Genomic DNA, 230686 nt, shown 5'->3' on the forward strand with positions numbered 1-230686 from the left:
TTCCGGCCATGCCGCCAGAGCTTCCGTCAATTTCCGCCTCCCCAGCAGTATTTCCCGAGAAATATACAGCTACTTCTATTAATCGCCAATGGTCGTCATTCTTCCGTTCAATTCTACTTTTCCGGCGGCAAAAGCACTCACTACCTCAGGATACAGCGCGTATTCCACCTGATGGATGCGTGCAGCCAGCGATTCGGCGGTGTCTCCAGACTGGATCTCCACGCTGCGCTGGGCAATCACCGGCCCGGTATCCATGCCTCCATCTACAAAATGCACGGTCACGCCCGTCAGCTTCACGCCATATTCCAGCGCCTGCCCGATGGCGTCCTTCCCGGCAAAAGCAGGCAGCAGCGAAGGATGAATATTGATGATCCGTCCGGCATACGGTGCAAGCAGAACGGAGGAGATCAGCCGCATGTAGCCGGCCAGCACCACCAGTCCGATGTTCCGGCGCTGCAATTCAGCCACAATCGCGGCCTCGTATTGCTCCCGGCCCGCGAAGTCCTTCGGCCGCAGCAGCAGAGCAGGAATTCCTGCCTCCTCTGCCCGCTGTGCTACAGGCGCTTCCGGTTTATCCGAGACTAGCAGCTCTATGCTGCCTCCGCCCAGCCTGCCCTCCCGCTGTGCCTGGACCAGTGCAGCGAAATTGCTGCCTGTTCCGGAGGCAAAGACAGCGATTCGGCCCCACTCCATCAGACTTCAGCTCCCGTGAAGGTAACGATGCGCTCTCCTTCAGTAACTGTGCCGATCCGGTAAGCCTCTTCCCCGCTGGCCTTAAGCAGCGCAAGCGCACGCTCTCCGTCCGCTTCCGCCACGACCAGCACCAGCCCCACGCCCATATTGAACGTTGTGAACATGTCGCGGTTGCTTACCTGTCCCTTGCTCTGCATCAGGCTGAAGACCGGCTGAATCGGCCAGGAGCCGTAGTTGATCTCAACATTCACATGCTCCGGTAATACGCGCGGAATGTTCTCGATGAACCCGCCGCCGGTAATATGGGCCATGCCCTTAACTGGAAGCTGTTCGAGCAGAGCGAGCAGCGACTTCACGTAGATTCGGGTTGGGGCCAGCAATACGTCCACAAGCGGAGCCCCGAGTTCAGGCACGACATCGTTCAAGCCGTAGCCGCCCTCTTCCAGCAAAAGCTTGCGTACCAGCGAGAAGCCGTTGCTGTGAATTCCGCTCGAAGCCAGACCAATAACGGTGTCTCCTGGAGCAATGTCTGCTCCGGTTACCAGCTTCGCCTTATCGGCCACGCCGACGGTGAATCCGGCGATATCATATTCGCCAGCCGAATACATGCCCGGCATCTCGGCGGTCTCGCCGCCGATCAGCGCACAGCCTGCCTGATGGCAGCCTTCCGCGATCCCGGCTACGATCGCCTCAATCTTCTCCGGCACGACCTTGTCGCAGGCCAGATAATCGAGGAAGAACAGGGGCTCAGCGCCCTGTACCACGATGTCATTTACGCACATGGCGACCGCATCGATGCCAATCGTGTCGTGGCGGTCAGCCGCGAACGCGATCTTCAGCTTCGTGCCCACACCATCTGTTCCCGATACGAGAACCGGCTCTTCGTACTTGTCCTTATTCAGGCCGAACAGGGCTCCGAAGCCGCCCAGCTCCGTCATCACTTCCGGACGGTATGTGCGCTTTACATGCTTCTTCATGCGTTCTACGGCTTCATTGCCAGCCGCAATATCCACTCCGGCGTTTTTATAAGCTTCCGACACTTTTGAGCACCTCATTTAAATTAGTTTAGAGCGCGTGTTCGGGGCGGCAGGGATTGAAAAGACAGGTGGTTATAGTCGTCATTCCGAGGAACATTTGGACTTCCGGCCGCTGTTATATTTGGATTTCCTTGATTTGAACCGCCGGCCGCGGTAGAAATCCAAATAGCATAGCATATGCTTCCGAAGCGAGCTTTCCTACGGAAAGCTTTCAGGCGAACGCTATCGCTCCTACAGTTCCAAATTTCCTCTCCATGACTCCAACCACCGGGTTTAAATCCCTGCCGCAAGCCGAAGCTTCGCGCCTTGCACAGCGGCAAGGGGTCGGCGCTGTGCGAAGCCCAGCGCCTACTTAGGCAACCGCTCCCCCGACTTTGCGATAGCAAACAGGACGGGGGCGGGAGCTTGGCCTGCACGGGGCGAAGCCGTGCGTTCCCTAGGGCGACAGAATCTCCGGATTTGCGCAGCAAACAGGGCAGATTCTGGAGCAAGAGGGCCCGGCGGACCGCAGGCCGCCGGGGGTGCAGCGCCGCATAAGCGTGTCCCGGCCGTGCGCAGCACACAGGGACAAAGCGGGCACCCGCACCCACGCCCTCTTAGCAAGTTTAGAGCAAACTCCTCACACCAAACTTTCGGGTGGCCGGAGGGCAGCGCCCTCCGGGGTCCCCCTTCGCAAGGGGGATTTAGGGGGATGTCCCACCTAACAACTGCATCCGTCCTTCTCTTCCCCGCCGAAATCCACCTGCGTCGGGTAATCATTGTCGAAGCAGGACAGGCATAGGCCGCCTTTGTAGTCGTCACTATTATAGCCGCCGATGGACTGGATCAGTCCTTCGGGCGAGAGGAACGCCAGGGAATCGGCGTTGATCTCCTCGCACATCTCGGCGATGGTCTTGTATGAAGCAATCAGCTCGCGGCGGTCCGGGGTATCGATGCCATAGAAGCACGGATTCTTGAACGGCGGCGAGGTAATCCGCACGTGGACCTCTAAGGCTCCGGCTTCGCGCAGCAGGTTGACGATCCGGCGCGAGGTGGTGCCGCGCACGATGGAATCATCGATCATCACTACGCGCTGGCCCTCGACGACGCGGCGCACGGCGCTCAGCTTCATTTTGACGCCCTGCTCACGCAGCTCCTGGCTGGGCTGGATGAACGTGCGGCCGGTATACTTGTTCTTGATCAGCCCCAGCTCGTACGGGATGCCCGTCTGCTCGGCATAGCCGATGGCGGCGGAGATACTGGAATCCGGCACGCCGGTGACAATATCCGCATCCACGAAGGCTTCGAGCGCCATACGGCTGCCCATCCGCTTGCGGGCGGAGTGCAGGTTGGAGCCGTTCAGGTCGCTGTCCGGGCGGGCGAAGTAGATGTACTCCATCGCGCACAGCGCTTTGCGCTTAGGCTCGGCGAAGCGTTCTTCACGGAAGCCGTTCTGATCCAGCACCAACAGTTCACCCGGTTCAATATCACGCACCAGCTGGGCACCGATGACTTCAAGCGCACACGACTCGGAAGCGAAGACATAGGCTTCGCCCAGACGGCCCATCACGAGCGGACGGAGTCCGTGTGTATCGGAGGCCACGATCAGCTTGTCATTGGTCATCAGCAGGAAGGCGAAGCCGCCGACCAGCTGCGACAAGGCATCCTTCGTCGCTTCGACAAAATCCTTCTGCGAACGAGCAATCAGATGCGCCAGCACCTCGGTATCGCTGGTCGTCTGGAAGATCGAGCCGCCCTGCTCCAGCTGCTTGCGGATCAGCGGTTCGTTAACGATATTGCCGTTCGTGGCAATCGCCAGATCGCCGTCACGGTATTTGAAGACCAGCGGCTGCGCATTGGTCAGCCGGCTGTCCCCGCTGGTGGAGTACCGCACATGGCCGATGGACATGTCTCCCACCAGCGATGCGATCTTGTCTTTGTCGAAGACTTCCTTCACCAGGCCCATGCCGCGGTGATAGTTGAAGTCGCGTCCATCCGCCACGCAGATGCCTGCGCTCTCTTCTCCCCGGTGCTGCAGGGCATGCAGGCCATAATAGGACATTGAAGCGGCTTCCGGGTGTCCGAAGACCCCGAAGACGCCGCATTCCTCTTTTAACGTGTCAAAAATATCTCCCGAGCCCGTTCCTTCATTGTAAAAGTCGCCGGTCCACAGGATAGGGGCTTCCTGCTTGTTCCCGGTCTTTATTTCATAAGACATGGAATAGCATCCTCCCAAATGGTCTTCAGTTCGGTGACAGCTTCATCCAGTGCAGACGAGCCGTCCAGTGTAACGCGCAGACGCTCTCCGCCCACGGTTCCAATGATCTCTACAGGCACGCCGTATGCGGCAACTGCCGCCTTAAGCTCTTCTGCATGCTCAGGCGCCGAAGTCAGGATAATACGGGACTGGCTCTCGCTGAACAGCGCCACATCCAGGCGCAATCCGCCAGCAGACAGTTCAATATTCGCGCCGATGCTGCCGCTGATGCAGCTCTCTGCCAGGGCTCCGGCCAGACCGCCTTCAGACAGGTCATGCGCCGAGCGCACCCCACCGCTGCGGATTGCAGCGAGTACGGCATCCAACAGCTTGCGCTCTGTCGCCAGGTCCAGCTCTGGCGGACGCCCTTCGGTCAAGCCGTGAACGGCATACTGGAATTCACTGCCTCCCAGCTCTGCCTTCGTCACGCCGAGCAGCAATACAGCATCGCCTTCCTGCTTGAAGGCCTGGGTTGTAATATGATCCGTATCTTCAATGAGCCCTACCATGCCCACAACCGGTGTCGGGTAGATAGCTCCTGAAGCATTCTCATTGTACAGACTGACATTCCCGCCAATAACCGGCGTATCCAGCACCCGGCAAGCTTCCGCCATACCGTCTACCGCCCGTTCCATCTGCCAGAAGATCTCTGGCTTCTCCGGGCTGCCGAAGTTCAGGTTGTCCGTAATCGCCAGTGGCTGGGCACCGGAGCAGACAATATTGCGCGCCGCTTCGCTGACAGCAATGCGTCCGCCCACTTCAGGGTCCAGATAGACATAACGGCCGTTACAGTCCGTCGTCATGGCCAGACCTTTGCGGGTACCATGAATGGTTACGACTGCCGCATCGGAACCCGGACGAACCGCCGTGCTGGTGCGTACCATGTAATCGTATTGGTTGTACACCCATGCTTTGCTTGCTACGGTAGGCGATCCCAGTACGGTACGCAGCGCGCCGCCCAGATCAGTCACTTCCTCATAACGCAGCGTATCAATCGCTGCATTCTCCTCGTAGTAAGCAGGAACTGCAGACGGTTTGTTATAGATCGGACATTCATCCACCAGCGCCTTCACCGGCATATCGCCGACCACTTCGCCGTGATGGAAAAGCTTCAGACGGCCGTCATCGGTCACTTTACCCACCTTGCGGCAGATCACGCCCCAGCGGTCAAAAATCTCCTGCGCCTGCGCCTCATCCTTAGGCTCCACCACGAACAGCATCCGCTCCTGTGATTCCGAGAGCATCATCTCATAGGGAGTCATTCCGTCTTCACGCTGCGGCACCTGATCCAGATACAGCTCCAGACCGTTGCCTGCCTTGCTCGCCATTTCCGCGCTGGAGCAGGTCAGTCCGGCTGCGCCCATATCCTGAATGCCGAGGACAATGCCGCTGTCGATCAGCTCCAGGCAGGATTCCATTACCAGCTTCTCCATGAACGGATCGCCAACCTGAACTGCTGTCTTCTTGGCTTCCGATTCTTCACTCAGCTCTACCGATGCGAAGGTCGCACCATGAATGCCGTCACGGCCAGTAGGCGGACCTACGTAGAACACGGGGTTACCGACCCCTTTAGCGACACCACGCTGGATTTTGTCATGATCGATTAGTCCGACACACATCGCATTGACCAGCGGATTACCGTCATAGCTGTTGTCGAACATAATTTCCCCGCCGACAGTAGGGATACCGATACAGTTGCCGTAGCCTGCAATCCCGGACACGACATGCTCGAACAGATATTTTACCCGGTCACTTTCCAGCTTCCCAAAGCGCAGGGAGTTCAGCAAGGCCACCGGTCTTGCACCCATGGAGAAAATATCGCGGATAATCCCGCCCACCCCGGTCGCCGCGCCCTGATAAGGCTCTACTGCAGACGGATGGTTGTGGCTTTCGATTTTGAAGACAACTGCCTGGTTATCACCGATGTCCACGATGCCCGCGCCTTCGCCCGGTCCCATCAGCACCTTAGGCCCGCTTGTCGGGAAGCGGCTCAGCAGCGGCTTGGAGTTCTTATATGCACAGTGCTCAGACCACATGACGCTGAACACACCGATTTCTGTATAGTTGGGCTTACGTCCCATGAAGGAGGTAATGAGCTCATATTCGCTGTCTGATACACCGAACTGACTGTAGATTTTCTGCTCCGCGATCTGCTCTGCGGTCGGCTCCTTAGCGGATACTTGCTGCGTCATAACGATCCCTCCATGTCTTGAGAATGGATGTGAACATCCGTTTGCCGTCTTCCGATCCGAGCAGGCTATTCGCTGCACGCTCCGGGTGAGGCATCATGCCGACTACATTGCCCGCCCTATTACTGACTCCGGCAATATCGGCCACCGAACCGTTCGGGTTGTCACTGTAGGTGAATACGATCTGATTATTCGCTTGAAGCTCTGCGAGCGTCTCTTCATCACAATAGTAATTGCCTTCGCCATGCGCGATAGGAATGACGATCTCTTCATCCTTCGCATAGTCAATAGTAAACGGGGTTGTGTTATTAACGACCTTAAGCACCGTGTCATGACAACGGAACTTCATCGACATGTTGCGGCGCAGCGCGCCCGGCAGAAGACCTGCTTCGGTCAGAATCTGGAATCCGTTGCAGATGCCAAGCACGAATTTACCCTGCTCTGCCGCCTTAGCCACTTCAGCCATTACCGGAGCGAACCGGGAGATTGCGCCGCAGCGCAGGTAGTCACCATAAGAGAAGCCGCCCGGCACGAGAATGCAGTCATACGCCGACAGATCTGTCGCTGTATGCCATACATAATCTACTGGTTCGCCGAGGCTGTCTTCTACTGCTTTGTAGCAGTCAATGTCACAATTGGAGCCTGGAAAGACAAGTACCGCAAATTTCATGACGTTTAGTCCTCCAATTCGTAGCGGTAATCCTCGATCACCGTGTTGGCCAGCAGCTTCTCGCACATTTCCTTCAGGCGTCCTTCCGCTTCTGCGCGGTTATCGGTATCGAGGGTCAGCTCCATATACTTGCCAATCCGCAGACTTTCAACTTCCTGGAATCCAACGGAATGCAGGGCACCCTGCACGGCAACTCCCTGAGGGTCGAGCACGCTTTTCTTGATGGTGACGTAGACTGTCGCTTTTAACATACGCTTATAGTTCCTCCTAGAGTTTAATGAACTGAATTAGGCTTACATTAGAGAATGCAACTAAAATAAATCTATAAGGACTTCCCGGTCAGGCGGTGATAGATATCCAGGTACCGGCGCGACGTCTCTTCGACGACCTCAGGCGGCAACGGGTCCGGCGTGCTGTTTTTGTCCCAGGAGGAGGCTGACAGGTACGTGCGAACCGGCTCCTTATCCATGCTGTCGATCTCGATGTCCAGTGCGTACTTGTCCTTGGCCCAGAAGCGGGAAGCATCCGGCGTGAAAATCTCATCGATCAGAATCACCTTACCGTCCAGCAGACCGAACTCGAATTTGCAATCGGCGAGGATGATGCCGCGTTCTTCACAATAGGCTCTGGCAAAAGCGAACAGCTTCAGGCTCTTTTCCTTCAGCTCCAGTGCAAGCTCTGCGCCGATCTGCTCCTGCATCTGCCCGAACGGAATGTCTTCGTCGTGACCGACATCATTCTTAGCCGCAGGTGTGAAAATCGGCTCCGCCAGCACCGCATTCTTCCGCAGTCCCTTGGGAAGCTCGATGCCGTTGACTTGACCGGTCTCCTGGTACTGCCGCCAGCCGCCCCCGGTAATGCAGCCGCGCACGACACATTCGATATCAATCCGCTCGGCTTTGCGGACAACCATGATCCGGTTCTTCAGCGCTTCACGGTCCTTCACAATATCTCCGAGCTTGTCCACCTCGATATGCACTACATGGTTCTCGATCAGCTCCCGGGTCTGGCCGAACCAGAAGGCGCTGAGCCTGTTCAGTACATTCCCCTTGTCCGGCACCGCCGGGTCCAGCACATAATCGAAGGCGGAGATCCGGTCTGTCACCACGATCAGTACCTCATCCCCCAAATCATACAGCTCACGAACCTTGCCTTTGTAGAGCAGCGGCGCATTTACTAGTTCCACGGCAGTGGATACGGCCGATGATGTCATGACCTTTCCTCCCTTGAACAAATGATCTTGCTTATATTTGGGCTAAAAGCTTTGGGAGGCTTGTTTCCTGCGCTTCGCATCAAGGAATTGACTACACCTTCGGGTTAATAGGGTCACTGCGGAAATTTTGGACTTCCGATCGCTGTTATGGTCATATTTCTCTGATTTAACCACAGGCTGTGGTAGAAATCTGACCATAGCATATGCTTCCGTAGCGAGCTTTCCTTCGGAAAGCTTTCAGGCGAACGCTTCGCTTCTTCCAGTTCCAAAATTCCTCTCCGTTCCTCCTTTGACCCTAATAGCTAATCTTACTCCCCTGTTGCTTCGCTTCCAGGGAACAAACATCCCCGTCGCTCCGCCCAACTCTTCTCCAGCTCATCAGTTCACCACTGACTTACCTTTTTTTAAAAAAATCAGATTAGTTCCAGCTTGCGGAAGATGGTGTCTACATGCTTGAGATGCCAGGTAGGATTGAACGCATCCTCGATCTCCTCCGCACTAAGCACGGCAGTGATTTCCGGGGTGGCTTCCACGATGTCACGGAACTGGGTCTGCTCCTCCCAAGCCTGCATCGCGCGCGGCTGCACGGTGTCGTACGCCTGCTCGCGGCTGAAGCCCTTGTCGATCAGCTTGGTCAGGATGCGGCCGGAGAACGGAACGCCGAAGGTACGGTTCATGTTGCGCTTCATATTCTCAGGGAATACAGTCAGGTTCTTCACGATGTTGCCGAAGCGGTTCAGCATATAGTTCAGCAGCATGGTCGCATCCGGCAGGATGATCCGTTCTACGGAAGAATGCGAAATATCACGTTCATGCCACAGCGGCACGTTCTCGTAAGCTGTCATCATATGGCCGCGGATCACACGCGACAGGCCGGAGATGTTCTCGCAGCCGATCGGGTTGCGCTTGTGCGGCATCGCGGACGAACCCTTTTGACCCTTGGCAAAAGCCTCCTCGACCTCGCGGATCTCACTCTTCTGCAAAGCGCGGATCTCGGTAGCGAACTTGTCCAGGGAAGTGGCAACCAGTGCCAGCGCCGCCATGTATTCCGCGTGACGGTCACGCTGCAGGGTTTGCGTGGAGATTGGTGCCGGGCTGGTGCCCAGCTTGCGGCAGACGAATTCTTCCACGAACGGGTCGATGTTGGCATAGGTGCCGACGGCCCCGGAGATTTTGCCGAATTGTACGCCATTGGCGGCATGACGGAAACGCTCCAGGTTCCGCTTCATTTCCTCATACCACAGCGCCATCTTCAGGCCGAATGTTGTTGGCTCGGCATGTACGCCATGGGTACGGCCCATCATCGGGGTATCCTTGTAGGCGATGGCTTTGTCTTTTAGAATCTCAATGAACCGGATAATATCCTGCTCCAGAATCTCGTTGGCCTGACGCAGCAGGTAACCCAGCGCCGTATCGACCACATCTGTCGAGGTTAGTCCGTAATGCACCCATTTGCGCTCTGCGCCAAGACTCTCGGATACGGCACGGGTAAAAGCAATCACATCATGGCGCGTTTCCAGTTCAATCTCATCAATCCGCGCGATATCGAATTTGGCATCCTTACGCAGCTTCGCGGCATCCTCATGCGGGATCACTCCCAGTTCGGCCCACGCCTCACAGGCGCAAATCTCAACCTCCAGCCACGCGTTGAATTTATTCTCTTCGGTCCAAATGGCCCGCATCTCAGGTCTGCTGTAACGTTCAATCATAGCTTGTCAGTTCCTCCAAAGGTTAGTTTGCTCTACCCAGGACAATCCGTCGCCGGTATCCTTGCAAAGCAGGTTGATATGGCCCATTTTACGGCCGGTTTTGCTCTCGGTCTTACCATATATATGAAGCTTGGGTGATACTCCAAGCCTGCTCACTTCTTCATTCGCACGGCAGGCTGCCTGAACGGCTCCGTCCAGATGCTCGCCGAGTACATTCACCATGACTACAGGAGTAAGCAGCGAGGTATCGCCCAGCGGCAGATTGCAGATCGCCCGCACATGCTGCTCGAACTGCGAGGTCACACAGGCATCCATCGTGTAATGGCCGGAATTATGCGGACGCGGCGCCAGCTCGTTGACGAACAGCTCTCCGTCCTCCGTCACGAACATCTCAACCGCCAGCAGCCCGACCGCCTCCATGCCGGAGACAATCCGTTCCGCCAGCTCGCAGGCCCGCCGCTGAATCTCCTCCGGCACCCGCGCAGGGACAATGGAGAGATGCAGGATATTGTCCACATGAATGTTCTCGGCAGGCGGGAAGCTCTTAACCTCCCCCGAGGCACTCCGGGCGGCGATGACCGAAATCTCACATTTGAAGGTGATGAATTTCTCCAGCACCAGCTCCGGTACATCTGCTTGCGCGCCCGGCGCGACCTGCCGGAATGCTGCCGCCAGCTCTTCCGGTCTGCGGATGACGGCTTGTCCCTTGCCGTCATACCCCCCTGTGGCGGTCTTCAGCACACAGGGCAGGCCCAGGGCAGCAGCCGCCGCTTCCAGCTCCGCCAGGCTGCCGACCTTGCGGTACGGGGCAACGGGCACGCCTGCCGCCTCGATGGCCGCCTTCTCGCGCAGCCGGTGCTGCGTCGTATACAGCAGCGCGCTGCCCTGCGGCACGTACGATTCCTCCGTCAGCAGCGCGGCTACGCCCGCGTCCACGTTCTCGAACTCGTACGTGATGACGTCAGAGCGCCGCGCCAGCTCGCGCGCGGCGTCCCGGTCGTTATACGCCGCAGTGATCTGCGGCGTAATCTGCCCGCACGGCGCATCCTTTGCCGGGTCCAGCGCCACGAAGCGGTAGCCCATGGCGCTGCCGGACAGCGCCATCATGCGCCCGAGCTGCCCGCCGCCGAGCACGCCGACCGTTGCGCCGGGCAGCAGCGTCCGTGGCAGTTGTGCCGCGGTCTCTTCCCGCTCCGTCTCAGCTCCGGCAGCTATTACTCTGCCTTCAGCCTTTATCGCGAGCTCCGCCCAGGCACCTTCCGCTCTGCCTTCAGCCTTCATCCCTCGCTCAGCCTTAGCCTGCTCCGCGCCACCCTCTACCCGTCCGGCCTTCAGCTCCTCCAGGCTCATAGACTCTCGCTGCTTTCCAGCACCTCTTGCTGAGTCGCCTCGCGCCGCAGCTGCACCCGCTGCGCTACCTCCGGCTCGAAGGCGCCGATGATCTGCGCCGCCAGCAGCCCCGCATTGATAGCTCCGGCGCGGCCGATTGCTACGGTCGCTACCGGGATGCCCGCAGGCATCTGCACAATCGACAGCAGCGAATCCATGCCGTTCAAGGCCTTCGACTGCACAGGTACACCAATGACCGGCAGCGTAGTTTTAGCAGCCACCATACCCGGCAGATGCGCCGCGCCGCCCGCTCCGGCGATAATGACCCGCAGGCCGCGCTCCGCCGCCTCCTCGGCATAACGGAACATCAGATCCGGTGTGCGGTGTGCAGAGACAACCTTTTTCTCATAAGCTATATCCAGCTCCTCCAGCACTTCACAGGTATGCTGCATCGTTTCATAGTCCGATTTGCTGCCCATAATGACACCTACTTGCACAGACATCGTTCACCCAGCCTTCCATTTCCGTTATAGAGATTTCTCTGATTTCAGTGTGTCCCGTTTCCTGCCAATTCCCGCATGAACCGTGAAAAATAGCCCGGACTCCAGACGCATTCTGCTGCGGGTGGACCCGGACTACTAAGGAATCAGGTGATAACGCCCGGCAGCCGCACACTCCCCGTCCTTACAGGCAGGAGAATGCAGGAACACCGCCCCGGGCTGCGGGGAGGCTATCTGCTGTCGTTCCAGTTATCCTATTTCCTCGTAGTCCGGCAATTTACGGTTACCGGGTAGAAACTTCCGGGCCCTATCCCCGGTTTTATACGAGCTCTTCATAGATTCAGTTTAACAACGCCCTACACATCATGTCAACTTAAACACGAACATTGTCATATCATGTCTGCAAATTGTTCGCTTTTGGGCATAAATGAAAATCTTATTCCCGCTAATCGGCCTAAAAAAAGGGGAACGCCGCAGCGTTCCTCTACTAAAGTTCCTATTATTTAACAACCAGCACCGGAATGCGCGCACTTTGCACCACATTATGGCTGACGCTGCCCAGAACGAATTCCCGGATACCGCCCAGCCCCCGGCTGCCGATTACTATCACATCTGCATCCTGTTCCTTGGCATAATTCAGAATAATTTCCGCAGGCGATCCCTGCAGCAATTCTACCGTAGCATTCAGACCTTCGGCTTCCAGGCGGCTTTTCACTTCATCCGTAGTCTGGACCGCGAGGTCATAATAATCCTTGTTCACCGATGCCGGCAGAGGCGCGAGAGCTTCCCCGATGAAGAACCGAGGGAATTCAAATGCGTGTACGACGTACAGGGAGGACCCTGGAGTTACCTTGGCCAGCTCAATCGCCCGTTCCAGAGCCTGATTCGAAGCCTTTGAACCGTCATAGGCAAGCAGAATTTTAGAGAATAACATTTACGCCACCTCTTTCTATTATTTACAACATTACCAAGCCCTCAAGCGGCTTACCTCAAAAAATACCCATACAGCACCATATTCAGCAGCAGCAGCAGCGGAATTCCGAGTCTGAAGGAAGTATGCCTTGTCTTGTGGCGCTTGCGGTACATGGCAATCAGCACACCCAGCGCACCGCCCATGAACGCCAGCAGAAACAATGTTTTCTCCGGCACCCGATCCCGTCTTTTCCGGGCCTTGTTCTTGTCTTCCGACATTACTACATACCCGATAATGTTGATCAGCGCGAACCACAGCAATACAACCTTGACCATCCTTCCGGCCCCTCCTCCTAGCATCCTACCCTGCTCTCTATTATATTACCCTTTCCGGCAAAAAACCAATAACCTCACATCACCGGCCCTGCAACTGCCGCTCTTTCTTGCTCCGCCCGCCTGCGGCTCCGGCCTCCCTGATCCAGAACCAGGACAGCACTGCCGCAAGCACCGCTGCCATGGCGCCCAGCCAGAAGCCTCCCCGCAGACCGTACGCCGCACTCATCCATCCCGCTACAAAAGGACCGCCGGACATGCCAATCGCATACACCGCCTGATAGAACCCCATAGCTGTCGCCCGCTTGAACGGAGCTACCCCGGAAACGGATTTCCCCAGCAGCAGCGGGAAGATCAGTCCCTGCATAAAGCCATTCCCAATCTGTGTTACACATAACGCCGCAAGCGTTGGCATCGATGGAATGAGCAGCGTGAACACCGCACTTCCGGCAAAACCAAGCATCAGCGTGCCCCGGTCCCCGAGCCACCGGCCGAACAGCCGCGCACCATAGAGGGTCGCTATCGCATGAGGCAGCATAAAAGCCAGCGTCAGCCAGCCGAGACTCCCCTTGCTCGCGCCAATATAGAGCGCCTGATTCGGCGTGTAGCCGAACATCGTAATGAACAGCACACAATGGGCCAGCACCGATAACAGCGATACTTTTACCAGCAGCGGCTCCTTCACGACACCGGCCAGATCCTTGAGCTTAATCGCGTTGCGCTTCTCCAACTGTTGCTCCGGAAGACGGACGACCAGCAGCATCGCGGCCACCGCCACAATCCCTCCGATGATGAACGGGGTATTCCAGCCGAAGTGGTCTACGATATACCCGCTGATCATCATACTGGTCAACTGGGCAATCACCGTGGTGAACTGGAGCATACCCATAGCCCTGCCCGCCTCTTCTTTCGGAAAATACCCCGCGAACATCACCGAGTAAACGACCCACGCTGATGCCGCTATCCCCGAGACCGCCCGCGCCGCCAGCGCCCAGCCCGGATGTGCCCCTGCCAGGAACAGCAGACAACTCGCCCCGCTTGCGATCAGCCCCAGATAAATGAACGGCCGCCGCCGGTTAAGCACATCTGAACCCATCCCTATCGGCAGCCGGAACAGAATCTGCATCAGGCCGTATATCCCCAGCACCGCTCCTACCATGACATAAGAAGCTCCCAGATGCTCCACATAAGGCGAGAGCACCGGAACATAGATATATGAAGAGAACCAGAACATAAAGACTATCACCAGAAAATACAACCGGCTGCTCCCCTTCGTACCCTGAGCCTCTGCCGCTTTCACCACACCTTCTATCCCTTCAGCCGCTGCCACTTCTCCACCTGCCCTACTCTATTTAGCGGAACCCTAACGCCTGATCCCGTATCAATCATCTACAGTAAAACATATCTGCCGTCCCTAGACAGCCTTACTTTGGCTTCCTGCGGCTACTTGCCCTTCTGTTTCGCTTCCATCGCAGCCTTCAGCAGATCGCCAAGATTGTTGCCGGCACTTTCCGTCTTGCTGTACTGCTGAACCAGCTTCTGCTGCTCGCGTTTGTTAATATGCTTGTGGTCCTTATCCATCGTCTCTGTAATGCCGCAGCCGAGGCACTGCACATACTTCCCGGCCTTGCCTTCCTTCATCTCCATCTTCTTATGGCACTGCGGGCAGCGGCGGTTTGACAACTGCTTCTCGCCCGCCCGGGTGTAGCCGCAGTCCTCCTTCGGACAGACCAGCAGCTTGCCGCGTTTGGTCTTCTTTTCTAACATCCTTGTTCCACACTCCGGACAATGGCTGTTAGAGACATTATGCGGCTTGTATTCCGCTCCGCTGTTCTTCACCCCGGACACCAGCTCCTGGGCCATACTCCGGATCCCCTGCAAAAAAGGCTCCGGGCGCCCTTGCCCGCGCGCAATTCTCTCCAGCTCCGCTTCCCAGCGTGCCGTCAGCTCCGGTGTGCGCAGCTGCCCAGAGACCAGCTCAATCAATTGCTTGCCCTTGCCGGTAGGATGCAGCAGATTGCCCTGCCGTTCAATTGTATCGGAGCTGACCAGCTTCTCGATGATATCCGCGCGGGTGGCCGGTGTCCCCAGCCCATGCTTCTCCATCTGCGTCAGCAGCGTGGCTTCATTATAGCGCTTCGGCGGTTGGGTCCGTCCCGGCTTGATGATGCAGCGCGCAAGCTTCACGCTATCGCCTTCCCGCAGCTCCGGCAGCTTTACATTGCCCGCTGCGGGTTCATCCCCCGCATTTTCCTCTTCGTCATCCGAGCTCATATCTCCGCCGTATACCTCACGCCAGCCTGCATCCTTGATGGTAGTTCCCTTGACATAGAAGCTTTCACCATCTACGGTTACCGTCACAGCTACGTTATCATAACGGGCCGGAGGATAGAACAGGCTAATGAACCGCCTTACGATCAGATCGTAGAGCTTCCGTTCTTCCGCACTCAGCAAATTGAGCAGCACTGTCTGCTCTGTCGGAATAATCGCGTGGTGATCGCTGACCTTGCTGTCATCGACAATCCGCTTCGTGACCGGCAGCGGCTTCCGTAGCAGCGGTCTAGCGAGGGCTGCATACGGCCCGACACCCACGCTGTCGAGTCTTTCTTTTAACGTACCCGTCATATCAGCGGTCAGATAACGGCTGTCTGTACGCGGATAAGTGACCAGCTTATGCTGTTCATACAGCTTCTGAAGCACACTTGAGGTCTGTTTGGCCGAGAAGCCGAATTTGCGGTTAGCATCCCGCTGCAGCTCTGTCAGATCATAAGCCAGCGGATGCGGCTCGCTTTTCTCACTCTTTTGCACCTTGGTGATCCGTCCGCTGCGGCCTGTAAGCTTATCCTTCAGAATGCCGGTTTTCTCTCGCTCCCAAATCCGGCCGTCCCCGCCCTGCGCACGCCAACCCGCCTGAAAATTCCCGAAATCCGCAGTCAGCAGGTCATATTCCTGGGAACGGAAGCCGGTAATCTCATTCTCCCGGTCCATAATCATTCCCAGGGTAGGTGTTTGAACACGCCCCGCAGAGAGCGGAGCGCCAAACTTGCAGGTTAAGGCCCGCGTCACATTCAGCCCGATCATCCAATCCGCCTCAGCACGGCAGCGTGCAGATTCATACAGGCGGTCGAAATCCCGTCCAGGCCGCAGAGAAGCGAAGCCCTCCTTAATGGCCTTATCCGTCTGGGAAGAGATCCACAGCCGCCGGAACGTTTTTTTCCAGCCTGCCATATTCATTATCCAGCGGGCCAGCAATTCACCCTCACGCGCCGCATCCGTTGCTACGATCAGCTCCTCAATATCCTGCCGCTTCATTAGCTGCTGCACAGCCTTATATTGCTGGCTGGTCTCGCGCAGCACCTTCAGCTTAGCCTTCTCTGGAAGAATCGGCAGATCCTCCAGCGCCCACGTTGCATATTTATTGTTATAGTCCTCAGGCTCAGCCAGGCCAACCAGATGCCCCAGCGCCCAGGTCACCACATATTTCGGACCTTCCATATAACTCTTCTGTTTATTTCCACAGCCCAGCACCCGCGCAATCTCACGGGCCACCGACGGCTTCTCTGCCAATACTAATACCTTCATCGTCCAAACCCCTCCCTGTCATCAACAACCTATTATACCATGACATACAAGTCCGCAATTATCATCAGGCCGAATTCCCTTACCTTCCGATAAACTAGAATCATCCCCCAGCCGAAAGGAGTCACAGCCAATGCCCGCCTCAGAATCGTATAATATTATACCAGTAGGAGTAGTAACGGGAACACCGCAGAACCTGCGACTTGAGATTAGACCCGAATACAGACCTGCCTTGAAGGGGTTAGATGCTTTCAGCCACTGCCAGATCCTGTGGTGGATTCATGAGTTTGCAGAAGATTGCTTCCGGCAAACTATGCAAATCGAGCCTCCCTATAATGCGCCGGTAAGCGGTGTTTTTGCGACCCGGTCTCCGGTCCGCCCTAATCCGATTGGACTTACGGTTGCCCATATTCTATCCGTTGACCTGGATCAGGGAATTGTTGAAGTCAGCGGACTGGATGCCTATCCGGGAACGCCCGTACTTGATATCAAAGCTTATTTCCCCTCCACCGACCGTGTCCGTCAGGTTAGAGTGCCCGCGTGGGCTGCCTCATGGGGAGAGTGGACTGTAGAGTAACCATAAAGGAGAGGACTTCATGAAAAACAGACAGCTTATTCTGCAGGCCACCCAATATATTGAATCGAATCTGAAGCAGCCGCTGTCTGTTCTGGACCTCTCCAGAGAGGCTGGGTATTCCTTGTTCCACTTCATCCGCCTGTTTCAAGGGGTTACCGGACTCACACCGGGCGACTATATTGCAAGAAGGAGGATTTCCGAGGCGGCCAGGGATATTCTAGACAGACCCGAGCGGACCTTTCAAGAGATCTCATTGGACTATGCTTATAATGATTACGAGACCTTCACCCGGGCCTTCAAAAGACTGCTGCACACTACTCCCACCCATATCCGCCACAAGTCTAACCCGGACATCCCTCTGCTGCTTCATCCCTTACAGCCGGCTGATTTACCACATTGGTCAGACCAGAAGGGCGCCTCTCCTGACCTGATTGAGCTTGGTGCAATCAGACTTCAGGGGCCATTCATTACCGTTATGCAAGATCAGTCGGTCATCGGATCCGCATGGGAGCAGCTGTTCAGCAGCCTTTCTGCTATCCCGGACCGCAAGCTTCCAGAACAATATTACCAGGTAGGCTACTGGCCGGATAACTATGAGAATCAGGGAATCTCCTTTCACATTGCCTGCGAATTGAATACCCTAGCATCTGTATGTGCCGGCACTACCGTTCAGTCGAGCTGCGAACAAACAGGCACCAATTTAACAACTCATACTTTGCCGCCAGCACGTTATCTTAGATTTAAGCATACAGGGCCGTCCGCCGAAGTTTCTGCCACTTACAAATATATCTATGGCGTTTTTCTGCCGAGAACCGATTACCGTCTGAACCTCTCTTATGAATTTGAATCCTACGGCCAGGGCTATCTGGGCCCCTACCATCCGAACTCCGTAAGTGAAATCTACATCCCGTTAACGTTGCTCTAATCAGCAAAATAACCCCACAAAGTGGGGCTTTAGCTTCGATGATGACTCAGGTATTTTTCAAAAAAGCCCGCATCTGCACAGCAGACGCGGACAAGGGCTCAGCCTATCTTACCCATTCCCGTTTTCACGGTTCTCGGGTTCATGGAATCACTATAGTGCTCTCAAGGTCCTTATGATAAGTTCTCACCGGTTTCCCATTGTCATCCAACAAGAGCTTCAGCTCATTATCCAAAGTGAATGTATACGGTCTGACCGTAATCGTCTTGGGTGGTTGCGGGAAGATATTGTACAGACTATCCACAATAGGATGCTGAACGGCCTTCCTCAAGGCATATCCTTGGGCGGAAGTAGCCACATTACCGGCATCATCCACAAGCTCATAGAATACCTCCGTTGGACCATATTCCCCTGTCTGCTCAGGTGATGCAGGCACTTCCCCTTCACTGGTGATGATCATCCTCATGGCAGCAGGCGTGATGTCCAGACTCTTTACTTTATAATAGAAGGAGTCTTTGCTCGCCCCCTGGCCCGGGGTAAGGTTGATGATTCCTTCCGCAAGTTTCTTCACCGTTACCTGGAACTCAAACGGCTCGGCGATCTGGGCAACCGGTACGCGGATATTTACCTTGAATTCGTCTCCGAGAGCTGATGTATTCCACAATTCTCTCATTTCCAATAAAAGGGTGTTTGGTTGTCCCTGTACGTCTCCTGTAGAAGAAGAACCGAAGCCGAGACTCTCCCCAGATTCCAGGGTAACTTCCGGCAACCCTAGCAGCCCTTTGGTCGATTGGTCAAACTCATCGGTTTTAAAGTTCGTAATCTCCGCCAGCACCCGCTCATCCGTTACTCCAGCTCTTTCAAATCCAATGGCCAGCTGAATTCCGTCATAGAATACTTCCGTAACACTTAACGTCACTCCATCTTTGGTAACACTCATATTAGGCGATGTGGTCAGACCCTGTTCAGCGGCCAATTTCAGACCCGGGTTGTCCGTGTGCTTGAATATACTGCTGAACACGGGCAATTGACTCAATGTATCGGCCCATACCGGGGAGATGAATCCTGCAGTTATCGTACCTAACCCTATCACTACAGCTATGCTTGCGGCTGCCAGCGTCTTTTTAAGCAATTTATTTCCTCCTCTGGTCTCCAAATATTCGATCCGGTTCATAATCTGCTCATTATAGCTATCTACAGGAAGCTCTACTCTTCCGACGCTGCTGCGAAAACGTTCCAGCATTTGCTTCTCAGTTTGATTCTGCCACTTCTCCATGAGCACACCCTCCCTTTTCATCCGCTTTTTGCTGAATCAGTTTTTTACGGAGCCGTTCATATTTTTTGCGCAGCGCCGCCGAACTGCTTCCGGTAATCATTGAGATCTCTTCGAAGCTGTATTGTTCAATGACACGAAGGATTAATAGCCCCCGCTCTTCCGAAGTGAGATTTTCAAAAATCCGGTCTACCGGCGACTCCTCCGGCAACGCTTGTGGATGCGTCATCAGTTGCAGCTTATAAAGGGACAGCAACCGGCTGCGGCGCTTACGCCTGCGAAGCTGGTCCAGGCAATGATGATAAGCCACCTTATATAGCCAGGCAGAAAAAGAAACCCGCCGTTCATAACGCCCAAGCTGCTGATACACCTTAACGAATATATCCTGCACAGCATCCTCCGCTTCTTCACGGCTCCTTAGGAGATAGTAACAATACGTGTAAATCTTTCTTTCATATTCCGTAATTATTGTTGTAAAAGCTTGCCTGTCACCTGCATGTACCTGATGAATGGCTTCTTCAATCTTATTTGGATTCATTGGGCCCCCGGGGTTGCCTTGCTCCAAAGAAATCACCTCCATTTTCCTTTTACACCTGTATAACGAATGACAATTGTGTATTTGTGACATATAAGGAAATAGCAAATATGACAAAAGACAGTTCCCCTGAAATTCGAGTAACTGTCTAGATTTAACGCTATGTAAGCCTCTCTCTCAGACATCAATCTATCTTCTAAGCTTCAGGCAAGCTTCAAAAAAGATCCGCCCCCCGCCTTGCCCGCGCACATATACCCCTTCTTCAGTCAGAGAAGAACGCATAACACTGATCTCCTCACCATACTTGGCTTCCTGGACATAGGTGATATGAAGCCCCGTAAGCTCTAACTCCTCCCACTCCTCCAGCGCCAGAGCATCACAGCATAAATCTGCATAGCGCGCATTGTTAAGATGTTTATTGTTATCCAGCCCGCTATATCTTACCTGATAACGGTAAACCTCTTGCAAGGGAAGCTCTGATGGAATAATCACTTTATCCGGCAGACTGCCTACGGAATCTTCTACATACGGCTCGACAACAATAGGTAAGGCTGACGGACGCAAAATTCTCCGCTTCCCGATATCCACAAGCGCCCAGATCGAGCGCGCCGAAGCAAACTCTACACCTTGGGCATCATAGATCCGGTAATCCCGCTGCCAGAGCGGTCCTTTGTTTCCTTTACTCCAGGTGTGTACATCAAGAAGCTCGCCCGGGGATGGGAGACGCTGCAGATTCAGATCAAGCGTGATGACCATCCAGCCCATTCCCGCCTTGAGCATACTCTCCATACTTAGCCCCAGACTGCTTACAGCCGAATCCGCAGCACGCTGCATGATATCCAGCAGGAAGGAGAGCTTGCCCCTTGACCGGTAATCCGTATCACTTGCTTGAACCCTGAACTGCTCTGTCCACAAAAAACTGCTGTGCTTGTCCATAACTTTTGGCTCCTTCCCTGTCTATCCCCAATTCACCGTGCCTATCCACATTATTTTACCGGATATCCACATCATTTGGGGAGAAGTATCAAAAAAACTAAATCTATCCACATGTGTATAACTATACGCGACTTGTAAGAAGACCTGGAACCTACTCACAACCTACTCACAAGCTGTCCACAAGGCTTCCCCGAAAATACAAAAAGACCACTGTCGAAGAATCAACAGTGGTTTTGTGTGCTTGGCAACGTCCTACTCTCCCAGGACCCTTCGGTCCAAGTACCATCGGCGCTGGAGGGCTTAACGGTCGTGTTCGGGATGGGTACGTGTGGAACCCCTCCGCTATCGCCACCAAACATGATTTTTCGAAGCCTACGCTTCTCGAAATCGCTACAGAAAATATCAAACCATCGGTTTAACATCCTGCCAGGCTTGATCGCCTGAAAACTGAATCCGAAACGAATCTGCGTGTTATAAATTTGGATAAGCCCTCGACCGATTAGTATTGGTCAGCTCCATGCATTGCTGCACTTCCACCTCCAACCTATCTACCTCGTCGTCTTCAAGGGGTCTTACATACTGGGAAATCTCATCTTGAGGGGGGCTTCACGCTTAGATGCTTTCAGCGCTTATCCCGTCCGTACGTAGCTACTCAGCCATGCTCCTGGCGGAACAACTGATGCACCAGCGGTACGTCCATCCCGGTCCTCTCGTACTAAGGACAGCTCCTCTCAAATTTCCTGCGCCCACGACAGATAGGGACCGAACTGTCTCACGACGTTCTGAACCCAGCTCGCGTACCGCTTTAATGGGCGAACAGCCCAACCCTTGGGACCTACTTCAGCCCCAGGATGCGATGAGCCGACATCGAGGTGCCAAACCTCCCCGTCGATGTGGACTCTTGGGGGAGATAAGCCTGTTATCCCCAGGGTAGCTTTTATCCGTTGAGCGATGGCCCTTCCATGCGGTACCACCGGATCACTAAGTCCGACTTTCGTCCCTGCTCGACTTGTAGGTCTCGCAGTCAAGCTCCCTTATGCCTTTGCACTCTGCGAATGATTTCCAACCATTCTGAGGGAACCTTTGAACGCCTCCGTTACTCTTTAGGAGGCGACCGCCCCAGTCAAACTGCCCGCCTGACACGGTCCCCGTACCCGATGAGGGCACTAGGTTAGAACCTAGATACGATCAGGGTGGTATCCCAACGGCGCCTCCGCAGAAGCTTGCGCTCCTGCCTCTACGGCTCCCACCTATCCTGTACAGATCGTACCCAAATTCAATATCAAGCTGCAGTAAAGCTCCATGGGGTCTTTCCGTCTTGTCGCGGGTAACCTGCATCTTCACAGGTATTAAAATTTCACCGGATCTCTCGTTGAGACAGCGCCCAAGTCGTTACGCCATTCGTGCGGGTCAGAATTTACCTGACAAGGAATTTCGCTACCTTAGGACCGTTATAGTTACGGCCGCCGTTTACTGGGGCTTCGGTTCACAGCTTCGGATTGCTCCTAACCGCTCCCCTTAACCTTCCAGCACCGGGCAGGCGTCAGCCCGTATACTTCGCCTTGCGGCTTCGCACAGACCTGTGTTTTTGCTAAACAGTCGCTTGGGCCTTTTCACTGCGGCCCCCTCGGGCTATTCACCCTACCGAGGCACCCCTTCTCCCGAAGTTACGGGGTCATTTTGCCGAGTTCCTTAACGAGAGTTCTTCCGCGCGCCTTAGAATTCTCTTCTCGCCTACCTGTGTCGGTTTGCGGTACGGGCACCTTCTCCTGACTAGAGGCTTTTCTTGGCAGTGTGAGATCATGACCTTCGCTACTATAATTTTCGCTCCCCATCACAGCCCAGCCTTACGATGTGCGGATTTGCCTACACACCAGCCTCACTGCTTAGACGGACATCCATCAGTCCGCGTCACTACCCTCCTGCGTCACCCCATCGCTCATAGCGGATTACGGTGGTACAGTAATTTCAAACTGTTGTCCTTCGACTACGCCTTTCGGCCTCGCCTTAGGTCCCGACTTACCCTGAGCGGACGAGCCTTCCTCAGGAAACCTTGGGCTTTCGGCGGATCAGATTCTCACTGATCTTTTCGTTACTCATACCGGCATTCTCACTTGTATGCTGTCCAGCGCTCCTTACGGTACACCTTCAACCCACATACAACGCTCCCCTACCCCAGATGCAACGCATCTAGCCATAGCTTCGGTGGTGTGTTTAGCCCCGTTACATTTTCGGCGCAGAGTCACTCGACCAGTGAGCTATTACGCACTCTTTCAATGGTGGCTGCTTCTAAGCCAACATCCTGGTTGTCTGTGCAACTCCACATCCTTTCCCACTTAACACACACTTGGGGACCTTAGCTGATGGTCTGGGCTGTTTCCCTTTTGACAATGGATCTTAGCACTCACTGTCTGACTCCCGGCAAGAAGTTAATGGCATTCGGAGTTTGACTGAGCTTGGTAACCCTTGCGGGCCCCGCACCCAATCAGTGCTCTACCTCCACCACTCCATTCACCGAGGCTAGCCCTAAAGCTATTTCGGGGAGAACCAGCTATCTCCGAGTTCGATTGGAATTTCTCCGCTACCCCCACCTCATCCCCGCATTTTTCAACATGCGTGGGTTCGGGCCTCCAGTGCGTGTTACCGCACCTTCACCCTGGACAGGGGTAGATCACACGGTTTCGGGTCTACGTCCACATACTTAGTCGCCCTATTCAGACTCGCTTTCGCTGCGGCTCCGGCTTCTCACCTTAACCTTGCATGTTAAACGTAACTCGCCGGTTCATTCTACAAAAGGCACGCCATCACCCATAGAAAGGGCTCTGACTTTTTGTAAGCACACGGTTTCAGGTTCTATTTCACTCCCCTTCCGGGGTGCTTTTCACCTTTCCCTCACGGTACTGTTTCACTATCGGTCGCCAGGTAGTATTTAGCCTTAGCAGATGGTCCTGCTGGATTCATACGGGGTTTCACGTGCCCCGCACTACTCGGGATCCGTCTCGGAGAGAACACAGTTTAGGCTACAGGGCTTTTACCTCTATCGCGGGCCTTTCCAGACCTCTTCGCCTACCATATTCCTTTGTAACTCCATGTGAGACGTCCCACAACCCCAAGAGGCAAGCCCCTTGGTTTAGGCTGTTCCGCGTTCGCTCGCCGCTACTGACGGAATCACTATTGTTTTCTCTTCCTCAGGGTACTTAGATGTTTCAGTTCCCCTGGTCTGCCTCTGCGTATCCTATGTATTCAGATACGAGTAACTGCGAATTACCACAGCTGGGTTTCCCCATTCGGACACCCCCGGATCAAAGCTTGCTTACAGCTCCCCGAGGCAGTTTCGTTGTTCGCCACGTCCTTCGTCGGCTCCTGGCGCCTAGGCATCCTCCGTGTGCTCTTAATAGCTTAACCAACGTTCCGGTGTTTTGCTTGTTTGCACAATCAAAAACCTTCACTTAGCATCACTAAAATATTGAAACTTGTTTACACAAGTTCAGCTTAAAGGAATGTTCTAAAACGCAAATTCGTTTCGGTATCCAGTTTTCAAGGATCAAGTTGCTGTAAGTTCGGGTCGATCACAACAGTGACGATCGAAGTTACAGCCGGTTGAGAGTTTGAGCTCTCAAAACTGACCAACGAGTGAGTAGCTAGCCGACCGGCTAGATTTAAGATTTGAATGTCTTCATTGCAGAAGACAATTCTCCATAGAAAGGAGGTGATCCAGCCGCACCTTCCGATACGGCTACCTTGTTACGACTTCACCCCAATCATCTACCCCACCTTCGGCGGCTGGCTCCCTTGCGGGTTACCCCACCGACTTCGGGTGTTGTAAACTCTCGTGGTGTGACGGGCGGTGTGTACAAGACCCGGGAACGTATTCACCGCGGCATGCTGATCCGCGATTACTAGCAATTCCGACTTCATGCAGGCGAGTTGCAGCCTGCAATCCGAACTGAGACCGGCTTTGCTGGGATTGGCTCCACCTCGCGGCTTCGCTTCCCGTTGTACCGGCCATTGTAGTACGTGTGTAGCCCAGGTCATAAGGGGCATGATGATTTGACGTCATCCCCACCTTCCTCCGGTTTGTCACCGGCAGTCACTCTAGAGTGCCCAGCTCAACCTGCTGGCAACTAAAGTCAAGGGTTGCGCTCGTTGCGGGACTTAACCCAACATCTCACGACACGAGCTGACGACAACCATGCACCACCTGTCTCAACTTTCCCCGAAGGGCACCTGATGCATCTCTGCTTCGTTAGTTGGATGTCAAGACCTGGTAAGGTTCTTCGCGTTGCTTCGAATTAAACCACATACTCCACTGCTTGTGCGGGTCCCCGTCAATTCCTTTGAGTTTCAGTCTTGCGACCGTACTCCCCAGGCGGAGTGCTTACTGTGTTAACTTCGGCACCAAGGGTATCGAAACCCCTAACACCTAGCACTCATCGTTTACGGCGTGGACTACCAGGGTATCTAATCCTGTTTGCTCCCCACGCTTTCGCGCCTCAGCGTCAGTTACAGCCCAGAAAGTCGCCTTCGCCACTGGTGTTCCTCCACATATCTACGCATTTCACCGCTACACGTGGAATTCCACTTTCCTCTTCTGTACTCAAGTCACCCAGTTTCCAGTGCGACCTCAGGTTGAGCCCAAGGTTTAAACACCAGACTTAAATAACCGCCTGCGCGCGCTTTACGCCCAATAATTCCGGACAACGCTTGCCCCCTACGTATTACCGCGGCTGCTGGCACGTAGTTAGCCGGGGCTTTCTTCTCAGGTACCGTCACTCCGGCAGCAGTTACTCTACCGGACGTTCTTCCCTGGCAACAGAGCTTTACGATCCGAAAACCTTCATCACTCACGCGGCATTGCTCCGTCAGGCTTGCGCCCATTGCGGAAGATTCCCTACTGCTGCCTCCCGTAGGAGTCTGGGCCGTGTCTCAGTCCCAGTGTGGCCGTTCACCCTCTCAGGTCGGCTACGCATCGTCGCCTTGGTGGGCCGTTACCCCACCAACTAGCTAATGCGCCGCAGGCCCATCCCCAAGCAGCAGATTGCTCCGCCTTTCATTCTCTCCTCAGGAGAAAAAAGAAATTATCCGGTATTAGCTACCGTTTCCGGTAGTTATCCCAGGCTTGAGGGCAGGTTGCCTACGTGTTACTCACCCGTCCGCCGCTAAATCTGAAAGGAAGCAAGCTTCCTCTCAGACTCCGCTCGACTTGCATGTATTAGGCATGCCGCCAGCGTTCGTCCTGAGCCAGGATCAAACTCTCCAATTAGGACGCTTACGAAGTAAGCGTCACCTGCAATCTCTTCGGTCCAGCTCAGCTGAGCGGACGAAGAGATTGCAGTATAGAAAGAGCGATTGCTCATTTTGAAACATCTGACGAGAATTGTTACATTCTCTAATTTGGATCTCACCGAAGTGATTTCCAGGTACTCACTCGTTGTTCAGTTTTCAAAGATCAAGCTCGTCGTCAGCGCCGCTCACCGCGTCACCAGCAACTCTTATAATATATCACGTTCATCCGAGCAATGCAAGCTTTATTTTTGAAATCACTTATTTAAGTAATCTCTCATTTCCTTTGCCGCTCCAACAACGCTTATTTATAATAACCTATCCTTCTATTAAAAAGCAACCTTTATATAAATAAAAATAACCCACTTAATGATTAAGCGGGTTATTCTCAGGAAATGCTATAGTTCACAGCTATTCTTAGTAGAATTTCGCTGCAGTATATTTACTTGCTGCTTTGACCAGTTCTGTCGATGCTGTGTTTTTACCCAGACCTGCATCGACTGTAGTATCAATCGTTACCCATTTGCCGTTCAGGAACACTTCGTTCCAGGCATGGTATGAAGTTACATAGCTTGTATTCCCCATAACCAATTTGGTTGGAATACCTTCACTGCGGAGCATAGTAGCGAACAAGGATGCGTAATCGTAGCAGATCCCTTTGTTGGTAGCAAGCGTGTTATCGTTGTTCGGAATATAATCTGTGCTTACGCTGTTAGCCAGAGAGTAATCATATTTCACGTTAGTTACGATGTAATTGTAGATAGCCTTAACTTTGTCTGCATCTGTGGTCAGACCCTTTGTAAGCTGGGCTGCCTTTTGAACGGATTTATCGGAAGAACTCCACTTTACATTTTGTACGGAGCTCAAATATACGGCATTCACATTGCTCATGGAGAGAGATACAGTCTCGGAAGATAGTACTTTATATTTGTTGCCTGTAGTATTCTCAAGAACGGAGACCTTATAAGAGCCATTACCTTGTTGCAGCGGGAATGTCTCGTTCGGTTTGGAGGTGTATAAGTTGTAAGTATAGCTGTTATTGTCCTTGGTAATCATGAGCTTCATCTTCTTGCCCTTAGGAACATCGTACGAAACCCCGATCACCCCTTGATCAAGTTGTCCAACATTTAACCAGCTTGAATCTGCATTAGCGGCTTGAGCAGTGCCTGTCTGCACGGAAGTGACGATCACAAAAAGTGTAATCAACATTAAATAAAACTTCTTCATGGATAAAACCCCTTTCGGTAGCTGGCTGCCATTCTTACGGGAAGGCCCTTTAGCTTTGCGTCCCTACCTTTCGATAGGTTTGCCGTTATCGTATAAGCTTTATCTGTCCAATCTACTACCACATAATGACAGATTCTGAATTAAAACAAACAAAAAAAGCCTCTTCATTCGGTAACTGGCTGCCATCCATGACGGGAAGGCCCTTTAGCTTTGCGTCCCTACCTTTCGATAGGTTTGCCGTTATCGTGTATTAGCTTTTGATAGTTCTATCTTACCATATCCTTCTCTATTATCAAGCCCCAAACTGCTAGATTCCACCATAAACATACTAAAATTTTATGTTTTTTCGACCTTTACTGTCATCTTGTCTTGCAAGAATCAGGTTAGCTTCGCATGAATAATGAGTCTGTGGGTCGGATCAACAAGCGGATCGCAGGTAATGAGGGTCAGAATCTTATCGTCGTCCTTACCCTTCAGTACCGAAATATCGGTAGGCTCTACAATGGACACATCATATACTACATACTTGTATTCCTGGCCCCTTGTAATAATAGTAATGGTATCCCCTTTACCGACCTCATCCAGTCTGTTGAACAGCCGCCCTGCTGTTCTCGACCGGTGTGCCGCAATCGCCGCGTTGCCTACCGCACCTATCGGAGCTGTCTCCTTCATATGTGCAGCAGCATGCTTCATATTGGCCTTCGTGGCGCCCTCCAGTACAGGCAGCTTCAGATCGATTTTGTCGATTTCAATAATAGCAGTGATCTTACCTCCAACTTCAATCTCGGGCGCTGCAGTCGGCACTGGCTCTTCCGCACCAGACTCTTCCGCCAGCAGTTGGGTGACTTCCGCATAAGGCTTGCTCAGATCCTGGCTGGCAGGAGCTGTAGCCGAAGGAACGATTTCACTATAGGCCTGTTCGGCCTCTTCCAGCAGCTTCTGCTGCTGACGGTCCTCGTACCATTCGCTTCCTTTGGGGTAGAGCATAATCAGGACCCCGGCAAGTATAATCAAATAGGATAACTTCCGCATGACAATCGCCTCCGCAATATAGAATAAGTGCTCCCACCGCAGAATACGGCGAAGATATACTGTCTCTTTAGAATACCCATTTCCGGCTTCCAAAGAAATTAATGATCACTGTAATGAAGGTAACCAGCACCTTGGCCATCAGCACCTGTATCCCCAGCCGATCAGTCAGCAGATGAATCAGCAACACCGAAATGCCCAGCACCAGCAGATTCAGCACAATAAATCTCACCAGCTGCATCCGGTCAAAGCCGCCATTCCCGCCTCTGTCCCGGCCCTTGAAGGTCACCTTCTTATTCCAGAAAAAGCTGTTGGCCGTCCCGGCGCTGTAGGAAATAATCTGTGCAGGGGTGTTAAGCATCCCCAGGGAATGCAGCAGGGTAAATACCGCAAAATCAATGAACGTGTTAAGCAGGCCCACCGCATTAAATTTCAGAAACTGGATCATGCCTGCGCGCCAAGCCTTATCTTGCATAATCGCTTTCCTTCCGGGTGTCTTCAGCCTCTGCCTCCGGGTAGCCTCTGGTCTCGCGCACGATATAGAGCGGTCTATCCTTCGATTCGTCATAGATCCGTCCGATGTATTCCCCAATGACGCCCAGCAGCATCAGCACAATGCCGTTAAACAACAGGTTCACACCGACAATGGACGCCCAGCCCGGCACGGTCCAGGAGGTGAAGACCTTCTGGAATAAGACCAGGAACAGGTAGATGAAGCTGGAGAAGGACAGGAAGAAGCCGATATAGGAGGCGATTTTGAGCGGCTTATGCGAGAAGGAGGTAATTCCGTCGAGCGCAAAGCGGATCATTTTTTTGAGCGGATATTTCGTTTCCCCGGCAAAGCGCTCCTCCCGCACATATTCCACCATGGTCTGCCGGAAGCCGACCCAGCTCACCAGCCCCCGCACATAACGGTTCTTCTCCTTCAGGCCGCGCAGCACATCGCAGACCTTGCGGTCGATCAGCCGGAAGTCCCCGGTATCCGTGGGAATCTCCACACTGGTCATGCTGCTGAGCAGACGGTAAAAGATTTTGGCCGTCACCTTCTTGAAGAAGGTCTCTCCGTGGCGCTTCAGCCGCTTGGCATAGACTACCTCGTAGCCTTCCTTCCACTTGGCGATCATCTGCAGGATGACCTCAGGCGGGTCCTGAAGATCTGCGTCTATCACCACAACAGCCTGGCCTTCAGCATAATCCATACCCGCCGTTATCGCCACCTGGTGGCCGAAATTACGGGAAAAGTCAATCAGCTTAACATGCTCATCCGTATTGCTGATTCCGCGCATAATCTCAGCTGTACGGTCCCGGCTGCCGTCATTGACGAATACCAGCTCGTAGGTATCTCCGCAATCGTCCATTACTTTTTTGAGCCGCTCGTAGGTTACCTGAATGACTTCCTCCTCATTGTACATGGGGACAATTACACTATATCTGGCCTTCACAAGGGTTCCTCCTAAATTTGTTGTAAGCCACAGCTTCCTTGAAGCACCTCATCAACATCAGCTTTGAACACTATGCGGCTCTTACAGCTCTCCTCCTAGAATACCCAGGAAGGGAACCAGCGAAGTACTTGAATGATATAACTGCTGTTCACCTGCATGCCGGATAAGACCGGATAGAACATTACAAACAGGATGGCGGCGGCGGCAACATAGGCGTACCGCAGAGTTCTGGCACCCTGGAACTTGCTGTCAAGCAGCTTCAGGATGTACACAATGGATAGAATCATAAACGGCACCATCGCAAAGTAATGGTACAGGAACGTCTCACGCGGCACCAGCATCCAGGGAACATATTGTGAGAAGAAGGCGATCCAGATCATGTACAGATTCTTATCCCGGCGCTTCACGGTGAACCATACGGCGGCCAGCATCGCGAAGATTCCTGTCCACCAGATCAGCGGATTGCCCATCGTTACTATGCTGCTCGCCTTGCCTGCAGGCAAGCCTTCGCCGCCGCTGAAGAACCACACCGGACGCTTCATGAACGGCCACTCCCACCAGGAGGAGGCGAACGGATGTGTAGCTACAAGCTGACTGTGATAGTTGTACATATTCTTCTGGGCATCAATCAGCCCCTTAACGGTGAAGCCCTCTGCCGACGCAGATAGTGAAGGAATGAAGGACAGGCTGTATATGATTCCCGGAATGATGACGAAGAATCCGATGCAACTGGCCAGCGTGATGATCGTGTTCTTCCAGAAGGACTGATCTGCAGTCCGGCAGGCGGCTTTGAGCTCCTGACCGCTCAGCTTGCCTTCAGCCAGCAGGCGACCGGCAGCCTTGTATTCTCTGTAGCGTTCAATGAGTACCAGCGCAAGCATAATAGCAAGTCCTGCGCCTCCATAGATCACGATCCACTTCGAAGCAACCCCGATGCCGAAGAACAGGCCGGACCAGAACAGCGGAGCCAGTGTGGTCCGCAGCGGCACCCGGTAGAAATTCATCGTGAAATACCGCTGCATGAAATAGAACATCAGCATAATGAAGAATACACCGTACACATCGATGGTCGATATCCGCGTCTGGGTGAAATGCATGAAGTCCAGAGCGAATAGTCCCGCTGCCAGTGCAGCATAGGTAGTCTTACGGAACAAACGCATGGCCATGATATAGATCAGCGGCAGCATCAAAATCCCGAACAAGGTGCCGATGATCCGCCACCCGAACGGATTGACGCCGAACAGTTCCATCCCTACCCCGATCAGCAGCTTGCCAAGCGGCGGATGCGTGTTCTCATAAGGAACAATATTGTGATAATGCTCATAAGCCGTACGGGCATGATAGATCTCATCAAAATACGTACTGTTCATGAAATTAGAGTTCCCCGGTATGACGGACTGCTCGTCGAACAGATTGGCCGGTGTTCCTCTTTTAGCTGCTGCTCCCGAATCGGGTGTCACGCTTGCTATCGTCAGAGGAACCTCCGGTGCCCCCTGCTCATAGAAGGCCATCTCATTGAGGGTGAAGCCTGGAGACGTAACCGAGAGCTTGACATATCTTGCGGATACGTTAAGCGGCTGGCTTTTCCAGATGAAGACATTGCCCACATCCTCGCTTACCTCAAGCGGGCTGCTCCAATTATCAGGGGTCTGGCTGAATTCCAGCTGAAACTTCCCTGTCCCGACACCGCCGAACACATTGACCCGCTCCAGTTGATGGGCCTGCCCCAGATCCACATAGAAGCTATCGCCGCTGGCTGCTGGCTCCCACAGAGTCTCAGGTGCCTTGTTATCTCCCAGATGATAGAGGGCAAGCGCCCCGTATAGTACGGTGATACCGAGCATCCAGATCCAGTCTCTGCGCTTCAGCTTCAGCGGAGAACGGCGCTCAGCAGGGGTAAGCGGCTTGATGCCTTCTGCAAGCAGCAGATCTGCTGCGTACGCCTCCTTGGGGGTAACCGGCTCAGGCAAAAGCTTCGCAGTTCGGCGGATATATACATCGTATCCAATATAGAGCAGATATATCGCAAGAATGATAGTGGTAATAGCTGTAACCAGAACAATGCCGTCAGCCGGCGGATTTCCGCCGGTATTCAAATACGCAAGTGTATAACCAACATTGATGTACTGGGTCAGGGAGAACCCGAGGAACAGGGTCAGGAACCGCCGGTCCCGGCTCTCCATGAAGGCGAATAAGGACAGAATCAGTACCGGATACAAGTAACGCTCATGCATTTTGGTACCGAATACGAAGACAATCGTGATCAGCACCATAGCGATGAAGTAGGACTTGGAGAGATCCTTGCGTTCCTTGGTATTGAAGGAATAATAAGCAGCAAGTGCTACTGCCACCAGGATGAAAATAAAGCCCCATATACGATACGGTATGCCGAGCCAGGTCACATCCAGTGCCGACCACATCGGGTCAGTCAAGGCATACAGATTGAATGCATTCACTGTGGAATACGGATAAGAGGACAGTGTGCTTTTGTAGAGGTTAATCAAGCCTGCAAAACCGCCGTTGTTCCAGAAGAACGGCGCTGCGAGGACAAGAAAGATCCCCAGTCCGTACAGGGCACCCAGCGCAAGCTGCTTCCAGGCCCGGTGATGGTAGAAGGCAAGCAGCAGCACAGGTGTGAAAATCAGCGCCTGCGGCTTGATTAATGTAGCGACGGCAAAGAAGATCGCTGCACGTACGAAGCGCTTATCAACAACCCCCATTATACTGAGCAGCAAAAAGATGAGGAAAAAAGAATCCGCCTGCCCCCAGGCTGCCGAATCCATCAGCACAGCCGGATTGAACAGGAACAGCATCATCAGCCCCATAGCCAGTCCAGAGCCGAGTCTAGTTCGCGCGCTCTTATAGATAATCCAGCCAAGCACCAGATCAGAGAGCATCGCAGGCAGCTTAAAGAGAACCGTCTCAGCACCTGACCCGCCCGCAAAGTTAAATAATCCGCGCAGCAGGCTAAGCAGGTATAGCACATATAAGTACCCCGGCGGGTAATCAGCGAAATAACCTTCCTCATAGAATTTGCCCGGTCCAAGGTCGGTCAGGCGCTGGCCCCAGGCCATGAAGGTGTTCATATCATTCTTATAGCCCTGTGCCGTAAGGCCGATCCAGATCCGCAGGATGAATGCCGCCCCGAACAAAACGTACAGCCAGCGGGTGTAGATTACATCCTCCTGTCTCAGCAGGCGCTCACTGCGGAAGGCTCTTGTGTATAGAAAAGCAAAAAACAGACAGAATACTCCCGAAAGCAGCAGCAGCTTGGCCGGCGATACTTTATGCGGTACTTCCTCCGGCTTGCTTCCGCCGTCCGCATCTGCCGGCGGAGCCTGGGCTCCGCTGTCCAGTGAGATTATATTCGCTCCCTCCGGTACCGTATCCAGCTTCTCTACGGACAGATCATCGAAATAGGCCTTACCCCGAATCAGATTGGCATAGCCGCCCAGCGCAGCGCCGATTCCGATCTCGGTCTGCTCCTTGCCGGTCTGGCCGATGAACTCCAGACGCTGCCATTCACCGCCGGTATCGCTGGTAGCGGGATAACCGCCCCCAATGCCTACAGGGAAAATATTGGCCCCGATTCCCCCGCCTGCTATGCTGGCTATTTTGACGTACCCAGAGATTCTGTAATAGCTATCCGGCAAGACGGTAACGGTCTGCACCCACTTCAGGTGATTGGGCTCCAGATTCTCAATAACCGCCGCTTTGCTACCGGAATGAACCTCTTCGGACTGAACGGATATGGAGCCTGCCGCATCTCCGGCAATCCACATGTCCTTGCTCCAGCCTGCCGGTGCCCCCTCTTCCCCTTCTTCAAAGCCCGGGTTCTGTAGTACATTCCCTTCAGCATAAATACTTGTTACAGGAAGAATAAATAAGAAGAGCATTAATATAACGGTTGCCGCTGCACGTACATTCTTGGTCATCGTTCTACCCTCACCTCGTCAATGTTAATCCAGCCATTACCGCCGGTTATGTATACTTCTGCCTGTATCCCCTGCTCCAGAGTGACCGCAGGAAGTGTGATCTGTTGATAGGCTTCCGCCGCAGGCAGCTCTGTCTCGGCAAGCACCTTACCGGCTGCCCGAATGCCGATCTTCCCGCCGCTGCCGCCGCTACTGGACATAACGGTCAGTCTGTACTCACCGGCTGTGGCGGTAAAAGTCTGTGATACTATGGTCTCCGCTCCGGGATCAAGATACGCCAGCTTACTCCCGGCGAAGGGGTTGTTGTCGGCCACCCCCGTTCCCGCAGAGAAGGACCAGCCCGCTGCCCCTTCTTCAAATCCGCCATTCACAAATTCGCCTGCAGCAGTCTTGGGCGTGTCTTGAGACCCGCCATTCTGTTCACTGGTGAGCAGTACGCTGTAATTGGCAAAACGCTTCACTCTGGATCCGGCACTTGCCGCAGGCGGCGCAGCAGTATTCGCATAGATATATGCAGCATTCGCAGGCACCCTGTTCAAATCCTCAAACCTGTATCTTCCCAAGGAAGATACCCGCTGAAAGGCTTCTCCCGGATTGGCATACTGAACCGATTTCAGGAAATCATGCGGATTGATCTGCTCATAGAACAGTACATAAATATAAGGCATATTCACCTGATTCGTAAGATAGATCTCACCGGTGCTGTGTTCCGAAGCATACTGCACGGCCTCCCCGAAGGAAGCATAGAAGGCTGGACCAATACGCTCAGGAAAATCGCGGAAATACGTATTGGAGAATAAAATAAACATCACGGCGAATCCGACCGCGGCCAGGATGGCTACGCCTTTGACTCTCCCTGCCAGCCAGACGAATCCGGTGCTTACCAACATAATGAACGGATAAAAAATAATATTAATCCGGTTAATATTCACAGTTGTAATCAGCGCCATCAGCACCGCCACAAGGAACCATAGCAGCACGGCTCCCCTGCCGGCACTCTCCCTCTCCCGCCGGCTTGTCCACCAGGAATGCAGGAGAACGATCAGGCCGAGCAATGCAAAAGGCAATGCCAGCGGGTACGCATACCCGTAAGGAGAGATGGAGTTCCAGGCCAAGCCGTCGCTCCCGCTCCACATCAGCTTGCTGAAGGCGCTAAGGTTATCTGCAGCGGCCTGCCACAGCCTGCCGCCGAATACGGATGAAATCTCCTCCACGCGCGGCGTCGTAAGCTTCGGAATCGTGAACAGCGGAGTAGCTATATCCTGCATGGCGTAACGGTTAATGATAATAAATAGTAATATAGGCAGCGCCAGTGCCGCAAACCATACAAAATTCCAGGCCAAGGCACGGGGCCGCAGGACCTTGCTATATAATAGAAGAATTGCCGTACCGAGTGCAAATAGCGGAACGAAAAAATACGCTGTTCCATAAGCATACAGCGAGAGGGCCAGCATGCCGGTAAAGGCATACAGCCACCTTAGATTCGTAAAGGCGCGCAGCAGAAAGTATACGGCTATCAAAATCATCGTAGGAAACAGATTCGATTCCAGCGCCCACCTGGACATCATAATATGCCAAGGATTAATGGCGATAAAGAACATGGCAGCGGTCCCGGCCCCAGGCGAGACCGACAGTCTTTTCATAATGAGATAGAAAAACAGCATGCCCAGTAGTCCCATGATCAGGCTTAGCGCCCTTACAGACAACAGCGTTAGTCCGAACAACAGAATAAACGGCATGGACAAGTAAGCATAGAGCGCATTCTGCCCGCTGCCCCAGGCGATTAAATGAATCGGCAGATGAACACCATTCCGGTCCATCCCATAGTGCAAAATGGCATAGGCATCGTAGCCGATAGAGGCTTCGTCCTGATTCAGTCCCGGTGGGATAGAAGTTATGTATAGAATACGGACTATTGCCCCAAGCAGGAACAGCAGCACCGGCCAGGGCTGGCTACGGAAGGACTTGAACACTCGATTGAATACACCGGACACCATTTATCACCTCTTCAACAATATAATCTAAATATTGGTTAATGAAAAGGGTAAAGCCCTGCTTCTCCCGGGCGGCCCTCCCCTACAAGAATAAAAAGAAAACGGCCTCTTCATATAATGAAGAGGCCGCAGAATGGAAGTCAGAATCCGTGGAGCTTATTAGCCTTGGCTGCCGATCAGAACATAACGCAGAATGATCAGAATCGCCAGCACCCACATCATCCAGTGGATATCATATTTCTTCTTGCCGGCGATATTCGCTACACAAGCCAGAATAACATAAGTAACAATCCCGAATGAGATCCCGTTAGCAATGTTATACGTAAACGGCATGATCACGAAGGTCAGGAAGGCCGGAATTGCCAGTACCATGTCCTGGAAGTCAATGTCACGGATCGATTGAGCCATGAGTACACCGACAATAATCAGCGCTGCCGCTGTGGCCGGACCAGGGATCAGAGCGACTACCGGGGCCAGGAACAAAGCAAGCAGGAAGCAGATCCCTGTAGTTACTGCAGTCAGCCCCGTACGTCCGCCTTCAGCTACACCGGCTGCACTCTCGACATAAGCGGTAGTAGTGGAAGTCCCCAGCATCGCACCGCCCGCGACAGCTACCGCATCTACGAACATGGCATTACCGACACGCTTTTTGCCCTCTTCAGGATTCTTCATGATTCCGGCACGTTCAGCAGTACCTACGAGTGTACCGAAGGTATCAAACAGTTCTACGAAGGTAAAGGTGGCAATAGCCGATACGATACCGGTGTGCATAATACCTTCCCAGTCGAATTCCCAGAAGTTCAGCTGTGTGAAGTCAGGAACCCATGGCGTCTGCGGATTGCTCAGTGAACTGAAATCTACAGCACCCATGAGGATTGCAGCCACGGTAGTTCCGAGAATTCCGAACAGGATAGCGCCGCGAACGCGCAGTACCATTAAGATGGAGATCAGCAGCAGGCCGATAATGACGAGCTGAACATTGGTGTTCTCCAGGCTGCCCATATGAATTACAGTTTCAAAAGATAGAACATCTGTAAATTTGTTAGCGGCGATATCACTTCCGGCTTCAACGCCGATAGTCATCAGTCCGCTGTTCTTCAGGCCGATAATGGTGATGAACATCCCGATTCCGACGGTGATCGCATGCTTCAGGCTGTCAGGAATGGCAGTGAGCAGAATTTGCCGGACCCGGGTAATGGTCAGAAGGATGAAGATAATCCCGGAGATAAATACGGCGGTCAGCCCCATCTGCCAGGTGAACTGATGCTCCGTGGTGGCGGAGGATAAGACGACGGAAGCGAAATATGCGTTAAGGCCCATACCAGGTGCCAGAGCGACCGGGAAGTTAATGAATACCCCCATGGCAATGGTGAAAATACCGGCTGCCAGCGCCGTCGCAAGGAATACGGAATACCAGCCCATATCAATGCGGCCGAAGGCAGTCAGAGTGCTTGGATTAACCGACAGAATATAAGCCATTGCCATAAACGTGGTTATACCGGCCATGATCTCTGTACGTACTGTGGTGCCGTTCTCTTTCAATTTGAAAAAGCGGTTCAAATCGTTCTCCCCCTAAGGTTGTATGTTGTGCCAATACAGCAACACAAAAGCCGGCATCTGGGAAGACACCGGCCCGAAAAAGAGATGGCTGCCGGGAATTCCGGACAATCGCCGGAAATCCCAGAACAAGTTGCTCTTCTTAATCGTAGCCAGGTCATTACGGTGACCTCGTAGAGACTTCCGGGCCGATCCCCGGAATTATACGAATATATTTGCTGTAGCGCTTTATCATTTTAGGGGGAGATGACAGCTCTTGTCAATGGTAAATACGAACATTTGCCGTCAGGTTTACACAAATGTTCGTAAATTGAACATTTCTATGACAAATACTGCTTGGTTCAGGGAGAATCCGCCAAACATTGCAGCATAAATGCGGATAGTTCCGCACTAAATTAATTATAATCAAACTCTACATGGATTTGCATACCAAATCTATGTTAATCTGAATGTGCTTAGCGATAAGCATTAAATTTCTAAACAAGTTCTTTATCCGAAAGGGGATGTTTCGATTGGCTACTACTTATATGGTGGTTCCGTTTAAAACTGCATAGCAGGCATACATCTTAAAAATCGGGCCAACGCCTGGATTATTTGGTATGCCATCCCAAGTAACCTTTCGTGAATATTGCTGTTTACGGGATACGATAAAGGTCGTATCTTTTTTGCATCTTGATGCCGTAGAACAGCAGCTTCTTATTGAGGCTGCTGTTCCGCGGCATTTTTGCGTCCATTAAACAACAGATAAGGAGCTAAACCCAAAAACATGATTAATCTTACAACCTATGGCTACACCGAAATAGAGGAAATCCCCGCCGGGCTATTACCCGGCAGAATTACGGAGCTGCGGCGGGAGCGCTTCACCGTGATCACAGAGCGGGGCGAGCTGACCGCTGTACTCAAAGGCACGTTCTATCACAGTGCGGAATCGCGCGGGGACTTCCCGTGCGTCGGCGACTTCGTCCTGCTGCGTCCGAACGAAAGCGGGGAATCGCTCATTACAGCGCTTCTCCCCCGCCGCTCCAAGTTCTCGCGTGCGAATTATTCCGGCCATGCCGCAGAATATACCAGAACCGTTCTGGAACAGCTCGTAGCCGCCAATTTCGACTATGTATTTATTTTGTCTTCCCTGAACAAGGATTTCAATGTCACCCGCATGATGCGTTATTTGACCCAGGCCAGGCAGAGCGGCGGCCAGCCGGTCATCATTCTGACGAAGGCGGATCTCACCCCTGATTATCATCAGCAGCTTGCAGAGGTCATGCGAAGCATCCCGGATGTTCCGGTATACGCGGTCAGCAGCCATGCCGGGCTGGGATTAGATGAGCTGGCCCCCTATCTGCTGCCGGGCAAGACCGTTGTGTTCCTCGGCATGTCCGGAATCGGCAAATCATCGCTGCTTAACGCCCTGATGGAACGGGATGTTATGAAGGTCAGTGCCATCCGGGAGGAAGACAGTCGGGGACGGCATACCACCACGCACCGCCAGCTGTTCATGCTCCCTTCTGGCGCCATGGTGATTGATACGCCCGGGATGCGTGAACTGGGGCTGTTCGACGCCGAGGAAGGCATCAGGGCAGGCTTCACCGATGTGGAGGACTTATTCGCCGGATGCCGGTTCAACGATTGCCGCCATGAAGCCGAGCCGGGCTGTGCGGTACTCGCCGCCCTGGCGGAGGGCTCTCTGACGCATGAACGCTGGGAACGTTACAACTCACAGCAGCAGGAGAACCGGTTCGTCCAGGACAGAACACACTATCTCAGGGACAAGGATGCCCGCAATCAGTCAGCTGCAATGCAGCGCAAGCAAATGAAGAAAAACGGAGGACGATACAAATGAAGATAAACCAAGATGCTTTATATATTGCTCTATCTCAACTTTTTAATACAACGATTACATCTGCTGACTACCAGACGTTACAGCTACATGGCGGAACCTTAGGGGATGTGCAGCTGGTTACCGGAACGGCCGAAACGGCTGACGGAGAGCAATTGCCCTACCGTATTGTGCTGAAAATCCAAAAGAAATGGGAGCGTTACGATGATCCGGATTCCTGGCGGCGGGAATATGACCTCTACGCTTCCCCACTGGGGGCAACCTTCACAGAATCCTTCCGCTGGCCGGTGTGTTATCACGCTGAAATGAATGAAGCCGGGGATGAAATGAGATTGTGGCTGGAATATATGGATGGCATCTCCGGCCTGGAGCTGACCGGTGACATGTATGAACAGGCGGCACTGGAGCTGGGACGGTATCAAGGCAAATTGTACGCGGAGCAGCCTGAAGTGCTGCAAAGTCTGACCAATCTGAGCCATGCAGATCTCATGAAGAATACGTATCTGCACTACCGGTCTTGGCCGGTTGTCTACGACTATATCCGTTCGGAGGAATGCGGATTCCCGCAGCATATCCGGCAAATGCTCATCGACATCGACGAGCAATCGGATGATATTTTTGCCCGGATTGAACGCCTGCCTCTGGTGTTATGCCACCGGGACTTCTGGGTAACCAACATCATCTATACTGGCGGGACTATCGCGCTGATCGACTGGGATACCTCGGGCTGGGGCTACCTCGGCGAGGACATCGCCAGCCTGATTGCGGATGAGGTGGATCTTGATCACATGATTGAATACTATCAGCGGTGTGTCCCTGCTTATTACCGGGGCTTCGCAGAGTATGCGGGAGCGATTGCCCCGCTTGCCGGCCACTGTGTCTACGAATTTATCCTACTCGTATTCGGATACCGGCTGGTGGAGGGATATCTCCATACCGAGAGTGATGAGAAGAAGACGGAATGTCTTGATACGCTGGAGAAGATTTATGAACTGAAGAGCTTGTAGCTGTCCGCCTAAGCGGGAAGAACTCCAAACCTTAATATAGGGTTTTGGAGTTCTTTTTTGTCATATATATTTGACACATAAACCTATGGAGAGTATGATGAACAAACAGCAAGCTAGTCATATATATATGACTTTTTCAAGGAGGAATCAGTATGAACAGGGTTGCAGAATACAGAAAACGCTCCGGTTTGTCGCAGCTTGCCCTGTCGAAGGAGGTTGGAGTTGCCCGGCAGACAGTCAATCTGATTGAGAATGACAAGTATAATCCTTCATTGGATCTGTGCGTTAAGCTGGCCAAGGCCCTGAACTCGGATTTGAATACACTTTTCTGGGAGGTAAACAGTAATGCTGAGTAATATGGAAAAGAGAATGCTACAGCCATTTGTTGGCTATATGGAGGAAAGAGATGAGTATCAGCGGGGAGAGATTCATCGAATTCTTGCCGGTGCATGCATGCATGCCTTGTATCTAACATCTGTTCTTATGCTTATCAGCTTAATTATGGATACCATACATCACACATTCACATTCGGAACTATGGCTCTATTCATTGTGCAGCAGTTCATAGCCTACTACATCCTTATCCGGCTCCGAAAAACCGGAGTTGACGAAACGGAATATGACATAGATGCAGATTATGAAAAAACAATCACAGCATTGAAGAAAAGGTTTTTCTTGGCTGGTGTCCAGTGGGGCTTCACTATGTTCGTCCTGATGGAGTTCCTATTCCCGGCGTTAGCTGGTGAGAAGATCGAAATTCACCTGTTCAACATCCTGCTCTGGTGCATCGCGGGCGCTGCTTTTGGGATCATTACATATTTTCTTCAAAAAAGAAACATTAAAAAAATCGTTTAGAAGCATACATGGAAACAGCTTTGCCGTCCTTTTAAAGAAAAAAACTCTCTCCTATCAGCAAAATCGCAGATAGAAGAGAGTTTTTATTTTATCCTTTATCTATTCCCACTCGATCGTCGCTGGCGGCTTCGAGGTAATGTCGTACACGATACGGTTGACGTTGTCCACTTCGTTGACGATGCGCACGGAGATTTTCTCCAGCACATCCCAAGGGATACGTGCCCAGTCAGCGGTCATGCCGTCGATGGAGGTTACCGCACGAATGCCTACGGTGTAAGAATAGGTGCGCTCGTCACCCATTACGCCCACACTCTTCATGTTAGGGAGTGCAGTGAAATACTGCCAGATCTCGCGGTCGAGACCCGCCTTGGCAATCTCTTCACGCAGGATATAGTCGGAATCGCGGACGATCTGCAGCTTCTCCTCGGTCACTTCACCCAGCACACGAATCGCCAGACCCGGACCCGGGAAGGGCTGACGCCACACGATCGCATGCGGCATGCCCAGCTCTTCGCCCAGCTTACGGACCTCATCCTTGAAGAGGGTGTTCAGCGGCTCGATCAGACTGAATTTCATATCTTCCGGCAGCCCGCCCACATTGTGGTGCGACTTGATCGTCTGCGCCGTTGCTGTACCGCTCTCTACGATGTCGGTATACAGTGTACCTTGAGCCAGGAACGCGAAGTCACCCAGCTTGGCCGATTCTTCGTCGAAGCAGTAGATGAACTCGTTGCCGATGATTTTACGTTTCTGTTCGGGATCGGAGACACCGGCCAGCTTCCCAAGGAAGCGGTCACGGGCGTCTATTTTGACAACATGGATATCGAACTTACCGACAAAAGTCTCCATGACGCTCTCCGCTTCACCTTTGCGCAGAAGGCCGTGGTCAATGAACATACAAGTCAGCTGATCGCCGATCGCCCGGTGAATCAGCATCGCCACAACAGAGGAATCCACACCGCCGCTGAGTGCGCAGAGCACCTTCTTGTCGCCGACTTTATCACGGATGTCCTTAACAGCATCCTCGATGAACGACTCCATCGTCCATTTGCCCTCGCAGCCGCAGACCTCGTACAGGAAGTTCGAGATCATCTCATTCCCCTTCACGGAGTGACGTACCTCAGGATGGAACTGAACGGCGAAGAATTTGCGTGCATCATTGCTCATGGCTGCAATCGGCGCACTCTCTGTACCGGCATCCAGCTTGAAGCCCTCCGGAAGCTCCACTACATGGTCGCCGTGGCTCATCCATACCGTCTGCTTGCTCTCAAGGCCCGCTGCCAGCACGGAGCTGGGTGCGAATTCCACATCTGCTTTGCCGTACTCGCGCTTGGCGGAGCGTTCCACCTTGCCTCCCTGCTGCTGTGCCATCAATTGCATCCCATAGCAGATTCCAAAGATCGGCAGCCCGAGCTCGTAAATCGCCGGGTCTACATGTGGTGCATTCTCCGCATAGACACTGCTTGGCCCGCCTGAGAAAACAATCCCTTTGGGTGATAAGGCCTTAATCTTCTCCATTGGTGTATTGTACGGCAGAAGCTCGCTGTATACCCCCAGGTCACGAATTCTGCGCGCGATAAGCTGGTTATACTGTCCCCCGAAATCCAGAACAACGATCATTTCATTTGGCTTGTTCATTACTTGCCTCCCTTGATTATTGGATTCATTATACTCATGGTTAATTCTCAGCGTCAAGGAAATGGGGTCCCTCTATTTCAAGGTTTTGGGCTGGCTGTGGTAGGGGTGGAGCGAATACCTGCATGGGGCAAAGGTAGCGGAAACAGGCTCGCGGCCATGACAGTTAGGAATACCTGCAGATGAGCAAATGTCTGCTCATTCGCCGCTGCCGGGAGCCGACACCAAGTTATAGGGATAAAGAGAAGAATTGTAGCCGGTTTTTCGATTACATTTGTAGCGGCAAGCTTAGCCGTCACAAAGACGTCCGCTGCAAATGCAGGGACGCCGATTCTTGATCAGGTCAGATGGAAGGTAATCATCAGGCACCGTGCCATGAATGCCGCTGCGTCCATGGTATCGGCAGCGTTGGGGGGCGACATGGGCGTGGAAGGCGTCGAGGGAGCGGCGTCTCCAGCGGAGCCCGACGCCGTCAAGGGCACGCCGCCTCCGGCGCCGCCATACACCAGGGTCTCCCACTGGCGTACAAACCCCCGGACGGCGGCGCGCAGCCGCCCGTCCTCGATAGCCAGGGAGTCTGCGTACTCCCTGGCAGTAACCCCGGGCAGCGGCGGCCCATAGCGCGCCGCGAGCCCGTGCCAGGCCGCAGCGGCGGCGCGCAGCTGCCGCTCACGGCCAAGCCTGCCGGCGCGGCGCACCGCCGGCAGCAGGGCCAGGCTGCGCCGCCAGCGGATGGCGGCAGCCAGCACCAGCGCCGCCAGCGCGAGCGGCGCAGTGTCCGGGCCGCCCGCCTGCGGCAGGGCGGCGGTGAGCGCGTCCGCGTGCAGCGCAGCGGAGCGGCGGGTGTCCGGCGGCGCGGAGGCCGCCGCCGGGTCCGTAGCAGCCGCGCCGAGGGCAGCGGCAGCAGCGGCGGAGGGTGTGGGGTCGAAGGAGACCCAGCCCGCGCCGGGGAAATAGACCTCGACCCAGGCGTGGGCATCGCCGCCGGTCACGCTGTAGCGCTGCGGCACAGAGCCGGGCACGGCGGTTCCCGGACCGTAGCCCTGGACGTACCGCGCCGGAATGCCGCTGCTGCGCAGCAGGACCGTCATCGCAGTGGCAAAATGCACACAATACCCCTGACGGGTCCCGAACAGGAAATCATCGGTGAAATCGGCACCGGACGGCGGCACGCGGGTCTTCAGCGAATAGGTATAGCCTTCCTTAAGATAGCCGGCTACAGCCACTGCAGCATCGTAACGGCTCGCAGCTGCTGTGGTAAGATCCCCGGCCAGTGCACGCACTCTGGGCGGCAGAGCAGCGGGGAGCTGCAAATACTGGCTGCGGACCCCGTCGGGATCACTCCCCTTCAGCTTCCGCAGCGTTGCCGGATCACTTGGCGGCAGAACAGACTTGACGGTATACTCCGTAACCCCTGCGGAGCCGTAGACTTCCGGCAGGCGGAAGCTGAGTTTGTCCGGGCTGGCCAGCACGTAACCCAGCTGGCTTCCGTCCGCAAGCCGGATGTTATGCACGTCTGTTATAGCGCCTGCGCTGAACAGAGGCACACCTCCAGTGGAAGGCGCAGCGAGCTGAATTCGCTGGATAAACGTCAGCCCCCCGGCGGATGATGCATCCGCCAGAGCGGGCACCGCCCCGGACAAGCGGGGCAGATTCAGCGCTGAATACGCGGCGCCGCTCCTGATCCAGCGGCGGCCGTCATAATACGCCATGTTCTCCCCCCGTGAGTAGTAGGGACGGGAAGCAGTGACCGTGAAGGCCGCCTCCCGGCTGGGAGTCAGGGGCAGGCCAAGCTCTCTGTCCTCCATGCTGTAGCCGGTGCTGCCAGTGCCTGGTACGTCTGCCTCCCCGGGTCTTTGCGCCGCTGCCCAGTGCTCCAGCTTGTCCAGCACCGGCTGCAGTGTAACCGGAGCAGCCGGGCGCGCGCCAAGCCCTTGCCCGGCTATCCAGGCGGCCAGCGTTACCAGTACAGCCGCCGATAACGCTCTGGCTCCCCAGCGGGCGTAAGGAAGAACCTGCCTTCCTGTCCGTTCTTGCAGGTGGAGCAGGCCGCTTAAGGCACGCAGCCACAGGATCAGCCCCGCCGTAACCAGTACATCCCCGGAAGTATTAACGGCATAGCCCATATCCAGTACCAGCAGATACACCAGCGTTACACCGGTGAACAGAGCAATACTTCCTCTATACAGCGCGAGCTGCTGGACGGAGGACACCAGCAGTCCCCAGCCCAGCACCAGAATCAGCAGCCTGCTGTCCTCGCTTAATGCGGAGATCCGGCCGGAGAGCAGCAGTAGGGCATCCTGTCCGCTTTTCTCCATGGCATAGACCTTCAGCCAACCGCCCCCACCTCCCGCAGCAGCACAGAGGCCATACCAGGTCATGAAGATTAGAAGAAGCTGCCCGCTTGCCTGGACAGGCCGGGGCAGCAGCAGACAGCCCCATGCGAGAAGTGCTGCTGCCGAGAGCATCAGGAGCCGCAGGAGCTGTGCATGATCCGCTGCTGCAGTCAATCTGTAGAGCGGCAGCAGCCACAGCCCAAAGACGCCCATAATCGCCAAAGAGAACAGGCCGCGATAGTACAGGGGGCTGTTCTCTCTTTTACCCGCGTTGCTGTTCTCTGCAAGGTCTGATTCCTGCATCCCTGCCGCTGTAAACATGATGCTTCCGTAGCGGCGCTGCCTGCTGTGGGTTGAGCCTTTCGGACTGGCTCCATACGTGCTGGCACTAGCAGGAGGTGGAGTTATCCGGGAATCCATCAGGCTCCGCCCCCTTGTACCCTTGTGCAGGAGCAGCATGGCTCAGACAGTGAATTCTCGCGCCAAGCCGCATTAGACTTCCCGCAATCGTATCCGAGGCAGGCGGTCTGCTGTCCCCGTACACCGCGGGATCATGCCCCGATGTTGCCCAGTCCTCCCGTGCCAGCCTGCTGCTGCGGGATAGCTCTGGCGTTGTACCCGCTGCTCCGGCGGGACTCCGCACAGGATTACCGGGAGTCCGGCCCCTAGAAGGCTGGTCCCAGACATAATACAGCTCCACTCTGATTCCCTGAACCAGGAAGCGGGCCAGTGTTCTCGCCGACTCCTCCTCCAGCCGGCCGGTAATGACGGATACCGTCATCCCGGGAATCCAGCTCTGCGACGCGTCCTCCAGCAATCTGCTGAGACTCTGTGAGCCGGAGGGGGCAATCTCTGTAAGCAGATCCCGGACCCTCCCGGGAATCTGGCCCACACCCTCATGTCTGGCCATCCCTTCCGGCCAGCCGCCGCTGAAGAGCTGGATGTAGCTGCCGGAGCGCTCGGCAGAGAGCAGCAGGCCCATAGTAGCCGATACCGCCTGTTCAAAGGCCGGGATCACCGACCTCCGCTGGCTACGTGGAGCATGCGCGCCGCCGGGAATCTCATAATCCGCCGGACTGCTCGCAAGCACCATGCAGGTCATCTGCCCCGCTTCACGTTCCGGCACTCTGCTCTGCAAATTGCCTTTACGGGCACTGCTCTTCCAGTGAATCCGGCTGAACGGATCACCCGGCGCATAATCACGGATATCCGCTGCTTGCGGGCTGCTGTGGGTTCCCCGCCCGGATGCACGTTCTCCGGGCAACAAGCCGGTATCCGGCACTGCTGCGCCCATATATAGAGCTCTTGGCAGCACCTTGAAGCCCGTCTTGCCGCCCGGCTGGCAGCCTCCTGTGAACAGCCCCGGCAAATCTCCCCAGGTTACACTGCACCCATGAAGCTGATGCACCCCTCTGGGGACAGACAGCAGCTCATACGAATATTTGAAGGAGCGCCGGAAGCCGGGAAACAGCAGCTCCTGATGGCTGCCACCGCTCCAGTAATCGGTCACAATCATCCAGGGCAGCGGGATTCTGGCGGCAAAAGAAATCTGAACCTCCACAACAGCATCATCCCCCGCAGACAGACGTACAGGAGTAATCGTGCGCTGGACACTAACTCTCCGGGGACCGCAGAGCTGCATCAGCAGGCCGCCGGACATAACCACTCCGCCAGCTGTCAGCAGCAGCAGGAGCGATTCTCCGCCGTGCCACATATATAGCCCTCCGGTAACCGCCATCAGGAGCAGCATTCGCCCCCACTCCCCGGCTGTGCGGCGGACGCGCTTCCGGGTGAACCCTGCAATCTCTGCATTCCCGTACCTGTTTTGCTGTGAATATACCTGTGATTTCGGATCTGTCAATGATGATGAGGACAAGGAGGACACCCTTCCATGGTCATAGACTAGCCCCCTGACAGCCCGTGGTTTCACTGGCTATACCGCTTGCTGAGGCCTGTTGCTATCTATTCTTTCCACGAAAAAGGATGCCCAGACATTCAGCCGCCGCTTTTCCCCGCTAGCTCTCCCTGTTCTCTGCTCTCCTTGCCATTCCCTCCATCCAGCCCTCCTCCCAACCGGATATCAGCCTTAAGCTGCGGTAACCCTGCGCTCCTCTGCATTAACAAAGGCTTCAGCACCCGGATGACCTGCCGCCTCCAGCAGCATACGCAGGGGTACCCAGAGGGAGGAGCCTTGGAGCTGCACCTGTGCCGCCTTGTACTCTGCTGTACCGTCCGGCCAGTGAATGCCCACCTCCTGCTTCTGTGAGTCTAACGTCATGCTGCGGCCGTTCCAGCTTACAGCTGCGCTCCGGGTAACCGCATTCCAGCCAACCCGTCCGCCCAGCCGTTCCACGGTGGCGCGTAGCGGAACGTAGTACTGCCCGTCCTGGAGACGGTATTCTCCGGGCTTCAGCTTGGCCTCCATCCCGCCAATCTCAAGTGCAAGCGCCTTGCCTGGTGCAAACAACTCCGCATTTGGGACAATATTAGCCGATATCCAATCCTGTGAAGGTTTGCTCCGATGAAGGGAGGCTGCCTTGGAGGACACCCTGAACTGTACGGGATCACTCTGCGCATCCAGAACACCGAACTCATAACCGGCTGCTCTGTAGCGTTCAATGATAGCAGGCAGCGCCTTGGCGCTCTGTTCATGGCCCGATCCGTCATGCAGCAGCAATACCACACCGGAAGAGGTCAAGTCAGCCACAGAAGCCTGTACAATCTCCGCAGCGGGCACTCCCCGGCGGCGGGAATCCCCGCTGTCCACAGTCCAGTCCATCACCCCGTAGCCCGCCTGCTTCAGCAGATTGAAGTATGTACTGTCGAAATGGCCGAACGTGCCGCCCGGCGCACGGACAAGCTGCGGACGGACGCCTGTGATCTCACATACCGTTTCCTCCGTCTGTTTGATTTGTCGCCAGAATTCCGTGAAGCCGCTATATAAATCATGATAGTTATGATTGTAGGTATGGTTGCCGATAGCATGCCCCTGCTCCCAGATAGCCTTGATCAGCTCGGGACGGCCTGCGGCCTGATCCCCCAGCACGAAAAAGGTCGCCTTAACCCCCTGCTCCTGCAATATGCTGAGTACCTTGGGAGTAACTGCGCTTGGCCCGTCGTCAAAAGTCAGATAGACCACCTTCTCCTTGTGGTGTCCGGCTGCTGGAGCAGCTTTTCCCGCAGCAGCGGATACTTGGTGTATAGCGGGAGCAGGACGCTCTGCACCTGCTTTAGGGGCTGAACCGCCCGAAATATGCGGCTGCCGTAATTCTCCGGTTGTCATTCTGGCCGCTGCCGGACGCAAATCTTGCACCGGGACAGCCGGAGCATTATTCTTAGAGAGTAGAGGTAACGTTCTGCCTGTCTCTGCCTGTAGGTAGTACTTACTCCGTGAACCGGAAGAATCCCCCTGCCCTCCATAAGCTGACACACCCAGACTTAGCACAACAGCAATAACAAGCAACCCGCAGATCATGATGCGGCGGATAGAATTTTCCCGGTTGTCCTTCATCTTCTCTACCTCCAGCATTCTATTGGCGCTCCCGCACCATTTGGTAGATTGTATGAAGACAAGCTTCAGAATAGAATAGGCGCGCAGCCTTTGGAGAGTGAAGAATCTATGGATATGCTGAAATGGATACAAGAATTGTTTGCGAGCTATGGTTATAGCGTATTGTTCTTCGGGCTTTTGCTCGAATTTATCGCCCTGCCTTTTCCCGGGGAGACCACGATGGCCTTCGCAGGATTTCTCTCTTACACCGGGAGGCTGGATTTCTTCACCCTGGTGATCGTAGCCTTCTTAGGGACTACAATCGGGATGACCATTACTTATTTCATTGGACTGAGGGCCGGTCTGCCCTTTATCCAGCGGTACGGCAAATGGTTCATGTTCTCTCCCGCCAAGCTGGAAAAGACACAGCGCTGGTTCGAGAAATACGGCAGCGTGCTGATCTCCATCGGCTATTTCATCCCCGGCGTCCGCCACTTCACCGGTTATTTTGCCGGGATTATCGCCCTGCCCTTCCGTAAATTCGCTATGTATGCCTACGGGGGCGCAATATTCTGGGTAGTGTTATTCCTGGGAATCGGCAAAATCTTCGGCCCGCAGTGGATGGGCATCTTCCACCTGATCGAATCCTACGCCCTCTGGATCGCGGTAGGTGTGCTGGCCATCGCCGCGCTGATTGTCATCTACCGTTACCGGGCCGCCATTTCTCTCCGGCTGCGCCGGCGCAAGCCGGTGGCTACGATTGAACCCAAGGTCCAAGTGAAGGTCAAAGAAACTTCCAAGACCCGCTAATCCCTACCTCACCTAACGCCTGAAAGAAGGTTTTCCTGTTGAAAATAGACCGTCTGCTCTCCATCGTCATTCTGCTGCTGAACCGGCCGCTGATTCAGGCCAAGGAGCTGGCCGATATGTTCGAGGTCTCCGTGCGTACGATTTACCGCGATATAGACAGCATTAACAGCGCAGGCATCCCTGTGGTTACCTATCAGGGCGCAGGGGGCGGCATCGGCCTCATGCAGGGCTACCGGCTGGACCGCAACGTGTTATCGGAACGCGAGCTGGCCGATATTTTCAATGCGCTGCAAAGCGCCTCTTCCATCGGAGGAGGCGGCCATCAGCTATTGATGGAGAAAATCAGCAGTATCGTCCCTCCCTCCCAGATCGCCGCCTTCCGCAGTAAAACCACCCGGATGATTGTCGATTTCTCCCCTTGGGAGCTGACAGGTCCGCTGGAGGAGCGGCTGAACCTCCTTAAAGAAGCCTTGGAGGAAGAGGTCACGGTCACTTTTGAATACATAACGGCCGAAGGCAGGGTAAGTGTGCGTACAATCGAGCCATATACGCTGGTCCTTAAGGGACAGTTCTGGTACTTATACGGGTTCTGCCAGGACCGTCAGGATTTCCGCCTCTTCAAGCTGCTGCGGATGAAAGCGCTGGTGAAGGAGAACAGCCACTATATCCGCCAGGATATCCCTCTTACTGAGCTGCCGTGGAGCAGTGCCTGGAAGGAACCGCAGAATCTCACGCCGGTCACGCTGCGTTTCACGCCAGAAGGCAAGCATCTAGCCGAGGAATACTTCGACTGTGAGACGCTCCAGCGGGAGGATACCGGCGGATATACCCTCACAGTCAAATACCCTGAGAATGATTGGCTGTACGGCTTCCTGCTAAGCTTCGGGACCGTCCTGGAGGTGCTGGGACCGGAGCATGTCCGCCGCAGATTAGGCGAGGTGGCCCGCGGCGTCGCGGCGGCATATTCAGCAGATCTGGCGGAGACGCAATAACCCCCCGCCCGCATTCAAGCACGTACAATCTTTTTCCATCCGCATACGAACCTGAATCTATGTTGTCAGGTTTGCCAGTTTATACTCCTAAGAGAGAAGCTGGTTATTGACTGGTGGCTGGGGAGGAAGCAGGACAGTGGGGTAGTTCTGCTTCCTCTCCAGACGCAAAAAGACGATCCGGCAACCGTTAACGGTTATACCGGATCGTCTTTTTTAAAATATAAGAATTTATATGTTTCACACGATAACTTGTCCTTCTATTTCTCGCTGAAACGGTACCGTCCTTTAAAAGGACGGCAAAGCCGTTTCCACTTGTACTGTATACAGGATTATGCTCTCTGTGATTTCGTCAGGTTCGGCTGCGGCTGTCCGCCTTCCGCTTCTTCCGTCTTCAGGAAGTCGGGCTGCGGAGAGGTCTTGCGGATGAACAGCGCCAGCACTAGGGCAACAACAGTCACCCAGGTTGCTACAGCGAACGCATGGGTAATCCCGTTAATCGTTGCGTCCTGTGTAAGCTTAAGCATCGCAGCTTTATCGGTCTTCGACACCGCACCGCTTACCAGTGCATCTGTAATGTTGCTCTTCGTACGGTTGGTCATCAGGCTGACGAACAGGGCCATCCCCAGTGCGCCGCCCACGGTACGCAGGGTGTTGGACATGGCTGTACCATGGGAAGCCAGACGCTGCGGCAGCTGGTTCAGACCGGCAGTGACGATAGGCATCATCAGCATTGACATCCCGAACATCCGGGCTGTATACGTTAGGATCAGGTGGGTATAGGTGGTAGTGGTGCTGATCTGGCTGAATTCCCAGGTCGTCACAGTGGTGATAGCAAGGCCGATAACCGCCAGCCATCTGGCGCCGATTTTATCAAATATAATTCCGGTGATCGGTGACATAACACCCATCAGAACCGCACCCGGGAGCAGCATCAGTCCGGATTCCATCGGTGTAAAGCCGCGGATGGTCTGCAGATAGATCGGCAGCAGGATCATCCCTGCATACATAGCCATAGTGACGATAATGTTGATCACGGTAGTTAGTGAGAACATGTTGTATCGGAAAATGCGGAATTCAAGCAGCGGCTTATCCGCGGTCAGCTCACGCCACACGAACAGTCCCAGGGACACGATACCCAGGATCAGACAAAGAATAACGGTCGTACTTCCCCAGCCGTCTGTTCCGGCGTCACTGAAGCCGTAGAGCAGCCCGCCGAAGCCCAGGGTCGATAAGATCACACCTGGTTTATCCAGCTTCGGAGAAGTCAGCTTACCGACATTCTGCATAGTCTTCATGCCGAGCAGCATCGAGAAGATGGCCAGCGGAAGCACAATGTAGAACAACACGCGCCAGGAATAGTTCTGCACGACCCAACCGGACAAGGTAGGTCCGACAGCCGGAGCAAAAATCATCGCAACCGCCATCAGTCCCATCGCCTTGCCCCGTTCTTCAATCGGGAAGATACGCAGGAACACAATGTTCATCAGCGGCATCAGGATTCCGGCACCTACGGCCTGAATGACTCTGCCGACCATAATCATCTCAAAGCCTGTTCCTATTGCACAGACTAGAGTACCTATTGAAAATAACATCATTGCTGTCGTAAAGAGCTGGCGGGTCGTAAATTTCTCCACCAGATAGGCGCTGATCGGCACAAGCACACCGTTAACCAGCATGAATCCTGTCGTCAGCCATTGGGCCGTATTGGCGAGGATATTCAGATCCTCCATCATTTTGGGCAGCGCCACATTCATCAGTGTCTGATTCAATAACGCCACGAAGGCGCCGATCAGGAGCGCTGCGATAATCGGGCCTCTGCGGACCGTCTTGGACGGTGCATTACCGGCTGTAATTGTACTCATAGCTTCTTGTTGTCTCTCCCTTGTTCTAGAATTCGGATAATTTCACCATGCAGCCGCAGCAGCTCCTGTACATCCTCCGCAGGAATGTCAGCCAAGGGCTGCAAATGTCTTCGGAGTGACTGTCTGCTGAGCAGACGGATCTCCTTGCCTTTCTCAGTCATCGCCAGCTTAAATATTCGTCTGTCGCTCTGCGAGCGTTCCCTGGTAATCAGTCCGGCCTTCACCATCCGGTCCACTACACCGCTGGCTGCGCTGTTGCCCAGATGCAGAAGATCGGCCAGCTCCGTGATCCCGATATCGGGATGCAAGGATAATTTACGCAATACCATCAGTTGGGTAGATGTGATGTTAAGCTCCTCTGCATCCTTCCACAGAAGCTGCTGGAAATTATGGGTAATGCAGCGGAAAGAGGACAGAATATCGTCCAGTTGCTTTTCCTTTTCTTCCAAGCCTTATCCCTCCACAAGCATAATGCACAATAATACTTCGCATGCGAACTATTTTACTATTTACCTATTTATCCGTCAATGATTTTCTTGCAGAAATTTTCTGAAAATTACGGAAAGCGAGGATTAAACATGAATTCTGAACAACGCAATCACTGGAACGGGCAGCATAAAATTTTGACGGGAATCATCACCAAGCCAGGGGCGCATACCGAAGCAGTCGCTATCGCTCTGGAGCTGCACACTGCTCTCTACGCTTCTGAAGAAAGCAACGGGCAACAGGCAACCTATGAGGATTCCTTATGGGACCAGCTGCTGGAGTCCACCGTACGCAGCTACCCGGTGCAGACACCCGGCAGCCGTAATTCTATAGTCTGGCATCTCTGGCACAGTGCACGGATTGAGGATATCACCATGAACATCCTGGGGGCTGACCGTGAGCAGGTGCTTCATACAGAGCGCTTTGCAGATAGGCTTCAGACCCCTTTCCTTCATTCCGGCAACGGGATGAGTGAACGAGATGTCGCTGCACTCAGCAGAGAGGTCAATCTTGGGGCGCTGGCCGAGTACCGTCGCGCCGTCGCCTGCAGAACGCGTTCCATCCTATCCTCTCTGGAACCGGGACAGCTCGGGATGAAGGCAACTCCGGCGCAGTTCGAGAGAGTCCGGGAAGAGAAGGCCGTTCTGGACAGCGAGCAGTGGCTAATGGATTACTGGAGCGGCAAGACCTTTGCCGGTCAGGTGCTGATGCCGGCCACCCGGCATAACTTCGTCCATCTGAACAAAGCGATGCAGGTGAAACAGAAGCTGCAGAAGTGAAACGGGGGTATCCGGAGGATTTGACCCATGTGCTCCGCGCCTGCTCCATGTGGTCGGTTTTTCGACTACATTCTCTCCACTTGCCTCCTGCGGGCCCCATGTGTTCGGTTCTCCGCACACATGGGGGTTGAGCCCTGGAAGGCAAACAAGCGGACCGGCGCATTGACCGGTCCGCTTGTTATATTCATCATTCTACCCCTGACAGCCTACACTGCCGGCCATGACTGGCACCAGCTGTGCCAGATCGTCCGGCGACGGCTGGGTACCGGCGGCGAGGCCGCTGGCAATCGACATCATCAGCTTGATCCGGTTGGCTTGGTTGACCACGCTGACTCCGGCATCATAATCAATGGCGACGATGTTCGCACCAGGATACAGATCCTTGAGCCCCTTAATCATCCCGCGCCCGGTAATGTGATTCGGCAGGCAGGCAAACGGCTGAATACAGGCAATATTGTTCACACCGTTATCCAATAGATCCATCATCTCCGCCGTCAGGAACCAGCCTTCACCCATCTGGTTGCCGACCGACACGAGGCGGCTTGCCTTCTCGGCCAGACCGTAGATATTCTCCCGGCCTTTGGATAGTCCCGCCTGCTCCAGTGCTACCTTGACCGGCTTGCGGTAGATTTCGAGATAGGAGATCAGCATGGGATTGATATAGCCCAGCCGCTTGCTTTTGCCGAATTGCTCGGCCTTGTAGATCGGATTGTAGACACAATAGAAAATGAAGTCCAGGAAATCAGGCATCACGGCCTCCCCGCCCTCGGCCTCGATCATGTCGATGATATGGTTATTCGCATCCGGATGGAATTTGATTAGAATTTCCCCGACAATGCCCACCTTGGGCTTATCCGCCGGGATGACCGGCAGCCGCGAGAACCCGGCAACAATCTCACGGGTCAGCCGCTTATATTCGCGGAACGAGAAGTTTGACAGGCTGCCCTTACAGCGGCCCATTCCTTTGCGGAATAAGGCCTCTGCGCTTCCCGGCACCGCTTCATACGGTCTGAAGCGGTGCAGCAGACGCATCATCAGATCCCCGTAGCAGGCTGCGGCAATCAGGCGGTTCGCCAGCTTCAGGCTGATGCGGAAGCCCGGCTGGTTCTCCATCCCGGAGGCATTCAGGGAGATTACCGGGATCTGCCCCAGATCGGCATCCTTCAGCGCCTTGCGCAGCAGGGAGATGTAGTTGGTCGCCCGGCAGCCGCCGCCGGTCTGCGACATGATGACAGCGGTCCGGTCCGGGTCATAATCGCCGCTCTTCAGTGCCGACAGCATCTGCCCGATCGTTACAATCGCCGGATAACAGGCGTCATTGTTGACGTACCGGAGGCCTTCCTCCGTCTCCTGCGGACCGGTCGATTCCAGAATTTTCAGCCGGTAGCCCGCATCCTGGAAGACACGTTCGAACAGCTCGAAATGAATCGGTGACATCTGCGGGGCAAGGATGGTATAGGTATCCTTCATTTCTTTGGTGAACGGCACATTGACTTGCGGCTTGTAGAGCAGCTGCGGCTTAACCTGGCCTCTCTCGCGCTCACGCATCGCGGCCTGGAGCGAACGCAGGCGAATCCGCGCGGCTCCAAGATTGCTGATTTCATCGATTTTGATAAGCGTATAGACCTTGTTGTGACGCTCCATAATCTCCTGAACCGCATCGCAGGTAATCGCATCAATTCCGCAGCCAAAGGAGGTGAGCTGGACCAGCTCCAGATCACTTCTTCCCGCAGCCAGCCGGGCTGCACGATACATCCGCGCATGGTAGGTCCACTGGTTCACTACGCCAACATCCCCTTCGCTGCGGTCCAGATGGCAGATCGAATCCTCGGTCAGTACCGCAAGTCCCATCCCGGTAATCATATCGGCAATCCCGTGATTGATCTCAGGGTCGGCATGATACGGATGTCCGCAGAGCAGAATTCCCTTCGTGCCTGTCTCTGAGAGGAAGACCAGCGTCTCCTCGCCCTTGGTACGCACATCGTTCTTCGCCTGCTCCGCCTCCACCAGTCCCGCCTGGACAGCAGCCACAATCTCCTCCTTGGGCACCTCGGCGAAGGTTCGTGCCAGCACCCGGGTCAGCGCCGGAATATCGTCGAAAGTCAGGAAAGGGCTGACCAGCGGAACCCCCTGCTCCTTCAGGCCGTCCATATTATTGCGGATTACCTCGGGGTAGGAGGCAACCACCGGGCAGTTGAAGTGATTCTGCGCGGCATCATCCTCCTTCTTCTCATACACCACCGCCGGGTAAAAGATGAAGTCCACGCCCTGGCCGATCAGCTGCTGTACATGCCCGTGAGCCATTTTGGCCGGATAGCAGATGGATTCCGAAGGAATCGTATCCATTCCGCTCTCATACAGCTTCTTACTCGACTTGGGAGACAACACGGTACGGTAGCGCAGCGAGGTGAAAAAGGTATGCCAGAACGGGTAATTCTCGAACATATTCATTGTGCGCGGAAGTCCAACCGTCCCCCGGAGCGCTGCCACTTCAGGCAGGCCCTCGTAGGCGAAGAACCGCTCATATTTATATTGCATCAGATTCGGCAGCGTGTTCTTCTCTTTCTTGCCGCCTGCGCCGCGTTCACAGCGGTTCCCCGTCACATGGAAGCTTTTATCCGGGAACCGGCTGATAGTCAGCGCACAGTTGTTGGCACAGCGGCTGCAGCGGCCTGGAGCAACAGAATACTGGAAGCTCTCCAGCTCCTCCGGTCCGAGAATCGTGCTGATTCCTTCCGGGGCAGCCTGTTCTCTGGCAATCAGCGCACAGCCGTAAGCGCCCATCACACCGGCGATATCAGGTCTGACTACCGTTCTTCCCGTCAGCAGCTCAAAAGCCCGCAGGACAGCCTCATTATAGAAGGTGCCGCCCTGAACAATGATATTCCGGCCCAGATCCTCGGGATTACGGATCTTAATCACCTTTTGCAGCGCATTCTTCACCACGGAATAGGCAAGCCCCGCCGAGAGATCGGCAAGTGTCGCCCCCTCCTTCTGGACCTGCTTCACCTTGGAATTCATGAACACGGTACAGCGCGAGCCGAGATTCACCGGCCCCTTCGATTCGAGCGCCGCAGCGGCGAATTCCTCTATCCCAAGCTCCAGTGCGGAAGCGAAGCTCTCCAGGAAGGAGCCGCAGCCCGCCGAGCAGGCTTCATTAAGCATCAGGCTGTCGATGGCTCCCCCGCGGATCTTGATGCACTTCATGTCCTGGCCGCCGATATCGAGGATGAAGTCGACCTCCGGCATGAACCGGGAGGCGGCCTTGTAATGGGCCACCGTCTCTACTTCTCCGCCATCCATCCGCAGCGCCGCCTTGACCAGACCCTCTCCATAACCGGTTGCGTAAGCTCCTGCAATATAGCAGCCGGAGGGCAGAATCCGGTAGAGATCCTTCAGTGCGTCCGTAACCGACTGCAGCGGATTGCCTCCATTGCTCCCGTAGAAGGTATGCAGAATCTCATCTGCCGCTCCGGTAACTACCAGCTTGGTCGTGGTAGAGCCGGCATCAATGCCGAGATAGACCGGTCCCTGGTAAGCTGCCAGCACGGAGCGCGGTGCTGTAGCCTGACTGTGACGGAGTCTAAACTGCGCCAGATCATCCGGTGTTCCGAACAGCGGCGCCAGCTCTGCATCCTCCGCGCGGTCCTGCGAGAAGTCTACAGCCATGATCCGGGCAATCCAGCCGCTCAGCGGCAGGAATACGGGATCTGACCCGGCAAGCGCCGAACCGATGGCGACGAAGTATTGCGAGTGCTCCGGGAACAGCACCTCCTCCTCCTTCAGTCCAAGCGTCTCCTTGAACCGGTCCCGCAGAGCGGACAGGAAGGTCAACGGTCCCCCGAGAAAAGCAACACGCCCACGGATCGGACGTCCGCAGGCCAAGCCGCTGATTGTCTGGTTCACGATGCTCTGGAAGATCGAGGCCGCCACATCCTCGCGCCGCGCCCCTTCATTCAGCAGCGGCTGCACATCGCTCTTGGCAAATACCCCGCAGCGCGAAGCGATGGGATAGATCCTTTCATGCTTCACCGCAAGCTCATTCAGCCCGGCAGGGTCCGTCTGCAGCAGAGAGGCCATCTGATCGATGAATGCCCCTGTACCGCCTGCACAGGCTGTGTTCATCCGCTGCTCAATGCCGCCGCTGAGATAGATGATTTTGGCATCCTCTCCGCCCAGCTCAATCGCGGTATCACATTCTGGAATCCGTCCGCTGATCGCCCTCGTGCAGGCAATGACCTCCTGGACAAACGGAATCTCCCCTAGCTTGGACAGGGATAACCCGGAGGAGCCGCTTACGGTGAGCGCTGCTTCACTGCCTGTGAATCTTTGCTGCACCTCTGACAGTAGGGTAACCGCCGCTTTTTTTATATCACTGAAATGACGCACATAATCCTGATATATAATGATATCCCGTTCCATAACCACCAATTTGGCTGTAGTTGATCCGACGTCAAGCCCAATACGCAGTCTCTTCATGCCATCCCCCATACCTTGCTCCAAATTTGAAGTAATATGAGGCAACTATATCACGAGTAAGCCTGACTATAGCTGTTAGAAAAGTAACAGACAAATACAATTAATTACCAGCATACTTAATTATTTCACGATTTGTTCTAATGCGGCTTCCACATGGCCCTTCACTCTGACTTTTCGCCACTCCGCTCTCAGAATTCCTTCCTCATCAATCAGAAAAGTAGAGCGCACAATCCCCATGAATTCCTTGCCGTAGAGCTTCTTAAGCTGCCATACCCCGAACAATTCGCTCACCCTATGCTCCTCATCGGATAATAACGGAAAGGGCAGGCTATTCTTCGCAATAAATTTGCTGTGTGAGGCCAGCGGATCGGCACTGATTCCAAGAACAACCGCCCCATTCGCGGCAATCGTATCGTGGGCATCGCGGAAATCGCAGGCCTCCTGGGTACAGGCCGGGGTACTGTCCTTAGGATAGAAGTAGAGCAGCACCTTCCTGCCGCGGTAATCATTTAAGCTGATGTTGCCCCCTGTTGAGGCTGGGAGTGTGAAGTCCGGAACCTTGTCACCTACTGTGATATTCATTTATTATTCACTCCTCTTAATGTGGTTGTTGATTTCTGAAATTGCGTGTCTTCCCAAAAGAAATTATAATGTAGAGAATGTGAACTGGAAAGGACGAACGAAATGCCACCAAGAAAGAACCGGCACGCCAAAGCCGGCAAGTCAAAGAAGAAAACGCTGCTCTGGACTCTGGCAATCATACTCCTTTTAATCATCGGAGGTCTGGTTTACTATTTCACTGCAATTTACAATCAGCTCGATAACCTCCACAAGACAGGTGAAGATTCTCCGTTCGCCAATGTTCCCACAGCCTCGGCGGAGGCGGTTAAGCCCCCTGTATGGGAAGGCACAGAGCCGGTCAATATCCTGCTCATGGGCGTGGATGCGCGCGGGGTGAAGAAGGGCGAGGTGCCGCGTTCCGACACTATGCTGGTCGCCTCACTTGATCCGGTGAAGAAGAAATTCTATGTCTTTTCCATTCTTCGTGACACTTATGTTGACATCCCTGACCACGGTTCACAGCGGATCAATGCCGCCATTACCTATGGACCCAACACGGCGATGCAGACGGTCAGCGACCTGCTCGGTATCCCGATTCAATATTATGTCTATACCGATTTCCAGGGCTTCATGAAGCTGGTGGATGCTGTAGGCGGTGTGGATTATGAGGTCGAGAAGGATATGCGTTATACCACCAAGGCGGACGGGCCTGAGTTCGATATCGATCTCAAGAAGGGCTTCCAGCACCTGGATGGCAAAATGGCTCTGCAGTATGTGCGCTTCCGTCATGACGCGACCTCCGATTTCACCCGGACTGAGCGCCAGCGCGGCTTCCTTAAGGCTGTAGCAGATAAGGTGATCAGCACCACCTCCATAATCAAGCTGCCGACCATTCTAGGTGAGGTTACACCTTATATTGACACGAATCTTGATATTAGCGACATGTGGAAGCTCGGCGCTGTAGGCTATGACAGCTCTATGGGCGGCAGCGCGCAGATTCCGCCGATGAATCTGATCCGGGAGAAGACCCTCAAGGACGGCTCCCAGGTGATCGGGTTCAGCAGCGAGCGGGCGCTGAAGCAGTTCGTAGAGGATACGCTCACTGCACCCGAACCATCGCCAACTCCTGGAGCAGAGGCCTCACCGGGCAGCAGCCCTTCCGCATCACCGGGAACAAAGTAACATCCAATATAACCATGCTTGGCACACGGGGCGGGCGGACAGCGGGAATCAGACGCGGTTCGCCCTTTCCCATGAGCGCAAGCCAAGAAGAAAGGAACATTAGCTATGAACCGCAGCACATCAGAACAGTTATACGAGGAAGCTCTCCAGCATATTGTCGGAGGCGTGAACAGCCCCTCCCGCTCCTTCAAGGCCGTGGGCGGAGGCACCCCTGTCTTCATGAAACGCGCGGGAGGCTCACGCTTTTGGGATGAGGACGGCAATGAATATATTGATTATCTGGCCGCCTATGGCCCGATCATTACCGGACATGCCCACCCGCATATCACCGCCGCTATTACTGAGGCCGCGCAGAACGGACTGCTCTACGGAACGCCAACCCGGCTTGAGATCAAGCTGGCTAAGATGCTGAAGGAAGCTATTCCTTCGATGGATAAGGTACGCTTCGTCAACTCCGGTACAGAAGCCGTCATGACGACCATCCGCGTCGCCCGCGCCTACACCAAGCGCAGCAAAATCATCAAATTCGCCGGCTGCTATCATGGCCACTCTGATCTTGTGCTTGTAGCCGCAGGTTCAGGTCCATCGACGCTGGGCATCCCTGACAGCGCAGGCGTTCCGGCCAGTATCGCCCAAGAGGTCATCACCGTTCCCTTCAATGATCTGGATGCCCTGCGTGGAGCATTAGAGAAATGGGGCCAGGATGTGGCTGCCGTGATGGTCGAGCCGATTGTCGGCAACTTCGGTATGGTTATGCCGGAGCCAGGCTTCCTGGAAGGCTTATGCAAACTGACGCACGAGAACGGCTCCCTGGTTATCTATGATGAAGTCATTACCGCCTTCCGTTTCCACTATGGCTCCACACAGACCTATGCCGGTCTGGCGAATCATGAGGAGATTATTCCCGATCTGACGGCCCTTGGCAAAATCATCGGCGGCGGGCTGCCGATCGGCGCTTACGGCGGCCGCAAGCATGTCATGGAGCAGGTCGCTCCGCTCGGTCCTGCTTATCAGGCCGGCACGATGGCCGGTAACCCCGCCTCGATCTCGGCAGGGATCGCCTGCCTGGAGGTGCTTAGCGCGGAAGGCGTCTATGACGAGATGGAGCGGCTGGCAATCCGCCTGACCGAAGGACTTCAGGCATCCGCGGGCCGTCACGGCATTCCGCTGACCATCAACCGGATTCGCGGCGCCTTCTCCACACATTTTTGCAGCCATCCCATTACGAATTATGAGGAAGCGCAGGATACTGATGGTGAAATGTTCGCCAGCTTCTTCCGGCATATGCTGAGCCGGGGCATCAACCTGGCCCCGTCCAAATATGAGGCGTGGTTCCTGACCACAGCCCACACGGATGCCGACATCGACCTCACCCTAGAAGCAGCAGAGGCTTCGTTCGCGGCTATGGCTACGGAGAAGTAATCGCCCAACTATAAGAATAGGCTGTCCCAAGAGTCAGATAATGACTTCGTGGGGCAGCCTTTGTTTTGTTTACGTAAGATTAAGATCCATGTGAGTACCGTCCATACATGAACAACGCTGCCACCGCGAGCGGGGTCACCAGCCGTACGTCCATCAAATTCATATCCGCCGTTATCTGCTCTTCTGCTCATACAGGCTGCGGATCTCCACATCCTGCGGAAGCTTGAACGGGTTCTGCGGATTGATCCGGTCATAGAACATCATTCCGTCCAGGTGATCCATCTCATGCTGGATGATGATCGCCTGATAGCCCTTGAATTTCTGGGTAATCACCTCGCCGTTCAGATCAAAGCCCCTGACCTTCACAGACTCATAACGCGGTACGAATCCGTGCACCGGCCGGTCCACAGACAGGCAGCCCTCGCTCTCCGGCAGATAGACCATTGCCATCGAATGGCTGATAATCTTGGGATTCACCCAGGTATATTCCACATTCTTTCCATTGTCATCCTTCAAAAACATGACAAACATCCGCTTCGATAGACCGATCTGGTTAGCGGATAAGCCTACCCCTGAACGCAGCTTATATTTGGCAGACATCTCGGCATCCTGACTGTTTTTCAGAAACTGCATCATGCTCTGCAGCGCACCGCGATCTTCCGCCTGCAATGGCAACTGTACAGGCTGCGTTACCGCACGCAGGACAGGGTCACCTTCCCGTATGATATCATCCATCGTGATGATGTAATCAGCATTATACTTTGTACTAGACAACTGGGTTCATCCACCTTTTCCACTACGGGACTGATTTGATGATGCTATGGTTAGATTATGCGCGATTAAGGATTAATGAAAGCTGTCCGCAGCTTGCTGCTGTAATTCACATCGAAGCCCAGTCCGGTAGCGAGTGCGGCGAGCGGTAGATAGGTTTTATCCTCTTTGCCAATTTTATGCAAAAAAGCTGGAGTATCAATCGCTACATCCGCACCGTTCACCTTAATGGTCTTCGATCCGATCGTAATAACCACCGTTCTTCCTCCGTAAATTACAGTCGCACTAGAGGTTTTGTTATCCCATTTGCCATCCGCACCCACTGCATTCAGAATATCCTTCAGCGCCAGAAAGTTCTGCCCGTTCTTCAGAATGGGCTTATTGGGCGTATTCAGTTCCTTCCCCTTCACCACGATGGACATCGGCGCTGTCTCCGAAGCCATCGCCGTTACTGCCGGCGTACGGTATTCCCCCCATTGCAATTCAGCGAATACAGTGGCAATCCGTTCATATCCAAGCTGCGTAGGATGGAAGTCTGCCGCCCCGGCTCCGATGATATGAGTTAGCGATCCCTCTACCCCGGCGAACTTTGCGGCTACATGAGCTACCTTAAGCGGAGCGCCTGCCTGGTTCAGGGTAGCCGCGATATTCTCAGCCGCGATGGTGAACTGTGCAGCCGCATTCATCAGCTTGTCATACGAAGCCCCCAGGGCGATTTTCGGAGCAGGCTGATACTGGTCGGCCAGCAGAATGGTTGCCTGCGGATTCACTTCCCGGATATTCTTCAGCAGCGCTGTTACATTACTGCTGTATTCCGTCAGACGCTCCGCAAGCTGGGAAGCGAAATCAGCATCGGTCAGCGTCTTGTAATTCAAGAACAAGCTGCTGACATCATTACCGCCGATGGTAACGGTAATGAGATCCGCGGCAGCGAGCTCCGTTCTTATCTGCGGGGCCAGCGCAGCAAATTGCAAGGTACGCGGATCAGACAGCCCCGGCTGAATGGCCTCCGGCGTAATGGCCGCACTGTCCTTAATAGCTCCGGTATATTGAAGCAGTCCCGCTGTCTTAAGGCCCAAGATGCCATAATTCTTAAGCTCACTTCTACCGTGATACCAGCCCTGCTCCAGTAATCGCTCAGCGTATCCGTACGGCTTCACGCCGGGATCAGTCATCCCCGGCTCATACCCGGCAGTAATGGAATCTCCAAGTGCTACGATACGAAAGACATCCTGCTCCGTTCCTTGCGCCACGGCTGCTGCAGCGGCATCCGCCGGACCTGCATGCACATTAATTAATACGGTGAACAGCAGCAGTCCGCTAGCAGAAGCTGATATTAACCTTCTCCATGTCTTCAGCATCGTATTCCTCCTAAATTAGTATAATTCTATTCTAACATCCCGTACGGCTGCACAAAAGAGCGGTCTTCCGATGATTCGGAAAACCGCTCCTGTGGATAACAGCAGCCTATTGCTCTACGCTGCCCGATTCTGGAGATTTCTTCGGTCCGCCAGTGCTTGGCGGACCGCTTGCCTGGTCTGAGCGCTTCACATATTTATCATACCGGTCATCCAGCTCATAGGCAATTTTGCGGTAACGAAGCGTCTCTTCGACTATAGGGTCAAGTGTAGTCTGTATGCGGATCTCATACTTGGGCGAAATCTGACGAATCTCCTTGGCCTGCCGGTCCGCCTGTTCCATCTCGCCTTCCTCCAGAAGCTCGCTTAGCCTCCGCTCCAGATCTTCATTCTCATTCATAACAGTATAAGCCCTCCTACTGCTTCTTGAAGCCTGTGGCATCTGCAGCCTGCAGGGACGTAACCAGATAATCATGAATTCGTCCATTGCTTGCGACTACATGGCGTGTGCCGATATCGTAGGGATCGCCCAGCGTATTCGTCACCTTACCGCCGGATTCCAGCACCAGCAGCACCCCGGCCGCACAATCCCAAGGGCTCAGTCCAACCTCCCAATACCCGTCCACTCGTCCGGCAGCAACATAAGCCAGATGCAGTGCCGCCGATCCTCCCGCACGAATGCCGCGGACCTGCGGCATAATCTGCTGCAGCCCGGCCATATTCGCCGGCTGGGCCACCACGCGGTCCGGCGGGAAGCCCATAGCGATCAGGCTGTTACCCGGCAGTGTCTCCGCTGATACCTTCGTAGGAATCCCGTGCATGTATGCGCCCTTCCCCTTCTCGGCCACGAACATCTCGTCCCGGATCGGATCATAGATCACGCCTACAGTAAGCTCTCCCTTAACCACCAGAGCAATCGATACGCAATAGAACGGGAAGCCATGCACGAAATTGGTCGTGCCGTCTATCGGATCGACGATCCACAGATACTCATGCTCCCGCGCTTCATCCAGGGCCGCCGTCAGTGCCTCCGCACCGGGCTCAACACCCTCCTCGCCAAGGATGGCATGGTCCGGATAATGGGTCAGGATCAGCCGGCGGATCATCTGCTCCACACCCTTATCGACCTCCGTGACCAGATCCTGGGCCGATGTCTTACTGCCCAACTCCTTCACCTGGCCTTGTCTGCTCTTGATCCATTCCCCCGCTTTGGCCGCAGCATTGATGGCTGCTGCCGTATGTCCCTTGCTTGTAACTACATAGGGCTCCCGTTCATTTCGGTTATCAGGACTTACAGGACTCATCTCTTCACTCCGCTTTCTTTGAGCATGATTGTTCTCCCGGGGAACGCTGTTTCCGCAGGATACCATTTCTCTGCCTTAGAACATGATTGCTCAACTTTCTTTCAACGTACCTCATTTCGGCCGGTTTATCAAGTCATGGCCGGTGCCGCTTACGGGCCTGGCCGGCAAGTTTTTTGCCAGTTATGGTTCAGATATAAGAATGTATAGGTTTCACGCTATACATTATCCTTCTATTTCTCGCTGAAACGGTACCGTCCTTCAAAAGGACGGCAAAGCCGTTTCCACTTGTATATTCACGCTGGCTCCGTTTAGTACCATAATTCCATTCCCGCCCTCTGCCAGTCCCTTCATCTCCTCCATCAGACCAAACAAGGCGCCATCCTTGTGCTTCGCCTCAATCATCACATCAACAGCCGGAGTATCCGCAGCAATCCGCTTCAGAAAAGCAACCAGCGGTGCCGGCTCCACCCCATCGGCATGGCTGCGCGGATCAGACGGGCTGCGCGGGCTGGACACATGGATCTTCGGAGGCAGATGAACGCCAGGCGGCACATCCTTCAGCGCCAGAGGGCTTGTCCATGTCTTCAGGATCTCCGGCCACAGCTCCCAGGGAAGCTCGCCTTCATTGTTGACCCACTGGTGATGGATATCCAGCACCATCGGCAGTCCCATTCTGCGGCAAACCTCCAGCGTCTCCACCGCGTTGAACGTCTTGTCGTCGTTCTCCAGCGTCATCCGCTCTCTAAGCGTAAGCGGCAGCGCGGAGCATTGCACGCAGAAGCGTTCCGCAGACAAAGGCTTGTCCCCGTAGGCGCCGCCGATGTGGATATTGCTCTTAGCCGTCGCTGGCAGCCCCATCGCGTCCAGCATGTCCGTATGATGCTGCAAATCACGGATCGAGCTTGCAAGCACCTCCGGCCGCGGCGTACTCAGCACCGTGAAGTGATCCGGGTGGAAACTGACGCGCAGCCCGTGCTTCTTCACATAGCTGCCCACCTCAGCGAATTCCTCCGCAAGAGCAGCCAGCGGATTCCAGTCCGCCAGATCAGGATGGGTTGCCAGCGGAATCAGCTTGGAGGTGAGCCTGTAGACCTTAATATCCGAGCCGACATTATGCTTCAGCAGACGGAGCGTATTGTGCAGATTCATCCGGGCGATGGATTCCAGCTTACGAAGGCCCGCCTCCCGGTCGCCCAGCTTGTTGAAGCTTGCCATAGTCATCGTTTTGGAGGGAGAACAGTCAGGGATCACCGTAGACATGGCGACATAGCCGAAGCGGACAATCATCCCTCTTCCCCGAAGAACATCTCGAAGGCAAGAGCCGTCTGAACGCGCGACTCTTCCTCATTCAGCTTACGGACCAGATCCATTTCCACCGCCGTAACCTCATTGCCCTGAAAATTAATTTCCGCGATCGACGCGGAAATTTTGACAATTGCCACCGCAACATTCTGCGGATTATAGGCGATAACCTTCTGGCCGGTCGGATAGACACGGAAGCCCTGCTTCACCATCTTGGTACGTCCGTATTCCATCAGTTCGTACAGCTCCTGCTCATTCTTGAACTTGCACACCGAATTGAATTCTGATTGAAACCCCATGCTTCTCTCTCCTTCCCGGCCGGAATGCTCCCGCCGATCAACGTGGTTTATTCATTATCGTACTTCAAGCCCTGTCTGAACCGGTAACGCTCCAGCGCCAGCCCGATCATACGGTCCAGCAGCACTTTATAGGACACACCGGTCTCACGCCACAACAAAGGATACATGCTGAACGGGGTGAAGCCGGGCATGGTATTCACTTCATTAATAAGAATCCTGCCGTCAGACTTCCGCAGGAAGAAGTCGGCCCGGGTAATTCCGCTGCCCTCAATAGCCTTGAAGGCCAGTATCGCCGACTCACGCAGACGGTCCGCTACCTCAGGATCGACAGGTGCCGGGATCAGCATCTGTGATTTGCCGTCAGTGTATTTGGCCGCATAATCATAATATTCACCGGAAGAGACGATTTCACCCGGAACTGAAGCCTCCGGCTCCTCATTGCCGAGTACCGCCACCTCCACTTCCCGCGCATCCACGAACTCCTCAATAATCACCTTCGTGTCATAACGGAAGGCATAATCCACAGCCTTGATCAGACTTTCCTTGTCGATGGCCTTGGAGATTCCTACGCTGGAGCCCAGGTTGGCAGGCTTGACGAAGACCGGATATCCCAGCTTATCCTCCAGATCTACAATCAGCTCGTGCTTGCTCTGTCTCCAGTTCACAGCATTGAAGTAGCAATAGTCACACTGCTCCAGCCCTGCCTCGCCGAACAGCTTCTTCATAACGACCTTATCCATGCCCGCCGATGAAGCCAGTACCCCTGCACCGATGTACGGGATATTCGCCATCTCGAACAGTCCCTGAATGGTGCCGTCCTCGCCGTTCGTGCCATGCAGCAGCGGGAACATGACGTCTATGACCTGCTCGCCTCCGCTGAGCCCGCTGAACAAGGCATTCAGGGCCGTGCCCATATCACCAGCCACCCCGGAGAGCTTAAGCTGCTCAATCGCGGGGAAGGGAGCCTCCAGCACTGCACCTATCTTCCATACCCCCTGTTTGGAGATATAGAACGGAATAATCTCATATTTATCGTAGTCAAAAGCGTTCATAACCGCATAAGCCGTCTGCAGCGATACCTCATGCTCTCCGGATTTGCCGCCGTACACCAGTCCTACGGTAGTTTTAGCGTTCCCCATGCATTAACCTCTTTCTGAACTATAAATAGTCATTAATATGAAAAAAACGATAAGCCGTCCGGTCCGTCCAGGCGTAGGAATCCTTGTAATCCCAGAAGCGGTGACGGCTGCTAACCGTCCGCGCATTCACCAGCGGCTGCCCGCCCGCATCAAATGCGGTAACAATCGTGCTGTGCTGATAATGTCCGTTCCCGTCCCAGTCATACTGAATAATGTCGCCCAGCTGAAGCTGCTCCGGCCGCTCGACAATCTCCGCACGCAGCCCGCTTCCCCGGCTCCCGCTCAGATAACGCTTCAGGCTGTCGGAGACCGCCCAGCTGAAGCTCCACCATTCCTGGGCTCCATTATAGCCCTTGTACCACCAGCCCGTTTCTCTTTTACCAGTATAGTTGATAGGCGCTCCCCCTGCAAAGAGACATTGGGAGACATAATTGGTGCAGTCCACCTCGAAAATCTCGAACTCCGGGTTCCCTTCCTTCCACCAGAGGTCCGCATAGGCTGCCGCTTCCTCCCGGCGGTATCGCACCTCGCGAACACCACTAGCGCCCTTCAGGACACGGCGGTTCAGCAGCGGCTGGGACGGACGCGGATCAGGCAGAGCCTCCCCCCACTCCGAGAGCCTCAGAGCCGGATCTTTCTCCACCACCTTGCGCACCCCATTCCGCTCAGGCACACGGCGCTCCACGTTCACAATCTCCCAGCCGCCCTTTTCACGTATAAAGGTCAGGCGCTCCGACTCCACCACATCCTCACGGTGCGTCATCCCGCCCTTCTCATAATAGAAGGCACTGTGCAGCGCCACATCGGCGACCACCTCGGCTGGATTCTGCCGCACGGTCCGCAGCGTCCGCACCCCCGTCTCCCCTCGCAGCGGAGTAATGCCCCGGCGGGTATACCACTGGGCGATCCGGCGGGAACGCGTGCGCTGTTCGTCCAGGAACCGGGGGTCCCTGATCGTGGTATGGCGCGGCTCGGCGCCAGGTGCAACCCGCCCCTTGTTCAGCTGGTCCACATAGACATAGAGACTTTTCTTCCACTGCTGCTCCATTCATACTCCGCCCTTTCGTTCAAAGATAAGAATGTATATGATGTAAGCTAAGAATATTCCTTCACGGTTTCACCGCCATAATGGCTGCTGTCCTATGTATATGAAGGATTGCTTGCACCTATACGGAAGCGGGAGCGATTTAACTGCAAGGAAGTCAGGGGGCTGAGGGTTCTATGCATCTGTGTGAACCCTGAATATACCTTACATCAAAGAGCAAAAAAAACTTTACTCCCCCCATTGTAAACGTTATACTTAAAGTATAGGAATTATGAAATGTAGTTTCACCAGATGAAACGAGGAGGCGCATATATGCCAAGCAAGGACCATTTTTCATTGGCCAAGAACCTGAACTCAGGTGGCAAAACTTATCGCTACTATCATTTGAACGCTCTGGAGGAGCAAGGTGCAGGCGACATTTCCTCTCTGCCATTCTCCATTAAGGTATTACTCGAAGCGGCTGTCCGCCAATATGACGGACGGGCGATTACTGAAGAACATGTCAAGCAGCTGGCCAACTGGTCAGGCGGCATTGACCGCAATAAGGAAATCCCGTTCATTCCTGCCCGGATTGTCCTGCAGGATTTCACCGGCGTACCTGTAGTTGTCGATCTCGCGGCTATGCGCGATACCGTCAAGAAGGCGGGCGGCGACCCGAAGAAGATCAACCCGCTTGTACCGGTTGACCTTGTTATTGACCATTCGGTTATGGTTGATGCATTCGGAACGGCCGATGCCCTTGAATATAATATGAACGTAGAATTCGAGCGTAATGAGGAGCGCTACCGCTTCCTGCGCTGGGCACAGACCGCCTTCAATAATTTCCGTGCGGTTCCTCCGGCAACCGGAATTGTGCATCAGGTGAACCTGGAGTACCTGGCTTCTGTAGCGGCCACTAAGACCATTGACGGAGAGACCGTTGTCTACCCGGATTCCCTGGTCGGCACGGATTCCCATACTACAATGATCAACGGCCTTGGCGTAGTGGGCTGGGGCGTCGGCGGAATTGAGGCTGAAGCAGGAATGCTTGGACAGCCGCTGTATTTCGTTACCCCGGATGTCGTCGGCTTCAAGCTGACCGGCAGTCTGATGGAAGGCGCTACAGCTACCGATCTGGCCCTTACCGTTACCCAAATGCTGCGCAAAAAAGGCGTAGTCGGCAAGTTCGTCGAATTCTACGGTCCGGGTCTGGCGAATATCAGTCTGGCAGACCGTGCGACAGTAGCCAACATGGCTCCTGAATACGGCGCTACGATCGGCTTCTTCCCTGTAGATGAGGAGACGCTGGCCTATCTGCGCAGCACTGGACGCCCGGATGAGCTGGTAGAGCTGGTGGGGGATTATTATAAGGCGCAGGGTATGTTCCGCACTTCAGAGACACCGGACCCGGCATTCAGCGATGTCATTGAGCTGGATCTGGCTTCTGTGGTTCCCAGTCTGGCAGGACCGAAGCGTCCGCAGGACCGGGTAGAGCTTACCCATATGAAGGAGAATTTCGAAGGTATTATCCGTACACCTGTCGACAAGGGCGGCTATGGCCTCAGCGACGAGAAGATTGCCGAAGAAGTTGAGATTCAGCATAAGAACGGAAGCACTAGCAAGCTCACCACAGGAGCGGTTGTCATTGCTGCCATCACGAGCTGTACGAACACCTCCAACCCGAGCGTAATGCTGGGCGCAGGACTGCTTGCCAAGAAGGCAGTAGAACGCGGTCTCACCAAACCGGGCTATGTCAAAAGCAGCCTGACTCCCGGATCGCTGGTCGTTACGGAATACCTGCAGAAGGCAGATCTGCTGAAGCCGCTGGAAGCGCTCGGCTTCTACCTGGCCGGCTACGGCTGCGCCACTTGTATCGGTAACTCCGGCCCGCTGCCGGATGAAGTCAGCGAAGCCATTACAGAGCATGATATGACGGTTGCCGCAGTCATCTCCGGGAACCGTAACTTCGAGGGCCGCGTGCATGCCCAGGTCAAAGCCAACTATCTGGCTTCCCCGCCGCTGGTTGTCGCCTACGCCCTGGCCGGCACGGTGAATATTGACCTGAAGACCGAGCCGCTAGGCTATGATCCGCAGGGTGAGCCTGTCTTCCTGGCCGATATCTGGCCGACTACAGCCGAGATCCGCGAAGCCGTAGCGCTCTCGCTCAGTCCGGAAATGTTCCGCAGCAAATATGAGAATGTATTCACGGCCAATGAACGCTGGAATAACATTCCGGTACCGGAAGGCGAGCTGTATGAATGGGATAACAACTCCACTTACATTCAGAATCCGCCATTCTTCGAGCATCTGGCAGACGGTGCCTCTGACATCCAGGATATCAAGAGCTCACGTGTGCTTGCGCTGCTTGGCGATTCCGTCACTACCGACCATATCTCGCCAGCCGGGAATATCTCCACTTCCGGTCCGGCCGGAGAATATCTGCGCGGCCATGGCGTAGAACGCGCTGACTTCAACTCTTACGGCTCGCGCCGCGGGAATCATGAGGTGATGATGCGCGGTACCTTCGCCAACATCCGTATCCGCAACGCAGTGGCTCCTGGAACAGAAGGCGGCGTAACCACCTTCCTGCCGAGTGATGAGGTCATGTCGATCTATGACGCCTCCATGCTGTACCAGTCTGCCGGACAGAACCTGATCGTTATCGCCGGTAAAGAATACGGCACAGGCAGCTCCCGCGACTGGGCTGCCAAGGGAACACTCCTCCTCGGAGTCAAAGCCGTCATCGCTGAGAGCTTCGAGCGGATTCACCGCAGCAATCTCGTCGGCATGGGTGTGCTGCCGCTGCAGTTCCAGGAAGGTCATGGCTGGAGCAGCATGGGGCTGACCGGACGCGAGACCTTCGACATTACCGGTCTTGACAACCATGTCCTTCCCGGACAGGAGCTGACAGTCACTGCTACCCGTGAAGACGGCACCCAGTTCGACTTCCCGGTCATTGCCCGTCTCGACAGCAGCGTAGATATCGACTACTACCGCAATGGCGGTATTCTGCAGACGGTACTCCGCCAGATGCTGGCAGATGCTACAGCTTCGGAAGCGGCTCAACCGGTAGAATAAGTCTGCTCCATAAGGCTAGATCATTATACAAGCTGCGCCGGTATCAGATTTCAGTCTGATACCGGCGCAGCTTTTTCTGTCATATCCACGTAAGCCCTATTTGACTGACAGCAGGCTGGTCGTAATGAAATCCAGCTGCTTCTCCAGGGAGATCGGATCATTGTACGTATCGGCAGCAGGGTTCAACTGGAATACATTCCCTGCCTTGACCGCCGGAAGCCCCTTCCACAGCGGATTGTCATAGACAATCTTCGGGTCTGTAGTATCCCCTGACCACGGGCAAGTGAAGATAATGTCTCCGGCAAAGTCCGGCAGCTTCTCCAGGGAGATGGAAGCCCAGCCAGTTCCGCTGTCGATGGCCTCCTTCTGCGCTTCTGCGGGAGCCTTCAGCCCGAACTCCCCATACAGAATCTCACCGCCACGGCCATAGTTATGTCCGAATACAAACAGCCCCTTGGCATATGGGTTCAGGATAGATACCGTCTTATTACCAACAGCAGCCTGCACCTGCGGCTTCAGCTCAGCAATCCGGGCCTCCCACTGAGCGATCCAGGCCTTCGCCTCATCATTCTTGTTCACCAGCTTGCCGTAGTCGAGCATCTGATCCTTATAATTCTTGGCGCCATATTTAATCTGTACCACAGGCGCGATTTCCTTCAGCTTATCGATGCCTTCTGTGCCGGTATACACAATAATCAGGTCAGGGTCCAGAGACAGGATATTCTCCGGGGTGACATCATCACCAAGCCCTTCTGCACCTTCAAGCATGTCTGCAAGATATGGACTATCCTTGGCTCCTTGCATGACCCCTACCGGCTTCACACCCAGTGCCAAAAGATATCCTGTATAAAAAGCTGTAGTATCCACGATTCGCTGCGGATTCTTAGGCACTTGAACCTCACCGGCGCTATCCTGGAAGGTAACCATCTCTGCTTCAGTGGAAGGCTCGCCAGCAGCCGGAGCAGCAGTAGGTGCTTCAGAAGCTGCGGGTGCAGGTGCATTCGCTGCCGTCCCGGAGCCAGAGCCGGAATTACCCGATGAACCGCAGGCTGCCAGCAGGACAGCCATGACGAGAGTATAGACAATCAGGACAAGACTTTGTTTAGAGTAGCGCAAGGATAATCCCCCTATGTATATATGATATTGATAATCATTATCATCAGTAATATATCATAGAGTTAGCCGGCTGACAACACTCCCGGAACTTTCCGCAGGAACAAATACCTGCAGCATCCCCATTGTGATCGGTTTTCCGACCAATTCCCGCCCCCGCACCTCCGCCGCACTGAATGTAGTCGGTTTTCCGACCTTATCCGGCCCGCACGTCCCTGCCTCTCCGAATGTAGTCGGTTTTTCGACCTTATCCGGCCCACACGCCTCTGCCACACCGAATGTGGTCGGTTTTCCGACCTTATCCGGCCCGCACGTCCCTGCCTCACCGAATGTAGTCGGTTTTCTGACCTTATCCGGCCCGCACGTCCCTGCCTCACCGAATGTAGTCGGTTTTCTGACCTTATCCGGCCCGCACTCCCCCGCCGCACCGAATGTAGTCGGTTTTTCGACCTTATCCGGCCCAGATGACCACGCGCTGTCCATGGGTTCGGTGAAATGAACGAAGTCATTCCTATTACTGAATAAGAATATAGTCATCCCGCCGATGCTCCAAGACACTTTTCCCCAACTTTATGCACAACTTATACACATCGGACGAAAATCATAATTTCCTAATCAACAAAAAATCCCCTTTCGCTGGAAAGGGGATTTCATTTCTCTGAAATAAGCGAATTAATTATCGCAGCCTCAGGAGGGCTTTCAGGACATCTCGATACGTTCGGAATCGAATATTCTTTTGTAGACCAGAGCTATGATCTGTGAACGGTCCGTTACGTCCATTTTATTAAAAATGCGGCTTAGATGATTCTTGACGGTATGCTCGCTGATAAACAAGGCGCTGGCAATCTCCTTATTCGTCTTGCCCAGAATAATCAGCTCCAGCACTTCCTCCTCGCGCGGTGAGATTCCCCATTCCTCCTTGGGCGTCTTTAGCGCTGTACTGTTCAGCAGCTTCCCTGCCGACACACCTCTTTTGGCGGGCATCGCTTCCGAGCGGCTGCGCAAAAAGGATTGGAAGGTATTACGCGGCTCACTGTATAGCTCCCCAACCACATGGTCATCCAGATAGAAGCGCGAGGGGTTCAGCCACTCCAGATCCGTGTCCGCCAGCAGCTCCTTGTCCGCGCCTTTGCCTGCATGATGAAGCACCAGCACGAGCAGTTGGGCAGTGACAGAGACCGAAGGCTTATTGATCTCAAAATAGAACGAAGCAAACTGGTCCACCTGCTTCAGCAAAGAAAGCTCCTCCGGGTAGAATCCGTACCCATGCAGGAATTCCAGCCTGAACGGAGCCAGCAGCGCAGCCGTTCTCATCTGTTCTGACTCCCGCTCCGGCAGCCCTGTATAACGGGCAAGCTCATACGCCATAGCAGAAGCCTCTGCCGACAGGCGGTGCAGCTCGGGATTATTGAGCTGGAGATAATGAAGCGTCTGAGCGGTGAAGACCCCTGCCTGCTTCATATGTCTGGCTTCTTTCTCGAACAGACGGATCGAAGTACTCGCCAGACTGGCGAGACAGCCGGTTAAGGACAGCCACTCCTCAGCTTCGCTGCGGCGTCTGAAGCCAACAGACAGAATGCCCTTGAATACCTTCTCGGCAATCAGCGGACATTCGAGCAAGACCTGCCCCTCCACCTCCCCGTTGATGACCGCAGAAGAGAGAAATGCCTGCGAGGAGTACCTGGACTGGAGGTCCTGGACATACGGCGCAATCTCCTCCGGCCTCCACCCCTTGGCGTAATGGGTATCCGCGGTCTGCTCCTCGAAGAATACGAGTACCGATGACGGGAAGAACGGCATGCCCATAATCATATCCAGCAGACCGGTGCCCAGCTCCTGGGTGGATGCGGCCTGCGGCAGCAGGCGGGCAGCTTCCTTCAAACGCAGGGTGGCCTCCCTGCGCAGGGCTTCACGCTGCACCAGCTGTTCTCCCCGTCCGGATAAGCCCAGGAGCGCAGTAACATTCTGCTCATACTGGGCATAGTCCTGTATCAGGCGGCTCTTCCCAAAGCCCACAGCGAGCAGCAATGCTCTCTTCCCGCTGTGAATTCTCACCGGATAGCATGATAAATATTCCGGCTGCGTCATCCCGCGCTGGGTGAAGAATAACGATCTTGAATCTTGGGCAACGCTCTGCCAGTGCCTGGGCTCCATGCCCAGAACTGCCTGTCCCAGAAAACCGTCTCCTTGCTGGAACCCGGCATTCATGAGGAGTCCTGCTTCTTTGCCGGCAGAATATTTCACCTTGAACTGGCCGGCCTCCTCCTCTTGGGCAAAGGCATACAGCTCTGCAGCAGATAACGTACCGGCCATCTGCTGCAGCACAACCTCTATCTTCAGGAACTCACTCTCCAGATTGGATAACAGCTGAGAAATCAGCAGCCCCCGTCTCTGTTCCAGCGGCTTCACTGCGCACCCCGCCAGCAATTTGGAGAGCACATTCCCGAGCACACTCAATTTCCCCCTGATGCTGGCGATGCCTTCCCTGCTAAGCTCAGGCATGACGGCCAGTACATCCTTCAGCATCTCATAGTCGGGGTGATTCCGCATCTTGGCCTCGAACGCCTGCAGCACAAGCCCGCGGGTGCCTTCTTCCATATATAAGCCGGACCATAAATAGTACGTCTGTCCATAGTCAGGAACCAGCGGACTGACCACATACTTCAGCCCCGGGACCCACTCCTCAAGTACGGCAGGATATGATAAGGGGCCCAATCTAAGCAATGCAGGCTCGAAGGGCCGCTCTATGACCTGTAAAGATTTAAACATCTTCTGATAGAATATTCCGGACAGCGTTGGGCGGGTAACCACATTCCCGGCCTGATCCGTAAGCACAAGCGCCTGACCCGTAGCAGAGCCGAACGTATCCTGGAGCTCTTGAATTTCTCCCATCAGTGAATCGGGTATAACTACTTTCATCCCATCACCTCGTGCACTGGATTCCTCTTATTTCTTCAATCTCAATTTAGCTAATCATTACTAATGATAGTTCATTTTAACTAGATATACAATGAAAGTCGAAGGCTGAATAGCCTGTATTTCCTAAAGTTTTCCTGCACGAATCTGCTGCCGGAGGCCTCCAGCTCAGCCCATCATTAGGCCCATTTCAGCAGCGGCCTCAGCCAGAATGACAGCATATTCCTCCAGAGTCTCAAGCGACAGACGGCTGACCGGGCCGGACAGCGAGAGCGCTGCTACCACACCCCCGGCCCGGCCGGCGATGGGCACAGCTACGGCTGCCGCTCCCGGCTCCCGTTCCTCGAAGCTGGTTGCATAGCCGCAGCGGGTAATCTCCTTCAGCTGCTCCAGATACTGGCTGCGGTCTACGCTGTCCGGCCATGCGGGGTCGGCCAGCAGCCGGACCTGCACTTCCGGCGGCGCGTAAGCAGCCAGCACCTTGCTGGATGCGCCTACCGAGAGCGGCAGCCTTGCGCCGATCTGTGCTACCCGGCGGATAGCCTGGCGGCTCTGCACCGCCTGAATGCGCACACGCTCCAGATTGTCGCGCAGATACAGGCTGACCGTCTCGCCCAGGCGGTCGCGCAGCCGCTCCATGGCGGGCAGCAGAAGCACCGCAGGCTCGTTCAGCGTCGGAAGATGTGTCGACAGCTCCCAGATGCGGATACCCAGGCGGTATTTGTCCGTCCCCTCGTCCCGCTGCAGGAAGCCCTTCTCCTCCAGTGTAGTCAACAGACGGTGCACTGTGCTTTTATGCAGGCCAATCTTCGCAGAGATCTCCGTCAGACTAAGGTCGTAATCATCATTATCCTGAGTAAAGCACAGTAATATATCCAGCGCACGTTCTACGGCGCGTACAGTCAGCTTCCGGTCTTCCACCCCGATCTCCCCTTCACATGTTTCACCTATTGAAACCCGGTTACATAATTATTAAGATATCCCTATCTTAGTGCAAAAGCCTAAATAAAGTCCAGCAGATTCCGTATCCATAATCAGCCGTCCGCAGTTTACAGTTACATTACAAAAGAACCATTTCCATTGACTTTGTAAGGGCATAAATTTACGATTAAATATATGAACTATTCATGCTCTGAATCTTGAAATTTTTCAGGAGGGGACCTTATGAATCTGGCAACTAGTCATCCCGGCGCGCCGGTCTCCCGTATCCCTAACGAGGATAAGTCCGCTTCGTCAACCTTAATTCCGATTCGGATGATACGCGTCAAGCACGTCATTGTGGCATTGCTGTTATCCGTATTCTTCTTCTTTGTATTCTGCTTCATCGCCCTGCATGCCTATATCGCCTGGGTACTCTCGAACCCTACCGTAGCCCCACTCTACTCCAATCCTTATCAGGCCAAGGGGCTAGCCTACGAGGATATCAGCTTCCCTGCCAAGGACGGCAGCCGGATGATGGAGGGATGGTATATTCCTTCCAAGGGAGCTACCAAAACCATTATTTTTAGTCACGGCTACGGCGCGAACCGCGAAGAGAGCTGGGTTCCCATGTATGATCTGGCCCACTATGCGCACAGCCTGAGATTCAATGTCGTCATGTTCGACTACGGCTTCGCCTCCAAGACCGACAGGGATATCGCAACTGGCGGCAAAAAGGAATCCCAGCAGCTGCTCGGAGCCATTGAGTTCGCCAAGGAGCAGGGGGCAGACCAGATTGTGGTCTGGGGCTTCTCGATGGGCGCAGGTACCGCCCTGCAGGCAGGACTTGTAACCAAAGATGTGGATGCTATGATTCTCGACAGCACCTTCCTGCTGGAGCCGGACACCCTGTACCATAATATTAAGCAGAACATCAATCTTCCCCGCCAGCCTTCGCTGGAGATTATGGAGATGCTCTTCCCGGTGCTGAACGGCACAGGACTGAATCAGATTCCTTATTCCAAGGTCAAATCGGAGGATTATCCGTTCCCGGTGCTGTTCATGCACGGCACTAAGGACGATAAGGCACCTTATCCGATTGCCGAGGAACTGGCGGCGAACCAGAGCAATCCGTATTCGGATTCATGGATCGTGGAGAACAGCCATCATGAGCTGCTGTTCCGCGAGCATCCGCGTGAGTATCTGCGGCGGGTATCCGCTTTTCTCGGGAATGTACAGCTGGCCCAGATCAGCGGGAGCCACAGCAATCCAACCGCAAGCAAATAAGCTTCTTATCGTTACCCTAAGGCATGTGCAGATGTATCTTGTGATACATTCTGTGCATGCCTTTTTACTGTGCGTGGCGCTAGGACCTTCAGTCCACCGCATTTCCCCGCACAGGCTAGTCTCATAAGCTGTTCCTCTCCCGCATATAATGGACCGATGAAACTTTAGGACGGGAGGACTACATGTCATGCCATATGTATTCGTTGCACCGCCGCCAGTACAGATTCTAGGGGAAATCGCCTTCTGGAAAAAACAGGAGAAGGAGCATGCCGAGGTTCTAATCCAGATCATCCCACGCCTGGAGGAGCCTTATGTGAAGCTGCTGGAGGACTGGGCCATTGTATTCCTGGCTACAGAACAGGCAGCCCAGCATCTGCTTTCCACTCCGCAGGCACCGAACACTGGCGGTCCCGGGAGTCCATCCGCCGAAGCCGGGCGGCTGCTGCACACCGCCTGCGACCAATCCGCCGAATTCATCAGGCACCTGAAGGCCATGAAGGAGGCCAGCGCCGCCGTCAATGCCTTCCCCCTGGCGGGAATCACGCTGCTGCACTTCATCCGGGAGTCTGAATACTTCCTCGCTGTGCTGGCCGCCCTGACCCCTGCGGACTACGGGCCCGGGATGCTGCGGATGAATCCGCCGGAGCAGGCTGAAGCCGCGCCTTCACCCGATCCGGCTGCAAGCGGAGAAAGTCTTCAGGGAACAGGAAGCTTCGCAGTTCCGTTATGGGAAGCCCGCGAGGCAGGCCCGGTTCCCATTGGCGGGCATACGCTTCCCCCTCTGCCTTATGCTTATAATGCACTGGAGCCGTATATTGACGAGAAGACGATGATCATCCATCACGACAAGCATCACCAAAGCTATGTAGACGGCCTGAACAAGGCGGAGAACAAGCTGGCGGAAGCGCGCCTGAGTGGCGACTTCGATCTGGTGAAGCATTGGGAGCGGGAGCTTGCTTTCAATGGGGCCGGACACTATCTGCATACTATCTTCTGGAAGGTCATGTCCCCGCAAGGAGGCGGCCGGCCCTCCGGCGCCCTGCTGGACGCCATAGAACGCAGCTTCGGAAGCTATGAAGCCTTCAAGGCCCAGTTCACTGAGGCCGCGGGTAAAGTCGAGGGCGGCGGATGGGCCCTCTTGGTCTGGAGCCCGCGCAGCCGCAGACTGGAGATTCTGACGGCTGAGAAGCATCAGAACCTGTCCCAATGGGATGTCGTTCCGCTGCTGGCACTCGATGTATGGGAGCATGCTTACTACCTTAAGCATCAGAACAACCGCGCCGATTACATCCAGGACTGGTGGAGAGTCGTGAACTGGCCTTATGTCGCCGAGCGCTACGGTGCCGCCCGCAAGCTCGTCTGGGAGCCTTTCTAAGGCTCTACGGTGTCTTCGGTTTTTCGCACATTCTGATGGATTTGTCCCTTTCATAGCGGCTTTCTGTGTATCTATATCTATGGTCAATTCTGAGGGTATTCACTCTCACTAACCGCTTGTTTGAAGCAGCATTGTTGCACTTTTTGCAGGATTTTTCTAGAAATATGACTGGTTGCGGTGTATTGTTGCATCATTTGCAGGAATTTAGGTGCTTATAGCAAGTTAGCGCTGCATTTGTTGCATTTCGTGCAGGATTTCCGCATAGGGCGCTTCTGTCGGGCGGCATTGTTGCACTTCTTGCAGGATTTTTCTAAATTTATTAGAAGCTGTGGCGTGTTGCCCCACGCATCCCCCGCGCAAATAAGCCCGCCGCCACTGTCGAAGTGGCAGGCGGGCTTTTCCGTTCCTATTCCTTGATCAAGGCCAGGAATTCGGCCCTTGCCGCAGCGTCCTCACGGAACGAGCCGCGGGTGGCCATCGTAACCGTCTTACTGCCCGGCTTCTTCACGCCCCGGGCACACATGCACAAATGCTCCCCTTCGACTACCACCATGACACCGTGCGGATTCAGCACCTCGGTCATGATGTCGGCGATCTGGGCCGTGATACGCTCCTGCACCTGTAACCGGCGGCTGACCGCTTCTACAAGCCGGGCCAGCTTGCTGAGTCCGGCAATACGGCCGCTTGGCACATAGCCGATATGCACCTTGCCGAAGAATGGAGCCATGTGATGCTCGCATTGGCTATAATAGACAATATCCTTCACAATAACCAGTTCCTCATGAGACTCGTCGAAGGTTACGCCCAGCGCTTCGCGCGGATCAATGGAATAACCGCCGAAGATCTCTTCATACATCCGGGTCACTCTGGCCGGTGTTTCGAGCAAGCCTTCGCGGCTGGTATCCTCACCGATTAATTCCAGAATCTTCTCTACATGATACTCAATCTGCTCCCGGTTTACAGAAACCTTCCCGTTCTTGTACTCCTTGATGCCCCCCATGAAAACTCCCCCTTCCACACCTGCAGCTGACTCTTATCTATTTCATACAATCATCATTATTACATTACTTCTTGCGGGAATTTCCTTTGCCCGCAGCAGGACGCCCCGGCGGGTTACCGTTCTTCATCATCTGCTGGGCACGCTGCATTTGCTTCCCGTTCAGGTTATACCCCATTTGCTTGGCAACCTTCTGCAGCATTTCAGGATCATTCTGCATCGTTGTCATCTGTCTGCGCAGATAATACACACCGATGAAGAAACCGCCGATCAGACCTACCACAAGCGTAATAATAGGCAATGCAATATTCATCTGTAATCCACCTTTGTACTCTATTGTCTGGCGATAACCCTGTTCAGGCACGCGAATCTATCATAGCATTTCAACAACTGGACAGCAATTGGCAAATCCCGCTGCCAGCCGGTTCATTTCCCGTCGGCTGCTCCCTGCTCACGCAGCTTGCCCGCGGCCTGCTCCAGCATGTCGCGCACTGTACTGTCCTCTTCGCTCTCCAGCGCCTGCTCAACAGCCGCAAGCGCTTCTTCACCGCCGATGCGGCTGAGCGCCCAAGCTGAGGTTCCGCGCATTTCCGGCCGGGGCTCCTTCAGCAGCAGCTCCGTCAGCTTCGGCACCGCCGAAGCCTCCTTGAAATTGCCCAGCGCAATGACCGCATTACGCTGCATCGGCTTCTTGCCGCGCCAAGCCGCCGAGCTGCTGCCGAACTTCTCCTTGAACTCCCGGTTGCTGAGGTCCAGAATCGGCAGCAGCAGCGGCTTGACCACCTCAGGATCAGGCAGAAGCTGCGGGCGGTGGTTCCAGTTCTTGCCCCGGTTATGCGGACAGACAATCTGGCAGGTGTCACAGCCATACAGCCGGTTGCCGATCTTGGTCATATAGTGATCGCTCAGGAAGCCCTTCGTCTGGGTCAGAAAGGAGATACAGGCCTGGGCATTAAGCTGGCCCGGTCCTACCAGCGCGCCGGTAGGACAGGCGTCGATGCATTTGGTGCAGTCACCGCAGCCTTCCTGCACAGGCTGGTCGGGAGGCAGCGGGAGATTCGTCACCATCTCCCCCAGATAGATCCATGATCCCCACTTGGGGGAGATGATCGAGCAGTTCTTCCCGCTGAAGCCGATCCCCGCCCGCTCTGCCACAGCCCGGTCTACAAGCGCCCCGGTATCCACCATGCTCTCCAGCACAGCATCCGGGACACGCTCACGGATGAATCCCTCCAGCTTCGCCAGCGCTTCACGGAGCACATGATGGTAATCCTGGCCCCAGGAGGCGCGGGCCAGAATACCTCTGCGCGCACCCGGCTCGGATTTGGGCGGGTTCTCCATTTTGGAGGGATAGGCCACCGCAATGGCAATGATGGAGAGCGGCTGCTCCCCGGACTGCAGGGCCGGAACCGTCCGCTTGTCCAGATCAGGCTCCTCGAACCCGGATTCATATCCGTTGTCCCGATGCTCCTGGAGAATGTTCTTCAAATATAAAAACGGCTCCGCAGTGGTGAACCCGATATCATCGATACCGAGCGCCGCTGCGGCCGCCTTAATCTCAGCCTTAAGTTCCTCCCATTTGGAAGGAGGCGGAGCGTAACCTTTCTGGATGTTGAGGTGCATATCCGCCTCTCCTTTATAGAATGAATAAGGTAACTCTACAGGGCCTTCATCTTAGAGAAAGGCCACCAGATCAGGGACACCTTACCCACGATACTCTCCCCTGCGACAGCGCCGAAATAACGGCTGTCCTTGCTGGCTCCGGCATGCCGGTTATCCCCCATGACGAAGTAGGTCCCCGCCTGCACGGTCAGGCTGCTGAAATCAGGATCTTCTATAGACGTATCAATATAAGGCTCATTCAGCAGTTTGCCGTTGAGGTAGAGCTGCTGGTTCCGTACTTCAATGATATCGCCGGGAATGCCGATTACCCGCTTGACCAGATATTCCTTGCGGCTGGGTCCCGTACTGGGATCATGAAGGACGACAACCTCCCCGCGGCCCGGATTCCCGAAGCTGAGGGCGATTTTATTAATAATCAGCTTCTCTCCCTGATACAGGGTAGGCTGCATGGATTGGCCGATTACAGTAGACACATTGAACACATAGATATTAAGCAGCGACATCACTGCGAACACAATCCCCGCTGTAATGATCCACTCCCGCATATCCTTGATCCACGTTCTTCCGGACTTCTGTCTGGACTTGTTATGCGTCACTGATCTGTATCTTTGTCTGCGGCTCCGCATGAAATCTTCTTCAAGCTCCCGGTTCATAGGCCACCTACTTGCTTCGATTGGGTTATCCGTTCCTTAACAATAGAAAAGCATATCTCCCGCCCATTTGCAATGGACATAGGGAAGATATGCTTTAGTATAATGAAACAGACTATGCAGGAATACCCAAATGCTTGAAGTACCCGCCCTGCAACAGTTCTCTACTCTGACAATTGATTCCGCTTACAGCAGCGGTTCAGCAGCGGTTACCCGACAATGCTCAGCTTACGCACGGATTTGAAGATGTGGTTCTCGTCATAACCCATGGCTTCATAGAGAGGCATTGCAAAAGAATTGTGTTCATCGACGGCAACATAAATGCCGCTGACCTTCCGCGCCTGAAATCTGCTCTCCATAGCCGTTACAAGACTCTTGCCGACTCCTCTGCGGCGGTAATCAGGATGGACGGCAATGCGGAAATAACAGCCGTGATTCTTCTCAATCGTACCAATCAGCGCACCGATGATTTCTCCTTCATCCTCAGCAACTACAATGAGATCAGAATCCCATGACAATTGCCTGGAGAAAGGCTCGATCGTGCTCTCGAAACATTCTTCCGATAATGCGGTCTGCAGCAATTCAGTCACTGGAGTAACATCGCTTAATTGAAAGGAACGAACGTGCATACTTAAAAGTCTCCCTTTTCTATGGCTTATGATTTTACAAAAAGAAGGGGTTTCCATAACAGTATAAAGTGGAAAAAAGCATCAAAAACCGAGGAATACCTGCTTTTGTCTCTATTAAAGCACACTTTTCTCGCGTTATCATCATTTTTCTTTTGAAAGCGCTTGATATGAAGCGTTTACATGCAATATAGTTTCATATTTAACATGTATTAGGAGATTACGTAGTCAAAACGTCCCAGTTACTAAGCCTTAATAGTTTAACATAGGCTTAACACTTTCTGTGTACGGAGGATAAGAAAATACTTTTTAAACATTTTTGTTTATTTAATGTTGCATTATTGTTCCAGATGCGTTTTAATAATAGTATCTCAACGGATATATACCAAAACCAACATATAATCAGGAGGGATTTTTCCATGGCTTTTCAATTACCGGCACTTCCGTACCCGAACAACGCACTTGAACCACACATCGACGCATTGACGATGGAGATTCATCATGACAGGCACCATAACACTTATGTGACGAACCTGAACGCCGCACTGGAAAAGGCACCCGAACTGCAAAACAAGAGCATCGATGAGCTTCTGACCGACCTGAACGCTGTACCTGAAGCGATCCGCACAGCGGTCCGCAATAACGGCGGTGGACATGCCAACCACACCCTATTCTGGGAAGTGATTGGACCGAACGGCGGCGGCGCACCTGCGGGCGCACTGGCTGCTGCCATTGACAGCGAGCTGGGCGGCTTCGATAAATTCAAGGAAGACTTCGCTACTGCGGCTACTACACGCTTCGGCAGCGGCTGGGCTTGGCTCGTTGTGAAAGACGGCAAGCTTGCTGTAACCAGCACACCGAACCAGGACAACCCGATCAGCGAAGGCGCAACTCCAATCCTCGGCCTCGATGTATGGGAGCATGCCTACTACCTGAACTACCAGAACAAACGTCCTGACTACATCAAAGCGTTCTGGAACGTAGTGAACTGGGAAGAAGTCGGCAAGCGTTACGAAAGCGCGAAATAAGCATCTGCTTTCAGCATGATGCTCTAAGCAAACAGGTTCACCTCTGCCGTAATGGCAAGGGTGAACCTGTTTTTATTTAAAATATAAGAATTTATATGTTCCACACGATAACTTATCCTTCTATTTCTCGCTGAAACGGTACCGTCCTTTAAAAGGACGGCAATGCCGTTTCCACTTGCCACGCTAAGCCAGGCCTGAGATCATTGCATGAACTTGGCGTTCAGAGCGTCGTACTCACGCCGGGTGACCGGAATTACCGTTCCATGACGGGGGCTGGCCGGCAGCTCATAATTAGAGGATACCGTCCACTTGCCGGAATCCAGATCTTCCGTCTCCAGCGGGATGTACCCTCTCCCTCCGAATTCATCCACAAACAGATACCACTTCTTCTCCGTATTGGATTTGAACAGGGTTGGCCCTTCAATGCCCTTCAGTCCGCCGACACTCCCGCTTAGCAGCTTCACCGCAGGGGCGAATACCGAATCCAGGGACTCCTGGAACACCATTTTGCCAAAAGGGGATTCCGGGCCTTGCTCGCGCTCATCCTTAGTAAATCTGTAGATCTTCCCGTTATACGCCGCCATAGTGGTATCAATGATCGAATGCCCATAGTCCATATAGACCTGCGGCTCTGTGAACGCGCGGAAATCGCGAGTCTTGCTGTACATGATTGTCTGGTAGGCGTCCCCGGTGTGAGTGGTATCGGCGTACATCCGCGAGGCCCAGAATACGATATATTCCCTGCTCTCCTGGTCATAGATCACCTCAGGTGCCCAGGTATTCCCCGCTTCCTCAGGTGATACCCGGGCTTCCCAAGGCTCCGACCAGTCCACGAGATTATCTGACTCCCACACGATAATCGCCCGGCTGCCCTGTGTCTGGGCTGCGCCCCAATCCCAGTTGCCGTTGATCTTCAGATCGGTGGCGATGAGATAGAACCGGTCCCCTTCAGGTGAACGGATGATGAACGGGTCCCTGACCCCCTTGTTGCCCAAGCTGGACCTAAGCACAGGCTTCCCGCCATTCAGCTCCTTCCAATGCAGCGGGTCGTTACCTTCGCTGAGGGCGAAGTATACCTGCTCGCCATCTTCGGCCCCTTCGCCTGTGAAATAGCTGAACAGATAGCCCGCATAGTCTCCCGCAGCCGGAGCTTCCTGTGCAGCCTGAGTCTGGGCAACTTCACCCGGCAAACCAGCCTCCTCCTCTAGCTCCGGCCCGCCTGCCACCAGGGTCACCACCGACTTGGCCGGGATAACGGCCTGGAATACCTGCTCCCCATCTGCTGTCCCATCAGCAGCTGCATCAACGGCCACATCCTCGCCGCGCGCCAGATCCAGCTGCGCATTGGTTACATAGGAACGCAAGGCAGATGGCTTAAGTCCCAGTCCGCTCAGGGTGAGCTGCACCCGCTTCTCCTCCAGGCTGTCATTTACCAGCACCGCCGTCATGCTCTGCTCCTCCTCGTGCACGTAAGCCGAGCCGAGCAGCTCGCTTCCGGCTTCCTGGCTCAGACCGGAGAGTGCAATCCGCACCGCTCCGGGGCGGATGAACTTGCTGTAGTTGCCGAGCGACCACAGGATCTTCGAGGTCAGTATGTTCTGCTCATCCCCAGGCTGAGTGTAATCGGTGTACACCAAGCCGTCCTTGTAATCTACCTTGGACACTGCGGTCCACCACTGCCATGCGGCTGCACCCGCCTCGGTCAGATCAAAGTGGATGGTGCGCGCCACCTGTAACGCCGGCTCCATTCCCAGATCCCGCCCCGGGCCATAATCGCCCATAATGCAGTATTCGGTAACCCAGTACTTGGCCTCAGGATCATATTGCTTCAGATTACCGTCCAGCAGCTGTCTTAGCTTAACCAGGCGGTCATCGCCGGAATGGCTGTAATCGGACCAGTAGGAATGCGAGGCGATCTTATTGCCTACCGCTTCCTTGAGCACAGGATCACCCAGCAGGTCCTTAATATATTCTCGGTATTTTCCCAGCCCCAGGCTGTTAGCCCCGCTGGAATAGACGCCGCTGCCCGTGAATTCCCGGTAGTGCTCATCATCCAGCAGAGAGGTAATCTCTACCCCGTCCGGGGCGCTGATCTGCGCTTCCAGCCCGCTGGCGCGGAGCTGGGCATGCAGCTCCAGAATCACCCGCTTCAGGTCGTCATTATTGTACCGGCCGGCTTCCTGCTGCGCATGATTCCAGTCCCAGGTCGGCTCGTTAACGGGGCTGATGTAATCGAACTCCAGCCCTTCCTGCTTGAAATGCTCCAGCACATCAATCAGGAAGGAGGCGAAGGCAGCTTCAGAACCTTCCTTCAAATTACTGGACCCTACCTCTGGATCAGGCTGGGCATGACCGTTCCTGGTCATCCAGACCGGCGGGCTGTTGACGAAGGCAATCAGGGATTCGACTCCGCGCTCCTTAGCCGCCCGCAGGAACCACTGCTGGCCTGCCTGCCTGCTCCAGTCGTACGGCGCTTCCTCCGTTATTTTGAAGGCTTCCGTTCTTCGCCACGGATCTGGAATGATCGCCTGATCGGTCTCTACCGAGCCTGCGCCTATATTGAAGCGCCAGGCCGACAGCCCGATTCCTTCGGTACGTGAGAACAGCAAATCTGCCACCTTGTTCTTATTCTCTTCGGTCCACTCCTTCCCCAGGGGGTCCATGGACCAGGCGTCGGATGCGCCAAAGTTATCGATAGTCTGATAGCGGACATTGCCGTCTATCGTCACTGCCGCATCCGGCGGTTTCTGGTGCTGCACAGGGGTTTCCTCCTCTTTCCTATTACTGAACAGAATTACAACAACAACACACACTAGAACAACGCCGATAACCGCCGTAACTGCCAGCCGCTTCATGCTCCTATCCTCCTCCTAACCAACCAGACCGGACCGCTCCACACTCTCAACGAAATGCCGCTGAACGAATACATAGAGAATAATTAGCGGCAGAATCGCCATCAGCACACTCGTATTCATCATCATGGACATGAAGAACGGGTCCTGAACCAGCGAATTCGCCGCCTGGCCGCCGCCGGTCATATAGGTAGCAATGCCGTAGCCCGCCGATGACATCATCGATGACATGACCTTCGGTTCGTTCAGATACATATTGGTGAAGAATGAATCATTCCACTGCCACACGAAGGAGAACAGCATCACCGTTACCATCGACGGAATGGCATTGGGCAGAATCACCCGCGCGAAGGTGGTGAAATAGCCTGCTCCGTCCACATAGGCCGCTTCCTCAATCTCCCGTGGAATGCCCTTGAAGAATTGGCGGAAAATATAGACATACAGCCCTGTCTTAACACCCATCCCGAGCATCGAAGAAATAATAAACGGCCAATACGTATTGATCAGATTCGCCGGTTTTCCCGTGAACAGCTCAATCAGTCCAAACAGGTCAAAGTTCTTGAAATGCAGGTACAGCGGGATCATGATCGTCTGGGACGGGACAAGAATCGTAAAGATTACTGCGGCGAACAGCAGCCCGCTCCCCTTGAACTTAATCCGGGCAAAGCCGTAACCGGCCAGCACACAGATGATCGTCTGAAGCACCATGACCGCTGAGGACAACAGCAGGGTGTTCCGCAGAACTGCCGGATAGTTCATCGCGGTGAAGACCAGCCTGAAGTTCTCCAGGGTGAAGGCCTGCGGGACCCAGATCACGGTGGAATCATACAAATCGTCCATACTCTTGAACGCAATCGACAGCTTCAGCAGGATCGGGTACAGGATGACGAACGAGATACCGAAGACCAGCACAAAGCGGGCGATTACCCACAACCATTTTTTCAAAAATTCCACCCAATAGGCGGCCGAGGCCAGCCTGTGCAGCTGCTCTTTCCTGGATCGGTGCGGCATTGCTGCGGTCTCTGTCTTCATGAATGCTCCTCCTTCCTAACCGCTAGTCTTGATAAAAGACCTTACGTGAGATCAGCGCCGTCGTTATCCACAACAGCAGTGCAATGATAGCAAAATACATCCAGGACATGGCTGCGCTCAGCCCGAAATTGAAGCTCTTGAACGCTGTATCCACCACCATGCGGCTGGTTTGGTCGCTGATGAAGCTGTCGATGATGGTGTAGACCAGATTGGTCAGAATCAGCGGGCCGATCATCGGAAACGTAATTTTCCAGAACGCCTCATAGCCTGTGGAGCCTTCAATCTTCGCCGCCTCATACAGGGAAGGTGAGATCGATTGCAGCCCCGCTAAAAAGATCAGGATCTGCACGCCCGATTGGCTGACAATCTCATAGATCCGGCTCACCGCTCCAGTCAGATACTGCACCACGGTAGGGCTGAGGCCGGATTCGATCAGCAGCGTGGTCAGCTCCAGATTCTTGATCACCGACAGGCCTCCGCCCGTGGAATCACTGGCGCTGCGCACCACAGACTGCATCAGGTCCCCGTTCTCAATACTGGCTATAATGCCCGAGGCCAGAATGACCGGCAGGAAGAAGATGGCCCGGGCCAGCACTCTGCCATGGAATTTCTGATTGAGCAGCACGGCGAAAAACAGGCTGAAAATCAGAATAAGCGGGGTGTTCAGCACGATATTCATCACGGATTCCGTTAATGTCCGGACGTAGGATTCATGGGAGAACAGCGCCTCCCTGAAGTTCGCGAGTCCGATATACTTCAGCGTGAAGCCCTCATCATTGACCTGCAGGTTACTAAGGCTGAACCGCAGGGAAGAGAGCAGCGGCGTCAGGAACAGGAAGCAGAAGCCCGCGAACCAGGGAAGAATGAAGTACAGGCCGTAATATCTGTTTTTTTGCTCCAGGGACAGCTTCTTAAGCTTCATTATTGCTGCTCACCTCCTACCCGGTAATTCCGTCCGTCTATGGTTACTCCGCCCACACTCACCGGCACACGGTTATAATTCACTGTAATCGTGGTTCCTGCTTCATAAGTCGTCTGATAGACACCTTCCGCCAGCTTCTTATGCTCTCTGATCGTCTGGGACTGAACACTCTTCAGCACTTGGCTCAAAGCCTGATACTGCCCGGCTGCCTGGTCAATCCAACTGCGGTAATCGGCGGAGTAGAGGCTGCCAAAGCCGGTCATTTTAATCGCGGAAGGATCAGCATAGAACCAGGTGTAATACGGGGCGCTCCCGGTCTCCAGCGCCTTGAGCAGACTGAGCGATGCATCCTGATCGTCAGCCATATTCCAGGCGGTTCCGGCATACTGCAGATAACCGTGGTACACCATCTGGAAGAAGGGGATGCTCTCATCCGTAATATTGAACCCGCTGCTCTGCATGGGCGCAGCCACGATATGACGGGCGAAGGGAGCCGCGTACGCATTGCCGCCTTCCACCATCAGGCGGGGCACCGAGCTGCTCATACGCTCCAGCTGCTCCTTGACGATTCCTTCGGCCCGCTGGCGGTCCACCAGCTCCTCCGCATTGAAATCGGAATTCAGCCCGCTGCCGAGATCCCGCAGGGACAAGCCGTCCACTCCAAGCTCTGCATAATCCCCGAGGAAGCCGTCTACCACACCCGGCAGTACCCGGGGGCTGACGACATAACCGGAGGGCTCCTTCACATCCAGCTTCAGCATGGAGAAATCGAAGGGATACGTATGCGCCAGCTTGCCCGTAATCAGCCGGGAGGCCTGTGATTTGCGTAAGCCCTTGGCTTCCGGGAAGGTCTGCAGGAACGAAGCATCGGGATACAGTGTAACCCCCTTATCCTGTGCGTAGGCCTGCAGCTCCTTGAGCCCTCCGGTCCCGCCAAGCTTGCTGTCCACAGATACGCCCTTCGGGTAATTATGGTTGATGCCGCCGTTGAACCATCCGGTATACCGCAGTTGAATATCCCCGATCCCCTTCTCCTGCATCTGCTCCAGGATGATCTTGGCCTCCTTGAAGGAGGTAAGCGGCTCATAAGCGCTGTAAGGAATGCCCAGGAAGAATTTCTTCTTCGGAATGCCGCCGATCAATTCCAGGTAAAAGGGAACGTCCTCTGTCCCGTCCAGCCTTGCCATCCCGGTATGTTCAATTAAGTACTCCCGGTAATGCGCGGCCATACCTGAATAGCTGGCTTCCTCCTGATCAAGGAAGCTGTACGCTACAGTGATATCCCCAGAGAAGATACCCGCCTGAAATTGCTTCACCGTACTGGAACGCCAGCCGTTGGTCAGCGTAACTTCCTCCAGACTGCCCAGCGTATAGCTGGAGAAGACATTGTTATACTGATTCAGCCGTCCGCTGACGTCTGCCTCCACGGCTGCAACCGCATCTCCGCTCTCGATCACCGCCAGGAAGCCGCGGTCCCGATACTTCATCCCGAATACAGGCAGCCGTGCGGTCTCCTCCTTCTGCACTTGCCCCAGCTGGGTCAGCGCAGCATCCGGCCCGTACATCGCGGTACGGTAAGGGGTAGCATAGAGCTTGTTATTATTGAAGTGTATCAGTGACCCGGAGCCGTCCGGCACCAGGCTGTAGCCTTCATCCTTTGTCCCGCTCGCTCCAAAAAACGGAAGCAGCGACAACGTCTGAATGTGCATATTGTCCGGATACCGGACCTTATCGCCCGGGATGCTTACCCGCAGCTGCTTCCCGTCCAGCCGGTATTCCAGGGGAAGCGTCACCAGGGCGGCTCCGTCCTCCTCTTCACCATAGGCCGCCTTATCGATGGCAATTTGTTCCTCATCATAGCCGATCTGCCCGAACAGGGAGGTTACCTTTTTCAGCCCCACTCCCTTGAAGGAGGTATCTCTTCGTTCATACCGCTTGCTCGATTCATCGTACCTGAACCGCTTCTCAATCTCCTTCTTGTCGCTGTCCTTCTCAAGGCGGCCGATAATCAGGGTACGGAAGCGTTCTTCACTGATGTATTTGGGAATTCCGTCGATATTGCTCTTGACCTCCCCCAGCGTGTACACGATATTCAGGCTGTCGCCCGATTCCTCGATAGTGAACTGGCTACTCTGCACACTGTGGGTGTAGTTATCGTAGTTCATCAGATTGCCCTTGCTGTCATAATAGGTCAGCTCTACCTGCACATTCAGCTTGGATTTGTTATATCCGGTGGCGACAGCATCCTGTTCGCGGTCCTGCGGATTCGAATACCAGAGCGCTCCGCTCTGCTTATCCTTAACGGCAATCTCCGTAGTCGTCTGATTCAGATACAGGGTCAAATACTCGTTGTCCAGGGCCGCCTTCATATCTGCGGATAGCTCCGGCGATTTCGGGGTGTCCTGCACGCTCTGCGCTGAGGATTGTACCGCTTCTTCGGATGGTATTGCTGCTTCAGACTGAACCGCCGATTCCGCTTCAGGTGCAGATTCCGCAAAGTCCGCGTACGGTAGGACGGCCGCACCGCTGAGCATAAGCACAATAGCAATGATGGTTAGCTTCTTCTTCAAAACCTGGCTCCTCCTTTCTTATCCGCGAAGTGAAAGCTCCTGGTAGACGGTGTAGACAAAACTGACAATTTGCTGGATCAGATTGAAGAACAGCAGGCCCAGGAAGATGATGATGCCCACCACGGCCAGCGTCAGCAGCATGGTTGTAATTGTTTTAAGCACCGTGTATTGATGAACCGTCATGGTTCCGATGAACAAGAGCCAGACGAACCAGAGCGTGGCCAGGGCATCCAGCAAATGATAGAAGGAAGCCTCCCGCAGTGTAATCACGTTGCTGAGCAGGATATTGGGAATGTTGATCAGAATCAGCGGAAGCAGGGCGTAGCCTGTCGTAATGACGATCTCCGTGAACTTTCCTTCCCCGTCCATCAGCGTCGTAAGGGACCAGTTCGCCAGGCACCAGAGCAGGAACGGGAAAATAATATACTTGAGCTCATTGATGCTGTTCAGTGCAAGCGGGTGATTATAGTTGACCACATAGCCTACATATTGGCGCTTCACAATCATGGTCAGGGTAAGGAATATAAGAATGCCCAGTGCCATGCGCAGCTTGCCCTTATTCTCGTATTTCAGATCCCAGAATCCGTCGAAGGGGTGCAGAGCTACATGCAGTGAATATTTAATGTCCTTAAGAAACGGCATCCTGAACCCTCCCTTCCTTTCTCGGCCGCTTCACCAGGCGGACGATTACGTAGCCTCCCAGCAGCACGGCTATCATTCCGGTCATATAAATGCTGAAGTGATCGCGCATATACTCCCTGCGGTATTTCCCCAGTGCCTTGGAGTAATATTCGCGGTCATTGCCCAGCTTCAGATAGGTCATAGCCTGCTTGTATTCGCCTTGGCGGAGCAGCGATTTGCCGATACCGACATACGCCATCTCATAGTTGGCATCCAACTTCAGCACCTCCCGCCACAGCTTCGCGGCTTCATCATGCTTGCCGGAGCTGTACAGGGTGTTTGCTTCATTGACCATGCTGCCAAACTGAGTCACTGTGAACTCGGTAATTCTCCCCAGATCACGGTCCAGCACATAGAGCACATTCTCATAGCTCTCTACCGCCGCCGGATTCTTGAATGTGCCGAGCTGGCTACCCAATTGGCCGATAACATACAGCAGCTTGCCGTCCTCATTGTAGGTGAACACCCGCCCGCGCGTGGCGTCCAGTGCCCGGTAGACCCCGTTTCCGGTCACATCAATGTCAATGAACGCGGAGCGGTCCCGGCTCAGATCGCCGATGGGCGGGATCTCTTTGCTGACCCGCAGGACATCGATGCCGGAAGGATTCAGTCTTTTCACCGGAGAAAAGGTCTTCTTATCCACCGTAGTGGTATAGATGAAGCCGTCCTCATCGACATCCACATTATTGAATTCCAGCGGAATGAACTGCACCATCTTCTCGCGCTGCTCCTTGGTCGATACCGACTTCCAGAACAGATCTACAGGATCAAACTGCACCTTGTTCGTGCCCATGAAGCCTGTGAACTGCCCGTCGCTGTCGAACTCGATCAGCCCTTCATAGACCCCTCTGCCAACCACATAGATGCGGCCTGCCTTATCAACAATCACTTTTCGCGGAAAATACTCAAAACCCGCTCCAATGATATCCGCCTTCGGCGCTCCGATCTCCCGCACGAAGGTCCCTGTGCCGTCCAGCTCGACCAGCCGTCTGTTCTCCGTATCCGCCACGTAGATCCGGCCGGCGTCCGTCACGAAGAGTCCTTCCGGGTTATTGAAGCTGTCCTTCTTCTCCCCGTTCCGGAAGCCTTCGATGACACGGAGTGTGTTCCACTCCTTATCCAGCACCACAATCCGCCCGTTCCCGGAATCGAGCACATAGAGCAGCCCCTCCGCCGAGACGAACAGGTCCCCCGGAGCATTCCAGGCTCCCGTCCCTGCCTCTAGCCCGCTAATGGCCCGCGAAGGAAGATAAGCAATCGGCGACTGAACCGCCTCGCCCCAGTAGGAGTAGGTATACCCTTCATACGGCGCTGCCCCGGCCGGCCTAGGACACAGGCTCACAAGCAGCAGCACGGATACAAGCACCAGTATCGATGACTTTATTCTCAACCCTAACGCCTCCATCGCTTCAGTCCTTCATGCCGGACGAAGCCATCGTCTGAATCACATTGCTCTGTGACAGAATGAACGTCACAATCGGCACGGTCATCATAATCACCGCTACCGCGGCCCCGACTCCTGCTCGGGCGATCCCGCCCTGAATAATCTGGCCCATCGCATAATGCAGCGTTTTGAGCTGCTCACTATAGATGAAGCTGCCGCCGTCCGTGCCCCATAGCATCTGCATCATCAAGATGAGCAGCGTCAGCCAGGCCGGCTTCACCAGCGGCATGACGACCTGCCAGAAGATGCGGTATTCACTTGCCCCATCAATCTTCGCCGCCTCCAGCAGCGCATCCGGGATCTGCTCCATGAACTGCTTCATTAGATAGAGTCCCAGCGGATAGGCAAAGGCAGGAACGATAACCGCCTGGTAGGTGTCCATCCAGCCCAGAGCGGACATTATCATATAGTTCGGTATCGCGGTAACATGCGGCGAGAACATCAGCGACAGGACAACCACGGTGAACAGCACCTTAGAGCCGCGGAATTTATGCTTTGCCAGCGGGTAAGCCGCCGCCGAAGCCAGCAGGATATGCCCGGCTGTACCGGCGGCGGTAATGAATACGGTGTTAAATATATATCTGGAGAACGGCACCCAGGAATTCTTCATCACCTGAAACAGATTGGCAAAGTTCTCCAGCGTTGCATTGCGTACAAACAGCGTAGGCGGGAAAATAAACAGCTCATCCAGGGGCTTGAACGCATTGTTAATGACATAAATTAACGGAATCGCCATGAATGATCCGAATCCGGCCAGGGCCAGGAACAGCAGGGCGTCGACCTGCCAGGAACGGTTTACTTTTTTGTTCAGACGTATCGCCAGCTTCATCCCGCTTATTCACCTACCCTCTTCAGCAGCTTTTGGACAATCAGATTGCTGCCCAGCATCATCACGAACAGCACGGTGGCAATCGCCGAGGCATAGCCCATCTCGAAGCGGATCGTACCGTAATCCACCAGGTGGGTTACGATTGTATGCGCCCCGTACTGCACACTCGGGAAGCCAGCCAGCGCCATAGCCACATCGGCAACTGCCAGCGACGCAGTGATCTGAATGACCGCGCCGAACATCAGCTGCGGGCGCATGGAAGGCAGCGTAATGAACCACAGCTCCTGCCAGCGGTTTTTGACACCATCCACCGCCCCTGCTTCATACAGCGTCTTGTCAACGGTCTGCAGTCCGGCGATGAAGGCCAGGAAGCTGGTCCCCAGACTTAGCCAGAGCTGTACCAGCATGATGATCCCCAGCATATACTTGGGGTCCTGCAGCCATTGGATCGGCTCATAAATTACGCCAAGCTGCATGAGAAGTCCGTTGATGATCCCGTAGGAGTCACTGGAGAAGATAATCTGCCAGATGAAGAATACATTCCCCGAGATGGACGGCGCAAAAAAGATCAGGGTCATAAACGCCCGCAGCTTGGGATTCAGCTCATTGATCAGCCAGGCAAACAGAAAACAGGCGATATAGCTGACCGGTCCCGTAACCACTGAGAAAATCAGCGTATTTTTGACCCCGATCAGGAATACATCATCGTTCCAGAGCAGCTTGGAATAATTCTCCCAGCCGATCCAGCGCGGCATCTCCAGCATGTTGAAGTGCGTGAAGCTGAAGATGATCGAAATCACTACCGGTAGTACGGTAAACAACAGAAACAGCACCATGTATGGCGCCAGCAGTATATACAGGTGCTTATCCCGCCGCACATCCTTGCCGAACAATGCCCAGTAATTACGCAGCCCGGAAGGGGACAGCCGGGGCTGAATCAAGGGTTCGGCCGTATTTTTCACTTTCTGCACAAGAGTCCCTCCCTATTCCCTTCGTTTCAAATCGAACTCTGCTCTCTTCTGATCAATCTCATAGTCGATCTCCTGCACATAATCGTACAGAGCATCGGCGGTGTTCGTTCCATTGTTGATGACCTCACGCAGAGCATTGTCCAGATGGCGGCCTGTGAAGTAACCGCCCGGCACCTCAGGCACACCCTGCACCCATTGCCACTGCTCCTCCAGATGGCGGTAATCGCTTGTCGGCCACGGCAGCTCCTTAAGCGCTTCAACGTTGGCGGTCGGATACCGCGCAGCCGCGCCCATGAGGCCCTCCATCTCCCGGCCGAAGCGGACCTGCGAATCCTTGTCTACCCACCACTTCATGAATTCCCAGGCGGCATCCTTGTTCTTAGCCTGCTTCAGCATCAGTGCGGCGGTGCCCCCGCTGGCAACATCCCTGCGGATACTCCCGTCCGGCTGCTTCGTCCCCGGAACCGGAATGAATTCCCATAGCCCCTTAATCTCCGGCGCAGATACGCTCAGATAGTTATAGAAGGTATAGTCCTGAATGCCGACCGGCATCTCGCCGGTGCGGAACCGCATCGGGAAGTCGAAGATCAGCGGCAGCTTGTAGCTGGTATAGAAATTGGTCCAGTTTTTGAAGGCAGCCAGCCCGGTCTCTGTATCGAGTCCGCTCTTCGCTCCGTTATTCAGATAAAATGATCCGCCCATCTGATAGAGCAGCATGGCATAGGCGCGGTTGACCTCCAGCACCGGCACACCTGTCGTCTGCGCGAGCGGCAGCGCCATATCCATCCGGTGCTTCTGCAGCACCGGAATCATTGCATATACCTCATCCCACGTCTGCGGCGGCTCAAGATTCAGCTCCTGCAGAATATCCTTGCGGTAGAAGAGCATGTTGAAGATCTGCTGCTCCGGCAGGGCAAAGACCTGATTCTCGAACCGGTACGGCACGAGCGCACTGTCTCTGAACTGCTTCACCACTTCCTCATAGCCGGGGTACTTCGACAGATCCTCTGCCGCTTTGCGCATCCCGAAGTTCACCGGCATATCATTGCCGACCTGCATCGCCACATCCGGGCCTTCCCCGGCCAGCGAGGCGCGCAGCAGCACATTCGGACTCACCAGCTTCAGATTGACAGAGGTGCCGGTGAGCGGGGTAAATGTATCATCAATCATTGCCTTCAGCACCTGCGCCTGGTCGCGGCCGGTTCCGATCCATACATCAATGGTCTCGCCGTTCTCCGTGGTATTGCCAATCGTGTTGTAATCCTCGAAGAACGAATGGGTGAAGGACGACACCTCATGCACAAGCTTCCTGAACCCGGAAGCATTCGCCTTCGGCAGCTTCACATCCGGCGAAGACAGCAGCAGATAATCAATCTCCAGCGGCTGCTCCCGTACCTCCAGAATCCAGGAGCCTACGCTGCCGACATTGATTTTGAACTGCGACAGCCGCTTCTGCACCGTTTCCGGCTTGTCGGCCATGTCCGCCAGCTGATAGGCAGTTTTATTCAAGGTTGCGGTTTTATCACTCTTTTCCCCTGTAAGCCGGACCAGCTCTTCCGATACGCCATATAGAATCTGGCTCTGCTCACGGAAGACCGCCGTCATATCCGGGATTTGCTCCTCCAGCCTGTAATCGCGGTACGGATCTGGCACATTGCCTGTAATCATCAGGATTTTCCGGTACATCGCATTAATGTCCAGCACACTGGCCTCCACCTGGCGCAAGAGCGGTGCAATGGCCCCGAGGCTGACCTCCAGCTGCAATTCGTGTTTTCCTTTGCTTAAATAGAATAAATAAGGCTCCTCATCGTTCCCCAGCCGGTTCATCTGCCAATCCGAATCATAGTAGAACGGAATCTGCAGCATTTCCCGGAACGGAATCTCTCCGTCAATCCGCAGGGAGCGTGTGGAATATATCCCTCTTAACAGCTCCTGCCGGCCTTTGATGGTGATGTTGTACAGACCGTCATCCGGCGCTTCTACTTCCCAGGTGATCCATTGTCCCGGTACCCGCCAGTTGTTGCCGCCAATCGTGTTCATTCTGATCTTGGACACATCATACGGCTCTGTTGAAGGGCTTGAGCGGTCTGTGATCGGATACAAGGTCGGGGAGGATTTGTAAACAGCGTCTTCCCCCTGCACCTTAACCGTGTGGCCGCTGGTGGGTTTGTACCCCTTAGCTTCGTAGCTCTGCTTCACCTCTGCGTAGGCAGCGGGTGCATCGTAGCTGTGCAGCTTAATATAGTCGATGACCATCGGCTCTCTGCTGGACACCATCGTCAAGGTGTGCGTTCCGGCCGACAGATAGAATTGGTACGGCTCCTCATAGTAGCCTTCCGTATCTCTCAGCAGGGTCTCCTGCCAGGCCGGGGCCTCAATCTGGCGCGGCCGGAGATCATTGTCCCGGTTATCCTGCTGGATCTCCGGATTCTCATTGACCCAGATCCGCCCGAAGGACAGATTGCGGGCGCTGGTGAACGGCAGCTTGCCGTCGATCAGCAGCTCACGTTCAATCGCCGAGCTTTTGCCCTTCACCGGATAATACCGGACAGAGATGTGGTATAGCCCGGACTTCGGCACATCCAGCTGCCACCCGATGGAGCCGCTCTCCTCCGTTCTGACGTATCTTCCCGTCTCCCCGCCAAGCTCCGTTAGCACCTCCGGACTCATCCCCTCGGCCCCGGTATAATCGGCCCCCTTCAGCATAATTTCTTCGCGGGGCTGCTCCTCGCCCTCGTATTGCTGCAGATAATGCTCATAGCTGCCCTCAGGCAGCAGCTGCACCTCCTGCCCGTTTCCCGTCACACCTTGGGCCTGGGCAGCAGGCAGCTCTGCACTTGCCGCAGGCAGCGCCATCATGGAGATCAGCATGACGGTTACAAGTGTCCGGTTCATCTTCCGCCGGGATAATGATCTTCTCACTCGGGTTCCCTCCTCTAGCAGACTTGCATATTAAGAGTGATACAGCTGCACACGACTATGCCGCCCTATAAGGGCGGCTGCCGATTCTGCGGACTAACACAGCAGGTATTGCGCAGAACAAGCATGAATTACGCTTGTTATGAGCTGTTTTGTTACCTATTTCTTCTCTTTATCCTGCTCACCGCTCAGTACCTTTTTGGCTGCGGCCTGCGCCGTTCCAATCACTTGGGCCACCCCGGTGGACGGTGTAATCTCGCCCTTCAGGAATTTCTCAGTCACCTTATCCAGCTGATCCTTGACGCCAAGACCGCCGTAACGTCCGCCGAAGACCCGCTCCACTTTACCTTCATCATTCATCGCATTGGCGATAGAGGCTTCATCCGGCAAAATATTCTCCATCGACAATCTGCGGTTCTCCTGCCAGCTGTCGAACGGCTGCAGATCCTCCCAGATCTTCACGATGGTATCCGCATCCTTGACCCCTTTGGGAATGGCATAGGCTGCTGTCTGTCCCAGCGGATCGTAGTACTTATCGGCCTGCGGGCCTTTTGGAATATAGACATATCCCCATTCATCCTTCATCTTGCCGAGAATACGCCCTTCAATTTCCCAGAGACCGCCCGGATACATAGCGACAGTTCCTTCTCCAAAATACTTAGCCGGGTCTTCCCAGTCATTGCCCTCGTTAGGCTTGAACACCTTATCCTGGGTGTAGAGCTTATGAAGGAAATTAAGCGCTTCCATTGATGCCGGTGAATCAAAGACCGCCTTCTGAGTAGCTTCGTCGTAGATTTTGCCGCCGTTGCTGGCGATCAGCAGCTCCGAGATCACATAATGGGCTCCGGCCAGACCGTACTGGTCCATCTTCCCGTCCCCGTTCTTATCAATCGTCAGCTTCTTCGCCGCATCAAGCATCGTATTCCAGTTCCAGTTATCTTCATCCATCAGCTGCTGAGGGTCCTTCAGGCCCGCTTCCTTGAAAATACGTTTGTTGTAGAACACGCCGCTGTCGTTCGGGCTGTACCAGCTCTCCAAGCCATAGACCTTGTCGCCGCCGAAGCGCATGGAATCAATCACGCTCTGATCGATGAGTGAATCCTTCAGATAATCATCAAGCGGTGTAAGGAAGCCGCCATGCATCAGCCCCCAGATGAAGCCATCCGGCAGCCGGACAATCTCGGCAAACGGATCGCTTGCCATAACGGAAGAGGACAGCTTCTCGGCGGTGGACCAATACTCTGTATTCAGGTATTTAATCTTGACGTTGTATTTCTCTTCCACCGCTTTGATCCGCTCGCGGGCAAGCTCATCTGCCTCTGAATCCCCGACAGGAGTGGCATCCCACCAATGAGAGATGCGGATCTCCCGCCCGTTCAGATTAGCAACCGGCTCCTTCGGCGCTTCCGTTGCCGCTGCTGGCGTTTCACTGGCTGCCGGAGCCTGAGTCGCCTCCGCCGCCGGTGTTGTTGCCGGTGCAGACGCGTTATTCCCTCCGCTGCAACCGGTTACAAGTGTAACTACGGCTGTCAGCAGCATGAACCACGCCGAGCTTTTCTTCTTCAACTGTTTCACTGTTCGCCACGCTCCCCTAATTTCAGTGATGTTAAACTAATCCAAGCCTGTATGCGTCCGTACACCGCTCCTTCCCAATGTCATATTTATATAGTGGCGTATGCCAGCATATAAGCCCTTTAGATAAGCCTGGAAATGATAAAAAGAAACTTGGAAATAAACGAGCTTGGATACGGGCGGTGCCGTTCTCGCGAGAAGGATAAGGATTATTGTACGGCCCTTGCCGTCCCGTTAAGAGCGATACCGCTTCAGTGGGCGCATCAGGAGCAACTGTGAACGGTGCCTCTCCCAAGGGAAGTATCCGGATGACTGGTGGGTTTCGGGTGCGAATTCTTGTACTTTTCAAATTATCAGTAAATTCACAAAACCACATTGCCCCATATGTACCGCCAGAGTAACCGCTTACTCAAATCCAAAAAAATAATGAAATGGGTTTCATGAAATCCATTTCATTATAACTTCTGTTTATCCTCTGGTCAATCCTGCTTTACACATATTTCATGCTTCAATCCAAAACCTTTCCAGAATACAGGCCCCCTCGTGCTGACGCACTCCACATACGCCTGGAAAGTTCTTGACCGCCCCTGGATGAACATGCTTGAAGACGCGCGTGGCAGACTGGTCTGGTAAGCAGCTTCCGGCGAGTGTTGTTGGGAGCTATTGTGTGAGCTATTCTGTGAGATTTCTCGGGCGGCCCGTGCTGTCCCGTACCACCAGCTTGGGCTGGAGCACCGTCCGTTTTTTGGGATTTCTGCCGCTGATCAGCTCATGAAGCATCTCTACAGACAGCTCCCCCAGCTGGTTGGTGTTCTGCGACACCGTGGTCAGCTCCGGAATAACCGCTCTGGACAAGGGCGAATCATCGAACCCGACGATCGATAGATCCTCCGGTATCTTCAGACCATGCTGGGTGGCAGACTTCAACGCCCCGATGGCTGTAAAATCATTCACACACAGTACTGCTGTCGGCCGGTCCTCCTGCTCCAGCATCCGGTCCATCAGTGCCCGCCCGCCTTCGATCGAGAAGTCGTGGAACATGACCCAATCCTTGCGCAGCGTAAGCCCCTGTTCTTTCAGCTTCATCCTCACAGACTTCAGCTTCACTTGGGTTGTGGACGTCTCCTCCATCCCCCCGAGGAACCCGATTCTCCGGTGCCCCAGGTCCAGCAGATGCTGGGTGGCCAGTGCGGCCCCTTCCTCTTCATCGGTATAAATGCGGTGCAGGCCGCTTCGGGGCAGATTGCCGTTGACCAGCACGATCGGCACATGCTTCGACAGCTCCACGACCTCCTGGGACAACGCCGGCGGACAATGATTCATGTTAATTCTGCCGCCCAGGAAAATTATCCCATCCACTCTTTTCTCCCGAAGAATGCTAAGGTACTCCGACTCACGGCTATGCTCCCCCGCCGTATCGCAGAGGAAGAACGTATAATGCTTCTCTCTGGCCACATTCTCGGCTCCCCAGAAGACCTCCGGGAAAAAGGGGTTGGTGATGTCAGGCAAAATCATGGCGATAGTGCCAGTCTCCTTCTTGAGCAGACTGCGGGCAAGCGCGTTCGGCTGAAACTGGTGCTTCTCAATTACAGCCATGATGATCTCCCGGGTGCTCTCCTTGACCGGAGCAGTATTGTTGAGGACACGGGAGACTGTGGCTACGGACACCTGGGCCTCCTTGGCGATATCATATATGGTAATCGTCTTCATCCTTTACCTCCTTGGTCTAGCGTTCGTGGCTTATGACAACTTACATCCGGGGCGGATGGGTGCGGGGGTGGGGATTGGGGTAGAGCGGGAGTTGTGGCAGAGGGCAGAGCGCGGTTAGGGTTGGAGGGACGCGAGGAGATGGGCTGTTATTTAGTGGCCTTTTATTCGTACCAGTTGCTAACTGCTACTCATTTCGCCCAGCCGCCCGCTTTTAGCTAATTCAGGGGTAGTTATGCTCCTCATTTCGCTTAACCGCTCTCTTCCGGCACATTCAAAGGGATTCATCCCTTTAATTTCACCAGGCGGGCCCACTTCCGGCATATTTAATGGGATTTATCCCTCTGATTTCACCGGGCGGCTCACTTTCGGCACATTTAATGGGATTTATCCCTCTGATTTCACCGGGCGGCCCACTTCCGGTACTTTTAATGGGTTTTTGCAGCCTAATTCCGGCGCGGTCAGTGGCGCACATATACTATACTTTCGGCTGTTGAGGTCAGGTAATACATAATTCCAGTTTGTCCACTACCGAAGCCCCTACATTTGCTCATACAGCATACGGAAGCGGTGGTACTCTCTTTAGAAGGACGACAGCCGTTGCAGCGTTGGTGAGAACACGAGAGAAGAGCCCCCGTCTAGCACCAAACATACTAATCTTTACACTGCAATCGGCAGCAGTGGTGCTTGTCCCTTGATGGACTGTATAACTCAGCAGGGATTAGCATCGCGGCAGCAGCTTGGAGCCTACGTCCCTTGCTCATCGAAATAGCTGTTCAGCAGCTTGAGGAACACATTCGGAAAAGCGTAATTCTTCATGTCCTCGCGGCTGATCCAGCGCTGTGCTCCGCTGTCTGCCGCATCGGCTGCGGCATCCCCGCTGTCGAACAGCGCCAGCGGTGCATCTTCCGCTGGCTGTACCCCCAGCGCCGCAGCCAGCAGGCTGTCGCCGCGCTCCGCACGTGCCGCTCCAGCATCCGCCCCCAGCACGCCATCCGCGCCATCCGCGCGCTCCGCTTGCGCCGCCCCGTACACCGCGCGGCTCTCCGCTGCCAGCGGCAGCGCCGCCTCTTCCCTGCAGCGGTACACCTGCAGGGTCCACACAATATGGCTGAATGTATGCTCCGCAGCCATCCAGTGCTCCTCAGGCCGGGCGTGAATCCCGGCCTGGCTCATGGACCGGCGCAGCCGGTCCAGCGCTGCCGCTTCGGGCAGCAGCGCACCGCGCGCGCCGCCAGCCTCAGCAGGCGGCGCAGGCCAGTGCGGCAGCTCCCACATGCGGGCCAAAAGCCCGCTAGCCGGCCGCTGCCGGATCAGTACCCGGCCCGCGTGCTCGCCGCGGCCCTCCACCAGGGCAGCCAGCCGCTCCTCCGGACGCGGCGGCTTCGCCTTGGTCTTGACGGGCAGCGAAGCCTCGCAGCCCGCCAGCCGCGCGGCGCAATGCTCCATCACCGGGCACGGAAGGCAGCGCGGTGATTTCGGCGTGCAGATGAGCGCGCCAAGCTCCATCAGCGCCTGATTGAAGCTGCCCGCCTCCCCTTCGGGGATGAGCTCGGCGGCGAGCTTTTCCATTTTCACACGGGTCGGGCCTTTGGCAATGTCATCCTCAATCCGGAAATACCGGGATAAGACGCGCATCACATTGCCATCCACCGCCGGCTCCGGCCGGTTGAACGCGATGCTCAGAATAGCACCGGCTGTATACGGGCCTACGCCCTTGAGGCCGAATACGGCATCGCGGTCATCCGGTACCTGCCCTCCGTACAGCTCCTTGACCTGCTTCGCGGCATGCTGTAGATTCCGGGCACGTGAGTAATAGCCAAGTCCCTCCCAGCACTTCAGCACCTCTTCCTCCGGTGCATCAGCGAGCGCCTCTACGGTCGGGAACTGCTCAATGAAACGGTTGAAATAAGGAATTACCGTATCTACCCGGGTCTGCTGCAGCATAATCTCTGAGATCCAGATGTAATACGGATTGCGGTGGCGCCGCCACGGCAGATCCCGCTTCTGGAGGTGATACCATTCCAGCAGGAACCGGCTGAAGAATAACTTGGCTTCCTGCTGTATCTCTATGTGCTTCTCATCTGTGGTCATCGTTATTCTCCTTGCCGTTCATATTATATAATTACAGGCGGTAACCGGATGTCCGTTCCACCACCGCGAAGGCCGAGGCCAGCCCGCGGCTATGCGTAATGGTGAGATGAATGACACACTCCTGCTCCGGCAGCCCCAGACGGGACCAGGCCTCCGCCGACAGAATGGCTACTGGCTTGCCCAGTGCATCCGGCAGAATCTCAATGTCCTGAAAACCCACCATCTGACCGATTCCGCAGCCGAGCGCCTTCACAACCGCTTCTTTGGCCGAGAATCTCCCGGCGATGAATTCTGCTGTCTTCGCGCCTTTGCCTGCGGCCAGCTCCAGCTCCTGCCGGGTCAGAATTCTCCGGGAAAAGCGGCTACCCAGGCTGCCCTCCGTAATCCCGGCAACCCTGCCGATCTCCAGCACATCATGCCCGATTCCGTAAATCACACTCCCACACCTCTCCTGGCTTTGCATTCCTTAACCCTCTTATATTACCTTCTATCCTTACCCTGCGTCTAATGATATGATCTTGCTAGGACTCCACAGATCTCATGTAACAGTGAAGCCTGTCAGCTTCTTGACCAAGTATTATTAATAATAGTCTTAGCGTCAGCTTTCTGCTATCTTAAAAGAAAAAAAACTGAAAGTCTATCACGCACAAATCAGGTATATCTGGTAAAGAAGTACAACCGCCAGTTCCAAGATATTAAGGAAAGGAAGAATACCTTATGTCCCGTAATTTTGATTTACCCGCAGGAGAAGATGCGGTGCTTCGCTGTTCCCATTTTCCCGCCCAGGGAGAGGCCCGCAGTGTGATAGTCATCGCTCACGGCTACAAAGGCTTCAAGGATTGGGGGATGTTCCCGTATACGGCGCAGGCGCTCAGCGACCAGCATGAAGTGATCACCTTCAACTTCTCCCATGCCGGCATCGGCGAGGATCTGCAGAATTTCACCGAGCTGGACAAGTTCGCCCGCAACACCTACCAGCGTGAGCTCAAGGATATGGAGATCCTGCTCTCTTATCTGAGCCAGCACCACAGGTTCGGCAGCCTCCCGCTCTTCCTGCTAGGGCATAGCCGCGGCGGGGGCGACTCGCTCCTCTACGCACTGGATCATCCGGCAGAAATCGCCGGGGTCATCTCCTGGAACGGGATCACTAACCTGGATCTGTTCACAGAGCAGCAGAAGAGTGAGATGCGGGAAAAGGGCCGGACCCATGTGCTCAACGGAAGGACCGGACAGCAAATGCCCCTGGATGCCATTATTATAGAGGATCTGGAGCAGCAGGCGGAGCGTTACCAGATTATAGAGCGGATGAAGCAAGCCAGCTTTCCCGTTGCCTTGATTCAAGGCAGTGAGGACGGCGAGCATCTGCGGCGCGGCTCCGAGCAATTGATCCGGCTGCGCCCGGATATTGAATGGGTGCAGATTCCCGGCGGCAATCATACCTTTGGCACCGTTCATCCTTTTGCCGGAACTACCCCCCAGTTAGAACAGGCGATATCCGCTACCAGAGAGTTCATCAACCGAGTGCTGGCGAAGTAGATTCTTACTCTTACCAAAAAACCGCCGGAGCGTCTGCATCAAGCACAGCGCCCCGGCGGCTCCGGCATAACCTGTCTAGATCCCCGGAATACTATCGCGCTTATGCGCCGTTCTCCGGAAGAAGCGCTCCAGCTTCTCAGCCGCTTCAGGGCTGACAGTCTTCCCCTCCAGATAATCGCTGTTCTCCTCATAGGTGATTCCAAGCTCAGTCTCATCCGTCTGGCCCGGCCAGAGTCCGGCTGTCGGCGCTTTGGTCACGATATCCGCCGGCACGCCAAGCGCCGCAGCCAGCTGCCGCACCTGACGTTTGTTCAGAGAGGACAGCGGTGTAATATCGACGGCGCCATCGCCCCACTTCGTATAGAATCCGGTAATGGCCTCTGAAGCATGATCGGTACCCACCACCAGCAGATTGTTCTCAAAAGCAAGCGCATACTGCATCACCATCCGCGTTCTCGCTTTTACATTCCCCTTACCCTGATGGGTAATATGCTTGTGCTGTCCCAGGGCCTTCAGGCTATGCTCGACCTCCAGGGCGATCTCGTTCACCGCTTCTTCGATATTGGTCTCCACCGTATGGGTCAGCTCAAAAGCCCGGGCCACCGCATAGCTGTGCTCAATATCCTCCTGCTCCCCGTAAGGCTGGAACACCCCGAGTGTCATATACTCTTTGCCTTCCTCCGCCGTCAGCTCGTCCGTAGCCCGCTTGCACAGACCCGCAGCCACCGCACTGTCCACACCTCCGCTAATCGCAATCAGCAGACCTCTGGCCCCCGCCTGGAGCGCATAAGCTTTCAGGAAATCTACACGCTTACGTATCTCCGCATCCGTATCAATCACCGGCTTAACTCCCAGCGTAGCAATAATCTCTTCCTGCAGACTCACAGGACCACCCCGTTTCTTAGAATTGTAATCCCTTTCCCTAAACACAAGTAGAAAAAAATCCCGCATGAGCCAAGCCCCCGGCTGACGGCTGGCTGATGCGGGATCATTACTTATTCATGCTGCTGCCCTCAGGCTGCAGGACATTATTACTGGCACACGCGGTCAAAAACTTCCTTCAGCTCCGCAGCAATCTCGGCGGCCGAACGGTCTTCCACACCGTGACGTTCGATGAAGTGAACCAGCTCGCCGTCCTTCATCAGCGCGATGGAAGGGGACGATGGCGGATACGGTGCGAAAAATTCACGCGCCTTGGCGGTAGCTTCCTTCTCCTGACCGGCAAATACGGTGAACAGGTGATCCGGCAGAATCTCGTTCTGCAGCGCCTGGGCTACCCCTGGGCGGCACTGTCCGGCGGCACAGCCGCATACGGAGTTCACAACAACCAGCGAAGTTCCCTTGGCTGCCGGAAGGGCTGCTTCCACATCCTCCGGGGTCAATAGCTCCTGAAATCCGATGCTTGTCAGATCGTCGCGCATAGGTTGGATAGAATCTCTCATATATTGATTAAAAGACATGGACATTTCTCTGCACTCTCCTTCATCACTTGAATTGAGATAAGGTCAGAACCCGGATAACGTTACCGCGTTCCAGCACTACTTGCTAACTTTATTATACATACATACTCTGCGAAAGCAAGAGACGCAGCCTGCCGCTGCAAGCCCCGAAACGGTGCCGTCCCCGTGAAATCCGCTACATATATACAGGGCTCTGGACCGCTCCCTCTCTGGACTCCACCGGAAAAGTAACGATGACCGAGGTCCCGGACCCTACCTCCGATTCCACCCGGATCGTTCCGTTATGCCGCTCCGCAATACTGAGACAGAGCGGCAGGCCAAGACCTGTCCCCTGGCTCTTGGTGGTGAAGAACGGAGTGAACAATTGATTCAGCTGGCTCTGGGGCATGCCTTCTCCGGTATCCGTAATAATCAGCAGCACGGTATCCTCATGCTCACAGGCAGCCAGCGTCAGTACGCCCTTGGCCTCCATCGCCTCCATGGCGTTGCGGGCCAGATTCAGAATCAGCTGCTTGATCTCCCGGACATTCAGCTGCAGCAGCGGCATCGTCGGGCTGATTTTCAGCTCCACACTCTGGCCGCGGAGATTGGCATCCGCCCAGATCAGCGGCGTAAGCTCCTCCAGAATGTGCTGGAGCCCGGCCGGCTCCTTGTCCGATACACGGGTCTGTGCCAGCGACAGAAAGTCATTGATGATGCTGTTGGCCCGGTCCAGCTCCTCCATGACAATATGATAATAGGAGTGGAGATCCTCCGGGCTTTTCTCCCGCATCAACTGCAGGAAGCCCCGAACTACCGCCATCGGGTTGCGGATCTCATGCGTAATGCCCGCAGCCATCTGTCCGACCAGCGACAGGCGCTCGACATTGTCAAGCTCACTGCGCATTTTCTCCTCTTCCGTCAAATCCTGAATAATCATGACGATGCCGCCCGGCAGCCCCGATTCATGCTGGAGCGGCGCGGTAAAAATATGATAGGTCATCGAATCGACCCTGATCTTGGTATTGGAGCGCTGTCTGCTCCGCAGAACCGCCTGTAACCGGTCCAGGGTAGCCTGATCCATGCTTTGGCCGAAGATATCACTAGCCGACCTGGACAAAATAAACTCTCTGGTTAACAGGGGGCAATGACGCTGCATCAGGCTCAGCATATATTCATTCACCTTTGTCACATACCCGTTGTCATCGAACTCCATAATATTCAGCGGAACCACATTAGTAATCTGCTGCAGCTTCTCCGATTCCCACTGGAATTTCTCGGAGATTCCCTGCATTTGGACCCTGACCTGCAGCTTGTCCCACGCCTTATCGATATAGGTGATGAACAAGGCACCCAGAATGAGGGCCGTTAATCCGTATAGTCCGGCGAGAGCCGCTTCGCTAGGAGGTATATCCATGACGTTCCTGCCCTGTATATTCGGTACAATGACTATGAATAACATGCTCGGGAAAAGTGCGCCCCACAGGATGAAGATTTTGCCGGGTATCGCAGATTTCTTGAACATCCCGGACATACCGAAGAGCAGCGGATACAGCAGGACCCCTGTATTCAGGAAGAGATGCTCCAGACCTGAGGGCACCGAGAACAATGCAGTACAGAAGAAGAAATACAGCGCCAGATAGATGCTGGAGCGCAGATTACCATATAAAACTCCTATATATGCTGGGAGAATCGCCAGGTTCAAATAGACCACCCCGAACATCGTAGATGATAGTGCCATGCACAACGTAATGCCCAGCGCGCAGCAAATCATCAGAAAGGTCTGATCATCGGGAAACCTGATGCTCCGGCGTAAGGGATCGCCTCGGTCCAGCCTCCACTGAAAGAGAAACAGAAAAATGCAGGCAGCCGATATTTGCAATAAAATATCCTTTACCGCATAAATAATTGCAATCACTCCTCAAATTGGTTAAAATTCCTTTTCCCCTTAGATTAAAGCATAACCCCGCATTCCTGACAACGATAATCAGGTTTCGACACTCTGGATCTGGCTACACTCCGCCCGGAATGGTATGATGCCGTTAATAGAGTGTCGCAATAAGCAAAAGGAGCAAATGAATGAGTAACTATGATGTAATCGTCATTGGAGGCGGCCCGTCCGGGCTGATGGCCAGCGTAGCCGCAGCCGGACACGGGGCGTCCGTACTTCTGATCGACAAAGGGGCGAAGCTGGGCCGCAAGCTGGGAATCTCGGGCGGCGGGCGCTGCAATGTTACCAATATAAAGGAGACCTCGGAGCTGATCGCCCATATTCCGGGCAACGGCCGTTTTTTATACAGCTCGTTTGATCATTTCAACAACCGGGATATTATAGATTTCTTTGAGGGGCTGGGCATTGCCTTGAAGGAGGAGGATAACGGAAGGATGTTCCCAGTATCGGACAAGGCCGCAAGCGTAGTATCCGCTCTGATAGGCAAAGTGCGGAGCCTTGGTGTGCAGATCATGACGGACAGCCCGGTACGGGAGGTTCTGTACGATGAAGGAGCCGTCCGGGGCATCCGCCTGGAGTCAGGCCAAGCGTTCGGCGCGAAGGCTGTCATCATCGCCACCGGGGGTAAATCTGTGCCGCAGACCGGCTCTACCGGCGACGGATACCCTTGGGCTGCCGCTGCCGGACATACGATCACGGAGCTGTTTCCGACCGAGGTCCCCATTCTCTCCCGGGAGGCGTGGATCAAATCCGGGGAGCTGCAGGGCTTGTCCCTCCGCGATGTTATGCTGAGCGTCTGGAATCAGAGGGGCAAGAAAGTGATCTCTCACAGGGGTGATATGATCTTCACCCATTTCGGCTTATCCGGCCCGATTGCGCTGCGCTGCAGCCAGTTCCTCCGCCAGGTTCAGCAGAAGTCGGGAACCGATACCGTGGAGATGTCCATCGACTTGTTCCCGGACCTGTCCCTTCAGGAGGCGGAGTCTATGCTCCAGAATAAGCTCGATCTGGAGCCGAAGAAGGCTATCCGCAACTCGCTGAAGGGCCTGCTGCCCGAGCGCCTGATCCCGCTGCTGCTGGCGAAGGGCGGGCTGGACGGGGAGATTACAGGCCATCATCTGCCCAAGCTTGGCCTTGGGGCGCTCGCTGCCCTGGTGAAGCGGATGCCCGTTCAGGTTCATGGGACACGTTCGCTGGCGGAAGCCTTTGTGACCGGCGGGGGAGTTGCGCTCAAGGAGATCGACCCCAAGACCATGCAGTCCAAGCTGACCGCAGGCCTCTATTTCTGCGGTGAGATTCTCGATATTCACGGGTATACCGGCGGCTATAATATTACCGCCGCCTTCTCCACCGGCTATACTGCCGGTAAGCATGCGGCGGAGCAGTAAGGCGGATAAGCAGCGCCTATAGTTAGAACAGCCAGAACCGCAAAGAGCCTTCCCCCGAATGTGGAGGAAGGCTCTTTCCCGTTATCTTGCAAACCTTATGACACTGAAGATGCGGCCGATCCAGATTCCGGCGGCAGCCCCGACAGGGATAAAGATCAGCAAGCCCCACCAGCCATAGGCTGGCATGCAGAGCACTGCGGAGCACAGAACGGCGAAGGGCATCAGCAGAATAGGCATCGCCTTGGAACCGGCGTCCGCCTTCTGCACCTTGGTGAACGGCAGAATGCCGATATAATCATCCCCGGAGAACAGATTCCAGAAGGAGGTCAGCCAGTACGCCATCATACTAGTCAAGACAATATACAGCAGCCACTTCAGCACTACCGGTACAATAAAGATTGCTATCAGCGACACCCCGGTGAACTGCAAATACAGCTTGAGGTGGGCCGGATTGCGCAGCAGCGCCTTCATCCCTGCGGCGGCGAAGCGGCTCTCGGGCAGCTTCGAAGCCAGCAGCGGCTGTGACTTGCGGAAGATCCAGGGCTTATAGCGTGTCGGCCGCGGCTTATCCAGCACACGGCGCAGCAGAATCGCTGCAATTCTCATCCGCTGCTTGTAGTCTTCGCGCACATCATTCATGAACGTGCCGCGCAGACGCAGGCGGGCTCTGAAGGCCAGGACGGTCACCACCGCATAAGCGGCTGCCGCCAGGAACAGAAGGGCCGGGCTGTCCTTCCAGAAGAGCGCGAGACGCAGGTAGATCCCGCAGGGTACGGCCACCGCCACGATCAGCCACAGCCGGCGGCGGAAGCCCTGCCGCTGCACCTTGACGATATGACCCAGCAGCTTAACGGCCCAGCTGCAGGTTATTGTCAGCGCCAGCAGGCCATAGGCGCTTGCCGCGCTCAGATCATAGCCGCGGATCAGAAACGGCAGCAGAATGACGTACACCACCGCCATCTTCAGCGCAGTTACCGCTAGGCTATAGACCATCCCGCCCTTGAGGATCGTGCTGATCCAGTTCTGCCGCTGCCGCAGGAACAGCAGATCACCTTCCTGGAGCAGCAGCACGATACCTCCCGTAGCCAGCAGAATGGCCAGCAGCGAAGGCACGACCACAAAGGGTACATGGCTGAACCAGCCCGGAAGATCACCGTTCCAGTAGCCATAATAGAAGCGGCCGCCGAGGAGGCCCCCCGGGATAAGGATATACAGCAGGACTGTCCAGTCTACAGCCGTACGGATAATAGCAGTCTGCTCCCGGAAATGGGAGAACAGTCTTCGTCTTAAGAGATTCCTTGCAGCCGGGAACGCAAATGAATTCCGGCTCATGTTAATTCGTCGAAGCAATCAAACAGCGATCCCTCCGGCAGCCCCGCTTCCCCGCGTATCGCCGCAAGTGTCCCCTCGGCGGCAATTTTGCCTCCGGAGATCAGAATGAAGCTGTCGCAGATTTTCTCCGCTGTATCCAGAACATGCGTGGACATCAGCACCCCTGCGCCGCGTTCCCGTTCCGCCTCCAGCAGGCGCAGGAAATCCTTGGTGGCCCTGGGATCAAGCCCGATGAACGGCTCATCCACTATATAGACATCCGGTTGTACCAGGAAACCGAGCATCAGCATCATCTTCTGCTTCATCCCCTTGGAGAAGCCCGCCGGCAGATCATCCCGCACATGGGTCATGCTGAACTGTATCAGCAGCTGTTCCGCCGTGGACTCGAAGGCTTCATAGCTTAAGCCATAGGCAGCGGCAGCCAGATCAAGATGCTCCCACAGCGTAAGGTCCTCGTAGAATACCGGCTGCTCCGGTACGTAGGCGTAGGACTGGTTCTCGCCGCCCAGCTTCACCCGGGCCTTGGCATGCTTCAGCAGACCAAGCAGTGTCTTGATTGTAGTGCTTTTGCCGGCCCCGTTCGGTCCGATCAGTCCCAGCAGCTCGCCCTTTCTCACCTGGAAGGAGATTCCTGAGATGCGGATATCTCCTGCCTCATAGCCCGCTTCCTCAATCACCACATCAAGTACGGTATCCTCTTCGTCCTCATCATCGTCGTAATACTTGTTGATCAGGTTCTCCTTCTCCTTCGGAGCCTTCTGTTCCTCTGAGCCTTCTGTCTCTTCCATATCTATCTCCATCCCCTGCATCATCATTGAATATAATGCGATCATAGCACCATAGACGAGCCTTTGCTGCAATAATTTTCACCCTTCACCCGTCCCGCGGTCTGTAGCCTTCATTATACGGATAACCAGTGACTGACTTCAAATTTCGTGCAGGCCTACATTTTTTATGCACCTTCAAAAGATTGTTCAATTTTTCATTATTAAAAGTGTGCTTATTGTGACAAATGACATGTTCTTCAATCTTTGTTTGACGTATTGTAAAACTAGATATCAGGAAGCAAGTATTCCAAACCGTGCGGATAACCCCGTACGATTAACAATAGAGGTGGAGAAGCATGATACAATCCTATGAACGCGATACTCAGTTGACCCTGCATTTGTACAGAGTTTTTGCCAAGTCCTTCAAGAGCATTAACGAGCATGCTGTAACCGGCAGCAAGATCGAAGGCTTCAACCCGACCGCCTTCGCAGTCATGGAGGTTCTCTATTACAAAGGATCGCAGCCGATCCAGCAGATCGGTGCCAAGCTGCTGCTTCAGAGCGGCAACGTTACTTATGTGATCGATAAGCTGGAAGAACGCGGCTACCTGCAGCGCAAGCCTTGCCCTAGTGACCGCCGCGTTATTTTTGCCGAGCTGACTACAGAGGGCGAACGTCTGATGAACGAGATGTATCCGAAGTACTCGGAGCGCCTGCATCTGGCCTTCAGCGGACTCAGCGACGAAGAGAAGGAACAGATGATTGTACTGCTGAAGAAGATGGGCCTGCAGGCCGAGAAGCTCTCCCCGCTCCCGCGCAAATAAGGGTAGTTGAGGAATCAGTGGTTGTGAATCTAATCACTAACTCAGTCAGTTATCAGAGTATGGGTTGTTCCAAAAAGCATGAACTGGCTGCTTGGAACAGCCCTTTGTTTTGAGCAGGATTAACGTAAGCACTCGGATGGACGCTGCGTGAACGGACCGATGCTTGGGTCGCTGTGATCGTAAGAATTTTTTTCATTCCCCTTTTGCGGTGAAAATCCGGAGACTAAGGCGAACGCTACCGCTTTTCCACATTCGTTCCGTCCTCTCCGCTGTTTAAGCGGGATACGAACATATAAATTCTTATATTGCTTGTAAGGAGCAGCATCTTGCAGGATTCCTTTATAAATGTTACTGATTGAAGCACAATGTTGCATTATTTACACAAATTTCGTTGTTTAGAGCAAGTTAGCGCTAATTTTGTTGCATTTCCTGCAGGATTTCAGCATAGACCGCTCCTATGGGGCAATATTTTTGCACTTCTTGCAAGATTTCTCTATAATCCACAATAGAAGAAAATCATAATTTCCTAAACAAACACAAAAAAATCGCTCCTTTGGGTAAATGGAAGGTCTCCCATCCATCCCCAAAGGAGCGATTTCTTTGTATGTTCAAGCCCTCACCCGATAAAGCTCATAATTAAGACAATCCGTGCTAAGACTTCAAGCTTAACGCTTCGACGGTGTGCTTGCTTCCTGTATGGAAGGCACCCCTTGGTCAAGACGCACCGAGATCACCAGGGAGATCACAGCGAACACCGCCATTAAGATGAACAGGGAGTGCAGACCGCCCTCCAGCGCACCTTGCAGACTGCTCCAGGCTTCCTTAGGCAGCACGCTTCCGCTATGCGGGTTAAGCAGCTGGTTAATATCTGCTCCCGAGGCGGCGGCTCCAGGCTGTTCCGCCAGCTTCCGGTCAATACTGAAGTTCAGCCACGAGCCGAAGATCGCCACCCCGACGGTCTGCCCGAGTGAGCGGGTGAAGGTGTTCAGTGCAGTAGACGCACCTCGCTGCTCATGCTGCACCGAGGACTGGGCGATAATGGTGAAGACGGTCGAGGCATAGCCGAAGCCCACCCCGCAGCACAGCATCAGTACCAGAAGCAGCAGCTGGGAGGAATCTGCATTCATCAGCGTTAGTCCCACAGCCGCGATAACAATCAGCGACAGGCCCAGCATTCCCGTGCGGCGCGTGCCTGCGCGCAGAATCATCCGCCCGCCCGCAATAGAGCCCAGCATCCAGCCGACCGACATCGGCGCCAGGAGCAGGCCTGAGAGGGCGGCGCTTTTGCCGAATACACCCTGTACCCACAGCGGAACATACGTAGACAGCCCGATAATGAGCGTACTGACCAGCAGATTCGCACCTGTAGAGACTGCAATATTACGGATGGAGAACAGCTCCAGCGGCAGCATTGGCTCGGCGGCCCGGCGCTCCACGAACAGGAACACCACCAGCAGCAGGACAGCCGCGAGGAGAATAGCCAGGAGCAGCGGAGAAGTCCAAGGCAGACTCTGCCCCCCTGTCGTCAGACCAAACAGCAGCGCCCCCATCCCCGCAGCGAATAACAACACTCCGGCTACATCGATCTTCGTCTTGCGGCGGACCTTCTCTTCCTTCAGGTACCGTGAGATGAAGATAATCGACAGCAGGCCGAAGGGCAAATTGAACACGAATACCCAGCGCCAGCTTAAATAATCGACCACATAACCGCCAAGCAGCGGCCCGACCAGCGAAGAAATCCCCCACACCGAGCTAAGCAGCCCCTGCGTCTTCGCCCGTTCCTTCAGGCTGTAGATATCTCCGATAATGGTAAAAGTCATCGGAATCAGCGCCCCGGCACCAATCCCCTGAATGCCCCGGTAAATAATCAGCTGCTGCATACTCTGCGAGACTCCGCATAACAGCGAGCCTGCCAGGAAGACTACAGCGCCGCCTATGAATACGGGCTTCCTCCCGATCAGATCACTCAGCTTGCCAAAAATCGGCGTGGTCACTGCCATCGCCAGCAGATAAGCTGTAAAGATCCAGCTCAGCCACTGCATCCCCTGAAAATCCCCTACGATAGCCGGACCCGCCGGACCCGTTACCGTCCCTTCAATTGCTGCCAGAAATGTAGCCAGCAGTACGCCTGTCAATATTAACTTCCGCTGCTTGTCCCCCAGTGAACTCAATGAATCCATACCTTCTCTCTATGTTCTCTCTCCTGCGCCCGTATCTCCTTGCAGCAGGGAATACATCACTACATCCTGATAGCCGGACGCCGTATGCCGGTATTGCCGCAGCAGCCCTTCCTGCCGGAAGCCAAGTCCCGTAAGCAGCCTCTCTGCGCGAAGGTTGTCCGGGTGGCACAGGGCTTCCATCCGGTTCAGCCCCATACTGTGGAAGCCGAACGCCAGCACCAGCTCCAGCGCTTCCCGCATGTACCCTTGGCGCATGGCTGCCGATGACAGCTCAAAGCCGATCTCTCCCCGGTAGGCGCCTTGAAGCTGCCAGTGGTTATAGCCACAGCTGCCGATGACACAGCCTTCCGGGCCCAGGAGGCTCCAGCGCAGGCTCTCTTCCTCCACGGCCCACTCCGCGAGCAGGGCAATCAGTGCTTCCGCATCCTCCACAGAGGACAGAGGCGGGCCATCCAGCCAGGGCGCTACCGCCGGATGGCTCCAAATCCCGAACAGCGCCTGCGCGTCCGCAGGCAGCATCGCCCGCAGATGCACCCTCCGTCCGCTTAATTCCGGGATAACCCCTCCGCACACATACATGTTCCCGTCCCCTTTCAACCCTACCAGTATACATCTTATTCTGCCCGGGCGGCGCGTTTACCTGTCACTTCCGCTTACCCATCACAAACAGCGTCTGTCCCTATGGCTTGCCGCCACACGGTCAGACGCTGTACCTTATACCTAATGTTATGTTCCATTCCGTGCGGCAGCATTCAGACTTAACCTGACGCACCCGCTGTCTTAACCGGCTTAAGCACCTCGGTGCACAGTACACCAAGCTTGGCCTGAATGGCTTTGAATTCTTCGATTCCCGTTCCCGTGACACTATAAGCGTCGCCATGGGCGGTGAGGAAATTCTCCTGGGTCAGCCGTTCCAGCTCCTGTTTCACTTCGCGCTCCGCCACCCGGTACCCCAGCTTCTCCAGCTCCGGCAGCATTTCCGTTAGTGTCAGATCCTTCTCATGTGCACAATATAGCATATGGATTCCAATAAACAAGTTCTGTACGTCAGCGCGCATGTTTCACTCCTTCTGGCTACTAGCCTGCTGTATTTATAAAAGCATTACCCTGCCCTGAGTTCCCGGAAACATCCGCACTTCAGCAATTCTTTCTTCTTCCTCTTCTTCCACTAAGCGGAAAAACCTGTTAATCCTTGATTGTACTTGACGTATCACGCTTCCCTGTACTATCTTGATAGTTAACAGTTATGGGACTCATACTGACTCAAGGTACAGGAAGGTGATGCTTCATGTTTCAAGCCATGCCTTATGATGGCACTCGCAGCGAACGGTTCGAAGCCGTTCTCAGCCAGCTCGGGGCACTGATGGAGGGTGAACCGAACGCCATTGCCAACTTGGCCAACGCTTCGGCGCTGTTAAAGCTCTCTCTGCCGGACACCAACTGGACCGGTTTCTACTTGTTTGACGGCAAAGAGCTGGTGCTCGGACCCTTCCAGGGGCTTCCGGCCTGCATCCGGATTCCGCTGGGCCGCGGCGTCTGCGGAACCGCAGCCGCTGAACGCCGCACGTTAGTGGTCGGCGATGTCCATGCCTTCCCGGGGCATATTGCCTGCGATGCTGCCTCTAACAGCGAAATAGTTGTTCCGCTGGTCAAAGGGGACACCCTCTATGGCGTACTGGATATCGACAGCCCGCTTAAGCACCGCTTCGACGACGAGGAGCGCCGCTTCCTCGAACGGTTCGCAGCTATGGTATCCGAGGTGCTGTAAGGGTATCCTTCCTCATCAGCAGTAAATAAGGCCTGAACCGCAAAATACCCCCACAAAGTGGAGCTTAGCTTTGATGATGACTCAGGTACTTTGCGGGGACCCCAAAACATATCAATTCTTATGCACCAAAGAAGCCGCCCCACCGCAGGAATGATTCCTGGATGAGGCGGCTTTTGTTGCTCTGATTACACCGCCTGGAGCTGCGGTTATGAAGCTGCAGCCCGTACCTATGGCGTTACAGCCGGACCGGATCGATATGCCAGATCTCGGAGGCGTAGCGGCTAATCGTATTGTCGCTGGAGAATTTGCCGGAATGGCCGATATTGATGATGGACTTCTTCAGCCATTCCTTCTGGTTCCGGTAAGCCAGGTCAATCTTGACATGGGTCTCCACATAGCTGGCGAAATCCTTAAGCACGAAGAATTCGTCATTGTTGTCAATCAGCGACTGGAAGAGCGTATCGAACTCCTGGGCATGGGAACTGAAGGGGCTAGGGACGACTAGCTGATCCAAGACTTCTTTTACCCGGCCGTCGCCATTATAGATATCGCGGGCGTGGTATCCGCCGTACTGGTAATAATCAAGTACCTGCTCTGCCCGGAGGCCGAACAGGAACATATTATTGTCCCCTACCATCTCATGCATCTCCACGTTAGCCCCGTCCATGGTTCCAATCGTCAGCGCACCGTTCATCATGAATTTCATATTTCCGGTACCAGAGGCTTCCTTGCTCGCCGTGGAGATCTGCTCACTAACATCAGCGGCCGGAATAATCTTCTCCGCCAGCGATACCGAATAATTCTCCAGGAAGAAGATACGGATCTTCCCGTTTATGTCCGGATCTTTGTTCACTACATCAGCCACTGTATTGATCAGCTTAATGATCCGCTTGGCCAGATGATAGCTTGGAGCAGCCTTGGCACCGAAGATGAAGGTCCGCGGCACAATATTAATGGATGGATTATCCTTGATCTGATTATACAGATGCATAATATGAAGCACGTTCAGCAGCTGACGCTTATAGGCATGCAGGCGCTTCACCTGTACATCGAAGATCGAGTCGGGATCTACCGCAATCCCGTGCTTTTTCGTGATATATTCAGCCAGATGCAGCTTGTTGCGGCGTTTGATGGCGGCCACCTGCTCCTGGAAGGTGGCATCCTCACTGTATTTGATCAGTCCGATCATCTCCTGGGGCTGATGCATCCAGCGGGTGCCGATCGACTCGCTGATCAGTCCGGCAAGCTCAGGATTGGCATGCTGCAGCCAGCGGCGGTGTGTAATGCCGTTGGTCTTGTTATTGAAGCGGTGCGGATACATCTCATTGAACAGCCGCATCTCACGCTTTTGCAGAATCTCCGTATGCAGCGCCGCTACACCGTTCACACTATGGCTGGCGACAATCGCCAGATGCGCCATCCGTACCTGATCGTCATGGATGATCGCCATCTGATTGATCCGGTCCTGGTCCCCGGGATATTTGCTCATCAGCTCGCCGCAGAAGCGGGCGTTAATCTCCTCAATAATCAGGAAGATGCGCGGAAGCAGCTCTCTGACCATGCCGATCGGCCACTTCTCCAGGGCTTCGCTCAGAATGGTATGGTTGGTATACGACACCATCCGGGTAGTCATGCTCCAGGCCTGATCCCAACCCAGATTATAGACATCCATCAGAATGCGCATCAGCTCAGGGATCACCAGCGTAGGGTGAGTGTCATTGATATGCAGGGCTACCTTGTCAGGCAGGCTGTCAATCGGCAGGCCCGTCTTGGCGAAGGTCCGGATAATACTCTGCAGGCCGGCACTGCACATGAAGTACTGCTGCTTCAGACGAAGCAGCTTGCCTTCGTACTGGGAATCATCGGGATACAGGAATTCAGAGATGGATTCCACCGAACGCTTGTATTCCAGGAACTTGTGATAATCCGTACCGCCCTGAGTACCGAAGACTCTCGATGGCTGGGTGATGGACTCGGCACTCCAGTTCCGCAGGGTGTTGACATGTCTGCGGTCTGCACCGATAACGGGAATATCATACGGAACCGCCCGTACGGCTTCATAATTCTTGTGCTCGAACACAAGCTCATCGTTCTCCCAGCGGGTATCCACATGTCCCCAGAAATGCACCTCGACCTGTTTGTCCTCGCGGCGCACTTCCCACACGTTGTCATTCTGCAGCCAGTAATCCGGGAGCTCCACCTGATAGCCGTCTACAATCTTCTGCTCGAACAAGCCGTATTTATAACGGATGCCGCAGCCGTGTCCTGCATATTGCAGGGAAGCGAGCGAATCCAGGAAGCAGGCGGCCAGACGGCCCAACCCCCCGTTGCCCAGACCGGCATCGGCTTCCACCTCTTCGATATCCTGCAGACAGAACCCCAGATCCGCGAGACCCTCGCGGACAACCTCCAGCACGCCCATATTCAGCAGGTTATTGCCCAGCAGCCTGCCGATCAGGAATTCCATGGAGAAATAATATACCTGCTTATCCTTGTCGATCTTGAACTTCTGATTGGTGTCCGCCCAGTCCTTACCGGCACTCTCCCGGATCATGTTGCCGAGAATATTATAAATGTCGGCGTTCGAAGCTTCTTCCAGCGGCTTGCCTAATTTCCCGATGAGTTTCTCACGGAACACTTGTTTGAAAGTCTCTTTATCGTTGAACAACAGCAGGTTCCTCCTTACACATGCATGTATTGGTTGATAATAGTGCCTATTACAACACTGGATCAGAAGAAATGCCCTGAAGTGGCACATTTCCCCTGATCCAGATATTATATCTTGCTGCTCTTGGCTATGACAAATGGACGCCTGCTGTCTCCAACGAGTATCCGGTCTTTGCTGAGATGCACATCTTTGTCCATGATCACATTCTCAATCACGGCATTCTCTTCAATCACGCATTTCTGCATAATCACAGAATTAATAATTCTCGCACCCTTACGAATCTGTACGCCCCGGAAAATAACGCTGTTCTCCACCGTACCGGCGATTACACAGCCGTTGGCCACCAGCGAGTTGCTGACGGATGCACTATCCAGATAACGGGTAGGCGCCTCGTATTTAATCTTGGTCTGCACCGGATTCTCTTTGAACAGGCCGAAGTAATTCTCCTGCTTCAGCAGCTCCAGGCTGTTCTTATAGTAGCTCTCCAGCGAATTGATAACGGCATGGTAACCCTTATATTCATAGGCGGAGATTTTGAATTTGTGACGGTTCTTCTGAATGGCATCACGGAAAAAATAGCTCTCGCCATGGGCGATGCAATGCTCCACCTGTTCCAGGAACAGCTTCTTTTCCATAATAAAAATATCCAGATATACATTTGGATGATGCTTCTCATGGTGGATATTCGTTACTACGTTGTCTTCATTAAGCTCGACCCGCAGACACGGATCATGCTCCGGCTGAAGCTCGTCGATCTGCTTGTAGACCATCGTTACGTCCGCGCCCTGCTCCAGGTGATACTGATAGAGGTCCTGCAGATCCACCGTGTTAATGTGCTGGCTGCCGGAGAAGACGATGTATTTGGCCGAAGCCCTTCTGAAAAAATCCAGATTGTTATGATAATGCTGCAGGTCTCCCAGGGAGGTATCTGTAGGGTCATTCCAGTCCGGCGGCAGGATGAACAATCCGCCATGCTTGCGGTTCATATCCCACGATTTGCCGTCGCCGAGATGATCCATCAGCGACCGGTATTTGCGGCGGACGAACAGTCCCACGCTCTCCAGCTCCGCACGCATCATGTTGGACAAGACGAAGTCAATCAGCCGGTAACGGCTGGCGAAGGGGACCGCTGCCCCGCAGCGGAAATAGGTCAATTCATTTAAATTATCCAGTTCATGATCAAGATTAATTACGCCCATAAGCTCTTTCATCGGAATCCCCCGTCCTCTTGTGGTTATATGGTTTTGGCTGCTACAGATTTGAGCTTCTTGCTTCGTCTGTCGATCAGGAGGATTTCATCCTCATTCTCCCGGTCGACGCCGATTTCCATATTATCCTCAATGACCGTGTTCTGACTGATGATCGCTTTGTGAATTCTCACGTTCTTGCCGATCTTCACCTTGGGCATAATGACAGAATCGGTAATGACACTGCCTTCGCCCACTTCTACCCCGTAGAAGAGGACGGAGTGCTTCACCTCACCATGCACGATGCAGCCCTCATTAATGATGCAGCTCGACACCTTGGCTCCCGGTGCCACATATTGTGCAGGCTGATTCGGATTACGGGTGAAGATTCTCCAGCCGGTATCATTCAGGTTCAGGGGAGGCGTATCGCTCAGAAGATCCATATTCGCTTCCCACAGGCTGTCGACTGTACCCACATCTCTCCAGTAGCCTTCGAATGGATAAGCATAGAGGGACTGTCCCTCATCCAGCATCATCGGAATAATGTCCTTACCGAAGTCATGGGATGATCCGGCGTTCTCCCCGTCCTCAAGCAAATGCTTGCGCAGAACATCCCATTTGAAAATATATACACCCATCGAAGCAAGTGTGCTCTTTGGCTGGGCTGGCTTCTCTTCGAACTCGTAAATCTTCAGATCATCTTCCGTATTCAGTATGCCGAAGCGGCTCGCTTCCTCCAATGGAACGTCAATAACCGAGATGGTGCAGTCGGCGTTCTTGGATTTGTGATACTGCAGCATGGCATGATAATCCATCTTGTAAATATGGTCTCCCGACAGAATTAACACATGCTCCGGATCGAATTGATCCACGAACTTAAGATTGCGGTAAATGGCATCCGCCGTTCCCCGGTACCAGCTGCTTCCATTCTCCCGTTCATGCGGTGGCAATACAAATACGCCGCCATCCTTGCGGTTCAAATCCCAGTCGCTGCCGACTCCGATATACGAATGCAGCACCAGCGGTTCATATTGTGTCAGCACACCCACGGTATCGATGCCCGAATTCGAGCAGTTACTTAGAGGAAAATCGATGATCCGGTAGGTTCCTCCGAAATAAACAGCCGGTTTGGCAATCGATTTGGTCAAACTTTTTAATCTTTTCCCTTGGCCTCCCGCCAATAGCATGGCTACCATCTCTTTTTTCTTCATGGAAGAGCCTCCTTGACTTATGGGTAATGGAACATGTAATAAATTAGGTTGAATGAGTGATGCTGTGAAGTGTAGACCTAAGTAAATACCCTAAAAAGAAGTGTTGTGAAAAGATGTAGCCCAAAAGAAATGCCTAGACAGGATGAATACGGGTTATACGGGGAGGATAACAGCTGATCGGGACATATTACCGGTTAAGCCGGATCAAAAGCAAAACCAGGTTGTATCCTTTATTCTAATAGTGTTCTATACCCGCCGTCAAAACCCTTTATTGCCCGCCTTAAACTGATTAATTTCTAACTGTATTTCATAATTCATAGCGCGATAAATGACTATAATTAGATTAACCATTATGATTAACCGCAATCAGCGCGAATGAATCGAAGGTTTGGCTCCAAAGACCTATTTTCAGCAAACGTTCAACCGGGGAATTCATACTATGGACATACTGCACTAACTATACTTACTTAAATTGGAGGAAATGATAATGAAAGCGCCACAAGGCGTCCGGTTGCTGCTGGTAGATGATGAGCCTCATATCCTTCAGTTTCTGGAACTGGGCCTAATTAACGAAGGCTTTGAGGTACAGACCGCCGCAGATGGCGCTGAGGCGCTGGCAGCGGCGGCCGACTTCAAGCCGCATGTCGTTATTCTCGATGTGATGATGCCCGGCATGGACGGATTCGAGGTCTGCAGGTGCCTCCGTTCCGAGGAAGCGGAGGTGGCGATCATTATGCTGACCGCGAGGGATGAGGTGGACGACCGCGTCACGGGCCTGTCCCTGGGCGCAGATGATTACATGGTGAAGCCGTTCAGCTTCGAGGAGCTGCTGGCCCGGATTCAGGCCCGGCTGCGCAACCAGTTCCCCGGCCTGCTCGGCGAGGTCCGCTGCGGCCCCTTCCGGATTGACGGCCGCCGCAAGGAGATCCGCCATAAGGAGGAGGTGCTGGAGCTGTCTCCGACTGAATATGAGCTGCTGCAGTATCTGGTGATCAACCACGGTCTGGTCCTGAGCAAGCCGATGATTCTGGACAAGGTGTGGGGCTATGACTTCGGCGGGGAGGAGAATATCGTGGAGGTCTATATACGCTCCCTCCGGGAGAAGCTCGGCGACAAGGAGCACCGGATCATCCGCACCCTGCGCGGGGCGGGGTACCGGGTGGATCTGGTATGACTGCCCGGACCCGGAGCTTCTCGGGCAGATTCCATGCTCCGCGTTCCCTGCGCAAGCAGCTGCTCGCCGCCTCGCTGCTCATTCTCTCAGGATTGCTTATACTGATCGGCACACTCCAGTATGTACTCATGCGGAATTTCATATACAGCAACCGGGCAGAGGCGATGGAGACCCAGATACGCTCTGTGCCATTTGAAATCTTCAATAATGCAGGTAACAGACGGCCCGGGGGAGACCGCCGTCCCCTGCTGCTGGACGCCCATACTACCCTCGCTATCTACAATCAGGATGGCGGCTTCATGGATTTGAAGGAAGAGACCCTGTCCGCTTCGCCTGCACCGAGAATGAGTAATGAGGCCTATAACCAGCTGTTGAGGCTCGCCCCAGACAAGCGGGGCGGGAAATACCAGCTGATTACCGCCGGGGATGGCAGCCGGCATCTGGCGGTCTTCATGAATCTGGGCAGGCCCGGTGCTGCGCGGATGCTCCTGCAGATGACAGTGGAGACCGGACCGCTGAGGGATGTCATCCTGCAGCAGCTGCTTATATTCGGAGCGTTATCGGTAGCAGCTCTGCTGGCCGGGCTGCTGCTGTATTTGCCTGCGCTGCGCAAGACGCTGGTCCCCTTATCCAACATGGGGCGTTCGGCCCAGATTATCGATGCCGGTAACCTGAATGTGCGGTTCCCTGAGCAGCAGGGCCAGCTTGAGATCGACCAGCTCTCCCAGTCCTTCAACGGTATGCTGGAGCGGCTGGAGATTTCGTTCAAAAATGAGCTGGAGGCGAAAGAGCAGATGCGCCGGTTCGCCGCCGATGCTTCCCATGAGCTGCGGACGCCGCTGACGTCTATCTACGGCTTCCTGGAGGTACTGCTGCGCGGAGCTGCCGATAACCGGGAACAGCTCTATAGCGCGCTGAACAGCATGCACGGTGAAGCCAAGCGGATCAACAAGCTGGTGGAGGACCTGCTTCTGCTCGCCCGGATGGACGGTGCCCCCCGGCTGCGGGTCAAGCAGGTACTGCTGGGCGAGCTGATCGACGACATGCAGGCACAGCTCCGGGTGCTGGCTGGAGAGCGGCAGGTCGTATTCGACCTGGCATACGGTATCCGTTGCCTGGTTGATCCTGACCAGATCAGACAGGTCCTTCTTAATCTATTCCACAATGCGGTTCAGCATACCGATGCGTTCAAGGGCATCATCCATATATCGCTGCATGCCGGGGGAGAACTCGCAGAGCTGACCGTGAAGGATAACGGCTCCGGCATCTCTGCGGAGCATCTCCCGCATGTCTTCGACCGCTTCTACCGCAGCGATTCCTCCCGCACACGCAAATACGGCGGCTCCGGGCTTGGTTTATCGATTACCAGGTCCATTGCCGAAGCGCATCAGGGAGAAGTGACAGTATCCAGCACCCCGGGTGAGGGGGCCGCCTTCAAGGTCTCTCTTCCATGCCTCCAGGATTAGCCAATGAGCTGTAAATAGCGATATAATAGTTATAGACTATCAAAGCTTAAGCATATGCTTCCGAAGCGAGTTTTGCGAAGTGATTCAATGAGGTTTATGCTATCAAAACTTAAGCATATGCTTCCGAAGCGAGTTTTGCGAAGTGATTCAATGAGGTTTATGCTATCAAAACTTTTAGGAGGTTATTTCATGTACGAAATCGTCATTATCGGTGCCGGTCCTGCCGGTGCAAGCGCCGCCCTGTTCGCTGCCAAGGCCGGCAAAAAAACGCTGCTGATTGACAACGACAAAGGTATGACCCGCAGAGGCTGGTATGAAAATTATTACGGAATTAGCGAGATCGGCGGACCTGAGCTGGTAGAAACCGGACATAAACAGGCCGTGAAGTTCGGGGCCGAGCTGGTTGCCGGACAAGCGACGTCGCTGGAAGCCAGCGGTGAGGGCTTTGTCATTGGGACGGAGAGCGGAGCTACTTATGAGGCTAAGCATGTCGTGCTGGCGACAGGTGTTCTGACGGATCTGGCTGCCGCAGCCGGGGTAACGACCAAGGAGGGTACGGAGCCAAGAATCAAGACCGTGATTGCCGCCACACCGGAAGGCAGAACCAATATCGACGGGATCTGGGCCGCCGGAACCGTTGCCGGAATGAGTGTTCACGCGATTATCACTGCCGGGGACGGCGCCAAGGTTGCCGTCAACATTATCAGTGAGCTGAACGGGGCACGTTATGTCGATCACGATTTGCTGAAGGGTTAGCTGATACTACATAAGAACCGCCTTTCCTTAAGAGGAGAGGCGGTTCTTTTTTACGAAATATTGTTATTTGTTGAGACTGGCGACTCTCTGCTCCGGTGCGCTCTGCTGCGGCCTGCCGCTGTAGAATTCCTGAACGATGTAGAGGGGACGGCCCTTCGATTCATCATAGATTCGTCCGACATACTCGCCCAGAATACCCAGCATGAGCAGCACGAACCCGTTGAAGGTCAATGTGATCCCGATCATCGATGCCCATCCCTTCACGGCCGCATCCGTAAAGAGCGCCAGATACAGCACATACATCAGGTACAGAAAACCGGATACGGACAGAAGCACTCCAAGAACACCAGCCAGCTTCAGCGGCTTATAAGAGAAGGAGGTAATGCCGTCCAGCGACAGCTTCAGCATCCGCCCTAACGGATATTTGGTCTCTCCGGCCAGCCGCTCCTCCCGCTCGTATTCTATCGCCTTCTGGCGGAATCCAACCCAGCTGACGAGACCGCGAACGAAGCGGTTCTTCTCGGGCAGACGCTTCAGCTCATCGCAGACTCTGCGGTCCATCAGGCGGAAATCACCGGTGTCCACCGGAATGGAGATATCTGTCGAATAACGCAGCACCCGGTAAAATAAGCTGGCCGTCCACTTTTTGAACAGGGACTCTCCGTTTCGCTTGATCCGCTTGGCGTACACGACCTGGTAGCCTTGCTTCCACTCCGCAATCATCTCCGGAATCAGCTCGGGCGGGTCCTGGAGATCCGCGTCAATGATCACAACCGCATCGCCCAGCGCATAATCCATCCCTGCGGTAATAGCGACCTGATGCCCGAAATTGCGGGACAGATCGATCAGCTTCACACTTTCATCCCAATAGCTGTACTCCTCGATCATCTGCGCGCAATTGTCGGTGCTGCCGTCATTGACGAAGATCAGCTCGTAGGGCTCGCCTGTTGTGCCCATTACTTTTTTGATGCGCCGGTAGGTCTCCTGAATAACAGCCTCTTCATTGTACATCGGTATAATAATGGAATAGCGCACTTGAACACTCATGGGCAGCTCCTCCTCAAAAGTAGTAAGGAAGCGCGCCGGCACATGACCGGATATACGCGCTTCCCGATCTCCTGCTTCCGCAGGTTAGTTCAGGGTTATCTCATAAAGGGTTCCGGCATTGCCGCTGTTCTGTGTTCCCTGCCATTCTGCGGCCGGAACCTCCGTGCCGTTCTTGGTAATCCATTCCGTAATCTCCGAACTGCCGCCCCTCATCCCGCCCATGCCGCCGCCGCTGACCAGGAAGTACTTCACCTGCCCGCTCTCTACAAGCTCCTTCAGGCTGTCCGGGGTGTAAGGGGTATCTGACGCATTGAAGCCGTTCAGGATGACAACCTGCTCCCCTTCGTCGATGATATACGGGCCTGCTGTTCCATAATCCATCGCTGCGAACAGATATTTCTCGCCGGTATTATGCTCCTTGAGATAGCCCAGCAGAGATTCATTAATACCAGCGGCGTTATTTCTTCCCCCCATGCCACGCACGCCCGGCATGTTGGCTATGTCGGGCATGTTGCCCGTTGCGCCCATTGCGCCCATTACGCCCATTCCGAAGGAGCTGCCGCTATCCGGCCCTGCTGCCGGCGTCATGCTGTTATTGCCATAGACAATCGGCGTAAATGCCCAGTAGAGCGGACCAATCAACAGCACCATGAACCCTGTTACCGCAGCGGCATGTAACCAGGAATGCCTATTGCGTATCGCCTTCAGCAACCGCAGAATGATTAGCACTACTGTCATTGCAATACCTGCTGCCAGTATGCCCACGGACCACCCGCTGCCGATGATATCGTCATACGGACGGATAATGTACACCTCAAGCACCGTTGTAGCAAGCACAGCTGCGGGCAGCAGCCAGGACAGCCAGGCCTTCCGCTCCTTATAGTAGCTCCAGAGCTGAGACCAGCCTGCACCTGCCAGCGCCGCCACCGGCGGAGCCATCATAATCAGGTAGTACTGGTGGAAGAAGCCGGCGATGCTGAAGAATCCCATGACCGGAACCAGCCAGGCCAGCCAGAACAGGGCTTCCTTATGCTGCCGGGTAAAATTCCTGCGCCGCAGGCTGGCCAAGATCCCGATGCTGCTGAGCAGCACGAACGGCAGCAGCCAGCTCCCCTGGCCGGACAGCTCCTGCTGGAACAGCCGCAGCGGACCGGCAGTGCCGGTGTTGAACATGCCGCCACCGCCCATCCCGCCTCGTCCGTCCAGGCTTCCGAACCCGCCGAATCCGCTGTTCTCTCCTTCTCCGCGCCGTCCGCCGTCCTGACCGCCCGGCACCATGCCGCCACCGCGTCCATCCTGGCCTGAAGCAGTCCCGCCGCTGTCACGGCTCTGATTGTCCCCGGCAGCGGAATCACGACCGCTCGTCGTCCCTTGCCCGTCTGCGCCCCCTTGCCCGCCAGCTCCATCCACGGGCGGGAATTCACCGTTAAAGTCCGGCATTTCCCCGTTCATTCCGGGCATACCGCCACCGCCAAAGCCGCCACCCCCGGCTCCTCCAGTGCTGCGGTCACCGGTCAGACGGGACACACCATTATAGCCAAAAGCCAAATTCAGCACAGAGTTCGTGCCGCTGCTCCCGATGTAAGGACGCTCATCCGCCGGAATGGAATCGACAATTACAGCCCAGGATAGAGACACTGCCAGCAGTACGGCAGTGCAGGCTGCAAGGGTGCCGGTTTTCTTTTTCCAGTTCACCTTGGCTGCCAGGAGATAGAATAGATAAAAGGCCGGAAGAACCATATAAGCCTGCAGCATCTTCTCATTGAAAGCGACACCGATGAGTCCGAAGGCTGCCAGCAGGCTGCCAAGCCGGTGGGTCCGGGTGCCTCTGAAGAGGAACCATGCCGCCAACAGTAGTGTAAACACCAGCAGCGTATCAATATTGTTCGTCCGGCTTACCGCCGCTGCTACCGGAGTAGCGGCCATAACGAGCGCTGCAAGCCGTGCCGCCGCCCGTCCGAAGGTTGGCTTCACCAGCAGATAGACCAAGAGTACCGAGCCTACACCGCTGAGCACCTGCGGCAGAATGACACTCCAGCCATGCAGTCCGAAGACCAGCGCGCTTAAGGTCTGCAGCCAGAAGGTTACCGGCGGTTTATCGACCGTTACAGACCCTGCCGAATCCAGGGAAGCGAAGAAGAAGTTATGAAAGCTCTGCAGCATGCTGCCTACTGCGGTTGTATAGTACGTATTGGCATATTGGTCATTCCAGATTCCGTATCCGTACAGGACGGCTGCCAGCAGCATAATCATTAGCAGGACAACATCGGTACCCGGCCTCTTCAGTAATTTCATTGTATGATCCACTCCGATTCGTTCATTTCTTAGGTGTATTATGGCATCCGTACCTTAACCCGTAATGAATGCCCGCTGAATGTTTGCTGAACGTGCCAAATACCCCGACGGGAGATGTCCCAGCGGGGTACTTGGTAGAGCTATTATTTCCCTTACGGCTTACGGGCCAGCGCTGCTACCTTGTTCAGGGTGTTCCAGTTGCGCGCGGTAAGCGCCGTTCCCAGCAGCTTGTCGAACGGCACCTTGAACAGCGGCGACTCGCTTACACTCACTTCATAGAAGGCATACAGCTCCCTGCCGATCAGCTGTACCTTATCGGCTCCATTCTCATAGGGGCGGAGCTTCTCCAGCGCTTCAGCGGCTGGCTCCGCTGCCAGGAACGAGACGTACAGGCGCTTGTAGGCTTCCTGTTCACTCTGCGGGAACGGATTGCCGGCAATCACCGCCTCCAGTTCCTCCAGAGAACGGATCATCACCGGAACCTCAAAGCCGAAGGTCTCCTGAATCTTCCCGCTAATCATCTCCGCCAGCCTGTCGCCGGTTAACGCTTCACTCTCAAATATAACATTGCCGCTCTGGATGTAGGTGCGTACATTCCTGAATGGAAGCGTTCCGAGGGTGGCCTTCAGATCCTGCATTTTGATCACTTTGTTGCCGCCGACATTGATGCCGCGCAACCATGCAATGTATGTATTCATCTGTGTTCCGCCTTCCCTATACAATCTATTACCCGCAGGTTTATGCTCTCAGGCGTCTGTGGATCTCACGGACCAGCAGCTCCTTCTCAGGAACCGGAAGGCCTTCTACCAGCCGTGCCGCCGCTACCGGCAGTATCCACGCTTCGATATCCTCATGCGTCAAGCCTGACAGCTTCAGATACCTGCCGACATATTGTGCGGTCAGCCGTTTTCTGGCGAACCCCAGGAACCCCTTAGCGAACACGGAAGCCTGCGGAGGCATGGCCCCGATACTGAACATGATTACTGACCGTGCCACATCTGCCGCAGGATTGCCGCGGACGCCGGTCATCCAGTCAATGACCCACAGCTTATCGTCCAGCAGGATATTATCCGGGTGGAAATCGCCATGGCATAGCTTCTCCCCGTCCGGCAGCCGGGCAAGCCGGGACAGAATCTGTGTTTTCTCCTCTGTCTCAAGCATGGGTGCGGCGATAATATGCTGCTCCAGGCGCTTCTTCTGCGCCCCGGCTTCGCCCATGCCGTCGAGCTGATGGAGGCTGTAATGCAGGCCGGCCATCTGTTTGAAGCCGCTGAAGTTCAGCCAGGGCTTCCGGTTCATCTGCTGCAGCAGGGTAGGACCGGCGATCTGCTGATATACAATTCCCCGTTTGCCCTCTACAACTACCCGCTCATGGGGCTGCGGAGTAGCAACACCTTGTTCATAGACCCATTTACTGATGCGGTATTCCAAGTCCACATGCTCTTCCGGAACGTCATCGCGGTACAACTTAAGAATTGTCTCTTCCCCATACTGCAGCACTTCCGCCGTTCTGCCTTGACCGATTACCTTCCCCTGCATATCAATGCCCTCCCGGCTAATCCAGACTGATCCGCGAGTAAATGCTCTCATCTCCCTTTATAATGAATCGCGGAAAAACTCATGATAGAAATTAATAATAACCAGCAGCACAGCCAGCGATTCGTTGACACTGTCCACTTCCAGAGCGTGGTTGGCATCGTCAATCCTGTATACCCTTACCTGCTTCATGCTGCTAAGCTCGGCAGGATGCTGCCCGGTGAACATCGGGTCACTCCCGCCGTAAATTACACTGCCCCGGCTCTGCCTGATGAACGGAAGGCTCTCGGGAACAGGCGTAAGAAACAGATGCGAGACCTTCTCGCCCATTCCGGGCTCCGACGCCACCTTACCGGCAATAATTGTGCCCATACTCTTACTGATGAACAGGAACTGCTCGTAGTCGGGAAGCGAAGCAAGCGCAATTTTGCATTCCTCGGCAACAATATCAATCTCCTCGCGCTTGAAGGCTACTCTCGCAGCCTGGTAGCCGTATTCGAGCAGCAGCAGGTCACAGCCGTATTCCCGGGCCAGCTTGCCCGCATAATCCAGCAGCGGCCGCTCGGCGGAATAATTCTGTCCCGGGAACACCACAGCCAGCACCTTGGAGCCTTGCGTGATAAGCTTATGTCTGACCTCTCTGCCCCAATGTGAGGACATTACAATGCTCGATACGCTCATCTATAATCCACGCCTTTCCTACCTGTTCTATGAGATTCTCTCTTGCCTCTCATTATAGCTAACTTCAGCACAGGTTGAAAACCGGACAGCCCCGCAGGGCGGGGCTGAATAGCTGACGCTGCTCTATGAACCTTCTGGCTGCTGCTCTGGAAGGGCCTTGTGTCTACTGTTCCTTCTGCGGGCGAGAAGCTCCGCTGTAAGCCACAGCAGTACAGGGATAACTACCTGGAACGGGAGTGCATATATCTTGTAGATATGATACGCGAAATACTCCATTTCCATAATATTGGAATAGATGAAATCCGACAGATAGACCATGATCAGTCCCATCTGAAGCACTACAGACCGGTAGCTCTCCAGCTTGAATACCTTGGCCACACCGTTGCAGGTTACATACAGGCACAGACTGACCTTGATGAAGAGCGCCGTAACAAACACAATGGCAGCGGAGCCTTCAATCCGGGTGACGAAATCTCCGATATTAATCCGGCTGACCGCCACGTAAGAGGGGTAGTACAGGCTGGACAGAATATCAGGGCCGAGCATCAGCAGGTTGCGCAGCGTGATCATAATAATGATCCCCCCTGCAATCAATGTGCTGCTGATCAGCACCCGCTTGGCAGAGCCCTTGGCCGGAATGGCGCTGAATGCGCCAAGGAAGACTACAATCTCGGCAAAAGGGAAGGTGAACGAGCCTGCTGTATCTGCAAGAATAAGGTTAAATCTGGTATTGAGTAGCGGCTTCAGATGATGGTATTCAAATTTGGGTACGGAGAGTAGTTGTAAGATCACAATTACAATCAGCGAGAACAGCAGCAGGAATTTGGCGCTTCTTCCAAGCACCTCGATCCCGGCGTGGACCACCCACATACAGAGCAGGCCAATCATAAGCATGGGTGCGAGCATCGGAGTTGCGGTTAAAGCCACGGTCTTGCTGAACTCCCCGAAATTGCGCAGCACCAGCGCTCCCAGATGTAAAGCATACCAGATATACAGACAACAGAGCATCCGTCCCAGGACGGATCCGAACACTTCAATCAGCATGTCATACAGATCCTTGCCCGGAAACAGGACATGGAGTCTCGCATAGACCAGCATAAGCGGAACGGCCAGCAGAATTGCCAGCAGTTGGGCAATCCAGCTGCTGTTGCCGGACTGTGACGAGGTTCCCAGGAACAGGGAAGCACCGGTGACAAATAATACAGCGATGCTGATGGACTGGCCAGCCGGAATAGTCTCTTTGCTCACACTCTCCTCCTCCTTCAGCGGTGCGCTCTAATATAGCTTTTTCACCCATTCCACAAACAGCGGTGACGGACTGGGAATCTCCCAGCGCATCGACAGTGCGAAGGCCAGCCCGAAGGAGATCAGGTACAGGGCGGAGCAGACCAGGAAATCCCGCTTCATTCCCTTCTTCCGCAGCCCATATGGATCAATTACAGCTATCAATGCGTAGATCAATATCACGTAAATGAACATCCTTAATCCCCCAGCCGGATGGCCCGCGAAGTCTTGGCACTGCTCTGTATCGTCAGCTTGGACTTGACGCTCACTTCAAGACCGGCAAAGGCCTCAGGCCAGTGGTCTTTCACTTTGGCCCAGAGCTTAGGATGATTCTCGTACAAGCTCTCTCCAAAGCCAAAAATATCAGCATCGTATCGCTGCTGCATCTTATGAATTAACGCCAGAATATCCGCCTGCAGCCGCTCAGCTGCCCTTTGCTCGATATCCTGAATTGTCTCATCCTTAAGGAATCCCTCCGTTATCATAACCTCATCCAGCCCTGTCTTGGTTACCGTATGAATCTGTATCTGGAGCTTGCCATCCACCATTTCGTGCTTCAGCTTGGTCTGATTGGAGACAATCTCCAGCGAATACGCCGGATTCCCCCGCTTATCATCTACAGCCAACACCCCTCCCTGCATTACATTTTTGATTATAAGCATCGTCTTCGTCTCATCGCCGCTCAGTTTGCCCACCATCCGGTCCTTCACAAATACGGCGGTACCTGCCACCCTTTCGCTCTGCTCACCATTTTTTCGGTGAATATGAATGATTGGGGCCGTCGCATTAATCCCCGAAGTCTCCAGCTTGTCGATGAAATCCCAGATCTCCACAGCTGGAGCGATGTTCGTATACTTCTCGTCACGCATCATCTGGGCCAATTCAAAGGACAGGATGGCTTCCGTGGTGCTTTTCATATTGAGCACCTCGCGGGCCGTCTTCTCTCCAGACACGAAGATGAACACATCCGAGCGGGTCTCCGTGTCCCGGCTGTACCAGTCAATGACTTTGACTAGCCCCTCTCTGGCGACTTCCTCACTGATGATGATTGCCTTCGCATGACTCCAGAAAAGCTTCTTGCCTGTCATAGAGATCATATTGCGGACGATCTCAAACATCGTATTCCCGCTGAGGCTGACCATCTTGTAGCCCGCCTGGGCCTTGTCCGCCGACCCGCCTGTATCCACTACCTCTGCTGTAAGCAGCAACTTCCCATCCTCATTCTTATCAATGGCCACTCCGGCGACAATCGCCATATCATCCACCTCGGCATAATTCCAGCAGCCGGTGAGTCCCAGGCTCAGCAGCAGCAACAGTGCGATAAGAGAGGTATACCCTCTCAGCAGAGATCTCATGACCGCTTGGCCGGTCTCTTGGCCGGCTTCCGTCTCCGGTTGCGCATTCCAATCATCGCCGGACGCAAATTCATATCCCACCAGGGGGCACGGATGGTTGTATCCTTAATATCCTGCGGGCGGATCGAGCCAACCCCAAGCATGTAGGAGACCCCGAAGGAGCGCAGACTCATCAGATGAATGACCAGACCGAGCAGACCGAAGAAATATCCGTAGAGGCCGAGGAAAAAGGTGGTGCCGAGCAGCACCAGTCTGGCGATGATCAGCGGCCCGGTCAGCCTCGGATTGAGCAGCGTCGTTATCCCTGTCAATCCCACCACGATGACCATCGGCGCACTGACAATCCGTGCATCCACAGCAGCCTGGCCCAGCACCAATGCTCCGACAATGCTTACCGCCTGCCCAATCGAAGTCGGTATCCGCGCGCCCGCTTCCCGCAGCACCTCGAAGATGGTCAGCATGAGCAGCGCTTCAACTATAGTTGGAAAAGGCACCGATTGCCTGGCAGTCGCAATGCTAAGCAGCAGCAGAGTGGGGACCATCTCCTGGGCATAGGTTACAAGGGCAATATAAGCGGCCGGGATACTGATCGACATGAAGGCTCCCAACACTCTAAGCACACGGTTAAACGATGCAAAATAATAGTTGATATAATAATCCTCACTGGCCTGGAAGTTCTCAACGAATACATAAGGAACGGTCAGCGCAAAAGGGGTGCCTTCGACGAGGACCGCAACCCGGCCCTCCATGATTTTGCTCACGAGTGTGTCCGGCCGTTCGGTACTTCCAACGGTTTCAAACGGAGAGTAGGGCTCGTCACGGATCAGCTCGGACAGATAACCCGTGTCCAGAATAAGATCAAGCTCCACCTTCTCCAGCCTGTCATACAGCTCCTTAATAATGTCGGGAGAGGCCAGGCTCCCCATATAGCAGATACAGGTCTGCGTCTTGCTGCGTGTTCCGATTTCCGTGAATTCAAATTTCAGATCCGGGTCGCGCACCCTGCGGCGGATCAGGGTCAGATTCACAAGCAGCGATTCAGTGAAGCCCTCACGGGGGCCACGCACCGTTTTCTCTGTAGTAGGCTCTTCTATCGCTCTGGAGTCCCATCCCTGAACATTGATGAGAAGCCCTCCGGCATAGCCTTCCAGCAGCAGCACCGCCTTCCCGCTGACGACCGCCCCGATCAGTCCATCCATCTCCTCGGAGACCATGACATCTGGGGTATCAATGACAGTCAACCGGATTCTCTCCATCAGAACCTTAGGGTCCCGGTGCTCTTCTTCTGCGGGCTGGTAGGCGAGTACCGGCTTGATAATCCCCGTCTGAATCAGATTCCGGTCCACCATTCCATCGACATAGATTAACCCGCAGCGGACGGGAGCGCCCTGGCTGTTCTCTATAATCCTTACTCTTAATGTCCCGTCGTTATTGAATATCTTCCGCAGCCGATCCACCGTCTCCTCCAGCGAAGGGCTTAGTGGAGGATGCGCTGATAGGGTACCGGCAGCTTCGCTGTTCAGTGCAGGTTGCTTGTTCTTCACCGCTATCACTCCTCTCAGAGATCTATTGCTCTGATTATCCCCCGTCTCTCTGACTCCTATTCGCCAGAATTTGCTGGATAGGAGAAGCAGAAGCCGCCCGGCCCTTGAACGGCACAGCAAATAAGCCCGCTCTGTAACAGAGGGGCCGGCTGGACCAAGCTTCGTATGATATCGTCAGCCGCTGCTCCACTAAGGCAAATGCTCCTTGCAGCAGCCGCTTTATGTTATGGTTAGTACAGTTAGAAAACAGCGGTGGGACTGTTACAGACAGAGAAAGGTAAAAGGAGCACGTAAAATGACACCATTCACGCGAAAAGTTATTCTCATTATTCAGTCGATCCCGGAAGGCTCCGTCATGACCTACGGCGGGATTGCCCGAGCTGCCGGAAGTCCCCGGGCGGCCAGGCAGGTTGTGCGCATTCTGCATTCCATGAGCAGGAAGTACAAGCTGCCGTGGCACAGGGTCATCAACGCCAAAGGAATGATCTCGCTCACCGAAGACGAATCCGCTTCCCTGCAGCAGCTATATTTAACCGGAGAGGGCGTTATCTTCGATGAACGGGGCGTGGTTGACCTGGAGCGCTACCAGTATGTTCCGGCTCCTGAGCTGGAGATGGAGATGGACATGGAGCTTCCGCCTGAACTCGGCGATGAGGAGGAGGCTTAACCTATCTTCCTCCGGCCCTCGGAATAACTCCTGCGGCTCCCGCCCGCCAGCCCGTTCAGCAGGCAATACATCGTGGCATAGATCACCAGCAGCACAAAGGCGACGAATAGGCTGAAGAACACTGACTGCCGGTTCAGACTGTCCATGACCAGCCGGTAGAGCTGATGGCGGTCCGTCAGCACATCCCAGCTGTTCAGCCGGTAGACTCTGCCAAGCAGGACGCCGTAGCCGCCCATGACACAGGCGAACAGGACGAAGACCCACGAGAGCAGCATGTTGCTTTTCCGGTAGATCACGTGCTGGAACTGGTACAGGGAGAAGAATCCGGTCAGCCAGCCGCTCCAGGTGAACAGGAGGAGGGTGGTCAGATCATACCAGTACCGGTTCTGGATCGTTCCACCGACGATATACTTGCTTTTGCGGACAGTCAGATGGATCAGATCAGTCATAATATAAGGCGCATTCGGAAAAAACAGCAGCCAGGCTACGCCCAGCGGCAAAATCAGCAGCCCCCCGATCTTCCGCTTATCCAGCTCATGCGCAGCCATGGAGAAGAAGAACGGCACCCAAGCCAAAAACAGATTCCAGAGCAGAAACGCATAGTACGTATCCGTCTGCAGCGAAACTACCTGATACACTGCAATGGTTGCCGCGGACATTCCAGCCAAAAGTATAAAGACTTTGGTATAATTCAGTTCTTTCATGAAGGATAATCTCCTAACCTTGATATAGTCCATTTCTGTAATTGTACAAATATGGGGCTGGAGTGTCCAATATCGGGAGGTTTAGCGGGAAATGCGGTGACTAGTGGAGACGGCTTTGCCGTCTTTTCATACATTTCGCTTACAAATTAAATTCACTGTACTCATCCTCAGTCGTCTGCACGTTCTTCAGATACATAATCTGCCCCATATCATTCACACGCACAATATCTATACCCGCCTTCGCATAGACCATGCCATCGGCAGCTTGTCCGCATACTGCCCAGTTGGTCAGGTAGCTGCCGTCAGGCTGAAGTACCCATGCGTCCCACATATGTTTAATGTCTTTGTTGTGTTCATAAAAAGTCTTAATCACTACCTCGAATCCTGTGCGGCTTCTCCCGCCCGACACAATTTCAGCAATCTGACCACGGTCTGTAATGCATTAGGTGACCCGTTGCGTATGAAGATTGCCTATTGTCTAGCCAGTTCTGGCGAGAAACGCTGCTCCGCCTTTGAAGTCGACCACATCTCAAAATCAACGTTGTCCCACCACGTTAAAATGCTTCGTGAAGCTGGAATTATCCAGCCGCGCATAGAAGGCAAACAGCACTTTTATTCGCTCAGAAAAGATGACTTAAATACCCGTTTCCCAGGTCTGGTCGATATGATTCTGCACACAGGAGACTTAGAATAATATATGATAAAGCGGGTACATGTTATATTAAACGACAAAGAAATCGCTCCTTTTGGGATGGAAGGCGAACCCTCCATTTTACCAAAAAGGCGATTTCTTTTTCCGGATTACAAGGGCTATACCCCGCCGCTCAGCTTGCGGGCCACCGCCGGAGTGCGGCCCTTGAAGGCCGCGCTGCGCGATGAGGATTCCTCCAGCCCCGAGAGGGCGCTGCATTCTCTGAAGGCCGCATGCGCGCAGCCCCGGCACCGGCTGGGATTCACGCTTCCCAGCGCTTCATTGATCGCTTCGCCGGTATGATCATAGAACTGGGAGGCTCCGATCCGGTCATACAGCCCTGTTCTCTTCAGCAGCTCCAGCGGCTGGCTCTGGATGCCTGAGATCATCAGCCTGCCGCCTGCCGCCTGCAGCTCCTTCACCAGCGCTGCCAGATTGGCCTCGCCTGTCGTATCCATCAGCGGCACCTTGCCCATGCGCAGCAGGATAAGCTTAGGCTGATCCGGGCCGAGCTCGGGCATGGTGTGGTCGAAGCGGTAAGCGGCGCCGAAGAACAGCGGTCCCTCCACATTGTAGATGCCGATCTGCGGACAGTCGTGGCTCTCGGTTACCATATGGGCCTCGACCTTGACGGAAGACGGGTCAGGCAGCACCTTGGAGATTCTATGCACCTCGCCCATGCGCTTAACGAAGAGGACAACAGCCAGGATCAGCCCCACCTCTACCGCCACGGTCAGATCGGCGAATACCGTTAGCAGGAAGGTAATCGCCAGCACCAGTGAATCCCCGGTCTTCAGCTTCAGCAGGTGGAGGAACTCCTTGCGTTCACTCATATTCCAGGCTACGACCATCAGAATCGGGGCCATCGCTGCCAGCGGAATGCTGGAGGCATACGGGGCGAACAGCAGCAGGATCAGGAACACGACCACGCCGTGAATGATCCCGGATAGTGGAGAAGCGGCACCGCTGCGGATATTGGTGGCGGTTCTGGCAATCGCACCGGTAGCCGGTATCCCGCCGAACAACGGCGCGGCGATATTGGCGACCCCCTGGCCGATCAGCTCACGGTTACTGTCATGGCGGCTGCCCGACATGCCGTCAGCCACGACTGCGGAGAGCAGCGACTCAATGGCTCCCAGCAGCGCAATGACAAAGGCTGGACGGATCAGCAGTTTGATTTTCTCCCACGTAATGACCGGGAAGTGAAAGCTAGGGAGTGTATTCGGAATATCTCCGTAAGCAGAGCCGATGGTCGTCACCTTGCCGCTGAAGAACAGGGCTGCGATAACCGTGGCACACAACAGTCCAATCAGAGAACCCGGCACCTTCGGGGCAAACCGCAACCCCAGCACCACTACGCCGAGACATACTCCCGCAGTCAGAATGCTGTACAGATTGATTGTGGAGAGATGCGCCCCGATCTCCTTCATATTGTCGATAAAGCTCTCATGCCGCTTCATATCCCTCAGGCCAAGGAAGTTTGCAATCTGCCCGCTGAAAATAATAACGGCAATCCCGGCCGTAAAACCAATGGTCACCGGCTTGGGAATGAACTTAATCAATACCCCCAGCCGCAGAACACCCATCAAGACAAGGATCACACCGGCCATCATTCCGGCAATCAGCAGATTCTCATACCCGTACTGCATGGCAATAGCGAACAAAATAGGAATGAATGCACCCGTAGGCCCGCCAATCTGAAACCTGGACCCGCCGAATAAGGAAATCAGTATTCCGGCCACAATGGTTGTATAAATTCCGTACTCCGGCTTCACACCGGAAGCAATAGCAAATGCCATCCCGAGCGGGATGGCAATAACGCCGACGATTGTCCCTGAAATGATATCCTTACGCAGCGAAGCAATGTTATAGCCCTTGAATCGGCCCCACCCTGTCATCCTATAACCTTCTTTTCTCTGAATATCTGATTATTTGAATATAATACCCACATTACTCCTGCCCGCTGCTCTTGTCAACGGGGTAATCCGCCCCCCGGAAGCCGGGGTTATTCGCTGCGGATGCCTTCAAGCAGGGAAATGGTACTCACCAGATGATTGTCGAAAATCTGTCTGGCTACAGCCAGAAGCTCCTTGATCAGAGGATCACGGAGAGCATAGATGACAGTGGTCCCTTCCTTGACGCTGGTGACCACATTTTTAGCCCGGAGGACGGCCAGCTGCTGGGATACCGCAGAGCCTTCGGAGCCCAGGATCGCTTGCAGCTCGTTCACATTCTTCTCGCCTTCGCTAAGCAGCTCCAGAATCCGAATCCGCATCGGGTGAGCCAGCGCCTTGAAGAATTCCGTCTTAAATTGTTGAATATCGCTGTTCATCAGATTTCTGCTCCTTATGCTGTTACTTGTTTCAATCTATATTATATTAGCGCATTTGCCTGAAGGTGGCTATGCCGGGGCAGGAAATCGTTCGTAAGCCGGGGGCCTACGGCCCTTACAGATTCACGGGATACAGCTTGGCTTCACGGGTCCTCAGCTCAACGAACCCGCCCAGCGCCATTGGTTCGCCGAGACATTCGAACATGATCAGGTCGCGGCCGATCCGCAGATAACCCGCGCCGTCCTCCTCTATATTTTCCAGCACGCCCGTCAGAATAACCGTGTCCCCTTCGATACGCAAGCCAAAGGCACCCCCGGGAGCCGGCACAATATCGACCCAGCTCATGAACAGCACCGGCAGCTCCCATTCAGCTTCCCATACCTCTCCCGTTTGTACAGGCGGCCCGCACCAGATGGCTCTGGCTTCCCCCCATTCCGCTGCCGCGAATCTGATTTCCCCGGTCCGGGGGCCTTGTCCAAGAATGTGTATGTTCATCTTCATTAGCTCCATCTTCGTTCATTGGTATAACGTCATTATACATGACCGGGTGCCGGAGAGGATATCAGGTGTAATTCTGCGTTGCTTTATTCAGATACGTACTGGGATGCAGCCAGGGATGCTTGAAGAACTCGTGTTTGTCGGTGACCTTGCGGGAGACGCTGAGGTCATAATCAATCATGCGCTTCACCTTCTCCGCGAGATCTCTGCCCTTCACCAGCAGGCCCAGCTCGTAATCATGGCAGGCACTCCGTTCATTAATATTATAAGAGCCGTGAAATACCGCCTGCGCTCTGTGGTCGTAAATGATTTTCCAGTGGGAGAAGCGTTCAGTCGCACTATAATCATAGAAGGATACGCCGTTACAAAAAGGAACGTACATGTTGCTGCGCACCGCCGCCCGGTTTGTCGGATGATCATTGACCAGGAGCGGATTACAAATGACGAGATGGCAGGCACGCTCCGGTCCCACTTCACCCAGCCGGTCCCAGAAGGCCTGATCGATCAGATACGGATTCACAATGAGGGTCTCATCGGCCGCATAGGTGATCACATCCAGAATATATTGCTGAATCAGATTCACCGGGTTGCCGGGAAAGCTCGCGAAGAGCGTACACTCTTCCTCCCCGAACGCGTAGTCCACCGCAGGACGATAGAAGGGTGACGCAAGGTCAAAGTGATCTCCCCCGAGCAGCAGCCACCTGGAGTGAAAAACAGCGTTCAGCGACTGGGCCACAGCCCCTTGAATACGGAAGCAGCCGTCATGCCACTCCTCTTCCTTCGCGGGGATACCGAGCGGACGTCCATCCACCTGCTGGTCCGGGGCTTCCTGAATGGGGGTTGCAAAGGTATACTGGTCCCCGATATTCAGACTGCCGATAACGGAAGTTATTCCGTCTATAATCATGAATTTGCGGTGGTCAATCACATTCAGCCCGGTCACTTCCACATCCTCTTGAACCTTATCCTGCAGAAAAAGGATGCTCTCAGGAACGCCCTGTGACTTCAGCACCTTGCGCTTCCCAGCCCATTCCTCCGCACCGTAATAGGAGTGGAAGGTATCCAGCAGCCTCGCACCCGCCTGCTCCAGACGCCCGGCAATGTCGGAGAATTGTCCCACCTCCAGATTCTGGCCGTATCCGAGCGCAGTGACCTTATAATTCACCATGATTCTAACCTGGACCCCGCGCTCAAGCGCATGAAGCAGCTCATCCGCGATAAGGTTCCCCGAATGGTCATTGAAGAACAGCATCACGGACAGATGAATATAACGTTCAGCCCGGCGGATCTCGCCGAGCAGCATGCCCAGACACTGCGGCCCGTTCACATAAGGATCTACCTGGTTATGCCGGGTGGTCTGCGGGGCCAGAGCTCTGAGCTTGCCGGAATCGAGCCCCGCTAGGGTATCCGTGAGCTGATTAAGCCATTCCTGGCTTATACCCGGCAGCTGCCCGAGCTGCTGCATATCCGTTATGACGCCCCCGCACTCCTGCCGGTAAGCGCGCGCGGTATCACTTTGCAAAAGAGGGGCAAAAGCCGGCTCAGCCTCCTCCGCGCCTTCGGTAAGCGAAGCCAGGGAGCCGCCCGAAATATGATAATTCACGTAGTCTATGAGATCCTGCAGGAGCTGCCCGTCCTGTTCCGCAGCAGCAGGATTAGAGGGTAACCGGTGATTTTTATGTACATTAGTCATGTAGTCTTCATCTCCTTCGTTCTTCCCCCCGCCTTGCTTCGCCAGCAAATGACAAGCCAAGTAAGGGTAAGGTAAGATACCCTGGTTGTACTTTTTATAAACGGTACGGCGTCTTGCAAGTGGAAACGGCTTTGCCGTCCTTTTAAAGGACGGTACCGTTTCAGCGAGAAATAGAAGGATAATTTATGGTGTGCAACATATAAATTCTTATATTTTAAAAAAAGGATGCCACAGCAGTCAAAGACTGCCGGAGCATCCCGGATTCCAGAACATATAGGGTAACCGCTTAATTCCGTAATTATTTGCTCAATTCCTCAGCGCTGTACACCTTAACATCAAGCGGTGCGGTCAGGAACTCTCCCGCTTTGGCGGCAAAGCCGGTGAAGTGGGGGCTTGTGTTGTGAGCGGCAACGGCTGCCTGGTCGCGCCAGGTCTCAACCATAATATAGAGACTTCCGTCTGCTGCATGCTTATACAGTTCGTAGGACAGGTTCCCTTCTTCTTCGTGCGTGGCGGCAATCAGCGGTTTCGCTGTGGCCAGGAACTCTTCCTCCCGTGCAGGATTCACATGAAGCAGCGCATGGATAATTAACATTATTGTATTCCTCCTAAGTTTAGGCCTGAGCTTATTTCCACTGGGCGATCTTGTCGATTGGCAGACGGACGGAGGCGTAGCCTTCATCCAGCGCTTTGCCGATCGAGATCAGCATAACCGGAATGTAGCGCTCTTTGTCCATACCGAATACTTCAGCAATTTGATCCTTTTCAAATCCGCCGATGGCATTGGTGTCATATCCGTGTGCCCGGGCAGCCAGCATCAGTTGCATGGAGACCAGACCGCCGTCAATCATTACAGTCTCTCTGTTAACATCGGCCGGCAGATTGGCGAAGTGGGCGCCCAGAGCAGCCAGCTGTCTTTCTTTGACTTCAGCAGGCATAAGTCCGCGTTCTACCGCTGTACCGTAGATTTCTTCAGCATAATCGAAGTTCTTCAAATCACCGAATACAGCAATCATGGCTGCGGAGGTTTCAACTTGAAGCTGGTTGAACTTGGCAATAGGGGCCAGCTTAGCTTTGGCTTCCGGGCTTTCGATGATCACAAAACGCCAAGGCTGCATATTCACGGATGAAGGGGCCAGCGTAGCTTCTGTAAGGATTTCGGTCATTTCGTCTTTGCTGATTTTGACGGCCGAATCATATTTGCGGATCGAGCGGCGTCCTGTAATAATGCTCATGAAATCATTGTTTTTGGTAGTGTTCATATGAAATAGCTCCTTTAAGGTTTGATTATAGGTGACGGCTACAGTAAATTAATGTTATATTGCAGCCGTGTAAGCATGTCTGCGAGCACTGTACGCTCCTGTTCATTGAAGCCGGTCAGCAGATCGCTGATGAACTGGGTTTTGTTCTCCCGGTAGGCATCGATATGTTCGCGTCCCTGGCGGGTCAGAGAGACAAGTGTCACTCTGTTATCGGCCGGATTATTCCGGCGGGTAATCAGTCCGGAGTCCTCCAGCCCTCTTAAGTGGCGGGTGACCGCTGCAGCGTCGATATCCACTAGCTTTTGCAGCGAAATTTGGCTGATCTCCGAACTGTGATATAACTCCTGCAGCAATCTGAACCGGGTAGGAGTCACGCCTGCACAGCGCTCGAACTTCGGGCTGATGCCTTTGTGCAGAGCTTGCAGCAGTTCAAAAATCTTATGTTCATCGGGCTGAGCTTCCCTCAAAATATACCCCCTAACGCAAATATATTGTGCAAAACCTTTTCTACAAAATACACTTTACACCGAATTCATTGACCCGTCAACTAATATTATTCAGGAGGAGATTTCCACATGAGAATTGCCTTGATTCAGCTTGATATAGCATTCGGCAAACCCGAGGTGAATTATGCTGCGGCGGAGCGCAAAATACGTGAGGCTGCCGCCGGCCGGCCGGACTGCATCATTCTTCCCGAGCTTTGGGCAACGGGATATGATCTGACCCGGCTGGGCGAAATCGCCGATCCCGGCGGACATACCACGGGTGCCTTGATGTCAGGTCTGGCCCGTGAATACGGCGTGAATATCGTTGCCGGCTCCATTGCCGTCAGGCAGGAGAACGGTGGCATTACGAACAGTATGTATGTCTTTGACCGCAGCGGGGCGTGCACCGGGGAGTACAGCAAGCTGCATCTGTTCAAGCTGATGGAGGAGCATGTGTACCTCCAGCCCGGCGGTGCCAAAGGACTGTTCACGCTGGACGGCATTCTCTGTGCCGGGCTGATCTGCTACGACATCCGGTTCCCGGAATGGGTTCGGGTCCATATGGCCGGAGGGGCAGAGATTCTGTTCATCAGCGCCGAATGGCCGCTGCCCCGCCTCTCTCATTGGCGCGCGCTGCTGATCAGCCGGGCGATTGAGAACCAGTGCTACGTGGTGGCATGTAACCGGGCCGGCGCTGATCCGGCGAATACCTTCGCTGGACATTCCCTGATCATCGATCCTTGGGGCGAGATTGTCAGCGAGGCCTCCGGCGGCGAAGAGATCCTCAGCGGCGAGCTTGACCTCGCCCGGGTCCGGGAGATACGGAGACAGATCCCGGTCTTCGCGGACCGGCGTCCGGAGTTGTATATGTAGTTGGCAGCGGTACGCACGTAAAGGATGATCGCGGGGGCTACATCTCTTACCCCCGCGGTCATCCTCTTGGACTGCCTCAGGTCCGCGCACACCCCAGCCTGCACAATGTATGCTGTTTTTCGCATACAGCCCGCCACCCGCTGCAGCCCGCCTCAGCGGGCATACCTCTCGCGCAGCATACGCGCTGCTTCAAGCACCTGCGGGTCGCTGTACCGCAGGCTGTAGCCTGTCTCCTGCTGCAGCAGCTCCGCCGGCAGCAGGCGGGTTCCCCGGCCGGCAACTGCCTGCCGGATACCCGCGGTGAACTCGGCCGCCGAAGACGGGCCGCCAAGCTCCGCGAGCGCGGCGATGGTCTCCGGCCGCACGCGCGGATAGTCCAGGGAGGCATCGCCGTCCGCTGCATCCTGATAGAAGCGGCGGATGCACTCTCCGCGCGCGAGCCCCGAGCCGGACACAATCACGAACGCGTGGACGAAGTACGCGCTGCTCTGTCTGCGCTGGGCGATACCGCAGAACTTGCGGCCGCCGATCGCCAGGTCGAAGTCACCGGGGCAATACGACCCGGTGACTTCCTCCGCCCGGATCTGCGCCGCTGCCTGCGGATAGCCCTCAGCTACCGCTTCGGTAATGACCGAAGCCAGCAGCCGGAAATCATCGTGGAAGTCCAGCTTGCCCGCAGGCTTCGGCAGCAGCAGGGACACGTTGATCACTCCGGCATCCAGCGGCACCGCAGCGCCGCCCGAATGGCGGACTGCCGTACGGATGCCCTGCTGCTCCAGCGCCTGCATCGCCTCTGCTGCGCGGGGCAGCTTGCTGTCCCGCAGCCCAAGCGCGACTCCGCCGGGGTGGCTCCAGAGATGCAGCACCGGCGGGACCCTCCCGGCCCCGACATCGCGGCACAGCACCTCTTCAAAAGCAAACGGAATCAGCATCTCCTCCGCAGATGCCGCTTCCGCTTCTTCCCCTGCTTCACCGCCGGTATGCGTGAAGAGCATCATCTCCTCCGGCAGCCTTCCCGCCGCCCCCTTCTCCAGTACATCATAAGGTTCACTCCGCATGCTGATTCCCCTTTCTATCTATATGACCTGCGCTAATTTTAACTCCGTTAACTATTCACATTGTAACCGATCTCTCCCCGTACCGTACAACCGGCAGTGTATGCCCTTACAGATTTGAAATGACGGAGCGAACCCGTTATCCTTGATGTAGTACAGAAGAATATACCAGCCATAAGATTCGCACATAAGCTCATGCTATACACAACCTCTAGGAGTGATGCTGCATGACAACCGAACCACAGGCAAAGGACAGGCACCTAAGCAAATCCAGGCAATGGGAACAGGCCATGAACAAGCTGTATATTAATTTTCAGGACTACAGCAAGGATGCACGCAAAGGGTTCAACGATGAGGATATTCATCAGGCCAGAGTCAATAGCCGCAAGCTGCTGACCCTGTTATCCATTCTTGATCCGGGCCATACTGCAACAGCAGACTTGTATAAAAGCTTCAAGCAGGCCCAGAAGAAGCTCGGCAGAGTCCGTGATGCAGATGTGCTGATCGGGTCATTTGAGGCCCGGCGCAAGGCGGCGGAGGAGGCGGGCGATAAGAAGACTGCCAAGCTGCTGAGGGCGGTAATCGAACACCAGAAGGATACACGGAAGGCCGCCCGCAAGAAGCTGAAGAAGGCACTGCCCAAGCTGTCCGGCCAAGCGCTCGAAGCGCTGTGGACACCTTTTACCCGGACAGGGCTAGAGCCCCTCGCTGCCAAAAAAGACGCCAATGTCGCCATGCGCGAGCTTGAAATCGCCTTTGAACAGAAGAAAAAAGCCTGCAAAGCCCTATTCAAGGGACCGGCAGCCGAATCGCAGGAAGCCTTCGAGGCTCTGCATGAGCTGCGAATTGCGGCCAAAGAACTGCGGTATACGGCGAGTGCGGCTGCTTTTGCGCTGGATCAGAAATTCCATGCCCATGAAGCCTTCTATAAGGACATCCAGGAACAGCTCGGACTCATTAATGACAAGCGGGTATGGCTTGAAACGCTGCAATCGATTGGACGTGAAGAGCTGGATGTCGGCAAAAAAATCTGGGCCGCCTTCACCGATACGCTGCGGGCAGAGGTACTGGAGGCCCTTCATCAGAACGAGGTCGTCCCTGTTGCTGAACCCCCGAAATAGGGCATCATAGCTGATCATCCCATTTCTTACACAAAGGCAGGACACCGCATGTTATCCAAGCGGTATCCTGCCTTTTACCATTAACGTCACGTACTATAGCATTCCGGCAGCCCACAATCCGCCTCTGCGGATCATCCGGCGCAGCGGCTCTGAGGAGAAGGAAGGCAGATGGTGCCCAGGCATCAGATAGACCACCCGGCCCTCGCCGAAGGTATGGCACCATGCCGCCGGTCGCATCGCTCCGTCATGCGGATATTCGGCCAGCACCGTTGTCCCGAAGTGGGGATGCTGCTCGAAATAGTATGGCTCGTCCTCTATCACAAAATCAGAGATCCCCTCCATAATCGGGTGCTCCGGCGCAGTCACCTTCATCTGCAGCGCTGTGAACGCCGGATGATGGGTGAACCGGGCACCGAGCATTGCCCCAAGCTCCTGATTACGCTGCAGGGATATGCCGTTGTGCACGACAAGCAGCCCGCCGCCGCCAGCCACATAAGCAAGCAGAGCTCCGCTCTGCACAGCGGGTAACTGCTCCTCGGAGAACTCCGTATAGGAGACCACCAGTCTGCATTCTTCCAATTCTGTCCGGTTCATCCGTCCGTAATCCTCCGTACAAATTACCTGGAACTCCGGTTCAAGAAGCTGCTCCAGCTCACGGTCTACCCCCTCGAAGGGATGATACTTCACTTCGGTATAGCTGCCGAACGCCAGTGCTTTGTATGAAGACATGATGTACACACCTCTCTTTTGCCAAGATAGCCTGTCCTGAATGTTCGTGTCACCAGGGCCAGAGATTGCCGTCCAGATCGATATAAGCCGGTTCTTCAGCAAGATACATCTTGTGGTTATGAACGATCGTCATAATTTTGCCTGCCGATTCTTCAGGAGTTACAGGCGCCTTCGCATCCTTCTCCCCGTTCATATAGGTCTGCAGCCAGCCGGGATGGAAGACCAGCACTTGTCCGCCCATCGTACGCAGATGATTGTGCAGCAGCGAAGACTGCATATTAAGCGCGGCCTTGGACATACAATAGCCATACATATTGATCCGCTTGTTCCGTCCGATGCTTCCGGCCTCTGACGAGATATTAACCACCAGACGCTGTCGGCCTTGCAGCAGTAAGCCCATCAATGCATTGCTCACCCTCAGCGCACCCAGCGTGTTCACGTTATAAATCTCCGCCATCGCTTCATCATCCATATCCACGAGCACCGTTGCATCATCCGACCGGTGGATAATCCCCGCATTATTGATAATCATATCAAGGTGCCCTGTACTCCCGGCAATACTCCGTGCGGCCTCCTTTACGCTCCCTGCATTGCCGATATCAAGAGGGACCAGCCGCAGGCTATCCGGATATTGCGCTTTCAAAGCTTCAAGTAGCGCAGGGTCCGGCAAATACTGTCCGGCAAACACCATGTACTTACTCTCCAAAAGAGATCGAACGAGGCACAATCCCAGTCCACGGTCAGCACCGGTAACACAAGCAACCCTTTTCATTAGCTCCCCCCTCATATCTGCATGATTATGCACCGAGCCTAGGTTCATCCCTCTCACATTAGCATGGCCTCGCGCCGTTAACAACATCCTGCAAGGGAGGGGCAAGCTAAGCTTAACTTTACTTTTGCTTTAATTTTGAACTATGTTACAATCAAGATTAATAGTTGTTAACAACACAATTGTTGACAACAGGTTTCATTAACTTTTACCCGGGAAGGTGATCCTAAGGTGTCTATTCAACAAATCCACACTAAAGAAGAATTACAGCAATATATCGGGCAGCCTGGCAAAAAACTGCTCTTCAAGCACAGCACCACCTGCCCGATCAGCGCCAAGGCCAATGAAGAATTCCAGGCCTATGCACAGCATTCAGATACTCCTGCAGCCGTGGTCCATGTAATCGAAGACCGTCCTGTCTCCAATCAGATTGCTGAGGATTTCGGAATCAAGCATGAATCCCCGCAAATCTTCCTGCTGGAGGACAGCGAAGTCCGCTGGAACACCTCACACTGGAAGATTACCCAAAAAGCGATAAAGGAAGCAGTGGAACAATGAGCGCGAACGTAATTGTCTACTCGACCTCCGGCTGCAGCGAATGCAATCAGGTCAAGCAGTTGCTGGAGAGCAAAGGAATTCCCTTCGAGGTCCGGGATGTGATGACAAGCTCCGTCTATCAAGAGGAAGTAGAGAAGCTGGGCTTCATGGGCATTCCTGTCACCGTATCCGGGGACCGGGCAGTCAAGGGCTTCAATCTTCCTGAGCTCCAGGAGCTTATGGATGCTGCTGTTCTGTAATATACACAAAGGTGCTGTCCTCTCAAGAGGAGCAGCACCTTTTTTTGCGGTTCATTGATGTGAAATTTGTATATTTATATATATCTGGAACAGGAGGACTGATCAATTGAAGTGGCTACAGGATGAGCATGCCGCCAAATGGCGTGAAGAAGGGCAGCGTTATGTAAGCGACGTCAATCAATTAGCTGTCAATTCGGATGAGACGCTGCTGGCTGTAGGGACTTATGGAGGGATGCTGCACTTCCTTGACCTTCATGCCACCAACCGCAGCGACTATGAGATTACAACTGGAACCGTTCGTGAGGTGAAGCGGATGATTGCCTGGAAGAATCAGAAGGTTCCGCTTTGGTGGTGATCTCTGCCAAAAATAAAAAACAGCGCTTGAGCGAGATAAATGGCAGATAAACTGCTACATATATGAGTTTTGGCTTCCCTATGCACTGCCATTCAGCCATTTGCTGAAAAAAAGACGAATAGCACTCTTTTCCATTTTTACAAACCCCCTCCGAAAAGAGTATGATTCGTGTTGAAAGCAAATGAACGCATTCATGAAAATGAGCATATGCATGCACGCTGAATTTCCGTCATGTGGAAAACGGGGGAACCATCCGGCCGTCAGGCCGACTTGGGGTGAATCCGAAGGAGAATGCCACGCGCAGGTCTCCGGCAGGTAGGGCGACTCTCACCGTCCGAATCCGACAGCTAACCTCGTAAGCGCCAAGAGAGAGCCCTGATCCGCCATGCTTTTGTGCCAGGCGTCTTACGCCTGTTACCCAAAACCGCAGGCAGAGGTCCTCCTCTGCCTGCGGTTTTTTGCGCGCTGGAATGAACTGCACAGTATAGATTCAGGAAGGAACGTGACCACATGCCTGACCCCTTATCGCCCAAGGCAGCTGCTGCTGCCGGATTCAACCACTACACCCGGCAATATAGCAGTCCCGTCTATGCGCTTAGCTGTCTGCTGCTGGAAAAAGGCGCCCGCGCCGAGCAAGCAACCACCGCCACCTTCGTGGCACTCCATCCACTATGGCTCAAGAGCAGCCTCTCAGGGGACGGCGCTGCTGCGGCTGCCTACAAAGAGTGCATCCGCCAATGTGCCGTGCTCGCGCGGAACCGTAGCCGATCCGCTTCTGCGCTTAACTGGGACGATCACGTTGCCAGTGCCTTATGGTACGGCATCCAGCTCCCCCTGCCCGACATCAGCCGGATCCTGGAGTGCAGCATCCCCGAGCTGAAGGCCCGGCTAAGAGGAATACGCGAGCAGATGGCAGCCGCACATTCTGCCTTGCCTGCGGTCCACCGCCCTTCGGCGGGATGAGGTGGGTGATTAGCATGGGCTATGGGAATGTGTGCGCCGGAACGAGTTGGATGTAGCGGAGTTATGATACGGGTATGGCAGAAGGAGTCTGATGTGGCGGAATTAGGATACCGGTGCGGCAGAAGGAGATAGCGGGCGGGCTGCGGACTACAAATCCGCTATTTCGGCAAATGAGACTATTCTGAAGGCCATGCGGACTGAGAGGCGCTTAATTAACCCATTCCGCCTCATTTTCTGCTCCACCCAGCCCGTTAAGGTCCTCTCAGTCCGCAACGGGGAGATAATCGGTCTTTTTCACAAAATAAGGGCCTCTGAGTCCGCCTACAATACAAAATACCCCTCAATGGGGCTCTAGCTTCGATATTCATTCAGGTACTTTTGCGGGGACCCCAAAACATATAAATTCTATCAAATAAAGCCGCAGCATCCGCCGCGACTTAGTCCTTGACTCTCAGTACCAGCACCCATGCAGTGCTTGGCTCATCTTACATAGCTCGATCATCCCATGCACTGATCCTGTCTCCGCCTGCCGTTCACTACATAGAACTCAGCTCTTGCCCTTGCCACCCTTGCCGCCCTTGGCAAACCGCCAAAAAGCCATACAGCAGCCGAGCAGTCCGGCTCCCAGCAGAAGGGTCTGTAACGCCCCCAGCCAAGTCGACTGATCCGAGGGGATCAGGCTGCTGACAATAATGAGCAGGATAGAAGCCGCGACCAGCACGGGGGTTTGTCTACTTTTCTTCACAACCATTCACCACTCCTAAAGACTAATACTACTAAGGTACACCATCTCCGGCGTTTTCACCAGTTCAGGGTCCGGGTAAGCAAGACTCTAGGGAATGATCGTCACATGATTTAAAGGATACCTTTAATTGCTTTTTAAAGCCTTAATCTCACTAATAAGATTATCCAGTTTATAGCCGTTAGTATCCTGGGAGAAGCCTCTCATTTCTTCACTTTGACCCTCAAACGCAGATAGAACATAATCGTCCTCAACCACATAATACGTACCATATCGCGTAAACGAGTAGCTTCCCTCCTGCTCTTTACCTACACCCTTTTTCACGGCTACGACAATTTTCATACCTGGTTTGAGTTCGGGTTCAATTCCCTTAAACTCAGAGTTGTAAATCAGGTTAATGGTGCTGCCAACCTCCTCGCCTGTGACGACTTCATCTACCTTCACTTGAAAAGAAGTGAACTCCGGCCGATACGGCTGCTCTCCGGCTGCTTCTAATTTCTCAGCCAAATTGCCCTCCGGAGTACCTGGCTCCGTAATTAGATCCACGCTGAAATCCGGCATTTGCTGAATGACCTCCGCTATAATAACCGAATCCGTATAATCCAGCACCTGCTTAAATGTCAAATCCTGTAGATCGACATTTTGGGGTGATCCAGTGGATACAGGATATGTTTTACGAAGCTCTTTTATTTTCTCCGGAGAAAGGCTTGTGGCGGAAGACATATCTGATGTTGAGGAAGTAACACTTGAACAGCCTGTGATCAGCCCCAGTACGATAAATGCCATGACCGCAGGGGTCATTAATTTTTTTATATTCATCTCAATCCTCCTTATAAATTTAATATTTATTAGTCAAGTCATTAATATCGTGTGCTCTAGGAGTATAATATCCTTCATAACTTCCACCAGTTCGCATAATGGACTCAGCATTAGTGGGGTAATAATATTCGTTAGGATGACCAAGCCCCAGCGCATGGCCAATTTCATGGGTAATTGTAGCGATTTTATGATTATTCTTATCGGAGCTACTATACATCGATGTATAGGGTGTCATAAAAATCTGTGCGTACCGGACCTTCCTTGAAGAGTTTTGTACATTTGAAGAGTTAATAATATATCCATCAGTTGACTTGGAGTCAGTTATTCCAAGTATACCTGTACCGATAACACCGAAGCGTTGGTCCCAATAAGCCTTAGTAGCTGAAGCTATATCAAGAGTAGAGGCTCCAAAACTAGCTTGACTCGTTGTAACTTTTTTTGAATATGTTGACCATAAAAAGGAAGCAGTGGAATATGCGCTGGTATACTCAGTGCTCAAGTTATCTCCATTAATTTTTAAATTTGCCTTACCATTACTTAAATTATCCCATTTAATCGGGTAAGCAGTCGCATTAGTGGGTGAACCTGTGTAGTATATTTCATGTGCGCTTGCTGTAGAATGAAGAATAGGGACAGTGGAAGTCAAAAATGCTATAAGTGATAATGTTAACGCTTTCTTTTTACTATGCATGTAAAATTTTCACCTCTCCTTAAAAGTTATTATATCTAAATATGTTTATATTTTACATATAAATCCTCCTTTTTTCATTACTTATTTGTTATTTTTTTTCATATTCCAATTCAATATAAATCAAAAGACCATCCTTTAAAGGATGGTCTTTTCCTACTACAAGTTTCAGACGAATCTTTTAGCATGATAAGCTTCTGCTTTGTCCAATTAGTAATTCTTCACGCCATAGTAGTCAAAATCAGCGAAGGAGTCATGCTGGTGAGCATCAACGGAACCGATGAAATTGAACAAGCCTGTAAATCCGCCAATCTCTCCCGGCTCCCCGTTCACGCCTTCATCCGACAAATAGAGAGCATCGATATTTTCTACAAAAGCTTGCCATTCCCCGTTATCCCCGAAGCGGTAAAGGATACTCGCGATGCCTGAATGATAGATAATCTTGAGCTCCGCTGTGTCATCAGGGACTGGAATGTAATGGTGGACCAGCTCAATACGTTCCCCCAGCTTGGCCTGCAGCACATATAGAACCGTGCCCTCTGATTCGGAGTGGGTCAAGTGAACGTACAGCCAATTATTCGAATCATAGTATAGCCCCATCCCCGCCGTTTCCGAGTAATGATCGGGATGAAACTCCACCTTGGTTTGCACTTCATAATGAAGGGAGGTTGCACGCGTAGCCATAATCGCCGGATGAATCTGCGAGAAAAAAGAATTCTCTCCATGAATGCGTAAGTAACCCGGACGTTCAACCGTATTCACCCATGCCCCCTGCTGTTCACGGTACGGAGTCAGAAAATGAAGATCATATTTCTCCTGATTAAAATCATCAAATACGTCATGAGAGAGTCCATCGGCCTCTAATTCAACACCTGTCATCCCCTCAACTTCCATTTTCGCTACATTCGATCCATCCTTCATTTCCAGCCAGCCATCCTCTGTCCAATGCATTTTTTGAATAGAGGTTTCACGGCCTAATGGATTCATTAGCGTTCCTTCCACAGGCCGTGACATTAGATGTGCAATGTACCATTCGCCTGTTTGTGTTTGAACTAATGAGCCGTGACCTGCTTTTTGCATGATCGAGCTTGGATTATACATCTCAAAATGCCCGGCATCCGGATTCCCAAGTGAAAATAGATGGCGCGGCGAGGAGGTGATGATCGGCTCTCCCGACGGATGCGGTTCATAGGGACCAAAAATATTCTCCGAGCGTCCCAGCTCAACACCATGAGCATACCCAGTTCCGCCAGCAGCTAATAAAAGATAATACCTATCTCTATATTTATAGATCTGCGGTGCTTCAGCACAGCCGCGGCTGGTGAAGCCTTGCGTCACCCGGTGCCATTGTCCAGCGATCTTCCCCTCATTCAAATCAAATTCAGCGATCACAATATGTCCAGGGGCTTGGTACCCTTCACGGGTCTCCCATTCCAGGATGGACACATAGTGCTTACCGTCTTCATCATGGAAGAGTGCCGGATCGAAACCAATGGAGGTCAGATAGATGGGGTCCGACCAGGGTCCATGGATATCTTCTGCCCACATGGCATAGGAATCCGAGTTGAATTCACGGCCTGCCATGTTTAACATATGCGAATAGGCTAACCAGTACCGTTTCGCCCTAGGATCGTAGGATAGATGCGGCGCCCAGATCCCGGCCGGAGTATTGGTCCCCCTCAAATTCACTTCACCTTTACTTAATACGGAGGCTGTCAGCGTCCATTGGGCTAAATCGGTTGATTTGAAAATTTGAACGCCGGGATTCCAATGGAACGAGGATGTCGCAATATAATACACATCATCCACTCTTATAATAGAGGGATCTGGTGCCATTCCAGGGATTATAGGATTGTTAATCTTCGTCATTTTTCTGCTTCCCTTCGCTGTTTAGCCATATTATTTACCCTTTTCCTATTGTCTATGTATATTATAATAACTACTAACGCACTTATGCGATGGGATGATTACGGCTACATTTACCCAAATCAAAGGACGGTGCTGCACATTGGAACATAGGAATAGCCAGCTCACAGGCGCACAGACGCTGCTGCTGCCGCGCATTGATTGGAATATACGCTTTTTTGGCGCACATACTCAAACCGTTCCAGCTGACTGGAGCATGACGAAAGAATCCCACCATGCCTTTGAGATTCTCATTGTGCTGGATGGGGCTCAAGAGACAAAGATGGATCATGAACAATTCATTGTGAACAGTGATGATATTCTGCTGATTCCGCCTGGGTTCGAGCATACGAATACATGCATTTCCGCTACATCGATGACTTATTTTTGTGCTCATTTCGATATAGACGAGCCCTCCTTACGGATGAAAGTACTGAAAAACTGTGACTGGGTCTATTCGCCCTCCAATTCGTATCATCCTAAGCTGAAAAAATGTCTTCAAGCATGGATAGATATTCTGCATGAGCCTGAGTTGTCGTTCACCAAAGCGAAGCTAAAAGCACAAATGGTCTTGTTCGAGTTATTGGAGGTGCTAGTAGATATCCAGCCGGTCCAGACGGAGATACGTGCGAACCAATCCATGACCACAGCGAAATATGCCAAAGAAATTGCCGAAGCCATCAAAAGGGCTTTTAAGAAAAATTGTATCGAGGGCAATTCCGATTACACCCTTCACATCCAGCCTATCATTGCTTCGCTTGGGATCAGCCCCAACTATGGATTAGAGGTATTTCAAAAAATATACAAGATGTCGCCCCGCACCTATCTATCTGACTTAAAGCTGCAGGAAGCCAAAATATTACTTCAGCAGCCCAGAATATCTTTAAATGAGATTTCAAACCGTTTGGGCTACAAGAACCTCTCTCACTTCAGCAGACAATTCAAAAGATGGACAGGAATCAACCCCTCTGACTTTCGTAAAAATAATGGTGTATAACAAAAAGCCCGTCCATTAAACCAGACGGGCTTTCCTACAAAATATTCCTTAGATTTTATAAGCCTTCATTGCTTTTCTGATCTCCTTGATGCTAGGGCGCTTGCCGTACATCAGGACGCCGGTGCGGTAGATTTTGGCGGCAAGCCAGCCGAAGAGGAAGGTTGTCGCCAGCAGGATCGCCAGCGAGACCATGATCTCCCAGAAGGCCACATGGCCGACCCCGATCCGCAGCAGCAGGCTGAGCGAAGAGGTGAAGGGCACGAAGCTGGCGACCTTCACCAGCAAGGTATCCGGGTTCGAGATACTGAACAGCGGCAGATAGAAGCTGACGAAGCCCAGCATCATGACCGGCATCACGGCCTGTCCCAGATCCTCTGTCCGGCTGACAATCGAGCCGACAGCGGCATACATCAGGGCGTACAGGAAGTAGCCCAGGATATACAGGATGAAGCCATAGACGATCATGCTGACATTAAGCTGTCCCAGATTCAGATCGAAATCGCTCAGGATCGTGGAATTATGCGGCAGCATCAGGTTGACAGCGATAGCAGCCGAGATAATGGCGATCTGCATCAGTCCGACGAGGAAGATTCCGATGACCTTGCCGAACATCTGGGTGAGTGGCGAGGCGCTGGTAATGAGAATCTCCATAATGCGCGAGCTTTTCTCCGAAGTAATCTCGGCTGAGATCATGTTGCCGGTCATCATCACCGACATGAAGAACAGAATCAGTAAGATATAGACAATCACATAGTTGATAATTGGTTTGGACTGATCCTGATCTGCGCCACCTGCAGCACCGTCAGTACTTAGCTGTGCGGTATCAATCGACACCGGAGCGAAGATCGCCGCCACCTGGCTCTCGGTCAGCTTGTCGCCGACAATCAGCCCGGTATTCACCTGCTGCAGAGCAGCTTGCAGATTCGTTCTCAGCTTGCTGCTGATGTCTCCGTCTTTGCTGTGATACGTTACCGGAGGCACGCCTTCCGTTCCTTCTGCGGCAAAGGTCAGATAGCCTTCAATTTTCTCATCCTCCACTCCCTGCTTCAGCGTTGCATCATCTGCGGAAGGATAAGCGGTAAATACGACTTTGTCTTCTGCTTCAGCCGGCGGGGTATAGGCAAGCAGCAGCTCGGCAGGCCGGAAGCCCTGCTCAGCAACAACTCCGATCTGTGTCGCGTCCTTGGCACCATCTTCTCCGTTGAACACTTTGATTAGATAAGGAATATTCATCCCGATACTAAGCAGAAGCACCAGAATTAAGGTGGTAATCATAAAGGATTTCGTTCTTACCTTGTTCTTGAATGTGAAGCCGATAATGGTTGCCATTTTATTCATTGGATTCACCCACCGCTCTGATAAAGATTTGGTTTAACGTCGGTTCCTTGATCTCGAAATGCTCGACCTCGCCTTGGGCCACAGCCAGCTGCAGAATGCGCTGCGCCGCTCCCAGGTCACTGATGGATAACACGTACCCGCGTTCCTGACGCTGCACTCCGGTAACTCCGGCAACCTCGGCAAGTCCGTTCACTTCCCCGGCGGTGCGCAGTACAACCTCTTCCCGCGGATACCCCTTCTTGATCTCGCGGATATCTCCCTGAACCACGGTGTTCGAGCGGTCAAGAATCGTGATATTGCGGCATAATTCCTCCACATGCTCCATGCGGTGCGTGGAGAACAGAATGCTCGTTCCCAAATCCCGCATCTCTCTGACGGTATCCTTCAGCAGCTCCACATTGACCGGATCGAGGCCGCTGAAGGCTTCATCCAGGATCAGAATCTTCGGCTTATGGACCACAGCGGCGACGAAGCCCATCTTTTGCTGATTCCCCTTGGACAGCTCTTCAATCTTCTTATTGTAATATTCCGGTACATCGAAACGCTCCAGCCAGTACTTCAGGCTCTTATCCGCTTCACTGGCGGACATCCCGCGCAGCTGAGCCAGATAGATAATCTGATCGCTGACCTTGACCTTCGGGTACAATCCCCGTTCTTCCGGCAGATAGCCCATCAGATGCTGGAGCTCCTTACTATACGGCTTGCCGTTATACAGGATGCTTCCTTCGTCGGGATAGATCAGGCCGAGCACCATGCGCATAGTTGTTGTTTTGCCGGCACCGTTGGCACCCAACAGACCGTAAATCTCGCCTTGCTCCACCTTTAGACTGATTCCGTTGACGGCTGTCTTCTCACCGTACTGCTTCACTACCTGCTTCAACTGCAATGCTTCCATTCTTATTCCCCTCTCTTCTGGTCGATCAGAACCGGACGATGTCCCCGGGTCCATAAGCTTAGGATTTCATCCAGCTCCAGGCTGCGGCTCTTGAGTACCTTTACGCCCAAATCGTGAATACGTTTCTCATACAGATAAATTTGCTGGGTTAAAAAGGAAGCCACTCCCGGCGTCTCGAGCTTCAGCTCCAGCGCCTGCGGCAGCTCGGCTGCCAGTTCCTGCAGCTCTTGCTCTCCCTCAATTTGAACCCATATTTCACTCCATGAACCAAACAGGCTGTCCTTCTCGGTCATTCCCAGCAGCTGCCCCTGGTGCATCAGCACGATATAATCGGCCAGCCGCCGCACCTCTTCAACAATATGAGTGGAGATGATAATCGTCGCTTCATGCTCCTCCATGTAATTCTGCAGCGTCTCAATCATAAGCTTCCAGGCAAAAGGGTCCAGGCCCGAGGACGGCTCATCCAGCAGCAGCAGCCGGGGCTTCGCCGCGAGGGCGGCGGCAAGCTCGAACTTGCGGCGTTCCCCCTTGGACATCTTGCCCAGTCTGGCGTTCGGCGGCACTTCAAACTTACGGATTAGCTCCTCGAAGTAGCCGTGATCCCAGGAAGGATACCAGTGGCGGCGGAACTCCGCAGCCTCAGCGGCTGTCCAAAAGTTCTCCTCAGGCTGGGGCATCTCCGGCACGTAAGCGATGGTCTGGCGGAGCTCCATCGGCAGCACTCCGCGGTAAGTCTCTTCATACCAGCGGATCTCCCCTTCATCCGGCAAAATCAGCTGCAGGAGCATATTCAGCAGCGTGCTTTTGCCCGCGCCGTTCTGGCCCACCAGCGCTGTAATATATCCTTGCGGCAGCCGGAGATTCATCGGCCCGATGGTCTTGTTGCGCCGCTTCTTGCATACATCCCGCAGTTCTATGGCTTGCTGTCCCATCAGCTTCCCCCTCTTTCTGCCTGCTTCCCGTATTTGTTCTTCACAATCTCTGTGAACAGCCTGATCAGTTCCTCTTCGCTACATTGGACGGATAGTCCCGCCTCCACGGCACTCTCCAGCGCTTTGCGGACGGTCTCCTGCTTATAGTCCTCCATGGCTCCGGTACCGATATGGGACACGAAGGTGCCCGTCCCTTGCCGGGTACGCAGCAGCCCTTCGTTCTCCAGATCCTGATAGACACGGCGGACCGTAATGACACTGCACTTCAGGTCACCCGCGAATTCGCGGATGGAAGGAAGCAGTGTCCCTTCTGTAATCGCGCCTGAGATAATCAGCGATCTGAGCTGCGTCTCGATCTGATGGTACAGCGGCTCTGCGCTGTTCTCATTAATTTGTATAGGTATCCACATCATTTACACCTGCCTTCCAGGCCCGGCCCCCGGATGAACGCCTTGCCCCGTCTCATACGAGATCACGGCTCTTCAGCCGGTGAATCGTCCATCTGGAGAATAACTGAACCGATAACACGCCAAGTACCAGCGTTCCCCACATCAGGGGAGATAATAGGCCCCACTCCTTGGATACAGCGACCGTGGCGAGCAGTATATTACCTCCAGCCAGATAGACCAGACCGGACACGCCCAGCGCCAGCAGCATAACGGCTGAGATGATCCAGAAGTACATGACGCCGCTGACCGAGAACTCGATGATAATATACATGCCAGCGACAATCAGGCTGTAACCGATCCAGGTAAAGGCAAAAGCCAGATACGAAGCAGGCGGCAATTCAGCGCGTATTCCGGGGCCGATCGCATAGAGCAGGCTGAAGAACAGCGTGCTGTTCATGGTCACAGCTAACAGGGTGTCCAGCTTTCTTTTACAGAGAATAGCAGCTACCGGTACCGGCAAAGCCCGCATATACGCCAGCATCCGGGTATAGGAATCCTCTGAGATATACTTCATTGTCCGCCGGGAAAAGGTAATCGTGAGCATGAGCATCATCGTAACCATCAGCACATCGCTTAGCAATTGCTTATCATGTCCCGTGATCGTATCGTCGATGACCATTCCTGACAGTGCAGCAAAATATCCCATAAACAGGAGCGAGAACAGCAGCGCCCACAGCAGCTTCCAGCGGTCACCGTGGAATTCGCTGCGTACGATGACCCACGCTTGCTTTAATGTTGTCATAACTTCTAACCTCGCTTTATTCGTCTTGAACGGCAGGAGCTGGCAGATCAGCTAACTTCAGTGTGTATCTGTGTGTGCTTACTGTATATATCTATATACACAGTATATGACCTGTGCTTTTCACTGTCAATAGAAAACCTCTGCTATTTTTATGATTTAGATTTCCACGCACGAAAAAAACCCCGCACATAGGCGGAGTCTGGACTTTATTATTGGAGCTTACGCGGGATTTGCGGCACAAGTGCCGGATTTCGATGCAAAAAACCGCATGAAGCTAAGTCTGTATGTATACTTTGATGTTTTTTGTCGTACAATATCACTTATGCGACTTTTTTGGAGCAAAACAAGAGACACTATGCATACTTGCGCATAATCAAGCAGCAATGCGTTTATTATAGGTCATTTCCTAACTTCTGTATAGAAACTTTGCCGGATCAGCCCCTCTGCTTCCACAACAATGGTCAATTCGTGTCGCCGCAATTTTTGTCGAATTCAATCTATTGAATGAACGTACGCAGGCTGTCCTCCACAAAATCCGGGGCGGCCTTTTGAATCTGCTGAACGGTGTGGAGGTACCGCTGGGTGGTATTGATGTGGGAATGCCCCAACGATTCCTGAACCTGCTGAAGCGACGCTCCCTGGAGCAAGGCCAGTGTGGCATTCGTATGCCGCAGCCAGTGCGGCGTCAGCTTTTTCTCAATCGTGCTGGCGGCTCCGGCGTTCTTAATAATCCGTTCCACCTGCCGTGAAGATAACGGAAACATCCTCTGCTCCGGGGTGACCTCTTCCTTCCTTGGCAGGGTATCAGACAACTTGGAATACAGCTGCCAGAGGGTCGGCGGAACCTTGATTTCTCTGGGCTTGCCCCCCTTGCCGTTCTCCACGGTCAGCCAGACCGAGGTCTCCAGCAGATCATTATGGAAGTCTCCCCACTTCATTGCTGTCAACTCCGATACCCGCAGACCCAGTACCACTAGCGTCAGCCCGATCAGATAGTTGCGCAGTCCTTGTTTCTCCAGTACATTCAGTAATTCTCCCACCTCCCGTTTGGTCAGGAAGTTTTTGCGGCTGGTCACGTTTATTTTGGGGATGCGCACCGAGGAGGTCGGATTCACTGCAAAAAAACCGATATGCTGGTCACTCCCCCATTTATAAAAAGACTTCAACGGCGCAAGGAATGCGGCTATGCTTGCCGGTGCCAGCTGCCTCTGATAGCTGTAGCCCCCCTGCGTCAGGAAAATCTTATACGCCTCAATCTCCCTCCAGCTCACTGCCCGCAAAGAGGTGCCTGCAATAAATCTGCGGAAATCGGCAATCGCCCGCTTATAATTTCGACCTGTATTAACATTCGTACAGCAGGTAGCCATAAACATCTGAACAATCTGATCATCGCTTAGGTAGCCCTCTTCGGGGTACACCAAGCTGAGCGCCGTACGGCTAAATTCGGTCTGGCTCATTCTTTTTTCATCACTCCTCAGGAATAGACATGTCGCATAAGTGATATTGTACGACATTTTTGTGGTATTTTGTCCCATTATCACACAAGGATGGCTAAAGACCGGAACATGCAAGATCAGCAGCAAGTAACGCGAAGAACTCAGGAGGGAGACGGAGACAGAATAGCGGCTGCGGGCCAGCTAAGTAATATGAGAAGCCGGAGGGTAACTATGGAGACCGTTTTGCAGAAACAATATGTTGAATTCGGGGTAGATCACGAGCATTATGCGATCCCGATCTCAGATGTTCATGAAATTATAAGAATGCAGGAAATAACGGAAATCCCCAGCAGCCGTCACTACGTTAAGGGCATTATCAACCTCAGGGGTAAAATTGTGCCGGTGCTCAGCCTTAGAGTGCTGCTTCAGATGGAAGAAGTGGAGCCGACCAAACACACACGCATTCTGGTGGTCCATCACCAGGAGGAATCCCTGGGCGTTATTGTCGACAACGTGAATAAAGTGACGACCTTCAGCGATATTCAGCCTGCACAGGGCAGCCTCTCTGGAGTCAGCGGCTCCTTCTTCAACGGAGTAGGCTTCTCTTCTTCCGAGCTGGTCGGCATTCTGCGGCTGGATGAGATCCTGCTGCGAGACTAAACAAAGGCTAAACGGAGAGAAGGCGAACCATGGTTGATTTATCGGAATACCGAGGGATATTTCTGGAGGAACTGGAGGACCAGCTGCAGCTGATCGAGGATGAGGTGCTCAGGCTGGAGCAGACCGGGGAGACAGAAGACGGAATCCAGCAGTTCTTCCGGGCGGCCCATACCCTTAAGGGCTCCTCGGCCTCTATGGGCTACAACGGGCTGAAGGAAGTCACGCATCATCTGGAGCATCTGCTTCATCAGATGCGGGGAGGGGAACGGACGGTCACGCCGGAGCTGATCCGCCTGTTCTTCGGAGCGCTGGATGGAATGCGCGCGCTGCAGAGCGAGATCGCTGCTACGGATCAGGAGACCACAGATGTGTCCGGTCTGGTGCAGCGGCTGAGTACATTCGCAGCGGAGGAGCTGCAGAAGCCGGAGGATAAGGTCCCTGCTGTGCAGACAAGTCAGGCAGAGCTTCCCCTCCAGCTGTTCTGGGTGCATGTGTGGCTCTCTTCCGGCTGTGAGATGAAGCTGCCCCGTCTTCACCTGATCGATGCCAAGCTGCGGAGTGTCGCTGCGGTCCTGCGCATGAAGCCGGAGCTGGAAGAGATAGAGGACCACGACAGCCGGATCGACGAGGCCTCCTGGTTGCTGTCGCCTAAGATCGATATCGAGGAGCTCCGTCAGGAGGTCTTATCCATTATGGATGTTGATCGTATATACATAGAAGAAGTGCTTAACGATTCCCCGCGTCCCGGTGAATTCGTGAGACCGCCCCATCCGGAGACGGGGAGCCGGGAGCTCCCGGAAGTACCAGAATCCCCGCCGTCTGCCGCTGACAAAACCAAGCCGCAAACGATCCGCGTCCAGGTGGAGCGTCTGGAGAAGCTGATGAACCTGGCGGGTGAGCTGGTCATCGATCAGACCCGGTTCCATCTGCTGAACCGCAGATTCCACCAGCAATACGGAACCAATGATCTGACAGAGGAGCTGGGCCAGCTTGCCGACCATCTGGCTATGATTACGGGGGAACTGCAGGAGAGCATGATTAAGGTGCGGATGCTGCCGATAGAGCAGCTGTTCAACCGTCTGCCCCGCATGGTCCGGGACTTGTCCGGCTCCCTGAACAAGCAGGTTGAGCTGGTTCTTGAAGGCAAGGAGACAGAGCTGGACCGGACGCTCATTGAAGAGCTTGGCGACCCGCTGATCCATCTGCTGCGCAATGCCGTTGATCACGGCATAGAGACCCCTGAAATCCGCCGCAGCGCCGGCAAAAGCGAGACCGGAACCGTCCGCGTCGCGGCCTCCCATGAGGATAATCAGGTCATCCTGGTCATCGAGGACGACGGGGCCGGGATTGATTCCAGCCTGATTGCAGAGTCTGCCCTGCGGAAGGGCATCATTACGGCTGAAGAGGCCGGCGGGATGACTGAGGATGAAGCGCTGCGGCTTATTTTCCGGCCCGGCTTCTCCACCGCCCCGCACATCAGCGATATTTCCGGCCGCGGGGTCGGAATGGATATCGTCCGCAATGATATTGAACGGATTAACGGCATGATCGATATCGAGACCACGCGGGGGCAAGGCACCCGCTTCCGGATTCGTCTGCCCCTGACGCTCGCTATCATCCGGGGTCTGCTCGTTCATGCCGGGGGAGCCACCTTCGTGATTCCCATGAGCAGTGTGGCCGAGATTGTCCGCGTCACTCCAGAGGAGATCAGCTCTGTCCGGGGCCAGCCTGTCATTACCGCACGGGGGCAGCTCGTGCCGGTGGTCTGGCTGCAGGATATCCTGCGGCTCCCCGCAGGTGCGGGTGGCAGATCAGCATCCATTCCGCTGATTATCGTGGGACGGGGAGAGAAACGGCTGGCACTTGCCGTGGATACACTTATCGGCAATCAGGATATCGTAATCAAATCGCTCGGCGCCTACATGGGCAAGACTGAGAACATATCAGGAGCTACCATCCTGGGAAATGGCAATATCGCTCTGATCATAGATACAGCCAGCTTATTTTTCAATACGGGAGTCTTCGCTTAACAAAATCATCTTTACTGGGGGAAACAGGTATGAAATGGTTCTATAATCTAAAAACAAGCGTGAAATTAATCTCGTCCTTCCTGACCGTCGCTCTCATTCTTTCCTTCGTGGGCCTCTACGGTCTCAGCAACCTCGGCTCGATTAATAACAGTCTGGACGATATGTATGTGAACAATCTGGTTCCCGTCTCCTCCCTGCAAAGCTCACAGAACAGCTTCTCGGTCATGCGTGTTATCGTCAGGGATCTGTACATTAAAAAGACCCCTGAGGAACGCCAGCAGCGGGTGGACGATTATAAAAAAGAGAAGCAGAACGTACTCGATAACATCGCGGCCTTCCGCAAAACCAAGCTGAGCGCGGAATCGGTTCAAGCCATTGCCCCTTTTGAAGCGGCATGGAATGATTATCTGTTAACGTACGATTCTCTTGTCAGCCTCTCCCTGACTGGACAGGACGAGAAGCTGCTGGAGATGCTGCGCGGCAGCACGCTTAACAACCAAGGCGATACCTTGAAGAATATTCTGAACGAGCTGATTCTCACCAACACCAAGGAAGCGGATCAGGCCAGACAGAGCGGAGCCGCACTCTATAGCTCTTCACGTAATATTACCCTCAGTATCATTATCGGTGCAGTCATTCTGTGCATCCTGCTAGGGTATATCATCTCCCGGATTATTTCTAATCCGCTGGCGAAGGTTGTCAAGGTTCTCTCGAAGGTGGCTGACGGCGACCTGCGCAGCCAATCCGATATCGACACCAGAGATGAAATCGGCATCCTGGCTGCCAAGGTGAATGAGATGGTCAGCAACCTCCGCCGGACGGTGGGGTCCATTCTGCTGCATTCCCAGAGCCTGTCTGCTGCGGCCGAGGAGATCTCCGCCAGTACGCAAGAGGTGGCAAGCGGCAGCACGACCACAGCGGATGATGCCGGGACCATCAGCGAGTTATTCAAAGAGCTGTCCAGCGCGATCCACTCTGTAGCCCAGAATACCGAGCAGGCCTCGGTAATCTCCGATGAGACCGTTACGATTGCCGAGAACGGGAACAGCATCATTCAGGAGTCGATGGAGAGTATGCAGGCTGTCAGCGGACAGATGGCTAAGCTTGAGGAGGACTCGCAGAAGGTCGGCGAGATTATCGATGTTATTGAGGATATTGCAGATCAGACCAACCTGCTTGCTCTGAATGCCGCCATTGAAGCCGCAAGAGCGGGGGAACAGGGCCGCGGCTTCGCGGTGGTGGCTGACGAGGTGCGCAAGCTGGCCGAGCGCAGCGGCGAGGCCACTAAGCAGATCACCAGCATCATCAAGGGGATGCAGGTGAATACACGCTACAGCGTGAGCGCTGTGCAGGAGAGTGCGGAGCTGTCGCAGAAGACCGGCGTTTCTTTTCATCAGATCGTGACGATGGTCAACAGCGCCGGCCAGAAAATCTCCGAAATCGCCGCCGCCAGCGAAGAACAAGCCGCCCAGTCCACCAACGTCCTCGCTGCCGTGGAGAGCATCTCCGCCACCACCCAGCAGTCCGCCGCCAGCAGCGAAGAGACCGCCTCCTCCGCCCAGTCCCTGGCCAGCCTGGCCGAGGAGCTGCAGAGCACGGTGTCTTCGTTCCAGTTGTAGCTCTTGGTTCATTCAGGTGCCTGCAAGCTCCTTTTCGGAGCTTGCAGGTATTTTGGTTTCTTGCGGGATCAGCCGGGAAAAGTGTACAGTTCTGAATGCAGCCGGTGTGGCGTTAATTGGATTTTGTCCATCTATTTTGACGGCATCGCCCCATTTGCAGACAGCAGTTGGACAAACAACACTTAATTTCTACGATTCCGTCTGAACCAAGGAATTTTGAGAAATTAGATGGACTTAATCCAATTGCTTACCTGCAACCGTCTGTATCGCTAAAATTAAGTGTGCTTTTTCCAACTATGATTGTGGCCCCTCTTCGCCGAACCCATCGATTAACGAAATCCCCTTGGTAATACGCACTGTACTATCTTGCAAGAACCTACGGGTCCAATCGTCAGCCTGGGTTAAATCCCAACTCCGGTGCATGCCGACGACTACGATAATCTCACGCAGTTTAAGAAACAAATCCAGTTGACTCTTCCAGCCATCGGGGAGCTGCCGGCCATCCTCCGCGTAGCCCAGCTCGAAATGCCGGATAAAAAGCTCGTATTGCGCCTTACGTTCAGACCTTGAATCCTCCCCAAATACATATAGTAAATAATAGAGCTGGATAGCAATATCCTCAGCATACCAGCTGTACTGACACTCATCGAAATCAAAAAGCGTTATCCGCCCTGACTCATCCACCGAAAAATTACCTACGTTGATATCCCCGTGAATCAATCCAAAATTATCTGAGGTAACAGGCAGACTGGCCAACTCTGCTTTTAATCCATCAAGGGCATGGATAATGGAACCAAGCTCTGCCGGTAAATAATCTTTCGCCCGCATAAGGTATTCATTAGTCTCCCAGGTATGTCTTTTGGATACCGGTTTGTACCGCTTAGTCAGTTCATGAAGACGGCCTGTAATACGGCCACATTGTTCGTATAGCATCGGATTCCCCAGGCATTCCGGATATCCGACTTTTGTGCCGGGTGCATAATTGAACGCTGCTGCGTAAAAATCCATCGTGTTCCCATGAATACGCTCAAAATCCTTTCCACTCACCGATAGAACCGGAGTTGAAACTGACACCCCCTTCTCCGAGAGATAACGAATCCATTCGATTTCGGCTGCAAGTCCTTCAGATGTACGAAGAGTTCCAGGAGTAAAACGAAGAATATATTGGGACTCACCCAGGATGTAAGAATATATAAAGTTTTGAAAACCTCCAATGAAGGTCAGATCCTTGAAGCTAATCCCAAAGCGCCTAGCACCTTCAGCAGCATATTCGTCCAGGAACATTCGTTTGATGTGTGGGTCCATATTTTCTCCTTAGTATGTATAATTGGCTCGCCGCCAGCTCAATGTGTTCGGTTTTCCGCTTACATTCGGCCCACTCCAAGCCCCTAACCCAAAAAAGCCCGCCCCTCCCCCGCAGCAGCGGCAGATGGACAGGCTTTTTTCCTTTTCACCTCAGGCTTCCCCTCGGCTTAAGCGCCCAAAATGATTTGCCAGACCGGCTTCGTGTGGCCGCCCGGATATAAGATATACAGCAATACATAGACAGCGACTCCGGTGATGGCGGTGATGAACCAGATGACGGAGGTCACTCTGCCCCACTTGCGGTGCTTGGCATACTTGGCCTTGAAGCCGAGCGTCAGCGTAGTGATGCCGAATACAGCAGCGACGGTAGCCAGCACGATGTGGAAGATCAGGAAGACATGGTAGATCGTCGTCAGCTCATCCGGGCCGCCCCAGGAGGTATTGCCTACGAACACCGTTCTTGACGAGTACACCAGGAAGAACAGAATCGCTGCCACCGCAGCCGCAATCATCGTCTTCTTGTGCGCTTCGCGTTTGCCTTGAATGATCTGTCTCCAGCCGATTGCCACCAGCACCGCGCTTATGACGATGAACGATGTACTGATCGTAGGAAACAATGTGAAAATATCCATGAATATCCCCCTCGGTACTTACCAGCTCATTATAGTTCAGACCTCCTCCGCCAGGGCAGAGGGTGACGCGGACACATCTGTGTCCTCTTGTCCGTTCTCTTTTTTATACCAATGATAGAACACATAAGCAAGCATCGAGGCGAAAATAAATTCCTGAATGAACTTCATCACGATGCCGCCGACCTGCTGATCTACCTTGGGGGACAGAGATCCGAAGAAGCCGGGACCGCCAAAAGCCTGCAATAATGCAGCCGGACTCTGCGGTACACAGTAGCCCATCGCCTTCGCCCAGGTGCCCGGGTCGCTATACGTAGCATAGAGGGGGGAGCCCGCAAAAATAATCAGCCCGCAGGCCGGTGTCAGCAGCACCATGTTCAGGAAGATGAAACCCACCTGCCCCAGACCGCTAAGCGCCCGGTATTCCGGCAAGGGGTTGATCAGATTCCACCACATCAGCGCCGAGGTCAGGAACAGGACGCCATAATACAGACGGTGAACGGTGAAATGCAGCATGACATAATCATGGATGGCGGGGATGTGGTAGAGCGAGAACAGGCCATTGAAGAGCAGGGCCGCCACTACCGGCTTAGCGAGAAAAGCCAGTCCCTTCAGCGGATTCACCCGCAGCAGAGCGCGCCAGCACCAGTCGGGGATACCAAGCATAATCAGCGGGACCGCCACCAGATAGGATAAGGCCATACTCACCATATGGAAGGAAAATAAGATATGTCCCAGCAGACTGACAGGTCCTCCCTGCGCAAGATAGAGGGCCAGCATTCCGCATAAGAACAGCCCCCTCCGCCAGAAGGGGACTGCAGTGCTGCCCTCAAAACGGGAGGCCAGCGGACCGATCAGCACAAAATATCCGGCAGTCAGGAGGAGCATCAGGGCCAGAAACAACGGACTCCATAGTTCCGTAAAGCTGAAATATTGCAATCCCGGTATCATCCTCAAGACCTCCCCGGAGATAGAATCAATCCCACCATACCCAATAGAGCGCCATTACAATACAGGTACCTGCGATAAAAAAGCCGCCCAGCATGAAGATAATCGGGAGCATATGCCCTTTGTCCTTCAGATGCATCCAGAAGCCCATCTGCAGGAACACCTGCAGCACAGCCATTACCAGCAGCAGGATGATCGCAAAGGTAGCATTCACCCCTCCGGCCGCCACCGCAGCAAAAGCGATCAGCGTCAGCACCACAGAGAATACAAACACCACAATATGCCGCTGCGGTCCTTCCGGACGGTGCCGGTGCTTCACCGCAGAATCTGAAGAAGGCTGCTTTGTCGTCATGGCTTCACCCCACCTTTCCGAGCAGGTATACGACTGTGAAGATAAAGACCCACACCACATCAATGAAATGCCAATACATCGCTGAGACATAGATCTTCGGTGCAGTAACAACCGTCAAGCCTTTATGCATCAATTGTCCGATCAGCACGGTGATCCACAGAATCCCGAAGGCGACATGGGCACCGTGAAACCCGACCAGCGTATAAAAGGCCGAGCTGAACGCACTCGTCGTCATCCCGAATTCCTCATGCCGGATATATACACTGAACTCGTAGATCTCCAGGATCAGGAATGCAAGACCAAGCAGGACGGTTACCAGCAGCCAGTTCCGGAGCTGGGCCACATTCCCCCGGTGCATGGCCTGAATGGCGAACACACTGGTCAGACTGCTGACCAGGAGGAGCAGGGTCGCTGCCGCAACCAACGGCAGATGGAACAGCTCCGCCGCCGAAGGTCCCTCATTCGTCTGATTGCGCAGCGCCAGGAAGGTAGCGAACAGGGTGCCGAAGAGCACCGCTTCCCCCCCGAGGAACAGCCAGAAGGCCAGTACTTTATTGCGTCCTTCCAGAGAAGCTTTCTCCGGTTCATGCGGGAGTGTACCTTCCGCTGCTTCAGCATGTGCCGTTGTCATCTCTGATCACCTTCCTTCCAGCTCTTCGGGTTCAATATGCCAGCCGTGATCGTCGAACAGCGACCGCATCAGCATTGATCCGAAGGTAATAAGAAGCCCCAGCGCCGTAACAATATAGTTATTGAACAGGAAGCTCATGATACTGCTGCTGAATTCATCGCGGCTGAACATGAAGCCAAGGCCTGCAATGAAGATACCGACGGACATCAGGAACGGCAGAATCGTAGCAGAAGGCATATGAATCGGGCCAACCGGCTCCGCCGGGGTCATCCCCTTATGCCCGGCCATTTTCTCTTTCCAGAAAGCATCCAGGCCCCGCACCAGCGGTGTCTGCTTGAAGTTATATTCCGGCGGCGGCGAAGGGATCGTCCATTCCAGGGTCCGCCCGTCTTCCCACGGATCTTCCGGTGCATCCGCCGGCCGTCTGGAGGTCAGGAACACATTCACCAGGAAGATAATCATGCCCACTCCCATCAGGAACGCCCCCACCGTACTGACCAGGTTGAGCGTATCGAACTGTTGGTTCGGCAAATAGGTAAATACGCGCCGCTGCATCCCCATCAGTCCCAGGAAATGCTGGACGAAGAACGTTAAGTGGAACCCGATAATGAAAGTCCAGAAGGTCCACTTGCCCAAGGATTCGCTGAGCATCCGCCCGAACATCTTCGGCCACCAGTAGTGCAGCCCGGCGAACAGCCCGAGCACCAGACCGCCAACAATGACATAGTGGAAATGCGCCACCACGAAGTACGTATCATGGAACTGGAAGTCCGCCGGCGCGGAGGCCAGCATCACCCCGGTTACCCCGCCCATCGTGAAGGTGGGAATGAACCCGGCCGCAAACAGATTCGGAGTCGTGAACCGTACCTGTCCGCCCCACATGGTGAACAGCCAGTTGAAGATCTTGATCCCGGTCGGAACGGCAATCAGCATGGTAGAGACGGAGAACAAAGCATTTGCTACCGGACCGAGGCCGGTGGTGAACATATGATGCGCCCAGACCATGAAGCCCAGGAAGGCGATCAGAATCGTCGCGAAGACCATAGAGCTGTACCCGAACAGCCGCTTGCGCGAGAAGGTCGGAATGACCTCGGAGATGATCCCGAAGGCCGGTAGAATCAGAATGTATACTTCGGGATGGCCGAAGATCCAGAAGATATGCTGCCACAGCACGGGATTGCCCCCTCCGGCAACATTGAAGAAATTGGCGTCCAGAATCCGGTCGAAGGTAAGCAGGACAAGTCCTACGGTAACCGCAGGGAAGGCAAATAGAATAATGGCTGAGGTAATAAAGGTAGCCCAGGCGAACATCGGCATCCGCATGAAGGACATCCCCGGCGCGCGCATCGTGATGATGGTAGCCAGGAAGTTAATCCCGCCAATCAGGGTGCCGAGACCGGCAATCTGCAGTCCTATCGTATAAAAGTCCACGCCATGGGAGGCGCTGTAGCCCTTACCCGATAGCGGGGTATAGGCCGTCCAGCCCGCATCGGGCGCGCCGCCCATCACCCAACTGAGGTTAAGCAGGAGACCGCCGAACAGGAAGGTCCAGAAGCCCAGCGAGTTGAGAAAAGGAAAGGCGACATCGCGCGCGCCGATCTGCAGCGGAATCACCGCATTCATCAGCGCGAAAATAACCGGCATGACTCCTAGAAAGATCATGGTCGTGCCGTGCATGGTAATCAGTTCGTTGAAGGTCTGGGCATCCAGGAAGGTGTTCATCGGCTTGATCAGCTGAATACGGATCAGGATTGCCTCCAGGCCACCGATGCCGAAGAATAGGCCGCCGGCCCATAGATACAGGATGGCTATTTTCTTGTGGTCGACGGTGGTAATCCAGTCCATCAGCCCGGTATGCCGCTTGGCGCTGTGGCCGGGCTTCAAAGGCTGGGAGGGCTGCAAGGATTGCGCTGCGTGAGCCAAGGTACGTACCCCCTTATCAAATATGCTGCTTCCGCTTCAGTCATTGGCCCCTAGTCCAGCGTATAACCGGCCAGAAATTCGGCAATGCCGTCGATCTCTTCATCACTTAAGCCCTTATCCTTCGGATTCGGCATCTTGTTGCCGGGCTTCACGCTCTGCGGATCATGCAGCCAAGTCTTCAGATTCTCCAGAACCGGCGCTCCGTCTTCGCGGGTGTCATCATTAAGCAGAATCCCGGCAACGGATTCACGGGAACCAATTCCGGTCAGGCTGGGAGCGACCGGTGATGCAGGCATGCTGCCGATCGCATGGCAAGTCAAGCACTGGGACTTGAACTTCTCAGCCAGTACCGGGTCTTCCGGCATCACCGACTCCGGTGCCTTCATCGAAGCCACCCACTTGTCAAAGGCCTCACCGCTGACCGACTTGACCTTAAACTCCATGAATCCGTGGGAGGGTCCGCACAGCTCTGCGCATTTCCCCCGGTAAACGCCTTCATTCGGTGCACTGAAGCTGAAGCGGTTCACCGTGCCGTCGGGATTGGTGTCCATTTTCCCGGCCAGCGACGGTACCCAGAAGGAATGCAGCACATCCTTGGTGCTCAGCTCGAAGGCAATGTGCTTACCTGTAGGAATAATCAGATCCTGTGCGGTCGTTATTCCGTAATCCGTATATTCGAACTCCCACCAATACTGGTGGCCGGTCACCTTGACCTTGATGGCGTCCTTGTCATCCGAATGATCATTGCCGGCAGCAAAGACCACCTTCACCGTAGGAATCGCCAGCACAATGACGAGAATAAGCGGGATGACTGTCCACAGCACCTCCAGCTTGAAGCTGCCCTCCACCTGCTTCGGAATCTCATCCTGATCCTTCTTCCGGCGGAAGCGAATCCATACATAAGCCGCTATGGAGAAGACGATCAGCAGCACCACAATCATGATCGTGATCGACAGCTTCATCAGTCCGTAAGAGCTTTCCGCTACGGGTCCCTGCGGTCTGAGTACCGACAAGTCCTCCCGCCCGCATCCGGCCAGAAGGAGTCCAAGTGCTGCGGTCATGGGAAGAAGCCGCTTACCAGCCTGCCACGTTTTCATCATTGATCTACCCCGCTTTTCCCGAATTCGTAGATTAGAGTATTTTCCTGTCAATTATAACAATCACTATTAATATAAGTTCGGTCTCCGGTTTTGTCAATCGTTCACAACAAATTCACAAAATCATTTTGAAGTCGCCGAAAGCTTGTCAATACTGATTTTATAAGCGCTTTCAATTTTTCCGGAAAACTGTTAAACTACTTTTGAAGCGTATTCATATGTATTTGTGTCTAAACATTCATTTGACATACGCAGATAATCTGAAATGGGCATACAAAAAAAACCGATTCCAGAAGCAGAAGGCTGCCCGGGCACGGTTTATGAGAATCCTCATGGATGTTATCGCTTGAATGTAGCTTACATATATAGTTGTAGGTATCACACAGCACGAAACAGAATCTGCCGCTTCTTCAGGAGACGGAAGAATTCATTCTAACCAGCTCATGCTCCACAACCATGGTCAGCTCTTCCTCATAGCCTCCCGTGATCCGATACTTCCGGACGTACTCTTTCACAAATTTCTTGGGATCTTTGGGCCGGAAAATACGTGTCATTTCCCGTAGACTTTCCTTGACTTCGTTATGACCTTTACTTGCCATGATCAGTTCCCTCCCAAAACATTGAAAATGAATGCTCCGTTGTAGAGAATGCATGATGAAAAGTTCGCCGTAACCTTGAAATGCAAGTTAAGAACCATTACACATACGCGGCTTGCATTACCCGTCCAGACTGCCATTCCAGTAACTTGGAATTCCGCCTTGCCGGTGAAGCAGGTTCGTCGTGATTTGGGCTGAGAGTAAGGATGTCCCACTGCAAAGACACCTTGACACTTTAATTACCCGAAGAGCCACTTGCTGAATCACTCCTTTCGGGCCTTATCGTTATATTGTATCATATTCCAGATGAACTTCCACCTTTCCATGTAAAAATGCAAATGGATTTTTTTTATAGTATATGCTTGCCCTCCCGTTTCGGAACCTGACAATAGTATGCCCCCTATCCCCATAAATTATAGGACAGCAGCCCCGCACAGCTCATACTTTGCCTGGACACCTCATAGGCTTGTAGGGAAGGAGAGTGAAACCTTTGTCGCCTTTCAGATCTTCCACCGGACTGCCCGATAACATTTCTGCCGCCTTGTGTTATTTTTTCCCGTTCATCGGGGCAATTATTTTCCTCGCGCTGGAGAAGCGCAGCCGCTTCGTCCTGTTCCACTCGCTCCAATCCCTGATTGCCTTCGGAGCTCTTATGATCGCCCATGTACTCAGCGGCTTCATTCCGCTTCTCGGCGATCTGGTGGGCGCCCTGATCTCCCTCTGCAGCTTCGCGGTCTGGCTCCTGATGATCTACCATGCCCTCGGCAGCAGATGGTTCAAGCTCCCTTGGGTGGGGGAAATCGCCGAAAGCCAGCTGCGGCAGCTGTAGCTGCAGCGTAGCAGAAAATAGTTTCCCTTTTGCCTGCCCGCTCCTTACAATGGGATAAGACATGCAGGAATCTGCAGGCTGGGGGAAGCATCCATGTATTTATTCATCATAAATTCCCGCTCCGGCGGCGGAGCGGGGCGGCGGACCTGGCACACCGTACAGGCCTTGCTTGCGGCGCGGGCTGTTCCGTATGAAGCGCTGTTCACCCAGAGCGCTGACAGCGCAGAGAGCCTGGTGCTTCACGCACTGGCCCGCCGCGAGGACTGGCGCGCTGCCATCATTGTCGGCGGCGACGGCACGATCCACAGTGTGCTGGGCGCACTGCGGCGCAGGGGGGTCCCGCTGGGAGTCATCCCGGCGGGTTCGGGCAATGACACCGCGCGCGGGTTCAGCATCCCGCTCGCGCCCGAGGCAGCGCTGGATCACGCGTTGCAGGACCGCTGCATCGAAGCCGATCTGCTTAACGCGGCAGGTGGTCTCACCCTGACCGCGGTGGCCAGCGGCTTCGACGCGCAGGTTGCCGTCAATGTGAACGGCAGCCGCTACAAGCGGCTGTGTAACGCCATTGGCGCCGGGCGCCTAGCCTATATCATCGGCGTGCTGCATACGCTGATGACCTTCAAGCCCTGCCGCGTCAGCGTGACCTGCGACGGCAAGGAGCAGGCCTTCGATCAGGCGTGGCTGGTCTCGGTCTGCAACCTGCCCAGCTACGGCGGCGGGCTGCTGATCTGCCCGCAGGCGGAATCAGGCGACGGCCTGCTTGACGTCTGCGTTGTGCACGGGGTCAGCCGCGGGCAATTGCTGCGGCTGTTCCCGACGGTGGTGAAGGGCAGGCATACGAAGCTGCCCTATGTCACCATGCTGCGCGGACACAGCGTAGCCGTCCACTTCGCGCAGCCGCGCCACGCCATCGGCGACGGCGAAGCGCTCGGCACGGCGCCGCTGGCCGTGGCTTGCGAGCCGGGCGCGCTGCGCGTGCTCTCGCCGCTGGCGGCAGCCTCGGCGGTGGCTGTAGACGCCGCGGGGTCCTGCCGGGCGGGCGGCTAGGCCGGGCGCGGCTGGGCTGGGTGCGGCTGGGCTGGGTGCGGCTGGGCTGGGCACATATGTAGCTCTGCGTAACGGACGGAGGCGCTCTTATTCTGGATGAAAGTCATATATTAGGCAAGTAACGGACCACACGGACCTTATTCTCTGAAATACTGCTTTTAAGTATCGTTTGAGCTACCTTAAGGTCTCCTCAGTCCGTTAAGACACCAAAAGTGGTATTTTCCAGGGGATAAGGTCTCTCAGGTCCGTTAGGAGCAGATTGGTCTGGCTAATGAAGAAGTTGGAATGATATTTCTCCCGACACAAAGAGCAGGCCCCGGGTATTCCCCTGGGCCTGCTCTTTGTTACATATTTCACGTTTCCGCCGGGTCCGTTTCCTGCTTCGTGCAGGAATAGACCTTCTTCACAAAGATATCCTTCGCTAGCAGCAGTAATTCTGCTGGCGGACAAAAACCGCTTGAACCCCGCTGCTCCGGTTATATCCCGGTTGGCTTCTGGGGCAGCAGGTTGCCGACAATCGACTTCAGCTCACCCTCCGGCTTGCTGCTTTTCTTCCCGTTGTCAAAGCTGGTAATGCGGATCTCGGAATAACTTTCTCCTGGAGCCACGGGCTTGAAAATCCATTTTTCCCGGTTATCCAGCCGGACGTTGAACTTCATGTCCTTGAACATCTCCACCAGCTCCCGTTCTCCCGGGGTCTTGCCCTCTTCCAGGAACAGCAGTCCGCGCAGCGGCTTGACGCCATCTGCATGCTGCACTTCAAAATGTACAATACACTCCATGCTTGTCACCTCCCTTGCTTAGTGAACTTGGGCACTTACTAGTCCTGCCCTATTCCTCCGGCTCTTTCCCGGATTCCTCCTGATCATGCAATACATATTTGCTGTAGATCCGGCTGTAGCGCTCCCCGTAGCGCCGCTGCAGTTCGGGACCCATATCTTCCTCCAGCTCGAACAATACCAATTCCTGTGTAAAAGATTTGAGCAGCAGCTCCACCAGCACCGGATGCTCGGTAATCACGGCTTGGGCGCTCCCGTCATCATAACGCATGCCTAGCATGCACCAGCTCCGGTCCACCACGAAGGAGAACTTCCGGCCTCCGCTGCGTTCCGGCTTCCCCGGCAGGGGCGGCCATACCGGATAAGGTGCCGGTACAGCATCACCGCCGTCAAAGGCCCACAACAGCTTCACTCCGCGCTTCTCCGCCTGCTCAAGCTCACTGCGCAGCAGCGAGGCTTCCTCCCGCCACACATCGACTACAATCTCCTGAGCGGCAAGATTCAGCTGGCGGACCAGCTCTCCAATTACATTCCGGTCACCCTCCACGTTGTAGAAGGAGGGGCTGACCGGACCCCCGCGCGGCATTTCACTCTCCATATAGGCAAGTGAGGCCTGCACCCGGCCGGATATCATCGTGGCCAGCTCTTCCGGGTCCAGTACACTGTAGCGTGCCGGCTCCCCTTCTCCGCAGCGCACGTAGCCTTGCTGGGTCAGGCGCTGAAGCGCCGCGTATACGTTCGATCTTGATACTCCTAGCTGCTTTGCCACTTCGTAGCCCGAAGCCTGGCCCTTGGTGGCCAGCTCAACCATAATTTTGGATTCCATCTCTGTGAAACCCAAATTGCGCAGATGCAGCAGCAACTGTTCCATCTATGTTGTCCCCCTAAGCTGTCAGTACTACACTGTCTATATTTGTTCCGAGCCGCAGCGCGGGCACCACATGGAGCCCTTTGGCAAGTCGGCGCGGCAGATCTGGCAATTCACAATCTCCCGTGTATCCGTGTCTCCGGCTACCCGCTCTTCGGCTGGTTCACTTGCTTTCCAGTCTCTGATCCGGCGGTCCAGCTCCAGTTGCCGCTCCCGTTCCCGTTCCAGCTCATCTGCCTCCCGGCGGCTCCGGTCAGAACCTGAAGTCATCCGGTCCGCTTCCTCCAGCTCTGCCTCTTCTTCCAGTTCAGGCAGCACCTCCGCGTACTGCACACGTGCTTCGGGTCTTCTCGCCAGCTCCCGTTCCGCTTCGGTCAGCTCTTCCTCGCCGTAGTACTGGTCTTCCTCATCTTCATGCTCCAGCACCGTATGTACGGTAACCGCAGGCGGCGCTGCGGCAGCGGCGGCCGCCGAAGACGGCTCTTTACGAAGTGAAATCTCCTTATCTTCCGGCTTGCGTGGTTCCAGCTTACGTCCGCAATGCGGACAGAAATTGGCATCCAGCCCTACGATCTGACCGCAGGCGCACAAGCGTTCATTTCTCAGTTCGGCAATTCTTGAGCGTACGTCCTCGATCTGCTCCTGCAGCTTGTTACAGCCCCGGGCAAGCTCGATCATCTGGCCTTCAGCCACCGACATATCCCTTGAACGATATCCGTCGTAGAACAGCTTCCCCATTTTCAGAAATTCAACCTGCATCTCATGCTCAATATCCGAAATCTGCCCATTCAGCTTGCTCACTTCCACCGAGCTTTGCGCTTTTTCACTCACCCGGCTGGCACCGTCTTTAATGCGTTGCAGTAAATTCATTGTAGTTCCTCCTTCTCCAGAGTGAGAATAGGCTGATTCGCAGCCGCGTATATCCTTCCATTCCGATTGCCGCTCCATGCAGCAGTGGAAACGTGATTCTATCATACCAAAAGTCCACAGCAGATTCATTATTTGTCGTCATGTGGTAAATACCAAGTAAAGGCGGCTAACGTTCTTATTGGAATGAGTATGCTGCGGAAGAAGCAATCATACATATTGCCTTCTGCTGTCCTTCGTTCCTGCGTACCCGTACATTATTGAATGATGGAGGGATGAATTGTGCCTAACGATAACCTTAACCGATATTTCGTCTCTGTGAATCACGGTCTGATTCAGGAAGAGAGGGGCGAATCCAGTGACTTCGAGGTTCTGCTGTCCAGTGACGGGCTGACCGCGCTTCAGGATCTCCTGGCCGATCTGGCCAGCGGGGATGAATACGCCTTCCGGCGTGCTCTGGTTCCCTACAAGTCAGCCGATCATGATGATGGTGCAGAGCAGTTCGATGACGCCACCATCCGCCTGTTCCAGTATCTGCACGACCACGGCACTGACGAGACCCGCCTTCAGATCGAAGGATTGAACGTCCTGCAGAAGCTGGAGAATACGGGCTATCAGGATGAAGGTTACGGCACAGGCTCTCCCACCAACAAATAAGAATGAACGGAGCTGCGCCATAAGAACGGCTTAATGCCTATACTGTGCTAATACGCGCCGGAGGGAAGAATGTTTCTCTTCGGCCAGGGTTACGGTTTTATTTTGCTTCCGGGGCTGTACATCGGTTAAAATAGAATCAGTAACGTTGCTAGCGCTGTATATGAGTGCCGTAGTCATCCATTCATGGTCTACAGTCACAAATAACGAAAACCGGGAGAGTTTCAGTGGAAGAATATGATAGTACACAAGTAACATTGAACAAGTTGCAGGTCCATGTGAAGGATATGCAGAAGTGGCAGATTAACGAGGATTTTGCCAAGCAGGTTGAAAATTTCAAGGCTTTGCCGGCGCTGTACCGCCATGCTCTGAATGAGCTTGAGAATAAAATCGATATCATCCGGACCGAGTGGCAGGTGCGTGACGGCTTCAGCCCGATCGAGCATGTGAAGTGCCGGATCAAAGAACCGAAGAGCATTGTGCAAAAGATGCAGCGCAAGGGCTATGAGCTTAACCTGGATAATATGGAACAGCACATCCATGATATTGCGGGGATGCGGATTGTCTGCGCCTTCGTGAAGGATATCTACCGGCTGGTGGATCACCTGTGCGCCCGCGAGGATATCCGTGTGCTTGAAATTAAGGATTACATCGCCCATCCGAAGCCGAACGGCTACCAGAGTCTGCACCTTATCGTGGCTATCCCACTGGTGCTGCTGGATGGCACACGCTGGGTGAAGGCAGAAATGCAGCTGCGTACGCTAGCCATGGATTTCTGGGCCAGCATGGAGCATATTCTCTACTATAAATTTGACAAACAGCTGCCCTCCCATGTGGCCGATGAGCTGAAGGAAGCCGCCCGTGCCGCCGATGAGCTCGACCAGAAGATGCTCCGCCTGCGCCGGGAGATCCTGGAGCTGTCAGAAGGCGGCGGCAACGAACAGACATAATCCTAGGATAAAATGGCCGCAGCCAGGCCGTTATCCGGCTGCAAGAGGGGCACCTTTGTGCTCCTCTTTTGTTTGGCTGGCTTGATGTGGGAGGGCCGCCCTACCATCCAGTTTGGCTCAATCAGGGGCACTTCTGCCCCTCATTCCCGCCCGAAGATTATTGGCTACCTCAGCACGCCGACTTCCAGCCGAATCAAAGGGATTTTTCCCTTTCATTTCTCCATTCCGCCGACTTCTGGCCGAATCAGAGGGATTTTTCCCTTTCATTTCTCCATTCCGCCGACTTCTGGCTGAATCAGAGGGATTTTTCCCTTTCATTTCCCCATTACGCCGACTTCCGGCTGATTCAGAGGGATTCTTCCCTTTCATTTCCCCATTACGCCGACTTCCGGCTGATTCAGAGGGATTCTTCCACTTTATTCTCGTGCAGCCATCCCCAATCCTCTCCGGCGCACTGCTCACAAAACTAATATTACTTGTGAGATCAGTTCTTACATTCGTTCGTGTCCCGGCATCCGATTCAATTCCACCAGTTGGTCTAGTTTACACTCTATATTACTTAAAGAGCAGCTTTAGTCGCCGCACAAAGATTGTAGCCTATAGCTCCTTCAATCCCACCGCACTTATTATCCGTGTAACCCGGAGCTTACTCAAGCCCCGCCTCACGAACCCATGCACCTACAGCTTACTTAGGTCCACCTCACGCCCCGTGCAGCTACAGCTTATTCAAGCCCGCCGCACGCTTCGCGGCGGCTTCCGAGACCCGGCGCATCAGTAGCGCAAGCCCTTCACGGGCCTTGGGTGTCTGCGGCAGGAGTGCGCTCCAATTCTCCTCCGGCTCCATTACCTCAGGCATAGCCGGAAACGGACGGGAGGAGATCTCATGAAACAGCGGCCCCGGCTGGTGCAGAGAGCCTTCAGCCGCTGCCTCGGCCAGCCATTCTCCAGAGGATACAGCCGGCCCCTTGCGCTCCAGCCTTGCCAGCTCGGACACGAGCGACACAGACGCAGGCGCATCTTCTTCCGCACTCCGCTCGTTCTCCTGCTCCGCCCACAGAGCGAACACACCGGAGAGCAGCTCTTCCTTGGACAGTCCGCGCAGGGCGAACGCAAGCAGCGGCTCCTGGGTGAGCTCCTGGTGGACCCGCCCCACCAGTTCCTCAGCAGGCAGCAGACCTGTGCCCTGTTCATCTGCAGCCAGCCTCAGCTCGTCATCCGCAGGCAGCAGCTCCAGCGCAGCAAGCCCGCCATTCAGGCTGCCCTGCAGCAGATCATACAATTCACCCGGATGCGCAGCGAGCTGATGCAGCACTTCATTCTTCCGGTCGGGTGTCCACTGCGGAATGCGCAGAGTGACATCTTCCCGTTGCCCCTCAGGTAATGGCACCTGCTGGCCTCGCCTCACCGGCTCCGCACGCCGGCCCCGCTCCCCTTGCTTCTTCTCCATCTCTGCTCCGGCTTTGCTGCTGCGTCTGTCTGCTCCTTCTGCAGCAGATCCCACACTCCCGGTGGCCTTGATGACCCCGGGCAGCACCTCCAGCCGCAGCTCCAGCAGCTCATTCATAGATGTTTCCTCCTTCTGCCCTACAATCTATTGCACAATCTACATCCAATCCTGTCCCTGCAGTTCAATCAGCTCTTTGAGCTCATGGTTAGACATCTCGGTCAACCAGTTCTCGCCGGAGCCCACGACCTGCTCGGACAGGCTTTTTTTGCGTTCAATCAGCTCGTCGATCCGCTCCTCCAGCGTTCCCTGGCAGATCAGCTTATGCACCTGTACATTCTTGTGCTGTCCAATCCGGAAGGCGCGGTCCGTCGCCTGATTCTCTACTGCCGGGTTCCACCAGCGGTCATAATGCAGCACATGATTGGCCCGTGTCAGATTGAGGCCGACGCCTCCTGCCTTAAGCGACAGGACGAAGAAGGCCGGACCTTCTCCCTCCTGAAAAGCATGCACCATCTCGTCGCGCTCACGCTTCGAGATGCCGCCATGCAGGAACAACGGCGTCTGCCCGTATCTGCGGGCCAGCCGGCTGACCAGCAGCTCGCCCATCGCCACATACTGGGTGAAGATCAACGCCGATTCGCCAAGCTCGGAGATGCTGTCGAGCACCTCGAACATGACATCCATTTTGCCCGAAGGCTCACTGCGCAGGCTCCGCCCCTCGTCCTTGCGGAACAGCTGGGGATGATCGCAGATCTGCTTCAGCTTGGTCAGGGAAGACAGCACCAGCCCCCGCCGGGCCATGCCCGAGCGCTCGCCGATGACGCCAAGCATCTCATCCACAACCCCCTGATACAGCGCGGCCTGGGTCTCCGTAAGCGGACAATAAGACTTCAGCTCAAGCTTCTCCGGCAGATCCTTCGAGATATCCGGGTCACTCTTGAGACGCCGCAGCAGGAAGGGCGAGACCAGCCGGTGCAGCTCCCGCAGCCGTTCGCCGCCCTCTCCCGACACATAACGCTGGCGGAAGGAATGGTACGTGCCCAGATAGCCTGGGTTGAGAAAATGGAAAATCGACCACAGCTCACCCAGCCGGTTCTCCACCGGAGTCCCGGTCATTGCGATCCGGTGCGGCGCGCTCAGCTTCATGACGCTCTGCGCCTGCTTGGTACGGTGATTCTTGATATACTGCGCTTCATCCAGCACAACGGTAGACCAGCGTACCCCGGCCAGATCCTCGCTGTCCCGGCCCGCCAAATGGTAGGTAGTCAGCACAATCTCATGGCTGGCCGCCAGCTCCTTGAATCCTTCGCCGCGCACCCGCCGCCCTCCATGGTGAATATGCAAGCTAAGCGAAGGGGCGAAGCGCTGCAATTCCCGCTGCCAGTTGCCAAGCAACGAGGTCGGGCAGAGGATCAGCACAGGCTCCTGCTTCTCGCCTGGCGGGGCATTCAGCGCCCGGTCCAGCAGGCAGGTGATGACCTGTATGGTTTTGCCGAGGCCCATGTCATCAGCCAGGCAGACGCCGAAGCCGAGATTGCTAAGCGCGGTAAGCCACTGATAACCCCGCTCCTGATAAGGACGCAGTGTCCCGTTCAGATCCTCCGGCACGGGACGCAGCGGCATTCCGCGCAGCACATCGCCATGCATGAGGGAAGCCAACAGGCCGGAAGTCTCCATGCCGGTAACCGACATGCCCTTCCACAGCCGCTCATCGCCATCTTCAGCCGTAAGACGCATCCAGTCGGCCGCAGTCATCTCTCCGCTCTCGCCACGCTTAATATATCTCAGGACCTGCCGCACTTCCTTCGGGTCCACTTCAATCCATTCTCCCCGGAAGCGCACAAAAGGCACACCCGCTTCCACCAAGGCATTCAGTTCATCCTCAGTGATATCCGAATCCCCCAAAGAGGCTTCAATGCGGAAGGAGATCAGCTCTTCCATGCCCAGCGCCGGCTGAACCGGACCGTCCATTCCGCCAACCGGCGGCTGCATCTTCATTCTCATGCCGATCCGCCGACGTCCCTCACGGCTCCAGCGCGATGGCATCTGCACCGTAATTCCCCGTTCCCGCAGCTGCTGCACGCTCTCCTTCAGGAAGAAATACAGCCGCTCCGGCGGCAGCTCAATCCCGCACGGAGCCGGTTCAGCGAGCGAACGCCGGATATCCGGCGAACTCTTCGCCGCCCGCCCCAGCGCTGCAAGCAGCTGCTGCTGGATATTGCGGTATCGCTTGCCCCATAGGGTGAATTCCCGCTCCCGGCTGCTCCACACCGCTTCTGCCGGAATCCAGAATTCCCCCTCCTCCCGGCTCTCCGCCCAGAAGGTCAGCTGCCACAGCTCGCTGTCCTCCGCCGGCGGCTCCAGCCGCAGGCCCAGACTAAGCTGTCCGCTGCGGGCCTCCTCGGTCTCGAAATGCGGCACCTCATGGCCCGCCGTCTCGTTCACCACCGTCAGCAGCTCCGTCACCTCAGCCGGGGTCCCCTGCACGGGAATATCCCGGCTGCCGGTCAGCAGACTGTTCCACCACAGCTCCGTCAGCGGAGAATAGCCGCGGCGGTAGTTGGCCTTATACGGCGCCAGCGCGCTCTCATGGGCGGCAACCACATTCTTGATCTCAGCGGTCATGACCGCCTGCAGGAAGGAATACAGCACATACGCGCCCGCTTCCTCGCGCGAGGACAGGTCACCTTCCTCGGCTACATGCGTGCCGAGCGCAAGCACCGGCATAGAGGCCGCCATCTGCAGGAAGAACTCCTTATCCGCCTCTTCCCGGAACGCCGGTGACCAGCATACGGCAGCAGCCTGTTCGCCGCCGCGCCGCCGCGAGCCCACCTTGCGCGGAGGCTGAGCTCCGGGCACAATCCCGCCCTTGCCCATCAGCTCCAGTGCGAAGCGGGCCGCTGCCGACCAGTAGCGCAGCTCTCCCCCAGGCTCAATGCCCTGGGCGCTGCTGGCCTGCTCATCCCAGGCCAGCAGCAGCTCGAAGGCATCCTTCGGCGACAGCGCCAGCCCTTCCAGCGTGCGTCCAGGCAGTCCGCGCCGCGCCGGCTTCCCCTCCGCAGCAGCGGCCGCAGGATACTTCACTTCCGCCAGCCGCAGGGCAGCACCCGCAAAAGGACGCCAGCCGCTGCGGAGCTCCAGCCGTTTGATCACGCGTGTCCATGCGTCTACCTTCGGCTCGGAGGTCTCGCCCGAGAAGCAGAATAATACGTCCCCTAACCATATTGCATACAGATGCTTAATCATTGTTGGTTGATCTCCATTCTTTTGAGCAAACAGCAAGAGCAGCCCTTCCACCCCGGAAGACTGCCTCCTGCTGCGCGAGAAATATATTATGAAGCTACACCGGCGGGAATAGCTCTAGCCGTACAGCCTTCCTGTTACGTTGTTTGCTGCAACTTTTTCTTCATCCCTTCATCTTATACGAAAAAGCCTATATTTAAAAACTTTTCTGCACATTTTCTGTGATTTTCAGCAGATTGTTGTTCAGATCAGGCCATTACTGTCCAGATTGCGTTACAGCAGGAAGAACCGGCCCGCCTCTTCAGGCAAGCCGGTCCTCAAATCGTTCCACAGTTACATCTGCCTGCCCCTAATCCGTACCCGCCAGAATCCGCAGCTCCCCACCCCCGGCAGCGTCCGCTACCTGAACGATGATCGCGCCGTTCTTGCCGTTCCGGGCCCAGCCCAGCGCCCCTTCATTCAGCTCTTCCAGACTAATCTCCGCCAGCCCCTCCACCGCAGCAACAGTGAAGAACGGATAGCAGAGCGCGAACCGCAGCGTCTCCCGGCGAGGCTTGTAGTCATGCAGCGCATACGCCCACTGCAGTGCAAGCGTACCTTCTCCGCCTTCGGCCTGCACGATAAGCTCCGTATATTGCCCTTTACGGTAGCTGAAGCTGTGGCCGTCATCCTCATACAGCTTGAAGGACGAAGAGAAGCCCGCAGCCGCTTCCGCCCCGTAGAGATGGAAGATGATCGTCTCCTCCGTGTCCTCCAGCGCATACTGTCTCAGCGGGCCCTCGGCCACGAAGCTGCCAGCCTTCACATACATCGGCATGATGTGCAGCGGCGCAGCCGCAAGAATATGGCGTCCGCCTTCATGAATCTCCCCGTCCCAATAGTCCAGCCAGCAGCCTTCCGGCAGATAGACGGAGCGGTGATCCGTATCCGGGCGGTAGACCGGGGCAATCAGCACATTTTCACCCAGCAGGAACTGGTCGCACAGATTGGTTACATGCGGATCTCGCGGATATTCGAGCACCAGCGGACGGATGACAGGCAGACCGCTCATTTCCGCTTCATGAAAAAGATTATATAAATGCGGCATCCAGCGGTACCTCAGTCCGATGAATTCACGCAGAATCCCTTCCACCTCTTCCCCGAAGGACCACGGCTCCTGGCGCAGTGTTCCGATGGAGGAATGATTCCGGCAGTAGGGGAAAAACACGCCCATTTGCGTCCACCGCACCAGCAGCTGCGCCGACGTATGATGGGCGAACCCGCCGATGTCCGGCCCCGAGAAGGCCAGCCCGGACAGCCCCATGTTCAGCACCATCGGCATCGCCATCGCCATATGCTCCCAGAAGCTGCGGTTATCGCCGGTCCATACGGCCGCATAGCGCTGGATGCCCGCATACCCGGCACGGGTCAGTACAAAGGGACGCTCGCCCCCCATATGCTCGGCCAGTCCCTCGTAGGTCGCTTTGGACATCATCATCCCGTACAGGTTATGGTATTCCTCATGCGTCACCGGCCGCCCGTTGTTAAAATGCATCACATCAAGATCCATCGTCTTGGTCTCATTGAAGACCGCCGGCTCGTTCATATCGTTCCAGATGCCCTGAATGCCAAGCTCGGTGTAGTATTTGTGCAGATCTCCCCACCACTCGGCGGTCCGGCTGTCGCTGAAATCAGGAAAGGCGCTGATCCCCGGCCACACCTCACCGAAGAAAATATCGCCCTCCAGGCGGCGGCAGAAATGCTTCTCCAGCACCCCTTGCTTATATACCTCGTATTTTGGGTCTTTTTTGACGCCGGGATCGACAATCGGGACAATACGCACACCCAGCTCCGCAAGCTCCGAGATCATCGTCTGCGGATCAGGGAAGTTGACAGGGTCGAAGGTGAATACGCGGTACTCGTCCATATAGTGGATATCCAGATAGATCACATCGCATGGGATGTTCTTCTCACGGAAGGTCTTGGCCAGCTGCAGCACCTCCTGCTGATTCATGTAACTGTAGCGGGACTGGTGATAGCCGAGCGCCCACTTAGGCGGAAGGGCGATCCGGCCGGTGAGCGTGGTGTATCTTCGGACAACATCCTTCATCTCGGGCCCATTAATGAAATAGATATCGTACGCTCCCGTAGAGCAGCCAATGGTAAAAGCAATGCCGTGCGAGCGCATGTCGAAATCACTCCGGCCCGTATTATCCAGAAACAGCCCGTAGGAGAGGTCACCGTGCATGTGGATAATGAGCGGGATCGACTCATAGAGCGCTTCAATCTCCGGCAGATGCGGGGCGAACACATCGGTGTTCCAGTTCGTATAACGCTCCCCGCGTTTATCCAGGAAGCTCGATTTCTCACCCAGTCCGTAGAAATGCGAGTCCGGCTGCATGTCATATTCGGCATGGCTTGCGCCGCGCGGGTTCCAGCTCGTCAGATTCTGCTGCATGATCACCTTGCCGGACGTATTCTCCACACGGAGCAGAAATGAGGCCTTTTCAATAATCAGCCGGATGGCACCGGTAGAGAAAATGAGCTGCTCCTCTGTCTCTTCTACCGGAAATAGATGCGGAATACAGCACTCCTTCAGCACAGCCTCCGAGGTGGTCAGGTCCGGTACCTTGCCATGGAAGACCTTCATCCGGAACATATCATCGCTCAGGAAGATAAAAGCCATCCCGGCGCATTCCCCCTGAACGATGTAGATATTCTCGGAGCGTTCCCAGGACACCACGCTGCCCGGCGTGTTCCAGGTCTCCTTCATCACCAGCGGCCCCATCTTCTCGGGGCGTATCGCCTCACTGCTCTCCATGAATCTTCTCTCCCTTCGCTGCTTGCTGATCTGCTTCTTGACTACATATTACCCCGGGCCTAAGGAATACTATCCGCGATTCTTATGACCAATTGGTCATTTTTTTGCCGGATTAGTCTTAATTGCTGCCAAAGCGGGTATATTCTATATAGGCCAAGGCCAAAACGTAGTTATCAAACAAGTTAGGGAGTGGTCATATGACTAGAACTAATCCTTATAAGTGGGGGAATCTGCTGCTCTTCCTCGGCGTCATTGCCGTCAATACCCTTTCAGTCGTCCTGCCGCTTGGCGGGAACAGCACCGCCGAAATCTCGGACAGGTATCATACGTACCTCACACCGGCCGGATATGCTTTTTCCATCTGGTCCCTGATCTATCTGCTGCTGGCCGGATTCATTATTTATCAGTTCCGCAGCGATACCGGGGGCAGGGATTCCGTCCGGCGGATAGGGATCTGGTTCATGCTCAGCTGTATCTTCAATATGGGCTGGCTGCTCCTCTGGCATTATCTGTACATTGAGTTATCGCTGGTGGCGATGGTGCTTCTGCTGCTCTCCCTGATCGTCATTTACCGCAAGACCCGCTACATTGCAGATCCCACGACTGGCGAGAATTGGCTCGTGAAGCTACCATTCAGCCTCTACCTCGGCTGGATCTCGGTAGCCACCATTGTCAATGTCAGCGTTGTGCTGGTGAAGAATAACTGGGACGGCTTCGGACTCAGCGCCCCGTTCTGGGCAGTCATCATGCTCAGCGTCGGTGCTGTGCTGGCTGTGCTGGTAAGCTACCCGTACCGGGACAGCATCTATCCGCTCGTCTTCGTCTGGGCTTACATCGCCATCGCTATCGAGCATAAGGCCACGAATGAGGTGTATTTCACCGGCCTGGTTGCAGCAGGACTACTCTTGCTCTACAGCATCTGGCTGCTGCTGACTCCGCGCCGTTCCCGTAGCAGGTACTTGATTCGCTAATATGTGCACACAAAAATCCCCCGCACGTCTGTTTCACGTGCGGGGGTTTCCATGTACCCTGCCTTGACCGGATGCATCCGGCCTGGCTTATTTCTTGCGTGCTACCGCTTCGATCTCGACCAGCGCGTCCTTCGGCAGACGGGCTACCTCAACGGCACTGCGGGCCGGGTAAGGCTCGGTGAAGAAGGTGCTGTACACCTCGTTAACCGCCGCGAAATCATTCATATCCTTCAGATACACGGTTGTCTTCACCACTTGATCCATTGATGCTCCGGCCTCTTCCAGGATGGCCTTCACATTGTTAAGCGACTGGCGTGCCTGCTCCTGCACACTGCCCGGCAGTTCCGCCGTCTGCGGGTCCATTCCGAGCTGGCCTGAAGTGTAGACCCAGTTGCCGGCAACAATCGCCTGGCTGTAAGGACCGATCGCTCCTGGAGCTTTGTTTGTAGCTACTTGTTTTTTGGTCATAGTGAACGCCTCCTGCATGCTGTACGCGGCCTGTAGACCGCTATGTACATTCTAAATCGTATGCTTATTGTAAGTCCTGGGGTCTGCAGTTTGCAAACCCTGCTGCCCAGCTAATGCTTGCCGATCACATGAATGACTTCATTCGTGTAGATATGCACGCCGCCTGTATCGGCCAGAGCAATATTCATCATCGCCCGCGCAACCGTGGCTGCTGGAATGGCCCGGAACTTCGCAGCCTTGCCTACCATGGCGAAATCCAGCGCCTTCATCAGCACAGCCGCTGCGCGTTCACCCAGCCTGAATTCTGCCCGGTCGCCCAGCAGCAGCGAAGGCCGGAACAGATGCAGGCCGTGGAATCCGGCAGCAATCAGACCCTCCTCCGTCCGCCCCTTTATCCGGCTATAGAAGGTGCGCGATTTGGCACTGGCTCCCATAGAGGACACAGCCAGGAACTGCTTCACGTTATGCTCTTTGGCCAGGGTCGCAGCGGCAAGCGGGTACTCCAGATCTACCCGTTCGAACTGCTCCTGCGAGCCCGCCTGCTTAATCGTCGTTCCCAGGCAGCAGAATACTGCATATACACCGGCGAATTGCTCGCTGTATTGCTCAAGCCGGTCCCAATCCACTTGAATCTGTCTCAGCTTGGGATGCTCAAGCGCAAGCGGACGGCGGACCAGTACACGGACCTCGTCCCAATTCCCGCCCAGCAGGTCCCGGGTCAGCGCACTGCCGACCAGACCTGTAGCACCCAGTACCAGTGCAATTCTTGTCACCGAAATAGCCCCCTTATATTCCTCCTTATTCATCCCGCAGAATACGGCGGCCCAGCAGCAGTGCCAGCAGAATCATCAGCACGCCTACCACTAACTGCATGCCGTAGATCTGCATCCACTGGGGCCATTCCTTAATCCATTCATAGATACGGCCGCCCAGCAGCGGACCGAAGAAGGCCGCCAGACCGGTAAGCGCCGCATACATCGCCATATACATCGGCCGTTCGCGCTTCGGTGTATCACCAATAATGAAGTTGAAGGCGAGCTGGTTGAAGCCGCCCACGCCCACGCCGAACACAATATGGGCTGCGAATAATACAGGAAGCATCGGCAGCACGGACAAGAGCCCCCAAATCAGGGAAGAGACCGCGATAATCGGCAAGGTCCAGAGCAGCAGCTTCTTGTTACTGTGCCTGGCGTTCAGGTTGCCCCATACATAGAAGCTGGCCATCATGAAGACCGTCTGCGCCACATTCAGCAGGGAGAGCTTCTCATAATTGATATTCAGCAGCTGCAGCATGACATAGGAATATAGCGGTACGGTCAGGTTCTGCAGCAACAGCCAAGCAGACAGGAACAGCGTGGATTTCATGAACAGTTTGTCCTGAAGCGGCTTCCTGAGCATCGGCAGGAAGGCCTTCTCTTCGGATTTCTCAAACGGCACATCCGGGTAGAAGAAGAACACCACAATGTTCGAGATCGAGAAAATCCACACTACAATATACAGGATAAGGAATCCGTGTCCGCCCGGGTAACGGTCAAGAATAATACCGCCCCCGTACATCACCAGGCTTCCCAGCGCATTAAGGAACGTATTACGAATGCCGAAATACCGGCCCCGGACCCTTGCAGGCACCAGGTCACTGATGACGGAGTTCCAGAGCACACCACCTGCGGTGTTCGCAATGAAAGCAATGGTATACAGAACGATGAAGGCGGTAACCCAGTGCTCTTGTGGAAAAATAAACGGAACCAGGCCCGTAGATCCCCACAAGAGACGGTGTAAGCCAATAAAAGTCACGAGCGCCCACTTGCGGCTCGGCAGCTTCTGGATCAGGAAGGCCACACCGATCTGTGCGACGTTCACCAGCGTAGTAAGCGCCAGGACAAATCCGATCTGACTGGAGCTGGCACCCAGGTATAACAGGAATCCTGTAAGAAATTGGCCTTGCAGCAGCACCTGGAATATGGTGGATGGTATCCCCTCAAAGGTAGCGATCTGCAGATTCTTGCGGTGTACGGAGGCCTTGCGCAAATCCTTGGAACGGTTCCGCAGCGGCCGGCTTCTCATGATGTTCATGGGGGAATGACTCTCCTTTGATGCGGCTTTTGCTTCATTCTACTCAGCACCAGGTTCCTGTCAATACACCGAAATCACAAATAAAGTTGGAGCTGCGGGGATTAGACGGACGCGCCTGAATGCAGAGGTAAATGTAAGGAGAATATACTGCCCTGGCCTTCCTGGCTATGCAGGGTAATGAATCCGCCCAGGAGCCTGGCCAGATCATTGCTGATAGACAGACCCAGTCCCGTACCGCCATACTTGCGGCTGACATTGATATCCGCCTGTTCAAAGGCCTCAAAGATCAGATCATGCTTCTCCGGGGGAATGCCGATTCCGGTATCCTGCACCTCAAAGGCAATCCACTTCTGCGAAGCAGCCCCCTCCTGACGTTCCACTACACGGATATTCATAGTGACCCCGCCAGTCATCGTGAATTTGAACGCATTCGAGAGCAGATTGCGCAGAATCTGCTGCACCCGCTGGGGGTCCGTGTAGATTACGGCCGGCACCCCTTCGTCCAGAGAGACACTGAAGGTGAGCTGCTTCTGTCTGGCTAAGACGCCGAACTGCTGAACGAGCAGATCAGGGACCTCGCTGGTATTTAAATCCTCTATAATAATATCCAGCTTCCCGGCCTCCACCTTGGACAGATCGAGAATATCATTGATGAGTGACAGAAGATCCTCCCCCGATCGGTGAATGATCCCGCCATATTCAGCAAGCTCCTCCGCACTCAGGGACTCATCGCCTTCTTCAATCATCTGGGACAGATTGATAATGCTGTTGAGCGGGGTTCTTAGTTCATGGGACATGTTCGCCAGGAACTCCGATTTGAACTGTGAGGCGAGCATGAGCTGCTTGGCTCTTTCCTCGAGCACAATTTTATTCTTATGCAGCTCCTCCGTCTGCTCGGACAACAGCTCATTCGCTCTTACGATCTGTCCGGTACGCATCAGGTCCAGATGGAAATCCCGGATGATCAGGGCGAACAGAGCACTGAGGACAAGGCCTGCGGGAAAGGTAACCGGCAGAATCTTCGTTATGTAATCATGTGTGGGAATGACCCCAAATACGGCAATATTCAGCACATTTACTACATTGACTACCAAGATGGTGCCAATCCCCTTATACATCACAGAGGAAGACGAACGCTTCATCCATAGGCTTAGAGCGGCACAGACAAAGCCCAGGATCGTCAGATTCAGCACGCCTACCAGCGCTGCCTCGTTCACTCCGAAGGTCAGGCGCGTAAGCCCGGTTGCGATTCCGATGATAATCAGGACCACGGGCTGGGGGTAAGCCAGGGTTGAGATGATAAGCGGTACGTACCGCAGGTCAAATATGACATGCTCATTCAATCTGTAGCCGAAAAAGGTGCTGATCCACCCCGCGAAGACCGCGAGCAGCACCCAGCTTATTCTTTTTACAGTCTCGGATGCGTGGGTTACGGTGTACTTGTATATTAGATTCGCCAGATACGACAGCGTGATCAGTAAGGCTGTATTCACAAAAAAGATTTTGACATATTCCATGGCTTCACTCCTGCAGCGAAAATAAGTTCACAATAATATTTATAGTATCATACTGGAGGAATGAAAACATGAAGCATGAGGGCCATTGCATATGTATATGTATGAGAGTGAAGGCTGCCGCATGTCCGGAAGACAGCAAAAGAGCGCAAATCAGATCTGATTTGCGCTCTTTCATTGCCTTTTATCGTTAACTGCTGATTAGCTGCGGTGGGAGGACTCCCATTTATGGTACTCCGCTTCGGCTTCATCCTTAGAATGGCCGTAACGCTCCTGCAGCTTGCCTACCAGCTTGTCTTTTTCACCGTCGATGATATCCAGATCGTCATCTGTCAGCTTGCCCCATTGCTTCTTGGCTTCACCTTTAATCTGTAACCATTTGCCCTTAATCACATTGTTATCCACTACAAGCTCATCTCCTTAGTTGTCAAATTTAATGTCTGGCGAAAGCTTATAATTACTTGTGATCTATTACCCCTATGACTTTTCGCTGAATCGCCCTGGAGTTCAGGGGCTGCACCTACAACCGGGTGAAACCATGCAGAATAACTCAACTTTTGTCACATAAAAGTCTTTATAAAAAGCTATTCAACTATCTTAAAATTTGATATACTTCAGAAGTAAATTTATTTATGATTTAAGTGATTATTTTCACATGATAGTTCCATAGCTTGTGCTAAAATGCCATCGAAGAAGAAACGATATGATTAAATTTTTTCTTATTGTCTGCCGATATATGTCGTATGCCTGCTACAAAAAGGGACTTAAGACCGAGATGAGAGTGACATTTATCATTTATAAAGTGATTTTTATCACTTCCACCGCTATTAAAATGTTTTACATTTTAATATATATATTTTAAACTATTTTCTTGGAGGTCATATCAAAATGAAAAAAGCTTCTGTAATCTTGTCGAGCGCACTGGTGCTGGGTACTTTACTCGCTGGTTGTGGCAACAGCAACAAAGCTGAGAATGCAGCTGCAACAACTGCACCTGTAGCAACTGCTACTGCCGCAGCTGAAGCAACTACTGCACCTGCAGCCGAAACAGGCAAGTACCAGGACGGAACCTACTACGGTACAGTGGATGCCGATCCAGAAACTGGCTGGCAGACCTTTACACAACTGACTGTAGAAGGCGGCAAAATCACCAAAGCTGACTGGAATGCTTTCAACGTTAAAAAAGCGGGCGATTTGAAGAAAAAAGTATCTGAAGACGGCAACTACGGCCTGGTAAAAATCGGCGGAGCGAAGTCCGAATGGCATGAACAGGCTGCTCTTGCTGAAGCCTACCTGATTGAAAAACAAGATCCTGCTGCTCTCACTGTAAACGCTGAAGGCAAAACAGATGCAATCTCCGGTGTATCCGTACACGTTAGTGATTTCGTTGGCGCGGCTCAGGCTGCACTTGCTGCCGGCCCTGCACAAGCAGGCCCATACAAAGATGGCGGATATACTGCTGAAGGCGAAATGGATGCTAAATCCGGCTGGAAGTCCACTGTAGCTCTGTCTGTTGCTAACGGCAACGTTGTAGCTGTTAATTTCAGCGGTGTGAATGCTGCAGGCGACGATAAGAAACAATATTCTGTAGACGGCAAATACGGCATGAAAGCCGGAGGCGCTGCTGCTGAATGGCATGAAGAAATCGCCCTTGCCGAGAAATACTTCCTTGAGAACAAAGGCGTAGCTCCTACCCTGGATGCTGAAGGTAAAACAGACGCAATCTCCGGCGTATCTATCCACGTTGGTGAATATTTCACACTTGCACAAAAAGCACTCGAAGGCGCGAAATAATTATTCGTTACCCTTTTGCAGCTAATCAGATGAATGAGGTGAGTTTCTCTTGAAGAAAATAGTCATTTTGGGCGGCGGCTACGGCGGCGTACTCACGGCTAAGAAACTGGCAAAGAAATTTAAGAACGACAAAGATGTAGAAATCAAACTGATCGACCGAAATCCATACCACACTCTTTTGACTGAGCTGCATGAGGTTTCTGCGAATCGCGCACCTGAGGATTCGATCAAAATTGACTTGAAGAAAATCTTTGCCGGACTGAAGGTAGATGTTGTTCTGGACGAAATCAGCAACATTGATTTCAAGAACAAGAAGCTGAAGTCCGACAAAGCCACTTATGCTTATGATTATCTGGTCATCGGCACAGGAAGCAAGCCAACCTTCTTCGGAATCCCCGGAGCAGAAGAGAATACCTTCTCCTTCTGGTCCTACGATGATGCAGTTGCCTTGAAGCGTCAGATCCGCGACATGTACACCAAAGCTGCGAAGGAAAAGAACCCGGCTACACGCCGCGCTATGCTGACCTTCGTAATCATCGGTGCCGGCTTTACCGGCGTTGAGCTTGTAGGTGAAATGGCCGAGCAGCGCGACGAGCTCTGCAGAGAATTCTTCATTGATCCTTCCGAAGTCAGACTGGTCGTGGCTGATATGGCTCCGAAGATTCTGCCTATCCTGCCGGATAAGCTGATTCAGAAAGCCGAAGCCCGTCTGCGCAAGCTGAAGGTAGAAATCGTTACCGGCGCCAAAATCACCGAAGTAGGCGCAGGCTCCGTTGCCCTCGGCGAGAAGAACATCGTGGATGCACAGACAATCGTCTGGACAGCCGGTGTTGAAGGCTCCGAAATCGTCGGCAACCTTGATGTTCAGCAGCAAGGCCGCAAGCGTATTGTTACCAATGAACACCTTGAAAGTGTTGACCATAAGAACGTATACGTTGTAGGGGATAACATCTTCTTCATCCCTGAAGGCGAAGAGCGTCCAGTTCCGCAAATGGTTGAGAATGCTGAACAAGCGGCTCCGGTTATCGCAGGCAATATCACTGCTGATATCAAGGGTACGCCTAAAAAAGCATACAAACCAGGCTTCCACGGCACCATGGTTTCGATCGGCAGCCGCTACGGTGTAGCGAACGTTGGTCTTCCCGGCAAGTTCTTCATGCTGACCGGCTTCATGGCTATGTTGTCCAAACATTTCATCAATATGTTCTATCTGTCCCAGGTTGTGGGCTTCAACAAGGTCTGGACATACATGATGCACGAGTTCTTCCATGTGGAGAACCGCAAGAGCTTCGTCGGCGGTTACTTCTCCAAGCGCTCGCCGAACTTCTGGCTCGTTCCGCTCCGTATGTTGCTCGGGGGAATGTGGTTATATGAAGGTATAGAGAAGATCCGCAAAATTTGGGTTGATCCAAATAAGATTTTCCTGATTCCTGCGGCTCCTTATGCAGACGCCACATCAGCAGCAAGTCAGGCTGTGGATGCAGTCAAAACTACCGTAGATGCCCAGTCTGCCGCTTCCGCAGTATCCACTGCAAAAGAAGCTGTATCAGCTCTTCCGGTTCCAGGCTTCATCTATGATATCTCTAACTGGTTCATGGATCTCATGTTCTATAACCCGGACGGTTCTTACACCTTCCTCGCTAAATGGTTCCAAATCGGTATGGTTTGTGCCGAGATCGTCTTCGGTGTAATGCTGATCGTTGGTCTGTTCACAGCTATCTCTGCTCTGGCCACGATAGGTATGGCGGTTATGATCTGGACCACCAAGATGGCAGCAACAGAAATGCTCTGGTATGTTGGGGCAGCTATTGCCTGCATCGGCGGTTCCGGCAGCGTGTTCGGCCTGGATTACTATGTTCTTCCTTGGCTCAAGAAGCAGTGGAAGAGGATTCCTCTCGTCCGGCGCTGGTATCTGTATACTGACTGATGAACCGGGTAACCGGTGGTTAAGACCTACATTCATTTATAACAGCGGCGTATGCACAGGCTGCGCTGCTGCAAGCTGAATAGGATATTCTTAAGAGTAATGTGTCCCTAGGACACATTACTCTCCTTGTTTAACGAGGTGAAAGTACATTTATATGTTCGTTTTCAATAAAATGGTTTTGTAGGGAAAATCAGGGATTGACTTCCTTCCAGCAAAACCGACATGAAGGAGAGAAGCTTGTGAACCAAAAAATCACCCAAGATACATTCCGGTTGCTTCAGGCTGAAATGTCTAAGATTGCCGGAATTCAATTGTCTCTCTCTCCGGCAGAATGTGAGCAAATGCTCTCGGTACTGGAACGCCATGATCTGGAGTATGACCGCAAAACCCATTTGCTAGGCATTTATACTATTCTTACCGTGGCAGCACAACGCCATATGGAATGTGTCCCAAATCATCCTGACCTTACCCGTAACATTTTGGATGGAGATTACCTGTACAGCTTCTACCTGCAGTTTGCAGTGAAATGCAAGGAGCTGGATCTGGTAGCCTATATGGCCCCTTCCATCAAAAAATTGCAGATCGAACGTTCAAATGGAGAGTTCACGGAACACAATCCGGCCCGGGAGCTCAATGAATTCCTCATTCAGGAGCGCAGACAACGAAGCCGTACCAGCAAAGCCATTTGACAGGTGGGAACATGAACGATGAAGCTGCACGAAGCCTTGAATATCGATCTGAATGAAATTAACCGTGAAATTAAGAATCTGGTGACCCGTGATAAGGATGTTCCCAAAAAGTCGCAGCTGGCGCAGAGCATTCTCGAACTGACAGGCTCCGGCGGTAAACGCCTCCGTCCGCTGATGGTTATTGTCGGCAGCCGGTTTGGTCCGAGACCTGCCGGACGCCGGACCCTGCAATTATCCGCTGCGGCTGAATTTATCCATGCGGCCTCATTGATTCATGACGATATTATTGATAACGCCGAGTTGCGGCGGGGTGAGCCTGCGCTGCATATCAAGACCGGGATTCTATCCGCTGTCCATATCGGTAATTATATGTCTGCCCGCATTATTGAACTGCTCAGCAAGTATACCGGGGATAAGGACCGTTATGTTCACGATCTATCCTCTGTCGCCACGGCCCAGCTATGTCTGGGTGAATATCAGCAATTAGAGCTTGCTTTTGATTATGATCTTACGCTGGAGCAATATCTGGAGAAGTCCCGTAACAAAACCGCACTGCTGATGGCCACCTGCCTGCGGGTAGGTGCATTGTCGGCGGAGAGCAGCGCGGAGACTGCCCAGCTCCTCTACGATTTCGGCGAAGCGCTGGGGATGTCATTCCAGATTCAGGATGATATCCTGGACTTCACGCAATCGGCGGATGTACTCGGCAAGCCGGCCGGCAGCGATCTTCGCCACGGCCAGGTTACCCTTCCGGTGCTCTTCGCCTTACAGGATGCAGAGCTTGCCCGTATCATCCGCAGAATAGGCCCTGGCTCTTCTTCTGAAGACATCGAGCAGGTCTTGGAGCTGGTAAGGGGCAGTGATACCCTGGCCCGCTCAGAGGCTGTCAGCCAGGACTATCTTGCCCGGGCTGCTGCGATTGTGGAGCAGCTCTCCAGCTTCCCGGCGCATGCTGACCTGAGGACTCTGCTGCAATACTTCGCCGGGCGTGACCGCTGAGCTCGCCTAACCCGCCAGCGCTTTATATGTAATTATTCGCCAATCAAGAGCCTTTAATCAGGCTCTTTTTTGTTGCCTTGGCGGGTTCAAGGGATGGAACATTGGAATCTAATGCTGATAATTGTACTTTGCACAATAGATTCCACCAATTCTTAAGCTCAAACGCGTTCTGTTGTATTTCGTACATTTGATTTCAGAAAAAGTGCCCATTTCACATCCATTGAGCAAATTCTACTGTACAAAGTGCAACAGATGCGATTTTAAGACTAATTTCACCGGATTCTAATGTACGGAATGCAATTGCCATGCCAATGGTTACTGCCACTTCGCTAAACAAGTGAACGCAGCGAAGCGAACGTGAACGTGTTTAGCTACAGGGATGTTGCAGGTTTGGGGTTTGGGGTTGGTTCTCGGTCTCGGTCTTAAGGTTGCTGCCCAAAAAGAAAAGCGCGAAGCTCTAAGCTTATCGCGCTTTTTTGCTGCCCGGCCCTGCTGGGTAGGCCTGTTGTCTTTTTGAAGTTAATCTTGCCTGGGGAGAGGTTAGGACGGAACGGAGAGGAATTTTGGAACTGGAGGAGCGGCAGCGTCCGCCTAAAAGCTTTCCGCAGGAAAGCTCGCTTCGGAAGCATACGCTCTACGCTCATTTCGGATTCCAACCGCGTTCAGCGGTTCTAATCAGGAAATCCAAATATAACAGCGACCGTAAGTCCAAAAATCCGCGCAGTGCAGCTTCCCAACCTCCAGCACGCGCCCCAATCCGACGCGCCGCCAGCAAGCCTAATTAACGTAAAAATAATCAATCAGCGTACACAGCAAGATCACCGTACTGATTACCTGATTCAAATTATAAGAAGCCACCTTCATTAGCTTACGGTTAGCAGGCTTAATGATCTTGTGCTCCGTCATAAGCAGTACCGTAGCGATGCCGATGCCGACCAGATACATCCAGCCGAGATCACGCCAGAGGTACAGGAACAGAAGCAGCATAACCATAATGAAATGCAGCCCCTTGGAGATCCGCAGCGCGTTCTCCAGGCCGAAGAAGCTCGGTATGGACCATAAGCCGTTCTTGCGGTCGAACTCAATGTCCTGAGTCCCGTAGATGATATCAAAACCGGCAATCCAGAGCATCACCACGGTTCCGATCACGAATGGCGTGAACGCGATATTCCCGGTAACCGCAAACCAGGCGCCAATCGGCGCCGAAGCAATCACGAAGCCCAGATATAGATGGCTGAGGAAGGTGAAGCGCTTCGTATAAGAGTAGGATGAGATCAGTACAATGGCTACCGGGGACAGCACCAGACAGAGCAGGTTCAGCATCCCTGAGGCCACAATGAACAGGGCATAATTGATGATAATGAACAGAATGACTTCTTTCTCGGCGAGCAGACGCTGCGGCAGATGCCGGTGGGCGGTACGCGGATTGTTACCGTCGAAGGTGCGGTCCACCAGACGATTGAACGCATTCGCCCCGTTACGTGCCCCGATCAGCGCGATCAGTCCCCATAACATCATATGGCCGGAAGGCCAGCCTCCCGCCGCCCATACCATCGAGATGATGGCAAAAGGCAGTGAGAACAGCGTATGGGAGAACATCACCAGCTCGCTGAACATTTTCAGTTTAAGCGCCGTATGTTTAAAAGCATTAATGATAACCATAATGTTAGGCCTCTTTCTCAGTGGATCGCTTGCAGCACTTCATGGAGTGCATCCAGCAGGGCATCAATATTCCTGGAAGTGACAACTAGCGGCGGCTGAAAAGCGAGGACGTTGCGGCCTATGCCGTTTTTGCCGATCAGGTATCCGCGGTCCTTTAGCTCTTCCAGCACATAGTCTGTCACAGCCGCAGCGTCCTCAGTCTCTGAACCGGCCAGCTCGGCCCCCAGCATAAGTCCGCTGCCCCGTACATCGGTAATCAACGCAGGGTAACGCTCCTGGAGAGCAAGCAAGCCTTGTTTCAGCTGCCCGCCCAGCTCAGACGCACGTTCTGCCAGCCGCTCATCACGGATGTAGTCCAGCACCGCCAGCGCCGTAGCCGCAGAGACCGGATTCCCTCCGAACGTCGAGGCGGAAGGCTTGTTCAGCGATGCCGCAATCTCATCTGTTGCGGAAAAGGCAGCGATGGGCACTCCGTTCCCCAGCGCCTTGGCCATGCTGATAATGTCCGGCACGACGCCGAAATGCTCCATCGCAAACATAGCTCCCGTCCGGCCGTAGCCGGTCTGGATTTCGTCGTCAATCAGCAGTACACCGTACTGCTCAAGCAACGCCTTCACCTCACGGAAGTAAGACAGCGCAGGCATGACAATTCCGCCGTTCCCCTGAATCGGCTCCACGATCATAGCAGCGATGGTGTCTCCCTGGGCAGCGAGTACTTCCTTCAAATTCTGGATGGACTGAGTCGCCGCCTCCTCCAGCGTCAATTCCGGATGATACGGGCGCTTAATGAACGTCACATCCTCATCCAGGTAGGCATCGGTTCTCCACATTTGCAGCCCGGTCACACTCATGGTGAGGTTGGTCCGGCCATGCAGGCCGGCTTCCAGCGCGATGAAGCCCTTGCGGCCCGTATGCATACGCGCCAGCAGAAGCGCTCCTTCATTCGCCTCTGAGCCGCTGTTGACGAAGAATGTCCGGCGCAGCGCGCCCGGCAGCACTTCTTCCAGCCGTTCCGCCAAGTCTACATTCGGCTGAGTCAGATAGATCGGCGAGGTGTGCTGCAATTGCTGCAGTTGTGCTATCGTACGTGAAGTAATAGCCGGATTACAGTGGCCACAGGCAACCACAGAGACTCCCGCGAAGAAGTCGGTGTATTCCTTGCCGTTCTCATCGTAGACGTACTGCATGCTTCCGCGTACCAATTGCGGGGCATCCCGGTAAAAATGTGCGGTGCACGGGTAGAAATACTGCTTTCTTTTGGCAGCTACCGCTTCTCTTCCAATGATGACGCTCTGTTCCATGAGATTCCCCTCGCTTTCAATCGCTGATGATTTAACAATAATGGCCTAAGCAGGCTGGTACCACACCAGACACAGCTGTCTATGAGTTTGTGAAAAAAGTTACTTATAATTGCGCCATATGTCCTTATTATACTCGTAGAAGCCTTATTTTAAAATTGAATTATTAGCATTAGTTAAATTGCAGTGAACCGAGGGTGTACCCCGCATATACCGGCTTCAGTCCGCCCAGCAGATCATCCTCCGGCTTTGTTCCATCCATCGCAGCCTGATAAGCAGCAATAATGGTGCGCAGCTCCTTGATACTGTATGTCGCGCCTTCTATCCGGAAGCTCGCAATCCCCAAGCCGTTCATTTCACTCAGCATCGGGAGATAACATAGTTCCTTGGCGAACAACAGATGGCAGCGGCCATATTGGTCACGGTAGACCGGGTTCTCGCCCTTGTCGGTCTTAAGCACCAGCACATCATTGCGGACATATTGGTTGTCTTCCTCTCCGATCGGCTCCATCACCTCTGTATTCTCGAACAGATCATGCTCCATATACATCAGCGCCGGCGTTCCGTGCACCACAACCTCCAGCGGCAAGTCGCTGCGTGAGGTGAAGGATGCGAAATGCTCCAGCGTCATCTCCGGCGAAACAGTCAGCTTAGTAAGGCCAAGTCCGGCGTACAGCCCGGCAGACAGATGGTTGTAGACATTCAGATTAGCATCGCCCATCATCGGATAACCGGTGCCACGGTAACGGCGGATCGCTCCCAGGTTCGTAATGATTAGGCCATCAATCGGCAGCCGCTCTCCGCTCAGCAGATGATCATACTGGTCAAAATGCAGCTCATTCATCATCCGCGGCAGGCCGAGATATAGCTTGGTATGACCTTTTACCGCTCCAAGCTCCTTAATATCCTGCTTCGTAAACGGACGGTCCGGCTCAAACACATCGCCCGGCAGATACAAGCTGTCTACCCCCATCTCCAGTACGAGGCGCGCCTGCTCCATATTATTCACACGCACTGCCAGCTCAGGCTTGTTAAGGATGCTGCGTCTGTCTTCAGCCATTCGCCCGCGCAGCTCCGTCACCCGCTCCGCAGACAGCTCACGCTCGGCAGTCGGCGTACTGAACACTTTGCCGGTGCTGTAGAACTTGCCTGTTCCCTCATAACGGCGGTTGATATTCGTTAGTCCCGGTTTGCCAAAAGCATACGCCGTGGAGAAATCGCGCTTACGGTTGTTATACAGCTCTTTGGAATCCTTGGTGCGGTCGAAGCCCAGCGGATCATCGATATAACGGTCAATCGCATCGCCGTAGCTATTGGACAGCATCACCATGAAGTCCTTATCGCGCATACGGCCTTCGATTTTGAAGGAGGTAATACCCGATTCTATCAACTCCGGAAGATGCTCATACATGAACATATCCTTCACCGCCAGCGGATATTCTGCAGGGAAGACATAGCCGTCACGTTTGATCCGGTAATCCCAGCGGCAAGGCTTCATGCATTTGCCCCGGTTGCTGCTCATTCCGAACACCTGGGAGCTGAAATAACAGTTCGCCCCGTGTACAGAGCACATATCGCCATGGATGAAATATTCCAGCTCCATGCCGCTTCTTGTGCCCAGCAGCTTGGCGGTCTGCAGATCCATCTCCCGTGAGGTAACAATCCGGCTGACACCCAGCTCCTTCAGCGCATGGATCATCTCCAGATTATGCACATTCATCATGACAGAAGCATGAACCGGCAGATTCAGCCCCATCTCGCGGATCAATTCCAGCACCGCCATATCCTGCACGATCAGCGCGTCCGGGCGGGCCGTGTCCAGGAAGCTCAGGTACGCTCTGGCCTCTTCCACATCCTCTTCGCTGAACAGATTATTTACCGTGATATATACTTTTTTGTCCATACTATGGGCGATATTCAGGGCTTCGATAATCTCTTCATGACTTAAGTTGTAGCCCTTGCGCATCATTCTCATGTTCAGCACCGGACCGCCGAAATACACCGCATCACACTTTGATTCAATGACAGCCTTGAAGATCTCAAAGGTTCCCGCAGGTGCCAATAACTCTACTTCTTTACCATTAAAATAACGTGCCATTTCCGTATCCCCCTAAATGTCTTACAATAATGCTACTGCAACTCCCAGTACAACGAACAGAGCAACAAAAAGCGTATCCGCCGCGCCCCACCTGAGCCGGTGATACCGGCTGCGCGGCGCATCCATGCGGAAGCCCCGGGCTTCCATCGAATAGATCAGGTCCTGGGCCCGCCGGAACGCACTGGCGATGACCGGAACCAACAGTGAAACGAGCATGCGCGCCTTCTCCTTCAGCGGCAGTTCCTTCAGATCTGCTCCGCGCGAGGCCTGCGCCTTCAGAATAATCTGCGCCTCATCCAGAATCGTCGGAATGAAGCGGAGCGCGATGCTAATCATCAGCGTAATCCGGTCGGGTGACAGCCTGAGCTTCTTAAGCGGGGCCAGCACTCCCTCCAGCCCCTGGTTCAGCTTGCCCGGCGTTGTCGTGAAGGTCAGCAGCGCGGTAAAGGTCAGCAGGAATAACATGCGGATGACAGAAAATGCCCCCATCCGCAGGCCGCCCGCATGCAGCGAGAACGAGCCAAGCGACCACAGCACCTCCCCTTCCTTCACGGACAGCGCCTGTACGATGAAGATGAACAACATCAAATAACGCAAAGGCTTCGCAGCCTTAATGAAATACTTCAGTGGAATGCGGGTCGTCGCCATCACCACGATGGAAAAGACCGCAACCAGCCCGATTGATATCCAGGAAGTGGACAGCAGAATGATGGCAACATAGAGCAGCATTCCGGTAATCTTGGACCGGGCATCCAGCTTATGGACCCAGGAGCCCGTATCAATGCTGCGGCCCAGCAGCAGACGCTCATTCATGGCCATCCCCCATTTCTTCCGAGCCGGAAGCATTCAGCGTGCGGCGCTCTTCCAGCAGGGCCGCAAGCCGCCCCGCGAGACCCTCCGCTGTAAGGAGCGGCTTCTCGCCGCTAAGACCGAAGCGCTCGGCGGCAGCCTGCCAGTAACGCAGAGACTGCGGAACCCGCAGTCCGCAGCGCGCAAGAATCGCCGGATCAGCTGCCAGCTCGCTGCCGCTGCCCTGGAAGGCGAGCTCCCCCTCCTTGAGCAGGACCCAGTTGTCAGCATAAGGCAGCAGTTCATCCATCCGGTGCGTCACGATGATGATCGTGCGGCCCTGCTCGCGGCACAGCCGCTCCAGCAGCGCGATCAGCTCCGCGCGGCTTACCGGGTCCAGGGTGGCTGTCGGCTCATCCAGCACCACAATGTCCGGGTCCATCGCCAGCACCGAGGCAATGGCCGCCTTGCGCATCTGTCCTCCGCTGAGCCGGAAGGGATTGCGCTCCAGCAGCGCCAGATCCAGTCCCATGTCCATCATTGATTTGCGCGCCCGCTCCTTGGCCTCCTCCAGGCTGACTCCAAAGTTCAGCGGCCCGAAGCAGAGATCCTTCTCCACCGTATCTTCGAACATCTGCTGCTCCGGGAATTGAAAGACGAGGCCTACCCTCCGCCGCAACGGAAGCAGCCTCGGTGATTTCTCCCCTGCAGTTATCGTTACATCCAGCACCTGCACTGTGCCTTCCGTCGGCTTAAGAATGCCGTTGAACAGCTGGAGCAGTGTAGATTTGCCGGAGCCGGTGGCTCCGGCAATTCCAGTCAGCGAACCCTGGGCAATCTCCAGATTAATCCCGTGCAGCGCCGTCTGCTTCCACATACTGCGGTCGGCATACGTGTAGCTTACTTGCTGTAGTTGTATTGCCATAGTGTATCTATAAGCTCCTTTTCGCTGGCGGGTACATCCACCGTAATTCCCCGGCTCTCCAGTTCACGGGCAAGCTGCCAAGTATAAGGCTCCCGCAAATGACACTTCTCCAGCAGCTCTGCATCAAGGAACAGCTCCGCAGGTGATACATCTGCCGCGATGCTTCCCCCGTGCAGCGCCAGCACCCGGTCCGACGCCAGAATCTCATCGGCATCATGAGTGATCAGCAGAATCGTGTAGCTGCCTTCTGCCTGCATGTCGCGCAGAATCCCCATCAGCTCATCGCGGCTGCCCTCGTCCAACATAGAAGAGGCCTCGTCGAAGATGACGATGCCTGGCTTCATAGAGAGAATCGAGGCGATGGCTACACGCTGCTTCTGCCCGCCCGACAGCTCTCCGGGATGCTTGGACAGCAGATGGCTGATCCCGAGCTTACCAGTATAGAATTCAAGCCGCTCCTTCATCTCTTCGTAGGATAGGCATAGTCCCTCCAAGCCGAAGAGAATATCTTCTTCCACCGTCTGGCCGATGAACTGGTTATCGGGGTTCTGGAAGACCATTCCGATGCATTGCCGGATGGACTGAACCGTCTCTTCCTGCAGCGTATGCCCGCAGACAGAGATATGGCCGGCGCTCTTCGGAAGGAGCGCATTCAGCAGTTTGACCAGGGTCGATTTGCCGCAGCCGTTAGGCCCCACAATGCTCACCCATTGGCCCTGCGGGATCGACACATTAATATCATGGAGAATCGGATGCTGCGGATCATAGCCGAAGGATACGCCCTCAAGGGCAATCACCGCCGGCTTTTCAGCGGTTCTTGTATCGTTGTACGCTTGATTCATGTTACTCATCCTTCCGCAGCTAGTGACCCGGTCCGTTCAGGAACTCTTCAAACAAGGATATTTTGGATAGCGAGTCAACCACATACCGGACGGCGAAGCCGACAGCAATGCCTGTAATAATACCGGTAATCAGCAGGACCGGCAGGTAATAGAAAATACTGGTTGAATTAAATACGAACGAGGCTGCCAGCAGTTGTCCTGTATTATGAGCCAATCCTCCCGCAATGCTGATGCCGATGACACTGAACTTTTTGCGGCCAAGCTTCACCAGCGCGAACATCACAATGAAGCTGAACAGGGAGCCGAACAGGCTGAACAGCAGGCTGGACAGCGTGCCGAGCAGGAAGGCGGTCAGCAGTGTCTTCAGGATCACCAGCACCAGAACATCGCGTCCGCGCAAAAAGTAAATACAGGTCAAAATCATAATATTGGCGAAGCCCAGCTTCGCCCCGGGCATCAGCCCCACTCCGGCCAGCGGGATCTGCGCCTCCACAATACTCAGCACCACAGCAACAGCAGCGAATATAGCGATAATTACGGTCCGCTTCAGCGCTGTAGCCGATTCACTACTGGACATAGCCATCTACTTCATCCTCCCCGGCCCCACTTGCAATCTCAACCAATACCCGGTGCGGAAGGCATACGATGGTCTGCTTGGGCAGCGTGATGAAGCCGAAGCCGAGGCACACCTTATCCGGACAATCCGCATCGAACATCTCAACCCCGTAATCATGCACCTTCAGAATGTTATAGCCCCGCTCAGTGCGTACCTCAATAGTCTGCTCTTCTTTGGTTAGGGTTATCGTTTTGAATAACTTACCATCTACTGTTATATTGGCCTTGAGTTCTTTGCCCGGCCCACCTTTATCAGCATCGTTTGACAGCCATCTTGGCACGAGAAAAGCGAGCGCAGCAATCAGAACGATAGAAATTAGCAGCACATCTGCGCGTTTCATAGAAATCTCCCTTATTTTTTAATTAAAATCCAGACTTAATAATTATAACGGTCTGCCCTCAATCCTTCAATGAATGTAGTCGTTAATTGTCGCAATTCCATGTCAGTTCACAAAATAGGCACGCAAAGCCGAAGCGGAAACTCCATAAACTGGATAGTATCCGCTTCGGCAAGGAATATAAGGATAATGCCTTCAACCAGTGTATTACCCGGCCTGAACAGGCTGAGTACCCTTACGGGCTTCCGGCTCCCGGCCGAAGTACCCCAGGAACAATCCGGAGAATTCAGGGTCCCACTGACTCCCCCTGCCCTGCTCCAGAATATTCAGCGCCCGTTCATGGTCCATCCCTTTACGGTAGGGCCGGTCGGACGTCATCGCATCATAAGCATCCGCTACCGCGATAATCCGGCCGTGCAGCGGAATATTCATACCGGCAAGACCATCCGGGTAGCCCCGGCCGTCATAACGCTCATGATGCGAGCGGACGCCGCCCAGATAGGGTGCCATTTTGTCCGCCGGTTCAATCTGCCGCAGAATATTCTCTCCCAGCACAGTATGACTCTGAATCTGGAGGAATTCCTCATCCGTTAAGGCTTCTTCCTTGAACAGGATGCTGTCTCTCACCCCGATCTTACCAATATCATGCAGCAGGGCTGACTTGCGCAGATCATCCAGCTCCTGCCCCCTCAGTCCGGCCAGCTGTCCGATAATCACCGAATACTCCGCTACACGGAGCGAGTGTCCTGCCGTATAAGAATCGCGGGCATCCAGGGCCACGGCGAGGGTGGAGAAGTAGCTGTCCAGCAGCTGGCGGCTCTGCTGCTCCCGTGCCTGCAGCCCGCGGACCATCATGTTAAAGCCTGCCACCAGCTTCGAGAACTCATCGGAGTACTCATCCTGCACCTGGACCAGATTGCCGTCCTTTACCTGGTTCATCGCCTGATACAGCTCATGGATCGGATGCTGTACACTGTTCGTCAGCAGCCAGGCCGCAATGGAGGAGAACAGCGTGCCGATCAGCAGCACCATCCCCGCCCAGGCCCAATAGCTCTGAAGTCCGACGACGACTATCGAATCCCCCTCACCGTTCATACGGATATGTGTCGCCATAATAAACAGGAACAGCGGGAAGGTGCCGATCAGCATACAGCTCACCAGGAATTTGGGGCGTATCGGCACGAACACATGGCCCTCCAGGGAAAAATCCACACCATACTGCTCCAGCGCACGGTTCCTGAATTCCTTAATCAGCGGAATAATGGAGGTGCAGGTCAGGAAGAATTCAATGAGGGAATGCATACAAGCCACAAGCACTGCGCAGCACATAGCCAGAATCAGATAGATATAAGGGAACGTAACCCAGCCCGTATGAATCATCCAGAACGTTAGCAGCAGAGCCGGCACCGATAATCCGAGCAGATGCGGCCCCATAATCCGCTGTATGGCCCGTTTGGGCAGCTGGTGCGTGTGCAAATACGCTTCTTCCAGCATCGATAGCGCAGCATTCTCCTGAACCAGCGCAGCCCGTACGGGCCTGATCTGTCTGAGAAAGACAGTAATCTCAATAAAGGCCATTATTACGAAAGAACAAGCAAGCACCAGCAAGAGGCGGTAATATTCAACCCGGCTGATCTCCAAAGAAGATAGCATAAGCAGACTCCCGACTGCGAGTACCGCTACAGCTGAGCCGAAGATATAGTTCCGGATCTGATTTCTCAAAAAGCTTCTGTATAGTCTCATCTGTCCCCTCATCCCCGTCCGGCCTCAGCCCAATATGCAGTTGCATTTATGTAAATACCATGCTATAATAAAATAATATTTGTTTTCGAGTATGTATATCCCCATCAAGAAGATGTCAGGCCGATGAATCACTTCTCTATATTATCGGCGGTTTGGACACAATATCTTACGTTTTCTTGCAGTACTTTTCCTTTTTATGAGACTAAATTCGAACATAGCATTCCGATTCACACTGGCGCGGCCACGGAGCCGCAAGGACAAAAGAGAGGTAGGGCTTTTGTCGTATTGGAAGGATTTCTCTCGCCACACGGCTGCTGGAAATAACAAGGAATAACGACACCCGTTTCGCTCACAAACGGCGGGGGATTTATATACCGATAAGGCATGGTTTGCTGCTTCCCTGTTCTTCAGGGAAAGGCCCCATGTGTGGAACATAATTAGCGCCCGATAACCGCTGTCAGCGGATATCGGGCGCGTCTACGTTCTATGGGCTTTTATCTTAATGATTTAGCGGCAGCCGGGCTGTGTACATAGCGTTCTACGAATTCGCCTACTGTGCGGATGTATGTGCTTTTATCCGTATCATAGGATAGGCCATGCCCCGCTCCATGCACCACCAGTTGCTCCTTCGGACTCCGGCAGGCCTCATACAGCTCATTCATCATCGCATAAGGCACGAACTTATCCGCATCCCCGTGGATGAACAAAATCGGCACCTTGGCCTTGCGTACCTGCTTCAGCGCAGATGCCTCCCCAAAGGAATAACCGGCCTTCATCCGGGTCACCAGACTGGCAACCGGCACAAACGGGAAGCTGGGCAGATGGTACATCCGCTTCAGCTGATAGGACAGCTGCGCCTTGACCGAGGTATAGCCGCAATCGGCGACAATCGCCTTGACCTGCGGAGGAAGCTCCTCGCCGGATGTCATCAGCACCGTGGCACCGCCCATAGACACGCCATGCAGCACGATTTGTGCGTCCGGACCGTTCTCCTGCAGGACAAATCCGATCCATTTCAGATAATCCCGGCGCTCCGGCCAGCCAAAGCCGATATAATCTCCTTCGCTTTTCCCGTGTCCTCTGGCATCAGGCAGCAGCACATTATACCCCAGATTCTCATAATAGTTCTTAGCGGTCGCTCCCATATCCTTGGCCTTCCCGGAATACCCGTGGGCAACAATGACCGTCCGTGCGGCAGCACGCTCTGACGCCAGATAATAGCCTTGCAGCTTGAACCCATCCTCAGACACCAGCTCCACCTCACGGAAGGTCTGCCGGGATACCCACTCCGCCCCTTCTCCCCATGAGGCTCCAGCCACCGGCGGCGGATCGATCTTAAGGTCTGGGGTCTTGGCCAGGAATTCCTTAGGGGCCCGCTTAATGGCTACTCCATAAAAATAGAATCCGGCATATCCCACCCCTGCGGCCACCACGATCAGCACCACAAGCAGGTATATCATCCACATCAACGTTCCTCCTTCAGTAAGCAACCCTTCCCTAGTCAGGGAACAGGATCTCTTGCTTAGTGTAATTTGAGCCTAGTATAGCACGGGAGTATTGCCAACTAAAAATACAGCTGGGGCACAATCTTCAACTCCATTGTACTCTGCAAGACTCTTGGAATACGCTGGTGGACTCCACCATTTGGTCCGTTCACCTTCCCACAGCAGATTGTGTTCGGTTTTTTTTGCATACATTGGGTCCGCTCACCTTCCCAATGGCGCATTGTGTTTGGTTTTTCGCGTACATTGGGTCTACTCGCCTTCCCATCGGTCTGTCTCTGAGCACTTGCTTCAAGAACAAAATGCCTGCAGCATCCTCATTGTGACTGGTTTTTCGATCACATTCGGCCCATAAGCCTCTGCCGCACCGAATGTAGTCGGTTTTTCGACCACATTCGGCCCATAAGCCTCCGCCGCACCAAATGTAGTCGGTTTTTCGATCACATTCGGCCCACACGCCTCTGCCACACCGAATGTAGTCGGTTTTTCGACCATATCCGGCTGTTCGGTGAAATCAGCGAAGTCATTCCTATTACTGATCCAGAATATAGTCATCCTGCCGATGCTCCAAGACACTCCCCCCCCAACTTTATGCACAACTTATCCACCTCGGACGTAAATCATAATTTCCTAATCAACGAAAAAAAGAGCTACTTCCAGGAGAACGTCTTCTCCGAAAGCAGCCCTTGTCAAATTACAGGGTCATCGTTTGTTTATATAAATCTCAGTTCCGGTGACTCATTTGCGTTTGCTGTTTCTGGTGTTTCTTCTAAGAATCAAGCCCAGACCAGCGAGTGCCAAACCGGCAAAATAATAAGGGGCAGGACTGGATTCGCCCGTCTTCGGCAGGGTTCCATCCACAGGCACACCGCCTAGAGGAACTTCCTCATCAATAAGGACTACATCAGGTACCGGTTCGGCTGACGGTGTTGGCTCCGGTGTTGCTGCTATAGGCGCAACCGCAACAGCCGGTGTCGGCGTTGGTGCCGGTACTGTTGTTGCTATTGGAGCTACTACAGGTCCCAGCGGCAGCGGATCATCATTCACAGCCAAATCATTGCTCACGATAAATCCGATGATCGGAGTCGGCGTAGGCACTGGAGGGAAACTGAACGGCGGCGATGTTGGCGCTGGCGTTGTTACTGGTGTTGGATCTGGCGTTGGTACCGGTGTCGGCGTTGGTGTCGGTTCTACCGTCGGCGTTGGTGTCGGCGTTGGTGTCGGCGTTGGTGTCGGCGTTGGTGTCGGTTCTACCGTCGGCGTTGGTGTCGGCGTTGGTGTCGGTTCTACCGTCGGCGTTGGTGTCGGCGTTGGTGTCGGTTCTACCGTCGGCGTTGGTGTTGGCGTTGGTGTCGGTTCTACCGTCGGCGTTGGTGTCGGCGTTGGTGTCGGTTCTACCGTCGGCGTTGGTGTCGGCGTTGGTGTCGGTTCTACCGTCGGCGTTGGTGTCGGCGTTGGTGTCGGTTCTACCGTCGGCGTCGGTGTTGGCACTGTCGTTGGCGTTGGTGTCGGTTCTGCTGTTGGCGTCGGTGTCGGTTCTACCGTCGGCGTTGGCGTAGGCACTGCCGTTGGCGTCGGTGTTGGTTCTGCTGTTGGCGTCGGTGTCGGTTCTACCGTCGGCGTTGGTGTCGGCGTTGGTGTCGGTTCTACCGTCGGCGTTGGTGTAGGCACTGCCGTTGGCGTCGGTGTTGGTTCTGCCGTTGGCGTTGGTGTCGGTACGGCTGTCGGCGTCGGTGTTGGCACTGCCGTTGGCGTTGGCGTCGGCACTGCCGTTGGCGTCGGTGTTGGTTCTGCCGTTGGCGTTGGTGTCGGTACGGCTGTCGGCGTTGGCGTAGGCACTGCCGTTGGCGTCGGTGTTGGCACTGCCGTTGGCGTTGGTGTCGCTACAGCTGTCGGCGTCGGTGTTGACACTGCCGTTGGCGTTGGTGTCGCTACAGCTGTCGGCGTCGGTGTTGACACTGCCGTTGGCGTTGGTGTCGCTACAGCTGTCGGCGTCGGTGTTGGCACTGCCGTTGGCGTTGGCGTCGGCTTCACCGTTGGTGTTGGCGTCGGCTTCACCGTTGGTGTTGGTGTTGGCTTCACCGTTGGTGTTGGCGTCGGCTTCACCGTTGGTGTTGGCGTCGGCTTCACCGTTGGTGTTGGTGTTGGCTTCACCGTTGGTGTTGGTGTTGGCTTCACCGTTGGCGTTGGTGTTGGCTTCACCGTTGGCGTTGGCGTCGGCTTCACCGTTGGCGTTGGTGTTGGCTTCACCGTTGGCGTTGGTGTTGGCTTCACGGTCGGCGTTGGCGTCGGCTTCACCGTTGGCGTTGGCGTCGGCTTCACCGTTGGTGTTGGCGTCGGCTTCACCGTTGGTGTTGGCGTCGGCTTCACCGTTGGCGTTGGCGTCGGCTTCACGGTTGGTGTTGGCGTCGGCTTCACCGTTGGTGTTGGCGTCGGCTTCACCGTTGGCGTTGGCGTCGGCTTCACGGTTGGTGTTGGCTTTGGAGTTGGAGTGCACACTGGTGTAGGTGACGGTTTTATGGTCGGTGTAGGCTTCACAGTTGGTGTAGGTGTTACTGTCGGTGTTGGCTTCACAGTTGGTGTCACCGTTGGTGTTGGTGTCACAGTCGGTGTAGGCGTTACCGTTGGTGTCGGTTTTACTGTTGGTGTTGGCGTTACCGTCGGTGTTGGTTTCACTGTCGGTGTCGGTGATGGACTAGGTGTCGGCGTTGCGGTCGGCGTCGGACTCGGCGGCGGCCCCTCTCCCTCGTACATCCCAAGGTGCATCTCAACCCCGCCGCTAAAAGATTTTGCAATCAGAGTCCCGTAAAGCTCTGCTCCGGCATAATGAACATCCGCTCTGGGTGCGAGAATGCTGCCATAGAAGGAGGTATAAGCAATATTCACCTCAGAAGCTTCGTAAAAGTTGAACAATACCTGACTGGCTCTGCCGTTATTCATTGAAAAGCTCGGCACATTGACTGTAGGCCCGCTTATATTAATAATCAGCGTAGCGTTCTGGGCAATGTTGAATTCGATATAGTTGGTCTTCGCCAGTGTCGAGGCATCCAAATGAACTACATTGAAACGATCCGGTGCACTTATCTTGAGCTGTCCATAATTGTTATTGCCGATCTCATTCGTGTCGGCCAAGGCCCCATACTCTGTGGATCGGGAGATCAGACTCTGCTCCTCAGCTGCAAAATCAATCGGCTTCTCTTTCCTCTTAGCACCTATAATTTTAACCTGGGGCTCATTGACTGTAATGCTGTCTCCGTATACCACGTTTCCGTTAATTTCTCCGCTACCCAAATGTTTAAAATTCTTGCCTGCCACAAGTACATCCGTCGGCGCAGCACCACTGTATGCTCTTGCTACTCCGTAACCTCCGGAGAGGGTAATGTTCCCCGCCGCTGCCAGGCGGCCCTCAATCTGATCACCGCCTTGCACAAAATCACCGAGGATAAAAGCATTAAAATTCCCTGCGACTCCTAAAACCGGTGTTGGCGTATACGGCATCCCTGAAGCTGCTCTAACATCCGTCCCCCATGTAAAGGTACTGGATAAAGTCAATAGGCCTGCCATAATGATGGCGGCTGTTTTACGTACTCTTTTTTTCAATAGTCCACACCTCCTAGTTACTATTCTATGAATCTGTCACGCGACTATAACAACAAAAAGACCGCCACGAAGGGTTAGCTTCACGGCGGCCGGACGACCCTAGCCTCAACTTTAGAGACAGTAGATTCCTGACTTTGCGTCCCGTTCTTTCGATACGGTTTGCGTTTATACATGATTTCGGTATGAAATTGAGATTTGCTTATGTACAATCATGGTTGAGTCTATGACATTTGTTACTTTTGTACTAATTTCAGTTTATCCGCTCCCCCACCCTATTGTCAATCCGTTCCCAGTATATTTCTTGAAATTATTTTTCCGATGATTCCTCATTGATCCCTTGTACCATAAGGGTTCACGTGCGAGCCTCTTTTTTCCTGCTGACGAAAAAAGTCGAGAAATCAGAGAATTGGCTGTAGCCGTTTATCTCTCCTCTCTACAATGCTATCAATTTTCATTAATGAAATTTGATGCATTTGTCCTATTTTATTGGTTTCACCCCGTCTCGGCTCACTGTCCGCTCCTATTCAATGCAATTTTACCTATTTGCGGGCATGTCAGCTCTAAAAAAAAGTGCCGCCCATAGGGACGACACCTGCTAATAGAATTCATATATTTTGAATAAAAATGTCGCCTAGGCAGACCCGAACAGCTGAACCCAGCCAATCATCGATACCCAGAGCGGAACACTTAGAATGATCCCGAATACCAAACCACGGCGGAGACTTCCTTCATGACTCATTGCCATTCTCCTTTGAGCTGATTTATTTTTCAATCTATATTATTTCAATTTTAATATATAATAATTCGTTCTATTTTTTTGTGAAAAATATCACATTATTTAAGTTAATTTATAAAACCCATTGATTAATTTTTGAAAGGTGAGTTACAATGCGAATATACGTTCTCTTCAAGGAGTTGAGAGGGATGCACAGAGCAGAGAGCCAGGATAACCTGCTGGTCAAATCCTATATTTTGCTGCCGCTTATTCTATCCGCCTTCGAGCGTGATGCTTCTGCTATATCCTCAGAGCTGCGTACGCCTGCGCCTTATCTTGAGGTAATCCAGTTGGCCGTCCATGCCGCTTCTGCTGATCTGCGGGAGGTCCGTGCCGGGATGCGCGCCCGTGGTCTGAAGGTCTATGAACAACAGCGGCTGGAGGCGGGCGTTGAAGCCAAATTCGTCTGCAGAGGTTATCACGAGCGGATGCTGCTGCTGGATGATGTGATTGCTGCCCAGGCTACTCTGCATATGCGGAGATATCTGGGTATGGAGAAGACGGAGCAGGGCCCGAAGCAGAGCTAACAAAGAAGCCTGCCGCAAGCGGCAGACTTCTGCATGTAATGATCACCCGGCTGCGGTTACATTAACAACGTCCAATACCCGAGCGTGCCACATATAACCGCCACAGCTACCGGATACAGGATTCTCCGGCTTACCTGATCCCTGAACGCAAGAAACAAACAAAGCATACAAAGCCATGCAATTAGAAGGCTTCCCATCTATTATGCATACGCTCCTTCCCGGCATTCCTGCCCCTCTCCAGCGGTAGACCGCCTCAGAGCACAACTTCTTTATATATAGGAAGATTTCCCGCCGAATATCCCAATTATACCAGCTGACAGCCAATCTGGAGCAATTTTTCTTCAAAATGCCGGCAAGAAATTCACAATTCCTCTTCCAGCACAGGATATTCCCAGAAACCCAGACGTCCCTTAGCAGGTATCGGATGTACCAGCGGAACAACTTCCTCCAGCTTCCAGGCATACCTTCCTTCGGCATAATTACCGAATACATATTCATTGCCACCCGGCCAGCCTTGCTGCACAAGCTCCGGCGTCACCTCACAGCAATCCACAAGGCGGCTGACCGCAATGATCCTGCCGGTTGGCAGATTGTCCGCAGTGTAGCCGTGACGGGCCAGCAACGACTGATACGGCTCCGTCCGGCAGATCGCCTTATTCACCTGCATCCCGGCATGAATGGCTAACTCCCCCCGGTAAGCGGTCCGCCAGCTCCGGGTTTCGATTTGTTTTTCTCCCAGCGCAATTAAGGTGGCCCACGGCTGGCGAATGGTCAGAACCTTCATAATGTAGCTTGCCTCCTCTGATGAATACCTTACTGGTCAGAATTACTATGACCTTCTATGGGAAAGAATAGTAGCTAAGAAGGAGGACTGATGAGCGATGGGTAACGGATTAGATCAAGGGTATGGGGTATTAAAATGCAAATTATCCAATGAGAATACCATATATAAGCTAGGCTACAAAAACAATCATATCCAGGTGCTGGTTGACGTTGAAGACGATGACCACAAAAAGTATAGATTAGCAATCAACATCCAATCAAGCAATAAAGCCGAGCATTTACCGGAAGACACTGCCAATCAGGTACTTTATTATGTGGGTGAAGATTTAAAATCGGAAGAAACAGCCCGCTGGCTCAAGCTTGAGTCAGGCTTCACGAAGATCACCAGGGATAACCGGAGCCTTGCCCTTGACTACATCCGGGGAAACCTCGTGATCCCTAACAAGATGGTGGCCCTGCCTAATACAGGCCGGAATGAACCGGAGGACAGCGATCCTCACAACAATCTCTTTGACAAAATAACTTCTTATATCGAGGAAGCAAAAAAGCAGAGGGCTACCCAGTATGTGTTCGGCGAACCTTGGGGGCCTGTGGATAAACCCGACAAATACTTCGGCTTCTCTCCTGGACAGGGCGTTCATAATATTCATATGAACCAAGGCAATGCGGGCGGGTACGCCCGAGAAAATGGCACATGGCAAGACGGTGGAGTCCTTATTCATTTCCAGAACGCGAACAGATGGGTGGCTATCTTCCTGGCCTTCCAGTCCCAATCCTGGTGTACTAACGACCAGGGAGAGGCCACCAAGCCGGTTAGTGAATGTAATCATACCAATGCTTTGTCATGAGCCAACACCATCGCATTAACCGCTGATACGATATCCTTGGCATCCAACTGTTCATCCAGCCTCAAATGAAGTTGTAAGGTAGCAACTGGTGAATGGTTAGCAGAAACGATGAGCTCAACCTCATGAGATGAAAGCACCTTTGCTTGCAGGATTTGCAGCCAGGGGATAAGATCCGGTAACGCTTTATCCTCCGAAGGACCCATTTCCATGCCATCCGCCCCAATAGGTGAACGCCCGTCGAAATACTCAATTCTGAGCACAGCATCAGAAGGGGGACTGTTCCTCTTCAAGGTCCTAGCCGCTTCGAGCTGATGGCGGGAGGTTTGTTTACGACCGATAATTATATTCCACAAAACGATACACAGGGAGGGGATGAAGAAGCAGAGCACCGCCAACCAACCACTGGAGGTCTTGACATAGACGGCAAAAAAGAGGGCTGCGGATAGAATCGCAAGTAACCAGATGTAGAGCTCCTGCCGCCATTTGGACTGGCGCTTCCCGGATGCTGGAGGAATGGACTGTGCTGGCTGAATATCGGTAGCTTGCTCCGGTTGAGCCGCCGTTCGTTCTCTCCATGGCAAATGCTCCCCACTCAGCATATAAAAGTTATCGGCTGCTCCCTGCCAGACCTTCTCCTGCGAGGGTTGCGGCGACTGCCAGAGGGTAACGTACTCTTGAATATCTCTCAGATATAGGGCAGGATCGCCCGTGAACGAGAAATATTGCGAAAGCTCCAGATGAATAACGGCAGCAGAATAACGCTGTACATGGGTCGATAAGGTTTCCAGCCACTCCTGTACAGGAGTGGCAAGCGCTGGGAAACGGGCCAGCGTGCCCGGTAAACTCAGGCGCAATTGCTCTGCAGCATCCGCCCATGGAATCTGCCATTGGAAGGCCTCGGAAAAATGTTCCCACTCCGGCAAATCCTCCACATCCGGTTGGTCCATATGGGGTTGAATCTTGCTCCAAGCTTGCATAAGCTGGCTGCTATAGCGCTGAAACTGGTCTTGGCTGACCAGACAAAACCATACTGGAGCGAGAAAATTATTTGTCTCGAAAGCTGTATTCTCATAATCAATCCACTCTGTATCGGCACTGGTAACAACCAGGAATGTCCGGTTTCCCATATAAGATCCTTGCCTCCTAGCATCCAACCATATGCTCCCCACTCTACTTAACTAAAGGGTAGAAGAATGGTAGATGTTGATGCTTGCATAGAAAAAAGGCGCAGTTCCAAAAAACCGGAAACCCGCGCCACTATCGACTTTGTTAAGATGCTGGTGAAGGGAATTGAACCCCCGGCCTACGCATTACGAGTGCGACCACGTTAGTATTTACTAGGTATTATAAAGGTTTACAAGTATAATTTATATACTAGAAACCCGTTAAAAAACTTAATGGGGTTGGTAGATATTTGTTTTCCGTTAGAAGTTTGGTTAGAAGAAATGTTAGAAAACATGACTGGTCTTAACCCAGTCCGACCTTGTATAATCGGCCTGCTGCTATAGATAGCGGGTTCTGAGATCGGCATAAGCGCCGTCCCGAGCTTTTATCAGCGCGGCCAAGGTGATTACGTTTAGCATAACTTATTTTCACACCAAATTAAGGGGCAAGCCAGATTACCCTCCTTGGATCCTGAATACCTCTTCCTATAGCTATACGAAAAAATAATGGAGATCTTACACACTTTTTAGCACTTAGTTCAACAAACTACCAAAATGATTATCGTGACCTTTAACATATCAAATATAGTTAAGAAGAACTGATTTTGTGTCGAATAAAAAAATTCTTTGTCGAAACAATGGCATTATTGAAGAAATCAGTTATTCTTTAAATTAAGAAATAAAACCATTTTTTCCATTTCAAATTGTATGTGTTTTTTAATTTTGTTTTAAAATTTATTAAAATTCAGGAGGGTAAAAATGAAAAAAACACGTTTTTTCACCAGTTTCTCTGCTGTTTTGTTAGGAATTTCGGTAATGGCAAGTGGTGCTTCGGCAGCTGTATCGACTTTTGCAAAATGGCCAAGTAGATACAACACCATGTATATTGAAAGTAATAGTATTGGTTCACCATGGACTAGTAGTGCGGGACAATGGTATAACAGCACTAACTATAAACTTTCTACTTCTGTTGGTGTTAGTAACACTTATTATGCATACAATGTTTATAATAGCTCTGCTGACTGGGATGCTACCACCTATGTTTACTATTCTGCGGGAGTTATTACAAAGATGACATTAAATTTGAACACATTTTATACATCAGGAAGTAGATATACAAGCAATGTTCTGAAAGGTGTCCTGACTCATGAAATTGGTCATTCATTAGGTTTATACGACTCGTCAGTTGTTGAATCCTCCTCCATTATGCATCCGTATACATTTCAATCTGACTTGACAACCCCACTGAGAGTATCTTCACCTTCTTCATCTGATATTTCTGTTGTAAATAATTTGTATCCTGCTATTGGAAGTTTAACTGCCGAAAATACAAATTCTGAAATACCCCAATTGGAAGATGGGATTTACATTCATCCCTCTTGGGCGGTATATTATGAAGACGAGGTTGCTTTAACAAAAGCAGCTGACTTAGTAATTAAGGGGAAAGTTTCTGAAGAAATAGGTAGTGTGTTTAGAAAAGGAGATTACCTTAATTATAGTACAGAGGTTAACGTTGATATTAATGAGATTATAAAAGGAGACCAAATCTCAGAACAAAGTATCATTGTTTCACAAATGGGTGGGTCTGATGGTGAAGTTACAGTATTCTCAGATGATACAACTCATCTAAAGAAAAATCAGGATGTTATTTTGTTTTTACGCAAAAATGCTGATGGTACTTTTAGATCTATTAATGAAGATGACGGTATATTTATTAATGAAGCAGGTCAATATAAGAATATTAATTCAAAAAAAGAATTGTAAGTCAAGATTCCAATATTTTCACAAAAAACTAACTTTCTGATTTTTTCAGAAAGTTAGTTTTTAATATTAATTCGACTGAAACATTTTGGCAAACAGTTTCGTCATAAAAGATGAGGTGATGAATAATGAAGAAAACTTTGATTTTCTTTTTAATAATTATACTTACAGCATGTTCGAATAAGATCGCTACTGTAAATCCAGAAAAAACATTACCAGTAGAGACCAATGAAGTCCTCTCTTCTTATCCTTATCCTTTAGTCAAATGGAATAACGTATTTTATAGCTTGACAACTGAAGAAAATATAGAAGTAAACGAACCGATTGGAGAAATTTCAAATTATTCAAACGATGATACTAACAAAGGTTCAACTCCAGATAATTCTTCAAATTTCTATCAAAAGGGGACTAAGCTTTGGTCAATTAAAGATTTTGACACAAATGAAGCAATTGCTGTAGAATATGAACCTAATAAATATGTAAAAGCAGTTTTAGATCAAGTTGATAAATAATTTTCATGTTGTGTCTTTTCCTTAATTCTTGAACATGAGAATTTCAACTGAATTCTGAATATACATTTGAAGTCTTCAATTTATTCCCGTGTCATATGGTTCAATAGTCTGTAATTCTCATCTCAGAGACCTGATACAGACCTAGTCAACTTTGTGATGTCCATTGACTATTCGCTGCATCGTAAATAAGCCGCTGTCATTAACGAGATGGTTCATACAGAAATAATCGCGGATCAGTAGACATGACAAAACCTCCCACATTTTACCGTAGGAGGCTCCGTAAATCAGCGCCTACGCACCGCCGGATTAACGCCGGGAATACGTTGGCCTATCGTATGCCTGACCGTAACATTCAACGCTGACAACCGTTGATACTACGCGGATTTTAACGCGGAATGCTGGTGAAGGGAATTGAACCCCCGGCCTACGCATTACGAGTGCGTTGCTCTACCCCTGAGCTACACCAGCGAACAGGCTTTGCTGTCCTGCCAAACAAAAAATATTATAACTCTTCCAGCGGAAAACGCAACCCCTTTTTCCGCTGGTTGCTGTGTCATCAGCCGTGCATGAGCCCCAGCCTGCGGAAATAATCCAGCGCGAGCTTAGCGCTTGCAAGGGAGGATACCTCATAGACCTCTTGTTCCACAATATAGTAGAGAATTCCGCTCTGCTCCGCTATCTCGAAGACACTCTGGAAATCGACCTCTCCCTTTCCGAGATCAGTCTCCTCCTGGTTGGCTCCGAAATCCTTAATGTGGACCAGCGGAACACGTCCGGCATACCGTGACACATAATGAGCCGGGTTGGCTCCGCCCCTGTGTACCCAGCCCAGATCAAATTCTGCCAGCATATGCTCCGCAGGAATCCGCTCCAGCCAGATATCGATGACAGCCTTGCCGTCAACCTTAGCGAATTCATAATCATGGTTGTGATAACCGTACTGCATCCCTGCCGCCCGGACCATCGCGGAAGCCTTCTCCAGGAATGGAATGATACTGGTCACATCGTCGATGGAGGGGTTGGGCGGAAGCGGTGCCGACGGGGTGATGATATATTGAATTCCCAGCTCCGCCGCGTATTCAATCTCCCGGGCCAATGCCCGCTCCATCTGATCCAGGCTGCTGAAGTCCAGACCCACATGCGCCGAAGGTGCTGCAAGACCCAGTTCATCCAGCCTGCGGCGCAGTGCCGCGGCAGTTACGCCGAAATATCCGGCGAATTCCACCACCTGGTATCCCATCTCTGCTACCTTGCCCAGTGTGTCGAGGAGATCCCGCTCCGTCTGGTCACGCAGTGTATACATTTGAATTCCGATCTGCCGCGCTGCTTCTGCCATGAAGAATCCGCTCCTTATCGTCATTTCTGGTTGGATACTATATTCACACTACTTCCCCTGAAGCTTGCGCTCTACGGATTCCAGCTTACTGCGGCTGGTTGAGGTCTTGTCACGCCGGTCGTCAATCTTGAGCGAGGTTGAGACTCTCTGCGCCCCGGCGGTGAACGGCGACTCATGCAGCGCTTCTACCGCAGCCAGAATCCGTGCTACCGGCCCCTCAATAATCGTACCCATGGAAGTAAGCTCATAGGTAATACCCTCCACCGTCTCCAGCACACGCTGCATCTCGGCCACATAGCTGCTGAGACTGGTGCTGCCTGTCCCAATCGGAATAACGGTCACTTCGCCAATTGCCATTGTGAACTGCCTCCTAATGATCTGATGTGCCTGCCTCTTACTTATCCTCTTATTGTAACGCTTCGCCAAGCTTGCCACAAATCGCCTGCCATCCTCTTTATTCTATATAATATCCGTCAAAATGATTACCAGGATTAGACGCACTCTATTTATGGATTCTTTGTGGCGTATTTTCGGAGATTTTATGAAAAATTCAAAGCAGATTCAGAGGAAAGTTGTGGATTACCTGTGGACTAACTGTGGATCAGCTGTGAGTAAAAGCGCCGAACCCGCTCCCCGTGCGGGATTGCAAAAAATCATTTACAAACACAATATATTGCGGTAGCTTTAATAGATAACAACAAAATATAGTAGAAACGGGTGTTTCACCCCTTGTAGTAGAGGTGCGACTTAATAGGGAAGCGCGGTGCAAAACCGCTGCGGTCCCGCCACTGTAACCGGATGCTCCCTGGGTGCGATGCCCCTGGGCCGCATTCTCCGGCTCATTGCCACTAAGGGGCGGAATAAGCCCCCCGGGAAGGCGCCGGAGGAGTTGCCGGAAGCCAGGAGACCTGCCCTGTTTCGGTGGCACCGCTTAGACTCCTGCGAGGAACAGGGGAGGTGTCCGTATGCGGCCTGCAATAGCAGAGTTAGCCTTCCGTCAATCGGGCCAGAGGCTGCCGATACCTGAGGACGATCGTGGATTATCTTCAGGTATCGGCTCTGCGGAATATACAAGAACGGGCGTAAGCTATTCGCCCCGTGTCTGCTCGTATGTTCCACCCAGACCACAGGCAAATTTCCGCTTTCCGGATCTTTGCATCATGCATTCGGGCATTTCCGGCCTTCCCGGCCGGGGGTGCTTTTTTACTGATGTCCTGACCATTCTATGATACATATTACGCTTACAATACCCGAGAGGAGAGAGTTATATAATGACGCTGCTGGAGAAACGTTATAACGAAGGACAAGCTGCACAGGAGGATCTTTTGGAAGAGGTTATTCATCTGGGACGGGATATTATCGACAGCCGGGATCTGGATCTGCTGCGCGAGAACGCCAACCTGAACGGGGAGAGCTTCTCCGGCAAAATGAGCAAATTCGGCAGTGAATACTCCAAATGGTATGCCCGCAACTTCACCATGCCGCCACAGCTGGTACAGGCTACCCTGGATAATGTCGTCTATGTACATGACCTTGATCAATACGCCATTGGAACCACGAACTGCATCTTCATTCCGTTTGAACGCCTTCTCCGTGAAGGCTTCAACACCGGCAACGGCAGCGTACGGCCTCCTAACTCGATTATGACGGCGATGTCGCTGGTGGCGATTATTTTCCAGTCACAGCAGAATGCGCAGTACGGCGGCGTATCCGCCAACAAGCTGGATTATGATCTGGCTCCTTATGTGACCAAATCCTTCTCCAAGCTCTTCCGCAAAGGTCTGGAGTATTTTGAGGAGAATGCAGAATTATCTGAACTTGGTGAGATTACGATGAGCCGCAGCGATCTGGCTGAGCAGTATCCGCGCGCCTTCCGTTTTGCCCTGAAGGAGACGCAGAGCGAGACCCAGCAGGCCGCAGAAAGTATGGTACATAACCTGAATACGATGTCCAGCCGCTCCGGCGGCCAGATTCCTTTTACCAGCATCAACTACGGCACCTGCACCTCCCCGGAGGGCCAGCTTGTGATCAGCTCGCTGCTGACGGCTACGATGAACGGACTGGGCAGCGGGGAGACGCCGGTGTTCCCGATTCAGATTTTCAAATGCAAGCAAAGCATCAACCAGCAGCCGGGTGATCCTAACTACGAGCTGTTCCTGAAGGCAGCGGAGTGCTCGGCGCGCAGATTGTATCCGAACTTCGCCAACTTGGACGCTCCGCTGAACATGCAGTATTACGATCCTACTGACCCGGATACCGAGTTCGCTACGATGGGTTGCCGGACCCGTGTGCTCGGCGACCGCTTCGGACGCAACCACTGCTCCGGCAAAGGTAACCTGTCCTTCAACACGCTCAACCTGGTGCGTCTTGGACTGGCCCACGGTACGATAACCGGCCGCCGCCTCGCTGCTGATGAAGAAGGGTTCTTTGATGATCTCAATCACTATATGGATATTGCGCTCGACGGTCTGCTGCACCGCTTCCGTATCCAGGCTTCCCAGAAGGCCAAAGCCTCCGATTTCATGATGCGGGAAGGCGTCTGGGAGGGCGGCGAGCAGCTTGCCCCTGATGACAGCGTAGGCGAATTGCTAAAGCACGGCAGTCTGTCGCTGGGCTTCATTGGAATGGCCGAATGCATGAAAGCCATGTACGGCAAGCACCACGGCGAAGATATGGAGATCCATGCCAAGGCTGTAGCCATCGTCCGCCACATGCGTGAATATTGCGACCGTAAGAGTGAGGAGCTTAACCTTAACATCACCTTGTTCGCCACGCCGGCTGAGGGTCTCTCCGGCAAGTTCACCAAGATCGACCGCAAGGTGCTCGGCTCTATCCCTGGGGTAACCGACCGTGAATACTATACGAACTCGTTCCACATTCCGGTTTACCATGAACTGAGCGCAGCCAAGAAGATCAGCCTGGAAGCCCCGTTCCATGAATATTGCAACGCCGGAGCGATCTCCTATGTCGAGCTGAACGGCAATGCCCGGAGCAACCCGTCAGCCTTCGTCAAAATCATCAAATACGCGCTGGAGCAGGATATCAGCTACTTCAGCATTAACCATCCGATTGACCGCTGCTCCGGCTGCGGCTATGAAGGGGTTATCGGCACGAATTGCCCGACCTGCAATGCCCATGAGGATACCACCCATATCCGCCGTCTGCGGCGGGTTACCGGGTATCTGACCGGTGACTATCAGACCCGCTTCAATGCTGCCAAGCAAGCCGAAGTCCGGGACCGTGTTAAGCATCTATGAACATCTGCGGATATTACCCGGAGTCGATTAATGAAGGCGAAGGCCTGCGGGCCGTCCTCTTCATCAGCGGCTGCCGCCACCGCTGCCCGGGCTGCTTCAACCCGAAGACCTGGAACTTTAACTTCGGGGAAGGCTTCACCCCGGAGCGGCGGCGGGAGATCATAGAGGAGATTGCAGGCAATCCGCTGCTCGACGGCTTGACGCTGGCGGGCGGGGACCCTTTTTTCTCGGCTGAGGAGGCTGCAGACTTCATACACGAGCTGCGCGCCGAGCTGCCGGACTTCCCGGTCTGGATCTATACCGGCTATACGTACGAGGAGCTTACGGCTTCCCCGGGCTCTGCGGAATGGAATCTGCTGTCCTTGTGCCAGGTCGTGATCGACGGACGGTTTGTCGAAGAGCTCAAAGACCTTACCCTCTCCTACCGGGGAAGCAGCAACCAGCGGATCATTGATATTCCGGCGAGTCTGGCGGGAGATAGGGTCGTTCTGTGGGAGCCGGAGCTAAGCTTCCAAGCGGTATAAAAAAGGCACTACACTCCCGAATACGGGTAATGTAGTGCCTTTTGATTATACCGGGCAGTTGGAGTCGGCAGCCTAATGTTATTCTACGGCTGTTGATTGTCCTGCCTTCCGCCCCACCTTATGCTCCGTCTCTTCCGCCAGCTCTTCCAGCACGCTGTTCAGGCGCAGCTTCAGCTCTTCGGCCAGCTCAACTATGCCCTGGTCGTTACGCACCGCCTGGGAGTCTACGGCGTAAACGCCGCCAAGAATGTAGCGGGCGCCAAGCACGGACAGTACGGGCTTCAGTGCATAGTCAATCGCCAGCAGATGCGCGAGACTTCCGCCCATGAAGAGCGGCAGCACGATTTTGCCGGCCAGCCCTTTTTGCGGCACCAGATCCAGGAAGGTCTTCAGCACTCCGGTATAGGAGGCCTTATACACCGGACTGACTACAATTACCGCGTCGGCCTCCGCCACAAGCCCGTTCGCCTTGACGATAGCTTCACTCTCGAACTTGGTGTGAATCAGATCCTCCGCCGGAAGCTCTGCCACATTGATCCGCTCCACTTCATACCCGCGCTCCCGCAGGGCACTCTCTGCATACTCAATCACGGCATTGATCCGTGAGACCAGGGAGGGTGTTCCGTTAATTACGACTATTTTGGCCATTTCCGCACCTCTTCCGTCCGCATGATAGGATGGGCCGGGCTGTTTCGCCGGGCGCCAATACTTTAAATTAGTAATAATCCTAGCAGAGTACAAGGAATATTGTCAAACCCCTATTCTGCTTGCAAACCACTGCGGCTCTGGTTATAATAAATGGCAAACCTATATCCCGACCAGGCCAACGACCGGCATCCAACCGCGAGGCGTCTGCGACCGGAGCAGCTTCCTGTTCCCTAAGTTTACCGGGTTTCGCCCGTTACCGCGAAGACCAAAGAGGACCCCATTTCCGCATAGCGAAGGCTGCTGTATGTGAATCGGGTCAACCTGGGTGGCACCGCGAGCTGACGCTCCTCGTCCCATGGATGAGGGCGTTTTTTGCGTTTTTTTACCCAAACTTAAGGAGCGGATGCGGATGTTGGATATGAATTGGATCAGGGAGAATGAGGACATTGTACGGAAGACGGCCGAATGGAAAAGATTGAAGTTCCCCCTGGAGGAACTTCTGGAGTGGGATGACCGGCGGCGGCTGGCCCGCCGGGAGACGGAGCAGCGCCGGGCGGAGCGCAACGCGCTGACGAAGGAAGTCGAGCGCCTGCTGCGCGCGGGCGACCATGAGGGCGCCGAGCACGCAAAGGCGCAGGTGCGGGGCACCCTCAGCGAGCTGGCGCAGCTGGAGGCGGAGCTGCTTGAAGCGGAGCAGCGCTGCGGCGAGCTGATGCTGCTCGCGCCGAATCCCGTGTCGGCGGATACGCCGATCGGGCCGGATGACAGCGCGAATGTGGAGCTGCGGCGGCATGGCGCGCCGCCGGTCTTCGGGTTCCGCGCGCGGGACCATGCCCGGCTCGGAGAGCTGCACGACATCATCGACCTTCCGCGCGGCGTCAAGGCCGGTGGGCCCCGCAGCTATGTGCTGAAGGGGGCCGGACTGCTGCTGCACCTTGCCGTGCAGCGGCTGGCGCTGGATGTGCTGATGCAGCGCGGCTTCACCGCCATGGATGTACCCGTGATCGTCCAGCCGGAGGCGCTGGAGCGGACCGGGTTCTTCCCCGGCGGCCGGGATCAGACCTACGAGCTGACTGGCGAGAAGCGCTGGCTGGCCGGGACCTCGGAGGTGTCGCTGGTCTCGCTGTACAGCGATGAGATTCTGGAGCTGGATCAGCCGCTGCGGCTGGCGGGAATGTCGGCCTGCTTCCGCCGCGAGGTGGGTTCGGCAGGCCGCGATGTGCGCGGGCTGTACCGGGTCCACCAGTTCTCGAAGATCGAGCAGGTGGTGATGTGCAAGAACGATCCGGCAGAATCGGAGCAGATGCTCCAGGAGATTCTCGGCAATGCCGAGCATATTCTTCAACTGCTGGAGCTGCCTTACCGGGTAGTCGCCGTCTGTAGCGGAGACATGGCGATGAAGACCCACAAGCAGTATGACATTGAGACCTGGATGCCGGGCAGAGAAGCTTACGGGGAGACCCACTCGGCTTCCAATCTGCTCGACTTCCAGGCCCGCCGCTCGGGCATCCGCTACCGTGATGAAGACGGGCGGCTGCAATACTGCCATACCTTGAATAACACAGCGGTCGCCACGCCGCGCATTCTGATTCCACTGCTGGAGAACCACCAGCAGGAGGACGGATCGATCTATATCCCGGAGGCGCTCCGGCCTTATATGGGCGGCGCAGAGCGGATCGAAGCCATGTGACCTCCCCGCCCGACTTACGCGCCTTCCATCCAGCACATTGTATTAAAAACAACAAAAAACGGTGCTTCCCTCACTCAAGAGGGAGACGCCGTTTTTTAGCATATAAATAACATGTAGTTTACATCATTTTCAGAAAACATAACGAATCCCGCATAAAATATATTAATTTTATATATATTCCAGCATTTCCAACCATGGTTTTATGCAAGTTTAACAAATATTGACGAAAAATTGCGCTAGATTCATATTATCTCTATTATAATAGAGTACGAATGATATTTTATGGGGAGGTATACTCACATGAAACTTTCTTCACAATGCAGGAAGCCGCTCAGTCTATTCCTGGCGGTAGCATTGCTATTAACCGGGATCTTCCCGGGATTGTCCACAGGCTCAGGGACGGCCTCGGCAGAGCCGATTATAGCAGCCGATATGGTTGCGGCCACTGCGGTCACCCAAGCTCCTCCGGTTACTGCATCCCCTGCCTCAGGCACTAAGATCGCTACAGGGTCAAAGATTACTTTAAACACCTCTGTAACGGCAAGCGTGTACTACAGCGTCTACGCCAACAAGAGTACTACAGCAGAAGTGGCAGACCAGTTGTATACTGCCCCAATCACCGTTCACTCCGATATTAACTCGCTTAAGATTACAGCTTATGCCTCATTACCCGATTTTGAGAAAGGTCCAACATCCACTTTTGAATACAGCGTCGCTCCTGCACTCGCAGGTCTGAAGATTAACCAGATTCAAGGCGCAGGACATATCTCCCCTTACGTGGATGCTATGGTCACTGACGTCAAGGGAATTGTTACCTACATTAAGGATGCGGACAGCTTCTACATCCAGTCTGCAGCCGCTGATATGGATAACGATATCAAGACCTCAGAGGCCATCCAAATCTATCAGAAGGGAAAAAGCAGTGCCGTTAAACCAGGCGATGCTGTCACGGTAGACGGAGTTGTCAAGGAATTCGGCCGCACCGGACAATTATCTACCACACAGATTACCGCCAGCCAAACCACGGTTGTCAGCAGCGGTAATCCGCTTCCGGCCCCAACCCTGCTGGGCACCGGCGGACGCCTCATCCCAACGGCTGTAATCGACGATGATGGCCTGACCAAGTTCGAGCCAGCCACTGATGCCATCGACTTCTATGAGAGCCTGGAAGGCATGCGTCTGGAGCTTGCCAAGCCTACCACCGTGGGCCCGGCAGTCTACTATGCTTCCAGCAGTACTTTTGAAATTCCGGTGGTGACCGTCAACGGTACGGGCAACACGACTGAAGTGACTTCCCCTGCCGGTGGGCTGGTACTGACGGGGGCCGACTTCAACCCGCAGCGCCTAATACTCTCTGTGAAGACTGCTCCGGTGCTAACTACAGGCCAGCAATTCTTGAGCAATATTACCGGTATTCTGACCTATGATTACGGTAAATTCCTGATTTCTACGGAAACAGACGGTTTGCCGGATGTCTCCCCAAGCAAGCTGAAGAGAGAAGTGACTTCGCTCTCCCCGGGAGATGCGGATAAGCTGAACATCGCTTCTTTTAACATTGAGAACTTCTCCCAGCACAATGATCCGGCCAAAATCACCAATGTTGCCAAGGACATCGTGATCAATCTCAAAACACCGGACATTATCGGCCTGACAGAAGTGCAGGATAATGATGGAACCAGCAAAGGCGGAACGGATGCCAGCGAGAGTTACACAGCGCTGATTGCAGCCATTAAGACTATTGACGGTGGTGCATCTAACTATGGTTACACGGATATCGCACCGCAGAACAACCAGGATGGCGGCGTTCCAGACGGCAATATCCGCTCCGGCTTCCTATACAATATGAACCGCGTCTCCCTGAAGCCGGGCACACCCGGTACAGCTACCGACGCTGTAAGCTATACCGCCGGCTCCGGCCTCACCCTGAATCCGGGCCGCATTGATCCGGGCAATGAAGCCTTCAAGGAGTCGCGCAAGCCGCTGGCTGCCGAGTTTCTTTTCGGGGGCAAAGAAATTATCGTGATTGCTAATCACTTCAACTCCAAGAGCAGCGACAACTATTTGTTCGGTTCCGTTCAGCCTCCGGTCTTCTCCACAGAAGTTCAGCGGGCCAAGATCGCCAAGGTAGTAGGCAGCTTCGCTGAGGATGTGCTTCAGAAGAACCCTGAGGCCAATCTTGTCGTGCTCGGCGATCTGAATGACTTCCAGTTCTCAGACACGCTGAATATCCTCAAGGGCAGTGCACTTACGAATCTTGTAAATACCCTGCCGCTGAATGAACGGTATTCCTACAACTTCCAGGGCAACTCCCAGACGCTGGATCATATCCTCGTCAATAACCGGCTGGCTTCTGCCAGCAAGCTTGATATCGTGCATATTAATGCCGATTTTGCAGATCCGGGAGATTATCCGAAAGGCACTGTATCTGATGCCGACGGCATCCGGATCAGTGACCATGATCCGCTGCTCGCACAGATTGACTTCGGCGGGGCAGATTTCAATCTGCGCGTCCTGCATACGAACGATACCCATAGCCATCTGGAGAATATCACCAAGCGGACCTCAGCCATCAGCAGCGAACGGACAGGCAATACGGTGCTGCTGGATGCGGGGGACGTCTTCTCCGGAACACTGTACTTTAATCAATTCAAGGGTCAGGCAGACATCAAGTTCATGAATAATATCGGCTATGATGCGATGACCTTCGGCAATCATGAGTTTGACATGAATAAGGAGAATCCGGAAATCCTTCGGAATTTCGTGACGGCGGCCAAGTTCCCGTTCGCCAGCTCCAACATTGATTTCACTACCAAGAATAGTGAGCTTGCTGATCTCTATCACGAGATGACTGGTATTCTTGAGACGGATGAGTCCAAAAGTACAGCCAAAGACGGTCATATCTATCCTTCCGTCATCAAGGACGTATATGGAGAGAAGATCGGAATCTTCGGCTTGACGACTGAGGATACTGTAGGCCTCGCGTCTCCTGGCGACAAAATTATTTTCAAGGATCATGTAGAAAGCGCGAAGCGGACTGTCCAGGCGCTCGAAGCCCAGGGCATCAACAAGATTATTGCCGTCACCCATCTGGGGTACACCGTGGATCAGGAGCTGGCCAAGGCCGTTCCGGGGATCGACATTATTGTTGGGGGACATTCCCATACGAAGATCGATAACCCGCCAACTCCTGTGGTGATTGCAGGTACAGACAAGAAGGTCCTGATTGTGCAGACTGGTGAATACAGCCAGTTCCTGGGTGAGCTTGATGTTACCTTCGATAAGAAGGGCGAGGTCAAGGCTTATCAAGGCAAATTGCTGGATGTCAATCTGTTCGGTGAAGATGCTGCTGCCAAAAAAATACTTGCCCCATACGATGCCGAACTGGCGACGGTTCGAAGCCAGGTTGTAGGCTACTCGGACGTTGACCTTTACACCAACCGCGACATTGACGGAAAATCCGTCCGCGTGGTGCGTAAGGAAGAGACGCCAATCGGCAATATGATTGCTGACAGTATTGCGGAGAAAGTAACCGAGCTAATGCCTAATTTCGTGTCCAAGGAGGACCAGAGTACGATCAAAGGCGTCGTCGCCATCCAGAACGGCGGAGGCATTCGTGCAGCGATTGACAAGGGCGATATTACGATGGGCGAGGTGTTGACCACACTCCCATTCAATAACAGCCTGGTTGCCCTGAAGGTTACTGGCGCAGAGATCATCTCCTCCTTGGAGAACGCAGTCAGCGGCCTGGAGTCCGACCAGGGAAGGTTCGCCCATGTCTCGGGGATGAAATATACGTATGATTCGACCAAAAAGCCGGAGATTGTGAGTTCTTTGACCGGTCAGGTGACCCAGGCCGGGGAACGGATCATCTCTGTAGAGATCAAGCAGGCGGACGGGTCTTATCTGCCGATTGATCCGGCAGGCTATTATATTCTGTCTACGAATTCTTTCATGGCAGGCGGCGGGGATTTCTACCGTGCACTGGCCTCAGCCAAGGCAGACGGACGTTATTACGAGCTGGGTCTTCCCGACTTCGAAGTTCTGCTGGCCTATCTGAAGAAGCACCTTAAGGTGACTTCGAGCGTTGAAGGACGGATCACTGATCTGAAGGGCGCCGTTCCAAATCCGACTACAGCTCCAACACCGGCACCAACCACCAATCCGGGCGGATCTAATCCGGGAGGCTCCGGGGGAGTGACTCCTACGGCAACGCCATCGGCCACCCCTGCTCCAAGCGCGGGAGCAGCGCCGCAGATTACCACGTTTACTGCAGCGGATCTCACCGCTCAGCTTGCAGCCTTGCCTGCCGGTACGAATGAGCTGAAGCTCCCGCTCACGGCTTCAGCAGGCGGCGCCCTGGCTGTGCTGCCAGGCAGCGTGCTGGTGCAGCAGGCTGCGGCACATCCGGACACAGTGTTGACCTTCATCTCTACCGGCGTTGCTTCCTATTCCCTGCCGCTGAGTCTTATTAACGGAACGGCTCTGGCCGCCCGGCTTGGCACTAGTGATTTCACTATTACCGTATCATTGCTTCAGGCAGATACCGCTATACTGGACAGCCTGAACAAGGCCATCGCCGCACAGGCAGGTACGATCACTGTTGCTGCGCCCGTCATTGAATTCAGCATCAGTGCCCAGGCAGGTACGGCAAGCGTTCCGCTGAACAGCTTCGGCAACACTTATGTGAAGCGGACAATCACGGCCACAGGTGCACTTGATGCCAAGGGTGCGACCGGTGTCGCCTTTGACCCGGCCACAGGCAAGCTGTCCTTCGTGCCTTCGGTCTTCGCTAGTCCGGCAGACGGACATACGGAAGTTACGATCAAGCGCAACAGCAACAGCTATTATACTGTGGTGAAGTCGTCCAAGACCTTCGGTGACACTACCGGGCACTGGGCACAATCCGCCATTGAACTGCTGGCCTCGAAGCTGGTGATTACCGGCACCAGCAGCACCGCTTTCTCGCCTGCACAGTCCATAACACGGGCAGAGTTCGCGGCACTGATCACCCGTTCCCTGGGCCTTGCCCCGGCAGCAACAGGAACGGCCTTCAGTGACGTCCGTGCAGGCGCATGGTACACGGATGCTGTACAGACAGCCGCTGCCGCAGGTCTGATTACCGGATACACGGATGGCAGCTTTAAGCCAGGCAGTCCAATTACCCGGCAGG

General features: G+C 53.9%; 190 protein-coding genes, 1 tRNA gene, 3 rRNA genes, 1 pseudogene and 7 riboswitches (1 of these 202 only partly in view). Of the genes and pseudogenes, 51 read left to right on the forward strand and 144 right to left on the reverse strand.

Translation table 11 applies throughout. The features are described 5' to 3' along the window. Positions 1–78: 78 nt before the first annotated feature. The 14 genes from purN to MKX42_RS31055 form a co-directional block, all read right to left on the reverse strand. Complete coding sequence (gene purN / locus MKX42_RS30990; RefSeq protein ID WP_340757208.1) at positions 79–693, reverse strand: phosphoribosylglycinamide formyltransferase; 615 nt, start codon at positions 691–693, stop codon at positions 79–81. Then, positions 693–1733, reverse strand: a complete 1041-nt coding sequence (gene purM / locus MKX42_RS30995) for a phosphoribosylformylglycinamidine cyclo-ligase (protein ID WP_340757211.1) — start codon at positions 1731–1733, stop codon at positions 693–695. The genes purN and purM overlap by 1 nt, the downstream gene beginning before the upstream one ends. A 697-nt stretch (positions 1734–2430) precedes the next feature. Next, positions 2431–3927, reverse strand: a complete 1497-nt coding sequence (gene purF, locus MKX42_RS31000) for an amidophosphoribosyltransferase (RefSeq protein ID WP_340757213.1) — start codon at positions 3925–3927, stop codon at positions 2431–2433. Then, positions 3912–6158, reverse strand: a complete 2247-nt coding sequence (purL, locus tag MKX42_RS31005; RefSeq protein ID WP_340757215.1) for a phosphoribosylformylglycinamidine synthase subunit PurL — start codon at positions 6156–6158, stop codon at positions 3912–3914. Before purL ends, purF begins: the two co-directional genes overlap by 16 nt. Next, on the reverse strand, positions 6136–6825 hold the full coding sequence (gene purQ, locus MKX42_RS31010) for a phosphoribosylformylglycinamidine synthase subunit PurQ (RefSeq protein ID WP_238653883.1): 690 nt from the start codon (positions 6823–6825) through the stop codon (positions 6136–6138). Before purQ ends, purL begins: the two co-directional genes overlap by 23 nt. Positions 6826–6830: 5 nt before the next feature. After that, positions 6831–7076, reverse strand: a complete 246-nt coding sequence (purS, locus tag MKX42_RS31015) for a phosphoribosylformylglycinamidine synthase subunit PurS (RefSeq protein ID WP_019913657.1) — start codon at positions 7074–7076, stop codon at positions 6831–6833. A 71-nt stretch (positions 7077–7147) separates the two neighbouring features. Further along, positions 7148–8038 (reverse strand): phosphoribosylaminoimidazolesuccinocarboxamide synthase, encoded by an 891-nt coding sequence (locus MKX42_RS31020; protein WP_340757217.1) that lies wholly within the window; start codon positions 8036–8038, stop codon positions 7148–7150. A gap of 413 nt (positions 8039–8451) precedes the next feature. Next, a complete protein-coding gene (gene purB, locus MKX42_RS31025) occupies positions 8452–9747 on the reverse strand; it encodes an adenylosuccinate lyase (protein WP_209992051.1) in 1296 nt (431 codons plus the stop codon). A 6-nt stretch (positions 9748–9753) separates the two neighbouring features. Further along, on the reverse strand, positions 9754–11097 hold the full coding sequence (gene purK, locus MKX42_RS31030) for a 5-(carboxyamino)imidazole ribonucleotide synthase (RefSeq protein ID WP_340757218.1): 1344 nt from the start codon (positions 11095–11097) through the stop codon (positions 9754–9756). Continuing rightward, positions 11094–11579, reverse strand: coding sequence for a 5-(carboxyamino)imidazole ribonucleotide mutase (purE, locus tag MKX42_RS31035; protein WP_036693310.1), 486 nt, complete (start codon positions 11577–11579; stop codon positions 11094–11096). Before purE ends, purK begins: the two co-directional genes overlap by 4 nt. Before the next feature lie 242 nt (positions 11580–11821). Further along, a riboswitch (purine riboswitch) is annotated at positions 11822–11923 on the reverse strand. Positions 11924–12075: 152 nt separating this feature from the next. Further along, the gene (locus MKX42_RS31040; protein ID WP_209992053.1) at positions 12076–12510 is read right to left on the reverse strand and encodes a universal stress protein; all 435 of its coding nucleotides are present in this window, start codon (positions 12508–12510) and stop codon (positions 12076–12078) included. Between the two features lie 50 nt (positions 12511–12560). Further along, positions 12561–12824, reverse strand: a complete 264-nt coding sequence (locus tag MKX42_RS31045; protein ID WP_036693313.1) for a DUF1294 domain-containing protein — start codon at positions 12822–12824, stop codon at positions 12561–12563. A gap of 79 nt (positions 12825–12903) precedes the next feature. Then, positions 12904–14151, reverse strand: coding sequence for an MFS transporter (locus tag MKX42_RS31050; protein WP_340757221.1), 1248 nt, complete (start codon positions 14149–14151; stop codon positions 12904–12906). Between the two features lie 113 nt (positions 14152–14264). Next, positions 14265–16403 (reverse strand): DNA topoisomerase III, encoded by a 2139-nt coding sequence (locus tag MKX42_RS31055; RefSeq protein ID WP_340757223.1) that lies wholly within the window; start codon positions 16401–16403, stop codon positions 14265–14267. A gap of 130 nt (positions 16404–16533) precedes the next feature. Here MKX42_RS31055 and tsaA point away from each other — a divergent pair, with 130 nt between their 5' ends. Together tsaA and MKX42_RS31065 are read left to right on the forward strand one after the other, a co-directional pair. Then, on the forward strand, positions 16534–16977 hold the full coding sequence (gene tsaA, locus MKX42_RS31060) for a tRNA (N6-threonylcarbamoyladenosine(37)-N6)-methyltransferase TrmO (RefSeq protein ID WP_340757225.1): 444 nt from the start codon (positions 16534–16536) through the stop codon (positions 16975–16977). A gap of 19 nt (positions 16978–16996) precedes the next feature. After that, positions 16997–17902, forward strand: coding sequence for a helix-turn-helix domain-containing protein (locus MKX42_RS31065; protein ID WP_340757227.1), 906 nt, complete (start codon positions 16997–16999; stop codon positions 17900–17902). A gap of 139 nt (positions 17903–18041) precedes the next feature. On the opposite strand, the gene MKX42_RS31070 is transcribed toward MKX42_RS31065, so the two are convergent. From MKX42_RS31070 to MKX42_RS31130, 13 genes are all read right to left on the reverse strand, one after another. Then, positions 18042–19175, reverse strand: a complete 1134-nt coding sequence (locus MKX42_RS31070; RefSeq protein ID WP_340757229.1) for a DUF4179 domain-containing protein — start codon at positions 19173–19175, stop codon at positions 18042–18044. Then, the gene (locus tag MKX42_RS31075; RefSeq protein ID WP_340757231.1) at positions 19150–19824 is read right to left on the reverse strand and encodes an RNA polymerase sigma factor; all 675 of its coding nucleotides are present in this window, start codon (positions 19822–19824) and stop codon (positions 19150–19152) included. Before MKX42_RS31075 ends, MKX42_RS31070 begins: the two co-directional genes overlap by 26 nt. Positions 19825–19896: 72 nt before the next feature. After that, positions 19897–20643 (reverse strand): acyl-[acyl-carrier-protein] thioesterase, encoded by a 747-nt coding sequence (locus tag MKX42_RS31080; protein ID WP_340757233.1) that lies wholly within the window; start codon positions 20641–20643, stop codon positions 19897–19899. A 239-nt stretch (positions 20644–20882) separates the two neighbouring features. Next, positions 20883–20999 (reverse strand): 5S ribosomal RNA (gene rrf, locus MKX42_RS31085). A gap of 123 nt (positions 21000–21122) precedes the next feature. Then, positions 21123–24048 (reverse strand): 23S ribosomal RNA (locus MKX42_RS31090). Positions 24049–24345: 297 nt separating this feature from the next. Next, positions 24346–25906 (reverse strand): 16S ribosomal RNA (locus MKX42_RS31095). Together the 16S, 23S and 5S rRNA genes form the textbook arrangement of a ribosomal RNA operon. A 437-nt stretch (positions 25907–26343) precedes the next feature. Then, positions 26344–27153: a transglutaminase-like domain-containing protein gene (locus tag MKX42_RS31100; RefSeq protein ID WP_340757234.1), complete on the reverse strand. Its 810-nt coding sequence runs from the start codon at positions 27151–27153 to the stop codon at positions 26344–26346. 13 nt (positions 27154–27166) lie between these two features. Then, positions 27167–27247, reverse strand: a riboswitch (cyclic di-GMP riboswitch). 73 nt (positions 27248–27320) lie between these two features. After that, positions 27321–27402: riboswitch (cyclic di-GMP riboswitch) on the reverse strand. 129 nt (positions 27403–27531) lie between these two features. Continuing rightward, complete coding sequence (locus tag MKX42_RS31105) at positions 27532–28185, reverse strand: class D sortase (protein ID WP_340757235.1); 654 nt, start codon at positions 28183–28185, stop codon at positions 27532–27534. Between the two features lie 67 nt (positions 28186–28252). Further along, positions 28253–28657 carry a GtrA family protein gene (locus tag MKX42_RS31110; protein WP_209993762.1) on the reverse strand — a complete coding sequence of 135 codons (405 nt, stop codon included), beginning with the start codon at positions 28655–28657 and terminating at the stop codon, positions 28253–28255. Then, positions 28647–29624: a glycosyltransferase family 2 protein gene (locus MKX42_RS31115; RefSeq protein WP_340757238.1), complete on the reverse strand. Its 978-nt coding sequence runs from the start codon at positions 29622–29624 to the stop codon at positions 28647–28649. The genes MKX42_RS31110 and MKX42_RS31115 overlap by 11 nt, the downstream gene beginning before the upstream one ends. Before the next feature lie 95 nt (positions 29625–29719). Beyond that, positions 29720–33559 carry a glycosyltransferase family 39 protein gene (locus MKX42_RS31120; RefSeq protein WP_340757240.1) on the reverse strand — a complete coding sequence of 1280 codons (3840 nt, stop codon included), beginning with the start codon at positions 33557–33559 and terminating at the stop codon, positions 29720–29722. Beyond that, the gene (locus MKX42_RS31125; protein WP_340757242.1) at positions 33556–35556 is read right to left on the reverse strand and encodes a hypothetical protein; all 2001 of its coding nucleotides are present in this window, start codon (positions 35554–35556) and stop codon (positions 33556–33558) included. Before MKX42_RS31125 ends, MKX42_RS31120 begins: the two co-directional genes overlap by 4 nt. Positions 35557–35712: 156 nt before the next feature. Beyond that, a complete protein-coding gene (locus MKX42_RS31130; protein WP_340757243.1) occupies positions 35713–37113 on the reverse strand; it encodes an NCS2 family permease in 1401 nt (466 codons plus the stop codon). Positions 37114–37239: 126 nt separating this feature from the next. After that, positions 37240–37339, reverse strand: a riboswitch (purine riboswitch). A 537-nt stretch (positions 37340–37876) separates the two neighbouring features. On the opposite strand from MKX42_RS31130, the gene rsgA reads away from it, so the two are divergent. From rsgA to MKX42_RS31150, 4 genes are all read left to right on the forward strand, one after another. Next, complete coding sequence (rsgA, locus tag MKX42_RS31135) at positions 37877–38950, forward strand: ribosome small subunit-dependent GTPase A (RefSeq protein WP_340757244.1); 1074 nt, start codon at positions 37877–37879, stop codon at positions 38948–38950. Beyond that, positions 38947–39954 carry a phosphotransferase family protein gene (locus MKX42_RS31140; RefSeq protein ID WP_340757246.1) on the forward strand — a complete coding sequence of 336 codons (1008 nt, stop codon included), beginning with the start codon at positions 38947–38949 and terminating at the stop codon, positions 39952–39954. Before rsgA ends, MKX42_RS31140 begins: the two co-directional genes overlap by 4 nt. A gap of 152 nt (positions 39955–40106) precedes the next feature. Then, positions 40107–40310 carry a helix-turn-helix transcriptional regulator gene (locus MKX42_RS31145; protein WP_036696905.1) on the forward strand — a complete coding sequence of 68 codons (204 nt, stop codon included), beginning with the start codon at positions 40107–40109 and terminating at the stop codon, positions 40308–40310. Beyond that, positions 40300–40809 carry a DUF3278 domain-containing protein gene (locus MKX42_RS31150; RefSeq protein ID WP_340757248.1) on the forward strand — a complete coding sequence of 170 codons (510 nt, stop codon included), beginning with the start codon at positions 40300–40302 and terminating at the stop codon, positions 40807–40809. The genes MKX42_RS31145 and MKX42_RS31150 overlap by 11 nt, the downstream gene beginning before the upstream one ends. Positions 40810–40908: 99 nt before the next feature. Here the strand turns inward: MKX42_RS31150 and guaA are convergent, their stop codons facing one another. The 4 genes from guaA to MKX42_RS31170 form a co-directional block, all read right to left on the reverse strand. Beyond that, positions 40909–42447, reverse strand: a complete 1539-nt coding sequence (gene guaA, locus MKX42_RS31155) for a glutamine-hydrolyzing GMP synthase (protein WP_340757250.1) — start codon at positions 42445–42447, stop codon at positions 40909–40911. Positions 42448–42782: 335 nt separating this feature from the next. Next, positions 42783–45200, reverse strand: coding sequence for a transglutaminase-like domain-containing protein (locus tag MKX42_RS31160; protein ID WP_340757252.1), 2418 nt, complete (start codon positions 45198–45200; stop codon positions 42783–42785). Beyond that, on the reverse strand, positions 45169–46710 hold the full coding sequence (locus MKX42_RS31165) for a DUF58 domain-containing protein (protein WP_340757254.1): 1542 nt from the start codon (positions 46708–46710) through the stop codon (positions 45169–45171). Before MKX42_RS31165 ends, MKX42_RS31160 begins: the two co-directional genes overlap by 32 nt. A gap of 156 nt (positions 46711–46866) precedes the next feature. Then, entirely contained in the window at positions 46867–48309 is a 1443-nt protein-coding gene (locus tag MKX42_RS31170) for a polysaccharide deacetylase (RefSeq protein WP_340757256.1), read from the reverse strand. Positions 48310–48399: 90 nt separating this feature from the next. On the opposite strand from MKX42_RS31170, the gene MKX42_RS31175 reads away from it, so the two are divergent. Next, entirely contained in the window at positions 48400–49080 is a 681-nt protein-coding gene (locus MKX42_RS31175) for a DedA family protein (protein WP_340757258.1), read from the forward strand. Between the two features lie 38 nt (positions 49081–49118). Next, positions 49119–50072 (forward strand): helix-turn-helix transcriptional regulator, encoded by a 954-nt coding sequence (locus MKX42_RS31180; protein ID WP_340757260.1) that lies wholly within the window; start codon positions 49119–49121, stop codon positions 50070–50072. Positions 50073–50401: 329 nt separating this feature from the next. On the opposite strand, the gene MKX42_RS31185 is transcribed toward MKX42_RS31180, so the two are convergent. Together MKX42_RS31185 and MKX42_RS31190 are read right to left on the reverse strand one after the other, a co-directional pair. After that, complete coding sequence (locus MKX42_RS31185; RefSeq protein ID WP_340757261.1) at positions 50402–51934, reverse strand: DHA2 family efflux MFS transporter permease subunit; 1533 nt, start codon at positions 51932–51934, stop codon at positions 50402–50404. After that, positions 51931–52383 (reverse strand): MarR family winged helix-turn-helix transcriptional regulator, encoded by a 453-nt coding sequence (locus MKX42_RS31190; protein ID WP_036723807.1) that lies wholly within the window; start codon positions 52381–52383, stop codon positions 51931–51933. Before MKX42_RS31190 ends, MKX42_RS31185 begins: the two co-directional genes overlap by 4 nt. 129 nt (positions 52384–52512) lie before the next feature. Between MKX42_RS31190 and MKX42_RS31195 the strand changes: the two genes are divergently transcribed. Further along, positions 52513–53199 carry a DinB family protein gene (locus tag MKX42_RS31195; protein ID WP_340757263.1) on the forward strand — a complete coding sequence of 229 codons (687 nt, stop codon included), beginning with the start codon at positions 52513–52515 and terminating at the stop codon, positions 53197–53199. A gap of 192 nt (positions 53200–53391) precedes the next feature. Here MKX42_RS31195 and MKX42_RS31200 read toward each other — a convergent pair whose 3' ends face one another. Then, positions 53392–57678: an acyl-CoA dehydratase activase-related protein gene (locus MKX42_RS31200; protein WP_340757265.1), complete on the reverse strand. Its 4287-nt coding sequence runs from the start codon at positions 57676–57678 to the stop codon at positions 53392–53394. 120 nt (positions 57679–57798) lie between these two features. Then, positions 57799–58260 (reverse strand): thioredoxin-dependent thiol peroxidase, encoded by a 462-nt coding sequence (gene bcp, locus MKX42_RS31205; RefSeq protein ID WP_340757266.1) that lies wholly within the window; start codon positions 58258–58260, stop codon positions 57799–57801. Positions 58261–58362: 102 nt separating this feature from the next. On the opposite strand from bcp, the gene MKX42_RS31210 reads away from it, so the two are divergent. Both MKX42_RS31210 and MKX42_RS31215 read left to right on the forward strand, forming a co-directional pair. Then, positions 58363–59421, forward strand: coding sequence for an LCP family protein (locus tag MKX42_RS31210; RefSeq protein ID WP_076084760.1), 1059 nt, complete (start codon positions 58363–58365; stop codon positions 59419–59421). 105 nt (positions 59422–59526) lie between these two features. Then, the gene (locus MKX42_RS31215) at positions 59527–60843 is read left to right on the forward strand and encodes a glutamate-1-semialdehyde 2,1-aminomutase (protein WP_340757267.1); all 1317 of its coding nucleotides are present in this window, start codon (positions 59527–59529) and stop codon (positions 60841–60843) included. Between the two features lie 171 nt (positions 60844–61014). Here MKX42_RS31215 and def read toward each other — a convergent pair whose 3' ends face one another. From def to MKX42_RS31255, 8 genes are all read right to left on the reverse strand, one after another. Continuing rightward, positions 61015–61578: a peptide deformylase gene (def, locus tag MKX42_RS31220; RefSeq protein WP_340757906.1), complete on the reverse strand. Its 564-nt coding sequence runs from the start codon at positions 61576–61578 to the stop codon at positions 61015–61017. A 104-nt stretch (positions 61579–61682) separates the two neighbouring features. Continuing rightward, the gene (locus tag MKX42_RS31225) at positions 61683–62975 is read right to left on the reverse strand and encodes a stalk domain-containing protein (protein WP_340757268.1); all 1293 of its coding nucleotides are present in this window, start codon (positions 62973–62975) and stop codon (positions 61683–61685) included. A 106-nt stretch (positions 62976–63081) separates the two neighbouring features. After that, a complete protein-coding gene (locus tag MKX42_RS31230; protein WP_340757270.1) occupies positions 63082–63372 on the reverse strand; it encodes a hypothetical protein in 291 nt (96 codons plus the stop codon). Positions 63373–63388: 16 nt separating this feature from the next. Then, positions 63389–64276 (reverse strand): inositol monophosphatase family protein, encoded by an 888-nt coding sequence (locus tag MKX42_RS31235; RefSeq protein ID WP_340757271.1) that lies wholly within the window; start codon positions 64274–64276, stop codon positions 63389–63391. 258 nt (positions 64277–64534) lie between these two features. Beyond that, on the reverse strand, positions 64535–65563 hold the full coding sequence (gene uvsE / locus MKX42_RS31240) for a UV DNA damage repair endonuclease UvsE (protein ID WP_340757273.1): 1029 nt from the start codon (positions 65561–65563) through the stop codon (positions 64535–64537). Further along, complete coding sequence (locus MKX42_RS31245; RefSeq protein WP_340757275.1) at positions 65560–65877, reverse strand: hypothetical protein; 318 nt, start codon at positions 65875–65877, stop codon at positions 65560–65562. The genes uvsE and MKX42_RS31245 overlap by 4 nt, the downstream gene beginning before the upstream one ends. A gap of 47 nt (positions 65878–65924) precedes the next feature. After that, positions 65925–67016, reverse strand: a complete 1092-nt coding sequence (locus tag MKX42_RS31250) for a D-alanine--D-alanine ligase (protein ID WP_340757276.1) — start codon at positions 67014–67016, stop codon at positions 65925–65927. Positions 67017–67035: 19 nt separating this feature from the next. Beyond that, positions 67036–68064, reverse strand: a complete 1029-nt coding sequence (locus MKX42_RS31255) for an amidase domain-containing protein (RefSeq protein ID WP_340757278.1) — start codon at positions 68062–68064, stop codon at positions 67036–67038. 309 nt (positions 68065–68373) lie between these two features. Between MKX42_RS31255 and acnA the strand changes: the two genes are divergently transcribed. Further along, a complete protein-coding gene (gene acnA / locus MKX42_RS31260) occupies positions 68374–71118 on the forward strand; it encodes an aconitate hydratase AcnA (protein ID WP_340757280.1) in 2745 nt (914 codons plus the stop codon). A 96-nt stretch (positions 71119–71214) separates the two neighbouring features. Here acnA and MKX42_RS31265 read toward each other — a convergent pair whose 3' ends face one another. From MKX42_RS31265 to MKX42_RS31280, 4 genes are all read right to left on the reverse strand, one after another. Continuing rightward, the gene (locus tag MKX42_RS31265) at positions 71215–72234 is read right to left on the reverse strand and encodes an ABC transporter substrate-binding protein (RefSeq protein WP_340757282.1); all 1020 of its coding nucleotides are present in this window, start codon (positions 72232–72234) and stop codon (positions 71215–71217) included. 54 nt (positions 72235–72288) lie between these two features. Continuing rightward, positions 72289–72768 (reverse strand): hypothetical protein, encoded by a 480-nt coding sequence (locus MKX42_RS31270; protein WP_340757284.1) that lies wholly within the window; start codon positions 72766–72768, stop codon positions 72289–72291. A gap of 162 nt (positions 72769–72930) precedes the next feature. Next, positions 72931–75150 carry a response regulator transcription factor gene (locus MKX42_RS31275; protein WP_340757286.1) on the reverse strand — a complete coding sequence of 740 codons (2220 nt, stop codon included), beginning with the start codon at positions 75148–75150 and terminating at the stop codon, positions 72931–72933. 165 nt (positions 75151–75315) lie between these two features. Continuing rightward, on the reverse strand, positions 75316–76068 hold the full coding sequence (locus tag MKX42_RS31280) for an IclR family transcriptional regulator (protein WP_340757288.1): 753 nt from the start codon (positions 76066–76068) through the stop codon (positions 75316–75318). A 243-nt stretch (positions 76069–76311) separates the two neighbouring features. Here MKX42_RS31280 and MKX42_RS31285 point away from each other — a divergent pair, with 243 nt between their 5' ends. After that, positions 76312–77352 (forward strand): alpha/beta hydrolase, encoded by a 1041-nt coding sequence (locus MKX42_RS31285; protein WP_340757289.1) that lies wholly within the window; start codon positions 76312–76314, stop codon positions 77350–77352. A gap of 187 nt (positions 77353–77539) precedes the next feature. After that, on the forward strand, positions 77540–78727 hold the full coding sequence (locus MKX42_RS31290; RefSeq protein WP_340757291.1) for a Fe-Mn family superoxide dismutase: 1188 nt from the start codon (positions 77540–77542) through the stop codon (positions 78725–78727). Positions 78728–79133: 406 nt separating this feature from the next. On the opposite strand, the gene folE is transcribed toward MKX42_RS31290, so the two are convergent. The 5 genes and pseudogenes from folE to MKX42_RS31315 all read right to left on the reverse strand — a co-directional run bounded on the left by folE (position 79134) and on the right by MKX42_RS31315 (position 82626). Further along, positions 79134–79727 carry a GTP cyclohydrolase I FolE gene (folE, locus tag MKX42_RS31295; RefSeq protein ID WP_173139308.1) on the reverse strand — a complete coding sequence of 198 codons (594 nt, stop codon included), beginning with the start codon at positions 79725–79727 and terminating at the stop codon, positions 79134–79136. 64 nt (positions 79728–79791) lie between these two features. Then, positions 79792–80037, reverse strand: coding sequence for a YneF family protein (locus MKX42_RS31300; RefSeq protein ID WP_076161298.1), 246 nt, complete (start codon positions 80035–80037; stop codon positions 79792–79794). 122 nt (positions 80038–80159) lie between these two features. Then, positions 80160–81347, reverse strand: a pseudogene (queG, locus tag MKX42_RS31305) (tRNA epoxyqueuosine(34) reductase QueG); the annotation flags it as partial. 35 nt (positions 81348–81382) lie between these two features. Further along, positions 81383–82000: a signal peptidase I gene (lepB, locus tag MKX42_RS31310; RefSeq protein WP_340757293.1), complete on the reverse strand. Its 618-nt coding sequence runs from the start codon at positions 81998–82000 to the stop codon at positions 81383–81385. A 206-nt stretch (positions 82001–82206) separates the two neighbouring features. Next, positions 82207–82626 (reverse strand): GNAT family N-acetyltransferase, encoded by a 420-nt coding sequence (locus MKX42_RS31315; RefSeq protein ID WP_036723776.1) that lies wholly within the window; start codon positions 82624–82626, stop codon positions 82207–82209. Positions 82627–83042: 416 nt separating this feature from the next. Here MKX42_RS31315 and MKX42_RS31320 point away from each other — a divergent pair, with 416 nt between their 5' ends. After that, complete coding sequence (locus MKX42_RS31320) at positions 83043–83651, forward strand: superoxide dismutase (RefSeq protein ID WP_340757296.1); 609 nt, start codon at positions 83043–83045, stop codon at positions 83649–83651. Between the two features lie 200 nt (positions 83652–83851). On the opposite strand, the gene MKX42_RS31325 is transcribed toward MKX42_RS31320, so the two are convergent. From MKX42_RS31325 to acpS, 13 genes are all read right to left on the reverse strand, one after another. Further along, entirely contained in the window at positions 83852–86506 is a 2655-nt protein-coding gene (locus MKX42_RS31325) for a glycoside hydrolase (protein WP_340757298.1), read from the reverse strand. Between the two features lie 15 nt (positions 86507–86521). Continuing rightward, on the reverse strand, positions 86522–87535 hold the full coding sequence (locus MKX42_RS31330; RefSeq protein WP_340757300.1) for a carbohydrate ABC transporter permease: 1014 nt from the start codon (positions 87533–87535) through the stop codon (positions 86522–86524). Positions 87536–87557: 22 nt separating this feature from the next. After that, positions 87558–88457, reverse strand: coding sequence for a carbohydrate ABC transporter permease (locus tag MKX42_RS31335; RefSeq protein ID WP_076085557.1), 900 nt, complete (start codon positions 88455–88457; stop codon positions 87558–87560). Next, positions 88457–91027 carry a DUF5696 domain-containing protein gene (locus MKX42_RS31340; RefSeq protein WP_340757303.1) on the reverse strand — a complete coding sequence of 857 codons (2571 nt, stop codon included), beginning with the start codon at positions 91025–91027 and terminating at the stop codon, positions 88457–88459. Before MKX42_RS31340 ends, MKX42_RS31335 begins: the two co-directional genes overlap by 1 nt. Positions 91028–91045: 18 nt before the next feature. Next, a complete protein-coding gene (locus tag MKX42_RS31345) occupies positions 91046–91669 on the reverse strand; it encodes a Yip1 family protein (RefSeq protein WP_340757304.1) in 624 nt (207 codons plus the stop codon). After that, the gene (locus MKX42_RS31350) at positions 91656–93098 is read right to left on the reverse strand and encodes a tetratricopeptide repeat protein (RefSeq protein WP_340757307.1); all 1443 of its coding nucleotides are present in this window, start codon (positions 93096–93098) and stop codon (positions 91656–91658) included. The genes MKX42_RS31345 and MKX42_RS31350 overlap by 14 nt, the downstream gene beginning before the upstream one ends. 19 nt (positions 93099–93117) lie before the next feature. Beyond that, the gene (locus MKX42_RS31355; protein WP_036700030.1) at positions 93118–93981 is read right to left on the reverse strand and encodes a carbohydrate ABC transporter permease; all 864 of its coding nucleotides are present in this window, start codon (positions 93979–93981) and stop codon (positions 93118–93120) included. Between the two features lie 5 nt (positions 93982–93986). Continuing rightward, positions 93987–94892, reverse strand: a complete 906-nt coding sequence (locus MKX42_RS31360; RefSeq protein ID WP_445669400.1) for a carbohydrate ABC transporter permease — start codon at positions 94890–94892, stop codon at positions 93987–93989. Between the two features lie 72 nt (positions 94893–94964). Next, on the reverse strand, positions 94965–97823 hold the full coding sequence (locus MKX42_RS31365) for an extracellular solute-binding protein (RefSeq protein WP_445669401.1): 2859 nt from the start codon (positions 97821–97823) through the stop codon (positions 94965–94967). Between the two features lie 207 nt (positions 97824–98030). Next, a complete protein-coding gene (locus MKX42_RS31370) occupies positions 98031–99446 on the reverse strand; it encodes an extracellular solute-binding protein (RefSeq protein WP_340757311.1) in 1416 nt (471 codons plus the stop codon). A gap of 669 nt (positions 99447–100115) precedes the next feature. After that, on the reverse strand, positions 100116–101153 hold the full coding sequence (locus MKX42_RS31375) for a LacI family DNA-binding transcriptional regulator (RefSeq protein WP_340757313.1): 1038 nt from the start codon (positions 101151–101153) through the stop codon (positions 100116–100118). Positions 101154–101897: 744 nt separating this feature from the next. Then, entirely contained in the window at positions 101898–103244 is a 1347-nt protein-coding gene (mutY, locus tag MKX42_RS31380; protein WP_340757315.1) for an A/G-specific adenine glycosylase, read from the reverse strand. Between the two features lie 31 nt (positions 103245–103275). Then, complete coding sequence (gene acpS, locus MKX42_RS31385; protein ID WP_340757317.1) at positions 103276–103680, reverse strand: holo-ACP synthase; 405 nt, start codon at positions 103678–103680, stop codon at positions 103276–103278. Between the two features lie 281 nt (positions 103681–103961). Between acpS and MKX42_RS31390 the strand changes: the two genes are divergently transcribed. Then, the gene (locus tag MKX42_RS31390) at positions 103962–104780 is read left to right on the forward strand and encodes an alpha/beta hydrolase family protein (RefSeq protein WP_340757319.1); all 819 of its coding nucleotides are present in this window, start codon (positions 103962–103964) and stop codon (positions 104778–104780) included. 75 nt (positions 104781–104855) lie between these two features. On the opposite strand, the gene nadE is transcribed toward MKX42_RS31390, so the two are convergent. The 3 genes from nadE to MKX42_RS31405 form a co-directional block, all read right to left on the reverse strand. Then, positions 104856–105665, reverse strand: a complete 810-nt coding sequence (gene nadE, locus MKX42_RS31395) for an ammonia-dependent NAD(+) synthetase (protein ID WP_340757321.1) — start codon at positions 105663–105665, stop codon at positions 104856–104858. 146 nt (positions 105666–105811) lie between these two features. Next, positions 105812–106246, reverse strand: a complete 435-nt coding sequence (locus MKX42_RS31400; protein ID WP_036722287.1) for a BrxA/BrxB family bacilliredoxin — start codon at positions 106244–106246, stop codon at positions 105812–105814. 169 nt (positions 106247–106415) lie between these two features. Next, on the reverse strand, positions 106416–107960 hold the full coding sequence (locus MKX42_RS31405) for an ATP-binding protein (protein ID WP_340757323.1): 1545 nt from the start codon (positions 107958–107960) through the stop codon (positions 106416–106418). Between the two features lie 338 nt (positions 107961–108298). Here MKX42_RS31405 and MKX42_RS31410 point away from each other — a divergent pair, with 338 nt between their 5' ends. Beyond that, on the forward strand, positions 108299–109558 hold the full coding sequence (locus MKX42_RS31410; RefSeq protein WP_340757324.1) for a BaiN/RdsA family NAD(P)/FAD-dependent oxidoreductase: 1260 nt from the start codon (positions 108299–108301) through the stop codon (positions 109556–109558). A gap of 81 nt (positions 109559–109639) precedes the next feature. Here MKX42_RS31410 and MKX42_RS31415 read toward each other — a convergent pair whose 3' ends face one another. Then, complete coding sequence (locus tag MKX42_RS31415) at positions 109640–110908, reverse strand: ABC transporter permease (protein ID WP_340757326.1); 1269 nt, start codon at positions 110906–110908, stop codon at positions 109640–109642. Continuing rightward, complete coding sequence (locus tag MKX42_RS31420; RefSeq protein WP_340757328.1) at positions 110887–111678, reverse strand: ABC transporter ATP-binding protein; 792 nt, start codon at positions 111676–111678, stop codon at positions 110887–110889. The genes MKX42_RS31415 and MKX42_RS31420 overlap by 22 nt, the downstream gene beginning before the upstream one ends. Before the next feature lie 335 nt (positions 111679–112013). Between MKX42_RS31420 and MKX42_RS31425 the strand changes: the two genes are divergently transcribed. Further along, positions 112014–112481: a MarR family winged helix-turn-helix transcriptional regulator gene (locus MKX42_RS31425; protein ID WP_340757330.1), complete on the forward strand. Its 468-nt coding sequence runs from the start codon at positions 112014–112016 to the stop codon at positions 112479–112481. 665 nt (positions 112482–113146) lie between these two features. Here MKX42_RS31425 and MKX42_RS31430 read toward each other — a convergent pair. The 3 genes from MKX42_RS31430 to MKX42_RS31440 form a co-directional block, all read right to left on the reverse strand. Continuing rightward, complete coding sequence (locus MKX42_RS31430) at positions 113147–114661, reverse strand: MDR family MFS transporter (RefSeq protein ID WP_340757331.1); 1515 nt, start codon at positions 114659–114661, stop codon at positions 113147–113149. A gap of 9 nt (positions 114662–114670) precedes the next feature. Beyond that, positions 114671–115240: a GNAT family N-acetyltransferase gene (locus MKX42_RS31435; protein WP_340757333.1), complete on the reverse strand. Its 570-nt coding sequence runs from the start codon at positions 115238–115240 to the stop codon at positions 114671–114673. A 179-nt stretch (positions 115241–115419) separates the two neighbouring features. Further along, positions 115420–115719, reverse strand: coding sequence for a hypothetical protein (locus tag MKX42_RS31440; RefSeq protein WP_340757335.1), 300 nt, complete (start codon positions 115717–115719; stop codon positions 115420–115422). 230 nt (positions 115720–115949) lie between these two features. Here MKX42_RS31440 and MKX42_RS31445 point away from each other — a divergent pair, with 230 nt between their 5' ends. Next, positions 115950–116429: a GAF domain-containing protein gene (locus tag MKX42_RS31445; RefSeq protein WP_036700153.1), complete on the forward strand. Its 480-nt coding sequence runs from the start codon at positions 115950–115952 to the stop codon at positions 116427–116429. Between the two features lie 235 nt (positions 116430–116664). On the opposite strand, the gene MKX42_RS31450 is transcribed toward MKX42_RS31445, so the two are convergent. The 3 genes from MKX42_RS31450 to MKX42_RS31460 all read right to left on the reverse strand — a co-directional run bounded on the left by MKX42_RS31450 (position 116665) and on the right by MKX42_RS31460 (position 121495). Then, entirely contained in the window at positions 116665–119097 is a 2433-nt protein-coding gene (locus MKX42_RS31450) for a glycogen/starch/alpha-glucan phosphorylase (RefSeq protein WP_340757337.1), read from the reverse strand. A 107-nt stretch (positions 119098–119204) separates the two neighbouring features. Next, positions 119205–120308, reverse strand: a complete 1104-nt coding sequence (gene glgD / locus MKX42_RS31455) for a glucose-1-phosphate adenylyltransferase subunit GlgD (protein WP_340757339.1) — start codon at positions 120306–120308, stop codon at positions 119205–119207. A gap of 23 nt (positions 120309–120331) precedes the next feature. After that, positions 120332–121495, reverse strand: a complete 1164-nt coding sequence (locus MKX42_RS31460) for a glucose-1-phosphate adenylyltransferase (protein ID WP_340757341.1) — start codon at positions 121493–121495, stop codon at positions 120332–120334. A gap of 487 nt (positions 121496–121982) precedes the next feature. Here MKX42_RS31460 and MKX42_RS31465 point away from each other — a divergent pair, with 487 nt between their 5' ends. The 3 genes from MKX42_RS31465 to MKX42_RS31475 all read left to right on the forward strand — a co-directional run bounded on the left by MKX42_RS31465 (position 121983) and on the right by MKX42_RS31475 (position 124891). Continuing rightward, on the forward strand, positions 121983–122669 hold the full coding sequence (locus MKX42_RS31465) for a response regulator transcription factor (RefSeq protein WP_340757343.1): 687 nt from the start codon (positions 121983–121985) through the stop codon (positions 122667–122669). Continuing rightward, on the forward strand, positions 122666–124135 hold the full coding sequence (locus MKX42_RS31470) for a sensor histidine kinase (protein ID WP_340757345.1): 1470 nt from the start codon (positions 122666–122668) through the stop codon (positions 124133–124135). The genes MKX42_RS31465 and MKX42_RS31470 overlap by 4 nt, the downstream gene beginning before the upstream one ends. Before the next feature lie 189 nt (positions 124136–124324). Next, the gene (locus tag MKX42_RS31475) at positions 124325–124891 is read left to right on the forward strand and encodes an FAD-dependent oxidoreductase (protein WP_340757347.1); all 567 of its coding nucleotides are present in this window, start codon (positions 124325–124327) and stop codon (positions 124889–124891) included. 63 nt (positions 124892–124954) lie between these two features. On the opposite strand, the gene MKX42_RS31480 is transcribed toward MKX42_RS31475, so the two are convergent. From MKX42_RS31480 to MKX42_RS31520, 9 genes are all read right to left on the reverse strand, one after another. Beyond that, complete coding sequence (locus MKX42_RS31480) at positions 124955–125938, reverse strand: glycosyltransferase family 2 protein (RefSeq protein ID WP_340757348.1); 984 nt, start codon at positions 125936–125938, stop codon at positions 124955–124957. Between the two features lie 84 nt (positions 125939–126022). Beyond that, complete coding sequence (locus MKX42_RS31485) at positions 126023–128233, reverse strand: ArnT family glycosyltransferase (RefSeq protein ID WP_340757349.1); 2211 nt, start codon at positions 128231–128233, stop codon at positions 126023–126025. A gap of 152 nt (positions 128234–128385) precedes the next feature. After that, on the reverse strand, positions 128386–128931 hold the full coding sequence (locus MKX42_RS31490) for a DUF1697 domain-containing protein (RefSeq protein ID WP_340757351.1): 546 nt from the start codon (positions 128929–128931) through the stop codon (positions 128386–128388). 40 nt (positions 128932–128971) lie between these two features. Next, positions 128972–129772 carry a phosphotransferase family protein gene (locus MKX42_RS31495; protein ID WP_340757353.1) on the reverse strand — a complete coding sequence of 267 codons (801 nt, stop codon included), beginning with the start codon at positions 129770–129772 and terminating at the stop codon, positions 128972–128974. A gap of 57 nt (positions 129773–129829) precedes the next feature. Then, positions 129830–130450 carry a hypothetical protein gene (locus MKX42_RS31500; protein ID WP_340757354.1) on the reverse strand — a complete coding sequence of 207 codons (621 nt, stop codon included), beginning with the start codon at positions 130448–130450 and terminating at the stop codon, positions 129830–129832. Positions 130451–130573: 123 nt separating this feature from the next. Next, entirely contained in the window at positions 130574–131698 is a 1125-nt protein-coding gene (locus MKX42_RS31505; protein ID WP_340757355.1) for a GerAB/ArcD/ProY family transporter, read from the reverse strand. A gap of 27 nt (positions 131699–131725) precedes the next feature. Beyond that, a complete protein-coding gene (locus MKX42_RS31510; RefSeq protein WP_076083870.1) occupies positions 131726–131929 on the reverse strand; it encodes a hypothetical protein in 204 nt (67 codons plus the stop codon). Positions 131930–131931: 2 nt separating this feature from the next. Further along, on the reverse strand, positions 131932–133089 hold the full coding sequence (locus MKX42_RS31515) for a Ger(x)C family spore germination protein (protein WP_340757356.1): 1158 nt from the start codon (positions 133087–133089) through the stop codon (positions 131932–131934). Further along, a complete protein-coding gene (locus tag MKX42_RS31520; RefSeq protein WP_340757357.1) occupies positions 133086–134633 on the reverse strand; it encodes a spore germination protein in 1548 nt (515 codons plus the stop codon). Before MKX42_RS31520 ends, MKX42_RS31515 begins: the two co-directional genes overlap by 4 nt. A gap of 295 nt (positions 134634–134928) precedes the next feature. Between MKX42_RS31520 and MKX42_RS31525 the strand changes: the two genes are divergently transcribed. Then, entirely contained in the window at positions 134929–135300 is a 372-nt protein-coding gene (locus tag MKX42_RS31525; RefSeq protein WP_340757358.1) for an MGMT family protein, read from the forward strand. Here MKX42_RS31525 and MKX42_RS31530 read toward each other — a convergent pair. Together MKX42_RS31530 and MKX42_RS31535 are read right to left on the reverse strand one after the other, a co-directional pair. Then, positions 135297–136004, reverse strand: coding sequence for a DUF1361 domain-containing protein (locus MKX42_RS31530; RefSeq protein WP_076083861.1), 708 nt, complete (start codon positions 136002–136004; stop codon positions 135297–135299). The genes MKX42_RS31525 and MKX42_RS31530 overlap by 4 nt on opposite strands. A 139-nt stretch (positions 136005–136143) precedes the next feature. Beyond that, positions 136144–136377, reverse strand: a complete 234-nt coding sequence (locus MKX42_RS31535) for a hypothetical protein (RefSeq protein ID WP_340757359.1) — start codon at positions 136375–136377, stop codon at positions 136144–136146. A gap of 87 nt (positions 136378–136464) precedes the next feature. Between MKX42_RS31535 and MKX42_RS31540 the strand changes: the two genes are divergently transcribed. Then, positions 136465–136698, forward strand: coding sequence for an ArsR/SmtB family transcription factor (locus MKX42_RS31540; protein ID WP_340757360.1), 234 nt, complete (start codon positions 136465–136467; stop codon positions 136696–136698). A gap of 116 nt (positions 136699–136814) precedes the next feature. Here the strand turns inward: MKX42_RS31540 and MKX42_RS31545 are convergent, their stop codons facing one another. From MKX42_RS31545 to MKX42_RS31575, 7 genes are all read right to left on the reverse strand, one after another. After that, positions 136815–138593: a SulP family inorganic anion transporter gene (locus tag MKX42_RS31545; RefSeq protein WP_340757361.1), complete on the reverse strand. Its 1779-nt coding sequence runs from the start codon at positions 138591–138593 to the stop codon at positions 136815–136817. Positions 138594–138700: 107 nt separating this feature from the next. Further along, positions 138701–139027 (reverse strand): ArsR/SmtB family transcription factor, encoded by a 327-nt coding sequence (locus tag MKX42_RS31550; protein ID WP_036700195.1) that lies wholly within the window; start codon positions 139025–139027, stop codon positions 138701–138703. Between the two features lie 115 nt (positions 139028–139142). Next, the gene (locus MKX42_RS31555; RefSeq protein WP_340757362.1) at positions 139143–139523 is read right to left on the reverse strand and encodes a hypothetical protein; all 381 of its coding nucleotides are present in this window, start codon (positions 139521–139523) and stop codon (positions 139143–139145) included. A 67-nt stretch (positions 139524–139590) separates the two neighbouring features. Continuing rightward, entirely contained in the window at positions 139591–141219 is a 1629-nt protein-coding gene (locus MKX42_RS31560) for a phospholipase D-like domain-containing protein (RefSeq protein WP_340757363.1), read from the reverse strand. Positions 141220–141517: 298 nt separating this feature from the next. Next, positions 141518–141814, reverse strand: coding sequence for a putative quinol monooxygenase (locus tag MKX42_RS31565; protein WP_209993686.1), 297 nt, complete (start codon positions 141812–141814; stop codon positions 141518–141520). A gap of 31 nt (positions 141815–141845) precedes the next feature. Next, complete coding sequence (locus MKX42_RS31570) at positions 141846–142481, reverse strand: nitroreductase family protein (protein WP_340757364.1); 636 nt, start codon at positions 142479–142481, stop codon at positions 141846–141848. A 38-nt stretch (positions 142482–142519) separates the two neighbouring features. Next, positions 142520–142948 (reverse strand): MarR family winged helix-turn-helix transcriptional regulator, encoded by a 429-nt coding sequence (locus MKX42_RS31575; protein ID WP_340757365.1) that lies wholly within the window; start codon positions 142946–142948, stop codon positions 142520–142522. Between the two features lie 108 nt (positions 142949–143056). Here MKX42_RS31575 and MKX42_RS31580 point away from each other — a divergent pair, with 108 nt between their 5' ends. Continuing rightward, positions 143057–143839, forward strand: coding sequence for a carbon-nitrogen family hydrolase (locus MKX42_RS31580; RefSeq protein WP_340757366.1), 783 nt, complete (start codon positions 143057–143059; stop codon positions 143837–143839). Between the two features lie 152 nt (positions 143840–143991). On the opposite strand, the gene MKX42_RS31585 is transcribed toward MKX42_RS31580, so the two are convergent. Next, the gene (locus MKX42_RS31585; RefSeq protein ID WP_340757367.1) at positions 143992–144897 is read right to left on the reverse strand and encodes a lipoate--protein ligase family protein; all 906 of its coding nucleotides are present in this window, start codon (positions 144895–144897) and stop codon (positions 143992–143994) included. Positions 144898–145121: 224 nt separating this feature from the next. Between MKX42_RS31585 and MKX42_RS31590 the strand changes: the two genes are divergently transcribed. Next, positions 145122–146015: a CHAD domain-containing protein gene (locus tag MKX42_RS31590; protein ID WP_340757368.1), complete on the forward strand. Its 894-nt coding sequence runs from the start codon at positions 145122–145124 to the stop codon at positions 146013–146015. Between the two features lie 93 nt (positions 146016–146108). Here MKX42_RS31590 and MKX42_RS31595 read toward each other — a convergent pair whose 3' ends face one another. Continuing rightward, positions 146109–146744, reverse strand: a complete 636-nt coding sequence (locus MKX42_RS31595; protein WP_340757369.1) for a ThuA domain-containing protein — start codon at positions 146742–146744, stop codon at positions 146109–146111. A 49-nt stretch (positions 146745–146793) separates the two neighbouring features. Beyond that, positions 146794–147516 (reverse strand): SDR family NAD(P)-dependent oxidoreductase, encoded by a 723-nt coding sequence (locus MKX42_RS31600; protein WP_340757370.1) that lies wholly within the window; start codon positions 147514–147516, stop codon positions 146794–146796. Between the two features lie 228 nt (positions 147517–147744). Between MKX42_RS31600 and ytxJ the strand changes: the two genes are divergently transcribed. The 4 genes from ytxJ (at position 147745) to MKX42_RS31620 (ending at position 149628) form a co-directional block, all read left to right on the forward strand. Beyond that, on the forward strand, positions 147745–148071 hold the full coding sequence (ytxJ, locus tag MKX42_RS31605; protein WP_340757371.1) for a bacillithiol system redox-active protein YtxJ: 327 nt from the start codon (positions 147745–147747) through the stop codon (positions 148069–148071). After that, positions 148068–148310: a glutaredoxin family protein gene (locus tag MKX42_RS31610; RefSeq protein ID WP_076160073.1), complete on the forward strand. Its 243-nt coding sequence runs from the start codon at positions 148068–148070 to the stop codon at positions 148308–148310. Before ytxJ ends, MKX42_RS31610 begins: the two co-directional genes overlap by 4 nt. Before the next feature lie 106 nt (positions 148311–148416). Beyond that, positions 148417–148665 (forward strand): hypothetical protein, encoded by a 249-nt coding sequence (locus MKX42_RS31615; protein ID WP_340757372.1) that lies wholly within the window; start codon positions 148417–148419, stop codon positions 148663–148665. A gap of 206 nt (positions 148666–148871) precedes the next feature. Next, a riboswitch (cyclic di-AMP (ydaO/yuaA leader) is annotated at positions 148872–149041 on the forward strand. Between the two features lie 134 nt (positions 149042–149175). Then, a complete protein-coding gene (locus tag MKX42_RS31620) occupies positions 149176–149628 on the forward strand; it encodes a hypothetical protein (RefSeq protein ID WP_340757373.1) in 453 nt (150 codons plus the stop codon). Positions 149629–150175: 547 nt separating this feature from the next. On the opposite strand, the gene MKX42_RS31625 is transcribed toward MKX42_RS31620, so the two are convergent. The 4 genes from MKX42_RS31625 to MKX42_RS31640 all read right to left on the reverse strand — a co-directional run bounded on the left by MKX42_RS31625 (position 150176) and on the right by MKX42_RS31640 (position 153746). Then, positions 150176–150373 carry a hypothetical protein gene (locus tag MKX42_RS31625; protein ID WP_143803861.1) on the reverse strand — a complete coding sequence of 66 codons (198 nt, stop codon included), beginning with the start codon at positions 150371–150373 and terminating at the stop codon, positions 150176–150178. A 123-nt stretch (positions 150374–150496) separates the two neighbouring features. Beyond that, positions 150497–151189 (reverse strand): hypothetical protein, encoded by a 693-nt coding sequence (locus tag MKX42_RS31630; protein WP_340757374.1) that lies wholly within the window; start codon positions 151187–151189, stop codon positions 150497–150499. A 19-nt stretch (positions 151190–151208) separates the two neighbouring features. Then, positions 151209–151880 carry a zinc-dependent metalloprotease family protein gene (locus MKX42_RS31635; RefSeq protein WP_340757375.1) on the reverse strand — a complete coding sequence of 224 codons (672 nt, stop codon included), beginning with the start codon at positions 151878–151880 and terminating at the stop codon, positions 151209–151211. Positions 151881–152087: 207 nt separating this feature from the next. Continuing rightward, the gene (locus MKX42_RS31640) at positions 152088–153746 is read right to left on the reverse strand and encodes a family 43 glycosylhydrolase (RefSeq protein ID WP_340757376.1); all 1659 of its coding nucleotides are present in this window, start codon (positions 153744–153746) and stop codon (positions 152088–152090) included. Positions 153747–153840: 94 nt separating this feature from the next. Here MKX42_RS31640 and MKX42_RS31645 point away from each other — a divergent pair, with 94 nt between their 5' ends. Continuing rightward, the gene (locus MKX42_RS31645) at positions 153841–154779 is read left to right on the forward strand and encodes an AraC family transcriptional regulator (RefSeq protein ID WP_340757377.1); all 939 of its coding nucleotides are present in this window, start codon (positions 153841–153843) and stop codon (positions 154777–154779) included. Between the two features lie 48 nt (positions 154780–154827). On the opposite strand, the gene MKX42_RS31650 is transcribed toward MKX42_RS31645, so the two are convergent. The 6 genes from MKX42_RS31650 to MKX42_RS31675 form a co-directional block, all read right to left on the reverse strand. Then, a complete protein-coding gene (locus MKX42_RS31650; protein ID WP_340757378.1) occupies positions 154828–156117 on the reverse strand; it encodes an ABC transporter permease in 1290 nt (429 codons plus the stop codon). Further along, a complete protein-coding gene (locus MKX42_RS31655; RefSeq protein WP_340757379.1) occupies positions 156110–157012 on the reverse strand; it encodes an ABC transporter ATP-binding protein in 903 nt (300 codons plus the stop codon). The genes MKX42_RS31650 and MKX42_RS31655 overlap by 8 nt, the downstream gene beginning before the upstream one ends. Before the next feature lie 2 nt (positions 157013–157014). Then, on the reverse strand, positions 157015–157944 hold the full coding sequence (locus tag MKX42_RS31660; protein WP_340757380.1) for an ABC transporter ATP-binding protein: 930 nt from the start codon (positions 157942–157944) through the stop codon (positions 157015–157017). After that, the gene (locus MKX42_RS31665; protein ID WP_340757910.1) at positions 157944–158354 is read right to left on the reverse strand and encodes a GntR family transcriptional regulator; all 411 of its coding nucleotides are present in this window, start codon (positions 158352–158354) and stop codon (positions 157944–157946) included. Before MKX42_RS31665 ends, MKX42_RS31660 begins: the two co-directional genes overlap by 1 nt. A 52-nt stretch (positions 158355–158406) precedes the next feature. After that, positions 158407–159135, reverse strand: coding sequence for a hypothetical protein (locus tag MKX42_RS31670; RefSeq protein ID WP_340757381.1), 729 nt, complete (start codon positions 159133–159135; stop codon positions 158407–158409). Between the two features lie 497 nt (positions 159136–159632). Further along, complete coding sequence (locus MKX42_RS31675) at positions 159633–160592, reverse strand: tyrosine-type recombinase/integrase (protein ID WP_340757382.1); 960 nt, start codon at positions 160590–160592, stop codon at positions 159633–159635. A 210-nt stretch (positions 160593–160802) separates the two neighbouring features. On the opposite strand from MKX42_RS31675, the gene MKX42_RS31680 reads away from it, so the two are divergent. From MKX42_RS31680 to MKX42_RS31690, 3 genes are read left to right on the forward strand one after another with little or no spacing between them, the layout of a single operon-like run. Then, the gene (locus tag MKX42_RS31680; protein WP_339253265.1) at positions 160803–161231 is read left to right on the forward strand and encodes a chemotaxis protein CheW; all 429 of its coding nucleotides are present in this window, start codon (positions 160803–160805) and stop codon (positions 161229–161231) included. A 29-nt stretch (positions 161232–161260) separates the two neighbouring features. Beyond that, complete coding sequence (locus MKX42_RS31685; RefSeq protein WP_340757383.1) at positions 161261–163261, forward strand: chemotaxis protein CheA; 2001 nt, start codon at positions 161261–161263, stop codon at positions 163259–163261. A 29-nt stretch (positions 163262–163290) separates the two neighbouring features. Next, positions 163291–164880 (forward strand): methyl-accepting chemotaxis protein, encoded by a 1590-nt coding sequence (locus MKX42_RS31690; RefSeq protein ID WP_340757384.1) that lies wholly within the window; start codon positions 163291–163293, stop codon positions 164878–164880. A gap of 294 nt (positions 164881–165174) precedes the next feature. Here MKX42_RS31690 and MKX42_RS31695 read toward each other — a convergent pair whose 3' ends face one another. The 8 genes from MKX42_RS31695 to MKX42_RS31730 all read right to left on the reverse strand — a co-directional run bounded on the left by MKX42_RS31695 (position 165175) and on the right by MKX42_RS31730 (position 172364). Continuing rightward, positions 165175–166185: a phosphotransferase enzyme family protein gene (locus tag MKX42_RS31695; protein ID WP_340757385.1), complete on the reverse strand. Its 1011-nt coding sequence runs from the start codon at positions 166183–166185 to the stop codon at positions 165175–165177. A gap of 167 nt (positions 166186–166352) precedes the next feature. After that, positions 166353–166817 carry a DUF420 domain-containing protein gene (locus tag MKX42_RS31700; protein WP_340757386.1) on the reverse strand — a complete coding sequence of 155 codons (465 nt, stop codon included), beginning with the start codon at positions 166815–166817 and terminating at the stop codon, positions 166353–166355. A gap of 36 nt (positions 166818–166853) precedes the next feature. Continuing rightward, positions 166854–167762 carry a cytochrome c oxidase assembly factor CtaG gene (ctaG, locus tag MKX42_RS31705; RefSeq protein ID WP_340757912.1) on the reverse strand — a complete coding sequence of 303 codons (909 nt, stop codon included), beginning with the start codon at positions 167760–167762 and terminating at the stop codon, positions 166854–166856. A 28-nt stretch (positions 167763–167790) separates the two neighbouring features. Continuing rightward, positions 167791–168114, reverse strand: coding sequence for a cytochrome C oxidase subunit IV family protein (locus MKX42_RS31710; RefSeq protein WP_036722158.1), 324 nt, complete (start codon positions 168112–168114; stop codon positions 167791–167793). Between the two features lie 4 nt (positions 168115–168118). Further along, positions 168119–168745, reverse strand: a complete 627-nt coding sequence (locus MKX42_RS31715) for a cytochrome c oxidase subunit 3 (protein WP_340757387.1) — start codon at positions 168743–168745, stop codon at positions 168119–168121. 6 nt (positions 168746–168751) lie between these two features. Continuing rightward, positions 168752–170590: a cytochrome c oxidase subunit I gene (gene ctaD, locus MKX42_RS31720; protein ID WP_340757914.1), complete on the reverse strand. Its 1839-nt coding sequence runs from the start codon at positions 170588–170590 to the stop codon at positions 168752–168754. A 128-nt stretch (positions 170591–170718) separates the two neighbouring features. Further along, positions 170719–171768 (reverse strand): cytochrome c oxidase subunit II, encoded by a 1050-nt coding sequence (gene coxB, locus MKX42_RS31725; RefSeq protein WP_340757388.1) that lies wholly within the window; start codon positions 171766–171768, stop codon positions 170719–170721. Positions 171769–172175: 407 nt separating this feature from the next. Then, entirely contained in the window at positions 172176–172364 is a 189-nt protein-coding gene (locus MKX42_RS31730; protein ID WP_019913840.1) for a hypothetical protein, read from the reverse strand. A 487-nt stretch (positions 172365–172851) separates the two neighbouring features. Here MKX42_RS31730 and MKX42_RS31735 point away from each other — a divergent pair, with 487 nt between their 5' ends. Further along, positions 172852–173190: a DUF4870 domain-containing protein gene (locus MKX42_RS31735; protein WP_340757389.1), complete on the forward strand. Its 339-nt coding sequence runs from the start codon at positions 172852–172854 to the stop codon at positions 173188–173190. Between the two features lie 93 nt (positions 173191–173283). Beyond that, complete coding sequence (locus MKX42_RS31740) at positions 173284–174237, forward strand: diacylglycerol/lipid kinase family protein (RefSeq protein WP_340757390.1); 954 nt, start codon at positions 173284–173286, stop codon at positions 174235–174237. A gap of 476 nt (positions 174238–174713) precedes the next feature. Here the strand turns inward: MKX42_RS31740 and MKX42_RS31745 are convergent, their stop codons facing one another. From MKX42_RS31745 to MKX42_RS31755, 3 genes are read right to left on the reverse strand one after another with little or no spacing between them, the layout of a single operon-like run. Further along, complete coding sequence (locus MKX42_RS31745; protein WP_340757391.1) at positions 174714–175019, reverse strand: hypothetical protein; 306 nt, start codon at positions 175017–175019, stop codon at positions 174714–174716. 49 nt (positions 175020–175068) lie between these two features. Further along, positions 175069–175887 (reverse strand): TrmB family transcriptional regulator, encoded by an 819-nt coding sequence (locus MKX42_RS31750; RefSeq protein ID WP_340757392.1) that lies wholly within the window; start codon positions 175885–175887, stop codon positions 175069–175071. Positions 175888–175923: 36 nt separating this feature from the next. After that, the gene (locus MKX42_RS31755; RefSeq protein ID WP_340757393.1) at positions 175924–176754 is read right to left on the reverse strand and encodes a zinc ribbon domain-containing protein; all 831 of its coding nucleotides are present in this window, start codon (positions 176752–176754) and stop codon (positions 175924–175926) included. A 279-nt stretch (positions 176755–177033) separates the two neighbouring features. Between MKX42_RS31755 and MKX42_RS31760 the strand changes: the two genes are divergently transcribed. After that, positions 177034–177408, forward strand: coding sequence for a hypothetical protein (locus tag MKX42_RS31760; protein ID WP_340757394.1), 375 nt, complete (start codon positions 177034–177036; stop codon positions 177406–177408). A gap of 284 nt (positions 177409–177692) precedes the next feature. After that, complete coding sequence (locus MKX42_RS31765) at positions 177693–178355, forward strand: GTP pyrophosphokinase (protein ID WP_340757915.1); 663 nt, start codon at positions 177693–177695, stop codon at positions 178353–178355. A 715-nt stretch (positions 178356–179070) separates the two neighbouring features. On the opposite strand, the gene MKX42_RS31770 is transcribed toward MKX42_RS31765, so the two are convergent. From MKX42_RS31770 to MKX42_RS31780, 3 genes are all read right to left on the reverse strand, one after another. Continuing rightward, the gene (locus MKX42_RS31770; protein ID WP_340757395.1) at positions 179071–179919 is read right to left on the reverse strand and encodes a hypothetical protein; all 849 of its coding nucleotides are present in this window, start codon (positions 179917–179919) and stop codon (positions 179071–179073) included. A 39-nt stretch (positions 179920–179958) separates the two neighbouring features. Further along, the gene (locus tag MKX42_RS31775; protein ID WP_340757396.1) at positions 179959–183048 is read right to left on the reverse strand and encodes a DEAD/DEAH box helicase; all 3090 of its coding nucleotides are present in this window, start codon (positions 183046–183048) and stop codon (positions 179959–179961) included. 346 nt (positions 183049–183394) lie between these two features. Further along, positions 183395–185845: a glycoside hydrolase family 31 protein gene (locus MKX42_RS31780; RefSeq protein ID WP_340757397.1), complete on the reverse strand. Its 2451-nt coding sequence runs from the start codon at positions 185843–185845 to the stop codon at positions 183395–183397. A 197-nt stretch (positions 185846–186042) separates the two neighbouring features. Here MKX42_RS31780 and MKX42_RS31785 point away from each other — a divergent pair, with 197 nt between their 5' ends. Then, positions 186043–186816: a TspO/MBR family protein gene (locus tag MKX42_RS31785; RefSeq protein ID WP_340757398.1), complete on the forward strand. Its 774-nt coding sequence runs from the start codon at positions 186043–186045 to the stop codon at positions 186814–186816. 87 nt (positions 186817–186903) lie between these two features. On the opposite strand, the gene MKX42_RS31790 is transcribed toward MKX42_RS31785, so the two are convergent. From MKX42_RS31790 to MKX42_RS31810, 5 genes are all read right to left on the reverse strand, one after another. Continuing rightward, positions 186904–187284 carry a RidA family protein gene (locus MKX42_RS31790; RefSeq protein WP_340757399.1) on the reverse strand — a complete coding sequence of 127 codons (381 nt, stop codon included), beginning with the start codon at positions 187282–187284 and terminating at the stop codon, positions 186904–186906. Between the two features lie 110 nt (positions 187285–187394). Next, positions 187395–188057, reverse strand: a complete 663-nt coding sequence (locus tag MKX42_RS31795) for an oxidoreductase (RefSeq protein ID WP_340757400.1) — start codon at positions 188055–188057, stop codon at positions 187395–187397. Between the two features lie 25 nt (positions 188058–188082). Beyond that, positions 188083–189357, reverse strand: coding sequence for an MFS transporter (locus MKX42_RS31800; protein WP_340757401.1), 1275 nt, complete (start codon positions 189355–189357; stop codon positions 188083–188085). A gap of 101 nt (positions 189358–189458) precedes the next feature. Then, positions 189459–190874: an ATP-binding protein gene (locus tag MKX42_RS31805; RefSeq protein ID WP_340757402.1), complete on the reverse strand. Its 1416-nt coding sequence runs from the start codon at positions 190872–190874 to the stop codon at positions 189459–189461. A gap of 198 nt (positions 190875–191072) precedes the next feature. Then, positions 191073–191276 (reverse strand): CsbD family protein, encoded by a 204-nt coding sequence (locus tag MKX42_RS31810; protein WP_036695255.1) that lies wholly within the window; start codon positions 191274–191276, stop codon positions 191073–191075. Positions 191277–191759: 483 nt separating this feature from the next. Between MKX42_RS31810 and MKX42_RS31815 the strand changes: the two genes are divergently transcribed. The 4 genes from MKX42_RS31815 (at position 191760) to MKX42_RS31830 (ending at position 196280) form a co-directional block, all read left to right on the forward strand. After that, on the forward strand, positions 191760–192665 hold the full coding sequence (locus MKX42_RS31815; protein WP_340757403.1) for an FMN-binding protein: 906 nt from the start codon (positions 191760–191762) through the stop codon (positions 192663–192665). Between the two features lie 49 nt (positions 192666–192714). After that, a complete protein-coding gene (locus MKX42_RS31820) occupies positions 192715–194592 on the forward strand; it encodes an FAD-dependent oxidoreductase (protein ID WP_340757404.1) in 1878 nt (625 codons plus the stop codon). Positions 194593–194831: 239 nt separating this feature from the next. After that, positions 194832–195281, forward strand: a complete 450-nt coding sequence (locus MKX42_RS31825; RefSeq protein ID WP_340757405.1) for a hypothetical protein — start codon at positions 194832–194834, stop codon at positions 195279–195281. Positions 195282–195299: 18 nt separating this feature from the next. After that, positions 195300–196280, forward strand: a complete 981-nt coding sequence (locus tag MKX42_RS31830; RefSeq protein ID WP_340757406.1) for a polyprenyl synthetase family protein — start codon at positions 195300–195302, stop codon at positions 196278–196280. A 777-nt stretch (positions 196281–197057) separates the two neighbouring features. On the opposite strand, the gene MKX42_RS31835 is transcribed toward MKX42_RS31830, so the two are convergent. From MKX42_RS31835 to MKX42_RS31890, 12 genes are all read right to left on the reverse strand, one after another. Next, positions 197058–197942: a UbiA-like polyprenyltransferase gene (locus MKX42_RS31835; RefSeq protein ID WP_340757407.1), complete on the reverse strand. Its 885-nt coding sequence runs from the start codon at positions 197940–197942 to the stop codon at positions 197058–197060. Positions 197943–197959: 17 nt separating this feature from the next. Further along, positions 197960–199243, reverse strand: coding sequence for an aspartate aminotransferase family protein (locus MKX42_RS31840; protein WP_340757408.1), 1284 nt, complete (start codon positions 199241–199243; stop codon positions 197960–197962). A gap of 169 nt (positions 199244–199412) precedes the next feature. After that, a complete protein-coding gene (locus MKX42_RS31845; RefSeq protein ID WP_340757409.1) occupies positions 199413–201338 on the reverse strand; it encodes a peptidase U32 family protein in 1926 nt (641 codons plus the stop codon). A 21-nt stretch (positions 201339–201359) separates the two neighbouring features. Beyond that, positions 201360–202151, reverse strand: coding sequence for an energy-coupling factor transporter transmembrane component T family protein (locus MKX42_RS31850; protein ID WP_340757410.1), 792 nt, complete (start codon positions 202149–202151; stop codon positions 201360–201362). Beyond that, positions 202144–203052: an energy-coupling factor transporter ATPase gene (locus MKX42_RS31855; protein WP_340757411.1), complete on the reverse strand. Its 909-nt coding sequence runs from the start codon at positions 203050–203052 to the stop codon at positions 202144–202146. Before MKX42_RS31855 ends, MKX42_RS31850 begins: the two co-directional genes overlap by 8 nt. Next, a complete protein-coding gene (locus tag MKX42_RS31860; RefSeq protein WP_340757412.1) occupies positions 203028–203894 on the reverse strand; it encodes an ATP-binding cassette domain-containing protein in 867 nt (288 codons plus the stop codon). The genes MKX42_RS31855 and MKX42_RS31860 overlap by 25 nt, the downstream gene beginning before the upstream one ends. Before the next feature lie 19 nt (positions 203895–203913). Beyond that, entirely contained in the window at positions 203914–204477 is a 564-nt protein-coding gene (locus tag MKX42_RS31865) for a Gx transporter family protein (protein WP_209994599.1), read from the reverse strand. Then, the gene (locus tag MKX42_RS31870; protein WP_340757413.1) at positions 204461–204850 is read right to left on the reverse strand and encodes a NusG domain II-containing protein; all 390 of its coding nucleotides are present in this window, start codon (positions 204848–204850) and stop codon (positions 204461–204463) included. Before MKX42_RS31870 ends, MKX42_RS31865 begins: the two co-directional genes overlap by 17 nt. 204 nt (positions 204851–205054) lie before the next feature. Further along, entirely contained in the window at positions 205055–206590 is a 1536-nt protein-coding gene (locus MKX42_RS31875) for an HD-GYP domain-containing protein (RefSeq protein WP_340757414.1), read from the reverse strand. A gap of 494 nt (positions 206591–207084) precedes the next feature. Further along, positions 207085–208050, reverse strand: coding sequence for an alpha/beta hydrolase (locus MKX42_RS31880; protein ID WP_340757917.1), 966 nt, complete (start codon positions 208048–208050; stop codon positions 207085–207087). A gap of 333 nt (positions 208051–208383) precedes the next feature. Next, positions 208384–208689 carry a hypothetical protein gene (locus tag MKX42_RS31885; RefSeq protein ID WP_340757415.1) on the reverse strand — a complete coding sequence of 102 codons (306 nt, stop codon included), beginning with the start codon at positions 208687–208689 and terminating at the stop codon, positions 208384–208386. Positions 208690–208830: 141 nt separating this feature from the next. Beyond that, positions 208831–211692, reverse strand: coding sequence for a choice-of-anchor A family protein (locus MKX42_RS31890; protein ID WP_340757416.1), 2862 nt, complete (start codon positions 211690–211692; stop codon positions 208831–208833). Between the two features lie 81 nt (positions 211693–211773). Further along, a riboswitch (cyclic di-GMP riboswitch) is annotated at positions 211774–211866 on the reverse strand. A 750-nt stretch (positions 211867–212616) separates the two neighbouring features. Here MKX42_RS31890 and MKX42_RS31895 point away from each other — a divergent pair. Beyond that, a complete protein-coding gene (locus MKX42_RS31895) occupies positions 212617–212994 on the forward strand; it encodes a hypothetical protein (protein WP_340757417.1) in 378 nt (125 codons plus the stop codon). Between the two features lie 361 nt (positions 212995–213355). On the opposite strand, the gene MKX42_RS31900 is transcribed toward MKX42_RS31895, so the two are convergent. Next, positions 213356–213778: an ASCH domain-containing protein gene (locus MKX42_RS31900; RefSeq protein ID WP_340757418.1), complete on the reverse strand. Its 423-nt coding sequence runs from the start codon at positions 213776–213778 to the stop codon at positions 213356–213358. 97 nt (positions 213779–213875) lie between these two features. Here MKX42_RS31900 and MKX42_RS31905 point away from each other — a divergent pair, with 97 nt between their 5' ends. Continuing rightward, the gene (locus MKX42_RS31905; protein ID WP_340757419.1) at positions 213876–214625 is read left to right on the forward strand and encodes a YukJ family protein; all 750 of its coding nucleotides are present in this window, start codon (positions 213876–213878) and stop codon (positions 214623–214625) included. On the opposite strand, the gene MKX42_RS31910 is transcribed toward MKX42_RS31905, so the two are convergent. After that, entirely contained in the window at positions 214604–215752 is a 1149-nt protein-coding gene (locus MKX42_RS31910; RefSeq protein WP_340757420.1) for a hypothetical protein, read from the reverse strand. The genes MKX42_RS31905 and MKX42_RS31910 overlap by 22 nt on opposite strands. Positions 215753–216547: 795 nt before the next feature. Here MKX42_RS31910 and MKX42_RS31915 point away from each other — a divergent pair. Next, positions 216548–217552 carry a matrixin family metalloprotease gene (locus tag MKX42_RS31915; protein ID WP_340757421.1) on the forward strand — a complete coding sequence of 335 codons (1005 nt, stop codon included), beginning with the start codon at positions 216548–216550 and terminating at the stop codon, positions 217550–217552. 125 nt (positions 217553–217677) lie between these two features. Further along, positions 217678–218061 (forward strand): hypothetical protein, encoded by a 384-nt coding sequence (locus MKX42_RS31920; RefSeq protein ID WP_340757422.1) that lies wholly within the window; start codon positions 217678–217680, stop codon positions 218059–218061. A gap of 396 nt (positions 218062–218457) precedes the next feature. Here MKX42_RS31920 and MKX42_RS31925 read toward each other — a convergent pair. The 3 genes from MKX42_RS31925 to MKX42_RS31935 form a co-directional block, all read right to left on the reverse strand. After that, a tRNA-Thr gene (locus MKX42_RS31925) sits at positions 218458–218529 on the reverse strand. Positions 218530–218617: 88 nt separating this feature from the next. Beyond that, positions 218618–219397 carry a sugar phosphate isomerase/epimerase family protein gene (locus MKX42_RS31930; protein WP_340757423.1) on the reverse strand — a complete coding sequence of 260 codons (780 nt, stop codon included), beginning with the start codon at positions 219395–219397 and terminating at the stop codon, positions 218618–218620. Positions 219398–219445: 48 nt separating this feature from the next. After that, on the reverse strand, positions 219446–219754 hold the full coding sequence (locus MKX42_RS31935; RefSeq protein WP_340757424.1) for an MTH1187 family thiamine-binding protein: 309 nt from the start codon (positions 219752–219754) through the stop codon (positions 219446–219448). 341 nt (positions 219755–220095) lie between these two features. Continuing rightward, positions 220096–220327: riboswitch (cobalamin riboswitch) on the forward strand. Positions 220328–220668: 341 nt separating this feature from the next. On the opposite strand from MKX42_RS31935, the gene MKX42_RS31940 reads away from it, so the two are divergent. Both MKX42_RS31940 and nrdG read left to right on the forward strand, forming a co-directional pair. Continuing rightward, the gene (locus MKX42_RS31940) at positions 220669–222654 is read left to right on the forward strand and encodes an anaerobic ribonucleoside triphosphate reductase (protein WP_340757425.1); all 1986 of its coding nucleotides are present in this window, start codon (positions 220669–220671) and stop codon (positions 222652–222654) included. Next, positions 222651–223178, forward strand: coding sequence for an anaerobic ribonucleoside-triphosphate reductase activating protein (gene nrdG / locus MKX42_RS31945; RefSeq protein WP_340757426.1), 528 nt, complete (start codon positions 222651–222653; stop codon positions 223176–223178). The genes MKX42_RS31940 and nrdG overlap by 4 nt, the downstream gene beginning before the upstream one ends. A gap of 78 nt (positions 223179–223256) precedes the next feature. Here the strand turns inward: nrdG and ssuE are convergent, their stop codons facing one another. Further along, positions 223257–223826 (reverse strand): NADPH-dependent FMN reductase, encoded by a 570-nt coding sequence (ssuE, locus tag MKX42_RS31950; RefSeq protein WP_340757427.1) that lies wholly within the window; start codon positions 223824–223826, stop codon positions 223257–223259. Between the two features lie 409 nt (positions 223827–224235). On the opposite strand from ssuE, the gene serS reads away from it, so the two are divergent. Then, positions 224236–225516: a serine--tRNA ligase gene (gene serS, locus MKX42_RS31955; RefSeq protein WP_340757428.1), complete on the forward strand. Its 1281-nt coding sequence runs from the start codon at positions 224236–224238 to the stop codon at positions 225514–225516. A gap of 300 nt (positions 225517–225816) precedes the next feature. Beyond that, a protein-coding gene (locus MKX42_RS31960) for an S-layer homology domain-containing protein (RefSeq protein ID WP_340757429.1) crosses the window boundary here: on the forward strand, positions 225817–230686 show its 5' portion. It continues 254 nt past the right edge of the window; 4870 of the gene's 5124 nt are visible here — the first part of the coding sequence; it begins with the start codon at positions 225817–225819; its stop codon lies off the right edge, out of view.

Source organism: Paenibacillus sp. FSL R7-0204, from assembly GCF_038002225.1.
In the GTDB taxonomy this organism is placed as follows: Bacteria; Bacillota; Bacilli; order Paenibacillales; family Paenibacillaceae; genus Paenibacillus_AQ.

Excerpts from the sequence above, each read along its gene's own strand:
- MKX42_RS31475 (WP_340757347.1), top strand. The coding sequence starts at position 124,325 with ATGTACGAAATCGTCATTATCGGTGCCGGTCCTGCCGGTGCAAGCGCC.
- MKX42_RS31920 (WP_340757422.1), top strand. The coding sequence starts at position 217,678 with ATGAAGAAAACTTTGATTTTCTTTTTAATAATTATACTTACAGCATGT.
- MKX42_RS31470 (WP_340757345.1), top strand. The coding sequence starts at position 122,666 with ATGACTGCCCGGACCCGGAGCTTCTCGGGCAGATTCCATGCTCCGCGT.
- MKX42_RS31835 (WP_340757407.1), bottom strand. The coding sequence starts at position 197,942 with ATGGTTATCATTAATGCTTTTAAACATACGGCGCTTAAACTGAAAATG.
- ssuE (WP_340757427.1), bottom strand. The coding sequence starts at position 223,826 with ATGGCCAAAATAGTCGTAATTAACGGAACACCCTCCCTGGTCTCACGG.
- MKX42_RS31270 (WP_340757284.1), bottom strand. The coding sequence starts at position 72,768 with ATGACTATATTCTTATTCAGTAATAGGAATGACTTCGTTCATTTCACC.
- MKX42_RS31555 (WP_340757362.1), bottom strand. The coding sequence starts at position 139,523 with ATGAACATACACATTCTTGGACAAGGCCCCCGGACCGGGGAAATCAGA.
- purK (WP_340757218.1), bottom strand. The coding sequence starts at position 11,097 with ATGAGCCTGGAGGAGCTGAAGGCCGGACGGGTAGAGGGTGGCGCGGAG.
- MKX42_RS31670 (WP_340757381.1), bottom strand. The coding sequence starts at position 159,135 with ATGACAACATTAAAGCAAGCGTGGGTCATCGTACGCAGCGAATTCCAC.
- MKX42_RS31515 (WP_340757356.1), bottom strand. The coding sequence starts at position 133,089 with ATGAGATCTCTGCTGAGAGGGTATACCTCTCTTATCGCACTGTTGCTG.
- MKX42_RS31150 (WP_340757248.1), top strand. The coding sequence starts at position 40,300 with ATGCTGAGTAATATGGAAAAGAGAATGCTACAGCCATTTGTTGGCTAT.
- MKX42_RS31855 (WP_340757411.1), bottom strand. The coding sequence starts at position 203,052 with ATGGCAATACAACTACAGCAAGTAAGCTACACGTATGCCGACCGCAGT.
- MKX42_RS31765 (WP_340757915.1), top strand. The coding sequence starts at position 177,693 with ATGCAGAAGTGGCAGATTAACGAGGATTTTGCCAAGCAGGTTGAAAAT.
- MKX42_RS31275 (WP_340757286.1), bottom strand. The coding sequence starts at position 75,150 with ATGAAAGTAGTTATACCCGATTCACTGATGGGAGAAATTCAAGAGCTC.
- MKX42_RS31100 (WP_340757234.1), bottom strand. The coding sequence starts at position 27,153 with ATGAAGAAGTTTTATTTAATGTTGATTACACTTTTTGTGATCGTCACT.
- MKX42_RS31655 (WP_340757379.1), bottom strand. The coding sequence starts at position 157,012 with ATGGAAGCATTGCAGTTGAAGCAGGTAGTGAAGCAGTACGGTGAGAAG.
- MKX42_RS31235 (WP_340757271.1), bottom strand. The coding sequence starts at position 64,276 with ATGAGTCCTGTAAGTCCTGATAACCGAAATGAACGGGAGCCCTATGTA.
- MKX42_RS31390 (WP_340757319.1), top strand. The coding sequence starts at position 103,962 with ATGTCCCGTAATTTTGATTTACCCGCAGGAGAAGATGCGGTGCTTCGC.
- MKX42_RS31880 (WP_340757917.1), bottom strand. The coding sequence starts at position 208,050 with ATGATATACCTGCTTGTGGTGCTGATCGTGGTGGCCGCAGGGGTGGGA.
- MKX42_RS31330 (WP_340757300.1), bottom strand. The coding sequence starts at position 87,535 with ATGAAGACAGAGACCGCAGCAATGCCGCACCGATCCAGGAAAGAGCAG.
- MKX42_RS31290 (WP_340757291.1), top strand. The coding sequence starts at position 77,540 with ATGCCATATGTATTCGTTGCACCGCCGCCAGTACAGATTCTAGGGGAA.
- MKX42_RS31040 (WP_209992053.1), bottom strand. The coding sequence starts at position 12,510 with ATGTTATTCTCTAAAATTCTGCTTGCCTATGACGGTTCAAAGGCTTCG.
- MKX42_RS31910 (WP_340757420.1), bottom strand. The coding sequence starts at position 215,752 with ATGGGAAACCGGACATTCCTGGTTGTTACCAGTGCCGATACAGAGTGG.
- MKX42_RS31530 (WP_076083861.1), bottom strand. The coding sequence starts at position 136,004 with ATGAAAGAACTGAATTATACCAAAGTCTTTATACTTTTGGCTGGAATG.
- serS (WP_340757428.1), top strand. The coding sequence starts at position 224,236 with ATGTTGGATATGAATTGGATCAGGGAGAATGAGGACATTGTACGGAAG.
- lepB (WP_340757293.1), bottom strand. The coding sequence starts at position 82,000 with ATGAACCGGGAGCTTGAAGAAGATTTCATGCGGAGCCGCAGACAAAGA.
- MKX42_RS31300 (WP_076161298.1), bottom strand. The coding sequence starts at position 80,037 with ATGAATATTGCATTGCCTATTATTACGCTTGTGGTAGGTCTGATCGGC.
- MKX42_RS31800 (WP_340757401.1), bottom strand. The coding sequence starts at position 189,357 with ATGAACATCATGAGAAGCCGGCCGCTGCGGAACCGTTCCAAGGATTTG.
- MKX42_RS31785 (WP_340757398.1), top strand. The coding sequence starts at position 186,043 with ATGACTAGAACTAATCCTTATAAGTGGGGGAATCTGCTGCTCTTCCTC.
- MKX42_RS31175 (WP_340757258.1), top strand. The coding sequence starts at position 48,400 with ATGGATATGCTGAAATGGATACAAGAATTGTTTGCGAGCTATGGTTAT.
- MKX42_RS31045 (WP_036693313.1), bottom strand. The coding sequence starts at position 12,824 with ATGGTCAAGGTTGTATTGCTGTGGTTCGCGCTGATCAACATTATCGGG.
- MKX42_RS31105 (WP_340757235.1), bottom strand. The coding sequence starts at position 28,185 with ATGCGGAAGTTATCCTATTTGATTATACTTGCCGGGGTCCTGATTATG.
- glgD (WP_340757339.1), bottom strand. The coding sequence starts at position 120,308 with ATGAAAGAGCTTATGGGCGTAATTAATCTTGATCATGAACTGGATAAT.
- purB (WP_209992051.1), bottom strand. The coding sequence starts at position 9,747 with ATGATTGAACGTTACAGCAGACCTGAGATGCGGGCCATTTGGACCGAA.
- ctaD (WP_340757914.1), bottom strand. The coding sequence starts at position 170,590 with ATGGACTGGATTACCACCGTCGACCACAAGAAAATAGCCATCCTGTAT.
- MKX42_RS31440 (WP_340757335.1), bottom strand. The coding sequence starts at position 115,719 with ATGCGCGCTGACGTACAGAACTTGTTTATTGGAATCCATATGCTATAT.
- MKX42_RS31775 (WP_340757396.1), bottom strand. The coding sequence starts at position 183,048 with ATGATTAAGCATCTGTATGCAATATGGTTAGGGGACGTATTATTCTGC.
- MKX42_RS31110 (WP_209993762.1), bottom strand. The coding sequence starts at position 28,657 with ATGCAAGATAAGGCTTGGCGCGCAGGCATGATCCAGTTTCTGAAATTT.
- MKX42_RS31435 (WP_340757333.1), bottom strand. The coding sequence starts at position 115,240 with ATGTATGTGTGCGGAGGGGTTATCCCGGAATTAAGCGGACGGAGGGTG.
- coxB (WP_340757388.1), bottom strand. The coding sequence starts at position 171,768 with ATGATGAAAACGTGGCAGGCTGGTAAGCGGCTTCTTCCCATGACCGCA.
- MKX42_RS31900 (WP_340757418.1), bottom strand. The coding sequence starts at position 213,778 with ATGAAGGTTCTGACCATTCGCCAGCCGTGGGCCACCTTAATTGCGCTG.
- MKX42_RS31430 (WP_340757331.1), bottom strand. The coding sequence starts at position 114,661 with ATGGATTCATTGAGTTCACTGGGGGACAAGCAGCGGAAGTTAATATTG.
- MKX42_RS31640 (WP_340757376.1), bottom strand. The coding sequence starts at position 153,746 with ATGACGAAGATTAACAATCCTATAATCCCTGGAATGGCACCAGATCCC.
- MKX42_RS31185 (WP_340757261.1), bottom strand. The coding sequence starts at position 51,934 with ATGAGTACAATTACAGCCGGTAATGCACCGTCCAAGACGGTCCGCAGA.
- purF (WP_340757213.1), bottom strand. The coding sequence starts at position 3,927 with ATGTCTTATGAAATAAAGACCGGGAACAAGCAGGAAGCCCCTATCCTG.
- MKX42_RS31080 (WP_340757233.1), bottom strand. The coding sequence starts at position 20,643 with ATGGACAAGCACAGCAGTTTTTTGTGGACAGAGCAGTTCAGGGTTCAA.
- MKX42_RS31675 (WP_340757382.1), bottom strand. The coding sequence starts at position 160,592 with ATGAGCCAGACCGAATTTAGCCGTACGGCGCTCAGCTTGGTGTACCCC.
- MKX42_RS31245 (WP_340757275.1), bottom strand. The coding sequence starts at position 65,877 with ATGGGGTTTCAATCAGAATTCAATTCGGTGTGCAAGTTCAAGAATGAG.
- MKX42_RS31410 (WP_340757324.1), top strand. The coding sequence starts at position 108,299 with ATGAGTAACTATGATGTAATCGTCATTGGAGGCGGCCCGTCCGGGCTG.
- MKX42_RS31510 (WP_076083870.1), bottom strand. The coding sequence starts at position 131,929 with ATGTTCATTTACGTGATATTGATCTACGCATTGATAGCTGTAATTGAT.
- MKX42_RS31560 (WP_340757363.1), bottom strand. The coding sequence starts at position 141,219 with ATGACTAATGTACATAAAAATCACCGGTTACCCTCTAATCCTGCTGCT.
- nrdG (WP_340757426.1), top strand. The coding sequence starts at position 222,651 with ATGAACATCTGCGGATATTACCCGGAGTCGATTAATGAAGGCGAAGGC.
- MKX42_RS31895 (WP_340757417.1), top strand. The coding sequence starts at position 212,617 with ATGCACAGAGCAGAGAGCCAGGATAACCTGCTGGTCAAATCCTATATT.
- MKX42_RS31525 (WP_340757358.1), top strand. The coding sequence starts at position 134,929 with ATGACACCATTCACGCGAAAAGTTATTCTCATTATTCAGTCGATCCCG.
- MKX42_RS31660 (WP_340757380.1), bottom strand. The coding sequence starts at position 157,944 with ATGGGACAGCAAGCCATAGAACTGCGGGATGTATGCAAGAAGCGGCGC.
- MKX42_RS31140 (WP_340757246.1), top strand. The coding sequence starts at position 38,947 with ATGAAGATAAACCAAGATGCTTTATATATTGCTCTATCTCAACTTTTT.
- MKX42_RS31200 (WP_340757265.1), bottom strand. The coding sequence starts at position 57,678 with ATGAAGAGACTGCGTATTGGGCTTGACGTCGGATCAACTACAGCCAAA.
- def (WP_340757906.1), bottom strand. The coding sequence starts at position 61,578 with ATGGATGATATCATACGGGAAGGTGACCCTGTCCTGCGTGCGGTAACG.
- MKX42_RS31905 (WP_340757419.1), top strand. The coding sequence starts at position 213,876 with ATGGGTAACGGATTAGATCAAGGGTATGGGGTATTAAAATGCAAATTA.
- MKX42_RS31865 (WP_209994599.1), bottom strand. The coding sequence starts at position 204,477 with ATGGCTATGTCCAGTAGTGAATCGGCTACAGCGCTGAAGCGGACCGTA.
- uvsE (WP_340757273.1), bottom strand. The coding sequence starts at position 65,563 with ATGATTGTCCGCTTCGGCTATGTCGCCATGTCTACGGTGATCCCTGAC.
- acnA (WP_340757280.1), top strand. The coding sequence starts at position 68,374 with ATGCCAAGCAAGGACCATTTTTCATTGGCCAAGAACCTGAACTCAGGT.
- MKX42_RS31935 (WP_340757424.1), bottom strand. The coding sequence starts at position 219,754 with ATGGCAATTGGCGAAGTGACCGTTATTCCGATTGGGACAGGCAGCACC.
- MKX42_RS31485 (WP_340757349.1), bottom strand. The coding sequence starts at position 128,233 with ATGAAATTACTGAAGAGGCCGGGTACCGATGTTGTCCTGCTAATGATT.
- MKX42_RS31650 (WP_340757378.1), bottom strand. The coding sequence starts at position 156,117 with ATGAATAAAATGGCAACCATTATCGGCTTCACATTCAAGAACAAGGTA.
- MKX42_RS31540 (WP_340757360.1), top strand. The coding sequence starts at position 136,465 with ATGAAGATTGCCTATTGTCTAGCCAGTTCTGGCGAGAAACGCTGCTCC.
- MKX42_RS31840 (WP_340757408.1), bottom strand. The coding sequence starts at position 199,243 with ATGGAACAGAGCGTCATCATTGGAAGAGAAGCGGTAGCTGCCAAAAGA.
- MKX42_RS31065 (WP_340757227.1), top strand. The coding sequence starts at position 16,997 with ATGAAAAACAGACAGCTTATTCTGCAGGCCACCCAATATATTGAATCG.
- MKX42_RS31805 (WP_340757402.1), bottom strand. The coding sequence starts at position 190,874 with ATGGAATATGTCAAAATCTTTTTTGTGAATACAGCCTTACTGATCACG.
- MKX42_RS31445 (WP_036700153.1), top strand. The coding sequence starts at position 115,950 with ATGTTTCAAGCCATGCCTTATGATGGCACTCGCAGCGAACGGTTCGAA.
- MKX42_RS31460 (WP_340757341.1), bottom strand. The coding sequence starts at position 121,495 with ATGAAGAAAAAAGAGATGGTAGCCATGCTATTGGCGGGAGGCCAAGGG.
- MKX42_RS31595 (WP_340757369.1), bottom strand. The coding sequence starts at position 146,744 with ATGTCTTCATACAAAGCACTGGCGTTCGGCAGCTATACCGAAGTGAAG.
- MKX42_RS31740 (WP_340757390.1), top strand. The coding sequence starts at position 173,284 with ATGTATTTATTCATCATAAATTCCCGCTCCGGCGGCGGAGCGGGGCGG.
- MKX42_RS31545 (WP_340757361.1), bottom strand. The coding sequence starts at position 138,593 with ATGACAGGGTGGGGCCGATTCAAGGGCTATAACATTGCTTCGCTGCGT.
- MKX42_RS31055 (WP_340757223.1), bottom strand. The coding sequence starts at position 16,403 with ATGAAGGTATTAGTATTGGCAGAGAAGCCGTCGGTGGCCCGTGAGATT.
- MKX42_RS31930 (WP_340757423.1), bottom strand. The coding sequence starts at position 219,397 with ATGGCAGAAGCAGCGCGGCAGATCGGAATTCAAATGTATACACTGCGT.
- MKX42_RS31695 (WP_340757385.1), bottom strand. The coding sequence starts at position 166,185 with ATGGACCCACACATCAAACGAATGTTCCTGGACGAATATGCTGCTGAA.
- MKX42_RS31940 (WP_340757425.1), top strand. The coding sequence starts at position 220,669 with ATGACGCTGCTGGAGAAACGTTATAACGAAGGACAAGCTGCACAGGAG.
- MKX42_RS31405 (WP_340757323.1), bottom strand. The coding sequence starts at position 107,960 with ATGGCACTATCATCTACGATGTTCGGGGTGGTCTATTTGAACCTGGCG.
- MKX42_RS31255 (WP_340757278.1), bottom strand. The coding sequence starts at position 68,064 with ATGGAGCAGCAGTGGAAGAAAAGTCTCTATGTCTATGTGGACCAGCTG.
- MKX42_RS31620 (WP_340757373.1), top strand. The coding sequence starts at position 149,176 with ATGCCTGACCCCTTATCGCCCAAGGCAGCTGCTGCTGCCGGATTCAAC.
- mutY (WP_340757315.1), bottom strand. The coding sequence starts at position 103,244 with ATGACCACAGATGAGAAGCACATAGAGATACAGCAGGAAGCCAAGTTA.
- MKX42_RS31500 (WP_340757354.1), bottom strand. The coding sequence starts at position 130,450 with ATGAGCGTATCGAGCATTGTAATGTCCTCACATTGGGGCAGAGAGGTC.
- MKX42_RS31195 (WP_340757263.1), top strand. The coding sequence starts at position 52,513 with ATGAATTCTGAACAACGCAATCACTGGAACGGGCAGCATAAAATTTTG.
- MKX42_RS31550 (WP_036700195.1), bottom strand. The coding sequence starts at position 139,027 with ATGAACAGCGATATTCAACAATTTAAGACGGAATTCTTCAAGGCGCTG.
- MKX42_RS31745 (WP_340757391.1), bottom strand. The coding sequence starts at position 175,019 with ATGGAGTGTATTGTACATTTTGAAGTGCAGCATGCAGATGGCGTCAAG.
- MKX42_RS31635 (WP_340757375.1), bottom strand. The coding sequence starts at position 151,880 with ATGCATAGTAAAAAGAAAGCGTTAACATTATCACTTATAGCATTTTTG.
- MKX42_RS31145 (WP_036696905.1), top strand. The coding sequence starts at position 40,107 with ATGAACAGGGTTGCAGAATACAGAAAACGCTCCGGTTTGTCGCAGCTT.
- MKX42_RS31770 (WP_340757395.1), bottom strand. The coding sequence starts at position 179,919 with ATGAATGAGCTGCTGGAGCTGCGGCTGGAGGTGCTGCCCGGGGTCATC.
- MKX42_RS31680 (WP_339253265.1), top strand. The coding sequence starts at position 160,803 with ATGGAGACCGTTTTGCAGAAACAATATGTTGAATTCGGGGTAGATCAC.
- purN (WP_340757208.1), bottom strand. The coding sequence starts at position 693 with ATGGAGTGGGGCCGAATCGCTGTCTTTGCCTCCGGAACAGGCAGCAAT.
- MKX42_RS31355 (WP_036700030.1), bottom strand. The coding sequence starts at position 93,981 with ATGAAGCTGGCGATACGTCTGAACAAAAAAGTAAACCGTTCCTGGCAG.
- MKX42_RS31590 (WP_340757368.1), top strand. The coding sequence starts at position 145,122 with ATGACAACCGAACCACAGGCAAAGGACAGGCACCTAAGCAAATCCAGG.
- MKX42_RS31120 (WP_340757240.1), bottom strand. The coding sequence starts at position 33,559 with ATGACCAAGAATGTACGTGCAGCGGCAACCGTTATATTAATGCTCTTC.
- MKX42_RS31335 (WP_076085557.1), bottom strand. The coding sequence starts at position 88,457 with ATGAAGCTTAAGAAGCTGTCCCTGGAGCAAAAAAACAGATATTACGGC.
- MKX42_RS31685 (WP_340757383.1), top strand. The coding sequence starts at position 161,261 with ATGGTTGATTTATCGGAATACCGAGGGATATTTCTGGAGGAACTGGAG.
- MKX42_RS31495 (WP_340757353.1), bottom strand. The coding sequence starts at position 129,772 with ATGCAGGGGAAGGTAATCGGTCAAGGCAGAACGGCGGAAGTGCTGCAG.
- MKX42_RS31830 (WP_340757406.1), top strand. The coding sequence starts at position 195,300 with ATGAAGCTGCACGAAGCCTTGAATATCGATCTGAATGAAATTAACCGT.
- MKX42_RS31400 (WP_036722287.1), bottom strand. The coding sequence starts at position 106,246 with ATGTCCATGTCTTTTAATCAATATATGAGAGATTCTATCCAACCTATG.
- MKX42_RS31750 (WP_340757392.1), bottom strand. The coding sequence starts at position 175,887 with ATGGAACAGTTGCTGCTGCATCTGCGCAATTTGGGTTTCACAGAGATG.
- MKX42_RS31700 (WP_340757386.1), bottom strand. The coding sequence starts at position 166,817 with ATGGATATTTTCACATTGTTTCCTACGATCAGTACATCGTTCATCGTC.
- MKX42_RS31465 (WP_340757343.1), top strand. The coding sequence starts at position 121,983 with ATGAAAGCGCCACAAGGCGTCCGGTTGCTGCTGGTAGATGATGAGCCT.
- MKX42_RS31600 (WP_340757370.1), bottom strand. The coding sequence starts at position 147,516 with ATGAAAAGGGTTGCTTGTGTTACCGGTGCTGACCGTGGACTGGGATTG.
- MKX42_RS31170 (WP_340757256.1), bottom strand. The coding sequence starts at position 48,309 with ATGCTGGAGGTAGAGAAGATGAAGGACAACCGGGAAAATTCTATCCGC.
- MKX42_RS31630 (WP_340757374.1), bottom strand. The coding sequence starts at position 151,189 with ATGAATATAAAAAAATTAATGACCCCTGCGGTCATGGCATTTATCGTA.
- MKX42_RS31875 (WP_340757414.1), bottom strand. The coding sequence starts at position 206,590 with ATGAGACTATACAGAAGCTTTTTGAGAAATCAGATCCGGAACTATATC.
- MKX42_RS31160 (WP_340757252.1), bottom strand. The coding sequence starts at position 45,200 with ATGGATTCCCGGATAACTCCACCTCCTGCTAGTGCCAGCACGTATGGA.
- MKX42_RS31125 (WP_340757242.1), bottom strand. The coding sequence starts at position 35,556 with ATGGTGTCCGGTGTATTCAATCGAGTGTTCAAGTCCTTCCGTAGCCAG.
- MKX42_RS31570 (WP_340757364.1), bottom strand. The coding sequence starts at position 142,481 with ATGAACACTACCAAAAACAATGATTTCATGAGCATTATTACAGGACGC.
- tsaA (WP_340757225.1), top strand. The coding sequence starts at position 16,534 with ATGCCCGCCTCAGAATCGTATAATATTATACCAGTAGGAGTAGTAACG.
- MKX42_RS31285 (WP_340757289.1), top strand. The coding sequence starts at position 76,312 with ATGAATCTGGCAACTAGTCATCCCGGCGCGCCGGTCTCCCGTATCCCT.
- guaA (WP_340757250.1), bottom strand. The coding sequence starts at position 42,447 with ATGAACAAGCCAAATGAAATGATCGTTGTTCTGGATTTCGGGGGACAG.
- MKX42_RS31070 (WP_340757229.1), bottom strand. The coding sequence starts at position 19,175 with ATGGAGAAGTGGCAGAATCAAACTGAGAAGCAAATGCTGGAACGTTTT.
- MKX42_RS31710 (WP_036722158.1), bottom strand. The coding sequence starts at position 168,114 with ATGACGACAAAGCAGCCTTCTTCAGATTCTGCGGTGAAGCACCGGCAC.
- MKX42_RS31915 (WP_340757421.1), top strand. The coding sequence starts at position 216,548 with ATGAAAAAAACACGTTTTTTCACCAGTTTCTCTGCTGTTTTGTTAGGA.
- MKX42_RS31225 (WP_340757268.1), bottom strand. The coding sequence starts at position 62,975 with ATGCTGAAGACATGGAGAAGGTTAATATCAGCTTCTGCTAGCGGACTG.
- MKX42_RS31845 (WP_340757409.1), bottom strand. The coding sequence starts at position 201,338 with ATGGCACGTTATTTTAATGGTAAAGAAGTAGAGTTATTGGCACCTGCG.
- MKX42_RS31610 (WP_076160073.1), top strand. The coding sequence starts at position 148,068 with ATGAGCGCGAACGTAATTGTCTACTCGACCTCCGGCTGCAGCGAATGC.
- MKX42_RS31755 (WP_340757393.1), bottom strand. The coding sequence starts at position 176,754 with ATGAATTTACTGCAACGCATTAAAGACGGTGCCAGCCGGGTGAGTGAA.
- MKX42_RS31780 (WP_340757397.1), bottom strand. The coding sequence starts at position 185,845 with ATGGAGAGCAGTGAGGCGATACGCCCCGAGAAGATGGGGCCGCTGGTG.
- MKX42_RS31375 (WP_340757313.1), bottom strand. The coding sequence starts at position 101,153 with ATGAAGACGATTACCATATATGATATCGCCAAGGAGGCCCAGGTGTCC.
- MKX42_RS31345 (WP_340757304.1), bottom strand. The coding sequence starts at position 91,669 with ATGCCGTTTCTTAAGGACATTAAATATTCACTGCATGTAGCTCTGCAC.
- MKX42_RS31715 (WP_340757387.1), bottom strand. The coding sequence starts at position 168,745 with ATGACAACGGCACATGCTGAAGCAGCGGAAGGTACACTCCCGCATGAA.
- MKX42_RS31020 (WP_340757217.1), bottom strand. The coding sequence starts at position 8,038 with ATGACATCATCGGCCGTATCCACTGCCGTGGAACTAGTAAATGCGCCG.
- MKX42_RS31490 (WP_340757351.1), bottom strand. The coding sequence starts at position 128,931 with ATGAATACATACATTGCATGGTTGCGCGGCATCAATGTCGGCGGCAAC.
- folE (WP_173139308.1), bottom strand. The coding sequence starts at position 79,727 with ATGGGGGGCATCAAGGAGTACAAGAACGGGAAGGTTTCTGTAAACCGG.
- MKX42_RS31230 (WP_340757270.1), bottom strand. The coding sequence starts at position 63,372 with ATGAATGAGAATGAAGATCTGGAGCGGAGGCTAAGCGAGCTTCTGGAG.
- purE (WP_036693310.1), bottom strand. The coding sequence starts at position 11,579 with ATGTCTGTGCAAGTAGGTGTCATTATGGGCAGCAAATCGGACTATGAA.
- MKX42_RS31690 (WP_340757384.1), top strand. The coding sequence starts at position 163,291 with ATGAAATGGTTCTATAATCTAAAAACAAGCGTGAAATTAATCTCGTCC.
- MKX42_RS31790 (WP_340757399.1), bottom strand. The coding sequence starts at position 187,284 with ATGACCAAAAAACAAGTAGCTACAAACAAAGCTCCAGGAGCGATCGGT.
- MKX42_RS31860 (WP_340757412.1), bottom strand. The coding sequence starts at position 203,894 with ATGAATCAAGCGTACAACGATACAAGAACCGCTGAAAAGCCGGCGGTG.
- MKX42_RS31580 (WP_340757366.1), top strand. The coding sequence starts at position 143,057 with ATGAGAATTGCCTTGATTCAGCTTGATATAGCATTCGGCAAACCCGAG.
- MKX42_RS31325 (WP_340757298.1), bottom strand. The coding sequence starts at position 86,506 with ATGAAGCGGCTGGCAGTTACGGCGGTTATCGGCGTTGTTCTAGTGTGT.
- MKX42_RS31730 (WP_019913840.1), bottom strand. The coding sequence starts at position 172,364 with ATGGCAAGTAAAGGTCATAACGAAGTCAAGGAAAGTCTACGGGAAATG.
- MKX42_RS31815 (WP_340757403.1), top strand. The coding sequence starts at position 191,760 with ATGAAAAAAGCTTCTGTAATCTTGTCGAGCGCACTGGTGCTGGGTACT.
- purS (WP_019913657.1), bottom strand. The coding sequence starts at position 7,076 with ATGTTAAAAGCGACAGTCTACGTCACCATCAAGAAAAGCGTGCTCGAC.
- MKX42_RS31585 (WP_340757367.1), bottom strand. The coding sequence starts at position 144,897 with ATGCGGAGTGAACCTTATGATGTACTGGAGAAGGGGGCGGCGGGAAGG.
- MKX42_RS31565 (WP_209993686.1), bottom strand. The coding sequence starts at position 141,814 with ATGTTAATTATCCATGCGCTGCTTCATGTGAATCCTGCACGGGAGGAA.
- MKX42_RS31420 (WP_340757328.1), bottom strand. The coding sequence starts at position 111,678 with ATGGAAGAGACAGAAGGCTCAGAGGAACAGAAGGCTCCGAAGGAGAAG.
- MKX42_RS31480 (WP_340757348.1), bottom strand. The coding sequence starts at position 125,938 with ATGAGTGTTCAAGTGCGCTATTCCATTATTATACCGATGTACAATGAA.
- MKX42_RS31645 (WP_340757377.1), top strand. The coding sequence starts at position 153,841 with ATGATTACGGCTACATTTACCCAAATCAAAGGACGGTGCTGCACATTG.
- MKX42_RS31320 (WP_340757296.1), top strand. The coding sequence starts at position 83,043 with ATGGCTTTTCAATTACCGGCACTTCCGTACCCGAACAACGCACTTGAA.
- MKX42_RS31425 (WP_340757330.1), top strand. The coding sequence starts at position 112,014 with ATGATACAATCCTATGAACGCGATACTCAGTTGACCCTGCATTTGTAC.
- MKX42_RS31250 (WP_340757276.1), bottom strand. The coding sequence starts at position 67,016 with ATGGGGAACGCTAAAACTACCGTAGGACTGGTGTACGGCGGCAAATCC.
- bcp (WP_340757266.1), bottom strand. The coding sequence starts at position 58,260 with ATGAATATCACAGTAGGTGACAAGGTTCCGGACTTCACACTCCCAGCC.
- MKX42_RS31850 (WP_340757410.1), bottom strand. The coding sequence starts at position 202,151 with ATGAATGAGCGTCTGCTGCTGGGCCGCAGCATTGATACGGGCTCCTGG.
- MKX42_RS31665 (WP_340757910.1), bottom strand. The coding sequence starts at position 158,354 with ATGTGGATACCTATACAAATTAATGAGAACAGCGCAGAGCCGCTGTAC.
- purQ (WP_238653883.1), bottom strand. The coding sequence starts at position 6,825 with ATGAAATTTGCGGTACTTGTCTTTCCAGGCTCCAATTGTGACATTGAC.
- MKX42_RS31215 (WP_340757267.1), top strand. The coding sequence starts at position 59,527 with ATGAACCGCAGCACATCAGAACAGTTATACGAGGAAGCTCTCCAGCAT.
- MKX42_RS31210 (WP_076084760.1), top strand. The coding sequence starts at position 58,363 with ATGCCACCAAGAAAGAACCGGCACGCCAAAGCCGGCAAGTCAAAGAAG.
- rsgA (WP_340757244.1), top strand. The coding sequence starts at position 37,877 with ATGATTAATCTTACAACCTATGGCTACACCGAAATAGAGGAAATCCCC.
- MKX42_RS31365 (WP_445669401.1), bottom strand. The coding sequence starts at position 97,823 with ATGCTGATCTCCATGATGGCGCTGCCTGCGGCAAGTGCAGAGCTGCCT.
- MKX42_RS31870 (WP_340757413.1), bottom strand. The coding sequence starts at position 204,850 with ATGAAACGCGCAGATGTGCTGCTAATTTCTATCGTTCTGATTGCTGCG.
- purL (WP_340757215.1), bottom strand. The coding sequence starts at position 6,158 with ATGACGCAGCAAGTATCCGCTAAGGAGCCGACCGCAGAGCAGATCGCG.
- MKX42_RS31315 (WP_036723776.1), bottom strand. The coding sequence starts at position 82,626 with ATGCACGTTCGTTCCTTTCAATTAAGCGATGTTACTCCAGTGACTGAA.